210 protein-coding genes, 4 tRNA genes and 3 rRNA genes (2 of these 217 cut by a window edge) are annotated in these 230,686 nt (G+C 37.7%); 105 read left to right on the forward strand and 112 right to left on the reverse strand.

What is annotated here, in order from left to right:
* Window positions 1-451 carry the 3' end of a YihY/virulence factor BrkB family protein gene (locus WG904_RS08605; RefSeq protein ID WP_339578901.1) on the forward strand. It extends 536 nt beyond the left edge of the window, so only the last 451 of its 987 coding nucleotides appear in the window; the start codon falls outside the window, past its left edge; its stop codon occupies window positions 449-451.
* Here WG904_RS08605 and WG904_RS08610 read toward each other — a convergent pair.
* Together WG904_RS08610 and WG904_RS08615 are read right to left on the reverse strand one after the other, a co-directional pair.
* The gene (locus tag WG904_RS08610; protein WP_339578902.1) at window positions 441-1,790 is read right to left on the reverse strand and encodes an ATP-binding protein; all 1,350 of its coding nucleotides are present in this window, start codon (window positions 1,788-1,790) and stop codon (window positions 441-443) included. The genes WG904_RS08605 and WG904_RS08610 overlap by 11 nt on opposite strands.
* Window positions 1,791-1,874: 84 nt before the next feature.
* The gene (locus WG904_RS08615; RefSeq protein WP_339578903.1) at window positions 1,875-3,743 is read right to left on the reverse strand and encodes a DNA topoisomerase IV subunit B; all 1,869 of its coding nucleotides are present in this window, start codon (window positions 3,741-3,743) and stop codon (window positions 1,875-1,877) included.
* A 177-nt stretch (window positions 3,744-3,920) separates the two neighbouring features.
* On the opposite strand from WG904_RS08615, the gene WG904_RS08620 reads away from it, so the two are divergent.
* From WG904_RS08620 to WG904_RS08635, 4 genes are all read left to right on the forward strand, one after another.
* Entirely contained in the window at window positions 3,921-5,258 is a 1,338-nt protein-coding gene (locus WG904_RS08620) for an APC family permease (RefSeq protein ID WP_339578904.1), read from the forward strand.
* Window positions 5,258-6,418: a trans-sulfuration enzyme family protein gene (locus WG904_RS08625; protein WP_339578905.1), complete on the forward strand. Its 1,161-nt coding sequence runs from the start codon at window positions 5,258-5,260 to the stop codon at window positions 6,416-6,418. The genes WG904_RS08620 and WG904_RS08625 overlap by 1 nt, the downstream gene beginning before the upstream one ends.
* The gene (locus tag WG904_RS08630) at window positions 6,405-7,745 is read left to right on the forward strand and encodes an MFS transporter (RefSeq protein ID WP_339578906.1); all 1,341 of its coding nucleotides are present in this window, start codon (window positions 6,405-6,407) and stop codon (window positions 7,743-7,745) included. The genes WG904_RS08625 and WG904_RS08630 overlap by 14 nt, the downstream gene beginning before the upstream one ends.
* Window positions 7,746-7,888: 143 nt before the next feature.
* Window positions 7,889-9,244, forward strand: a complete 1,356-nt coding sequence (locus WG904_RS08635; RefSeq protein WP_339578907.1) for a DEAD/DEAH box helicase — start codon at window positions 7,889-7,891, stop codon at window positions 9,242-9,244.
* An 85-nt stretch (window positions 9,245-9,329) separates the two neighbouring features.
* Here the strand turns inward: WG904_RS08635 and WG904_RS08640 are convergent, their stop codons facing one another.
* From WG904_RS08640 to WG904_RS08680, 9 genes are all read right to left on the reverse strand, one after another.
* Entirely contained in the window at window positions 9,330-10,571 is a 1,242-nt protein-coding gene (locus tag WG904_RS08640; RefSeq protein ID WP_339578908.1) for a class I SAM-dependent methyltransferase, read from the reverse strand.
* Between the two features lie 13 nt (window positions 10,572-10,584).
* Complete coding sequence (locus tag WG904_RS08645; protein WP_339578909.1) at window positions 10,585-11,415, reverse strand: DUF1365 domain-containing protein; 831 nt, start codon at window positions 11,413-11,415, stop codon at window positions 10,585-10,587.
* Window positions 11,400-12,632: an NAD(P)/FAD-dependent oxidoreductase gene (locus tag WG904_RS08650; RefSeq protein WP_339578910.1), complete on the reverse strand. Its 1,233-nt coding sequence runs from the start codon at window positions 12,630-12,632 to the stop codon at window positions 11,400-11,402. Before WG904_RS08650 ends, WG904_RS08645 begins: the two co-directional genes overlap by 16 nt.
* Window positions 12,620-13,654 carry an SAM-dependent methyltransferase gene (locus WG904_RS08655; protein ID WP_339578911.1) on the reverse strand — a complete coding sequence of 345 codons (1,035 nt, stop codon included), beginning with the start codon at window positions 13,652-13,654 and terminating at the stop codon, window positions 12,620-12,622. Before WG904_RS08655 ends, WG904_RS08650 begins: the two co-directional genes overlap by 13 nt.
* Before the next feature lie 68 nt (window positions 13,655-13,722).
* Complete coding sequence (locus WG904_RS08660; RefSeq protein WP_339578912.1) at window positions 13,723-14,523, reverse strand: DUF1295 domain-containing protein; 801 nt, start codon at window positions 14,521-14,523, stop codon at window positions 13,723-13,725.
* A complete protein-coding gene (locus WG904_RS08665) occupies window positions 14,513-14,845 on the reverse strand; it encodes a DUF1475 family protein (RefSeq protein WP_339578913.1) in 333 nt (110 codons plus the stop codon). The genes WG904_RS08660 and WG904_RS08665 overlap by 11 nt, the downstream gene beginning before the upstream one ends.
* 10 nt (window positions 14,846-14,855) lie before the next feature.
* Window positions 14,856-15,584 (reverse strand): acyl-CoA desaturase, encoded by a 729-nt coding sequence (locus WG904_RS08670; protein ID WP_339578914.1) that lies wholly within the window; start codon window positions 15,582-15,584, stop codon window positions 14,856-14,858.
* 69 nt (window positions 15,585-15,653) lie between these two features.
* Window positions 15,654-16,151, reverse strand: a complete 498-nt coding sequence (locus WG904_RS08675) for a cupin domain-containing protein (RefSeq protein WP_339578915.1) — start codon at window positions 16,149-16,151, stop codon at window positions 15,654-15,656.
* Window positions 16,152-16,412: 261 nt separating this feature from the next.
* Complete coding sequence (locus WG904_RS08680; RefSeq protein WP_339578916.1) at window positions 16,413-16,967, reverse strand: hypothetical protein; 555 nt, start codon at window positions 16,965-16,967, stop codon at window positions 16,413-16,415.
* Window positions 16,968-17,439: 472 nt separating this feature from the next.
* Here WG904_RS08680 and WG904_RS08685 point away from each other — a divergent pair, with 472 nt between their 5' ends.
* From WG904_RS08685 to WG904_RS08695, 3 genes are all read left to right on the forward strand, one after another.
* Window positions 17,440-17,880 (forward strand): Hsp20/alpha crystallin family protein, encoded by a 441-nt coding sequence (locus WG904_RS08685; protein WP_339578917.1) that lies wholly within the window; start codon window positions 17,440-17,442, stop codon window positions 17,878-17,880.
* A gap of 133 nt (window positions 17,881-18,013) precedes the next feature.
* Window positions 18,014-18,226 (forward strand): YgaP family membrane protein, encoded by a 213-nt coding sequence (locus tag WG904_RS08690; RefSeq protein ID WP_339578918.1) that lies wholly within the window; start codon window positions 18,014-18,016, stop codon window positions 18,224-18,226.
* A gap of 44 nt (window positions 18,227-18,270) precedes the next feature.
* Entirely contained in the window at window positions 18,271-18,726 is a 456-nt protein-coding gene (locus tag WG904_RS08695; protein ID WP_339578919.1) for an OsmC family protein, read from the forward strand.
* Window positions 18,727-18,967: 241 nt separating this feature from the next.
* Here the strand turns inward: WG904_RS08695 and WG904_RS08700 are convergent, their stop codons facing one another.
* The 11 genes from WG904_RS08700 to WG904_RS08750 form a co-directional block, all read right to left on the reverse strand.
* A complete protein-coding gene (locus tag WG904_RS08700; RefSeq protein WP_339578920.1) occupies window positions 18,968-19,462 on the reverse strand; it encodes a YeeE/YedE family protein in 495 nt (164 codons plus the stop codon).
* Between the two features lie 8 nt (window positions 19,463-19,470).
* Window positions 19,471-20,034: a YeeE/YedE family protein gene (locus WG904_RS08705; protein ID WP_339578921.1), complete on the reverse strand. Its 564-nt coding sequence runs from the start codon at window positions 20,032-20,034 to the stop codon at window positions 19,471-19,473.
* Window positions 20,035-20,053: 19 nt separating this feature from the next.
* Window positions 20,054-20,764, reverse strand: coding sequence for a thioredoxin domain-containing protein (locus tag WG904_RS08710; RefSeq protein WP_339578922.1), 711 nt, complete (start codon window positions 20,762-20,764; stop codon window positions 20,054-20,056).
* 3 nt (window positions 20,765-20,767) lie between these two features.
* Window positions 20,768-21,061: a thioredoxin gene (gene trxA / locus WG904_RS08715; protein ID WP_339578923.1), complete on the reverse strand. Its 294-nt coding sequence runs from the start codon at window positions 21,059-21,061 to the stop codon at window positions 20,768-20,770.
* Window positions 21,058-21,264, reverse strand: coding sequence for a DUF6132 family protein (locus tag WG904_RS08720; RefSeq protein WP_339578924.1), 207 nt, complete (start codon window positions 21,262-21,264; stop codon window positions 21,058-21,060). The genes trxA and WG904_RS08720 overlap by 4 nt, the downstream gene beginning before the upstream one ends.
* Window positions 21,261-21,497, reverse strand: coding sequence for a hypothetical protein (locus tag WG904_RS08725; RefSeq protein WP_339578925.1), 237 nt, complete (start codon window positions 21,495-21,497; stop codon window positions 21,261-21,263). The genes WG904_RS08720 and WG904_RS08725 overlap by 4 nt, the downstream gene beginning before the upstream one ends.
* 21 nt (window positions 21,498-21,518) lie before the next feature.
* Window positions 21,519-22,112 carry a methyltransferase domain-containing protein gene (locus WG904_RS08730; protein WP_339578926.1) on the reverse strand — a complete coding sequence of 198 codons (594 nt, stop codon included), beginning with the start codon at window positions 22,110-22,112 and terminating at the stop codon, window positions 21,519-21,521.
* Between the two features lie 13 nt (window positions 22,113-22,125).
* The gene (locus WG904_RS08735) at window positions 22,126-23,514 is read right to left on the reverse strand and encodes an MBL fold metallo-hydrolase (RefSeq protein WP_339578927.1); all 1,389 of its coding nucleotides are present in this window, start codon (window positions 23,512-23,514) and stop codon (window positions 22,126-22,128) included.
* A gap of 76 nt (window positions 23,515-23,590) precedes the next feature.
* Complete coding sequence (locus tag WG904_RS08740; protein WP_339578928.1) at window positions 23,591-24,382, reverse strand: sulfite exporter TauE/SafE family protein; 792 nt, start codon at window positions 24,380-24,382, stop codon at window positions 23,591-23,593.
* A 190-nt stretch (window positions 24,383-24,572) separates the two neighbouring features.
* Window positions 24,573-25,274, reverse strand: coding sequence for a LytR/AlgR family response regulator transcription factor (locus WG904_RS08745; protein WP_339578929.1), 702 nt, complete (start codon window positions 25,272-25,274; stop codon window positions 24,573-24,575).
* Window positions 25,271-26,266: a sensor histidine kinase gene (locus WG904_RS08750; protein ID WP_339578930.1), complete on the reverse strand. Its 996-nt coding sequence runs from the start codon at window positions 26,264-26,266 to the stop codon at window positions 25,271-25,273. Before WG904_RS08750 ends, WG904_RS08745 begins: the two co-directional genes overlap by 4 nt.
* Before the next feature lie 329 nt (window positions 26,267-26,595).
* Between WG904_RS08750 and WG904_RS08755 the strand changes: the two genes are divergently transcribed.
* Window positions 26,596-27,378 carry a CPBP family intramembrane glutamic endopeptidase gene (locus WG904_RS08755; protein ID WP_339578931.1) on the forward strand — a complete coding sequence of 261 codons (783 nt, stop codon included), beginning with the start codon at window positions 26,596-26,598 and terminating at the stop codon, window positions 27,376-27,378.
* A gap of 197 nt (window positions 27,379-27,575) precedes the next feature.
* Here the strand turns inward: WG904_RS08755 and WG904_RS08760 are convergent.
* A tRNA-Ala gene (locus tag WG904_RS08760) sits at window positions 27,576-27,652 on the reverse strand.
* A 136-nt stretch (window positions 27,653-27,788) separates the two neighbouring features.
* Between WG904_RS08760 and WG904_RS08765 the strand changes: the two genes are divergently transcribed.
* On the forward strand, window positions 27,789-29,585 hold the full coding sequence (locus WG904_RS08765) for an ATP-binding protein (protein WP_339578932.1): 1,797 nt from the start codon (window positions 27,789-27,791) through the stop codon (window positions 29,583-29,585).
* 36 nt (window positions 29,586-29,621) lie between these two features.
* On the opposite strand, the gene WG904_RS08770 is transcribed toward WG904_RS08765, so the two are convergent.
* The 9 genes from WG904_RS08770 to surE form a co-directional block, all read right to left on the reverse strand.
* A complete protein-coding gene (locus tag WG904_RS08770; protein WP_339578933.1) occupies window positions 29,622-31,913 on the reverse strand; it encodes a GH92 family glycosyl hydrolase in 2,292 nt (763 codons plus the stop codon).
* A gap of 25 nt (window positions 31,914-31,938) precedes the next feature.
* Window positions 31,939-32,610: a basic secretory protein-like protein gene (locus WG904_RS08775; RefSeq protein WP_339578934.1), complete on the reverse strand. Its 672-nt coding sequence runs from the start codon at window positions 32,608-32,610 to the stop codon at window positions 31,939-31,941.
* 19 nt (window positions 32,611-32,629) lie between these two features.
* Window positions 32,630-33,502: an ROK family protein gene (locus WG904_RS08780; RefSeq protein WP_339578935.1), complete on the reverse strand. Its 873-nt coding sequence runs from the start codon at window positions 33,500-33,502 to the stop codon at window positions 32,630-32,632.
* A gap of 118 nt (window positions 33,503-33,620) precedes the next feature.
* A complete protein-coding gene (locus WG904_RS08785) occupies window positions 33,621-34,727 on the reverse strand; it encodes a formylglycine-generating enzyme family protein (protein WP_339578936.1) in 1,107 nt (368 codons plus the stop codon).
* Window positions 34,727-35,731, reverse strand: a complete 1,005-nt coding sequence (locus WG904_RS08790; RefSeq protein WP_339578937.1) for a LacI family DNA-binding transcriptional regulator — start codon at window positions 35,729-35,731, stop codon at window positions 34,727-34,729. Before WG904_RS08790 ends, WG904_RS08785 begins: the two co-directional genes overlap by 1 nt.
* Before the next feature lie 28 nt (window positions 35,732-35,759).
* A complete protein-coding gene (locus WG904_RS08795) occupies window positions 35,760-37,178 on the reverse strand; it encodes a glycoside hydrolase family 125 protein (RefSeq protein ID WP_339578938.1) in 1,419 nt (472 codons plus the stop codon).
* A gap of 3 nt (window positions 37,179-37,181) precedes the next feature.
* Entirely contained in the window at window positions 37,182-38,279 is a 1,098-nt protein-coding gene (gene lpxB / locus WG904_RS08800; RefSeq protein ID WP_339578939.1) for a lipid-A-disaccharide synthase, read from the reverse strand.
* A 57-nt stretch (window positions 38,280-38,336) separates the two neighbouring features.
* On the reverse strand, window positions 38,337-38,594 hold the full coding sequence (locus tag WG904_RS08805) for a stationary phase survival protein SurE (protein ID WP_339578940.1): 258 nt from the start codon (window positions 38,592-38,594) through the stop codon (window positions 38,337-38,339).
* Window positions 38,584-39,351 (reverse strand): 5'/3'-nucleotidase SurE, encoded by a 768-nt coding sequence (gene surE, locus WG904_RS08810; protein ID WP_339578941.1) that lies wholly within the window; start codon window positions 39,349-39,351, stop codon window positions 38,584-38,586. Before surE ends, WG904_RS08805 begins: the two co-directional genes overlap by 11 nt.
* 49 nt (window positions 39,352-39,400) lie before the next feature.
* On the opposite strand from surE, the gene WG904_RS08815 reads away from it, so the two are divergent.
* Both WG904_RS08815 and WG904_RS08820 read left to right on the forward strand, forming a co-directional pair.
* The gene (locus WG904_RS08815; protein ID WP_339578942.1) at window positions 39,401-42,334 is read left to right on the forward strand and encodes a M16 family metallopeptidase; all 2,934 of its coding nucleotides are present in this window, start codon (window positions 39,401-39,403) and stop codon (window positions 42,332-42,334) included.
* 142 nt (window positions 42,335-42,476) lie between these two features.
* A complete protein-coding gene (locus tag WG904_RS08820) occupies window positions 42,477-44,789 on the forward strand; it encodes a hypothetical protein (RefSeq protein ID WP_339578943.1) in 2,313 nt (770 codons plus the stop codon).
* A 26-nt stretch (window positions 44,790-44,815) separates the two neighbouring features.
* Here the strand turns inward: WG904_RS08820 and WG904_RS08825 are convergent, their stop codons facing one another.
* Together WG904_RS08825 and acs are read right to left on the reverse strand one after the other, a co-directional pair.
* Window positions 44,816-45,001: a CsbD family protein gene (locus WG904_RS08825; RefSeq protein ID WP_339578944.1), complete on the reverse strand. Its 186-nt coding sequence runs from the start codon at window positions 44,999-45,001 to the stop codon at window positions 44,816-44,818.
* Between the two features lie 114 nt (window positions 45,002-45,115).
* Window positions 45,116-47,011 carry an acetate--CoA ligase gene (gene acs, locus WG904_RS08830; RefSeq protein WP_339578945.1) on the reverse strand — a complete coding sequence of 632 codons (1,896 nt, stop codon included), beginning with the start codon at window positions 47,009-47,011 and terminating at the stop codon, window positions 45,116-45,118.
* Window positions 47,012-47,222: 211 nt separating this feature from the next.
* Between acs and WG904_RS08835 the strand changes: the two genes are divergently transcribed.
* From WG904_RS08835 to WG904_RS08870, 8 genes are all read left to right on the forward strand, one after another.
* The gene (locus WG904_RS08835) at window positions 47,223-47,717 is read left to right on the forward strand and encodes a hypothetical protein (RefSeq protein WP_339578946.1); all 495 of its coding nucleotides are present in this window, start codon (window positions 47,223-47,225) and stop codon (window positions 47,715-47,717) included.
* Window positions 47,718-47,807: 90 nt separating this feature from the next.
* Window positions 47,808-48,041 (forward strand): 50S ribosomal protein L28, encoded by a 234-nt coding sequence (gene rpmB, locus WG904_RS08840; RefSeq protein WP_055132404.1) that lies wholly within the window; start codon window positions 47,808-47,810, stop codon window positions 48,039-48,041.
* Between the two features lie 40 nt (window positions 48,042-48,081).
* A complete protein-coding gene (gene rpmG / locus WG904_RS08845; protein ID WP_015809322.1) occupies window positions 48,082-48,264 on the forward strand; it encodes a 50S ribosomal protein L33 in 183 nt (60 codons plus the stop codon).
* A gap of 29 nt (window positions 48,265-48,293) precedes the next feature.
* Complete coding sequence (locus tag WG904_RS08850) at window positions 48,294-48,458, forward strand: DUF4295 domain-containing protein (RefSeq protein ID WP_339578947.1); 165 nt, start codon at window positions 48,294-48,296, stop codon at window positions 48,456-48,458.
* Between the two features lie 76 nt (window positions 48,459-48,534).
* Window positions 48,535-49,497 (forward strand): signal recognition particle-docking protein FtsY, encoded by a 963-nt coding sequence (gene ftsY / locus WG904_RS08855; RefSeq protein ID WP_339578948.1) that lies wholly within the window; start codon window positions 48,535-48,537, stop codon window positions 49,495-49,497.
* A gap of 1 nt (window position 49,498) precedes the next feature.
* On the forward strand, window positions 49,499-50,830 hold the full coding sequence (rimO, locus tag WG904_RS08860) for a 30S ribosomal protein S12 methylthiotransferase RimO (protein ID WP_339578949.1): 1,332 nt from the start codon (window positions 49,499-49,501) through the stop codon (window positions 50,828-50,830).
* Between the two features lie 92 nt (window positions 50,831-50,922).
* Window positions 50,923-52,509, forward strand: coding sequence for a bacillithiol biosynthesis cysteine-adding enzyme BshC (gene bshC, locus WG904_RS08865; RefSeq protein ID WP_339578950.1), 1,587 nt, complete (start codon window positions 50,923-50,925; stop codon window positions 52,507-52,509).
* A 91-nt stretch (window positions 52,510-52,600) separates the two neighbouring features.
* A complete protein-coding gene (locus WG904_RS08870; protein WP_339578951.1) occupies window positions 52,601-53,683 on the forward strand; it encodes an Ldh family oxidoreductase in 1,083 nt (360 codons plus the stop codon).
* A 17-nt stretch (window positions 53,684-53,700) separates the two neighbouring features.
* Here WG904_RS08870 and lepB read toward each other — a convergent pair whose 3' ends face one another.
* The 5 genes from lepB to WG904_RS08895 form a co-directional block, all read right to left on the reverse strand.
* Window positions 53,701-54,888 carry a signal peptidase I gene (lepB, locus tag WG904_RS08875; RefSeq protein WP_339578952.1) on the reverse strand — a complete coding sequence of 396 codons (1,188 nt, stop codon included), beginning with the start codon at window positions 54,886-54,888 and terminating at the stop codon, window positions 53,701-53,703.
* A 160-nt stretch (window positions 54,889-55,048) separates the two neighbouring features.
* Window positions 55,049-55,789, reverse strand: a complete 741-nt coding sequence (dapB, locus tag WG904_RS08880; protein ID WP_339578953.1) for a 4-hydroxy-tetrahydrodipicolinate reductase — start codon at window positions 55,787-55,789, stop codon at window positions 55,049-55,051.
* Between the two features lie 96 nt (window positions 55,790-55,885).
* Entirely contained in the window at window positions 55,886-56,560 is a 675-nt protein-coding gene (locus WG904_RS08885) for a DUF5683 domain-containing protein (RefSeq protein WP_339578954.1), read from the reverse strand.
* The gene (locus WG904_RS08890) at window positions 56,560-57,462 is read right to left on the reverse strand and encodes a ParB/RepB/Spo0J family partition protein (RefSeq protein WP_339578955.1); all 903 of its coding nucleotides are present in this window, start codon (window positions 57,460-57,462) and stop codon (window positions 56,560-56,562) included. Before WG904_RS08890 ends, WG904_RS08885 begins: the two co-directional genes overlap by 1 nt.
* 9 nt (window positions 57,463-57,471) lie before the next feature.
* Window positions 57,472-58,275 (reverse strand): ParA family protein, encoded by an 804-nt coding sequence (locus WG904_RS08895; RefSeq protein ID WP_339578956.1) that lies wholly within the window; start codon window positions 58,273-58,275, stop codon window positions 57,472-57,474.
* Between the two features lie 153 nt (window positions 58,276-58,428).
* Here WG904_RS08895 and WG904_RS08900 point away from each other — a divergent pair, with 153 nt between their 5' ends.
* Window positions 58,429-58,950 (forward strand): NADPH-dependent FMN reductase, encoded by a 522-nt coding sequence (locus WG904_RS08900; RefSeq protein ID WP_339578957.1) that lies wholly within the window; start codon window positions 58,429-58,431, stop codon window positions 58,948-58,950.
* On the opposite strand, the gene WG904_RS08905 is transcribed toward WG904_RS08900, so the two are convergent.
* Complete coding sequence (locus WG904_RS08905; protein ID WP_339578958.1) at window positions 58,937-59,389, reverse strand: hypothetical protein; 453 nt, start codon at window positions 59,387-59,389, stop codon at window positions 58,937-58,939. The genes WG904_RS08900 and WG904_RS08905 overlap by 14 nt on opposite strands.
* 43 nt (window positions 59,390-59,432) lie before the next feature.
* Between WG904_RS08905 and WG904_RS08910 the strand changes: the two genes are divergently transcribed.
* Window positions 59,433-61,064, forward strand: coding sequence for an ABC transporter substrate-binding protein (locus tag WG904_RS08910; RefSeq protein ID WP_339578959.1), 1,632 nt, complete (start codon window positions 59,433-59,435; stop codon window positions 61,062-61,064).
* 193 nt (window positions 61,065-61,257) lie between these two features.
* Here WG904_RS08910 and WG904_RS08915 read toward each other — a convergent pair whose 3' ends face one another.
* From WG904_RS08915 to leuS, 4 genes are all read right to left on the reverse strand, one after another.
* Entirely contained in the window at window positions 61,258-63,663 is a 2,406-nt protein-coding gene (locus tag WG904_RS08915; protein ID WP_339578960.1) for a TonB-dependent receptor, read from the reverse strand.
* 173 nt (window positions 63,664-63,836) lie between these two features.
* Window positions 63,837-64,502: a hypothetical protein gene (locus WG904_RS08920; RefSeq protein ID WP_339578961.1), complete on the reverse strand. Its 666-nt coding sequence runs from the start codon at window positions 64,500-64,502 to the stop codon at window positions 63,837-63,839.
* A 23-nt stretch (window positions 64,503-64,525) separates the two neighbouring features.
* The gene (locus tag WG904_RS08925; RefSeq protein WP_339578962.1) at window positions 64,526-65,029 is read right to left on the reverse strand and encodes an RNA polymerase sigma factor; all 504 of its coding nucleotides are present in this window, start codon (window positions 65,027-65,029) and stop codon (window positions 64,526-64,528) included.
* A 149-nt stretch (window positions 65,030-65,178) separates the two neighbouring features.
* The gene (gene leuS / locus WG904_RS08930; RefSeq protein ID WP_339578963.1) at window positions 65,179-67,977 is read right to left on the reverse strand and encodes a leucine--tRNA ligase; all 2,799 of its coding nucleotides are present in this window, start codon (window positions 67,975-67,977) and stop codon (window positions 65,179-65,181) included.
* 298 nt (window positions 67,978-68,275) lie between these two features.
* Between leuS and WG904_RS08935 the strand changes: the two genes are divergently transcribed.
* The 9 genes from WG904_RS08935 to WG904_RS08975 all read left to right on the forward strand — a co-directional run bounded on the left by WG904_RS08935 (window position 68,276) and on the right by WG904_RS08975 (window position 76,652).
* Window positions 68,276-69,154 (forward strand): cell division protein FtsX, encoded by an 879-nt coding sequence (locus WG904_RS08935; protein ID WP_339578964.1) that lies wholly within the window; start codon window positions 68,276-68,278, stop codon window positions 69,152-69,154.
* Entirely contained in the window at window positions 69,154-69,381 is a 228-nt protein-coding gene (locus tag WG904_RS08940; RefSeq protein ID WP_339578965.1) for a DUF3098 domain-containing protein, read from the forward strand. The genes WG904_RS08935 and WG904_RS08940 overlap by 1 nt, the downstream gene beginning before the upstream one ends.
* A 5-nt stretch (window positions 69,382-69,386) precedes the next feature.
* A complete protein-coding gene (locus tag WG904_RS08945; RefSeq protein WP_339578966.1) occupies window positions 69,387-70,181 on the forward strand; it encodes an undecaprenyl-diphosphate phosphatase in 795 nt (264 codons plus the stop codon).
* A 31-nt stretch (window positions 70,182-70,212) separates the two neighbouring features.
* Complete coding sequence (truB, locus tag WG904_RS08950; protein ID WP_339579330.1) at window positions 70,213-70,938, forward strand: tRNA pseudouridine(55) synthase TruB; 726 nt, start codon at window positions 70,213-70,215, stop codon at window positions 70,936-70,938.
* Between the two features lie 5 nt (window positions 70,939-70,943).
* Window positions 70,944-71,804 (forward strand): YitT family protein, encoded by an 861-nt coding sequence (locus tag WG904_RS08955; RefSeq protein ID WP_339578967.1) that lies wholly within the window; start codon window positions 70,944-70,946, stop codon window positions 71,802-71,804.
* Between the two features lie 33 nt (window positions 71,805-71,837).
* Entirely contained in the window at window positions 71,838-72,854 is a 1,017-nt protein-coding gene (locus WG904_RS08960; RefSeq protein ID WP_339578968.1) for a bifunctional riboflavin kinase/FAD synthetase, read from the forward strand.
* A 47-nt stretch (window positions 72,855-72,901) separates the two neighbouring features.
* Window positions 72,902-73,243, forward strand: coding sequence for a hypothetical protein (locus WG904_RS08965; protein WP_339578969.1), 342 nt, complete (start codon window positions 72,902-72,904; stop codon window positions 73,241-73,243).
* A 53-nt stretch (window positions 73,244-73,296) separates the two neighbouring features.
* A complete protein-coding gene (locus WG904_RS08970) occupies window positions 73,297-75,510 on the forward strand; it encodes a cation:proton antiporter domain-containing protein (RefSeq protein ID WP_339578970.1) in 2,214 nt (737 codons plus the stop codon).
* A 113-nt stretch (window positions 75,511-75,623) separates the two neighbouring features.
* Window positions 75,624-76,652 (forward strand): DUF2157 domain-containing protein, encoded by a 1,029-nt coding sequence (locus tag WG904_RS08975; protein ID WP_339578971.1) that lies wholly within the window; start codon window positions 75,624-75,626, stop codon window positions 76,650-76,652.
* 12 nt (window positions 76,653-76,664) lie between these two features.
* Here WG904_RS08975 and WG904_RS08980 read toward each other — a convergent pair whose 3' ends face one another.
* From WG904_RS08980 to uvrA, 5 genes are all read right to left on the reverse strand, one after another.
* Window positions 76,665-77,408 carry a LytR/AlgR family response regulator transcription factor gene (locus tag WG904_RS08980; protein ID WP_339578972.1) on the reverse strand — a complete coding sequence of 248 codons (744 nt, stop codon included), beginning with the start codon at window positions 77,406-77,408 and terminating at the stop codon, window positions 76,665-76,667.
* 1 nt (window position 77,409) lies between these two features.
* The gene (locus WG904_RS08985; protein ID WP_339578973.1) at window positions 77,410-79,230 is read right to left on the reverse strand and encodes a sensor histidine kinase; all 1,821 of its coding nucleotides are present in this window, start codon (window positions 79,228-79,230) and stop codon (window positions 77,410-77,412) included.
* 1 nt (window position 79,231) lies between these two features.
* Window positions 79,232-80,641: a TlpA family protein disulfide reductase gene (locus WG904_RS08990; RefSeq protein WP_339578974.1), complete on the reverse strand. Its 1,410-nt coding sequence runs from the start codon at window positions 80,639-80,641 to the stop codon at window positions 79,232-79,234.
* Between the two features lie 175 nt (window positions 80,642-80,816).
* Window positions 80,817-81,473 carry a LysE family transporter gene (locus WG904_RS08995; protein ID WP_339578975.1) on the reverse strand — a complete coding sequence of 219 codons (657 nt, stop codon included), beginning with the start codon at window positions 81,471-81,473 and terminating at the stop codon, window positions 80,817-80,819.
* A 14-nt stretch (window positions 81,474-81,487) separates the two neighbouring features.
* Window positions 81,488-84,292 (reverse strand): excinuclease ABC subunit UvrA, encoded by a 2,805-nt coding sequence (uvrA, locus tag WG904_RS09000; RefSeq protein WP_339578976.1) that lies wholly within the window; start codon window positions 84,290-84,292, stop codon window positions 81,488-81,490.
* A gap of 261 nt (window positions 84,293-84,553) precedes the next feature.
* Here uvrA and WG904_RS09005 point away from each other — a divergent pair, with 261 nt between their 5' ends.
* The 5 genes from WG904_RS09005 to recA all read left to right on the forward strand — a co-directional run bounded on the left by WG904_RS09005 (window position 84,554) and on the right by recA (window position 88,786).
* Window positions 84,554-85,144 (forward strand): RNA polymerase sigma factor, encoded by a 591-nt coding sequence (locus tag WG904_RS09005; RefSeq protein ID WP_339578977.1) that lies wholly within the window; start codon window positions 84,554-84,556, stop codon window positions 85,142-85,144.
* A 160-nt stretch (window positions 85,145-85,304) separates the two neighbouring features.
* Window positions 85,305-85,496, forward strand: coding sequence for a hypothetical protein (locus WG904_RS09010; RefSeq protein ID WP_339578978.1), 192 nt, complete (start codon window positions 85,305-85,307; stop codon window positions 85,494-85,496).
* 161 nt (window positions 85,497-85,657) lie between these two features.
* Entirely contained in the window at window positions 85,658-86,833 is a 1,176-nt protein-coding gene (locus WG904_RS09015; RefSeq protein WP_339578979.1) for an MFS transporter, read from the forward strand.
* A 135-nt stretch (window positions 86,834-86,968) separates the two neighbouring features.
* A complete protein-coding gene (gene nth / locus WG904_RS09020) occupies window positions 86,969-87,637 on the forward strand; it encodes an endonuclease III (RefSeq protein ID WP_339578980.1) in 669 nt (222 codons plus the stop codon).
* A gap of 132 nt (window positions 87,638-87,769) precedes the next feature.
* Window positions 87,770-88,786 (forward strand): recombinase RecA, encoded by a 1,017-nt coding sequence (gene recA / locus WG904_RS09025; RefSeq protein WP_339579331.1) that lies wholly within the window; start codon window positions 87,770-87,772, stop codon window positions 88,784-88,786.
* Window positions 88,787-89,100: 314 nt separating this feature from the next.
* On the opposite strand, the gene WG904_RS09030 is transcribed toward recA, so the two are convergent.
* Window positions 89,101-89,316: a hypothetical protein gene (locus tag WG904_RS09030; protein ID WP_339578981.1), complete on the reverse strand. Its 216-nt coding sequence runs from the start codon at window positions 89,314-89,316 to the stop codon at window positions 89,101-89,103.
* 10 nt (window positions 89,317-89,326) lie between these two features.
* Window positions 89,327-90,328, reverse strand: a complete 1,002-nt coding sequence (tsaD, locus tag WG904_RS09035; RefSeq protein WP_339578982.1) for a tRNA (adenosine(37)-N6)-threonylcarbamoyltransferase complex transferase subunit TsaD — start codon at window positions 90,326-90,328, stop codon at window positions 89,327-89,329.
* 78 nt (window positions 90,329-90,406) lie between these two features.
* Here tsaD and WG904_RS09040 point away from each other — a divergent pair, with 78 nt between their 5' ends.
* Window positions 90,407-94,795: a translocation/assembly module TamB domain-containing protein gene (locus tag WG904_RS09040; protein WP_339578983.1), complete on the forward strand. Its 4,389-nt coding sequence runs from the start codon at window positions 90,407-90,409 to the stop codon at window positions 94,793-94,795.
* 79 nt (window positions 94,796-94,874) lie between these two features.
* On the opposite strand, the gene WG904_RS09045 is transcribed toward WG904_RS09040, so the two are convergent.
* The 3 genes from WG904_RS09045 to WG904_RS09055 form a co-directional block, all read right to left on the reverse strand.
* Entirely contained in the window at window positions 94,875-96,092 is a 1,218-nt protein-coding gene (locus tag WG904_RS09045) for a bifunctional 3,4-dihydroxy-2-butanone-4-phosphate synthase/GTP cyclohydrolase II (RefSeq protein ID WP_339578984.1), read from the reverse strand.
* 74 nt (window positions 96,093-96,166) lie between these two features.
* Window positions 96,167-97,639: an LptF/LptG family permease gene (locus WG904_RS09050; RefSeq protein ID WP_339578985.1), complete on the reverse strand. Its 1,473-nt coding sequence runs from the start codon at window positions 97,637-97,639 to the stop codon at window positions 96,167-96,169.
* A gap of 18 nt (window positions 97,640-97,657) precedes the next feature.
* Window positions 97,658-98,038, reverse strand: a complete 381-nt coding sequence (locus WG904_RS09055; RefSeq protein WP_090996525.1) for an START-like domain-containing protein — start codon at window positions 98,036-98,038, stop codon at window positions 97,658-97,660.
* A gap of 129 nt (window positions 98,039-98,167) precedes the next feature.
* On the opposite strand from WG904_RS09055, the gene WG904_RS09060 reads away from it, so the two are divergent.
* Window positions 98,168-98,241 (forward strand) — tRNA-Met (locus tag WG904_RS09060).
* Between the two features lie 64 nt (window positions 98,242-98,305).
* Here the strand turns inward: WG904_RS09060 and WG904_RS09065 are convergent.
* The 5 genes from WG904_RS09065 to WG904_RS09085 all read right to left on the reverse strand — a co-directional run bounded on the left by WG904_RS09065 (window position 98,306) and on the right by WG904_RS09085 (window position 101,238).
* On the reverse strand, window positions 98,306-99,031 hold the full coding sequence (locus WG904_RS09065; protein WP_339578986.1) for a VIT1/CCC1 transporter family protein: 726 nt from the start codon (window positions 99,029-99,031) through the stop codon (window positions 98,306-98,308).
* A gap of 119 nt (window positions 99,032-99,150) precedes the next feature.
* Window positions 99,151-99,477: an ArsR/SmtB family transcription factor gene (locus tag WG904_RS09070; protein WP_339578987.1), complete on the reverse strand. Its 327-nt coding sequence runs from the start codon at window positions 99,475-99,477 to the stop codon at window positions 99,151-99,153.
* Entirely contained in the window at window positions 99,477-99,905 is a 429-nt protein-coding gene (locus WG904_RS09075) for an SRPBCC family protein (protein WP_339578988.1), read from the reverse strand. The genes WG904_RS09070 and WG904_RS09075 overlap by 1 nt, the downstream gene beginning before the upstream one ends.
* An 81-nt stretch (window positions 99,906-99,986) precedes the next feature.
* Complete coding sequence (locus tag WG904_RS09080) at window positions 99,987-100,574, reverse strand: YdeI/OmpD-associated family protein (RefSeq protein WP_339578989.1); 588 nt, start codon at window positions 100,572-100,574, stop codon at window positions 99,987-99,989.
* A 25-nt stretch (window positions 100,575-100,599) separates the two neighbouring features.
* Window positions 100,600-101,238: an NAD(P)H-binding protein gene (locus tag WG904_RS09085; protein WP_339578990.1), complete on the reverse strand. Its 639-nt coding sequence runs from the start codon at window positions 101,236-101,238 to the stop codon at window positions 100,600-100,602.
* A 330-nt stretch (window positions 101,239-101,568) separates the two neighbouring features.
* On the opposite strand from WG904_RS09085, the gene WG904_RS09090 reads away from it, so the two are divergent.
* Window positions 101,569-102,861 carry a sensor histidine kinase gene (locus tag WG904_RS09090; RefSeq protein WP_339578991.1) on the forward strand — a complete coding sequence of 431 codons (1,293 nt, stop codon included), beginning with the start codon at window positions 101,569-101,571 and terminating at the stop codon, window positions 102,859-102,861.
* Here the strand turns inward: WG904_RS09090 and WG904_RS09095 are convergent.
* The 12 genes from WG904_RS09095 to WG904_RS09150 all read right to left on the reverse strand — a co-directional run bounded on the left by WG904_RS09095 (window position 102,851) and on the right by WG904_RS09150 (window position 117,233).
* Window positions 102,851-105,745 (reverse strand): TonB-dependent receptor, encoded by a 2,895-nt coding sequence (locus WG904_RS09095; protein WP_339578992.1) that lies wholly within the window; start codon window positions 105,743-105,745, stop codon window positions 102,851-102,853. The two genes, WG904_RS09090 and WG904_RS09095, sit on opposite strands and share 11 nt — an antisense overlap.
* Window positions 105,746-105,808: 63 nt before the next feature.
* Window positions 105,809-106,684, reverse strand: a complete 876-nt coding sequence (locus WG904_RS09100; RefSeq protein WP_339578993.1) for a hypothetical protein — start codon at window positions 106,682-106,684, stop codon at window positions 105,809-105,811.
* Window positions 106,685-106,836: 152 nt separating this feature from the next.
* A complete protein-coding gene (locus WG904_RS09105; protein WP_339578994.1) occupies window positions 106,837-108,621 on the reverse strand; it encodes a S8 family peptidase in 1,785 nt (594 codons plus the stop codon).
* A 149-nt stretch (window positions 108,622-108,770) separates the two neighbouring features.
* A 5S ribosomal RNA gene (gene rrf, locus WG904_RS09110) occupies window positions 108,771-108,882 on the reverse strand.
* Window positions 108,883-109,019: 137 nt separating this feature from the next.
* Window positions 109,020-111,898 (reverse strand): 23S ribosomal RNA (locus WG904_RS09115).
* A 250-nt stretch (window positions 111,899-112,148) separates the two neighbouring features.
* Window positions 112,149-112,225, reverse strand: a tRNA-Ala gene (locus WG904_RS09120).
* A gap of 82 nt (window positions 112,226-112,307) precedes the next feature.
* Window positions 112,308-112,382, reverse strand: a tRNA-Ile gene (locus WG904_RS09125).
* A 184-nt stretch (window positions 112,383-112,566) separates the two neighbouring features.
* Window positions 112,567-114,084: ribosomal RNA gene (locus WG904_RS09130) — 16S ribosomal RNA — on the reverse strand.
* Together the 16S, 23S and 5S rRNA genes with 2 tRNA genes alongside form the textbook arrangement of a ribosomal RNA operon.
* A 375-nt stretch (window positions 114,085-114,459) precedes the next feature.
* Complete coding sequence (locus WG904_RS09135; RefSeq protein ID WP_339578995.1) at window positions 114,460-114,594, reverse strand: hypothetical protein; 135 nt, start codon at window positions 114,592-114,594, stop codon at window positions 114,460-114,462.
* A gap of 199 nt (window positions 114,595-114,793) precedes the next feature.
* Window positions 114,794-115,153 (reverse strand): CoA-binding protein, encoded by a 360-nt coding sequence (locus WG904_RS09140; RefSeq protein WP_339579332.1) that lies wholly within the window; start codon window positions 115,151-115,153, stop codon window positions 114,794-114,796.
* A gap of 31 nt (window positions 115,154-115,184) precedes the next feature.
* The gene (locus WG904_RS09145) at window positions 115,185-115,661 is read right to left on the reverse strand and encodes a DinB family protein (RefSeq protein WP_339578996.1); all 477 of its coding nucleotides are present in this window, start codon (window positions 115,659-115,661) and stop codon (window positions 115,185-115,187) included.
* Window positions 115,662-115,694: 33 nt separating this feature from the next.
* Window positions 115,695-117,233, reverse strand: coding sequence for an NAD(P)/FAD-dependent oxidoreductase (locus WG904_RS09150; protein WP_339578997.1), 1,539 nt, complete (start codon window positions 117,231-117,233; stop codon window positions 115,695-115,697).
* A 269-nt stretch (window positions 117,234-117,502) separates the two neighbouring features.
* On the opposite strand from WG904_RS09150, the gene WG904_RS09155 reads away from it, so the two are divergent.
* The 5 genes from WG904_RS09155 (at window position 117,503) to WG904_RS09175 (ending at window position 120,464) form a co-directional block, all read left to right on the forward strand.
* On the forward strand, window positions 117,503-118,087 hold the full coding sequence (locus WG904_RS09155) for a LemA family protein (protein ID WP_339578998.1): 585 nt from the start codon (window positions 117,503-117,505) through the stop codon (window positions 118,085-118,087).
* A gap of 80 nt (window positions 118,088-118,167) precedes the next feature.
* Window positions 118,168-118,611 (forward strand): TPM domain-containing protein, encoded by a 444-nt coding sequence (locus tag WG904_RS09160; RefSeq protein WP_339578999.1) that lies wholly within the window; start codon window positions 118,168-118,170, stop codon window positions 118,609-118,611.
* A 2-nt stretch (window positions 118,612-118,613) separates the two neighbouring features.
* Window positions 118,614-119,408 (forward strand): TPM domain-containing protein, encoded by a 795-nt coding sequence (locus WG904_RS09165; protein ID WP_339579000.1) that lies wholly within the window; start codon window positions 118,614-118,616, stop codon window positions 119,406-119,408.
* 4 nt (window positions 119,409-119,412) lie between these two features.
* Window positions 119,413-119,799, forward strand: a complete 387-nt coding sequence (locus WG904_RS09170) for a hypothetical protein (RefSeq protein WP_339579001.1) — start codon at window positions 119,413-119,415, stop codon at window positions 119,797-119,799.
* A gap of 125 nt (window positions 119,800-119,924) precedes the next feature.
* Window positions 119,925-120,464, forward strand: a complete 540-nt coding sequence (locus WG904_RS09175) for an NUDIX hydrolase (RefSeq protein WP_339579002.1) — start codon at window positions 119,925-119,927, stop codon at window positions 120,462-120,464.
* Here the strand turns inward: WG904_RS09175 and WG904_RS09180 are convergent.
* Window positions 120,461-121,519, reverse strand: a complete 1,059-nt coding sequence (locus WG904_RS09180) for a DUF4932 domain-containing protein (RefSeq protein WP_339579003.1) — start codon at window positions 121,517-121,519, stop codon at window positions 120,461-120,463. The two genes, WG904_RS09175 and WG904_RS09180, sit on opposite strands and share 4 nt — an antisense overlap.
* Window positions 121,520-121,722: 203 nt before the next feature.
* On the opposite strand from WG904_RS09180, the gene WG904_RS09185 reads away from it, so the two are divergent.
* Together WG904_RS09185 and WG904_RS09190 are read left to right on the forward strand one after the other, a co-directional pair.
* Complete coding sequence (locus WG904_RS09185; RefSeq protein WP_339579004.1) at window positions 121,723-122,781, forward strand: sensor histidine kinase; 1,059 nt, start codon at window positions 121,723-121,725, stop codon at window positions 122,779-122,781.
* Window positions 122,778-123,491, forward strand: coding sequence for a LytR/AlgR family response regulator transcription factor (locus WG904_RS09190; RefSeq protein ID WP_339579005.1), 714 nt, complete (start codon window positions 122,778-122,780; stop codon window positions 123,489-123,491). The genes WG904_RS09185 and WG904_RS09190 overlap by 4 nt, the downstream gene beginning before the upstream one ends.
* Window positions 123,492-123,538: 47 nt before the next feature.
* Here WG904_RS09190 and dnaA read toward each other — a convergent pair whose 3' ends face one another.
* The 3 genes from dnaA to WG904_RS09205 form a co-directional block, all read right to left on the reverse strand.
* Window positions 123,539-124,969, reverse strand: coding sequence for a chromosomal replication initiator protein DnaA (gene dnaA / locus WG904_RS09195; RefSeq protein WP_339579006.1), 1,431 nt, complete (start codon window positions 124,967-124,969; stop codon window positions 123,539-123,541).
* 193 nt (window positions 124,970-125,162) lie between these two features.
* Entirely contained in the window at window positions 125,163-126,707 is a 1,545-nt protein-coding gene (locus WG904_RS09200) for an acyl-CoA mutase large subunit family protein (RefSeq protein ID WP_339579007.1), read from the reverse strand.
* Between the two features lie 108 nt (window positions 126,708-126,815).
* Entirely contained in the window at window positions 126,816-127,346 is a 531-nt protein-coding gene (locus WG904_RS09205; protein WP_339579008.1) for a DUF7935 family protein, read from the reverse strand.
* Between the two features lie 93 nt (window positions 127,347-127,439).
* On the opposite strand from WG904_RS09205, the gene WG904_RS09210 reads away from it, so the two are divergent.
* Window positions 127,440-127,793, forward strand: coding sequence for a HesB/IscA family protein (locus tag WG904_RS09210; protein ID WP_339579009.1), 354 nt, complete (start codon window positions 127,440-127,442; stop codon window positions 127,791-127,793).
* A gap of 90 nt (window positions 127,794-127,883) precedes the next feature.
* A complete protein-coding gene (locus tag WG904_RS09215; protein WP_339579010.1) occupies window positions 127,884-129,116 on the forward strand; it encodes an ABC transporter permease in 1,233 nt (410 codons plus the stop codon).
* 59 nt (window positions 129,117-129,175) lie between these two features.
* Here the strand turns inward: WG904_RS09215 and WG904_RS09220 are convergent, their stop codons facing one another.
* From WG904_RS09220 to WG904_RS09245, 6 genes are read right to left on the reverse strand one after another with little or no spacing between them, the layout of a single operon-like run.
* Window positions 129,176-129,910, reverse strand: coding sequence for a tyrosine-protein phosphatase (locus WG904_RS09220; RefSeq protein WP_339579011.1), 735 nt, complete (start codon window positions 129,908-129,910; stop codon window positions 129,176-129,178).
* Window positions 129,911-129,912: 2 nt separating this feature from the next.
* On the reverse strand, window positions 129,913-130,965 hold the full coding sequence (gene rfbB, locus WG904_RS09225) for a dTDP-glucose 4,6-dehydratase (protein WP_339579012.1): 1,053 nt from the start codon (window positions 130,963-130,965) through the stop codon (window positions 129,913-129,915).
* 1 nt (window position 130,966) lies between these two features.
* Window positions 130,967-131,518 carry a hypothetical protein gene (locus WG904_RS09230; protein ID WP_339579013.1) on the reverse strand — a complete coding sequence of 184 codons (552 nt, stop codon included), beginning with the start codon at window positions 131,516-131,518 and terminating at the stop codon, window positions 130,967-130,969.
* Window positions 131,519-132,538, reverse strand: a complete 1,020-nt coding sequence (gene galE / locus WG904_RS09235; RefSeq protein WP_339579014.1) for a UDP-glucose 4-epimerase GalE — start codon at window positions 132,536-132,538, stop codon at window positions 131,519-131,521. It lies immediately after the preceding gene.
* On the reverse strand, window positions 132,538-133,527 hold the full coding sequence (locus tag WG904_RS09240; protein ID WP_339579015.1) for a UDP-glucuronic acid decarboxylase family protein: 990 nt from the start codon (window positions 133,525-133,527) through the stop codon (window positions 132,538-132,540). Before WG904_RS09240 ends, galE begins: the two co-directional genes overlap by 1 nt.
* Window positions 133,527-134,840: a UDP-glucose dehydrogenase family protein gene (locus WG904_RS09245; protein WP_339579016.1), complete on the reverse strand. Its 1,314-nt coding sequence runs from the start codon at window positions 134,838-134,840 to the stop codon at window positions 133,527-133,529. The genes WG904_RS09240 and WG904_RS09245 overlap by 1 nt, the downstream gene beginning before the upstream one ends.
* Window positions 134,841-134,858: 18 nt before the next feature.
* Here WG904_RS09245 and WG904_RS09250 point away from each other — a divergent pair, with 18 nt between their 5' ends.
* The gene (locus WG904_RS09250; RefSeq protein WP_339579017.1) at window positions 134,859-136,166 is read left to right on the forward strand and encodes a 3-deoxy-D-manno-octulosonic acid transferase; all 1,308 of its coding nucleotides are present in this window, start codon (window positions 134,859-134,861) and stop codon (window positions 136,164-136,166) included.
* Here the strand turns inward: WG904_RS09250 and hemH are convergent.
* The 4 genes from hemH to WG904_RS09270 form a co-directional block, all read right to left on the reverse strand.
* The gene (gene hemH / locus WG904_RS09255; RefSeq protein WP_339579018.1) at window positions 136,126-137,145 is read right to left on the reverse strand and encodes a ferrochelatase; all 1,020 of its coding nucleotides are present in this window, start codon (window positions 137,143-137,145) and stop codon (window positions 136,126-136,128) included. The genes WG904_RS09250 and hemH overlap by 41 nt on opposite strands.
* Window positions 137,146-137,171: 26 nt before the next feature.
* Complete coding sequence (locus tag WG904_RS09260) at window positions 137,172-138,020, reverse strand: 4-hydroxy-3-methylbut-2-enyl diphosphate reductase (protein ID WP_339579019.1); 849 nt, start codon at window positions 138,018-138,020, stop codon at window positions 137,172-137,174.
* A gap of 97 nt (window positions 138,021-138,117) precedes the next feature.
* Complete coding sequence (locus tag WG904_RS09265; RefSeq protein ID WP_339579020.1) at window positions 138,118-138,741, reverse strand: lysophospholipid acyltransferase family protein; 624 nt, start codon at window positions 138,739-138,741, stop codon at window positions 138,118-138,120.
* Between the two features lie 37 nt (window positions 138,742-138,778).
* Window positions 138,779-139,288, reverse strand: a complete 510-nt coding sequence (locus tag WG904_RS09270) for a phosphoribosyltransferase family protein (protein WP_339579021.1) — start codon at window positions 139,286-139,288, stop codon at window positions 138,779-138,781.
* Window positions 139,289-139,376: 88 nt separating this feature from the next.
* On the opposite strand from WG904_RS09270, the gene WG904_RS09275 reads away from it, so the two are divergent.
* On the forward strand, window positions 139,377-140,081 hold the full coding sequence (locus WG904_RS09275) for a head GIN domain-containing protein (protein WP_339579022.1): 705 nt from the start codon (window positions 139,377-139,379) through the stop codon (window positions 140,079-140,081).
* A gap of 64 nt (window positions 140,082-140,145) precedes the next feature.
* On the opposite strand, the gene WG904_RS09280 is transcribed toward WG904_RS09275, so the two are convergent.
* The 8 genes from WG904_RS09280 to kbl all read right to left on the reverse strand — a co-directional run bounded on the left by WG904_RS09280 (window position 140,146) and on the right by kbl (window position 146,786).
* Window positions 140,146-140,556: a hypothetical protein gene (locus WG904_RS09280; RefSeq protein WP_339579023.1), complete on the reverse strand. Its 411-nt coding sequence runs from the start codon at window positions 140,554-140,556 to the stop codon at window positions 140,146-140,148.
* 24 nt (window positions 140,557-140,580) lie between these two features.
* On the reverse strand, window positions 140,581-142,017 hold the full coding sequence (gene rlmD / locus WG904_RS09285) for a 23S rRNA (uracil(1939)-C(5))-methyltransferase RlmD (RefSeq protein WP_339579024.1): 1,437 nt from the start codon (window positions 142,015-142,017) through the stop codon (window positions 140,581-140,583).
* Window positions 142,018-142,147: 130 nt separating this feature from the next.
* Window positions 142,148-142,258, reverse strand: a complete 111-nt coding sequence (locus WG904_RS09290; RefSeq protein ID WP_339579025.1) for a phenylalanyl-tRNA synthetase subunit alpha — start codon at window positions 142,256-142,258, stop codon at window positions 142,148-142,150.
* A 139-nt stretch (window positions 142,259-142,397) separates the two neighbouring features.
* Window positions 142,398-142,973 carry a TetR/AcrR family transcriptional regulator gene (locus tag WG904_RS09295; RefSeq protein ID WP_339579026.1) on the reverse strand — a complete coding sequence of 192 codons (576 nt, stop codon included), beginning with the start codon at window positions 142,971-142,973 and terminating at the stop codon, window positions 142,398-142,400.
* Window positions 142,973-143,389: a hypothetical protein gene (locus WG904_RS09300; protein WP_339579027.1), complete on the reverse strand. Its 417-nt coding sequence runs from the start codon at window positions 143,387-143,389 to the stop codon at window positions 142,973-142,975. The genes WG904_RS09295 and WG904_RS09300 overlap by 1 nt, the downstream gene beginning before the upstream one ends.
* Window positions 143,389-144,429: a phenylalanine--tRNA ligase subunit alpha gene (gene pheS / locus WG904_RS09305; RefSeq protein ID WP_339579028.1), complete on the reverse strand. Its 1,041-nt coding sequence runs from the start codon at window positions 144,427-144,429 to the stop codon at window positions 143,389-143,391. Before pheS ends, WG904_RS09300 begins: the two co-directional genes overlap by 1 nt.
* Window positions 144,430-144,493: 64 nt before the next feature.
* On the reverse strand, window positions 144,494-145,432 hold the full coding sequence (locus tag WG904_RS09310) for an alpha/beta hydrolase (protein WP_339579029.1): 939 nt from the start codon (window positions 145,430-145,432) through the stop codon (window positions 144,494-144,496).
* Between the two features lie 163 nt (window positions 145,433-145,595).
* Window positions 145,596-146,786, reverse strand: a complete 1,191-nt coding sequence (gene kbl / locus WG904_RS09315; RefSeq protein WP_339579030.1) for a glycine C-acetyltransferase — start codon at window positions 146,784-146,786, stop codon at window positions 145,596-145,598.
* A 126-nt stretch (window positions 146,787-146,912) separates the two neighbouring features.
* Here kbl and WG904_RS09320 point away from each other — a divergent pair, with 126 nt between their 5' ends.
* The 11 genes from WG904_RS09320 (at window position 146,913) to WG904_RS09370 (ending at window position 166,003) form a co-directional block, all read left to right on the forward strand.
* Window positions 146,913-149,363 carry a DUF5686 and carboxypeptidase regulatory-like domain-containing protein gene (locus WG904_RS09320; protein ID WP_339579031.1) on the forward strand — a complete coding sequence of 817 codons (2,451 nt, stop codon included), beginning with the start codon at window positions 146,913-146,915 and terminating at the stop codon, window positions 149,361-149,363.
* 124 nt (window positions 149,364-149,487) lie between these two features.
* Entirely contained in the window at window positions 149,488-150,426 is a 939-nt protein-coding gene (trhO, locus tag WG904_RS09325; RefSeq protein ID WP_339579333.1) for an oxygen-dependent tRNA uridine(34) hydroxylase TrhO, read from the forward strand.
* Between the two features lie 79 nt (window positions 150,427-150,505).
* Complete coding sequence (locus WG904_RS09330) at window positions 150,506-153,409, forward strand: triple tyrosine motif-containing protein (RefSeq protein ID WP_339579032.1); 2,904 nt, start codon at window positions 150,506-150,508, stop codon at window positions 153,407-153,409.
* 254 nt (window positions 153,410-153,663) lie between these two features.
* Entirely contained in the window at window positions 153,664-156,678 is a 3,015-nt protein-coding gene (locus WG904_RS09335) for a SusC/RagA family TonB-linked outer membrane protein (RefSeq protein WP_339579033.1), read from the forward strand.
* A 12-nt stretch (window positions 156,679-156,690) separates the two neighbouring features.
* Complete coding sequence (locus WG904_RS09340) at window positions 156,691-158,232, forward strand: RagB/SusD family nutrient uptake outer membrane protein (protein ID WP_339579034.1); 1,542 nt, start codon at window positions 156,691-156,693, stop codon at window positions 158,230-158,232.
* A 16-nt stretch (window positions 158,233-158,248) separates the two neighbouring features.
* On the forward strand, window positions 158,249-159,151 hold the full coding sequence (locus tag WG904_RS09345; protein WP_339579035.1) for a LamG-like jellyroll fold domain-containing protein: 903 nt from the start codon (window positions 158,249-158,251) through the stop codon (window positions 159,149-159,151).
* 73 nt (window positions 159,152-159,224) lie between these two features.
* Window positions 159,225-160,883, forward strand: coding sequence for a glucoamylase family protein (locus WG904_RS09350; RefSeq protein ID WP_339579036.1), 1,659 nt, complete (start codon window positions 159,225-159,227; stop codon window positions 160,881-160,883).
* Window positions 160,884-160,893: 10 nt separating this feature from the next.
* Window positions 160,894-162,219: a glucoamylase family protein gene (locus WG904_RS09355; RefSeq protein ID WP_339579037.1), complete on the forward strand. Its 1,326-nt coding sequence runs from the start codon at window positions 160,894-160,896 to the stop codon at window positions 162,217-162,219.
* 8 nt (window positions 162,220-162,227) lie between these two features.
* On the forward strand, window positions 162,228-164,534 hold the full coding sequence (gene bglX / locus WG904_RS09360) for a beta-glucosidase BglX (protein WP_339579038.1): 2,307 nt from the start codon (window positions 162,228-162,230) through the stop codon (window positions 164,532-164,534).
* Window positions 164,535-164,537: 3 nt separating this feature from the next.
* Window positions 164,538-165,314, forward strand: coding sequence for a carboxylesterase family protein (locus tag WG904_RS09365; RefSeq protein WP_339579039.1), 777 nt, complete (start codon window positions 164,538-164,540; stop codon window positions 165,312-165,314).
* A 107-nt stretch (window positions 165,315-165,421) separates the two neighbouring features.
* On the forward strand, window positions 165,422-166,003 hold the full coding sequence (locus tag WG904_RS09370) for a transposase (protein WP_339579040.1): 582 nt from the start codon (window positions 165,422-165,424) through the stop codon (window positions 166,001-166,003).
* 43 nt (window positions 166,004-166,046) lie between these two features.
* On the opposite strand, the gene WG904_RS09375 is transcribed toward WG904_RS09370, so the two are convergent.
* A complete protein-coding gene (locus tag WG904_RS09375; RefSeq protein WP_339579041.1) occupies window positions 166,047-166,775 on the reverse strand; it encodes a YebC/PmpR family DNA-binding transcriptional regulator in 729 nt (242 codons plus the stop codon).
* Window positions 166,776-166,856: 81 nt separating this feature from the next.
* On the reverse strand, window positions 166,857-167,801 hold the full coding sequence (locus WG904_RS09380) for an NAD-dependent epimerase/dehydratase family protein (RefSeq protein ID WP_339579042.1): 945 nt from the start codon (window positions 167,799-167,801) through the stop codon (window positions 166,857-166,859).
* Between the two features lie 249 nt (window positions 167,802-168,050).
* Between WG904_RS09380 and WG904_RS09385 the strand changes: the two genes are divergently transcribed.
* From WG904_RS09385 to WG904_RS09430, 10 genes are all read left to right on the forward strand, one after another.
* The gene (locus WG904_RS09385) at window positions 168,051-168,719 is read left to right on the forward strand and encodes a gluconate 2-dehydrogenase subunit 3 family protein (protein ID WP_339579043.1); all 669 of its coding nucleotides are present in this window, start codon (window positions 168,051-168,053) and stop codon (window positions 168,717-168,719) included.
* Window positions 168,720-168,746: 27 nt separating this feature from the next.
* On the forward strand, window positions 168,747-170,447 hold the full coding sequence (locus WG904_RS09390) for a GMC oxidoreductase (protein ID WP_339579044.1): 1,701 nt from the start codon (window positions 168,747-168,749) through the stop codon (window positions 170,445-170,447).
* Between the two features lie 67 nt (window positions 170,448-170,514).
* On the forward strand, window positions 170,515-171,672 hold the full coding sequence (locus WG904_RS09395; RefSeq protein ID WP_339579045.1) for a Gfo/Idh/MocA family protein: 1,158 nt from the start codon (window positions 170,515-170,517) through the stop codon (window positions 171,670-171,672).
* A gap of 3 nt (window positions 171,673-171,675) precedes the next feature.
* Complete coding sequence (locus tag WG904_RS09400) at window positions 171,676-172,728, forward strand: sugar phosphate isomerase/epimerase family protein (RefSeq protein WP_339579046.1); 1,053 nt, start codon at window positions 171,676-171,678, stop codon at window positions 172,726-172,728.
* Window positions 172,729-172,738: 10 nt separating this feature from the next.
* Window positions 172,739-173,113 (forward strand): c-type cytochrome, encoded by a 375-nt coding sequence (locus WG904_RS09405; RefSeq protein ID WP_339579047.1) that lies wholly within the window; start codon window positions 172,739-172,741, stop codon window positions 173,111-173,113.
* Window positions 173,114-173,136: 23 nt separating this feature from the next.
* On the forward strand, window positions 173,137-174,594 hold the full coding sequence (locus WG904_RS09410; protein ID WP_339579048.1) for a Gfo/Idh/MocA family oxidoreductase: 1,458 nt from the start codon (window positions 173,137-173,139) through the stop codon (window positions 174,592-174,594).
* A gap of 15 nt (window positions 174,595-174,609) precedes the next feature.
* Window positions 174,610-175,290, forward strand: coding sequence for a 3-keto-disaccharide hydrolase (locus tag WG904_RS09415; protein WP_339579049.1), 681 nt, complete (start codon window positions 174,610-174,612; stop codon window positions 175,288-175,290).
* Window positions 175,291-175,292: 2 nt separating this feature from the next.
* Window positions 175,293-176,516 (forward strand): MFS transporter, encoded by a 1,224-nt coding sequence (locus tag WG904_RS09420; protein WP_339579050.1) that lies wholly within the window; start codon window positions 175,293-175,295, stop codon window positions 176,514-176,516.
* A 1-nt stretch (window position 176,517) separates the two neighbouring features.
* Entirely contained in the window at window positions 176,518-177,408 is an 891-nt protein-coding gene (locus WG904_RS09425) for a hydroxypyruvate isomerase family protein (RefSeq protein ID WP_339579051.1), read from the forward strand.
* Window positions 177,409-177,418: 10 nt separating this feature from the next.
* Window positions 177,419-178,306, forward strand: a complete 888-nt coding sequence (locus tag WG904_RS09430) for a sugar phosphate isomerase/epimerase family protein (protein WP_339579052.1) — start codon at window positions 177,419-177,421, stop codon at window positions 178,304-178,306.
* Between the two features lie 56 nt (window positions 178,307-178,362).
* On the opposite strand, the gene WG904_RS09435 is transcribed toward WG904_RS09430, so the two are convergent.
* Both WG904_RS09435 and WG904_RS09440 read right to left on the reverse strand, forming a co-directional pair.
* Window positions 178,363-178,737: a YtxH domain-containing protein gene (locus WG904_RS09435; protein ID WP_339579053.1), complete on the reverse strand. Its 375-nt coding sequence runs from the start codon at window positions 178,735-178,737 to the stop codon at window positions 178,363-178,365.
* Between the two features lie 70 nt (window positions 178,738-178,807).
* Window positions 178,808-181,405: a lamin tail domain-containing protein gene (locus tag WG904_RS09440; RefSeq protein ID WP_339579054.1), complete on the reverse strand. Its 2,598-nt coding sequence runs from the start codon at window positions 181,403-181,405 to the stop codon at window positions 178,808-178,810.
* Between the two features lie 51 nt (window positions 181,406-181,456).
* Here WG904_RS09440 and WG904_RS09445 point away from each other — a divergent pair, with 51 nt between their 5' ends.
* The 10 genes from WG904_RS09445 (at window position 181,457) to WG904_RS09490 (ending at window position 193,172) form a co-directional block, all read left to right on the forward strand.
* Window positions 181,457-182,449 carry an aspartate-semialdehyde dehydrogenase gene (locus WG904_RS09445; RefSeq protein ID WP_339579055.1) on the forward strand — a complete coding sequence of 331 codons (993 nt, stop codon included), beginning with the start codon at window positions 181,457-181,459 and terminating at the stop codon, window positions 182,447-182,449.
* A gap of 188 nt (window positions 182,450-182,637) precedes the next feature.
* Window positions 182,638-184,047 carry a D-alanyl-D-alanine carboxypeptidase/D-alanyl-D-alanine endopeptidase gene (gene dacB, locus WG904_RS09450; protein ID WP_339579056.1) on the forward strand — a complete coding sequence of 470 codons (1,410 nt, stop codon included), beginning with the start codon at window positions 182,638-182,640 and terminating at the stop codon, window positions 184,045-184,047.
* 32 nt (window positions 184,048-184,079) lie between these two features.
* Window positions 184,080-185,108 carry a proline iminopeptidase-family hydrolase gene (locus WG904_RS09455; RefSeq protein ID WP_339579057.1) on the forward strand — a complete coding sequence of 343 codons (1,029 nt, stop codon included), beginning with the start codon at window positions 184,080-184,082 and terminating at the stop codon, window positions 185,106-185,108.
* Window positions 185,108-185,605, forward strand: coding sequence for a GNAT family N-acetyltransferase (locus WG904_RS09460; RefSeq protein ID WP_339579058.1), 498 nt, complete (start codon window positions 185,108-185,110; stop codon window positions 185,603-185,605). Before WG904_RS09455 ends, WG904_RS09460 begins: the two co-directional genes overlap by 1 nt.
* 45 nt (window positions 185,606-185,650) lie before the next feature.
* Window positions 185,651-187,615, forward strand: coding sequence for a beta-N-acetylhexosaminidase (locus tag WG904_RS09465; RefSeq protein ID WP_339579059.1), 1,965 nt, complete (start codon window positions 185,651-185,653; stop codon window positions 187,613-187,615).
* Window positions 187,616-187,767: 152 nt separating this feature from the next.
* Window positions 187,768-188,799, forward strand: coding sequence for a DUF6807 domain-containing protein (locus WG904_RS09470; protein ID WP_339579060.1), 1,032 nt, complete (start codon window positions 187,768-187,770; stop codon window positions 188,797-188,799).
* 39 nt (window positions 188,800-188,838) lie between these two features.
* Window positions 188,839-190,338 (forward strand): glycosyltransferase family 39 protein, encoded by a 1,500-nt coding sequence (locus WG904_RS09475; protein WP_339579061.1) that lies wholly within the window; start codon window positions 188,839-188,841, stop codon window positions 190,336-190,338.
* A 180-nt stretch (window positions 190,339-190,518) separates the two neighbouring features.
* Window positions 190,519-190,968 carry a DoxX family protein gene (locus WG904_RS09480; protein ID WP_339579062.1) on the forward strand — a complete coding sequence of 150 codons (450 nt, stop codon included), beginning with the start codon at window positions 190,519-190,521 and terminating at the stop codon, window positions 190,966-190,968.
* A 58-nt stretch (window positions 190,969-191,026) separates the two neighbouring features.
* A complete protein-coding gene (locus WG904_RS09485) occupies window positions 191,027-192,730 on the forward strand; it encodes a M28 family peptidase (RefSeq protein ID WP_339579063.1) in 1,704 nt (567 codons plus the stop codon).
* 58 nt (window positions 192,731-192,788) lie between these two features.
* The gene (locus WG904_RS09490) at window positions 192,789-193,172 is read left to right on the forward strand and encodes an acyl-CoA thioesterase (protein WP_339579064.1); all 384 of its coding nucleotides are present in this window, start codon (window positions 192,789-192,791) and stop codon (window positions 193,170-193,172) included.
* A 3-nt stretch (window positions 193,173-193,175) separates the two neighbouring features.
* Here the strand turns inward: WG904_RS09490 and WG904_RS09495 are convergent, their stop codons facing one another.
* From WG904_RS09495 to WG904_RS09510, 4 genes are all read right to left on the reverse strand, one after another.
* Window positions 193,176-193,658, reverse strand: coding sequence for a shikimate kinase (locus WG904_RS09495; RefSeq protein WP_339579065.1), 483 nt, complete (start codon window positions 193,656-193,658; stop codon window positions 193,176-193,178).
* Between the two features lie 22 nt (window positions 193,659-193,680).
* The gene (locus WG904_RS09500) at window positions 193,681-194,736 is read right to left on the reverse strand and encodes an ABC transporter permease (protein WP_339579066.1); all 1,056 of its coding nucleotides are present in this window, start codon (window positions 194,734-194,736) and stop codon (window positions 193,681-193,683) included.
* Window positions 194,736-195,887, reverse strand: coding sequence for a BT_3928 family protein (locus WG904_RS09505; RefSeq protein ID WP_339579067.1), 1,152 nt, complete (start codon window positions 195,885-195,887; stop codon window positions 194,736-194,738). The genes WG904_RS09500 and WG904_RS09505 overlap by 1 nt, the downstream gene beginning before the upstream one ends.
* Before the next feature lie 81 nt (window positions 195,888-195,968).
* Window positions 195,969-196,508, reverse strand: coding sequence for a DUF1599 domain-containing protein (locus WG904_RS09510; RefSeq protein WP_339579068.1), 540 nt, complete (start codon window positions 196,506-196,508; stop codon window positions 195,969-195,971).
* Window positions 196,509-196,581: 73 nt separating this feature from the next.
* Here WG904_RS09510 and folP point away from each other — a divergent pair, with 73 nt between their 5' ends.
* Both folP and cdaA read left to right on the forward strand, forming a co-directional pair.
* Window positions 196,582-197,439 carry a dihydropteroate synthase gene (gene folP / locus WG904_RS09515; protein ID WP_339579069.1) on the forward strand — a complete coding sequence of 286 codons (858 nt, stop codon included), beginning with the start codon at window positions 196,582-196,584 and terminating at the stop codon, window positions 197,437-197,439.
* Window positions 197,440-197,523: 84 nt separating this feature from the next.
* Window positions 197,524-198,315: a diadenylate cyclase CdaA gene (gene cdaA, locus WG904_RS09520; protein WP_339579070.1), complete on the forward strand. Its 792-nt coding sequence runs from the start codon at window positions 197,524-197,526 to the stop codon at window positions 198,313-198,315.
* Between the two features lie 100 nt (window positions 198,316-198,415).
* Here the strand turns inward: cdaA and WG904_RS09525 are convergent, their stop codons facing one another.
* The 3 genes from WG904_RS09525 to WG904_RS09535 all read right to left on the reverse strand — a co-directional run bounded on the left by WG904_RS09525 (window position 198,416) and on the right by WG904_RS09535 (window position 199,677).
* Complete coding sequence (locus WG904_RS09525) at window positions 198,416-198,826, reverse strand: BrxA/BrxB family bacilliredoxin (RefSeq protein ID WP_339579071.1); 411 nt, start codon at window positions 198,824-198,826, stop codon at window positions 198,416-198,418.
* Window positions 198,827-198,923: 97 nt separating this feature from the next.
* Entirely contained in the window at window positions 198,924-199,358 is a 435-nt protein-coding gene (locus tag WG904_RS09530; RefSeq protein WP_339579072.1) for a CCC motif membrane protein, read from the reverse strand.
* A 4-nt stretch (window positions 199,359-199,362) separates the two neighbouring features.
* The gene (locus tag WG904_RS09535) at window positions 199,363-199,677 is read right to left on the reverse strand and encodes a DUF2752 domain-containing protein (protein ID WP_339579073.1); all 315 of its coding nucleotides are present in this window, start codon (window positions 199,675-199,677) and stop codon (window positions 199,363-199,365) included.
* A gap of 73 nt (window positions 199,678-199,750) precedes the next feature.
* On the opposite strand from WG904_RS09535, the gene WG904_RS09540 reads away from it, so the two are divergent.
* The 6 genes from WG904_RS09540 to WG904_RS09565 all read left to right on the forward strand — a co-directional run bounded on the left by WG904_RS09540 (window position 199,751) and on the right by WG904_RS09565 (window position 204,580).
* Window positions 199,751-200,719, forward strand: coding sequence for a lipid A deacylase LpxR family protein (locus WG904_RS09540; RefSeq protein ID WP_339579074.1), 969 nt, complete (start codon window positions 199,751-199,753; stop codon window positions 200,717-200,719).
* A gap of 96 nt (window positions 200,720-200,815) precedes the next feature.
* Window positions 200,816-202,132, forward strand: coding sequence for an adenosylhomocysteinase (gene ahcY, locus WG904_RS09545; protein ID WP_339579075.1), 1,317 nt, complete (start codon window positions 200,816-200,818; stop codon window positions 202,130-202,132).
* 175 nt (window positions 202,133-202,307) lie between these two features.
* Window positions 202,308-202,646 carry a DUF6370 family protein gene (locus WG904_RS09550; RefSeq protein WP_339579076.1) on the forward strand — a complete coding sequence of 113 codons (339 nt, stop codon included), beginning with the start codon at window positions 202,308-202,310 and terminating at the stop codon, window positions 202,644-202,646.
* A gap of 107 nt (window positions 202,647-202,753) precedes the next feature.
* Window positions 202,754-203,212, forward strand: coding sequence for an ATP-binding protein (locus tag WG904_RS19625; RefSeq protein WP_489737898.1), 459 nt, complete (start codon window positions 202,754-202,756; stop codon window positions 203,210-203,212).
* Window positions 203,209-203,928, forward strand: a complete 720-nt coding sequence (locus WG904_RS09560) for a pyridoxine 5'-phosphate synthase (RefSeq protein ID WP_339579078.1) — start codon at window positions 203,209-203,211, stop codon at window positions 203,926-203,928. Before WG904_RS19625 ends, WG904_RS09560 begins: the two co-directional genes overlap by 4 nt.
* 88 nt (window positions 203,929-204,016) lie before the next feature.
* Window positions 204,017-204,580 (forward strand): hypothetical protein, encoded by a 564-nt coding sequence (locus tag WG904_RS09565; RefSeq protein ID WP_339579079.1) that lies wholly within the window; start codon window positions 204,017-204,019, stop codon window positions 204,578-204,580.
* 17 nt (window positions 204,581-204,597) lie between these two features.
* Here the strand turns inward: WG904_RS09565 and WG904_RS09570 are convergent, their stop codons facing one another.
* Window positions 204,598-206,994 carry a T9SS type B sorting domain-containing protein gene (locus tag WG904_RS09570; RefSeq protein ID WP_339579080.1) on the reverse strand — a complete coding sequence of 799 codons (2,397 nt, stop codon included), beginning with the start codon at window positions 206,992-206,994 and terminating at the stop codon, window positions 204,598-204,600.
* A 119-nt stretch (window positions 206,995-207,113) separates the two neighbouring features.
* Here WG904_RS09570 and gcvP point away from each other — a divergent pair, with 119 nt between their 5' ends.
* From gcvP to WG904_RS09630, 12 genes are all read left to right on the forward strand, one after another.
* On the forward strand, window positions 207,114-209,993 hold the full coding sequence (gcvP, locus tag WG904_RS09575) for an aminomethyl-transferring glycine dehydrogenase (protein ID WP_339579081.1): 2,880 nt from the start codon (window positions 207,114-207,116) through the stop codon (window positions 209,991-209,993).
* Between the two features lie 77 nt (window positions 209,994-210,070).
* Window positions 210,071-211,135, forward strand: coding sequence for a serine hydrolase domain-containing protein (locus tag WG904_RS09580; RefSeq protein ID WP_339579082.1), 1,065 nt, complete (start codon window positions 210,071-210,073; stop codon window positions 211,133-211,135).
* A 98-nt stretch (window positions 211,136-211,233) separates the two neighbouring features.
* Window positions 211,234-211,395 (forward strand): nitroreductase family protein, encoded by a 162-nt coding sequence (locus WG904_RS09585; protein ID WP_339579083.1) that lies wholly within the window; start codon window positions 211,234-211,236, stop codon window positions 211,393-211,395.
* A gap of 123 nt (window positions 211,396-211,518) precedes the next feature.
* On the forward strand, window positions 211,519-211,866 hold the full coding sequence (locus WG904_RS09590) for a nitroreductase family protein (protein WP_339579084.1): 348 nt from the start codon (window positions 211,519-211,521) through the stop codon (window positions 211,864-211,866).
* A 101-nt stretch (window positions 211,867-211,967) separates the two neighbouring features.
* On the forward strand, window positions 211,968-212,690 hold the full coding sequence (locus WG904_RS09595; protein WP_339579085.1) for an SDR family NAD(P)-dependent oxidoreductase: 723 nt from the start codon (window positions 211,968-211,970) through the stop codon (window positions 212,688-212,690).
* Window positions 212,691-212,693: 3 nt separating this feature from the next.
* Window positions 212,694-213,260, forward strand: a complete 567-nt coding sequence (locus WG904_RS09600; protein ID WP_339579086.1) for a hypothetical protein — start codon at window positions 212,694-212,696, stop codon at window positions 213,258-213,260.
* Between the two features lie 12 nt (window positions 213,261-213,272).
* Window positions 213,273-213,536, forward strand: a complete 264-nt coding sequence (locus WG904_RS09605; protein ID WP_339579087.1) for an acyl carrier protein — start codon at window positions 213,273-213,275, stop codon at window positions 213,534-213,536.
* Complete coding sequence (locus WG904_RS09610; RefSeq protein ID WP_339579088.1) at window positions 213,536-214,885, forward strand: beta-ketoacyl-[acyl-carrier-protein] synthase family protein; 1,350 nt, start codon at window positions 213,536-213,538, stop codon at window positions 214,883-214,885. The genes WG904_RS09605 and WG904_RS09610 overlap by 1 nt, the downstream gene beginning before the upstream one ends.
* 2 nt (window positions 214,886-214,887) lie before the next feature.
* The gene (locus WG904_RS09615) at window positions 214,888-215,697 is read left to right on the forward strand and encodes an enoyl-ACP reductase FabI (RefSeq protein WP_339579089.1); all 810 of its coding nucleotides are present in this window, start codon (window positions 214,888-214,890) and stop codon (window positions 215,695-215,697) included.
* 3 nt (window positions 215,698-215,700) lie between these two features.
* A complete protein-coding gene (locus WG904_RS09620) occupies window positions 215,701-216,057 on the forward strand; it encodes a holo-ACP synthase (RefSeq protein WP_339579090.1) in 357 nt (118 codons plus the stop codon).
* Window positions 216,054-216,875 carry an alpha/beta fold hydrolase gene (locus WG904_RS09625; protein ID WP_339579091.1) on the forward strand — a complete coding sequence of 274 codons (822 nt, stop codon included), beginning with the start codon at window positions 216,054-216,056 and terminating at the stop codon, window positions 216,873-216,875. Before WG904_RS09620 ends, WG904_RS09625 begins: the two co-directional genes overlap by 4 nt.
* Window positions 216,872-217,528 (forward strand): lysophospholipid acyltransferase family protein, encoded by a 657-nt coding sequence (locus tag WG904_RS09630; protein ID WP_339579092.1) that lies wholly within the window; start codon window positions 216,872-216,874, stop codon window positions 217,526-217,528. The genes WG904_RS09625 and WG904_RS09630 overlap by 4 nt, the downstream gene beginning before the upstream one ends.
* Window positions 217,529-218,127: 599 nt before the next feature.
* On the opposite strand, the gene WG904_RS09635 is transcribed toward WG904_RS09630, so the two are convergent.
* Window positions 218,128-219,264: a TlpA family protein disulfide reductase gene (locus WG904_RS09635; RefSeq protein WP_339579093.1), complete on the reverse strand. Its 1,137-nt coding sequence runs from the start codon at window positions 219,262-219,264 to the stop codon at window positions 218,128-218,130.
* A 580-nt stretch (window positions 219,265-219,844) separates the two neighbouring features.
* Between WG904_RS09635 and WG904_RS09640 the strand changes: the two genes are divergently transcribed.
* A complete protein-coding gene (locus WG904_RS09640; protein WP_339579094.1) occupies window positions 219,845-222,559 on the forward strand; it encodes a carboxypeptidase regulatory-like domain-containing protein in 2,715 nt (904 codons plus the stop codon).
* Here WG904_RS09640 and WG904_RS09645 read toward each other — a convergent pair.
* The 4 genes from WG904_RS09645 to WG904_RS09660 are packed head-to-tail and all read right to left on the reverse strand — an operon-like array spanning window position 222,556 to window position 227,140.
* Window positions 222,556-222,933, reverse strand: a complete 378-nt coding sequence (locus tag WG904_RS09645) for a hypothetical protein (RefSeq protein ID WP_339579095.1) — start codon at window positions 222,931-222,933, stop codon at window positions 222,556-222,558. The genes WG904_RS09640 and WG904_RS09645 overlap by 4 nt on opposite strands.
* 5 nt (window positions 222,934-222,938) lie before the next feature.
* Window positions 222,939-225,179: a TonB-dependent receptor domain-containing protein gene (locus tag WG904_RS09650; RefSeq protein WP_339579096.1), complete on the reverse strand. Its 2,241-nt coding sequence runs from the start codon at window positions 225,177-225,179 to the stop codon at window positions 222,939-222,941.
* A gap of 12 nt (window positions 225,180-225,191) precedes the next feature.
* Complete coding sequence (locus tag WG904_RS09655; protein WP_339579097.1) at window positions 225,192-226,775, reverse strand: PspC domain-containing protein; 1,584 nt, start codon at window positions 226,773-226,775, stop codon at window positions 225,192-225,194.
* A gap of 11 nt (window positions 226,776-226,786) precedes the next feature.
* Window positions 226,787-227,140, reverse strand: a complete 354-nt coding sequence (locus WG904_RS09660) for a PadR family transcriptional regulator (protein WP_339579098.1) — start codon at window positions 227,138-227,140, stop codon at window positions 226,787-226,789.
* Between the two features lie 372 nt (window positions 227,141-227,512).
* Here WG904_RS09660 and WG904_RS09665 point away from each other — a divergent pair, with 372 nt between their 5' ends.
* The gene (locus WG904_RS09665) at window positions 227,513-227,671 is read left to right on the forward strand and encodes a hypothetical protein (RefSeq protein WP_339579099.1); all 159 of its coding nucleotides are present in this window, start codon (window positions 227,513-227,515) and stop codon (window positions 227,669-227,671) included.
* On the opposite strand, the gene WG904_RS09670 is transcribed toward WG904_RS09665, so the two are convergent.
* The gene (locus tag WG904_RS09670; RefSeq protein WP_339579100.1) at window positions 227,672-228,814 is read right to left on the reverse strand and encodes a putative sensor domain DACNV-containing protein; all 1,143 of its coding nucleotides are present in this window, start codon (window positions 228,812-228,814) and stop codon (window positions 227,672-227,674) included.
* Window positions 228,815-228,902: 88 nt separating this feature from the next.
* On the opposite strand from WG904_RS09670, the gene WG904_RS09675 reads away from it, so the two are divergent.
* Both WG904_RS09675 and WG904_RS09680 read left to right on the forward strand, forming a co-directional pair.
* The gene (locus WG904_RS09675; protein WP_339579101.1) at window positions 228,903-229,619 is read left to right on the forward strand and encodes a pirin family protein; all 717 of its coding nucleotides are present in this window, start codon (window positions 228,903-228,905) and stop codon (window positions 229,617-229,619) included.
* Window positions 229,620-229,662: 43 nt separating this feature from the next.
* Complete coding sequence (locus WG904_RS09680; RefSeq protein ID WP_339579102.1) at window positions 229,663-229,917, forward strand: hypothetical protein; 255 nt, start codon at window positions 229,663-229,665, stop codon at window positions 229,915-229,917.
* Here WG904_RS09680 and WG904_RS09685 read toward each other — a convergent pair.
* Window positions 229,914-230,686, reverse strand: partial view of an ATP-binding protein gene (locus WG904_RS09685; RefSeq protein ID WP_339579103.1) — the 3' portion only. It continues 1,585 nt past the right edge of the window; 773 of the gene's 2,358 nt are visible here — the last part of the coding sequence; its start codon lies beyond the right edge, outside the window — the gene reads right to left on this strand; the stop codon is at window positions 229,914-229,916. The two genes, WG904_RS09680 and WG904_RS09685, sit on opposite strands and share 4 nt — an antisense overlap.

Raw genomic sequence — 230,686 nt, forward strand, 5'->3', positions numbered from 1 at the left:
TAAAATTGGCATTGCTCAAGTTTCTGAGGTGTTGATGCTCATTACCACGAATATCCTCACACTTGCTGTTGTAACCACGATATTCGCTATTATTTTTAAGGTTTTACCAGATGTAAACTTGAAATGGAAATCGGCCTTAATTGGTGCTTTATTTACGGCCATCTTATTTAGTTTAGGAAAGTATGCCATCGGAATTTACATTGAAAAGGGGAATCCCGGCTCTGCTTTTGGAGCTGCAAGCTCTATTATAGTGATATTGGTTTGGATTTATTATACTTCAATAATTCTATATTTTGGAGCAGAATTTACTCAAGCTTATGCTGAGAAATTTGAGGGCGGAATTTCGCCTTCAAAATATGCAGTGCATCTAAAAACCATCGTAGTAGAGAAAAAAGTAGCGGTTTTGCCTCCTCAACATCCAGAAGATACAGTAGACTGTCCTAAAGATTAATTTGAGCAGCGATTTTTTGAGTTAGTTCATTCTCAGTAAAAGGCTTAAGAATAAGCTCGTTCATGCCAGCATCCAGATACAGTTTTGAATGTTTTGCAAATACATTTGCAGTAACACCTATGATTGGAATAGTTCTCTTTGTTTCATCGTGATGCAGACGCACGGATTTTGATAATGCTACACCATTCATTTTTGGCATCTGAATATCTGTAAGTAGTAAATCATACTTATTTTCCTCGAACATCACTAATGCTTCTTCACCATCTTTTACACTATCAATGATCATTTGGTATTTGTTAAGTACGGTTTTTACCAACAACGTATTTATTTTATTATCATCGGCTATCAAAATACGTTTACCAATTAAATTGGATAAATTTATACTTATTGTATTTTTACTTTCTTGGTACTTCTCATCACAAATCTGGTACGGAATAGAAAAGCTAAACGTAGAGCCTTTTCCCAATTCGCTGGTTACATTGATTTCGCCACCTTGAAATTCAACAATCTTCTTGCAAATGGCTAAGCCCAATCCTGTTCCTTTATGTTGAACTTGTGTAGATAAATTGCTAACCTGAGTAAACTCGTTAAATATCGAATCTAAATCTTTGTAACCAATTCCGATTCCGGTATCTATAATTCGAACATTCAATAGGCCTTGGTTTTTTGAAATCAAAACCACATCAGCCTTTAAGGTTACTGAACCCTTTTGCGTGAATTTAATTGCATTGCTTAATAAATTGATAACTACTTGTTTTAAACGAAGCGGATCTCCACAAAAGCAAATGGCTTCATTAAATAAAATTTGAGTTTTTAGCACAACATTTTTTTGACTCGCTTGGATAACAATATTATTTACCACTTCATTTAAAGCATCAAGAGGCACAAAAGGCAGTTTCTCAAAATTAATTTTACCTGTTTCGCATTTAGAAAAATCGAGAATATCGTTTACCAAATCGAGCAGTAAAATCGATGAACTTCTAACTGCATTTAATTGCTGAGCTTGATGTTCATCCAATTTAGTTTGAACGAGCTGCTCTGAAAAACCAATTATTGAATTGAGTGGTGTTCTAATCTCATGGCTCAAGTTCATCAACCGATCTGCATTCGCCTCCGCTACTTTTTTTTCTTTTAGGTAAGAACGTACGAGGGCATATTCATCTTTATAAATTTTAAACAAATAACATAGAATACCTACAAAAACAATTAAGCACAAAATAGTACTTACACGTAACCGTGAACCACTTTCAAAATGCTTGGCGCAACTATAAAAAACGAGTAAGAGTAAGATTAGGTTTAGCGTACCTAATACCCTATATTTTTGAACATTAACGTGCATATCTTATTATTTAACTGTTGCAAGAATAGCTAAATCACAAGTCTAAATGCATGATAAAAGTATATGAAAACTTGAAGCGGAGAATTATGGCATTGAGACGGATAATTCTTCAAGTTCGTTTACTTCATCCTTTTCAATTCTTAGATTTTTAATAATATGTTGTTGGCGTTCAGGAGTATTTTTGCCCATGTAGTATTCTAACAACTTTTTAATAGTCTGCTCTTTCAAAATTACTGGATCTAACCTAATGTCTTTTCCGATAAATAAGCCAAACTCATCGGGAGATATCTCTCCTAGCCCCTTAAAACGGGTAATCTCTGGCTTGCTGCCTAGTTTTGCAATCGCATCCCTACGCTCTTCATCACTATAGCAATAAATGGTTTCCTTTTTATTTCTTACCCGAAACAATGGCGTTTGCAGAATATAAACATGACCAGCTTTAACCAAATCAGGAAAAAATTGAAGGAAGAACGTCATCATTAACAAACGAATGTGCATGCCATCTACATCAGCATCGGTTGCAATGACAATATTGTTGTAATGCAAGCCTTCTAGCCCATCTTCTATGTTTAAAGCATGTTGTAAAAGATTAAATTCTTCATTTTCGTACACTACTTTTTTCGTAAGCTCATAACAATTTAAAGGTTTCCCTTTTAAACTAAATACAGCTTGACAATCTACATCTCGAGATTTGGTAATGGATCCAGATGCTGAATCTCCTTCGGTAATAAATAAGGTAGTTTCATAACGCTTATCGTGCGTACTATTAAAGTGAACTTTACAATCTCTTAGCTTTTTATTATGCAATGAGGCTTTTTTTGCTCTATCATTTGCCAATTTTTTTATACCCGCAATATCTTTGCGCTCTCTTTCTGATTGGATAATTCTTTTTAAAAGGGCATCGGCTACATCCGCATGTTTATGTAAATAATCATCCAGCTCCTTTTTCACAAAATCCATAATAAAAGTACGAACGGAGGGACCATCTGGCCCCATGTTTTGCGAACCTAGCTTCGTTTTGGTTTGCGATTCGAAAACAGGCTCTTGCACTCTCACAGAAACCGCAGCAATAATAGAGGCTCTAACATCTGACGCTTCGAACTCCTTTTTATAAAATTCGCGAACCGTTTTTACCACAGCTTCTCGAAATGCTGCCTGATGTGTTCCTCCTTGTGTAGTATGCTGCCCATTAACGAACGAATGATAATCTTCACCATACTGTTGCCCGTGAGTCATAGCAATTTCTATATCCTGACCTTTGAGGTGAATAATTGGATAGCGCAGCTCTTCAGGTTTATTTTGTTTTGATAAGAGATCATACAAACCGCGCTCCGAAAAGTATTTTTCGTTATTAAAATTAATGGTAAGCCCAGTATTAAGGTAAACATAATTCCAAATCATGCTTTCAACAAAATCTGGAATATAATGGTAATTCCTAAAAATACTCTCGTCGGGATAAAACGTAATCGCTGTTCCATTACGTTGGGTAGTATCAATTATTGGATGGTCTACTTGAATTTCGCCCTTAGAAAATTCAACTTTCTTAGTTTTAGAATCGCGGTATGACTGTACCACAAAATTGGTAGATAATGCGTTTACCGCCTTTGTACCTACCCCATTTAAGCCTACAGACTTTTGGAAGGCATTGCTATCGTATTTACCTCCTGTATTAATCTTAGACACACAATCGATCACTTTTCCTAAAGGAATACCTCTTCCATAATCGCGAATATTAACTTTTTGATCAGAAACTGTAATTTCGATTGTTTTTCCAGAACCCATTACAAATTCATCGATAGAATTATCTACAATCTCTTTTAAAAGCACGTAAATACCATCATCTTGTGCCGAACCATCGCCAAGTTTGCCAATATACATACCTGGGCGTAAACGGATGTGTTCTTTCCAGTCGAGGGAGCGGATACTATCGTCGTTATAAATTGGTTCTGCCATAGTACAAATTTAAGCTAATCTCATTCTAAACCAATTTAGAATTTTCCACAATCTATGAAAAAAGCCTGAAGTCTTTAGTCATCAGTCTCAAGTCTAACTAAGTAAGCATAGACTCAAGACTGTGGGCTTTGGACTCTAGACTAAAATCGCTATCTTCCAAAATCAATTTAAAGCCTCATGCAAGAAAAAAAACAACTCTCCCTCTTCGATCTTTCTATGATTGTTGTAAGCCTGGTAATAGGGATGGGAATTTTCAGAAATCCAGCCTCTGTAGCCGCAACTTCTGGCGATAGTAGCATCTTTTTTTGGGTATGGATTGCAGGTGGAATTATTGCCCTTTGTGGCGCCTTAACTTATGCCGAAATTGGCTTAAGACTTCCAGCAACTGGTGGATATTATAAAGTTTTTGCTCATTGCTATCATCCTGCCATAGGTTTTTCGGTAAATGCAATTATTTTAATTAGTAATGCCGCTTCTTTAGCTGTAGTTGGCCTAATTGGAGCAGACTATGTGAGCGATCTTTTATTTGGCAAACCCAGCGGTGCATTTTTTAACACCACCATTGCCATTGTGGCGGTGGGTATTTTTTTCTTTGTTAATTTATTGGGTTTAAAAACAAGCAGTAGAACACAAAATGTTTTAATTATTATTAAGGTTGGACTGGTTTTATTGTTAATAGCGAGCATTTTTAAAGGTGTAGTGGTAGAGCCACACGGCTATGAGCAAGGTTCTCCGCTCTACTCACTTTCGAATAGAAGCGCACTATCGCTGTTTGTTGTGTCTATGATACCCGTTTGTTTCGCTTATGGAGGATACCAGCAGTCGATAAATTTTGGCGCTGAGGTTAAACGCACGACCATAATTCCGAAAGGTATTTTTATCGGGATTGTTATCGTGGTTTCGCTTTACTTATTAATTAATGTGGCATACATCGATGTTATCGGATTCGACAAAATGAAAAATGCTTCGGCTATTGGCGCGCTACTTTGTGAAGCTTGGTTTGGCCCATTTGGCGCAAAAGTATTCGACGCCTTGATGTTTTTATCAGTTTTAGCCTATGTAAATATCTTATTAATGAGCAACCCTAGGGTAATGTATGCGATGAGTATCGATAAAGTATTTCCTAAAATATTTTCGTATACCAGTCCGAAAACAGGAGCATTGGTAGCGGGGCTGGCCACTTTTTCCTTGATTACAATAATTATTACCTTTTTTGGCAAAGGTGTTGATAATATTCTGAACTTTACCATGTTTTTAGATAGCATAGGCATGAGTACCTCGGCCGCAACATTATTCATTCTACGCAAACGAATGCAAGGTGCAGATATGGCAAATGGGTTATGGAATAAATTTACACCGCTACTTGCCGCATTTTTTGTATTCAGTTACTTTATGATTGCAATAGGTGTGGTGATAAAAGATGTACATGCTGCCTTTACAGGAACTGGATTATTAGCCCTATTTTTATTATTATACTACATTTTTTATGCTAAAAAAACGAATTCAATAAGCTAATGAACCTATCGTACATCCTAACTGAACTTGGGGAAGAGCGTGAGAATTATTTCAATGCTATTGCCCCCCCTATTATCCAAACCAGTAATTTCAAGTTCAATACCGTTGCCGATTTTAGAGCAGCATTGGCGGATGAATATCAGGGAAATTTGTATTCTCGTGGATTTAATCCAACTGTTGATATTTTAAGAAAAAAATTAGCAGCACTAGATGGAGCTGAAGATGCATTGGTTTTTAGCAGTGGAATTGCAGCCATTACCGTTCCAATTTTAGCGCTTTTAGAAAGTGGCGATGAAGTAGTTTGTGTAGAAAACCCATACAGCTGGACCATAAAACTATTTAAGAATTTTTTGCCGAAATTTGGGATAACTACAACATTTATCGACGGAACGGATATCAATCAGTTTGAGGCGGTGATAACGAGCAAAACAAAATTGATTTACCTCGAGTCGCCAAATACGTTTAGTTTTGATGTACAAGATTTAGCCGCCATTTCTGCTATTGCCAAAACTAAGGGAATTTTAACATTGATTGATAATAGTTATTGCTCTCCACTCTATCAACAACCAATCGCTTATGGAATTGATTTGGTAGCCCAATCGGCCACGAAATATTTAGCAGGCCATAGCGATGTAGTCGCAGGCGTGTTAACAGGTAAAAAAGAAATACTCGAAAATATCTTCAATAATGAATACTTGAATATTGGAGCAGCATTGGCTCCGCAAAATGCGTGGCTATTGCTTCGTGGTTTACGAACCTTAGAAATTAGGCTCGAAAAAATAAGCGATACGGCAGACAAGGTAATTGCCTATTTAAATCAACATCCTAAAGTAGCGAGCGTTTTACATCCATTTAACGTTGAGAACAAGGATTTAGCATTAGCCCGTAAGCAAATGAAAAAGTGCGGAGGTTTGTTTAGTATCGTATTAAAAGATGCTCTGCTAGAACAGATCGAAGCCTTTTGCAACAGTTTAGAACATATCCTAATGGCCGTTTCTTGGGGAGGCTACGAAAGCTTGATTATTCCAGCATGTGCTGGACTGAGCAAAGCAGAATTTGACCCAACCAATAAACGCCATACGTTAATTCGTATTTATGTTGGCTTAGAAGATCCCGATTATTTAATTGCAGATTTAGCACAAGCATTTGATAAATTATAAAACACTTCCTTTCAAAAAGCAACTTGCCTATTCAGCAGGAATGATGGGCTGGAGCATTATGACCAATATTATTATTGTGATGCTTCCCTATTTTTATCTTCCTCCAAGCAATTCAGGCTTATCGCCTTTAGTGCCACAGGTATTGGTTTTTGGAGCATTTAATATTCTATCGCTCATTGCTGCTTCAGGACGACTTTTCGATGCTGCTTACGATCCCTTTATTGCATCGGTTAGCGACGGAAGCACGAACTCAAAAGGTAGGCGTTTTCCAATTATGAAATGGGCAATTTTACCAGCAGTTATTTTTTGCTCCCTCGTTTTTTACCCTTTAGTTAAAGGTGAAAGCATGAGCAATGCATGGTGGTTAACTTTTGTGCTCGGAGGATTTTTTATATCTGCAACTACTTATATTATTCCCTACAATGCCTTGTTAGCAGAATTAACACATACACCTGAAGAAAAAGTAAAACTCTCGACTTTTCAACAAGTTGGATTTGTTTTTGGAATGATTTTGGGAGCATTGAGCAATAATTTCGCCGATTTAATTCAAACCTCTTTTAATATTACTGAAAGATTTGAAGCCTTGCAGTTTACCATTTTAGGGTTGAGCATTTTTTCTGGATTGGTAATGATGCTACCTATTTTATGTATTCGTGAAAAAGAGTATGTACAGAGCAAACCCACTCATATTCCTTTGTGGCCCGCCATCCAGAATACATTTAGAAATTCGAATTTCAAATATTACCTCATTTCCGACTTCGCGTATTATACCGCCTTAAGCATTATTTCTAGTGGGTTGCTATTTTTTGTAACTGTTTTACTGGGTTTACCCGACTCGGATGGGGGGAAGTTTATGGGAATTATGGTGGTCCTCTCCTTGCTTTTCTATCCCTTTATTAACATTGGCTCTCAAAAATTTGGCAAGAAAGCACTGGTTTTGCTGGCATTTGCAATTCTAAGTTTAATTTTTGTGACCATTTTCTTTTTAGGAAAACTTCCTTTCAGCCCTACAAATCAAATGTATATCTTGGTTATCTGTGCTTCTTTTCCTTTAGCAGCCCTGGGTATCTTACCGAATGCAATTTTAGCAGACATCGCACAAAAAGACACATTCGAAACCGGCGAAAACCATGAAGGCATGTTCTTCGCTGTTAAATACCTTTTTGTTAAACTCGGACAAACTTTGGGCATTGCTATTTTTGCTATGCTTACTGTTTATGGAAAAGACCCTGGAAATGATTATGGGTTAAGGTTAAATGGGGTTGTTGGTTTTGTGTTGTGCATTTTGGCCTTGATATTTTTTGCTAGGTTTAAAGAGAAGAAATAATTCACCAATTGGTTAATCTGCTAATTAAATCGTATCTTTGTGCCGAAGCAGAATTTCTTTATCATTTAAAGCAACTCGCAAGTTAGTCCTTCCAGCAATGATTGTTCTAGCTTCTTCGATATTATACACTTAAAAAATATACTTTGTTATTTTCAGAATTAAACCTCATAGCTCCTATTTTAAAGGCGCTTGAAACCGAAGGTTATACACAACCTACACCAATACAGGAACAATCTATACCCTCTATTTTACAAAAACGCGACCTACTAGGATGCGCACAAACAGGAACGGGAAAAACCGCAGCATTTGCAATTCCAATGCTACAATTATTAAATCAACCTTACGTAAACACAAAAGGCCCTAAACCCATTAAGGCCTTAATTTTAACGCCAACGCGTGAATTGGCTATCCAAATTGAAGAAAGTTTTAAAGCCTATGGCCGAAATTTACCGCTTAAACATTTGGTAATCTTCGGTGGCGTTGGGCAGAAGTCTCAAACCGATGCGTTGCATCGCGGCATTGATATTTTGGTGGCTACACCAGGTCGTTTATTAGACTTAATGAACCAAGGATTTGTTAACCTGCGCGATATTGAGATCTTCGTATTAGATGAAGCAGATCGTATGTTGGATATGGGATTTATCCACGATGTTAAAAAAATTATCGCCAAGCTACCTGCTAAGCGACAAACGTTGTTTTTCTCAGCTACCATGCCTAGCGAAATTCAAAAATTGTCGAGCACTATATTAACCAACCCCGTAAAAGTTGAAGTTACACCGGTTTCATCAACAGCCGAAAAAATACAGCAAGCTGTTTATTTTGTAGAAAAGCAGGATAAAAGAGGCTTATTAGCTCATTTATTAAAAGATAAAAGTATCGAAACGGTTTTGGTATTTACGCGCACCAAACATGGCGCCGATAAAGTGGTGAAAGATTTAATAAAAATTAATGTACGTGCCGAAGCTATTCACGGTAATAAATCGCAGAATGCCCGTCAGCGTGCCTTAACTAATTTTAAAGCCCGTACTACCCGGGTTTTAGTGGCAACCGATATTGCTGCGCGTGGAATCGATGTAGATGAGCTTGCGCACGTAATTAACTATGAGTTACCAAATATTCCCGAAACTTACGTTCACCGAATTGGCAGAACCGGAAGAGCAGGTTTAAGTGGCATTGCCTATTCATTTTGCGATGGTGAAGAGAAAGAATTTTTAGATGATATAGAGAAATTAATTGGCATTAAAATTCCTGTTAACGAGGATCATCCATTTGCCATGAGCTGGCAGAGTTTATTATCAGCTGCTGCTGATGCAAAAGGAAAAGGAAAGAAAAAATCGAACCAACGTGAGCCTCGCGAACGTGAACCAAATTTAAGTGGTGCGAAAAAGAAACCATATCATGGCGGTGGAAAACCAAACCACACGGGTAGCACTGCAAGTGCAAACGCTGGAGGTGGAAACAGAAGATTTAGCGGTGGTGGGAACCGAAGGAGGGATTAATTAAATCGTCATTGCGAGGCACGAAGCAATCTCCTTACCAGTATTGTTCTTTAAGATTGCTTCGTGCCTCGCAATAACGAAATGTCTATCTTTCCACATTATTTGGCCTTACATACACCATCTGCATTACATTAATGTTCCGCATTTCGAACGCCGCTTCGCAATAATTCAAGTAATAATTCCATTTACGGATAAAGCGGTCATCGAAACCTAAAGATTTTACCTCAATTAATTTTTGGTTAAAATTTTCAAACCATAACTTTAAGGTTTTCGCATAATCAAGACCTAAGTCTTTTAAATCTACCATTGTTAAATCGCTGGTATTATTTATCGCCCTATTTAATTGTGCTATGGAGGGCAATAAAGAACCTGGGAAGATATATTTCTGTATCCAATCTACTCCTTTTCGCAATTGTTCGTATCGGCTATCTGGACTAGTGATCACTTGAAAAGCCAATATCCCATTAGGTTTTAACACAGCTGCACATTTTGCAAAATAAGTTTCTAGATAGTTATGGCCTACTGCTTCGAGCATCTCTACCGACACAATCTTATCAAATTTACCTTCAATATTGCGGTAATCTTTAATAATAATTTCGACTTGTTGAGATAAACCTTCAGCTTCTACTCGCTGTTGAGCCAATTTCTGCTGCTCCTTAGAAATAGTAACCGAAGTAACTTTGCAACCATAATTTTTCGCCATATAAATCGCATTGGCTCCCCAACCACTTCCAATTTCGAGTACATGATCAGTAGCTTTTAAATGCAACTGCTCACATAAACGCTTATATTTTTCGCCTTGTGCAGCAGCCAAAGATAAATCTGGAGATTTAAAATAGGCAGCTGAATAGGTCATGGATGGATCTAAAAATGTTGCAAAAAAATCATTATTCAAATCGTAATGTTCTGCTATATTTTTCTGAGAACCAGTTATACTATTCGACCTACCATTGTGATAAATTCGATTAAACCACTTGAAAAGATTTAACCCTATATTTTTAATCTTACTGCCCGATACAGAAGGTGCATTTTCGATGTTTAAGATTATCCATTTTATAACGTTGGTGAGATTGTCTGTTTCCCATAAACCATCTACATAAGCTTCGCCAAAACCAATATCGCCATACAGCACTATACATTTAAAAAAGCGATTATCTTTAATTACTAAATTTGCCTTGAAAGTTGAATTTTTTTCTCCGATTTCTAAAAACTCCCCATTAGGAAGACTTAAACTTAAAAAGCCCTTATTCATTTTATGTAATGCCGAAAGTACTGCACGCTCATAAAAGCCAGACCTATGTGTAGTTATCGAGAGGGAAGAAGACATTTTAATTTTATACTTAAGGTTTATAGCGTTTATATACGTCTTTTTGTAAATGTTGGTTTGCAGCTTTTGGATGATAAACAATTTTTTTAACCCATAGTTTAAAGGCTTGCCAATAGATCAGCCCCATTACTCGCAAAGGAATTAAGGGCATAGAAAAAAAATACCTTAGCATATTTCTATTCGTTAAGGATTTGCTTTCCCCAGTTAGCGTACTTATAAAAAAACGATTCCCATCTTTGTCGTAATCATCAATCTTAATATCCAATTTTTCTGTCGGAATTGCAAGATTAAAATCAAAAAAAGCATCTAAATCGATAAATGGCGATACATAGAAATCTTTCTGAACACGCTGCTTAAAACTTTCGCCATGTAACACTTCCCTGTCGAAAAAGAATAATTTCATTTCGCGATACGTATTGCTAATTTCTGCAATTGCACATAATGGTTCGTTATTTTCATCAAAACAGAAGTAAAAAGAAACCGGATTAAAGTTGTATCCCAAAACAGCTAAATTGGTTAATAACATAATTTTACCATTACCCACTTCAACATTGTGAGATTTGAGATAAGCTGTGATTTGCTGTTTTACTGAGATCTGAGATTTGAGATATGAGATGTGAGAACTTTCATCCTTTGTCTCCAATTGCAGATGATCTTTATCTCTAAAGTTAAACAGATTAAATTTATTTCTGCTAAACCATCGCAAACGCTTGCTTAAGTTATCGATTTCATCTATATCGATATAGAATAAATAGATAGTATACCAAAAGGAGTGCTTCTTTGGCGCCAGCCGGTGATGCATTACCCTAGCAGTATACATGGAAGATGCTAAATTTTTGCGCATAATTCAACCGCACTTTTATACGCATCCTCATGAAACCCATATTTAAAATAACTGCCGCAATAATAAACAGGGCCTTTTTCGTTCAACTTATACAACTCTTGTTGTGCTTGCATAGCTGGCACATCAAATAAAGGATGTTCATACTCAATTTCTCTAATCACTTTTCTTTTATCTAAGGTAGCTGATGGATTGATGGATACAAAATAATCGACCTTTTTTGATACCCCTTGTAATTTATTCATCCAATAAATGGTGCTTGGTGCTTTATCCTCTACCCTATAATTCCAACTACTCCACGCTAATTTTTTCTTGGGCATTTGACCTTTGTCGGTATGCAACACTGCTTTATTTGATTGATAGTTAAACTTAGACAACAATCTTTCCTCGTCAACCGTTTTATGTTTAACCATTTGATAAGTTTGATCGGCGTGACTGGCCATAATAACCTTGTCGAATTCTAGCTGATCTCCTGTCGCTGTTACTACCAACACTTTTCCACTATCCAAGCGCTCAACCGAAACGATCTTCGTATTTATGCGAATCTGATCACGAAAGGGGGCAATCAATTTTTCGCGATAGGCTTGGCTACCTGTATGCAACGTATACCATTGATGTTGGGTGTTAAGCCCTAAAAACCCATGATTTTTGAAAAATCGAATTAATGAAACGGCCGGAAAGTCTAAAATTTGATCCATGGGGGTAGACCAAACCGCTGAGCTCATCGGAATTAAGTATTTCCATACCATATCATCACTATAGCCAAATTCCTTTACATATTGGCCTAATGAATAATCAGCATACTTTGGGTCGTCTAAAATAGCTATACTCTCTTTGTTAAAACGATTAATTTGCATCAACATTTTTAAAAAGGATGGATTAAAGATGTTTCGCTTTTGGGCAAATAAATGCTTTATGCTCGAACCCGAATACTCCAACCTGCTAGGTAAATATTGCACACTAAACGACATATCGGTTTTCTTAACCGGTGCATCGATTTCAGCAAACAAAGCACATAAATTTGGATAGGTCTGGTAATTGAATACCATAAAACCCGTATCAATATAAATTGATTTCCCATCTTCTTCAACAATTACGGTGTTGGTGTGCCCGCCAACATAATCGAGCTCCTCAAAAAGTGTAATATTGTACTTTTGATGCAACAAATGCGCACAACCCATTCCCGCAATACCACTACCAATTATGGCTAAACTTTGCATTTTTCAAACAAATAATGATTTACCATCCACTCATTTCCATTATTGTAATTAAACAATTCGGCACATGCCATGTAAAATAGACGCCAATATACCCACCATTTTACAGCCTGATCTTTACCGTAGGTAGTTTCTAGGATAGGCATAATTTCTTTTTTGTGGGCATCCATATTACGCAACCATGCTTCAGAAGTTTTACCATAGTGCGTTCCATTTACCACCCAATGTTGGCTGATTTTTAAATCGTCGTTAAAGTAAAAAAATAAATGATTTGACGGCATAATGCCGCCCGTAAAGAAGTACTTGCTCATCCAATCGCTCTCATCTATTACCTCGTATTTATAAGCCAGGGTTTTATGCGTAAAGATGTGAACGAACAACTTCCCGTTAGGCTTTAAAAAAGACGCTACTTTAGCCAGTAGCAAGGTATAATTGCGCATGTGTTCGAACATTTCTACCGAAACCACTCGATCAAACGTATCAGCAATGGTAAAAGTATTCATATCGGCAGTTAAAACTGTTAAATTTTCTATGCCACGTTGCTTCGCCGTTTCGTCGATGAATATTTTTTGGGTAGTGGAATTGGAAACTACTGTAAATTTACTTTTTGGAAACTTTGCCGACATGTAGAGCGACAATGAACCCCAACCACAACCCAGCTCTAGCACATTTTGTCCGCTTTGTAAATCGGCACGCAGGCAAGTAAGTGCCAACATATCATCTTCAGAAGAATCAATGTCTGTTACACCTGGTTTCCAGTAACCGCTACTATATTTTAGATTTTTACCTAAGCAATATTGAAAAAATTTGGTGGGTAATTCATAATGTTGCTCGTTTGCATCAATTGTATTTATGGCTATTGGCGAAGATTTAAGCTCCGCTACAAGATCCATAAATTTCTGTTGCTGCAATTCTTCGTCGCCTAACGTTTCATCCTTCAAACGTTGGTTTAGTAATTTTCTAATCCCTATTCGTAATACCGAATCGGGTAGTTTATCATTTTCTATAAGTTTATCGTACCACATGTTGAGTTTGGAGTTTGGGGTTTGGAGGTGATGCTATGCGCTGAGAAGGAACTCCCAACTCAAAACCCTCAACTCCGAACATTTTTTAACCATGGAAAAAAAGCACTTGTTGTTTCTTGATATTTTTTATACGCAACTGGCTTGCTTCTCAAATTTTGTTCTTCATTATTTGGCACCCCTGTAACTTTTAAGAGCAAATATAAAATAATAGCAGGGCTGATGAGGGCCAAAATACCCCAAGGTGAGGCTAAAGCAAAAACGAAATAGCTCATCCATGCTAACCATTCAAAAAAGTAATTGGGATGCCTGCTGTAACTCCATAATCCAGTATCGCAAACTTTGCCTTTATTGTGAGGATTTTTTTTAAAGGCCGCCAATTGCTTATCGGCTATTGCCTCGCCAAAAAATGCAATCGTCCAAATACCAATTGCAACATACTCTAAAGCTGATAGTTTATCTGCCGTATTTGCAGTGATGATGAAAAACGGCAGTGCTAAAATCACATTTGAAATAGCCTGAAATTGAAAGAAGAAAAAGAAATTACGATTTGCTTGTTCACCCCATTCTTTTCGCAACTGCTGATATCGACCTTCTTCTTCCTTAATATGGCCAATTACACGCTTCCATAAATGGATTCCCAGTCGCATTTCGGCAATTAAGAACATTCCGCAAATCAGCAATTTGCGAGTTTCATTACCATCCGAAAAAAAATAAGTAATGACGGTAATTACAGGGAAATTTAACGCCCAAAAAACATCAACAACACCAGCATTTTTGATTTTTTTTGCCCATAACCATACCAAAAACATGATGGCACAACACGCAAGAAGAGAAATAAGAGCAATAAAAAAGAGTTGGTCAAGATTCATTCTTAAGGAGTTCTTCAACACCATCACCTGCATTTAGGCTGAAAAGTTTTATCAACACATAAGTACAAGTAGCAATGCTTCCTAAACATACGAATAAAATAATCCAAATGGATTTAAGAAGAACAGATTTTTCTTTATAAAACATCCAAAGGGTGATGATAAAAATATTGGCATAAAAGTCCCACAGTGTAGCGCGCATCCAAGGGATAGAAGCTAAAAAATTCCATTCTTTGAAAAGCGAACTTTCCAAGCTTGTGCTAATCACTACATACGTTACCCATATTAAGAGTACCGAGAAAATAATTTTTAATGTAGTAATCATATTTTGCGGATTATATTTTTCGAATTCTAATAATCCTCATCCAGTGTAAGGCTTTCATCACCGGATAGGTTGGATCGAATTCCCACCAATGCGAAGAAAATTTAGGGCTGTTTGGTTTTTTATGGTGATTATTTTGAAATAACTCGCCCATCATTAAAAAATCCCATGGTAACGAATTCTTGCTATGATCGTCGTTATCGTGATTTGAATAGCCATACTTGTGTCCGCACCAATTCACAATTGCACCATGTAATGGCCCCATTAAGAAATGTACCGGCAACAGCAAATACATCCACCAATATTCAGCAAAAACAATGTAAAACCCGATGTAAAATAATCCGCAACTAAGTCGCCAAAACCAAGAATCTCCAATTCTATCCACTAAAGGCCATTCTGGGTAATTCCCCCTAAATGCTGGCTCTGGTTCTATTTTGTAGCGTAAATAATTAAGGTACATGTTTTTAGTGGCAATCATCATTCCAAACACATCCTTAAAAAAGTGCGGCGAGTGTGGATCCTTTTCGGTATCGCTGTAAGCATGATGCATACGGTGCAAAATGGCATAGGCGCGAGGATTTAAAAATGAAGAGCCTTGAGATATTAATAAAATAAGATAGAAAAATCGCTCCCAAAATTTCTCCATCTTAAACATCTTATGCGAGGAGTAGCGATGTAGAAAAAAAGTCTGGCTAAATAGCGAAAGAAACCAGTGGGCTAAAAAAAAGAATAAAATAATCATGTGTGATTTATATGTGTAATAACGAAATGGAGCTTAATTTGGTTTTGCCATCTCTTTGGCAATTAAAAATTATCTACCAAAATCGTCTTGTACGCGAACAATATCGCTCTCGTCTGATGGGTTTTCGGCATCGGTATGCTGCCAAATTTCTGCCACTACACCCCAATCGTCTAATCCGATTAAACGATGACGTTCACCTTGTTGTAATTTAATTTGGTTGGTTGGAGAATAAGATTGTACTTCGCCCTCTACATCTGTTTCGCTGGTTTTAATGCCAACTGTTCCGCTAACTACCTGCCATATTTCGGCACGACGATGATGATATTGCCAAGAAAGACGCGTGTTTGGTGCTACAATTAAAATTTTCGGACTTAGTTTCCCTCCAATTTTTAAACTATCTACATCCAAACCATCGAAATACGTATCTGCGAACTGTTGTGCTTGATCTTCGTCGATTACAAAAAAGCCACCCCAAGGACGAGTTTCGTCTCGGTTTACTACATTAAAGCCTTCTATTTTTAACTGCTGAGCAACGTTATCGAATATTTCTTTCTTCTTTGTTTTCATCTGTATAAATTATTAATACTTGGCTTACTGATTTTCATTTGTATTAACGAACTCGTAAACTCGGTTTGTTTTCAATTGTGATGAAGCTATCATGAGCATATAAATTGTTATTTGTGAGTGGTATGCTCAAGATGGTTCCATAATTGCTGCAAAAGTACGGGTTACAATTGAAAAAAGCCCTTTCGGGCTTGTGTTTTTTTGATGAAAGTGCGTTGGTATGATTAGTTCAATCGCATCATTCTACTGAAAACTGTGTATTAACTACTTAATCTCAATAACAACAATATCGGTTGGAAATCCGGCCGACTGGAGCACTAATGGTAAATTAGGATTATTTAACACCCATAATTCCAGTTTCCCATCTTCACTAACCACATGGGTTGCGTCAATTTCTTTCCCATTTATTTTCATCGGATTTGCATCGGGAGTTTTTAGCTTAAATTTTATTCCACCGTAGGTAAGTGTTTTAGTTTCTGCTAATGCTTTGTAAGCTACTTTCGAAATCATACCAAAAGTTTCACTATCACTCAACTTTGTTTCACCTGTAGCGGGCTGTGTAGTTACATACATTTGGGTAGCGTTTTCCAGTGCCTTTGTACTCATCACAAAAGCCCCATCACCATACCCCTCCACTGCCCATAACATCGTAACTGGTCCGGCAATACTTTTTAAGGTTAAATCTAACGGAAATTCTTGTCCTTGAACATAGGCACTACATTTTAACGTGGTACCATCCTTAATTTCTGGTAAGGTTTTTTGTGCGAATAACGTAATGGAAAAGGTTAGGCACAGAAGCGAGAGAATAATTTTTTTCATCTGTATAAAATTTGTTTCAATGGTGATGAAGCTATCATGATTTTTCAACGGCACTATATTTTCAAATAGCGTTGAAGAGGGCTAAAGCCGCTTATTCATTTCCTTGTGAGTTTTGAAAAATCATGATGGTTTCATCTGTTTATAATTTTGTTTTTAGTGGTCAGATGTTCCTTACCATGATTAAATAATCATACCCCTGTGTGTTTAATGATTCTTTAATCATGGTCGGTTCATATTGGATAATTGGTTAGTGATAAATAAACTTATAGAAAAAATTTGGGCGACTGAAATAATTTCATCTAAAAACTGAAAAAAATTCACAAATTCTGAAAAAATTTCAGTTTTATGATCCCTTTAGGTCTTTAAATCCAATTGGCATAAGGATTGAATAAACCTAATCAGCCCTTAAAGGGTTAAAGAAAATAATTAATTTATAGTCCATTTATCATTAAATTTAAAAGGAGGAAAAACTATGACATTGGTTAAATTCAATCCACAAAACAAAAAAAATTCGGTATTACCAGGTTTTAACGACATTTTCGAAAGCGTTATGGGTGATACTTTCTTCGCTGATCGCCAGATGAACAGTCTTCCCGCAGTAAACATTCATGAAACTAACGAAGCCTATCTCATAGCGCTCGCAGCTCCAGGTTTAAAAAAGGAAGATTTCAGAGTGAGTGTTGAACGAGATACGCTAACCATTTCATCAGAACAATCGAGAGAGAAGGCTGCTGGTGAAATTGTGTATAATCGAAAAGAATTTAGCTACAGTTCATTTACCAGAGCTTTTACCCTTCCAGAAAGTGCCGATATTGATGGAATCCAAGCCAACTATTCTGATGGGATCTTAAACCTTACACTTCCTAAAAAAGAAGAGGCAAAAGCAGTCTCTAGACAAATCGAAATTCACTAACCGTTGCCGCCTTAGGGCGGCATTTTTTTTGTAATTAAATACGTATTTGATACCTATCATTTATCTACCTAATAAGCGTCATTTCTTTTTCTTAAAAACCTAACTAGATTGTACAATAAATCTAATTAAGAAAATGAAAAAAAACATGGGAACGGCTGATAAAGTAGTAAGGGTACTTGCAGCTATCGTAATTGTGGGTATGTATTTTGCCCAACTCATTTCAGGCATACTTGCAATCATACTTTTAATTCTTGCTGGTATTTTTATCATTACCAGTTTTATAAGCTTTTGTCCGCTGTATTTACCTTTCGGCATTTCTACCAAAAACAAAAAAGTTAATGATTAGCTGTCAACTCTTATAAAAATTTCAAAAAATAAAAACCCACTAATATGGAACCCCACTATTATCATGTCGATATCAACTGGAATACTGAACGAAAAGGCACCCTATCTTCGCCTGAATTATTGATCAATGGAGGTAATTGCATCGAAGTAGCTACACCTCCTGAATTTCCAAAAGGCATGCCCGGCATTTGGTCGCCAGAGCATTTGCTCACCGCAGCAGTAAATAGTTGTTTGATGACCACATTCTTGTCGATCGCAGAAAACTCAAAATTGGAATTTATAAGTTTCAGCTGTAAATCAAAAGGAAAGTTAGAACAGATAGATGGCAAATTTATGATCAGTGAAATCATCATGGAACCAACTGTTACCCTTTCAGATGAAAAAGATCGTGAAAAAACCTTAAGAATCCTGCTAAAATCTGAAGCAGCCTGCTTGATATCCAATTCAGTTAAATCAAAAATAACCATGTTTTCAAACGTTGTTATAAAAACATCAAGTTAAAAACGGGTGTAATTTTGCCGGCCTTACTACCGAAAGATATATTCACGCTGTGGTTAAAGGAAGGGGGATATTACGATTATTATACAAATTTATGTCGTTTTTAGAGCATTCCAAAAGGTTTACCTGATGCCATAACGGCTTGTGAAGGTCATCCTGTAGAGATGGCTAAGGTCGACATTAAACCAGTGGAGTTTGAACTTTGTGCATGGGAGATATGGGTGGCATTAAAGGCTCAATTAATTTAATGAGGTAATTTATCCCTTATCAAACCGTATACCCAAGTTCCTGCAATAGCACTTAAAAGTGTAACTATAATTACGGTTGCTCCGGTGCCAATTTGAGCAAAAAGAGGACCTGGGCAGGCGCCCGTAATTGCCCACCCTAAGCCAAATAGCAATCCCCCATATATTTGCCCTTTATTGAATGCTTTGTTGTGAAATTCGATGGTCTCGCCATATATGGTTTTGATCTTGAATTTCTTGATAAGCCAAACCGAAATCATGCCAACAACCACAGCGCTGCCAATTATGCCATACATGTGGAATGATTGTAAGCGGAACATTTCCTGGATACGAAACCAGCTAACTACCTCTGATTTAACGAAAACTATACCAAATAACAAACCAACAACCAGGTATTTAATATTATGATACCAACTATGTTCTAGATGACTGTCGTTTACGCACATGGCGTCTAATGAGCGCGCTTCAAAATCTGAATTATTATCGTGTTGCATATGGCTAATTAAAGAGATAAAATGTGAGGTAGAATGAAGTTGGCCATAATCAGACCTCCAATCATAAAGCTAATTGTTGCAATTAAGGAGGGCAATTGCAGATTAGAAAGGCCCATAATGGAATGTCCGCTGGTACAACCGCCAGCGTATCGAGTGCCAAAACCTACCAAAAACCCACCAAAAACCATTAGTATGAAACCTCGAAGGGTAAACAGCGATGTCCAACTCATCACATCAGCTGGTATTAAATTGTCATAATTGGTGATTCCATAACCTGATAATTCTGCTGCCAATTTTGGGTTTATTTCTATAGGATTAGGGTTCGATAAGAAATTAATGGCAACTGCGCCACCTAAAAATACCCCAAACACAAAAACCAAATTCCAAACTTCATTTTTCCAGTTATATTTAAAAAAGGGGATGCCTGCAGGGAAACACGAAGCGCAAATGTGTCTTAAAGACGAACTAATACCAAAAGATTTGTTTCCTAATATCAAAAGTGCGGGTACAGTTAATCCAATTAATGGCCCGGCTATGTACCAAGGCCAAGGTTGCTTTATAAATTCTATCATATTGTTTTGATCTATTTAACTATTTCAACTGTTTACGTACCGAGGCTTCGTCGATAAAGCCTAAATTATCCCAAATCATCTTTGCGTTTTTGTAGAGTTTTAAAACGGGCAAAGCATCTATTTTTAAGGTTTTACATAGGGCTGCGTTTGCATCTGCATCAATCCGTACAATAATTACTTGATCGGCCATATCAATGGCTATTTTATCTAGATATGGTTTCATTTCTTTGCATGGCGAACACCAATCGGCATAAAAATCTACTAATACCAATTTGTCTGATTTTAACAACGCTTCATATTGTGTTAAACTTATTCCCATTGTATTCACTGCAGTTGCAGCTTTAGTTTCAGGCAGATTTTTCGATCGCCATTCCATCATCCCGCCATGCATTTCTACTACATTTTTAAAACCTGCATCACGCAGTTGCTTTGCGGCGGCACTACTTCTTGGCCCGCTTAAGCAGTACACAAAAACAGGCCTCGACTTATTTAAAGTCGCAATTTGCGTTTCAAAATCACCACCACCTATACTTGCATTAATGGCATTTTCTATGTGTCCATTTTTAAATTCAGCTGGCGTACGTACATCAAGTAACTGAATTGTATTGTCTGTTTTTAACTGCTCCGCGAATTCAATAGCCGAAATACTAGTTGGTATAGATTTGGTTTGGGCATTACCGCAGCTGTTTAAAACAATGGCGGTAAAGAAGATGAAAATACGTTTATACATGAATTATAGGTTCTCTTTAATTAATCTTTCTAATTCAGAAACGGGTACTACACCCGACTGTCTCCAGCGAATTTCGCCCTTTTTAAACAAAATTAGGGTTGGGACACCACTTACGCTATAGGTTTTGGCGGCTTGCTGATTTTTATCTACATCTATTTTAATGATGCTGGCTTTATCTCCGACTCTCTTTTTTAAATCTGCCAACATTGGCGACATCATTTTGCACGGGCCGCACCATTCGGCAAAAAAATCTATTAAAACCGGTTTATCTTGATTGATGATTTCTTGAAAAGTCATATTTTCTGTTTTTTATCTTTTTGTATTGCTAAACCTATTACTGTACCCATAAATGCACCGTAGATGGTACTGTTTATTGGGCTAGCGGTGATGGCACATGTGCCGGTATTGCACCCAATAAATTTCCAGTAAAGATAGCCGCCTAATGCTCCCATTAAAAGCCCAATAATGGCAAATGATTTGTTTTTAATGTAGTTTTTCATTTTACCTCTTCAAAACTAATTTCTTCTATTTGATGTTTGCGACTTTTATTAGGTGTATTACAGGCACTTGTGCCACAACAACCAATATTGAGAATTGCTAAGAATGTAAAAAGTCCTCCCATGATACCAAGCGCCCATTCTTTTGCTAAAACACCTTGAGTAATGATAAATATACCCATTGCTAAGCGTAAAATTCGCATAAAATTCCAGTTTTTAAATAGCATTGCTTTCATAGCTTAATTTTTTTTATCGTATTACTTTTTAGTGAGGTTAATAAATACCTCTGTATTTGCTCTAGGTTTAATGCTATTGTAGCAATGTTCCATTTTTTTGATCATGAAGTGCGTTTCAAATAGTGGTTGGTATGCTGTCATATCCCCTCCAAAAGGCGGGCCTTCTTTCTCGAACTCTATATTAAAAAGTACTCCTATGATCTGTCCATTTTCTTTAAGCAAGGATGCCGATTGGGCTATATATTTTTCGCGAAGCTTAGGCTCAATAGCACAGAAAAAAGTTTGCTCAATCATCAAATCGAATTGACCTTGATGTTCAAAAAAATCGCCGAGAATAACTTTTATTTCAGGATTTTTATCATATTTCTCTTTCAGCTGTGCTACAGCTTTTGGGGCAATATCTATTAAAGTAATATTAGTAAAGCCATTCTTTAATAGCCATTGGCCCTCATGAGCATTGCCGCAACCTGGAATTAAAATGGCAGCATCTTTATCCGGATATTGCTCCATGTAGGTGGTTATAGCTGGCGACGCTATGCCGATATCCCATCCTGTCTGGTTGTTCTCCCAACGTGTATTCCAAAAAGATTGACCTAGCTTATTTGCTTGCTTCATGATGATCCGTTTTTTATATTATTTTACCTCCGTTAGCTAACCACTCCCTCATACCACCCGAATAGTTTTTTATCGAATCAAAACCGTTCTTTCTTAAAATAGAGTAGGCAATTGCAGACCTATCCCCACTTTGGCAATGGATCACCACCTGTTTGTCTTTGCTAATTTTATCCAAGTTATCTTGTAAAGTACCTACAAAAACATGATCCGCACCTTCAATATGGCCATCATTAAATTCGGTTAAATTACGTACATCAACTATTTGCACATTGTCTTTGCTCAAATAAGTTTTAAATGTTTCTAAGTCAATTACATCAGCCGTGCGTAGCTCAATGCCTAAATCTCCAATACCACTTACAAAACCGTAGATATTGTCTAGACCAATTCTCATCAATTTTCTGGTAATTTCTTCCTTTTCGGCAGGGTTTGCAACGATGATAAATTGCTCTTGATAATTTAAAAACCAGCCGGCCCATGTGGATAGGCTATTATTATGCTGAATGTTGATACTGCCAGGAATAAAACCCTTGGCAAAATCTACTTTATTTCTGGTGTCAATAACTTTAATTCCATCACCATACGCTCGTAAAAATTGTGCCGAACTTAGCTCCTGATGGTTAGGTATTTCGACCAAAAGCGGACGATTTACCTTATTCAAGTGCTTCATCATGGCAAAGTATTTTGGAGGCTCAGGCTGTCCGGCTAATAAATAGTCTACAAATCCCCTCTGGTTATTTTGGTATTGAAAAGCCCAATTTCTTATTTTTTCGTAACCTACGGTAGAGCTTGGTACAGCGCCCAAAGCTTTACCACAAGCAGAACCTGCACCGTGGCCTGGCCAAACCTGTACAAATGAAGGCAGTTCGGTAAAACGCTGGATGGATTCGTACATCTGCTTTGCCCCTATTTCTTGCGTGCCAATTAACCCCGCAGCTTTTTCTAATAAATCGGGGCGTCCGATATCACCAACAAAAACAAAATCTCCAGTAAACACCATTACCGGTTCGCTAGTAGCAGGATGATCTGTTAACAAGAAACTGATGCTTTCTGGCGTGTGTCCGGGTGTGTGCAGTACCGCTAAGCTGAGGTTTCCGACATTAATTTTATCGCCGTGCTTTAATCCGATATGGTCAAATTGATATTGCCAATCTGCACCGCCCTCATCAGATAAATAGAGTTGAGCACCAGTTACTGCTGCCAATTCTCTCGATCCTGTTAAGAAATCAGCATGGATATGCGTTTCTGTAATGTGTGTAATTTTAAGATTGTTTTGTGCAGCAATTTTAAGGTACACATCCATATCACGTTGTGCATCAATTACTAATGCCTCGCCTGTGGCTTGGCAACCAATTAGAAAGCTTGCCTGGGCTAAGCTCTTATCATATACGTGTTGAAAAAACATAATGTTAGATTTTATTTTATTTACAAAGGTGCTACTCTCAATTTTACTTTACTGCTACTTTGGTTACATAAGTATTTTACTTCAATATCGTTTCTTTAATTAGGATATAAATGCCCATTACAAGCACAAACCACCCGAATGCGGGTTTTAATTTTTTGCCATCTATTTTGGTCGATAAATAGGTTCCAATAAAAATGCCTCCAATAGCAATCAGGGTTACAGTAAGTAAAAATTGCCAATCTATTGGATAATGACCCAATGAAAAACCAAAGCCCATTAATGAATTTACTGCAATGATAATCAAGGAAGTTCCAATTGCGGTTTTCATGGGTAATTTTAAAAGGTTAACCAATGCTGGAATGATTAAAAAACCACCACCTGCACCAATAAGTCCAGTTACCACTCCAACCATTAAACCTTGTACGATTACCGAAAAAGTGTTGGCAGGTTTAGTAATCACAGCACTCACTTCCGTGTCTTTTTTGAGCATGCTATACGATGCAAATACCATCAGCACTGCAAAAAAAACCATGAGTAAAATTGACTTACTAAGTTCAAAATCTCCAACATTTAGTACATGTTCTGGAATGGCAGAAAGCATATAATGGCGAGTCAAAAAAACAGCGATTATAGAGGGAATGCCAAAAAATAGTACAGTTTTACCATTTATAAATCCCTTTTTAAAGTAGGAGAAAGAACCTACTAAACTGGTAGAGCCTACCACAAAAAGCGAATAGGTAGTTGCCAAAACGGTATCAATGCTAAATAAATAAACCAATACAGGCACGGTTAAAATGCTACCGCCACCGCCAATTAGTCCGAGTGAAATGCCGATAAGGATTGAAGCAGAATAACCTGTAATTTCCATTGCCCTGATTTTATAATTTCAAAGCTAGCACAATTCAATTAGGGCTACGGTTACTTTAGTTACACAAGGATAATTTTATTTCTGCTCAACTGAGCCGAACCGTTATCTTCCAATTGTTTTAACAAGCACGAAACGACTACTTGTGCTACACCAAGTTCATTAGCCGATTTAAAATCGAGCCCTTGTGGATCTATATTCTTAATTTTTCTATTAATAGCTGACGATAGTTTGCCCCTATTGGAATTTCATCAGACCCCAATATCAAAGTATTTCCTTTCAATATTTGGATCTTGGAGAGGTTAACCAAATACGAACGGTGAACCCGTTGGAAGTTATTTGCAGGCAACATTTCTTCCAGCATCTTGAGGTGCATAGATACGAAGTATTTAATTTCGCTACCGCAAAAAATCCAACAGAAATCCTTTTCTGCGCGGATAAAATCAATATCAACATGTTCAACGCGAACCAGCTTCGAATCCTGTTTAATAAAGATATAATTAGGAGCTTCTGGCATCGGTTGAGGATGAACTGGTGTTTTCCGATCTATTGCTTTTTGTACGGACTGGTAAAATCGCTCAAACGTGATGGGCTTTAATAGGTAATCTACCGAGTTCAGTTCAAAGCCTTCGACGGCAAAATTAGCAAAGGCGGTTGTAAAAATAACAAGGGGCGGACTGCGCAGTGACCTCAAAAATTCTGTTCCCGTAATCGTTGGCATTTGGATATCCAAGAAAACAAGATCAACTGGAGTTTCATGCAAAGCTTCATACGCTTCAGTGGCATTCTTGCATTTTTTAACAAGCGATACCTCTGGAATCCTATGTATATACCCCTCCAACAGGTTTCTTGCAATAGGTTCGTCATCTACAATAAGGCAATTCAATTTGATCATAGCTGGATTATTAAATTTACAGAATAAACACCATCTAAAACTGAAGTTTCATACCAATGGTTGTTTTTGTAATAAAGTTCCAATCTCTTTTTCAGATTATTAATACCTATGCCACCAACCACTTGCCCTTTTGTTCCTTCACTTATACTGTTCTCAATTGTAAACCTGAACCTGCCCTGCAAAACATCCAAAAAGATATCAATATACGAACCCTCTTCATCACTATTATATTTAAAAGCATTATCAATTAACGGAATTAACAATAAAGGGGCGATGTGATAGTCGTTGTGGTCTAATTGCCATTTAAAATTCACCTTGGTATCGTTCAGTCTCACTTTCTCTAGTTCGATATAATCTTTCATCAGCTTCAGCTCTCTTTCGATAGGCATCTGATCTTCATTAGAATCATACAAGGTATAACGCAACAATTCGGAAAGTCGGGAAACCAATCTTGCTGATTTCTCCCTATCGCCACTGAGAATCAATCCATAAATATTGTTCATGGCATTAAACAAAAAATGCGGATTTAGTTGAGCTTTTAGAAAATTAAATTCAAGCTGTAGGTTATCTTTGGCAAGTTGCAGTGCTTGGATATTGCTTCTAAAGGCTTGAATAGTCATCTTGATACTAAATGGTATACAAAGGGCAAATAAAAGAAAGATAGGTGTACCCAAACCCAAAAGTCGGGTCAGTATTACATTGATAAGCCCTCGTTCTAGGTAAGCTGCGTAGGCCGCATTCTCATGGCTCAGCATTCCTTGGCATTCTTCACAAGTATCTATAAAGAGTATCTCCAAATAGGAATCAAGCACCGTATAGCAAATCAATCCAATAATCAGATAAGTAATTCCAAGTACATAACGCTTTCTTCGTAATATAGGCAAGATCCCATATACAGCTAGGTAATAGAATGTGGCTAGAACAATTGTGCCAACTAAAGTTATCAGTAGATAGGCCGTTACCGGGAAGGACCTGTATGCGTTGAATGACACGTTTGTAAGGTAGAGTTTTAGCCCGAACAGTATCATCCAAAAGAGAAAGTGTAGGCTTATTCTGATTGTGGGCCTAGCGTAGATTTTTTCGATGAGTTTGGAGGTCTGCATGCATTAAATATCTGCTTTTCCATGCAGTGTGACAAATAATAACGACCAACATGTCAAATTTAGCAACGAAACCCGATAGCAGGCAAACGAGTATTTTTTTTAGGTTTCAATTTTTTTTATTGCCAAAAAATAAGTGTTCATAGTGGCTTTCTTATATCCTGTCGATTATAGTTGCAGGGGGAGATTAAACTTAAGCTATTTACATAAAATTCACAATTATGAAAAACATCATTATCAACGCCCTAGCATGGCTCAAGGTACTTTGCTACTTCCTGATCTTATGGATAGCTACAATTATTGCAGGAACAGTGCCGATGCTCAACGATTTTATTTTCTTTTTCACCATTGCCCTAGTGATGAGCTGGGCATTTCTCAGATTAGAAAATCGATGTCTTGCATCGATAAGTTTCTGGCCAAAGGATAAGAAAGCTGTTGTAGATTTTATTAGTGGTCTTGTTATCGGAATAATAATGCTTATCGTTACTTTTATCTTAACCATCTTGCTTACCAATGGCAATTGGCAGCTGAACCCTCATATTGATCCAATTTTTATTGCGGTAACCTTTCTTATGTGCTTATGGTCTGCATTTGTCCAAGAATTTATTTTTAGGGGGTATCCATTTCAAGAGCTACTCAAAAAATATCGGGTATGGGTTGCGCAGTTACTGATCGCTATTCCATTCGGCTTGATGCACATCGATAAGGGAATGAAGACAAATGATATTATTCTAGTTATGGTGTCTACTGGGGCTGGTTCAATACTCTTTGGTTTGGCCTATATTAAAACTAAAAATTTAATGTTTCCGATTGGGATTCATTTGGGGTGGAACTACGCACAGGAACTGATCCCACGAACTTCAGGTGGCAAAAATTCTGCTTTGGTAATCATCAGTGACAGCCATGCTACCTATAATATGTACAATGTATCTTTTCCTTATTTCGTGGTCATACTTTTAGCCATATTAACCATTTGGAAAATTAAAACCACTAACGTAATTTAACCATAAAAATGTATTTGGGTGGATAAAGAAATATTCTATAAACCAATTTTGCTTGGCTTATTTTGATAGCTTGTTACTCCCTTGATTGAATACTTACTTTCCTATTGAAGACGAACTCTTTTTGCTGTCCTTATAATCTGTCAGAGTTATGGCAGACTTCAACAAAAAAACCTCACCAGTTTTATCTGATGAGGTTTTGGTGGAGAATATCGGATTCGAACCGATCACCTCTTCACTGCCAGCGAAGCGCTCTAGCCAAATGAGCTAATCCCCCATACCTTCGGGATGCAAAAGTAATTAAAAGTTCAATGTGAGCAAATTATTTTCACGAAATAACTGTGTAAATTTTTTTAATTTAAAATTAATATGATTAACTTTTTATTTATATAATTGCTATATTGAAATTACCTATGCTAAAATTTATCAATATCGAAGAGCGTTTAACCATAATGCTGGCAAAGGACTCCGATCCTTTTAACATTATTAGAGCTAAATTTTTGGCCCATGCTACACTTGCCTGTATATGCATTACTTTATTTACCATCCCAACATTTTATTTAACAGGGAAGACCATACTTTTTGTTCGTTCACTCATCATCTTCTTATTGTTACTTAGTCTACTTTATACCCTATTTTATACTTCGAGGTGGAAAATTGCTGCCCATACGGCAAGTATTATGCTTACGTTCATCATTTGGTCTAACATCTTCTTCTTTATAAAAGGAGTAAACATACTCTCTATACAGTTTACTTTATTGCTTATTGTTTTGAGTTATTATTTACTCGGCTCAAAGTGGGGCATGTTCTACTCTGCACTTACTGTAATTCCGATGCTGCTGTATTTCACCTTAAGAGGCCATGAGCACATTTTCATGCAGGTGAGACCTATAGAAGCAGATAGCCTTACCTTCTCTGTTGTTTTCGTTTTTAACTTTTCATTAATAATTTACCTACAATACCATTTCTTTAACTCCTTCAATATCGCCATCCAGCAGTTAAGTGAAAAACGAAAAGAAGAAAAATTACTCAACGAAAAATTGAAAGAAGCAATTATTCAGGCTGAACAATCATCAAAAGCAAAGAGCAATTTTCTTTCGACCATTTCTCACGAATTGCGCACACCTTTAAATGGTGTAATTGGCATGAGCGATATCTTGCTGATGCAGAACCCAAGAGAAGATCAAGCAGAAAATCTTAATGTATTAAAATTCTCTGCCAATAATCTGCTCAACCTCATCAATAATGTTTTAGATTACAACAAAATAGATCTAGGAAAAGTAGAAATTGAAAGTATTCCCTTTAAAATTTACGATTTAATCAGAAATATATATAGCGGTTTTAGAAGCAAGGCTGAGGAAAAGGAACTTGCGTTTACAGTTGATATCGATGAAGATTTAAAAGAGCTGTCTATTATAGGCGACCCTACTCGGCTTACTCAAATTTTAGTTAACTTAATCGAAAATGCGATTAAATTTACCGCCAAAGGAAAAGTTAACGTTATAATTAAATCCATTTCAAAAACACCCAGCACCATTAAACTCCATTTTAACATCAGCGACACTGGGATAGGTATTCCGACCCATAAACAAACCATTATATTCGATTCGTTTACGCAATCGTCGAACAGTACAACCCGAAAATATGGGGGTACAGGCTTAGGATTAGCCATTGTTAAAAATTTGCTGACCTTAATGGGCAGCGAGGTAATTACAAAGAGCAAAACTGGAAGCGGCACGTCATTCACTTTCGAATTGATTTATACAGTGCTTCACCCTACTCAAAAAGCGGCAACTACAAACAACAGTGAACCTGAGGAAATAGACATTAGTACACTTAGAATACTAATTGCAGAAGACAATGAGATGAATACCTTGGTAATGAAGAAATTACTCACAAACTGGAAAATCAACCCTCATTTTGCCATAAATGGAGCCGAAGCCCTTTCTGCATTCGAAAATAACGATTTTGATGTGGTATTAATGGACATTCATATGCCAATAATGGATGGTTATGAAGCAGCTATGAGCATTAGGCGATTTAAGGACCCAAAGAAAGCGAAGGTTACTATTATTGCCCTAACCGCTTCGGTGGCCTTAGATGTACGCAATAAAGTTGCTGCCGCAGGCATAGACGACTTTATGTCCAAACCTTTTAACACCTCCGAATTACGAAGAAAATTGGAAGAAGTAATTATTAAGAAAGGTTAAAACTTTGACAATCTTAAAAGATTGCCAAAGTAAATATTATTTCTTTGCAGTAGAAAAAGAATAAGGAAAAGCATTTTCCGATGTTCCTCTCGTTTTATTGGGCATTGCCGACATATTAAAATCTAATGTTGTTCCTTTTTGCAATGCCGAGTGACTTAACCAGTTTTTATCGTAATTAAGTCCGTTAACTTTTAAAGCCTGTACATATCTATTTTTGTCGCTATTTGCTGGAGCATTAATAATTACCTTCTTCCCATTTTCAAGAGTTAAAGTCACCTTTTTAAACAAGGGTGCACCAATTACATATTGATCTACGGCAGGAGTAACCGGATAAAAGCCCAAAGCTGAAAATACATACCAAGCAGAAGTTTGCCCGTTATCTTCATCACCACAATAGCCATCTGGTGTTGCTGCATATAATCTATTCATGGCTTCGCGCACCCAGTATTGTGTTTTCCAAGGTGCACCGCCATAATTATATAGATAAATCATGTGCTGAATGGGTTGATTGCCATGTGCATACTGACCCATATTTGCAATCTGCATTTCCCTGATTTCGTGAATTACTCCACCATACGCACTTTCGTCGAAAATAGGAGGCATAGAAAATACCGAATCGAGTTTGCTTACAAATTTCGCATTACCACCCATTAGTTTAGCTAAACCGGCCACGTCTTGAAATACCGACCACGTGTAATGCCAACTATTGCCTTCAGTAAATGCACCGCCCCATTTAAACGGACTAAAGGGCGATTGAAAAGTGCCATCAGCATTTTTACCACGCATTAAGCCAGACGAAGGGTCGAATAAATTTTTGTAATTCATGCTTCTTTTTGCATAAATATCGATTTCGCTTGCGGGTTTATCCAAGGCTTTACCCAATTGATAAATTGCAAAATCATCATAGGCATATTCTAACGTTTTCGCTGCATTTTCTCTTACTTTAACATCAAAAGGAACATAGCCCAATTCATTGTAATATTTTACTCCCGATCTACCAACGGCTTCCATTGGCCCCTCGTTATTGGCACCATGCTTAAGTGCTTCCCATAATTTTTCAATATCGTATCCACGCAGGCCCTTTATATAAGCATCTGCAACTACTGAAGCCGAGTTATTGCCAATCATGATATTTGCATAACCTGGGCTACTCCATTCCGGTAGCCATCCACCCTCTTTAAAGTCGTTAATTAAACCCTCTTGCATTTCCTTATTAATTGAAGGGTACACTAAGTTCAAGAATGGATATAACGCTCTAAAGGTATCCCAGAAACCAGTGCCAGCAAACATATAACCGGGCAAAACTTGCCCGTTATAGGGGCTCCAATGCACAATTTTATTTTCGGCATTTACCTCATATAGTTTGTTCGGAAAGAAGAGTGTGCGATAAAAAGAAGAGTAAAATGTGCGGGTCTGATCAACTGTACCACCTTCTACCGCAATTCTACTTAAGGTTTTGTTCCAAATCGCTTTAGCTTTTGCCTTTGTGGCATCAAAATCATCGGCTGCCAATTCGCGTTTCAAATTGAGCTCTGCCTGTGCGAAACTAATGAATGATGAAGCCACTTTAGCCGTTACTTTCTCTCCATTAACCGTTTTAAAGCCAATAATTGCACCACTATGATCACTTTCAATTTCAAGGCTATCTTTAACCAATCGGTTACCTTTCCAGGTTTTAGCCACCTTAAAATCTTTATTGAAAATAACTACAAAGTAATTTTTAAAATTTTTAGGCAATGGTCCTCGTGCATAGCGCATCGTGTACCCAATTATTTTTCGTTCTGAAGGGATAATTTTAATGTAAGAACCTTTATTTAACGCATCAACCACTACAAATGCACTATCTGTTTTAGGGTAGGTAAAACGAAATTGGGCTGCTCTTTCAGTTGGCGTAATCTCGGTTGTTACGTCGGCATCGGCTAAATAAACACGATAATAATAGGGCTTAGAAACTTCCGCTTTATGCGTAAACCAGCTTGCTCTATCATCATCGGTAAACTTTAACTTTCCGGTTACTGGCATGATAGCAAAAGCCCCGTAATCGTTCATCCATGGCGAGGGTTGGTGAGTTTGCTTAAAGCCTCTAATTTTATCTGCATCATACTGATAGGCCCAACCATTTCCCATTTTTCCGGTTTGCGGAGTCCATAAATTCATCCCCCAGGGCACACCGATGGCAGGATAGGTATTACCATTAGAAAGATCGGGTTTCGATTGCGTGCCCATTAAAGGGTTAATCCATTCAACTGGATCCGTAAGCTTACCAACGGTTTGAGCGAAAGTGCCAAAAGCAATAAAGCAGAGCAATAGAATAAGTAACTTTTTCATCTGAGTATAGGTTGTTAGTAGTGTATTAAATCTTCCAGGATATATCCGTACTGTAATCGACCCATAGTTCATCAAGATCTTTTCCGGTTATATTTTTCCAAATATTGTTGCTATAAGTATGTTCTCTCAGGCATTTATCTACTTCTTTGATGGTGCCAGATTTCACTTTATCTTCTATCCATGCAAAAAAACGGGCAGTAATTCGATAACTATTTTTGTAGCTGTGTGTAGGTTTTAAGTCGGGCAAGCTCCATTTGGAGCCAGCATTGTCTACCCCAAATTTATATCGAGCAAAATCGGCGATTCCTTCCGTTAACCAGCCAGGGCCCAGGCTTTTCCCGTAATTCTGTACAATATGCATTACCTCATGTGTAACCACATCAATGTCTTCTGGATGTGTTTTCATCCAATTGGAAGCATACACTACACGTGCATTCGCCGTGGCTGCAACTCCTTTATACGCCGTATCTACAAAGAATTTAACCTCCTTAACCGTATTAGGATTATATTCCTTTGCTAGCTTAGGATACACCTCAAAAAATGTTTCAATCAGTCTTTTCTTCAGTTTCGGATCTAGCTCTTCATAATTACTTTCAAAAGTAAGGGTGTACCCCTTTTTCTTAACTATTTCTTGTGCGGTTGATGTTTTAAAGAATAGCGATAAACTACAAATTAAAACCAATGCTATATTCCTCATTTTGATTAAAGTATTTAAATTAACTTACGATTTGGCAACAACTTGCAGCACCAATTAACGTTGCATGTTCGTTTAATGTAGTCGCTTCTATGTTAGTGTTAAATTTATTTTGTCTTAATATGTGAATAAGGTTTGGAGCGAAAATTGAAAAAGCTTGCGTAATATTACCTCCAAGGATAATCACTTCGGCTTGATGCTGTTCAATTAAAGGCATGATAAACTTCGCGAAATTCTCTCCAAACTCCTTAAAAACCTGCTTTGCATACCCGTTTAACGCTACTAAAGCTGCCAATTCTTTAACTCCACTAAGCCGATTTCCAGTTAATTGATGATATCGATAAACAAACCATTTTGTAGAAAGGTAGTCTTCGGCCATCCCTCCTAGAAATGGAGCCTTCCATAAGGCTGCATCCCTTGCCTTGCCGTGGATACAAATCGACGAGCCCAAACCCGTACCTAAGGTAAATCCGAGTACTCTAGCTGCGCCCTTTGCCCCTCCTGCAAATACTTCACCCTGCAAAAAAGCTGCAGCATCATTTATAAAATGAATTGTGGATGTTGAAATAGCTAATCGCTTCGCCAATTCGACCTTAATGTTACACCTATATAAGGATAGAAATTTATCTTGTTCTTTGATGAGGCAGATTCCATTCTTATAATCGAACGGACCAGGCATGGCAATTCCAATTTCCTTTTTTAACACAGGGTAGTTTTTAAACGATTGGTTAATTACCTCACTCCATGCATCGAGTATATTAGTTGATTTATCTTTAGAATCGATCAATTTTCGATGGATGGAATCGGGGACTAATATCCTCTTATCCACATCAACCAAAGCCGTTGTGATATGCGAACCGCCTATATCTACTCCCAATACAAAAGGACTACTCATTAAAATACATACTTAGTAAATCGTTTTAGTAAATCAATATTAACTAATATTTAACCTCGGCAATTAAAATTTGTGCAATTTTAATGTTACAGTTAAGATTTTTTTAAAAAAAACCTGATTAATTTGAACTTACACATCTAAAGCCAGTATGTCCTAAGCTGGTATCTTTTGATGTTTTCATGCGAGAACTTACCCTATAGCCTTTACAATAAGAGGCATTGCACATAAAAGATCCTCCTCGCACTACTTTTTTAGGTACACTTGGCTCCATCGGATCGTAACTGTTGGCTGGTCCTAGCGGATTTTCGTTAGCCTCATGCTGTGTCTCGTAAAAATCTGAACGGTACCAATCGCTGCACCATTCCCAAACATTCCCTGCCATATCGTAAAGGCCATAGCCATTGGCTTCAAAGCTTTTAACGGGGGCAAGTTGGGGATAAGAATCCCAATTGGTATTTCGTATAGGGAAATTTCCTTGCCAAGTATTTGCTTTTGGTATTCCTTTCTCTATATCCTCATTTCCCCATGGATAAACTGCATTCTTTAAACCACCTCTACTGGCGTATTCCCATTCAGCTTCAGTGGGCAATCGCTTGCCTGTCCATTTGCAATAGGCTTGCGCATCATCCCACGAAATGTGAACAACGGGGTAGTTTTCTTTTCCATTTAAGTTACTTTTTGGTCCGTCGGGATGCCTCCAATTCGCCCCTTTCTTCCAGGCCCACCATTGTGATGCATCATTTAAATTGTCGACTTTTTTTGGGGCCGAAAAAACGAGTGATGCAGCGATTAAAACACTATCAGGAGGTTTGGGCGTACCTTCGGGCAATTGTGTTTTTAACTCTTCCCAGTTCGGTTTGCGCTCTGCTGTGGTAATATAGCCTGTAGCTTTTACAAATTTAGCGAAACTGGCATTGCTAACTTCGGTTTTATCCATCCAAAATGCAGAGAGTTTAACTGTATGTTGAGGATATTCATCGGGTCGGCCTTCCTTATCCGATGCTCCCATTCTAAACGTGCCCGCCGGAATATACACCATTTCAGCATGATCTGCTTTACCTTGCTTAATGATACTGCTATCTATTGATGAACCAAACCGAGAGGGTAAATTGCTTTCGCATGTAGTTACTGAATCTAATTTAGCGACAACAGGTTTTTTATCATTTTGGCACGCGGTAAAGACTAGCGTATTTAAAATAAAAAATAATAATCTAAGGTGCTTCATTACTTTCTTAAAATTAGTTTGGCAGGAAAAATAGCTTGCTGAGCAGGTCTTTTTTCTTTGCTCGATAATCGACTTAACACCAGATCTATTATTTTCTCGGCAATTTCTTCTAACGGTTGTTCTACAGCAGAAATTTGAGGCGTAATTAACTTAAAAGCAATGTGGTCATCGTAAGCAATTACCTCCAAATTTTCATCGATTTTTTTCCCTAATGCCCTCAACGCCATTAACCCACTAATAGCGAGATAATTGGTAGCGAATAAAACGGCATCGATTTGGTTTTCAGAAAATAATAACTCGATCTGAGCAGTGCTATCTTCTTCATCCTGGTTAAATGGAATTTTAATAATTAACTTTTCATTAAAAAGTTTATGCTGTTCTAATGTTTTTTGATAACCCTCTAAACGCTCTGTAATTTGCTTAATAGCCAAATCAGTAGTTACGAAAGCAATATTTTTTCGTCCATTAGCTACCAGGCTTGCCGTAGCTTCGGCTGATGCATTAAAATGGTCTACTCCAACATAATCAACTACTAAGCCCTCTAAATCTCTGTCGAACAACACTACAGGTTTGTGCTCATTTAGCAGTACTTGTATATCTTGCTCAATTCCTTTAATGGGCGAAATGATATAGGCATCTACCTTTCTCGATTTAAACATATTGATCAGATCTTTTGCCTTGTCGACTTCGTTTTCGGTACTTGAATAGATAATTTTATAGCCTTTTTTGTAGGCTTTAAACTCTATCATCTTCGCAATGGAGGCGAAAAAAGGATTCGAAATATCCTCTACAATTAGTCCGATAATATTTGAATTACCTGTTCTTAAGCTCCGAGCCAGTTGATTAGGCTTATAACCTAATTCCTTAATTATTTCTTCAACCTTTTTGGTGACAAGATCACTTATCGCTTTCTCTTTCGCTTTGCCATTTAAAATAAAAGAAACGGTAGTAATCGATACACCTGCCGCTATTGCAATGTCTTTAATAGAAAGCGTTTTGTTCATGTTGTTTAAATTACAAAAAAAATCTTCTTTAACTCAACAAGTAGGGCTTCTCTTTATAAACTTTCCATAAAAACTCACCGAATAATGTATTTGCCCATGCAAACCAGCTTCTGGTAAAGTTTTTTGGGTCATCTTTGTGAAAACTTTCGTGCATGAAGCCTTTTCCACCATGCGTACGTTTTAACATGGCAATACAATTTTTAATTTCTGCATCGCTAACCGAAGTTAAGCCTTGCATAGTAATCGCCATTGGCCAAATCATATCTGGACCAATGTGCGGGCCACCTACTCCTTCGGCTGCCGTGCCCTTAAAGAAATAGGGATTATTTGATGACAAAATAAACTTCCGTGTGTTTTTATAAACAGGATCATCCACTTTAATCGCTCCTAAATAAGGCATAGAAAGTAAACTAGGAACATTGCTATCGTCCATAAGATAAGCACTTCCATATCCATCAACTTCAAAGGCGTATAGTTTACCGAACTCGGGATGATCTTTTAAAGCGTGCTTGTGTAGCGCAGCTTCTACTTCTGACGCAAGGCTTAGCAAGCCATCTGCTAAATTTTTATCATTATATAAGCTCGTTACCATCGCTGCAGCTTCCTTTAAACTAACTAATGCAAAAAAGTTTGATGGAATTAAAAATGGAAATACAGTAGCATCATCACTCGGACGAAACGAGGAGCAAATTAATCCGACAGCCTTAACTGGAAACCCAGAGCCATTCATAGAGAGGGTATCTGTAGGATATAAACTTTCGCGTTGAAAACGATAAGGTCCTTTTCCATCTTTACGTTGTTGTTCTCTGAAAGTTTTTAACGTAAGCCCAATTGCATTTTTCCAATCGTTATCAAATGGCGATTTATCGCCAGTCTTTTTCCAATAATTATACGCCAAACGAATAGGATAGCAGAGGGAATCGATTTCCCATTTTCGTTCGTGCACGCCTGGTTTCATCTCCGTTCTATCGTTTTTCCATTCCCCTATTTTAGTGGGGTCGTTATAAAAAGCGTTTGCATAGGGATCTTTTAAGATATATTGCGTTTGTCGGTTAATTACGCCTGCAATTAAATCTTTTATCTTTTGTTCATCATTGGCAAACTGTAAATAAGGCCAAACTTGTGCAGAACTATCGCGCATCCACATGGCATCAATATCACCCGTAATAACATAGGTATCTGGTCGCCCATTTTTTAAACTATAAGTTACCGTGGTATCTAAAGTGTTTGGAAAACAATTTTCGAACAACCAACCCAATTCTTTATCGGCCACGTTTGCTTGAAAACTTTTGATTGCATTTTCAACAGCAACGCTTGTAAAATGACGTTTTGCGGCCGCAACTCGCACTATCGGAAATTCTTGCAGCCCTTCTGCAAATGAAAATTTAGAAGCGATTAGACCAGTAGCCAACGCACTTGTATTTTGTATGAATTTTCTTCTTTTCATATTTTAGTTCCCTACAATTAATTTCGCCGTTCGCGCTGAGGCCCCAGCAGTTCCCATTTTCTTAGACAATTCTTCATAATCTTGCAACATCCTAGTTCTGTGTTCTCCTTTAACGATAGAATTTAATTCTTCGGTAATTCTATTTGTAGTACATTCTTCCTGTATCAATTCAGTAACTACCTTTTTATCCATAATTAAATTAACCAGGGAGATAAATTTAATTTTAACTAATAAACGGGCGATAGCAATAGATAGTGTACCTCCTTTATATACCACAACCTGTGGAACGTTAAACAAGGCAGTCTCTAAAGTAGCTGTTCCAGATGCTACGATTGCCACGTGAGCAGCAGCAAGTAAATCGTAGGTTTTTGCAAAAACGAGCTTTGCTGGTTTTTCACCTACAAATTGATGATAGTAATCGGCATCAAAGGTTGGAGCCGCAGCAACAATAAATTGATAATCTAAAAAGTTATCCATTACGCTTAACATCACCGGAAGTAATCTCTCTATTTCTTGTTTTCTACTGCCAGGTAACAAAGCGAGAATGGGTCGTTTGTCTAGTCCCTCTTTAACTCGAAAATCCGGGTCTTTGGTAAATTGTGCTATTTCATCCAATAATGGATTACCAACATAGTTCACTTTCATGCCCCATGAAGCGTAAAAATCGACTTCAAAAGGCAATATGCAAAACAGTTGATCAACCACTCGCTTAATTCTCAACACACGCTTTTGGTTCCAAGCCCAAACCTTTGGAGAAATATAATAACAAACCTTAATTCCATTTTCTTTCGCAAACTCTGCAATTTTCAAATTAAAACCTGGAAAATCAATCAAGATTAATGCATCAGGCTGATAGTTTAAAATATCCTTCTTACAGGCTTTTAAATTTTTAAAAATTGTAGGTAGGTTTAATACCACTTCAGTAAACCCCATAAAGGCCATCTCTGCATAGTGCTTTACAAGTTTCCCACCTTCGGCCTGCATTTTATCGCCACCAAAGAACCTAAATTGTGCAGCAGAATCTTCTTTCTTAAGTGCCTTCATCAAGTTGGCTCCATGTAAATCTCCAGAAGCTTCGCCGGCAACGAGGTAATATTTCATTTAGTTGGTTAGTTTTTGGTTTGTTGGAATATTTTTGGCATTTTAATCTTTCGGTCTTCAAGCCATCTTGTAATAGAAAAAAGCAAATGCCCACAAAAAGGTAACACTTATAATCCCTCTTCCAATATTGTCTTTATTCTTTTTAAAAAAGTAATTCATCAAAATAGCATTAATCGCTACACATCCTATGAGCAGCCAATGCGCTTCCCTTAAAACAGCTACATTTTGCATGATATACCAAACTAATATACCCGGCATAATTGGGATAATTAGTCCAATTACACATCCATTCCAAACGGTATCTTTAACCCTCAAAATCCCAACTATTTAAAATTGGTATCGCATGATGAGCTGTTAAATCAAATTGAACAGGTACTACTGATACAAACCCATGGTCTAGCGCCCAAACATCGGTATCTTCGCCTTTATCATAGTTTTCGAAAACCCCCGTAAGCCAATAATAAGGTCGCTTATAAGGATCTTTTCTTTCCTCAAAATCTTCGGCCCATTTCGCATTCGCTTGTCGGCATATTTTTATCCCTTTCAGATCTGCACCCTTCGGAAAGTTTACATTTAATAGCGTTGCTTCTGGTAAACCATGGCTCAGCACCTGTAAAGCAAGGGCTTTAATGAATTTTTTGCAATGACTGAAATCAGCATCTTGTGCAAAATCATCCAGCGAAAAACCGATAGAAGGAATTTTTTCGATTGCTCCTTCAACTGCGGCCGACATGGTTCCGGAGTAAATTACATTGATAGAATTATTTAACCCATGGTTAATGCCCGACACGCATAAATCGGGCTTTTTACCTTTAAAGACTTTATTAACAGCTAATTTAACGCAATCTACCGGTGTTCCTGAACATTTATACATCTCAACTCCGGGGTATAAATCTACCTTATCGAAACGTAGAGGCTTACCAATAGTGATGGCATGCCCCATGCCCGACTGCGGACCATCGGGAGCAACAACAACAACATGGCCAATTTCCTGCATCACTTCAATCAGGCTTTTAATACCTGGAGCCGTAATGCCATCGTCATTTACAACTAAAATTGTAGGCTTATTCATAGTGTAAAAGTAAGTAAATCAACTTATATTTGAAGTATAACTTATAATCATGAACGTGAAATTATTAACCCTTGCCTGGTTGCTTTTTACAGGCTCAACTTTATTTGCGCAGTCTACCTACCAATGGAAAACGGTTACTGCTAACGGTTACACCTATAAATATGTAACCAACGACCCTTCGAAATCTCGTTTTTACACCTTAAAGAATGGGTTAACTGTAATTTTATCGCCTAATTCAAAAGAACCTAATATTCAGTTTAGAATGAGTGTTAGAGCTGGAAGTAATACCGATCCAAAAAATGCTACTGGTTTAGCACATTATTTAGAGCATGTTTTGTTTAAGGGAACAGATAAATACGGAACCGCAAATTGGGCAAAAGAAAAGCCATATCTAGATAAAATTGATGCTTTGTATGAGAAATATAACAAAACAACCGATCCTGCCCAACGTAAAGAAATTTATAAAGAAATCGATAAAACTTCGGGCGAAGCTTCAAATTTTTCGATTGCCAACGAATACGATAAAATGATGGCCGGAATAGGTGGCAATTCATCTAATGCCCATACGTGGTATGAAGAAACAGTTTATAACGAAGATTTCCCATCCAACTCTGTTGATAAATTTTTAGCCCTACAGGGCGAGCGCTTCCGCAAACCTATTTTCCGTATCTTCCATACTGAACTTGAGGCAGTTTATGAAGAGAAAAATCGTGGGTTAGATAGCGACCCTAATAAGTTAGATGAAGCAATGATGGAATTGTTGTTTCCAACCCATAATTATGGGCAACAAACCACTATTGGAACCATCGAACATTTAAAAAATCCTTCATTAATAGAAATCAGAAAATATTACAATAAGTACTATGTGCCGAACAATATGGCCGCCATTTTTACCGGCGATTTTAATCCAGACGAAATGATTAAAAAGGTTGATAAAGCATTTAGCTATATGGTGGCTAAGCCAGTTGCACTTTACACCCCTGCACCTGAAAAACCCTTAACACAAATTCAAAAGGTTGATGTATACGGACCAAGCGCCGAAATGGTAGAGATTTACTATCGCGGCTTTCCTGAAAATTCGCGTTCTAGCATGTTTTTAGATTTAATAAGTAGCGTTCTCTATAATGGCAAAGCTGGATTAATTGATATCAATCTAAATAAACAGCAGAAAACTCAGCGATCAAGCGCCTCATACCAGCAAATGAAAGATTATGGCGTATTTAATTTATCAGCCCAGCCGCGCCAAGGGCAAACATTAGAAGAAGCTGCCAAATTGGTATTAGATCAAATTGATAATTTAAAGAAAGGCGAATTTGACGACGACCTTTTAAAAGCAATTGTAGCAAACAAGAAATTAAGTTTTTTACAAGCTTTTGATAGTAATAACAATCGTGCTGAAATACTTTCAAACGAATTTATATTAAACAGAGGCACAAAATGGGAAAAAAGTCTAGGTGATATCGATGCCTCAGCTAAACTTACCAAAGCCGAAGTTATTGCTTTTGCAAATACCTTTTTTAAAGATAATTATGTAATTGGGTTTAAGCACAAGGGTGTAGACAAAACCACAATAAAAGTAGAAAAACCAACCATTACTCCAATTAATGCCAATGGAAACCTAACCTCTCCATTTGTAAAAAGTATTCTAGAAGCTCCCGTAAAACCAATTGCCCCTAAATTTTTGGATTACAAAAAAGATATCGCATTTGGCAAGGTAGGTATTGCCGAAGTGTTAGCCACTAAAAACACCGAAAATTCGATTTTTAAACTGAGCTATCGCTATAATTTAGGTAGTAACAATTATAAACTACTTCCTTATGCTTCCAGTTATTTAGCCTTTTTAGGAACAGATAAGTATACCGCAGAAGAAATAAGTAAAGCTTTTTACAATATTGCCTGTACTTATAGCTTAAGTGTAGGCACCGAAATCACAACTATTAATATTAGTGGTTTACAAGAGAACTTTGATAAGGCGGTAAGTTTGGTTGAGCATATTTTTGCCAATTTAAAACCGAATGAAAAAGCACTTTCAGATCTTAAAAGTAGTATTTTAAAAAACCGCGAAAATAGCAAATTAAATAAAGCACAAATTATGAGTGCATTAACTTCTTATGCACAATACGGAAATGTAAACCCCTTTAATAATGTGTTGACAAATGATGAGGTTAAAAACATTAAGTCTGATGATTTAATCTATTTGTTAAAAAACTTGAACAATTATGAGCATGTAATTACCTATTACGGTCCTAAAGATTTAACCACATTCAGCGCAGAAATTAAAAAGCAACACTTATTGCCTAAAGAATTTACACCTGCTGCGCCCGCAAAAGTCTATACCTATACCACTCAAAGTGCAAATCAGGTGTATTTTGCAAATTACGATATGGTGCAATCTGAAATTCGCTGGTTAAGAAACACAGGTGTATACAATAAGAATGATGCCGCAACGATCGAAGTATTTAATAGCTATTTTGGTGGAGGCATGGGTTCTATCGTTTTCCAAACCATTAGAGAGTCTAAAGCTTTGGCGTATTCTACTTTTGCTTCCTATGTATCGCCAGATAAAGCAGATAAACAATATAGCATGGTTGCTTATGTAGGTAGCCAGGCCGATAAAATGACCGATGCAGTTAACGGCATGAACGAATTATTAAATGTTTTACCTCAGAGTGATAAATCGTTTGATGGTGCAAAAGCTAACGTGCTTAACAACTTAGAAACAACTCGCGTTACAAAGGATGGCGTGTTCTTCTATTACTTTGCCGATAAAAAATTAGGTTACGATTACGATTCGAGGATCGATTTATACAAAGAGTTAAAGCCAATAACGTTTAATAGCATTAAATCTTTCCATGATCAAAAAATTGCGAACAAACCTTATACTTATTTAATTGTAGCTTCTGATAAGAAAGTGAAAATGGAAGATATGCAGAAGTTTGGCGCTGTTACCACGCTAACTTTAGAGCAATTGTTCGGATATTAAAACCAAAAGAACCAAACACTTTGACAAAGTGCTAAATTTGTCAAAGTGTTTGTATATTTATAAGATGCGTTTTCTCCTTCTTTGCTTCTTAAGTTGTTTGATCGTACAAAACACATTTGCTCAAAATACAATTGAAGAAAAAATGAAGTGGTACGCACTAGCGAAACCTTCTGGAAACCTTTTTGTTCATTTTGATAAAAATATCTATTCAAATAACGAGACCGTTTACTTCACCGGCTATCTAATTAAAGAAGCTAAAACACCGGCCAACTTGCATAAAGTTATGGCGGTTGCCTTAATCAGGGACGTAGATAGTGCGCTGATTATGGATGATAAATTTATCATGAATAAAGGTTTGTCATTCGGCAGCCTTACTTTACCCGACTCAATTCCTACGGGAAACTATCATTTTTTAGTTTATACCGATAAGCTGATGAACCAGCTTCCTGAGGTACTGTTTATCCAAAATATCACAATAAAATCGAGTATCGAGCCTACGTTTAATGCAAACGTTAAACTGATTGATCAGCCAAAAGCTGAAGCTACATCTGTTAAAGTTTTAGTCTCTGCAAGAGCGATAGATGGACGATTTTTATCCAGACCAAGTGAAATTACCTACACCTATGGTAACGTCAGAAAAAGCACGATAACTGATGCATCTGGGCAAGCTATGCTAACACTACCCATTCAAAGCAATACTACAGATCCAAATCTATATGTAAAATTAAAATACGTACACGATAGTACGTTTATTAACATTGCTTTACCGCAGCCTAAAAATAAAGCGATAGTTAAATTTTACCCAGAAGGAGGGAATTTAGTATTGGGATTAGCTTCAACCATGGGTTGGGAGGTAAAAGATAAACAAAATCGGCCTATTGCTTTGAAAGCATTTTTATTCAAAAACCAAGAGGTAATAGATACCATCGAAACTACGAGTTATGGGATTGGAAAATTTTTGTTAAAACCAGAAATCGGTTGCAATTATACGCTCAAACTGCTCCATTCAAACTTAGCAGATACTCTCTATCATCTACCAATGGCACTCGAAAAAGGTTTAGTGATAACCTTAGAAAAGGCGCTAGTTGATGATACGCTAAGGATAAACCTCAAGAGTACCGAAAAATCTAAGATTAATGTACTGGTACATAATTATAAAACTTGTTTTATAAACACACCTTTTATCACAAGAATTGGCAATACCCTTATAAAAATACCTTTAGACGATATGCCAAAAGGTTTAACAACATTAACCATTATCGACAGCTTAAATAGACCTTTAGCCGAACGAATATTTTTTGCACACTATAATAATTCTGAAAAAATTATCATCACTAGTGATAAAGAAATTTATAATCAACGCGAAAAGGTAAATCTAAAGCTCAAATTGAACTTTGATAATAATGCATTGGTATCTATTGCAGCCGTTCAAAATAATAGATTAGAATTTAGCAAAACGACTGACATCGAAAGCTATGCTTATCTAATCAATGCGCTAAGCACTTTACCTCTCATTAGCAATGGAAGGCCCTATAAAGATCGGAATTATTTAGAGCAAATGCTTTTGGTTAAGGGGTGGAGAAGGTACACCTGGCAAGACTTAAACATGAGTCGATCTGGAGATACCCTATCAAAAATAGATAGCTTAGGTGTAGGTGGCCAAGTTCGTAGACAAAAAAAAGAGGTTACCGCCCCCCTAATTATTGGCACAATGGGCAGCCAAAGCATTAATCTAATTACAACCACATCGAAGGGCTTTTTTAATTTTGAAGAAAACCAGCTCATCACACTTCCTACTAAAAAAATGTATGCTTTTGTAAATGGAGCTCAAAAATTACCCTATGAAGTTAACCTTGAAATTAACGATCAATTTTCGACGATGAACCAAAAAATGGCTAAATCAATGCCGAATAACCTGGCCATTCTACCTTCGAACTTGATAAATAACACAGAATTATTGTTAAAAAACAACGAAAAATCCATTCGATTAAAGGAAGTAATCATCTCTAATAAAAATGATAGCAGGTTTAAATTTTCGGGAGCAAATGCCTGTGGTGATTACGTTTGTGAATATAACATCTTAAATTGCCGCAATCACACTTCGAGCCCAAACAAAACTCAACCTATAAAAGGCCATATCTATTCAGAAAGTGGAACCAATATGAAAATAGTGTATGGCGGCTGTACAGTCCCCGAAGAAGGAATATTTAAGCTTGTAAAAGGCATTCACTTGGAAAAAGAATTTTATAATGACGACTATAAAAACCCAAATGAACCTGCATTTTTTTCTACAATCTATTGGAGTTACGGCACATTGTTAAATGCAAAAAAGGAAACAGAATTAAGCTTTTATACCAGCGATATTACGGGAAAATTTAGAATTGTGGTACAAGGGGTCACAGAGAAGGGTGTGGTGTATGCCGAACATCTTTTCGAAGTTAAAGGAAAACAATAATGGGCCGTATGAGGCCCATTATTGTTTTATAAAGAATTAATCCACTTCACTAACTCTTCTCTTCCCTTACCTGTTTTTTGCTGAAGCTTGCCAAGTAGCTCATCGTCTTTTCCCTCTTCATGTTTTAAATCGTCATCCGTTAAATCGCCATATGCTTGTTTAACTTTACCTTTAACTTCGTTCCATTTTCCTTGCCATTCTAATTTGTCCATTTTCGTCATTTTTTTAGTTTACAATCAATTGCTTACTAAATCAACAGAAAGAAAAGAATTTTGTTTTAGTTAAAAAGGTCTTTAGTCGGAAGTCCGCCAACAGATAACTGGGGACTAAACAGCCGCCGACTTTTCGATAATCTCTTCTACTACGCCTGGGTCTAATAATGTACTGATATCACCCAAATTTGAGGTATCGCCTTCAGCTACCTTCCGTAAAATACGACGCATAATCTTACCTGATCGGGTTTTTGGTAATCCCGATACAAAAACAATTCTATCCGGCTTTGCAATAGCACCAATTACACGAGTTACGGTCTGTAAGATGTCTTTTCGTGTTAAATCTTCATCCTTACTGATATTTGGATAAATAACAAAGGCATAAATACCTTGTCCTTTTACTTCATGAGGATAGCCAACTACTGCGCTTTCAATTACACCAGCATGCATATTTATAGCATTTTCTACCTCAGCAGTCCCAATTCGGTGTCCCGAAACATTAATTACATCATCTACCCTACCCGTAATGCGATAATAGCCGTCTTCATCTCTTAAGCAACCATCGCCTGTAAAATATAAATTTTCGTAAGTAGAAAAATAGGTGAGTTTGCAGCGTTCGTGATCACCATAGGTAGTACGTAACATTCCAGGCCATGGGAATTTAATGCATAGGTTTCCATTTACGCCATTTCCTAAAATTTCGTTACCGTTTTCATCAACTAAAATTGGTTGTATTCCGGGCAAGGGCAATGTGGCGAAACTGGGCTTGGTTGGTGTAACAAAGGCAATCGGAGAAATCATGATCCCCCCCGTTTCTGTTTGCCACCATGTATCTACAATCGGGCAATTCTTTTTGCCCACTTCTTCATCAAGCCAATGCCACGCTTCTTCATTTATAGGCTCACCAACAGACCCTAAAACCCGTAGGCTACTTAAATCAACCCCTTCTAGCGGCTCTAAGCCAAAACTCATTAACGAGCGAATAGCAGTTGGTGCAGTATATAATACGTTTACTTTATGTTTTTCTATAATCTTCCATAGTCGAGATGCATCAGGATATGTTGGTATTCCTTCGAACATCAGCGTGGTTGCACCTTGAGAAAGTGGCCCATACACGATATAAGAATGTCCGGTAATCCAACCAATATCTGCCGTACAGAAAAATACTTCATTCGGTTGATAATTAAACACATTTGAAAAGGTATAGCCAGCATAAACCATATACCCAGCACAGGTATGCACTACACCCTTTGGCTTGCCAGTTGAACCCGAAGTATATAATATAAATAATACATCTTCGGCATCCATTTCTTCGGCTGCACAATTCGCATCAACCAACTTCACTTCATCTTCCCACCAACAATCTCTCCCTTTTAACATCGAAACGGGCGTACGTGTATGTGTTAACACAATTACTTTTTCAATGCTTGGGCAGCCAATTAATGCATCGTCTATTACTTCTTTTAATTGAATTTGCTTATTTCCACGATAGGCCCCATCGGCCGTAATCACTAATTTACACGTAGCATCATTAATACGATCAGCGATTGATTTTGCAGAGAATCCTCCAAATACCACAGAATGAATAGCCCCAATTCTAGCACAAGCCAATACCGCAATAGCCAATTCTGGCACCATCGGCATGTAAATACAAATACGATCGCCTTTTTTTGCACCATTTCGCTTTAACACATTGGCAAAACGGCACACTCGTTCATGCAACATCCTATAGGTCAGTGTAATGGAATCTCGTTCTGGATCGTTGGGTTCCCAAATGATGGCCGCCCGATCACCATTTTCAATTAAATGTCTATCCAGACAATTATCGGTTATGTTTAGTTTTGCACCTTCAAACCATTTAATATCGGGGTCACTGAAATTCCATGATAAAACGGCATTCCATTTTTGCTTCCATAGAAAATTCTCTGCAATTTTGCTCCAAAATTCTTCGGGTTCATTTACGCTTTGTTGATAGGTTTCTTGATATTGATCAAAGGAGGTAATTTGCATTTTATAATTGGTTTGAGATTGATTATCCAAACTTAGATAAATTGCGTTTTATATGCAACATATTTAGTTATTGTAACTTCGAATATCGTTCCCTTCCCACCCATTGAAAATTTAAATGTGCTTAAGAACTTTAGCGTTAATCATAACGTGTAAGAAACCTAACTAATAAATAAAAGCGCTATATTCGTACACACACATTAAAACCTATAGTATGAAAAATCTCTTATTGCTTGCCGTATGGTGCATTAGCTTCGGCTTTAGTTCTTCGGCCAAAAACAATTTTATCGGTAACAGCCCATCCTTAGACACGCTAAAAAAAGGCCAAAACTTCATTTTATTCAGTAAATCTTCAGCGGTAGACAACATCACCTTTAGCAAGAGTAAAAAACCTAAAACCACGAATGTTTACATCCGTTTCGGCTTTCCGACACCTATTCCTGCTTCAAATGTTGCCAATGCCCAAGTGATCACGAGCAAAAGGTATAAGGAAGATGGAGTACTTCCAGTGTTCGACAAAATTGATATCCTAAAAGGGAATTATGCAGATATAACCACTTCGAAGGATACTAAATACAGAAGTTTATTTACCTTAACTGGCGTAGAATATCCATTACGATTAAAATTAACCAGTGGCACAGACACTGTCGATTTAGAACTAACCGAACCCGGTGAATGGAATATGGAGATAGAATTAAAAAATAATTAACAATCAACTTGCTGATTACAAAAATATTTCTGATATTTGCACACTCTTAAAAAAATTAAGCAGCGAATACTAACAATAATAAATAAAGTCATGTCAAGAGTTTGTGATTTAACCGGAAAAATGGCAATGTCAGGATTTAATGTTTCTCACTCGAACGTTAAAACTAAGCGTAAATTTTACCCGAACCTACAACTTCAGAAATTTTATATTCCTGAAGAAGACCGTTGGATAACCTTAAAAGTATCTACGTCGGCAATTAAAACCATCAATAAAATTGGTATTTCTGAGGCGATTAACCGTTTCATGAAAAAAGGATATTTGTAAAAAGCATTTGCCGATTTCTTCGGCATAAAAAATAAATAAAATGGCAAAAAAAGGTAACAGAGTACAAGTTATTTTAGAATGTACTGAGCATAAAACTAGTGGCATGCCGGGAATGTCTAGATACATCTCTACGAAAAACCGTAAAAACACTACTGAGCGTTTAGAATTGAAAAAATTTAATCCAGTATTGAGAAAAGTAACTGTACATAAAGAAATTAAATAAGGTTATACTTATTTTAAAATTATAAGAACATGGCTAAAAAAGTAGTTGCAACCCTTAAAACGGGTACAGGAAAAGAGTATTCGAAAGTTATCACAATGACTAAATCACCTAAAACTGGTGCGTATTCATTCAAAGAACTTATCGTTCATAACGATCACGTTAAAGATGTTATTGCTGGCACACACAGCAAATAGGTCTATTCACGAATAACATTAGAGCCGTTCCGCATTAAATTGGGAAGGGCTTTTTTTATTTGAAACTAAATCATCTATGGGTTTATTCGATTTTTTCAAGAAAAAAGAAACCTTACCTGAGGCTCAAGAAGCGTTGGATAAAGGTTTAGAAAAAACTAAGGAAGGTTTTTTAAGTAAAATCACCAAGGCTGTGGCCGGAAAATCTACAGTGGATGATGATGTACTAGATAACCTGGAAGAAGTTCTTGTAACTTCGGATGTTGGGGTAACCACCACCCTAAAAATAATTGACCGTGTTCAAGCTCGCGTTGCCAAAGATAAATACGTATCGACAGCAGAACTTAATCACTTGTTACGTGACGAAATTCAGCTTTTATTAGCAGAAAACAATAGCAACGACTTCCGCAATTTCGAATATGGAGACCATAAGCCCTACGTTATTATGGTAGTGGGTGTAAATGGCGTTGGCAAAACCACCACTATCGGCAAACTTGCACACAAACTAAAAGCAGAAGGCTTAAATGTAGTTCTCGGTGCTGCAGATACATTTAGAGCTGCTGCTGTAGAGCAGATTAAACTTTGGGGCGAGCGTGTTGGGGTTAGAGTGGTAGCCCAAGCAATGGGTTCAGACCCTGCTTCAGTGGCTTTCGACACTCTTCAATCGGCAGTAGCCAATAACGAAGACGTAGTGATTATCGATACCGCTGGTCGCTTACATAATAAAGTGGGTTTGATGAATGAGTTGGGTAAGATTAAAAATGTAATGCAAAAGGTAATTCCTAATGCCCCACACGAAATTTTATTGGTATTAGATGGTTCGACAGGGCAAAATGCTTTCGAACAATGTAAACAATTTACCGAGGCTACCGATGTAAATGCGTTGGCCATTACAAAGTTAGATGGCACCGCAAAAGGTGGCGTTGTAATTGGGATTTCTGATCAGTTTAAAATTCCTGTAAAATATATTGGAGTGGGCGAAAAAATTGGCGATTTACAGTTGTTTGATAAAAAGGATTTTGTAAACTCCTTATTCAGTTAATATGATTACTAAAAATAAGTTAGTTACCCCAATTGTTAAACCTAAAATTAATGTTATCACTTTAGGTTGCTCAAAAAACACGTACGATTCTGAAGTATTAATGGGACAGCTTCGTGGAAATAGTTTAAATGTTGAGCACGAATCGAATACAATGGGCGCAAGCGACATTGTGGTAATTAATACTTGTGGGTTTATTGATAATGCAAAACAAGAATCAATAGACACCATTCTACAGTATAGTCAACTAAAAGATGAGGGAAAAATAGGAAAAGTAATTGTTACGGGCTGTTTATCGGAACGTTATAAGCCAGAATTAGAATCCGAAATCACAAATGTTGATGCTTTTTTTGGTACTAATGATTTACAAAATATACTCCATAGTTTAGGCGCAAATTATAAGCACGAGCTAATTGGGGAACGTTTATTAACTACACCTTCGCATTTCGCTTATTTCAAGATAGCTGAAGGCTGCAATCGCCCCTGCTCTTTCTGTGCCATTCCCTTAATGCGGGGCAAACACGTTTCGAGAGACATGAACGAGTTGGTAAATGAAGCCAAAATATTAGCCGCTAATGGTACAAAAGAACTCATTTTAATTGCACAAGATTTAACCTATTATGGATTAGATATTTACGGGAAACGTAATTTAGATGAATTGCTTCGCCGTTTATCCGATGTGAATGGAATTGAATGGATTCGATTGCAATATGCGTATCCATCTGGTTTTCCGATGGAAATTTTGGATGCGATGAACGAGCGTGAAAACATTTGTAAGTACCTTGATATGCCCTTACAGCATATTACAGATACGATGTTAAAATCGATGCGTCGTGGAATTACAAAACAAAAAACAATCGACATTGTAAACGAAATACGTGCTAAAGTTCCAACTATCGCTATGCGTACCACATTAATTTGTGGCTATCCAGGCGAAACCGAACAAGATTTTGAAGAAATGTACAACTGGGTAGAAGAAACTAAATTTGATCGTTTGGGCTGTTTTACGTATTCACATGAAGAGAAAACCCACGCACATCATCTTATAGATGATGTGCCTGAGGATATAAAACAAGAACGCGTAGATGCCATCATGGAATTACAGCAGGGCATTTCCTTCGACATTAACCAAGAAAAAATTGGAAAAACCTATAAAGTGCTGATCGACAGGAAAGAAGGCGACTTCTTCATCGGCCGTACTGAATTCGACTCCCCCGAGGTTGATAATGAAGTATTAATCGACGCCAACTCAGGTTACGCCGCAAATGGAAGCTTTGTACAGGTTAAAATTGACAGGGCAGAAGACTTTGATCTTTATGGACAAATTGTAAAATAATACGAATCCCCCTACTTTGACAATCTTTAAAGATTGTCAAAGTCCTCTTTATTTTGCAACTTGCAGAGCAAGATGTCAACGCTTCAAATTAAATGAAAGCTAAATATATTTCCTATCAAGAAACCCATTCATTTTCAAAGCTCGTGCTTGATTATGTAAATGACGAGCCATTTCTAAAATCATTTTATAGCCATAGACCTGATCTCGAAGGATTAAAGCAGGCTTTTGAGTCAAGAAATTTCACGGGAAACCGTGCAGAGCTTGTTGAGGTTTTAACCAAACAGTATCAACACATTAAAACCAATAAAGCTGTAAGTCACAATATTCAATCACTGGCCGATCCAAATACCTTTACGGTTACTACTGGGCACCAGCTTAACCTATTTACCGGCCCTCTTTACTTTATTTATAAAATTGTAACTACAATAAACTTAGCCTTAGAGTTAAAAATTGCTAATCCAGACAAAAATTTTGTTCCTGTGTACTGGATGGCTACCGAAGATCATGATTTTGAAGAAATTAATCATGTTAACGTAGATGAGAAAAACATCAGTTGGATACAACAAACCAATGGGGCAACTGGTCGCCTAAGCACTAAAACCGTTGAGGCCGCAGTTATGGCCTATAAAGGTTATCTGGGCATTTCTAAAAATGGTAAAAAGCTAGCAAAACTTGTCGAAAATGCCTATCTGCAAAATGACAACTTAGCCGATGCCACCCGGGCTCTCGTAAATAGCCTCTTCGAAAGATATGGTTTGGTAATTATGAATGCTGACGAGCCTGTTTTAAAAAAACAGTTCAGTAAGATTATGGAGCAAGATATTATTGAGCAACATAGTGAGCGAATTATCGAAAAAACTAGCAAAGTTTTAAACGAAAAGGGTTATAAAACGCAAGTAAATGGAAGGGAGATTAATTTTTTCTACCTCAAAGATAATTTACGAGAAAGAATTATCCTAAAAGATGAAGTATTTACCATTAACCATACCGATATCCGTTTCACGAAAGAAGAACTTATCAAAGAGATTAATGAATTTCCTGAACGGTTCAGCCCGAATGTAATTATGCGCCCTTTATATCAGGAGGTGATCTTACCGAACATCGCTTATATTGGTGGTGGTGCCGAAGTTTCGTACTGGATGCAGCTAAAAGATAATTTCGATTTCTATAAAATCGATTTCCCTGTTCTATTGCTTCGAAATTCGGCTTTATTAATGGATGAAAGAAGCGCTACGAACCTAATTAAGTTAGGTTTCAAGTTAGAGGATGCCTTCTTACCCATCGGAGAACTTCAAAAAATATGGATTGAAAGAAATACCAGCTCACGGTTAAATTTAAAGGAGGAGTTAAGTGCTATAGAGATCGTTTTTGAACAAATAAAACTCAATGCCTTTAAAATTGATAAAACCCTAGAGAGATCTGCCGACTCTGCTAAAACAAAAACCCTTAATTTACTTGGTAATTTTGAGAAGAAACTTTTTAGAGCCGAAAAAAGAAAACACAAGGTATCGCTAAAGCAAATTGAGAATATAAAGAACAGGCTTTTTCCAACGGGCGTTTTACAAGAGCGCGTGGTAAATTTAGCCCCCATGTATGTAAATTATGGCGAGGATTTTCTCTCCTCTTTAATCGAAAATTTCGACCCACTAGGAGGGGATTTTACAGTTTTACTACCTTAATTGGAAAGTACAAAGGTCGGGAGGTGCTTAAGTGAGCAATGTCTTAGCACCCAGTCTTTACACTTGATACTAACTACTTGATACTAACAAAATGAACTTCATAACCTTCCCAGAAAATCAACTACGAACCTTCACACATTCGGTATTTAAAAAAATGGGGTGTAGCAATGAACATGCAGAATTAGCAACCGATGTACTTATTAAATCCGATTTAAGAGGGATTGATTCGCATGGCGTAGCGAGATTAAGCGGTTATGTTAGACTTTGGGAAAAGAACAGAATAAATGCAACCCCAACTATTCGTGTTGTACACGAAACTCCTACTACCGCTACAGTAGATGGCGATGGTGGCTTGGGTTTAGTTGTTGCTCCTTTCGCAATGAAAGTAGCTATCGAAAAAGCCGAAAAATACGGAAGCGGTTGGGCAGCGGTTAAAAATTCGAATCACTTTGGCATTGCTGGATACCATGCCTTAATGGCTGTCGAAAAAGATATGATAGGCATCAGTATGACCAATGCTAGTCCACTTGTAGCACCAACTTATGCCAACGAGCGATTATTAGGAACCAACCCCATGTGCTATGCCTTTCCTGCCGGCAAATACCCACCTGTTATTGTAGATATGGCAACGGCTGCGGCTGCGAATGGAAAATTAGAAATCGCACAAAGAGCAAATAAAGATGTGCCCGATGGCTGGGTACAAGACAAAGCTGGCAAATCTTCCATTAACCCTAACGAATTAAAAAGTGGTGGCTCATTGCTACCTTTGGGTAGCGATAAAGACCACGGCAGTCATAAAGGTTATGGCTTAAGTGCAACAGTCGACATTTTTTCGGCAGTATTATCTGGAGCAAATTATGGCCCCTGGGTGCCTCCTTTTGTTTCCTTCCTCGAACCGCCCAATGACCCAGTTGGAGAGGGAATTGGTCACTTTTTAGGTGCCATACGTGTGGATGGATTTCGCCCTACCGAAGATTTTAAATCGCATTTAGACAATTGGATTACCCGTTTCAAAAGTGCAAAAACAGTAGACCCAACAAAGAAAGTAATTATTCCTGGCGAGCCTGAATATAATTTCGAACAGGAACGCAAAGTAAGTGGAATTCCAATTATCGATGTTGTTGTGAAAGATTTAAACGAATTGGCGCATAAACTAGAAATTCCGAGCCTATAGGCTCGGAATTTCTAGTTTTAATGTATCCCCTTAAATATCCTACTCCAACGGATTTTATTGAAGAACGAACCTTCTCCATCAAAACTCATCCAAATAAATAACGCTTTACCTACAATGTGATCTTCGGGCACGAAACCCCAATAACGCGAATCGGCAGATTGGTGACGATTATCGCCCATCATCCAGTAATAATTCATTTTAAACGTATACTCAGTTGCCTTTTTACCATTGATTAGCCAATCATTTCCAATTTTTTCGAGTTTATTGCCTTCGTAAACACGAATGCTTCGCTCGTACATCGGCATGGTATTCGTGTCTAATTTAACGGTCCATCCTTTTTTAGGCACAATAATGGGTCCGAAATTATCCAAGTTCCAAATGCGATTTGGATCATGAGGGAAAATAGCTTGATCATAGATACCCTTTGTCGTTAATTCCTCCTTCACTGATTTTACGTATTCCGACTTTTTAAGTTCGGCAATCATATCGGGGGTACCTTCGAACTCATATTCGGTTTGGCTCACTTGTGTAACCTTGAATCCTTTGTCGGTAAATAACTTTAAATTAACATCATCCGTCTTAAACTCTACTAAATAAGAGAAACCTCCAGTACCTACCAAAGGTGTTTTTTTCCCATTTACAATTGCCAATCCATCAACCATGCTAATGGTGTCGCCAGCAATAGCAATACAACGCTTGATATAATTTTCGCGTTTATCAACTGGTCGAGTAACCATTGAATGTTGAAGATAAATCTCTTCTTTGGTAGTACCTCTTAACAGCATTTGATGATAATTATCGTCTTGGGCATCTAAAGCAACCGTATCTCCTTCCGGGAAATTAAACACCACTACATCATTACGCTTAATGTCTTGCAATCCTGGCAATCTTCTGTATTTCCATTGCACGCCATCCCAATAGGCTTTTGTACCTGTAAGTGGCATGGTGTGATGGGCAAAAGGGAAAGCAATTGGAGTCATTGGGATACGTGCTCCATAATTTACCTTACTTACAAATAAAAAATCGCCAATTAACAACGACCGCTCCATCGATCCCGAAGGGATGGTATAGGCCTCTATAAAGAACACACGAATAATCGTTGCAGCAACTACGGCGAAAATTATAGCATCCGTCCACTCTCTGGTTTTACTTTTTTTCTTTTTTGGTTGGGCACTCTTATTTTTTTGCCAGAATTTATAGTTCATATTTTAAATTGATTTCACCGATTTCATCGATGTATATTTCATGTCATTTCTTAACCGCAAAGTAAGCAAAGTATTAGCAAACTAAGCAAAGCTTGTTTTAACTTAATGATTTAAAACTCCCAGCCCTGCACCTCACCGCAACTCGTAACCCATTAGCCATTTACCCAAAGTTAAAAACATCCGCAACACTATAAAAGCCCTGCTTGTTTTCTAGCCATTCTGCAGCAATTACTGCACCTAAAGCAAATCCAGCTCTATTGTGTGCAGTATGCTTAATTTCAATCTCATCCACTTCAGAACTATAAACTACCGTATGTGTTCCAGGCACATTTTCCATTCGATAGGATTCGATTAATAATTGTTCGCTTTTAAACGCTTCAGGCATGGGATTACCCACCACTTCATTTACCCATTCGCTCTTACGACTAACTGCATCAATAATATCTTCGGCAATGGTCATCGCTGTCCCACTTGGTGAATCAAGCTTTTGCGTATGATGTATTTCTTCAACCTGCACTTCGTATGCTGGATAATTGTTCATCAGCTTTGCGAGCATTTTATTCAAATGAAAAAATAAATTAACACCCACACTAAAGTTAGAGCCATAAAGGAGCGTATTGTTACCTTTTAAACAATCATTTTTAATTTGTTGTAAATTCCCATACCATCCGGTGGTACCAACAACCACTGGAACGCCAGCTTCGAAACACTTATAAATATTCGAAACTGCAGTGTTAGGCGCGCTAAAATCTATAGCCACATCTGCTTTTTCCAAATTCTCCCTGGTAAAGTCTTCAAGGTTTTCTATGCCTATTTTAAGGACAATATCATGACCTCTTTCGGTAGCAAAACGCTCGATAATCTGACCCATTTTGCCATATCCCAACAATGCTATGTTCATCTGTTTTTATTTATTTTCTCCTATGTATTGGGAACTTCACCTCCCCAAAATAATCATTTCTTCGAACGCTTACTAATTATTTTCGAGATGGCCAGTTCATAATTTAAGCGTAAGTTTTAATGCAGGTGTAAACGAATTATAACCATACATTGTGTTTGAATTAATTACTGAGGGGGCAATATTAAAGCTCAAAGTTCTCTCCACATTTAAATAGTTTAATCGAGCCGTAACGTAAGCATCAATTATATTAACGCCATAAGTTACCCCCAAGAAAATCAGTACCACTTCTCTGTTATTTTTATAAATCGCCTTGCCTGTATATAAACTTTGGGTGTCTTTATATCCTGCTAAAGAACCATTAGGATCGGGCTGTCCGTTATTTATTTGACGATATTGCAACTCTTTCAAAAATAGATGATAATTTTTATTATTCTCTATGTAAGATAGGGTAAGCATGGTTCCTGCGACATAAATACCACCAATTTTACCAATGATCGCCAGTTTTTTTCCAAACCCTTTAGTTTTAAGACGCCCAGATTTAATATCGTCTACAATAAGTCCGTAGTTATAAACTTGACCTAATCCTGGCAGAAATAAAGAACGTTTTGCGGCTATTGAACCTACAATTTTACCTTTATTTACATACGTTGAGCCAGGAAGTGTATCGATTTTACTCTTTTCGGGAACTGTCGGCTTTTCTTTCACGTCAGTTTGTGCTTTCAGCGTTGTGAAAGAACAGATCACCAGTAAAAAGACAATAGCAAACCGCATTACCAATCTAAAAGTTCTAAAATTCTACTTAAATCGTCTTTCGATACAAAAGGAATTTCGATGGCACCTTTCCCCTTTTCGTTCACTTTCAATTTTACTTTCGTCGCAAATTTTGAGGCTAATTCTTTCTGTAGTTTTTGATACTCATAAGAAACCGGAACTGGAGTTGATTTTGGTTTAACCTCGACATGGTTGATACTTCGAACAAGATCTTCAACTTTACGCACGGAAAGTCCCTTATCTATAATTTCTTGATGTATAAATAATTGCTTTTCCACCTCTTCAACGCTGATTAACGCTCGCGCATGGCCCATTGAGATTTTCGCATCGCGAATAGAGGCCTGAATTACAGGTGGTAATTTAAGTAACCTTAGGTAATTGCTAACGGTCGAACGATTTTTTCCCACACGGTCGCCAAGCTGTTCGGGCTTAAGTTTACACTCGTCTATCATCATCTGAAAACTTAACGCAACCTCAATTGCATTCAAATTTTCGCGTTGAATATTCTCTATCAGTGCCATTTCTAGCATCTGCTGATCATCTGCAGAACGAATATAGGCGGGAATATGCGTTAAACCTGCTAATTTCGAGGCTCTTAATCGGCGTTCTCCAGAAATTAATTGGTATCTATTTGCGCCGTGTTTTCTAACCGTTATGGGTTGAATTAAACCCTGCACTTTAATCGACTCGGCCAGTTCGTTTAAAGCAACTTGATCAAATTCGGTTCTAGGCTGATAAGGGTTTGTTTCAATCTCATCAATACCTACCTCGCTGATGCTCCCAATCTGAAGGGTTTCATTTAACGAATCACTTCCGCCCTTGGGTGGATGCACTGAATCAGTATCGTCTAAAAGCGCACTTAATCCTTTTCCTAAACCTGTTTTTCGCTGAAAAGATGTCATCCTAATAATTTATAGCGTTGCCGTATTAACATCCTGTTCTTCGGTTACCAAACCATTTTTACGAACAATCTCCCTGGCTAAATTTAAATAATTAATCGCTCCCTTACAGTTTGCATCGTGCATAATAACCGATACACCATAGCTAGGGGCTTCACTTAAACGTGTGTTACGTTGAATAATTGTATCGAAAACCAAATCTTGAAAGTGTGTTTTCACTTCTTCAACCACTTGATTTGACAAACGAAGTCGCACATCATACATCGTTAATAAAATACCCTCAATTTGCAATTCAGGATTTAAACGATTTTGCACAATTTTAATTGTGTTCAATAATTTTCCTAAACCTTCTAATGCAAAATATTCGCATTGAACCGGAATAATAACCGAATCGGCCGCAGTTAAGGAGTTTATAGTGATTAAACCTAAAGAAGGAGAACAATCGATAATGATAAAATCATACTGATCCTTAATTTTCTCCAATACAGCCTTCATTTTATACTCGCGACTGGTTAAATTAATCATCTCGATCTCTGCACCAACCAAATCAATATGCGCCGGTAATAAATCTAAATTCGGGGTTTCGGTTTTTACGATAGCATCTAACGGATCAACATCGTTAATGATGCATTCGTAAATGCTATTTTTAATGTTGCGTGGATCAAAACCAATACCCGATGTCGAGTTTGCTTGTGGATCAGCATCTACCAATAATGTTCTATATTCTAATACAGCTAAACTGGCGGCTAAATTTATCGACGATGTAGTTTTACCTACACCCCCTTTTTGATTTGCTAAAGCAATTATTTTACTCATTTACTTACCGAATGTTTTTACAATTAATTCTTTAAAAAATGCTATTTTTGCATAGAATTAGGCATTTTTTAACAATTAGCTAAGATACGAACTAAATCAGAATAATAGTATTAAAGCGATAAGTGTTTTGAACATCTTATTAACAATTTTAACATGGTTACCATCATATCTGGCACAAATAGACCCAAAAGCAATACCTTAAAAGTTGCAAAATATTATCAAAACCAATTGGCACAAAAGGGTTTGAAAACCAATCTTTTAAATCTACAAGATTTACCAGCAAATTTAATTGCTTCCGACCTCTATGGCAAGCGAAGTGCTGAATTTGAAAAAATACAAGAACTGGTAACCCAAACTACTAAATTCTTATTCATCATCCCTGAATATAATGGAAGCTTCCCAGGAGTTTTGAAATTATTTATTGACGCATGTTCATTCCCAGAGAGTTTTTACGATAAAAAGGCTTGCTTGGTTGGTGTTTCTTCGGGCAAATATGGAAACATCAGAGGAATCGACCATTTTAATGGGGTTTGTGGCTATTTACACCTACATGTATTACCCCTAAGGTTGCATATTGCCAATATCAAAAGCGAATTAAATGAGAATGATGAACTCTTTAAAGAAGATACCCTGAAATTTACGCAAGAACAGATGGAGAAGTTTATTGGATATTAATCCAAGCTTCGCCCTCATTCCCAAACACAAAATAACCAGGATGTAGGATTTCGGCAATATCTTCCAAACTTGCTACCCAATCTTGAGGTTCTTTTGCTAAAACCTTTGAATCATCTATCAAATAAATGTGTTTATAGGCAAAGCTTGGCCATTCTGGCAATAAGAAGGGCACTGCTTTACTCATGAGCGTGGCAATGCTAGTTTGATATTCAAAATAAATAATCACCTTCGCCAGCATCGGATCGTTTACCACCATACCTCCTGCCAAGTCTATTAAATGGTCGAGTGGGTTATGAATTTCCTGATTAATCGACAAACAAGCCACGGGAACTTTATCCATGAATTTAATTTTATGCATAACAATATCCACGCGCTCATGTAATTCTTCGCGTAATTCTTCATCGATTACACTATTTATCAACTCATTTAAAAAAGACATCTAATTTATTTATTAATTTACGCAAAAATAAGATTTCCAATCGATGCGTAGAACGATAATTAATATATTTTGGGTTTACTGTGTAATTGCCGTTTGCGGATGTGGCCGGCAAGCTGATCAAAAAGGCAAAAAGGTTTTCAATATCAATCTCGATCAAAATGTAACCTCGCTCGATCCAGCATTTGCCCGCAACCAAAATGCTATATGGATGATCAATCAGATTTTTAACGGCTTGGTTCAAGTAGATTCGGCATTAAATACCATTCCCTGCATCGCTAAATCGTGGCAGGTTTCTGACGACCATTTAACTTACACATTTAACTTGCGCAATGATGTCTTTTTCCAAGACGATCCATTATTTCCAAACGGAAAAGGCAGAAAAGTAGTAGCAGAAGATTTTTCCTATAGTTTTTACCGGCTAATCGACCCTAAGGTAGCCTCTTCTGGAGGGTGGATTTTTAGCGACAAAGTAAAGGGTGCGGATGCCTTTAAAGCGTTAAACGACAGTACGTTTCAAATTACTCTAATTAAACCATTCCCAGCATTTATGAAACTTTTAACGGCACAGTACTGTTCTGTTGTGCCAAAAGAAGTGGTTGAACATTATGGGAAAGATTTTCGAAGTCACCCTGTAGGCACAGGCCCATTCCGTTTTAAATATTGGAAAGAGGACGAGATTTTGGTACTCTTAAAAAACGAACATTATTGGGAAAAAGAGGGCAATGCTAAACTTCCTTACCTCGATGCGGTTAAGGTTACGTTTATCAGCGATAAGCAAAGTGCATTTATGAATTTCATTAAAAAGGACCTCGACTTTTTTAACAGTGTTGATGGCAGCTATCGTGATGACGTACTAACGAAAAGTGGGAAAATGACCACCAAATATAAAGGGAAATTTCAACTCACTAAAGGCCCGTACCTGTGCACTGAATATGTTGGCATCTTAGTAGATACCTCAAAAGAAATTGTAAAAAAATCGCCCTTGCAGTATAAAAAAGTGAGGCAAGCCATTAATTATGCCATCGATCGGCAAAAACTAATTAAGTATTTAAGAAATAGTATTGGTACGCCTGCCACTAATGGCTTTATCCCTAAAGGCATGCCAGGTTTTGACAGCACAAAAGTGAAAGGATACAACTACAATCCGCTACTTTCTGCAAAACTACTCGAAGAAGCGGGTTTCCCCAATGGAAAAGGGATGCCCGAAGTTACTCTAAACACCACAACGACCTACAAAGATTTAATCGAGTTTATACAGGGTGAGTTAAACGCTATTGGGATAAAAGTTAAAGTAGATGTTAGTCCGAGTGCTAGCCTACGCGATTTGATGTCGAAAAATGAAGTTAATTTTTTTAGAGGATCGTGGATTGCCGATTACCCAGATGGGGAAAATTACCTTTCCGTTTTTTATTCAAAAAATCGAGTTCCCTTTGGACCAAATTATACAGGTTATTTTAATGATGAATTTGATCGCTTATTTGAACAGAGTTATTACGAAAGTGATGATCAAAAACGTTACGAGTTGTATCATAAAATGGATAATATGGTGATGGAACACTCTTCTGTAGTACCCATTTTATACGACCAAAGCGTGGTGATGCTCCAAAATAACATTAGTGGTTATCCAAATAATCCGCTCTTTTTAATGATTTTAAAGAAAGTTAAGAAAAAGTAGGTTCAAAAAAAAACCTCTGAGGCCGAAGCTCCAGAGGTTAGAAATTTATATTTGGTTGTTTTAGTTCTATTTTTAGGTTGATTAGGTGCTGTTTTTTATTTAGCGAATACCAAAATCAAAGGTTTAATTTGAATTCCTATAGAACGAATTAACGAAATAATTATTTAATAACCAAATTTTTTAATGATTATTTTTAGCGTCCACCCATACCACCCGTTTGTCCGCCTTGCTGTTGATCTTGCTTAATATCGTCATTTTTAATCTTTTTCTTTTCAACAAATTTAAGCTTACCGAAGTTATAGCTAAAGTTTACACCGAATGAACGAATTGGATATAAGATGTTTTGGGTTTGATAACTGTTTTTCGATTCGGTAACAGTATTAATCTTTAAATCTCTGCTAAATGGATTCAACATATTTAAACCAATTGTGCCTTTCTTTTTCAGAATTTCCTTTTTAACTGCACCAACATAAATCAAGAATGCGTCGGTTTTGCCTTGATAGGTGCGTTGAGGTGAATTTACAGCACTGAATAGTTCTATATTCCACCCTTTACCAAAGGCATATGCAGAACGTACAAAGAAATTATAATTGATGTAAGTAGCAGTGTTCACTGCGGTTAAATCATTACCAATTTGATAGGTATTCAAACCAACATTCGCCATTAAGGTCCATTTTGGTTTTGGATTATAGGAACCAAAGAGGTTAAGTCCAAAACTTTCCGATCTACCAACATTAATAAATGTAGTTAATACTTTTTTCGAATCTAGTGCATCAACCTGGTTAGTTCTTTCAATAATATCATTTGTTCTTCTATAAAACAACGAAGCGTTAATGACCGACCCTTTAACGAAGGTAGAATACCCTAACTCTAAGTTGTGACTTAATTCAGGATTTAATAACGGGTTACCCTGAAAAACTGCAAATTGATTGCTCTCATTACGGAAGGGATTCAAATAGCTTAAACTTGGTCGTTGAACCCTCTTGTTATAGCTTAATTTAAGGGTGGTCATTCCACTGAGCGTCCTCGAAATAACTGCACTAGGGAAAAGGTTAAAATAATCCTTCTGATAGTTGTTGTTATTGATATTAATAGCTGTGTATTCAGCTCGAAGCCCTCCTTTGAACTGGAATTTCTTAGTTAAATTAAAGCTAATGGTACTGTATGCTGCGCCTACATTCTGATGATAATCAAAATCTTGTGCGGTATTATTTCCATACTGACTGAGGATATTTCTAAAAATCCCTTTTCCGCCTACTTCAAAAATTACCGATTTACTGAAAGGATAAACATAATCAGTTTGCGCAGTGTATTCTTTATTTCTACCCACGTTATTGCTTGCGGTAATTAAGTCAGAAACACTTGGTATTTTTAGGGTATTTGTAAAATCGTTGGTATTTCTGCCTTCTGTGAGTTGACCAGAAATCGAAAACTCCTCGCCAGCCTTTTTACTGGTGTTTTTATAATCCATATTCCAATCCAAATTACCGTTGCTCATATCCGTTTTACTGATATTTTTTGCAGCTGCGTTATTTATAGATAACGTAGATTCGCCCGGACCACCGTTATAAAACCGATTGTATTTAGCATTTGTGCTTATGTTATGGTAAAGGTTAAAATCGTAATCCAACCCTAAACTACCGTTAAACATTTGTCTGCTCCATTCCGATAACCCATCTTGATTTACGATACTGGTTACGCCATTGCTGGTTGTTCTATTTAAAAGTACAACACTTGTGGTTTGCGCTGGTGCTAATTGTGTACCCAAAGCGGTGTTCATGCTTAATCGGCCTGTTTTAGCCGTTAGGTTAAATGCTCCGGTGTTTGAACGTGTGCCTACAGAAGTATTCACACTTCCACTTACTCCTTGCGAATTGCTCTTTTTTGTGATGATGTTAATGATACCGCCAGAGCCTTCTGCATCATATTTTGCCGAAGGACTGGTAATAACCTCAACACTTTTAATTTGATCGGCTGGAATCATCTTTAAAGCATCAGCAACACTATTTGCCATCGTACCTGATGGTTTTCCGTTTATGAGCACACGTACTGCACTACCACGTAACTGTACATTGCCATTAATATCTACGGATAGCATTGGCACTTTACGCATTACGTCAGTAGCATCACCACCTGCATTGGTAGCATCGGCTTCGGCATTGTATACCATTCGATCAATTTTATTCTCGATCATTGATTTTTTGCCTTCTATAGTTACTTCAGTTAAACTATTTGAAGTACCACTAAGTTCAACTGTTCCTACATTTTGATCTGGTTTTTCTGGAGTGGTTTTAACCATAATGCTCTTAGCTTTATAGCCTAAAAAACCGATAGATAACTTGTACTCATCAGGTGCGATATTTTGTAAGATTACCTTCCCTTTTTCGTCTGTTACTCCACCATTAACTGGCTTGTTGTCTTTTACTTTTGTAAGTGAAATACTAGCATAATCAATTGGTTTTTTAGTAGCCGAATCAATTACGGTTAAAGTAATACGGCCAGTTATGGATGGTTTTGCTGGCCCACCCATGCCTGGGAATTGTGCCTCTGCTTTAAGGATGAATAATAAGGACACGCATAAAAGTAGAATTTTTTTCATTGTATGATTGTTTGTTTCTGTAATTAGTCGTACAAAATTAAATTTTGTTACAGCTAGATATAGGGATTTCTGACCGCTGGTTTAAATTTGGCGGTGAATGGTGAGTTTGGGGCGGTGAAAGGGCTAATCGAATACCCATCATCGGATGATGATGGGCACAGTGCACTTCGTCATCAGATGACGGACTTAGTATTTTCGGACTCAAAGTTTTCAATTTCTTTCAAAAATCTCCCCGATTTTAAAATTGAGCTCCATTCTGCTCCCCAAAACATCATTCTGAACCACCTTTTATCCATGTTCTTGATGTTTAAGTTTTTGAAAAACCAAATCCCGATGTAGGTAAATGCGGCAACAAATGGCACTTGAATGAACCAAAAAGCTAAAGGCCGCTCATTGATGAGTTCAAAATTAATATTCCAGGTAGCAAATACCGGAAATTGCAAAAAACAAATGCCAATCACTTTTATGGTAGAGCTCTGTAATTTTGCCATTTTATATTGCATTTGTAGAATGTTCTCACTTTGGTCTATTTCATTTATGAGTATCAATTGCCTGATATACATACCAATTGCAATAAGTGTAACCACAAGATGAATGCCTACTGAACCTACGATAAAAATTGACGCAAATGAATGGAGATGATATAAAAAATAAGCGATCAATGCGGCATATACCACTCCAACAAAGACTGCAACAAGTTTATAATTTCTTGCTGGTTTAAGGGCATGTTTTGCTTTTTGCTGTTGCAATTCAGTAATTAATTTATGGTTAAGCGATAGCGTTTTTTCTAACCGCTCATCATATTGTTTCCAAAGGTTGATAATTTCTAAGTTGTCCATTAGTTTACGTTTTAGTCCGAGAGCTATCGGGATGAAAATTTTTGCTTTAATTGTTCTTTGATCCGCCCAATCTTAGTGGCAACATTGGTTGTGCTAATTCCAATAATTTCGGCCATTTCCTTGTGCGATTTTTCCTCAAGATAGAGAAGCATAAGTGCCCTATCCAGTTCTTTTAATTCGTTAATGAAGTGTTGCAATGCATTTAGATTGGTTTCTAAGCCCTCTTCAAGATTTTCGTCGGCGATTTCGATCAAATGATCGCCCATTAAAACCGTATGGGTTGCTTTTCTCTCTTTCCGGTAAAAAGAAATGGCCACATTAAGGGCAATTCGATACATCCAAGTAGAAAGTTTGTAGTTCGAATTAAAACTGCTCCAGGATTTCCAAAGTTGATAGATTATTTCTTGCGCTAGATCTTCTCGATCGGTTGCATTTTGGCAATAGGCATTACATATCTTAAATATGATGCGCTTATTCGCTTCAATGATGGTGAGGAAATCGGGTGGAGCGTTTAACTTTTCGTGCATGACTTAAATCATCTTTCCCTATTATTCGCAACAAGGTGAGAAAAATCACAGGAATGAAAAAATAATTTGGAATAATTGCATAAGAGAGCCGCAGATGTGCAGATTTACAATTAATAATCTGCGCATCTGCGGCTAAAAATTCCTACTCGTTAAACTACTAAGTTTACAATTTTCCCTTTAACGAAAATGATTTTCTTGGGTTCTTTACCTTCTAAATACCCTTGTATTTGCTCGTTAGCTAAAACAATTTCTCTTACCGCAGCTTCATCTAAGCTTAAGCTTAAATTTAAATTCATCTTCATTTTTCCATTTACCGAAACTGGATAGGCAAACTCGGCCTCTTCTAAATAAATGGGGTTAAAAGTGGGATAGGCTGTAGTTGATAAATTTGTATTACCTAATAGTTCCCATAATTCTTCACAAATGTGAGGTGCATAAGGTGAGAGTACGATCACCAAATCTTGTAGCACTTGACGGTTTTTGCATTTCAAATCCGTAAGTTCATTAACAGCAATCATGAAACTTGATACCGAAGTATTGAACGAAAAACGTTCAACATCGTCTTGCACTTTTTTAATAATCTTATGTAAGGCTTTTAATTCTGCTTTCGAAGGTATTGAATCTTCGACATAAAATACCCAGTCTTCGTTGTGGAACAGACGCCAAAACTTGCGTAAGAACTTAAATACACCCTCAATACCGTTCGTATTCCAAGGTTTGCTTTGTTCTAGCGGACCTAAGAACATTTCGTACATGCGCAAGGTATCGGCACCATAGCTTTCAATCAACACATCGGGATTAACCACGTTGAATTTTGATTTCGACATTTTTTCGACTTCAACGCCACAAATGTATTTGCCGTTTTCGAGAATGAATTCTGCGTTTGCAAATTCGGTTCTAAACGCTTTGAATTTTTCGATATTTAAAATATCATTCTCCACTATATTAACATCAACGTGCAAAGCAATGGTTTTAAATTCTTTTCTTAAGCCAAATGAAACCAATTTATTTGTGCCTCTTCCTTCTTCATCAACCACTCGATACACAAAATTACTCCTCCCCTGTATCATCCCTTGGTTAATCAATTTTTTGAAAGGTTCTTCCTCATTTACATAGCCCAAATCTTTCAAAAATTTGTTCCAAAAACGGCTATACAACAAGTGACCAGTGGCATGTTCAGAACCGCCAATGTATAAATCAACATCCTTCCAATAGGCTATAGCATCTTTTGAAGCAAATTCGCTATCATTTTGCGAATCCATATAACGGTACCAATACCAGCTACTGCCTGCCCAACCCGGCATGGTGCTTAACTCGTAAGTTTCGCCATGGCAGGGCGTCCAATCTTCTGCTCTGCCCAAGGGCGGCTCTCCACTTTCAGTTGGCAAATATTTATCAATCTCTGGTAAAACCAAAGGCAATTCTTCTGATTGGATTAAATACGGTAAACCATTTTTAAAATACACTGGAATAGGTTCGCCCCAATAACGCTGGCGACCAAATATCGCATCGCGCATCCGATAGTTAACTTTTGCTTTACCAACACCCTCGCGTTCTAACCAATGGTTTAAATATGAAACTGCTTCTTTATAGCCTAAGTTATCAATAAATCCAGAGTTAATGTAACGACCTTCTTTCGTGGCATCTGCTTCTACATCAATATTTTTTTGTTCGTCTAAGATTTGAATAATTGGCAAGTTAAAATGTGTGGCAAACAACCAATCGCGCTGATCGCCACTTGGCACACCCATAACTGCTCCAGTTCCGTAGCCTGCTAATACATAATCTGCTATCCAAATCGGCACTTTCTCGCCATTCACCGGATTAATTACATAGCTTCCTGTAAATGCTCCTGAAACGGATTTCGTATCCGCCATGCGATCTAATTCTGATTTTTTCTTGGTTTGGGCAATGTAGGCCTCGATATCATTTCTCTGTGCTTCGGTGGTTAAAACCTTAACCAATTCGTGTTCTGGAGCTAAAACAATAAAAGAAACGCCGAAAATGGTATCAACTCGAGTGGTGAAAACTTCTATATAGTCCGTAGCGTCAACTTTCAAATTTAAACTTTCAACTTTAAATCTCACACTTGCCCCAACACTTTTTCCAATCCAGTTGCGTTGCATTTCCTTAATAGGTTCTGGCCAATCAATCGCGTTTAGCCCTTGTAATAAGCGTTCGGCATAGGCCGAAATACGCATACTCCACTGCATCATTTTCTTTTGCTCAACCGGATAACCACCGCGCTCAGAAAAACCATCTTTCACTTCATCGTTTGCGAGCACAGTTCCCAAAGCTGGGCACCAGTTTACTGTACTTTCTTTCAAGTATGTTAAACGGTATTTCAGTAGTTGAACTTGTTTTTCTTCGGAAGAAAATGTTGACCAATCGCTTGGCAAGAACGGGGTTACATCTTCATCGCACACTGCTTTTACATCAGCATTTCCAGCCGTTTGGAATTTCTCTATCAAGGTAGAAATATCTTCCGCTCTGTCCGTTTCGAGGTTATACCAAGAGTTAAACAACTGCATGAAAATCCACTGAGTCCATTTATAATACCCCGCATCGCTCGTGCGCACCTCACGGCTCCAATCGAAAGAGAACCCAATTTGATCTAATTGCCGACGATAGGTAGCAATATTTGCCTCTGTGGTAATGGCGGGGTGTTGACCGGTTTGTATGGCATACTGCTCTGCAGGTAATCCGAACGAATCGTAGCCCATAGGGTGCAAAACATTAAACCCTTTTAATCTTTTATATCTCGAAAAAATATCAGAAGCGATGTATCCGAGGGGGTGACCAACATGCAAACCTGCTCCCGATGGATAAGGGAACATATCTAACACATAGTATTTTGGCTTGTTGCTATTGGTTTCTGCCTTAAACGTTTGATTTTGCGCCCAAAATTTCTGCCACTTCTCTTCTATCGCTTTAAATTGATAATCCATTGATCTTCGCTTTCTGTAATTGTTGCAAAAATACGGAAAAATAGCATAACAAACTATACTAACCACCTAGGCACATAGTCCACATAGTTTTTAAAGCCCCTTTTCTATGTGTCTTGGGTATCTATATGGTAAAAAGAAAAAGCAATAACCTAAAAGTTAAAAAATGTTAATACCCCACAAAACCTCCATTTTAATTCATAATTTGCTACCCACAACAAACAATTAAAACCATTTAACACTAGTAATATTTACATTTCTGCTTATCTTTCTTTATTTTCGCAGAAACAAAAACAGATACATGGAAGAATTTGAAGTAAGCGAAGCTGCTAAAAAGACAAAAACCATTTATATCTCTACTATTTTTAGTATTGCTTTGGTATTGCTGATGTTGGGTATGTTGGGCTTAATTTTGGTTCATGCGAAGAATTTATCCAACTATGTGAAGGAAAACATTGTTTTGAACATTATTGTTGACGAGGGCGCCAAAGAAACAGATATTTTAGCTTTCCAAAAGCAGTTAAATGGCAATCCGGTAGTTAAACAAACCCTATATGTAAATAAAGAAGTTGCACAACACAACTTAACCAAAGAATTGGGTGAAGATTTTGTGAATTTCTTAGGTTACAATCCATTATTATCTACCATAGATGTGTATCTAAAAGCCGATTATGCAAATACCAAAAGTATTGATGCGTTAAAAATTAGCTTAGAAAAAAATCCAATTGTTAAAGAGGTAATTTACCAGAGCTCATTAATCGACACGGTAAATAAGAATATTAGTACCATTGGTTTAATTGTTTTAGGCTTCGCTATCATACTACTAGTTATTGCTATTGCTTTAATCAACAATACCATTCGTTTAGCTATTTTTTCTCAGCGCTTTTTGATAAAAAGTATGCAGTTGGTAGGTGCAACAAAAAATTTTATACGCAAGCCCTTTATTTTAGTAGCGGCTTTGCACGGCTTAATTGCCTCTTTTATTGCTATCATTATCCTTTTAGGGATTCTATATTATGCGCAAAAAGAAATTCCTGAAATTGTGATTTTAAGAAACTACACTGAGTTCGGTCTGGTACTTATAGCAATGGTTGCGGTTGGTATTTTCATTACAGCAATTAGTACTTTATTTGCGGTTAGCAGATATTTACGTTTAAAACTTTACGACCTTTATAGATAATGGCAGAAAAACAATCAGCTCCTGTAAAACAGGAACAAAAAGTAGAAATGGTTTTCAATAAAAAAAACTATCAATTATTAATTATCAGTATTGCTATTGTAATGCTGGGCTTTATTCTGATGATAGGTAAAGAAGGTGATATTTACGACATCAGAAGAACATTAATTGCCCCTATGACCGTATTATTCGGCTTCGCTTTTGGCATTTATGCTATTTTGAAGAAATAATTTAAATGAATTTCTTCCAAGCATTTATCCTTGCACTAATCGAAGGATTAACCGAATTTTTACCTGTTTCATCAACTGGACACATGATTATTGGCTCTTCGGTAATGGGAATCCAATCTGATCCATTTGTTAAATTATTTACGATCTGCATTCAGTTAGGCGCTATTTTATCGGTAGTTGTTTTGTATTTTAAACGTTTTTTTAAAAGTATTAATTTCTACTATAAATTAATTGTGGCATTTATTCCAGCCGCAGTTTTTGGTATTTTACTGAGCGATAAAATTGATCAAATGCTCGAGAGTCCGCTTACAGTGGGTATTTCTTTAGTGGTTGGGGGTATCATTTTATTATTTGTGGACAAATGGTTTAAACATGCAACCATCACTACCGAAGAAGAAATCAATTATCTTACTGCCCTAAAAATTGGTTTTTTTCAATGCCTAGCGATGATTCCTGGCGTTTCGCGCTCGGGGGCAACGATTGTGGGTGGCATGAGCCAAAATTTAACCAGAAAAGCAGCTGCAGAATTTTCATTTTTCCTAGCCGTACCCACCATGTTTGCGGCAACGGCAAAAAAGTTGCTCGACTTCTATCAAGAAGGGCACACTATCACTACCGATCAGATGCAAGTATTGGCATTTGGCAATGTGGTTGCTTTTATTGTGGCGCTTTTGGCTATTAAAAGCTTTATCGGTTATCTCAATAAAAATGGCTTTAGGGTTTTTGGTTGGTACAGAATCATTGCCGGTGCGGTAATAATCCTATTATTATTATCCGGTCATAGCCTCTCAATTATTTAATATGTAGCTTTGTTGCATAAATTAAATTTCCATTTTGGATCAAACACCAATTCAATTTCCCGATTTCGACTTCGCCGCTGGCGAATTGCTTTTAATTAATAAGCCTTATAAATGGACTTCTTTTGATGTGGTAGGTAAAATCAGGAATTCCCTAAAGCCACTTAAATTAAAAGTGGGGCATGCCGGAACCCTCGACCCTTTAGCTACTGGATTATTAATTATATGTACAGGTAAATTAACCAAGCAGATCGACACCTTCCAGGCAGAAGAAAAAGAATATACAGGAACGATGATTCTTGGCGCAACTACCCCATCGTTTGACATGGAAACTGCCATAGACGCAGAATTCCCTTTCGAGCATTTAACTGATGAGCAAGTTTATAACGCTACTTCAAGCTTTATAGGAGACATTGAGCAATTCCCACCTGCACACTCAGCAGTAAAGGTTAATGGGGAGCGATTGTATGTAAAAGCACGTTTAGGTGAAGCGGTAGAACTTCGTACACGGCATGTAACTGTAAGTGCATTTGAAATTACTCGAATTGCTTTGCCGGAGGTCGACTTTAGAATAGTTTGTAGTAAAGGCACCTACATTCGTTCGTTGGTATCTGATTTTGGAAATAGCTTAGGCGCAGGTGCCTATCTATCGAAACTAACGCGTACGCGAAGTGGCAATTTTTTATTACAAAATGCCTACGAAGTAGCTGATTTGGTTCAGTATCTTCGCAATAAAAGGGATGAACAAGTAAGTAAATAGTTGCCATGGAACATATTAAGCACAAAAAAACTCGTTTATTTAAAGAAGGTACACTTATTCTCTTCGGAGTTGTCTCTGCTTGTTTTGGTTTAAAAAGCTTTTTAATGCCTAACCATTTTATCGATGGCGGAGTTACAGGTATATCGTTATTGTTGAGCACATTAACAGATTGGAATTTATCATATTTGATTGTTATTATTAATATCCCGTTTATTTTAATGGGGTATAAACAAATTGGCCGTGGCTTTGCCATCAAAACCTCAATCGCCATTATCGCGCTTTCGCTCGCGTTGGTGTTTTTGCCCTTTGCGCCCATCACACACGATAAATTGCTCATTGCATTTTTTGGCGGTTTCTTTCTAGGTGGTGGAATTGGCTTGGCGATGCGTGGTGGTTGCGTAATCGATGGAACGGAAGTGCTCGCCTTGTACATTAGTAGAAACAGCATGTTTACTGTAGGCAATATCATCCTCATTTTAAACATCATTATTTTTGCTTTTGCGGCGTATTTTTTAAATATCGAAACTGCACTTTATGCAATACTCACTTACCTTTCGGCCTCAAATACTGTCGATTTTATTGTGAACGGACTAGAAGCTTATACTGGGGTAACGATTATTTCTGAAAAAAATGAAGAAATTAAGCATTTTATCATCGCCGATATGAAAAGGGGCGTTACCATTTATAAAGGCGAAGGTGGCTATTTAGAAAAGAAAGACATCGACATTATTTATACGGTTGTCACAAAACTCGAAATGAGCAAATTGCAATCCGAAATCAGACAAATTGACCCGGATGCTTTTGTGGTACAGCAACAAATTGCAGATCTTAAAGGAGGTGTGGTAAAACGCCAGGTACTTCATTAAAAATAACTTTATTAGGAGGCACGAAGCAATCTTATGAAAATATATAATCAGCTTTCTGAGTTTAAAAAATTAACCAATGCGGTAGTTACCATTGGAACCTTCGATGGTGTACATTACGGTCACCAAAAAATCATTAAACGTTTATGCGAATTGGCGAAAATGAACAATGGAGAAAGTGTAATTCTAACATTTTTCCCGCATCCGCGGATGATTATCGATCCAGAAAATCAGGCTTTGAAAATGATTAACACCATTAGCGAGAAGGCCGAAATGTTGGCCAATTTAGGTGTCGACCATTTAATCATCACCCCTTTTACACGCGATTTTTCAAATTTATGTGCTGCAGATTATATTAAAAATATATTAGTTGATACCATTGGTACCAAACAGCTTATTGTAGGTTATGATCATCGTTTTGGAAAAGACCGACAAGGAGGAATGAAAGATTTAGAAGCCTATGCTAAGGTTTATGATTTTAGCATAGAAGAAATTCCCGAACATGATATTAATGATGTTGCCGTTAGCTCGACTAAAATCCGCACTGCTCTATTAAATGGTGATGTTTCCCTTGCTGCTACTTATTTAGGGTATCCCTTTTCTATTAACGGACCCGTAATTAAGGGCGACAAAATTGGAAGAACCATTGGCTTTCCGACGGCAAATATTTTTGTTGAAGAAACCTATAAGCTGATTCCTGGGGATGGAATTTACGCGGTGACAGTGGAGATGAGTCCTCAGTCTGGAGTCGATAGTCCAGAGTCTATCTCTTCTTCAGAAATTAGACTTAAGAATCAGGACTTAGGACTCAAGCCTTATCAAGGAATGGCCTACATAGGCCAACGCCCAACCATAAATGGAATGACCCGCAATATCGAAGTTAATATTTTCGATTTTAACCATGAAATATACGGTCAAACCATTAAAATGAATTTCTTAAAATTCTTGCGCCACGATGTAAAGTTTACTGGATTAGAGGCGTTAAAAGAACAATTGTATCAAGACAAGCAAAACACGTTGGCGTTCTTCAATCAAGTTAAAAATTCAATGTAGTGCTTTAAACACTGAAAAGACCAAAATTTTTTAGTATATTTAAAGCAATGAGGATTTTTATCACTGTTTTAATGTTGCTCAGTTGCTATTCATCACCTCTTTACGCAAAAAAGATGGATATGCGTGCTACAACTCAAAAATTCGGCGAAAAATCAACTAATTTCAATAAAAAGTACAGGAATTCGTTAAAAACGGAGTTTTTCTTACATCAATTAGATTTTTTATACCCTACAAATCAAAATCACCCGCTATTTCCCGATCATTTCGGAATAGTGGATAAGGAAGCTTTGCTTTATTCTACAGAAATTGATTTTAACCACTCAATCCACAAGGAATTCAATTGTGTTTTTAATTTTCAATATCTCTATCCAAAGCATAGTTTTTGGTAATTTTTAAGGCTATTTCTTTAAAAATTATCCTTTAAAAAACCATTGCTTTAGTTATGATCCATTTACCTGTATTGATTGCCGATTTAGGTCTTATCCTTGCCGCTGCCGGGGTGATTACACTTTTATTTAAAAAAATTAAACAACCGCTTGTATTAGGCTATATTTTAGCTGGCCTACTTGTTGGTCCGCATCTCGATTTTTTCCCAACCATTACCGATTACAAGAGCATAAACATTTGGGGAGAAATTGGTGTGATTTTCCTTCTATTTAGCTTAGGCCTCGAGTTTAGCTTTAAGAAACTAGTAAAAGTAGGCGGTTCGGCGTCTATCACAGCTAGTGTTAAAGTTGTATTCTTAATACTTGCAGGGTATTTAGTAGGCTTAGCTATGGGTTGGGGCAATATGGACAGTCTTTTTCTGGGCGGGATACTTTCTATTTCATCGACCATGATTACCATAAAAGCTTTCGAAGAGTTAGGCATAAAGCATAAAAAATTCGCAGGTTTAGTTTTTGGAGTACTAATTGTTGAGGATTTAGTGGCGATTCTGATCTTGGTGATGTTTTCTACTTTAGCCGTAAGTCAACAATCGGCCGGAACAGAAATGCTTATCTCTATTTTAAAACTAAGCTTCTTTTTGGTGTTATGGTTTATTGGAGGGATATTTTTAGTGCCTACCTTCTTACGGGTCACCAAAAAACTAATGAACGATGAGACCATGTTAGTGGTATCGTTGGCCTTATGCTTAATTATGGTTATGTTGGCCGACCAGGTAGGCTTTTCTCCGGCCTTGGGCGCATTTATTATGGGTTCTATTTTAGCAGAAACCACCCAAGCCGAGCGCATCGAACATTTAACAAAATCGGTAAAAGATTTATTTGCAGCGGTATTTTTTGTTTCGGTTGGGATGCTAATCGATCCTAAAATTCTTGCCGAATATGCGGGCACAATCATCATCCTTTCGTTAGTGGTTATCACAGGAAAACTCTTGTTTACCGTTTTAGGAGCGTTATTAGCTGGTCAGCCTCTAAAGACCTCCGTACAAACGGGGATGAGTTTGGCACAAATAGGTGAGTTTTCTTTTATCATCGCCGCATTAGGTACAAGCTTAAACGTAACCAGCAGTTTTCTTTATCCTATTGCGGTAGCGGTAGCAGCGATCACTACATTTACTACGCCTTATCTTATCAAGTTCTCCGAACCTTTTTACAATTACTTAGAACGTGTTTTACCACAAAGGTGGGTAGATGCCATCGGTAGATACAGTTCGAGCACGGCAGGCATTACTACCCTAAGCGATTGGAAAATTCTTTTACGTTCTTATGTTTCTAATACTATAATCCACTCAGTTGTAATTATCTCGATAATTTTTCTTTCTTATCGCTATGTGCAGCCCTTTATAGCCATTCATTTCGATAACGAGAAAAGTGTACTTATTATCAGTGTGGTGGTTTCTTTTGTGTTGATGTCGCCTTTTTTATGGGCTTTATCTATTCGCAGGATTCAAAAAACGGCCTATTCACATCTTTGGTTGAATAAAAAATATACCCGAGGCCCCTTAATTGCTATCGAGTTTTTTAGAATAGCCTTAGGCATTTTCTTTGTCGGTTTCTTAATGTACGAATTTTTTGAAACCTGGATTACTGTAAGTATTGCGCTTGTACTGATTGTGTTTGGAATGGGAATTTTTTCGCACAAGCTACAATCTTTCTACAATAAATTGGAAAAGCGTTTCATGCTTAATTTGAATGATCGTGAAAATCAAAAACCTGATATTCTACCATGGGATACTCATTTAACCGAGTTAAAAGTTTCGCCAGAATCGGAAGTAGTAGGAAAAACCTTGGCCGAATTAATGATTAGAGAAAAGTACGGGGTAAATATCGCATTAATAGAACGAGGTAGAAATACCATTCCAACACCAGGTAGAGATGAGCGACTTTACCCAAATGATAAGCTTTTACTCATTGGTGCCGATGATCAATTGGCCGCCGTAAAATTGTTACTCGAAGTAGATTTACCCGAGATTAATGAAGTTGCTTTTCCAGATAAAGAAATGACGTTGCAGAAAGTAATTGTTAATACGGCATCTCCGGTTTTTGGTTTAAGCATTCGAAATGCAGGTATTAGAGAGAAAGCGCAAGCCTTGGTGGTTGGAATAGAAAGAGGTGAAAATAGAATATTAAACCCTTCGTCTGATTTTGTGTTCGATAATGGCGATGTAATTTGGATTGTAGGAAATAATAAGAAGATTAAGGAGGTGATTTAGGGAGGTGAGTTACGAGGTTGTGAGTTCTGAATTGCAGGTTTTATCTCAAAAGTCGTACTCTCAAACGAGGGAAGCGAGGATAGAACTAAAGAATTATTAATATCTTAGTTTTAATGAAGAAGATAGACCCAGAAAAAAGCGAATTTTTAGACGAGATGATCGATCACTGGGAAAGTGAAAATCTTATCGAAGAAGCTACTGCCGCAAGACTTCGTAAAAGTTATGAAGCGAAGTTGTTCGATTGGAGACGACTAGCGCAATATTCGTTTTGGATAGCAATGGCCTGTGGGGTTATTTCGCTTGGTGCTTTATTAATTGACAAAACACTACTTAACTATATCGAAAAACTTTACAACACACCAAATAGCATTATTAGCCTTTTATCCGCTTCGACAGCAGCCTGTTTATTTATAATTGGTTTTAGAAGAAAAAAATCGAAACCTGAGTTAGTTTTTAGCAATGAAGCTTTAATTCTTACAGCGGTAATGCTTACCGCGAATGCCATAGCTTATTTTGGAAAATCGTTAGGCAGCGGAAATAATCACTTTTCGATCTTAATTTTGATAGCCGTAATCGTATATGCTGTACTGGCGTATGTGTTTAAGTCGAGGCTAATCTGGATATTTACCTTACTTTCTTTTGGTGCTTGGTTTGGCACCGAAACAGGTTATTTATCGAAATGGAGCTGGTATTTTATGGGTCTAAATTATCCTTTACGATTTGTGCTATTTGGTCTGGCCCTTACTTCACTCTCTTTTTTACTTAAAGGAAAAAAGAAATTCGATCATTTCTTTACCACTACCTACATGAGTGGGATGGTATATTTGTTTTTATCGTTATGGCTACTATCCATTTTTGGAAATTATGGTATTTTAGAAGATTGGTATGCTGTAAAGCAAATTTCCCTCTTTTATTGGGCAATTGTATCGGCCATTTCCTGCCTCATTAGTATTTATATAGGGTTAAAGCACCACGACGAAATTGCTAGAGAATTTGGAATAACTTTCTTATTTATAAATTTATATACTCGTTATTTCGAATATTTTTGGGACAATTGGCATAAAGCTTTGTTTTTCTCGGTTTTGGCTATTTCGTTTTGGTTAATTGGAAGAAAAGCAGAGAAGATATGGAAGTTAAATTGATCGAGATTGCCATTATCTCCCTAAAAACTGCTTTACCCTTTCTCTATTGGCTTTCGAAACCGGAATTTTGTCCCCATTATTCATGAGCAAGACGCCCCCGTCTTCTTTCAGCCAACTTTTCACAAAGGAAGGGTTAACCAAGTGACTTTGGTGGGAGCGCAGGAAACCTTGCGGCTTGAGCAGATCAGCATACTCCTTTAACGGTTTTGAAATTAATATTTTATCACCATTGTTTAAATAGAAATAGGTATAGGTATTATCGGCTTCGCATCTCATAATACTGTTGATGCTTATGTATCTAATCTCATTATGTTGAGGTAAAGCTATTTTTTGAATACTTTTTTCGGGCGATTTGATTTGTTGGAGTAAAAAATTTAACTGTTCATTTTGAATTTTGTTTAAAACCCTTACTTCCGCCTTTGTTACAGCAGCAATAAGCTCATCTGGATTCACAGGCTTTAAAAGATAATCTAGTGCCGCAAATTTTACAGCCTGAATACCATAATTATCGTAAGCGGTTACGAAGACGACTTCAAAGGATTTATCGTGAAGCTGATTTAGCAAATCGAAGCCAGACATTTTCCCCATTTGAATATCTAAAAATAGTAAATCTGGCTTGTGAAGACCGATTATTGAGATGGCTTCATTAAGATGAATTGCAGTTGCTACGATTTTAACTTGAGGGCAATACTTAGCCAGCAAAATTGCTAAAATTTGTACATTTGCTACCTCATCATCTACTATAATTGCACGCATATTAAAGCCATTGAGTTAAAGTTATCGTTATTTCAGAACCCATTTCTGAAGAATCAAGAGTTAATAGAAATTCAGTTTCAGGATAAATCGTGTTCAATAAAGATATTCTGTTTTTACTAAGTTGCAACCCTAAACCTGTGTAATTTTGGTCCGTTTCAAATCCAACACCATTATCTTTAACCTTTAGCACCAAATTCTGGTCTTGTTTCGTAAAATAAATCGCTATTTCACCAGCATTGCCCATATGCGAAATGCCATGTTTAACCGCATTCTCCACAAATGGTTGCAAAAGCATCGATGGAATTTCGATATTATCAAGTGCCAATTGCTCATCAACTATTAACCGATAATTAAACCCAAATCTAAACTGTTCCATTTGTAGATAATCTTCAAGCAAAGTTTTTTCTTCGGCGAGACTGATTAATTCTTTACCATCTAATACATTGCGCGTTAAACGCGAAAATTTTCCCAAATATCGATTGGCTTCATCAATTTTATCCGTATTCATTAGGTTCTGAATACCCGCTAAAGCGTTAAACATAAAGTGGGGATTAAGTTGAGCGCGTATGCTATTCAGTTGTGTCCTAGAAAGCTCCTTTTGCTGCTTAGCAAAGTTTAATCTCTTTAAATTTTTCCGTTTAAGATAAGTCATACTTAGCCCTAAAATTGTCCCAAAAATAACACAGGCTACGATCGCTATTAATACAAATTCTTTACGCGAAAAATTAAATTCAGGATTTAGCATGGGTAAAACGGTAAACTTGTAAGCAACCTCTTTATCTTTTAAGTAGTCAATCTTTCTTCCCCCAATGCTATTCAGCCTTGGCGTAAATGTAACTTCGTACTTACCAGGTTTATTCCAATATTCTTTATACAGGTAAAATGACCCATTGGTTTCGCCGAGTTCAACAAGCTCATCACTATCGCCTACACTACGTTTTAAGCTAACTTGATAATTATATGGCGTAGGCAGGTTTTGCGAATGAAACCCGATTCGTACTAATGAATCTCCAAGGATAAATTTTACATCGTTTAAGGTATCTGTAGCAATAAAATTATTATTTGTAGATCTTCTGTCATTGCCTAAGGAACCCGAAAGAAGCGACCTTCCAAAAGATTTTTTACGATAATCTACAGAGGCCCAAAATTTTAACGGTCTGGGCGTTCTCCAATCAATAATGATGGCATCACGATCTTTATAATTGTGAATGTTATAGATTTCTATAAAAATAAATTGATTTTCTTTATACTCAATCTTCCCAAGTTCACAATAACTCGACGAATTGTCGCTTGTTTTTTTAAATACCGTTGGCATCTTCCAACCGATTAGCTCTTTGTTGTCGTTCTGAATTATCCTGTATCGATAATTTTTAGCGGTAGCTGGGCTAATTAGGCCATCTATAACTTCAACATCAGATTTTCCCGAGATTAGAATTGTATTTCTATATAAAGTTCCCCACTTCCAGTTGTTACCTTGGTAAATCTTAGCTCCAGTATTCTTTTCAAATCTGAGCGCTATCGACTGCCTCGGAAATGGAAATTTGAAAGCCAATGAACTTATGCCCCAGAAACGATCTTCTTCCAGTCTATTTAGTCGTTCTTTATCCTTAACGCGCTGCACTTGTTGAGGTGTTCCTTTACGTAAATCAAATAAGGTCTGATCATCGTATCTCAAGTATTTTGATGAATCTGATTTTTTTACGTGCATGCCGCCAGAATTGGGGACCATAATATAAACGCCATCACCAATAGAAGACTTTTTTTGCCCTAATGCTATCAGGCAATTCAGTGATAAACCAATAATAAAAAAACCTATTTTCATGTTACTTGCTAATTTCACGATTTAAAATAGCCATTAATTTCTCAGGTTCACTAGGTCTAACCGCATCGCTATCTACAATTTTACCTTGCTTATCGATAATAATAAATCGGGGGATAAAATTTGCCTGATATGATTTTGCAAAAGCATCCTCGGTATCCTCCAACTGCAGCCAATTCATCTGATCTTTTTTAATGATTTCGTATCGACGAGCTCTATTTTTTGCATCAAATGAAGCAATACTTATAATTTGAACTTTATCATTGTTCTTTAATTGATCATAAATTTTCTTCAAATAGGGTGTTTCTTCCTTACACGGACCACACCAACTTGCCCAAAGGTCGATATAAATAACCTTTCCTTTCATTTCGGCTAACTGATAAAATTTTCCACTCGTATCGGCTAAATTAAATAAAGGTGATGGTGCACCAGCTTGTAAAGCCATAGCGGCTTTAAGCCGAGTAGCTTCGAGTGCTCTAACGGATTTCTGAACAATTGGGTCATCAATCCTCTCAATAAAGGGTTGTAACCTTTTAAAATCTTCAACTTTATAGAGTGAAGTCATTTTAGACGGAATATGATCGTATGCATAATAATCATACACCTTACCAGAGTAAAATTTCGCAGCTAAGTACAGACTATAATTTCCTTCTTTTTTAACCAAACTATCTGCAGCAAATGCATTATAATTATCGCAATAAAACGGATATGAGGTAACAAGGTAAGAGAAACTGCTACTCATTAAATTCCTTTCGTCTTTAAACTCCTCTAACAAGGATTTATAGCCCAATTTTGCAATCATGCCTTGAATCTGTGCCCAGGTATAGGAATTTTCGTAGGCGTAAGAACTATAGATCGCTATAAATTTGCCGAAGTGTATGTCCAACTGAATTGACTGTCTGAAATAATCTGCTGAAGGTTCTTTGTTGTCGGCCGTGAAAACTTTATCCATTGCAGCAGCCTGCTTTCCTGTATTTAAGTAAGCGATGTAATCGTTTTCATTTTTCTTTACCCATTTGGTGGTGTCGGACTTAAAATTTCCCAACAATCCTTTCCAATACCCATTAGTTTTACTACCCAAGCCTTGATAAACTAAGCTAGATCGAGTTGAAGCATAATCTTTAACATCTGCATGAATTTGCAAGTCATATCCCGGAGCAATAAAGAGTTGAATCTGAATCTGTTTTCTATTGGTTAGATTGGCGCGAAAAGGAGCAATAATTTGGGTTGTACTATAATAAAAAGTACCATCCGCATTCACCTTTACAGAATCTTTAAAACTACCAGTACTCGGAACGATCTCTAATACTTTATCAGTACAGTTCAATAATTTTCCGCTTACAATAGTTTTTTGCTGAGCGCTAGTGTGCAAAGCTAAGCACCACAATAGGCATACCATTAAAATTTTGTTCATTTTGCTATAATTTGATGGTTAAAACTCAACAAATTAATCTTCGCGAAAAATAGAGGTAAAGAATTATGCATACATCACCTAGTATTTGTAAGGTTTTTTAAAGAATTGGGAAAGATTGAAAATCTCGACCAACTAGACGAGATTGCAAATCTAGACTAACAGCTAAAAAAAGCGGTTAACCCAAATAAATCAGTGTCTGCTTAATCACCAAATATAAAGCCAACGCAAAAAGGAACAAAGCAATAGAACGGTTAATAAGATGACTACTCAATGCAAATTTCTCCTGAATATATTTCGCAAAATGCGCATATCCGTACAAAGCTAAAGCTGAACCTAAGCCCGAACCAATGCTAAAAATAACGAGCGACAAATAATTGGTTTGTATCCAATCGTGTAAGATTACATAATTTCCAAAAAACAACCAGAATGGAATTTGTACCGGATTGAGCACACCTAATAACATTCCATAAAAAACACTGCCTTTTCTGCTTCTATTATCTTCGGCCCTTGTTTTAGGTATTTTTTTACGATTAACCCAGGTAATGGTGCCCATCACGATAAAGAGCATAATCATAAAAGCATCAACGTAAGTTCCCAATCGTACTTCGCTGATATTCGAATCCAAACTTACGTCGCTCGAAATCCACCGGGCAAAACGCATCATGCCAAAGGTAAAACACACCTCAACGCACGAAAAAGATAAGATAAAATACAAAGCCTGACGCATCCCCTTATTAATGGTGAGTTGCGCCACAGTTAAGTTAATATTCCCAGGAGGAATATACCCCATTGCATTTAAAACAATGCCTATAACAAAGGTTAATAAGAGCATATTTCGCTAAGATACTAGTTTTTTAGGTGTGCTTTTAAAAATTGGCCCGTATACGAGTTTTTTGCATCTCGCAAGTCTTCAGGAATTCCCTCAAATACAACATTCCCACCTCCATCTCCCCCCTCGGGGCCAATGTCGATTACCCAATCGGCGCACTTAATCATATCCATATTATGCTCAATCACCAAAATCGTATTGCCTTGCTCAATTAATGTATTTAATGCTTTTAACAATTTCTTAATATCGTGGAAATGCAAACCCGTAGTTGGCTCATCAAAAATGAACATGGTTTTATTGGCATTATTTCCTTTAATTAAAAAAGAAGCTAATTTAATACGTTGTGCTTCACCACCAGAAAGTGTATTCGACGACTGCCCTAAATGAACATACCCCAAGCCTACATCCAACAAAGGATTTAGCTTTTGCAAAATTTTTGGTTCTTTAGCGAAAAAATCAACCGCTTCCTCTATCGTTAAATCTAAAATATCGGCAACATTTTTATCTTGATAAGTAATATCTAATACTTGTTGCTTAAATCTTCTTCCCCCACATGTTTCACAAGGCAAATAAATATCTGCCATAAACTGCATTTCTATTTTAACTTCTCCTTCGCCCTGACAGGTGTCGCATCTACCACCCTCTACATTAAAAGAGAAGGCTGCGGGTTTTAATCCACCCGCCTTTGCTGCCGGCAATGACGAAAATAACGCCCGAATATCGTCCCAGGCTTTTACATAGGTAACGGGATTAGAACGCGACGAACGCCCTATCGGATTTTGATCTACCATTTCTACCTGGCTTACCAAATCGATATTCCCAAAAATACCATCATACAATCCCGTTTGTTCGCCAGCATAATTCCCTATTGCCTTTTGCAAAGCAGGATATAATATTTTCTTCACCAAACTCGTTTTCCCAGAACCCGAAACGCCACTTACGCAAGTAAATACACCTAAAGGAAATTTAACATCGATATTTTTTAAATTATTTTCTCGAGCGCCCTTAATGAAAATGTGATCTTTCCACGATCTTCGTTTTGCCGGCAATGCAATTTCTTCCTTACCTGCCAAATAACGACCAGTTAAGGAAGCATTATCTTTAATAATTTCTTTGTAGGTACCACTAAATACCAAATAACCACCATGTGTTCCTGCCTCAGGACCAATATCGATAATATGATCCGCAGCTTTCATCATTTCTTCTTCATGCTCTACTACTAAAACGGTATTTCCAACATTTCGTAACGACTGCAACACTTCGATAAGCTTATGCGTATCGCGAGGATGAAGACCGATGCTAGGTTCGTCCAATACATATACTGAGCCCACCAAACTGCTTCCCAATGAAGTGGCAAGGTTAATGCGCTGACTTTCGCCTCCGGATAAAGTATTTGATAAACGATTTAGTGTTAAATATCCTAACCCTACATTATTAAGATATAAAACTCGATTCGTAATTTCGGCCAATAAACGCTTCGCAATTTTCTGCTCAGTTTCGGAAAGGGTTAGCGCTTCAAAAAATGGAAGAATAGTAGATAAGGGCATCAGTACCATATCTAATATCGATTTACCGCCTATTTTAACATACGAAGCATCTTTGCGCAAACGAGTGCCTTTGCAATCTGGGCAAACCGTTTTTCCACGGTAACGTGATAACATTACCCGGTATTGTATTTTATAGGTCTGCTCTTCTAATTCCTTAAAAAATTGGTCTAATCCTTCAAAATATTTGTTACCCGTCCAAATTACCCGTTGTTGATTCTCCGTTAATTCACTATAAGAACGATGTATAGGAAAATCGAACTTATCCGCATTTTTAATAAATTTTTTTAACCAATCGCCCATTTTTTCGCCTCGCCATGGGGCGATTGCATTATCGTACACGCTTTTGCTCTTGTCAGGCACCACCAAATCTTCATCAATACCAATTACATTTCCGTATCCTTCGCAACGCTTACACGCTCCATATGGGTTATTAAAACTGAAAAAATTAGGCGTTGGTTCTTCAAAACGTACGCCATCAAGTTCGAAACGATCGCAGAAAAAAGTTTGCTTATCCTCGTATTCTACAAAGCAATCTCCCTTACCTTCGAAAAAAGCCGTCTGTACCGAATCGGCAATTCGACTTACCGTTTCTTCTTCTTGGTTAACAATAATACGATCAATTAGTATTCGAATGGTATTGGTATCAGTAAGCTCAACATCAGCAACTGATTCGTCGGCCAATACCTCTTCAATCTTAGCAATTTTTCCTTTAAAATAAACCCGTAAAAATCCCTTTTGTAATAACACGGCAAGTTCTTCTTTAATGCTGCGATTATTATGTGGGTGTAACGGGCAAAATATGGTTACAACACTTTCGTTTCCAAGCTTGATAATAAAATCGACAACCGTAGTAACCGAGTCTTTTTTAACCACTGCTCCCGATACTGGAGAATAGGTAATTCCAATTCTCGAAAATAGCAGTTTAAGATAATCGTAAATCTCGGTCGATGTACCCACCGTAGAACGAGGATTAGAAGTAATCACTTTTTGCTCGATTGCGATGGCAGGAGCAATACCTTTAATATAATCTACATCAGGTTTATTCATGCGCCCCATAAACTGGCGGGCATAAGACGATAAACTTTCTACATAACGGCGTTGCCCTTCGGCGTATAAGGTATCGAAAGCTAAAGATGATTTCCCAGAACCCGACATCCCAGTAATTACTACCAATTTGTTTTTTGGAATAGCTACGTCAATATTCTTCAGATTGTGTACCCTTGCCCCCTTTATGATGATGTGTTGATGTGGATCTTTCTCTATTTCCTTACTCATTTACCGCTTTATAGAATGTAGCTAATATAGTCCAAAATTACCATTTTGGTTTAAACCGCCTCAAAAATAAGGTGGGTTTTACAAAATTTTACATTATTTAACATATTTTTTATTGTATTATTAAAAAAAAATACGTCATTTGCAATAACACAATCACACAATTGTTAACCAATATCTTAAAAACTGAGGAGAAAAGCTATAGATTAAAAATCTACTTTATTTATTTTTTAATAAAACAAAGGAACTTTTTTACGCACTCCTATGAAATTACAGCAGTATAGTGATCAAGATTTGGTGAAGTTATATCTTAACGGAGAAGAAACCGTTATAGCTGAGCTCTTAAGACGCCATAAATCAAAAATATATACTTCGATTTACTTATTGGTTAAAGATCAATATTTAGCTGAAGACATATTCCAAGACGCCTTTATCAAGGTAATTAATACCCTACGCAGCGGCAGATATAACGAAGAAGGTAAATTTTTACCTTGGGTAATGCGCATTGCACATAATTTGGTAATCGATTATTTTAGACGAGAGAAACGTGCCCCCGTAATAACCAGTGCCGATGGAACCGATGTGCTAAACCTTATCCAGATACTCGAAGAAAGTGCCGAAGATCGGATGCTTCGTGAGCAAACCCATGTAGATTTAAGAGCAATGATTCAATTATTGCCCGACGAACAAAAAGAGGTACTAATTATGCGCCATTATGCAGATTTAAGTTTCAAAGAAATTGCCGATTTAACCGAGGTTAGCATCAATACTGCATTAGGGCGGATGAGATATGCACTTAGTAACCTTCGTAAAATGATGAAGGTAAAAGAAGTAAGCACTAGAGGAGAAATTTAATTCACCAAAACCGTGGTTTTAATTGAAAATATACGGTTTTAACATCCTAATTACTTAGTTGTTAGAATTTTATTTGGCTTACATAAAATATTATGTATATTCAATAAAATAAAGAATAATAATAGGCGTTAAGAACTAAAACTAAATATATTTTTTGCGTATGGTTAAAACCTCTACTTCACCTAATTCTGTAAATTTTTCTAGCCCAGTTCCCGCCGAACAAGCGGTTGAGCAAGCTAATGATCAAGATGAAATGTTTTATAACAACATCAAACCTCAATTAGACCAGCTTATTAAAGATCCATCTAACGAAACGATAGAGAAGATCTTAGCTTATGCTAAAACGAAGTAATTTACATAAGGTATCACTTCTCTTTAACAAAATTCAAATTTTGTCTAAGTTTACAAGTGATACCTTTTTTGTATCACAATCTTGCAATAATTCAAAAGCTAACCATCGTTCGGTATAAAAAAATTCTACCTTTGCTTAGTGTATTTTAAACACTAAGCAAAATGATTGATAAAAAACTGCTCCCATTAACATTTGGCGGATTAGGCATCGGAATTACAGAGTTTGTAATGATGGGTTTATTACCAGATATCGCAAAAGATTTAAACGTAACCATCCCTCAAGCGGGTTATTTAATCTCCGCCTATGCGCTTGGCGTGGTTATCGGAGCGCCATTACTCGTGAGCATCGCTGGCAAATATCCACCAAAAAAAATACTGATTGCGTTAATGATCATGTTTACGGCATTCAACGCTTTTTCAGCTTTCGCACCAACATTTAGCTCGCTATTTATTGCTCGCTTATTTTCAGGATTACCGCATGGTGCATTTTTTGGTGTAGGTTCTGTAGTGGCAAGCCGAATTGCCGAAAAAGGAAAGGCCGCTCAAGCAGTTTCGTTAATGTTTGCTGGCTTAACCATAGCTAACATTGTCGGTGTTCCGCTTGGTACTTTTATTGGTCATAATTTCTCTTGGCGCTTTTCGTTTGCCATTGTGGTATTTGTTGGACTCATCACGCTATTTAGTTTAAAAGCATGGCTACCTGCCTTGCCAGCTAGCAAAAACCGAGACTTAAAAAAGGAATTGGGATTTTTCAAAAAGCAGGATGCATGGATCATCATCTTAATGATTTCTATAGGTACTGGAGGACTGTTTACTTGGTATAGTTATATTGCGCCATTAATGACAACCGTTGCAGGTTTTTCTGCAGATAGCGTAACCTATATCTTAATGCTTGCCGGGATAGGCATGATGGTTGGGAATTTCTTTGGTGGGTATTTGGCCGACCGCTTTTCTCCAGTTAAAGCAACGGCAACACTTTTGTTGATGATGGTTCTCACATTAGTAATTGTTCATTACGTTTCGTTCAATCCCATTTTGGCATTAGTGATGACGTTTATCACAGGGGCCGTCTCTTTCGCCTTGGCAGCACCCATACAAATGTTGATGATTAATACGGCTAAGGGCTCGGAAATGATTGCCGCATCGGTTAGTCAGGCGAGTTTTAATATCGGAAATGCATTAGGTGCATTTTTTGGTGGACTACCTTTAATTTATGGATATGATTACACCTCACCCGCTGCTGTAGGCGCTGCCATGGCATTAGTTGGTGCACTTTTTGCTTTTTGGTTGATATTGAAACATGCTTCAATAAAGCGTTTTAGATTAGTTAACGCATAAATCAAAGCACTTCTCAAGTTTTAGCTTCCTGGAGGAGACGCACCGATTATTTTCCATCCTAATCGTCGGACTTTCGGACACCAATTTCGGACTGTTGCCCTCTTCCATTTTACATTTTACATGCTATCTTTGTCCATGCTAAAAAAAGAAAGGTATCGTAATTTTGTTGCGCATTTCGAAACGAAACAGCCAAATGCCGAAACAGAATTGCATTACAATAATCCTTATCAATTATTAGTTGCGGTGATTTTATCTGCACAATGCACCGATAAAAGGATCAATCAAGTTACCCCAGCCCTTTTTCAACGGTTCCCAAATGCAAAGGCACTTGCCCAAACTACACCAGACATTGTATTCGATTATATTAGAAGTGTAAGTTACCCGAATAATAAAGCAAAGCACTTGGTGGGCATGGCCAATATGTTAGTTAACGAATTTAACGACCAAGTTCCTTCTGATGTAGACCAACTGCAAAAAATGCCTGGTGTGGGGCGCAAAACAGCAAATGTAATTGCCTCTGTGGTTTATGATGCCCCTGCAATGGCCGTTGATACGCATGTTTTTAGAGTAGCGAACCGACTGGGCTTAACTAAAGGTAAAACACCTTTGGCCGTTGAGAAAGATTTAGTTAAAAATTTACCTGAACATACCATAGCAATGGCCCATCATTGGCTTATTCTTCATGGAAGATATGTATGTGTGGCTCGTAATCCGAAATGTAGCATTTGTGAGCTTACCCATTTTTGTCAGTATTTCGAGAAAGCGATTAAAACTAAAGAAATTAGCTTAACTGTTGATAAATAAAATTTATTTTTCAAAATATTTGTGTTTATCAAAATAAAATTAATATGTTTGCTAAAGTTATTAGCAATCGAATTTTAATTACTAGCCGATACTTTATTTTATATTTAGCCTCAGATGAAACAGATTAAAGACATGAATCCAAACACAGAAAAATTAAAAGCTCTACAACTAACTTTAGACAAGTTAGAAAAATCATACGGAAAAGGATCAGTAATGAAACTTGGAGATCAAGCCGTTGAAGCGATTGAATCCATTTCTACTGGCTCTATCAGTTTAGACATCGCATTAGGCATTGGCGGTGTTCCAAAAGGTCGTGTAATTGAAATATATGGCCCAGAATCATCTGGTAAAACCACTTTGGCAACACATATCATCGCCGAAGCGCAGAGAAAAGGAGGAATCGCAGCATTTATCGATGCAGAGCACGCGTTCGATAAATTTTATGCAAAAAAATTGGGTGTTGATGTAGATAATCTATTAATTTCTCAACCCGATAACGGCGAGCAAGCATTGGAGATTGCTGATAATTTAATTCGTTCTGGGGCGATAGATGTAATCGTGATCGATTCTGTTGCAGCCTTAGTACCGAAGGCCGAAATTGAAGGGGAAATGGGAGACAGCAGAATGGGACTACAGGCACGTTTAATGAGCCAGGCGCTCCGAAAACTAACCGGAACTATTGCTAAAACTGGGTGTTGCTGTATTTTCATTAATCAATTACGTGAAAAAATTGGGGTGATGTTCGGTAATCCTGAAACCACTACTGGAGGTAATGCTTTAAAATTTTATGCATCAGTGCGTTTAGATATTAGAAGAACTTCACAAATTAAAGACTCGGATGAAGTATCGGGTAACCGAGTAAAAGTTAAAATCGTTAAAAATAAAGTTGCTCCACCTTTCCGTATTGCCGAATTCGACATCATGTTTGGCGAAGGAATTTCTAAAACGGGTGAAATTATCGATTTAGGTGTAGATTTCAACATCATCAAAAAAGCAGGCTCATGGTTCTCTTATGGCGATACCAAATTAGGACAGGGTAGAGATGCTGTTAAACAATTGTTGATGGACAATCCTGAACTTTCTGAAGAAATTGAAGCAAAAATCAGAACAGAAGTAACTGGCGAGAAACTAGAAGAGAAAGAGGGCTAAGCGTTAGCAGTTAGCAGTTAGCAGTTAGCAGTTAGCAGTTAGCAGTTAGCAGTTAGCAAAAATAAATACGGGAAAGGAATTAAATTCTTTTCCCGTATTTTTATGTACTATGTTGCGAAGCATTATCGGTAATGATCATGAGCCATACAAAAGCACTGCCTCTACGTTAACCTCATCCACCGATCTTCAAATCATTCGGGTAGCACAACACTATCCCCGGCACAAACATTAAAAGAATGGATTGAAAGCCGACAGTTTGTCTTACTTTGCTGCTAATGAAAAAGTAAGTAGCCCTGCGGCAATGAGCGCCTATTTTACCTAAAACTTGAAGCCTTAGGTGCTTGCTGCCCATCTGGCTGTGTATATTTCTTATCCAATTTGATAATCGAATACGCTGCGATAACCATCCCTGCAACCAATAACAATAACCCAATATAACTTCTTTTTTTATCCTGTTTAATTAACCAAACTAAAAAAAGAATTAAAGGAAGAAGTAATAATCCAAAAAATATAAAACTTGTAGCTGCCATAATCGATAATTTAAAAATTCATTCTTGCCATCGGCGAAATCTCTTGCCCTACAAAATCTCCTGCTAAAAATTTATGGTATCCTGCTATGGCAATCATACCTGCATTATCTGTACAATACTGAAAAGCTGGAATATATACGTTCCACCCCATGCTCTCTTTAGCATTGAGCAATGCTTTCCGTAATCCTGAATTGGCCGATACCCCACCTGCGATGGCAATTTCGTTACAATTATATTGCTTCGCCGCCTTTTTTAACTTAGTCAACAATATATTTACAATACTATGTTGAACCGAAGCACAAATATCATTTAAGTTCTCTTCAATAAAAGAAAGATTTTCCTTTTGCTTGTCCCGTATAAAGTACAATATCGCGGTTTTAAAACCACTAAAACTAAAATTCAAATCCTGAATTTGAGGTACAGGAAATTTAAATGCTAAAGGATTTCCAAGTTGTGCGTATTTATCAATCAACGGACCACCTGGATAAGGAAGATTTAATAGTTTAGCCGTTTTATCAAACGCCTCTCCTGCTGCATCATCTAAGGTTTCACCAACAATTTCCATGTCGAAATAATCTCTTACCAATACAATTTGCGTATGTCCGCCAGAAACGGTTAGGCATAAAAATGGAAAATTAGGCTTTGGATCATCAATAAAATGCGCCAAAATATGAGCCTGCATGTGATTTACAGCAATTAATGGCAAATTTAAAGCTAAAGCAAAAGATTTTGCAAACGATACTCCTACCAATAATGCACCTAATAAGCCCGGGCCTTGTGTAAAGGCAACTGCATTGACGTCCTTTTTGTTAACTTTGGAAATTGTTAGGGCTTGCTGAATGGCTGGCACAATGTTTTGCTGATGAACTCTTGATGCCAATTCTGGAATTACCCCTCCATAATTTTCATGAATTGTTTGGTTTGCAATAACATTGGCAGTAATTTTGCCGTTGTTACAAATAGCAACTGAGGTTTCGTCGCAAGAAGATTCGATGGCTAAGATTATCGACACGTTTATTATTAATTAAGGTACAAAAATATTAAAAAACTATTAAAAATTCTGCTTTGGTCTCTTGCATCAATTGTATTGTTGCTTGCAATCGTACTTTTCTCGCTTCAGTTTAAGCCTGTGCAAACTTATGTAGCAAAAAAAGCAGCAGCTTATTTATCAAAAGAATTAAAAACAACCATCAGCATTGGAAGTTTATATGTCAAACCCTTTAAATCACTTGTACTCGAAGACCTGGTTGTACTCGATCTACAAAAAGATACCTTAGCCAATTTCCCGAAATTTACAGTCGATTTAAACAGACTTTCTTTAAAAGAAAGAGTTCTGGATGTAAACACTGTCCAAATTAATAATGGTAATTTCTACTTAAAAGATTTTAAGGATAAGTCTTCCAATCTAGATTTTATTGTCGAGTATTTTGATGGTGGACCTCCGCCAAAAATTAAAAAGAAGAAATTTCAATTCTTAATCGGCCGAATTATCTTAAACAACATTAATTTTAAGTATAAAGATTTAGCAAAAACTAGGGTAGTTAAGGGAATTAATTTCGAAGACATAAATCTTAAAAACCTCAATGGCATATTCGAAAAATTAAACACGAATGGACATATCATTCAAGCCAACATTAAAAATTTAACTTTTAAAGAAAAAAGTGGATTTTATCTTAAAAATCTAACCGCTTTTACCACCATCGATACAAATGGGATTGAGTTACAAAAATTACTTCTACTAACTAATCAAACACGTTTAACCGATTATTTTCAAATGAAATTCGGAAGATTTAGAGACTTCAACGATTTTGAAAATAAAGTAAAAATGAATGCTAACTTTAAAGAAAGTCATATCTCTTCAAACGATATAAATTATTTTACTACTGCGCTAAAAAAAATAAAATTAGATATCGATATCGATGGGCAGGTAACTGGGTATGTAAACAGCCTAAAAGCTAAACATCTTTCGATCAAAGCGGGGAAAGCCACACATATAAAGGGAGATTTTGTCTTTAAAGGGTTACCAGAGTGGGACCAGACTTTTATCGACATGAAAATCGAATTGGCCGGCACGAATAAGAAAGATTTAGATGCAATCTTAATCGATTTAACTGGAAAGCCGTTAGATACGAGTTTAAACATCATTAATAAGTTTGGCAATATCAACTTCAATGGATCATTTACAGGATTCCAGAACGATTTTATTGCCTATGGCGAATTCAAAACAAAACTAGGCCGTGTAAAATCAGATGTGAACATGAAAATCGATAAGAAGGGCACCCCTTCTTATACTGGAAATGTTAAAACGTATGATTTTAATTTAGGCGAATTAATTGATGAGAAAACCTTAGGCAAGATTACTTCAGAACTTTATGTAAAAGGAAGAGGTACAGAGGTGAAAGAACTTAGCGAACAACTTAAAGGCAATATTTCTTACATCGACTTTAAAGATTATCGCTATAGGAACGTAAAAATCAACGGCACCTTTGAAAAGAAGTTTTTTGATGGAAATTTAAGCGTCGATGATAAAAATGTGCAGTTAGCTTTTGATGGAAGTGTGAACTTAAATCCCAAATTACCTGTTTTCAATTTTAAAGCAAACATTCAAGGTGCAAAGTTAAAAACCCTGAATTTATTGAAAGACTCAATGATGATTGATGCTACCTTCAGCACCAATTTTTCGGGAAACAACCTAAATAACATTCAAGGAAAACTATTAATCGAAAAGATTAAATTAAATAATAAAAAAGGCATTTACAATATCGATTCTGTACAGTTAGCTGCTTCTGGTTTAGGTATCGACAGAAGTTTAACCGTTAGTTCAGATATCCTAGATGCAAGCATTAAAGGGCAGTACGACCTTAATACGATTGTTTCTTATTATAAGGCTATTGCAAAAACATACATCCCCTCACTTGACGCCGATATTATTAAATACAACACTCAAATATTTAACTTTAATTTAAGAATAAAAAGATTTGAACCGATAGCAGAATTAATTGCCCCAGGCTTACAAATAGATAACAAAGCGCTATTAATTGGTAATTTCGATTCAAGAAACAACACCGCTACCTTAAATGGATTTATTAATAAACTAAGCTATAAAGGTATAATCGCTAATAACATTATCATCGACGAAAATACAACCAACAAGCAAATTCAAGCCATTATAACCTCAGATCGCGTAGACCTAAACGATAGTCTATTTATTAAAAATGTCAATATTGTAAACATCTTACGAAACGATAGCCTTTCGCTTAACGTTAAGCTTTCGAATGCAGATGATGCCAATCAACTCGATTTAAACGGCTTGGTAGAATTTGCCAACGATACTACTGCTAGAATAAGTATTTTACCTTCTAACTTAAAAATTAACAGCGAAGATTGGTCTATTCAGGAAAAGGTTAAAATCAGTTTTAATAATGGAAAAATCCACATTACAAACTTCGATCTTAGTAATGGCAAACAGCTACTCACGGTTGATGGAATCTTATCTGATGATCCGAAAGATTTACTATTAGTTGGATTTGAAAACTTTAACCTAAAAACAATTAACCCTTTTGTAAAAACCCTCGGTGTAAAATTAGCCGGTAACGTTAATGGGAAAACACATTTATACGATATTCTAAAATCACCAAGAATTACCGATAGCCTCGAAATTGATTCATTAACGTTAAACGATATCTATATCGGAAAGTTAACCGACACCACCTCTTTTGATCAAGGAAAAAGTTTAGCTAATGTATATACAAAGATTGTTACCGATAATAAAGAAACGTTTAAAATTATTGGCGGCCTAAATCTTAAAGAGAAAAAAATTGATTTAAGTGTTAAAATGGATCAAAGTAAACTCACTGTTCTTGAACCATTCGTTAAAAAACTTGTGTCTAATTTAAAAGGTTATGTTTCCGCAGATTTAACGGTGAAAGGCGATCTTAATAAACCACAAATTAACGGCGAAATTTCTTTTGATGACGGACAAGTTACTGTAAACTATCTTAAAACTTCCTACAAATTAAATGATGAAGTACGTGTAAATAATAGCGTCATTAATATCGACGATTTAACCTTAACAGATCTTGAAGGAAATGAAGCCACTGCGAAAGGTTCTGTTGATTTAAACGACATCGATAATCCGAATATCCAAGTGGTTTTGGTTGCGACCAATTTTATGGCTTTAAATACAACTTCTAAAGATAATGCGGTTTATTTTGGCAAAGCCTATGCAACTGGAAAGTTCGAATTTAATGGCCCAACAAATAATATGTTCATCAAGATTGATGCGAAAACCGAAAAAGGAACCGTATTCAATCTTCCTTTAAACAGCACAGAATCGGTAACGGATAAAGATTTTATCACCTTTGTGAGTAAAGACACTACTCAAGTTATTAAAAAGAAAAATAATTTCGACGGTTTACGGATGAACTTCAAACTCAAGGTAGACCCGAATAGTACAGCGAATATCTATACCATTTTAGGTAAATTAAGTGGAAAGGGGAATGCAGAACTTGACTTGAACATCTCGAGTGCTGGAGATTTCGAAATGAAAGGCGATTATATTATTGAGACCGGAAATTTTGATTTTACCGCACAAGAGGTGATTAATAAAAGATTCGATATTAGACAGGGTGGCACAATACGGTGGACGGGGAATCCAACTAATGCTCAAATTAATTTAAAAGCAATTTATGCTTTGCGTGCGAGTTTAAATGATTTATACAAAGCTGCTAATAGAGAGCTAAACACCAATCAACGGGTACAAACCGAGGTAGAGATGGATTTGAGCGGCTTACTTCTAAAACCCGACATCAAGCTAGATATTTTCTTCCCAGCAAGTCCAGCCGTAAAGGAAGAATTACAAGCTTATTTAAGCGATGGCGACAACACCAAATATCAGGCACTTAGTTTAATAATATTACGTCGCTTTGCCCCTGGAGCTGGAAAAGAGAATTTCGCAAAACAGCTAGGCTCTGCTGGTACAAGTACTGCCTCAGAGTTGTTATTTAACCAAATCAACACCCTTTTATCGTCCTTAAACTTAAACTTTGTTGACATTAATATTCGAGCATTCAACGATGCAAGTGCATCTTTTAAATTGTTTAACGATCGAATTATAGCGAACTTCGGAATTGTGGATAGAGAAAGTGCAAATGATTTTACACCCATTGGTTTTTCGAAAGATAATGTAGGTAGAGAGGTTGAAATTTTAGGATTAATCAAAAAAGATGGGACATTAATTGGAAAATTAGCCAATAAACCGCCTACACAACAAAGCATATTTGCAAATCCAGGTGTTAACCAAAACATAAATGTTACCTCATTGGGTTTAATTTATAGTCAACAATTCGACACCTTTAAAGAATTTCTTCAAAAAATAACCGGCAAATATCGTCGCGATCAAAAAAAGAAAGCCGCAGAAAATGAGAAACTAAGACTCAGTAAAGAAGCCATCATAAATGAAACCAAGAAAAACCAATAGGATTGTAAAATTGCTAATTTATAACACAATCTACTCTGGGGGGTTATGCTACACTCCTATTAACCTTTGCCTAGTAATCCTACAACCCTAGTAATCCTAGTTTGTGTCCCATTTTATCTCTTTTGGTCTTCAGATAGGACTCATTGTGAACATTGCTTTTAATCTCGATTGCAATATTCTCTACAACTTCTAAACCATAACCAATCAACCCCGCTCTTTTAGCCGGATTATTAGAGAGTAAGCGCATCTTCGTTACACCCGCCGCCCTCACAATTTGAGCCCCTACGCCATAATCACGTTCATCGCTTTTAAAGCCAAGTTCGATATTGGCCTCAACTGTATCAAAACCTTCATCTTGTAGATTATACGAACGCAACTTATTAATTAGCCCAATACCTCTACCTTCTTGGTTCATGTACACGATTAAGCCCTTGCCCTCTTGTTCTATCATTTGAAAAGCTTTATGTAACTGAGGGCCACAATCGCATCTACACGATCCAAATATATCGCCCGTAACACACGAACTATGAATTCGAGTTAAAATAGGCTCATCAATCTTCCATTCACCTTTACTTATGGCTAAATGTGTGGCATTATTGCTAAGTTGGGTATAGGCCGTCATCTTAAATTCGCCCCATTGCGTGGGTAGGTTTACCGTAACCTCTTCTCTAATCAAGCTCTCTGCAGAAAGACGATAAGCGATTAGATCCTTTATGGAAACAATCTTAAGTCCGTGCTGAGCAGCAATGATCATCAAATCAGGCAATCGAGCCATGGTACCATCTTCGTTCATGATTTCGACCAATACGCCAGCTGGCTCAAACCCTGCCAATCGTGCAATATCGATGGTGGCTTCTGTATGTCCAGCCCTTCTCAACACGCCTTCGCGCTTTGCCTTTAACGGGAAGATGTGTCCGGGTCTCCCTAGGTCTTCGGGTTTAGTAGCAGGGTCTATCAGTGCCTGAACTGTCTTAGCACGATCTTGAGCCGATATTCCAGTAGTACAGCCATTGCCAATTAAATCTACCGAAACTGTAAATGGAGTTTGATGCAAAACAGTATTATTTTGAACCATTAAATCCAATTTCAACTCCTCACAAAGATCTTCAACTAAAGGGGCACAGATTAAGCCACGCCCGTATTTAGACATAAAATTAATTACTTCAGGAGTAACATTTCGAGCTGCAGTAATAAAATCGCCTTCATTTTCACGATCATCATCATCTACTACAATAATAATTTTTCCAGCTTTAACATCCGCTATAGCCTCTTCAATCGCATTTAATTTAATATCCATCTTTAGTATTTCTACCACAAAGTTACAATCTTTAACTGCAAGTTTTAGCTACAAATATCATTGGGAAGTAAGGATTAACTAGCTTGATCGGTGCCCACTTTATTACGCCCTAAGCTTCCTATTTTCTTAAATAGGCCAACTACAAGCTGCTTGTAATAATCGATATCGAATATCGCAGAATCTACTGTTGCTTTGTAGGTTAGAAATATACCTAAAGGAGTTAAAATTATGACGGCCATCCACATTCCAAAAACATGGTCCAATGACCCCTCCTTAGCCGATTTTTCGGCAACAGTAGAAATAATGTGATAAACTAAAAAGAAAACCACAGCAATAACCACCGGCAAACCTAATCCACCTTTTCTAATAATTGCACCCAAAGGCGCCCCAATAAAGAACAAGAGCAAACAAGAAACTGCAAGCGTAAACTTTCTTTGGTATTCAATTTTAGATTTTAACACCTCTTTTTGCTTCAGGTCGTAATCGATCATTCTATTATTCACCACCTGTTGTAAAGTTGACGTCAAATCGATTGCATTTTGAATAGTATTTGCTCTATCCTTTAACGGTATGGTATTAATGATATTTGTAGTTATCTTCTTAGGAACTGTTTTAATTTTAGTATAGCCTTTAACATAACTCGTTTGCTTATAATAACTCGATGCATTCTGTTTTGTAACCATGTTTAAGGTATCGATTTGCCTATTTAGCGAATCAACACGCTTATCTATTCCCTTCAAGTTAAGCATCGGGGCATTGTCTCGGAAACGTTCCTCGTCTGTTCTATTAAAACTGGTAAAGCTCGAAAAGTCTAATTTTACCTCAGTTTCTTTAAACCGCATACGAATAAGGTTCTGACGGGGGTCGTAAGAGGCATTTCCTTTCGTTTCCTCATACCTTACACCGTCAATTAGTTTCAAGATCATGATATTCCCATCATCGGTTTTAATCATTCTTCCCTTTTTTGCCAAAATTATCTTCGGAACTCCCCTCGAATCTACATTGGTATGATCGTAAATCATAATTCCAAAAAGCGAGTCCGGATTAACTACCCCCTTTCTTTCCACTTTAATGGCATAATTTGTTACGCTAGTGTTAAAAACACCTGGTTTGATTAAGAAAGACAATTTTTTGTTCCTCATGTCCCATAGCAAGGTAAAGTATTTACTATTTGCCTTTGGAAGCATATAATCTGAAAAGAAAAAAGAGGCGATAGACAAGGAAATAACCAGTAAAAAGAGCGGTCGCATCGCCTTTTGAAGAGAAATGCCGGCCGACTTTATCGCTACCAATTCATAGTTTTCACCTAAAGTTCCGAAAGTCATGATAGAGGATAGCAAAATAGCTAGTGGTAAAGCCATGGCCACATTTACGGCCGATTGGTACATCATAATTTCCAAGATGGTATACCATTCGAATCCCTTTCCTATAAATTCGTCGACGTATTTAAATAGGAAAAACATTAATAGGATAAACATCACGATAAAAAATGTGACGGTAAATGGCCTAATAAATGACTTAATTAGCAGTAAATGTATCTTTTTCAATATGCAAAGATAGGTATTTTATGCACCTATTACGCTCAGCAGGTAGGTAATTTGATTGTCCCAAATTTTTGTTCTTTCGGCACGGGTTTCGTCGGTCGCAAAATCGGTGATCGCCAAAGCAACATCATTTGTTAGTTCGTCTTGAACGATTTCCATTTCGAAGTAGCAATGAGGTTCGTCATCAAGCCATTTAAACTTAACCAATTTATTCTCTTTGATGCTCAACAATTTAGCTTTCTGAACTTCATCATCCCAGGTAAACGTATACACTTGGTCACGAAAAATCACATCGTCTGCAAACCACTGCGACAAACCATTTGGCTCGCTTATAAAGCTAAATAATATGCGTGGAGATGACCTCAATTCATATTCTAATGTAAATTTTTTCTTTTCTGACATCCTAAAACGCGGCTAATCTTAAAAATAATGGACTATTTTTTATTATTTGTTTCTAAAGAAAAGTAATTTATTCTATATTTGCAACTCTAAAAAAAATAGTATTCCACAATCGGTTATTATTTTAACTTTGGCGGGGTAGCTCAGTTGGTTAGAGCGCAGGATTCATAACCCTGAGGTCACGAGTTCAACTCTCGTTCCCGCTACGAATGAGATCAAAAACGCTAACAATTTGATTGTTAGCGTTTTTTGCGTTAAAATAGGTTGTTTCTACACTCTAACACCGAAAACATAGCCTACTAATGCCGATAATCCCATTGCAATTGTTCCCCAAATGGTGATACGTAAAATTGCTTTTGAAATACTTGATCCGCCTGTTTTTGCTGCCATTGTACCTAAAATAATGAGAAAAATTATGGTAGCACCATACAGCCAGTATTCCATACCTTTTAACGGAGCGAATAGAATTACTGAAAGTGGCAAAACACCACCAACAGTAAATGCTGCACCAGACGCTAATGCTGCTTGTATTGGGTGGGCCTGACTAATTTCATTGATGCCCAGTTCGTCTCTAATATGTGCACTTAGTGCGTCTTTTTCTGTTAATTCGACAGCTACCTGCATAGCTGTTTCTTTTTTAAGGCCTCGCTTTTCATAGATTTGAGCCAAAATATTTAGTTCTTCATTTGGCATTTCTTTAAGTTCCTTGATTTCTCTTTCAATATCTGCCTTTTCGGTGTCCGTTTGCGAACTTACCGAAACGTATTCTCCTGCAGCCATCGATAAAGCGCCCGCAACTAGTCCCGCAACTGTTGCTAAAACAATTGGCGCTCTTGTTGAACTCGCTGCAGCAACTCCTATTGCTAGACTTGAAATAGAAATTATTCCATCATTTGCACCTAGAACAGCTGCCCTCAACCAATTGCTTCTATGTATATAGTGGCTGTCTAAATAGTTGTCGATCGTTATTATTTCCTTATTTTTCTCTGTTGTCATAAAACTATACCTGAAATTGAAGCATTGACATTCTATTTGATTAATTAAAGATACTTAAAACAGCATCATTTACAACTCGCCCGTCGCAAAAGCATTGCATGGAAGCAATTAAAAAACACCTACAATAGAGGTGTATTTGAATCCATTAGCGCTTCCAATTTATGCAAACTCTGCTTCCAGAAATTGTCATAGTAGGCCATCCATTCGCGCAACTCTTCAAAACCTTCTTCACTAAGCTTACAATGCCTTTCTCTACCAATTTCTTCGATGGCTATAAAACCGGTTTCCTCCAATAACTTTACATGCTTGGAAACTGCTGGTCTGCTCATATCGAAGTTTCTGGCTATAGCATTGATCGAAAGGCTCTCTTTAGAAAGGAGCTTCAAGATCTGTCTCCTTGTGGGCTCTGCCACAACCTGGAATGCATCCAATCTTGACGCACCCATTACTTCTCGTCCATTTTTTTCAACAATCGCTTCGCAATCTTAAGCCAACCTTTTCGCATAACCAGATAGGGGAAATAATTTCTAAGACCCTTAAATCCTGCGTGGAGCAAAGTAAGCTTAGTTCCCCCATCTTTTGCTTCAAGTGTCCATGTTACCACCGAGTCGAGTTTTACATTTTCGCCATCGCCACCCCGCCAAGAATACTTCAGCATTTTTAGGTGCTCAAAATCTAAAAGCTGGCAATAGATTCTACCATCGAAACTAAACCTTCGAATAGGCTTAGCCCCAAACATAAACTTGTGACCAATCTCGAGCCTGAAATCAGTTGGCAATAACCACTGGCCAAGCAGCTCAGAATCAGTAAGATATTCCCAGACAGTTTCTGGGGGATGGTTGAAGAACCATTTGTGTAAAATTTGATTTTCCATAACGAGTAACTCTAAAGTTACGTAAATATAAAGAGTAACTTTGAAGTTACCTAATTTTATTTACACAAATATTTCTATTAACTAATGAAATTTCTCGCCTTTGGTAAGCATTTGCATGATAATGTTCATTCGCTTTGTGCGAGTTTCGGCTTTTTTGGCGGTCTGAAGTCGCCACGTAATTGCGTACCTGTTGGTTTTGTTCAATGATTCGAAAAAAGCTTTGGCCTGGTTGTTATTTTCAAGGAGTTTTAGAAAATCGTCGGGCACTTTCGAATTGGAGGGCGAATCGTATGCGGCGCCTATTCGGCCGTCTTTCTGTGCATCTTCAAAAGCCTTCATTCCTGCAGCCTTCATTCTTTTTTCGTCCATGAGCCGTTCAACATGCTCGATGTTTCGTTTCGACCATATACTTCGTACTCTACGAGGTGTAAATTTCTGAATCCATGAATTACTGTCGAATTTATTCTTTTGTCCATCAATCCAACCATAACAGAGTGCTTCGTCAAGCGCCTCTGCATATGAAACCGTTTTTTCTCCCGACCCTTTCTTGAATATCCGCAACCATATACCATCAGACTTGCCATGATTGATAGCAAGCCATTTGCCCCATGCACTGGCAGAGGCAAATGATTCGATAGGAGCATCTTTTTTATTTTCTATTATACTCATTTGGTAATAAAAATTTTCTCATCCCTTAAAATCTAAATATCTCATCCAATTCTACTACCCGTTTTCCCCCTACAGGCAGCTTGGGTGCCTTAGCCAATTTTTCGGCCAGAACTGCAGTGGGCATTGGCCTATAATTGCGGAGCATGCCTAAACCGTTCAGTAATTTCAACAATCTGGCCGAGATCTTTTCACCAAATCGATCCGTATTTTTTCTTAATAAGAGTCCTGGCCTGAAGATAAAATACTGGTTAAAGGTAAGGTCGGCAATACGATTTTCTAAGTCCCCCTTGAGTCTAGAATAGAACATATTGCTGGTAGCAGAAGCACCATAAGCCGATACTAGTACTGCCTTAGATACTCCATTAGTCTTTGCAATTTGGGCAAACTTTAAAGGGATTTCAAAGTCGATATGCCGCTGTTTAGCTTTAGAACCAGCCACTTTTAGCGTAGTGCCCAAACAAGAAAACAATACGTCTCCACTGATATCGTGCGACACCGCTTCGAGTTGATCAAAATCCGTTACGATCGCTGTTAATTTAATGTGAGTTAGGGTAACTGGTCGGCGTACAAATATTACCACCTCGGTGTAATATGGGTCTTGGAGCAAAGCATCTACCAGATCCTTACCTGTAGCCCCAGTAGCCCCGATAATCAGTGCTTTCATCTATTTTCTTTTAAAATTAATTAAATAAACTAACTATTAATAGTTTTTAAATAAACACTAAATTAGGCGTTCAGAATGTAATGCATGAAAATATCTATTTCAGTTAATCTTAAGCACTACCTGCACTTTATCTAAGGGCTAAAGTGGATTACTAAATTTGATGAAATTGCTGAAGATAAATATTAAATATAACACTTGGTACAATTAAACTAAACTCAGGCTATCCATTATAAAATTACGAGAACGCTTTGAAGAACTAATAATTAAAAAGTAATAGTTTTTTTACTAGGTTAATTTATATCTCTATCTTTGATAAAATCAAAATCCGTTTTGAAACTTACTAAAAATTATCTCCAATCTACATGGAATACTATAATTGGCGACAAAGCTAATTTTTCATTAGAAGCAAGAATATTCCACGCCGTTACAATTTTAGCTGTATTTACAGCGAGTGTAAACATGGTTGTTAATTTTTCGATAGGATTAATTCTCTATGGCTTTATTGTAATCCCTTTGCTAGGCGTATTGCTTCTTGGGTATTATTTATCGAAACATCGAAACAAACTTAATCTCGCGGTCGCCATTTTTGCTGTTGCTTTTAACTTGCTTTGTGGAGCCACTTATTTTTCGTCTGAAGGCTCTGGAAGTGTAAACCTTTTTACGTTCATTTTAATTATCTTTCTTCTTAGTTTTTTAACTTCAAAAAAACAATTCAGAATTTGGATACCTTTAACCATTTTACATGTTATTGTACTCTTCCTACTCGAGTACTTGTATCCCGACTTGGTGAAACCTTTATATTCAAGCAAGCAAAATAAATTAATTGATGTGGCCCAAACATGGGTAGAGGTTGCGGGAATGATTGCACTTATTACCATGTACATTCAGAACAATTATAATGATGAAAAAGAATTGGCTAAAAGCAGGCTTGTTGCTTTGGAAGAAATAAATGATACGAAGAATAAACTATTCTCTATTGTTGCGCATGATCTACGTGCTCCACTAAGTTCTATAGAAAATTATTTATCCATACTTAACAAAGTTGATTTAACAGTTGATGAAAAGAAAACGATAGAGCAAAGTTTATTGGCATCTACCAGGCAAACTTCAGAAATGCTTCAAAACATCTTGTACTGGTCTAAAGACCAAATGCTTGGTATAACTGCTAATTTAGCCAGTCTAAATTTAAGTGAAACATTAAATCCCACCATTATTTTACAGCAAACACTCGCAAGTGAAAAAAACATTACACTTAATTATGCAATAGCACCTAGCATAAGTGTGGTGGCTGATACCGATATGCTTCAACTTATCGTTAGAAATTTACTTAACAATGCCATAAAATTTTCGTCACCAGGCGGCGAAATTAAGTTAAGTGCAAGTTTAGATAACGATAAATGCCTCATCCAGATCAGTGATACCGGCGTAGGCATAAGTGATAAAGATGGGGCAGATATATTTTCAATTAAACATAAAGGCAGCTACGGAACGAATAAGGAAAAAGGAGTTGGCCTTGGTTTACTATTAGCTAAAAACTATATCGAACTTCAAAATGGAGAAATTTGGTATAAAAATAACAGTACATTAGGCACAACATTTTTCATAAGCCTTCCTAGTTCATAAAGCTACCATCTCCTCTACGCTGTGGTGCTGCATTGTTACGTCCCTTGGCTCCAGTCCATTTTTGCAACCGCATGCTTACTCTCAGCATAAAATAACGACTCAACGCATTTGATTGTGTATCTGTAATCCCGTTATCTGTAATCTCTCTATTTATAAAGTTATTTTGGTTTAGCATATCGAAGGCTTGAAAAGTAACCGTTGCTCTTCTTTTCCACATTTCCTTTTGAAGGTAACTATTAATTACAAACGGATTATTTGTTACGTTTGCATTTATTCCGCTTACATAATTCTTACTTGCACTATAGCCAAATATTAACGTTTTCCACATATAAAACTTACCGTCGATGCTTAAGGCAAGTGTTTTTGTTTTGCTATCGATAGAGGTTGGCAAAGTATTATCCGATTTAGTAAGGGTATACGATACGTAAGGATTAACCTCAATAAATTCATTCGGATTAATTCTCGGACCAAAACGCTCGCTCATGTTAAATGTCGTAGTTGTATTAACCACGTTATTACTCATCGACAAACCATGGTTATACGATATGTTGCCATTTAGGGACAGATTGTACTTACGGTTGGCTAATTGCTTACTAATCGAGTAGTTCCCGTTAACACGATAAACACCATCAATGTTTACATAACGGGTCTCATTCTTCAAACTGTTGTAGGCATCCTTAATTTGAACAATATTTCTTACAACTGAATTTTGTTTAAAGCTAGTATTTACACTCACAGAATAATTCAACTTTGAGTTTGCGATGTAATTATTGTAGTTCGTATTAATCGAGTGGTTAAAAGTAACTTTTAAATCAGGATTACCAACAACTGGATTTTGAGGATTAGACACATCGCGAACGGGTTGTATTTGATCAAAACTTGGCTCTTGCGCATTTCCAGAGTAGTTAATCTGAATGCTATGTTGTCTTGACCATAAATATTGGAACCTTGCAATCGGAATTACATTAAAGCTCGACCTATTGGTACTTGTTCCCAAACTTACCTTTGTTCCTTTTAATAATCCCGGAACGGCCGTAACCCCTAACGAAAATCTTATTTTCGATGTATTCGATAAACCATAACGGTAATTTAAGGCTAAACGGGTTTGTGTAAACGAGTAATCGTAAATATTACTTAACGAATCAATTAAAAAGCGGCTTCCCAGGGCATTTATATTACTTGTAGTTGCCGTGTTATCGTATCCATTATAGTTCATTTGGCCATTAAACTCTAACTGGGTGTTAGCCGATAAAGGTTCAGCAAAGGTAACACTCGCCCTATAATTCTTCGTTAAATTTTCACGTTGAACCAACCGATTGATTAATGAATCTTTTAGTACTGCACCTGTACCCTGTTGATAGTAGATGATATTCGAATTTTGTTCTTGCTCAATATTTTGGTTGTTATCATTAAGGCTTAATTGCAACGAGAAATTTCGTCGTGGCTTGGCAAAAATATGCTGATAAAAAACCGTCGCTCCTACCGTTGGTCGTGTATTCGTATTTGAGTTACGACCATTTTGATCTTGAAAAATTAAACCCGTTTGTTTAATGTTAGACTGGCTTGCACTTAAGGTTGATGAGTAAGTAATGGTCGGACTAACCCTCAAAAAGTTATTACTATCTAAATCTGCTTCTAATTCAAAGCTAAAATTATGGCTTTTTGTGTTATTATCACTCGTATACTTATTCACCCCAAAAGTAGTTCCAAGAGAACTAAATGTTTGAGATTCACTGTTATTGGTCGAATTTCTATTGTTAAACGTATACCTATAATTGGTATTAATCTGTACGCTTTTGCCTATTTTGTCGCGAAACGAAAGTGATGAGTGTCCTGTATTTGTAACGCCTCCACTTGCACCACCATTATTTGTATTACCTGTGTTTCCACCGCCATTGCCACCACCACCTTGACCGCCTCTTCCACCACCGCCTCCACCACCTCCGCCATTATCACCACCATTACTCGCTACTCCTGTTACGGTATTGTTGATTTGAGTATTTAAGCCAATCGTTTGATTTTTATTTATCCGAGCACCAAATATAGAGCCTTCGTATCGTTCATTATTTCCAGCGCCAGCCTTGATATTTGCCGTATTACCAACAGATTTATCCGTTCGGGTAGTAATATTTAACACTTTCTCAGGATCACCATCTTTAATCCCAGTTCTAGCAGCTTGGTCGCCATAATCGTCTACAATCTGAATTTTATCTACAATTTCGGCAGGTAAATTCTGTATTGCGGAAGCAACATCTCCACCCATGTAGGTTTTACCATTAATTTTAGCTTTGGTAACCGCCGCTCCTTGATGTACTAAAGTTCCATCGGTACCTACTTCCATGCCTTCCATCTTTTTTAGCAACTCGTCTACCGTTGCATTTTCTCTTACGATGTAATCGCTCGCCTTATATTCAACTGTATCAGTTTTGTAGGTAATAGAGGGCGTACCATTAATTACTACTTCATTTAAGCTATTCGCGGGTGCTTCTCTTAGAATAATCGGGTCCATTACAATCCTAGCTACAGCATCATTCTGCTTAAATTTAGCTACCATTGGTCTGAAACCTAAATTACTTAGCGATAGTGAATAGGTTGCCGATTTTACTGCTTTGAAAACAAAAACTCCATCGCCATTCGTAACCACTACTAAGGTATCCTTATCAGAAGTTAAACGAACCGTTGTTCCTGGAATACCAAAATCGGTAGTATCCTTTACCACTCCACTTACCTCTCTCAAAGGAAGTGGAGGTGGAACAGCGGCAGGCCGCTGAGACGTTTGCGGGGTTTGTGCATAAGTGCTCGCGCTTAAAAATAGCAGCAAACCAAATAGCACAATACTTTTTAAGGTGCATATTGCACAAGTGTAGGGTTGAAAAAATTTCATAATGGGCCGCTCGGGATAAATAGTTTTTGGGTGTATAGTTGATTAGTTTTTGGATGTCTGGAACTACTTCTTTAGTATAGTGTATTTACCCCAAAAGTCTGTCGGGCTCATTATATCTTGCATACTGTTGCCGCTACCCTGACCACCCCTAAAATTGCCACCACCACCGAAGTTACCTCCACCGCCACCGGCTCCACCTCTACCAGCTTGACCACCACCAGCGCCTCCAAATCCAGCCATTACTAGCCCATTTACCTTAATCTGATACGCAAATTCTTTAGGCTTTCCAGCTGTAAGATCTAATAGGTTTAATGGGATAGCCAGCTCATAAATCATCGACCCTTTATCATCGAATGCTGCTGCTGCTTTTAATCCATACTCGTTATAAATAGAAATTAATGTATCGGTAATGCTTTTAAAGCCAGCAACCTTAATTTCCTTTACTGTTGCTAATTGCGTCTTATGATTAACCAAACTAACTGAATCTCTTTGAGCCGTTGTTAACTGTACTCTATTTTGTCCACCAGCACCGCCGCCAAACCCACCCCTAGCTTGGCCACCCCCTGCCCCTTGTCTACCACCCCCTTGTGCGCGAGGGGCCCTTTTCACTAAAGGATAAGTGATACTCAATGATTCTTTTTCTTTTTTCTTACCATCAAGATTCACATTAAAGGTTATTCCACCTAACATTATTTTATTAATGCTAGCGGCGCCAATTCCTTTTATAACTAAGTATAGGTTTTTATCGTCGTTGGCCAGCGTATATAGTAAAGATGTTCTTTTATTTTCTGCGGCAAAGGTATCTCCCCATTCTGTGGTTTTACCATCTATTCGAAGGCCAGCTGGAGCGCTTATTGCAGCCGTTTGAATTTCAGGGAGCTTCTGTGCCTTTAAGGTAATGCTTAGTGAAATGAATAAAAAAGCAAAATAAATTTTCATATAGGAATAATTTGTGGTTGTTTGAGATAGACTAACTAAACTAGAAATAGCTTAATAGCCTATTAAAACATCACTAATTTGTTACTATTACGGCGCATAAAAAAGTCCTTCCTCGATAAATCGAGAAGGACTTTTATTAAGATTTATTAGCCTTAGTTCGCTCTATTGTAAGTTGCAGCCATTAATAATGCATTATACGCATTCACAATCCCTCCACTTACACAAATATCATTAAATGTAGATCTTACGGTTTCGCCCTTATCATTTTTATATTTCACTTTGTGATTTACTTTCGCAACCGATTTGATGAGAATATCTCTTACTTCGGATGCCTTTAATTCTGGATAGTAGCTCAAAATTAAAGCAGATAATCCAGAAACAACTGGAGCGGCCATACTTGTACCATCAAATTCTTCGTATTTATCATTTGGAACAGTAGAATTAATCATAAAACCTGGGGCAAACACATCGACGTTAAATTTACCATAATTAGAGAAAGACGCCTTTAATTCGTCGTCATCCCGGTATGCACTTGCACCAACTTCAATCCAATTATTAGCGTGAGGAAGTTTAAATTTCGCTGTATCCACTACTTTAACTGGTGTTCTATATCTCATTCCCATTCTTTGGTCGCCGTAATCGTTACCATATGGCGACGAGCCCTGATTTTCTACACTTTTAGGAGGTACAAAACCTAATTCACGTTTGGGCTTAGCTTTGAAATGTGCTTCAGCTTCTGGACTATCGAAATACTTATTTGGGTAGTTTTCAACTTCATCGTTATCATTATTATCGTTACCTGCAGCATGGACTAAAAGTACATTTTTTGACTCGGCGTACTTTACGGCCTCATCCACTATTTTTTTATCCCATTTAAATCCTTTACCAAAGCTCATATTAATTACTCTCGCGCCATTATCTACTGCATAACGAATCCCGTTAGCTACATCTTTGTCCCTCTCATCACCTTGTGGCACCACACGGATAGACATTATAGCTACATTATTCGCTACACCAAGTATCCCTAATTCGTTAGCTCGGTTAGCGCCGATAATACCCGAAACATGGGTTCCGTGATCTGCATCTGGCCCGGTTACATCATTATTGCCATAAATTCTTTCTGCCGAATTCGCATAATCATCGCCCACCATTTCTGCCCTTTCGTCGTATTTCTCATTAAGGTTATACTTTAGCATCACGTCTAATTCCTTATAACCTTTCTGTATCGTAGTATAAAATTTCTCGATGCTACCTTCGTCTTTCGCTCCTTTTCTAATGATTTTTTTAATTTGCTCTTCCATTTCATCATCAGCTTTATAATTGTCTATATCCTCTAACGATGGGATTTCCTTTTTACTGGTAAAAGCTACTGTATCTAACACCTTTTTGATGGCAATATAAAATGGAAAAGCTTGAGCTGCTTCGTCGTATTTCTTTCCAAATTCAGCTTCAGCGCGTTTATATATTCTAAACTCTGCTTTTTCTGAGCTGTCTAAAACCGTAGTCATAATGGTCGACCTAAACTTAGGTTTATATTTCCTTAAAATTCTAACCAATTCCAAATTATCATAGGTTAAATTTCCCTTTTTTGAGCCTATAAAATTCCATCCGTGAATATCATCAATATAACCATTTCCGTCGTCGTCGACCCCATTTCCAGGAATTTCTTTGGTGTTGGTCCACAATACATCTTTTAAATCTTCATGTTTAATGTCGGTTCCTCCGTCGATTACTGCAACAATTATTTTGACTTTAGGTTTCATGTTAATTAACAGTTCATTGTATGCTTTTTCGGTACTTATACCAAAATAGCCGGATGTTGCTAAATCTAGGTTAAACCAATTTTTCGGGAGAATCACATTTTTATCTTGCGCAAAAACTGAGATGTTTGTTGCAATAAAAAATGCTAAAAATATATAAATCTTAAGGGTCTTCATGTTCAAATGTGTTTAAACGATTAACGTAATTTACAAAAATACAGTTTTAAAAGCTAGACAATTAAAGTTGCCTTGTTTTTAACACTATTTAACATGGAAAGTTTGTAAAAAAAAGAAGCCCCGTAGCGAATGCTACGGGGCTCTTTAAGATTTGGCGCCGACCTACTCTCCCACATGTTACTGCAGTACCATCGGCTCTGGCGGGCTTAACTTCTCTGTTCGGAATGGGAAGAGGTGGACACCGCCGATATAGGCACCTAAATATCATAGTTAAGTGTGAAGTCATACGGCCCAAGCTATACGTTACCGAACGTACCACTTACAACCTACAACCTACAACCTAATTGACATGTTATTGAAAGAAGTTAGTTGGGAAGAACAAACAACAGTTCTATTGCTCTTGAAAGCTTCGGGTTATTAGTAATACTCGACTGTGCTGTCGCCAGCTTTACATCTATATCCTATCAACGTAGTAGTCTTCTACGGCCCTATATGGAATTCTCATCTCGTGGCTAGTTTCGCACTTAGATGCTTTCAGCGCTTATCTATCCCCAGCGTAGCTACTCTGCAATGCCCCTGGCGGAACAACAGATTCACTAGAGGCTAGTCCAACCCGGTCCTCTCGTACTAAGGTCAGCCCCACTCAAAATTCCTACGCCCACAACAGATAGGGACCGAACTGTCTCGCGACGTTCTGAACCCAGCTCGCGTGCCACTTTAATCGGCGAACAGCCGAACCCTTGGGACCTTCTCCAGCCCCAGGATGTGACGAGCCGACATCGAGGTGCCAAACCTCCCCGTCGATATGAGCTCTTGGGGGAGATCAGCCTGTTATCCCCAGCGTACCTTTTATCCTTTGAGCGATGGCCCTTCCATGCAGAACCACCGGATCACTATATCCGTCTTTCGACCCTGCTCGGCTTGTCTGCCTCACAGTCAAGCAAGCTTATGCTATTGCACTCCCCGTACGGTTACCAAGCGTACTGAGCTTACCTTTGAAAGCCTCCGTTACCTTTTTGGAGGCGACCACCCCAGTCAAACTACCCATCAAACAATGTCTCCCGCTGGGCGGGATTAGACACCGAATACAGAAAGGGTGGTATTTCAACGTTGGCTCCACGACGCCTAGCGACGCCGCTTCAAAGCCTCCCACCTATCCTACACATCCTGTATCCAATGTCAATGTTAAATTGTAGTGAAGGTGCATGGGGTCTTTCCGTCCCGTTGCGGGTACCCGGCGTCTTCACCGGGACCACAATTTCACCGAGCTCATGGCTGAGACAGCGCCCAGATCGTTACACCATTCGTGCAGGTCGGAACTTACCCGACAAGGAATTTCGCTACCTTAGGACCGTTATAGTTACGGCCGCCGTTTACTGGGGCTTCGATTCAATGCTTCTCCTTGCGGATGACATCCCCTCTTAACCTTCCAGCACCGGGCAGGTGTCAGGCCTTATACCTCATCTTTCGATTTTGCAAAGCCATGTGTTTTTGTTAAACAGTCGCCTGGGCCTTTTCACTGCGGCTGATATTGCTACCAGCGCCCCTTCTCCCGAAGTTACAGGGCCATTTTGCCGAGTTCCTTAGCCATGATTCACTCGAGCACCTTAGAATTCTCTTCCCGGATACCTGTGTCGGTTTGCGGTACGGGTCTTTATAGACTGGAGCTTAGCGGTTTTTCTTGGAAGTCTGATTACCTGCGCTATCCACTTACCCGAAGGCTCGCGGTACTATCGACGTTCAGCTGGATTGGCGGATTTGCCTACCATCCCAATACCTACAGTCTTCAACGAACTATTCCGTCAGTTCGCGGCAGTGTCACTACTCCGTCCCCACATCGCATCTATAAAAAGTACGGTAATATTAAACCGTTGTCCATCGAATATCCCCTTCGGGTTCTCCTTAGGCCCCGACTAACCCTGATCCGATTAGCGTTGATCAGGAAACCTTATCCTTTCGGTGGGCGGGTTTCTCTCCCGCCTTATCGTTACTTATGCCTACATTTGCTTTTCCAGAAGCTCCACCATAGCTCACGCTACAACTTCGCTGCCGCTGGAATGCTCCCCTACCATGATATAAATATCATCCATAGCTTCGGTATACCGCTTAATGCCCGTTTATTATCCATGCACGATCGCTCGACTAGTGAGCTGTTACGCACTCTTTAAATGAATGGCTGCTTCCAAGCCAACATCCTAGCTGTCTATGCAATCGCACCTCGTTAGTTCAACTTAGCGGTAATTTAGGGACCTTAGCTGATGGTCTGGGTTCTTTCCCTCTCGGCGCGTGACCTTAGCACCCCGCGCCTCACTGCAGACCATGTTACATAGCATTCGGAGTTTGTCTGGATTTGGTAGGATTTGACTCCCCCGCACCCAATCAGTAGCTCTACCTCTATGTAACTCAATGTCCACGCTGTTCCTAAAAACATTTCGGGGAGTACGAGCTATTTCCCAGTTTGATTAGCCTTTCACCCCTACCCACAGATCATCCGGAAACTTTTCAACGTTTATCGGTTCGGTCCTCCAGTACGTGTTACCGCACCTTCAACCTGTCCATGGGTAGATCACAAGGTTTCGCGTCTACCTCCCCTGACTATACGCCCTATTCAGACTCGCTTTCGCTTCGGATCCGTGCCTTAGACACTTAACCTTGCCAGGGAAGAGTAACTCGTAGGCTCATTATGCAAAAGGCACGCCGTCACGCCACCTGGACGCTCCGACCGCTTGTAAGTATACGGTTTCAGGTTCTATTTCACTCCCCTGTTCGGGGTTCTTTTCACCTTTCCCTCACGGTACTGGTTCACTATCGGTCTCTCAGGAGTATTTAGCCTTACCGGATGGTGCCGGCAGATTCCCACAAGGCGTCTCCGACCTCGCGGTACTCAGGATACTACTAGCCTAGCTTTACTTTCCTGTACCGGGCTATCACCGTATATTGCTGGGCTTCCCATCCCATTCCAGTTCATTCAGCTAATGACACATCGTAGTCCTACAACCCCACATATGCCGTAACATAAGTGGTTTGGGCTCTTTCCCTTTCGCTCGCCACTACTTAGGAAATCATTGTTATTTTCTCTTCCTCTGCTTACTTAGATGTTTCAGTTCGGCAGGTTTGCGCACTATGTGCAACTAGTCTTCAACTAGCTAGGTTTCCCCATTCAGAAATCCGCGGATCAATTCATATTTGCTAATCCCCACGGCTTATCGCAGCTTATCACGTCTTTCATCGCCTCTGAGAGCCAAGGCATCCCCCGTATACTCTTTCTTACTTTCTTCTCCATGCAGCCTTTTGCGCCTGCATGAATGCTTTTTTGATAATTGTCCCTTTTAGCACAGGGCTCCGGCACATCGTAATCAGACCGGGGCCCTCTTACTCCATACCTGCTGCCAAGTACTCAAGTAAACAACGTCTCTATTGTTGTTTGCTCTTCTTTTTTAACTTCTTCCAATATGTCAAAGAACTTTTCGATCCCGGTCTCCCATCGATGGGAAACTATTTGCGTGCTTCTGTAACAGCACCGGTGATGGTGGAGAATAACGGAGTCGAACCGTTGACCTCCTGCGTGCAAGGCAGGCGCTCTAGCCAGCTGAGCTAATCCCCCATAAAGACAGTCGTGAGTTGTGAGTTCCGAGTTCCGAGTGAAAACTCCAAACTCCCCGCTCCAGGCTCCAAACTCGCTATAGTAGTCCCGTCCAGATTTGAACTGGAGACCCCTACATTATCAGTGTAGTGCTCTAACCAGGCTGAGCTACGGGACTTTGCATGGGCCATCGGGCACCTTCGCAGTATCAGATTCGAACTGCTTGCTGCTCCGCTAACCGAAAACCGATCCGTCCCTGCACTTTCCCTGCAGAACCACTGATGGCTTCATCTTCTGGGTTTTCCTTAAGAGATATATATCATTATCATTTTTAGCGCGGCGGGTAGTCTGTACTACTCCAGAAAGGAGGTATTCCAGCCGCACCTTCCGGTACGGCTACCTTGTTACGACTTAGCCCCAGTTATCGGTTTTACCCTAGGACGCTCCTTGCGGTTACGTACTTTAGGTACCCCCAACTTCCATGGCTTGACGGGCGGTGTGTACAAGGCCCGGGAACGTATTCACCGCATCATTGCTGATATGCGATTACTAGCGAATCCAACTTCATGGGGTCGAGTTGCAGACCCCAATCCGAACTGTGAATGGCTTTTTGAGATTTGCTTGCTGTTGCCAGCTTGCTGCCCTCTGTACCATCCATTGTAGCACGTGTGTAGCCCCGGACGTAAGGGCCATGATGACTTGACGTCGTCCCCTCCTTCCTCTCTGTTTGCACAGGCAGTCTGTTTAGAGTCCCCACCATAACGTGCTGGCAACTAAACATAGGGGTTGCGCTCGTTGCGGGACTTAACCCAACACCTCACGGCACGAGCTGACGACAGCCATGCAGCACCTAGTTTCGTGTCCTTGCGGACGGTCCCATCTCTGGGACCTTCACTAACTTTCAAGCCCGGGTAAGGTTCCTCGCGTATCATCGAATTAAACCACATGCTCCTCCGCTTGTGCGGGCCCCCGTCAATTCCTTTGAGTTTCACCCTTGCGGGCGTACTCCCCAGGTGGAATACTTAACGCTTTCGCTTAGCCGCTAACTGTATATCGCTAACAGCGAGTATTCATCGTTTAGGGCGTGGACTACCAGGGTATCTAATCCTGTTTGATCCCCACGCTTTCGTGCCTCAGCGTCAATGACACCATAGTAAGCTGCCTTCGCAATCGGTGTTCTGTGACATATCTATGCATTTCACCGCTACTTGTCACATTCCGCCTACCTCTAGTGTATTCAAGCCCATCAGTATCAAGGGCACTGCGATAGTTGAGCTACCGTCTTTCACCCCTGACTTAACAGGCCGCCTACGCACCCTTTAAACCCAATAAATCCGGATAACGCTTGGATCCTCCGTATTACCGCGGCTGCTGGCACGGAGTTAGCCGATCCTTATTCCTTCGGTACATTCAGCTATCTACACGTAGATAGGTTTATTCCCGAATAAAAGCAGTTTACGACCCAGAGGGCTGTCTTCCTGCACGCGGCATGGCTGGTTCAGAGTTGCCTCCATTGACCAATATTCCTTACTGCTGCCTCCCGTAGGAGTCTGGTCCGTGTCTCAGTACCAGTGTGGGGGGTCATCCTCTCAGATCCCCTAGCCATCGCGGTCTTGGTGGGCCGTTACCCCGCCAACTAACTAATGGCACGCATGCCCATCCCCATCCTATAAATATTTGATCATTGGACGATGCCGTCCTGTGATTTTATGCGGTGTTAATCCGAATTTCTTCGGGCTATCCCCCAGATGAAGGTAGGTTGCATACGCGTTACGCACCCGTGCGCCGGTCTCATGGAGCAAGCTCCACTACCCCTCGACTTGCATGTATTAGGCCTGCCGCTAGCGTTCATCCTGAGCCAGGATCAAACTCTCCATTGTAAAATGTGTAGTTCGAACACTGACCATTCTTATTCTAACGAATTCTAATAGTCTAATTGTATTCTATTGTTGTATGTTGTCTGATCGTGCAGACTTAAGAAAAGCAACGGTAACATGTACTTTGTAAACCGTACTGTTTGCCCCGTCGCGCTTGTATAATGATATCTCTTTAATGAACTTTCCGGTCGTACCTCGCGGTGACCTGTATCTGTTGCGATAACCCCCCTCCGGTTCACCAGTGGTCCTTTTTAGTCCACCGCTCCCCTTCGGTCAAGCATCGTTTCAATCTCGTTATTCGCTTCCCCAACATCCGTTGGCTGGCTCCCGTTTCGTTTGGGACTGCAAAGGTAGAAAACTTTTTATTACTACCAAACTTTATTTTAAAATAATTCGCCTGGCCAGCACCCGTTCCCCATATCCCAAATCAACCCCCGCCACAATCATCCAAATCCCTTGCCCCGTTACCTCCGTAGCGGGTTGCAAAGGTAGAAAAAGTTTCGCCCTTTCCAAAATTTATTTTAAAGTTTTTTAAAGCTCAGCTTAAGTCGCTTTAAATAAGCTACTTTGTTCTTCTAACCTTCAATTACTGCCCGTTTCCTCCGAAGCGGGATGCAAAAGTAGAAAAAAATATGGCTAATACAAACTTGATATAGCTTTTTATTGAAGAAAAAAAGCTAAGTGTATGATTAACACCAAGTAAAATTGAAAACTAATATTGCCCAGTGCTTAACAACACCAAGGTACAGGCCTCAACCGGCTCAATATCGTGTTGCTGAAGTAGCGCTTGCAACTCCACATTCTCGGTTCCAGGGTTAAAAATTACCCTCCTGGGTTTAGTCTCCAAGATATAATCGTGGTACTGCGCTTGCAACGCTACACCTATATATAAGGTTATCGTATCAATATCATTATAAATATGTTCTGGTTTCTCAATCGCCACCCCAGCTACTTCTCCCTTTTTAATACCAACATTCACAATATCATGCCCAAAGCGCTTTAACATATGAGCAGCCTTATATGCATATCTTGATGAGTCTGGCGAAGCGCCAATAATTAACGTTTTCATAATTTTTCTGTATTGTCATCCGATGACGATTTTTTTAAAGGTTAAATTTTAATAGCAAAGCGATTTGACCTGAATGATATGCATGATGTTGAATTAATCCGTTAATAAGTTCTGTATTGCTCACACCCGAGCCTAATTCCCTATCTCGATCGTCTTTAACTTCATCGTTCCAAGCAACTTCACTTAACCCTTCACAAACCCTAATCAATTCTTCATTGCTTGTTTTACAATCAAACACAATCTTTTCCCATTCCTTATGCGTGTTCGAATTTGGCATTGGCCAATCGCCAGCCACTGGTTCTTTTGCTACCGCCCCGAGCAATCGCGAATTTACTTCATCCGTCCACGCTGTAATGTGCAAAACTAACTCTGCAATAGAATGCGCATTTGGAATAAAATGATGAAACGCATTTTCAGGCTTTACAAAATGAAGTTGTTGAATCAAATTACCCCCATGCCATGCATCGCCATTAAATGCTTTTTTTAGTTCAGAAATAAGATTAAGTTCCATATTAGTTAAACAAAAAAATTTCAGCTAATGTTTTTACCTCTTACCAATAGCATTCGCACAATTTATGCCATCAATTGCGGCAGAGACTATCCCTCCAGCGTAACCAGCGCCTTCTGCACAAGGAAAAAGCCCTGAAATTTGTGGGTGCTGAAAAGTTTCTTTATCTCTTGGAATACGCACAGGCGATGAGGTTCGGCTTTCTACACCAACCAAAATTGCTTCATTGGTGTAGTATCCTTTCATCTTTTTTCCAAATAAAGGTAATGCAGCTTTTAAACTTTCAGACACGAAATTGGGTAGAATATTATCTAACATCACACTTTTTGTGCCGGGCAAATATGAGTTTTTAGGCAAATCGATCGACAATCGATTCTCTACAAAGTCTATCATCCGCTGTGCAGGCGCTACTAAATTACCACCCCCTGCCTCGAAAGCCAACTTCTCGATTTCGGATTGGAAATTTAGCATCCGTAAGGGATCATAACCCTGAACATCATCTAAAGTAACCTGCACCACCGTACCCGAATTTGCAAAAGGATTATTTCGTTTTGAGGGCGACCAGCCATTTACCACAACCTCGTCGGCCCCTGTAGCACAAGGTGCAATAATTCCCCCAGGACACATGCAAAAAGAAAATACCCCCCTTGTTTTCACTTGTTCCACCATACTGTAATAGGCAGGTGGCAAAAACTCGCTCCGTATATCACAATGATATTGTGCACTATCGATAATTTCTTGTGGATGCTCGATTCGCACACCTAGCGCAAAAGGTTTCGCTTCAATCAAAATATTCTTCAACTGAAGTAGTTCATATATATCTCTGGCTGAGTGTCCAGTAGCCAAAATCACCCAATCAGCCAAAATTTCTTCTTCTTGATTTACAATAACCCCTTTAATTTGACCTTTTTCAATTAAAAAATCAGTTAATTTCGAATCAAATCTTACCACACCCCCTGCTTTTTCAATGGTTTCGCGAATAGCGGATATAATTTGGGGTAATTTATTGGTCCCAATATGCGGTCGCGCATCAATTAGAATATCCTCATCAGCGCCATGCTGAACAAACAACTGCAACACCTTATTAATATCACCTCTCTTGTTAGAACGTGTATATAATTTACCGTCAGAATAGGTTCCAGCCCCCCCTTCACCGTAGCAATAATTTGATTCGGTATTTACAAGGCCTTCTTTATTTATAACCGCCAAATCTCGCCGGCGCTGTTTTACATCTTTACCTCGCTCGATAACGATTGGTTTTAAGCCATTTTCTAGGCATTGTAAAGCCGCAAATAGGCCTGCAGGACCAGCGCCTACTATAATTACAGCATTTTCATTTTTTACTGGGGGATAATTAAAAGCGGCTACTTCCTTTAAAAAAGGTTCATCAATAAAAGCTCTCACCTGCAGGCGGTAAATCACCTTTCTTGCCCTAGCATCGATAGATCGTTTAACAATTTGATAAGCCTGTATTCGAGCGATCTTTATTTTTAGGATTGCCGCAAGTTGTGCTTTAATAGCATCGGCATTGGTTACCAGTTCTGGCGAAAGTGTGATTTCAATTTCTTTAATCATAAATATGGGGTCAGGTTTTTATCCTGAATAATGCAAATTTACCGAATTAGTTGGTTAGTTGGTTAATTGTTTTAAAGTTAAGAGGTTGGAATGTTTTGGATGCCTTGCCATTTCTTTTGGACTTTCGGACAAAATTGAAAGAAAACTGCTAATTCTTAACCTAAAACTACTAACTTCGGAATGGCAACTTGTCAGTATTTTGTCTGCTTTCGTAACAAGGCATGAGTATTGATATCTAATCCTTGATTAAGAACCTAAAAAAAAATAAAATGAAGAAAATAGTATTTGCAGCAATTGGAGTAGTAATCTTATTAATTGTTTTTGCTGGTTGTAATGGTTATAACAGCTTAGTTAAAATGGATGTTGACGTTCAGACCAAGTGGAGTAACGTTGAGACGCAATACCAGCGCAGGGCGGATTTAATTCCTAACCTCGTAAGCACGGTGAAAGGTGCAGCTAAATTTGAGCAAAGCACATTGACTGCTGTTATAGAAGCTCGTGCTAGTGCGAGTAAAATCACTATTGATCCTGATAAATTGAATGCAGAAAATATCGAGAAATATCAAGCTGCACAAGGTCAGATCACTCAAGCCTTGGGGAAATTAATGGTTTTAACCGAAAATTATCCAGAATTAAAAGCGACTCAGCAATTTAGCGAGCTTTCTGCTCAATTGGAGGGAACTGAAAATAGGATCACAGTAGCTAGAAAAGACTTTAACGAATCGGTTCAGGCCTACAATACCAAAGTAAGATCATTCCCAAATAACTTAACTGCTGGAATATTTGGTTTTGCTCCTAAAGCTGCGTTTAAAGCTGACGCAGGCGCTCAAAACGCTCCCAAAGTAGAGTTTTAGTAAATTGCGCTAACATTTAAGGGTAATAACTGTTTATCACGAACATTTATTGCCCTTTACTTTATTAATATAATTTATATATGTCAATTTTCACTACGAAAGAACAAGAATCAATAGCAAATGCAATTGCTGCTGCTGAAAAAGCAACTTCAGGAGAAATCAGGATTGCGATTGATAAACATTGCCATGGAAGTGCATTTGAACGCGCTACCGAGTATTTTGCAGAATTAGGAATGGATAAAACCGCTCAACATAATGGGGTTTTGATTTATTTGGCTCACGAAGACCATAAATTTGCAATTATTGGCGATCGTGGTATCGATACAGTTGTTCCCAGCGATTTTTGGGAAACCACACAGGTGGCTATGAAAGCTCATTTTTTAAGTGGTAACATTGCGGAAGGAATTATAGCGGGTGTTGCATTGGCAGGCGAAAAATTAGCATTATTTTTCCCATATCAAAATGGGGACGTGAATGAATTGCCAAATGATATTATTTACATGAATCAAGAGGAAAACAAATAATGATGAAGAAATTAATGCTCTCGGTGCTTTTTAGCCTTAGCTTGTTTTTTAGCTTCGCTCAAAGTTTCCCAGAAAAAAGCAATAAGCTGGTTACTGACCAAACAAACACCCTCTCTGCAGAACAGATTGCACGGCTTGAGCAAAAGCTAGTTGCCTTTGATGATTCTACCTCGAATCAAATAGCGGTAGTAATTGTTAAAACGGTTGGGGACTATGACATTAATGAATATGCCCTAGAACTTGGACGGAAATGGGGAATCGGTGGAAAAACTAAAAATAACGGGGTAATTTTGCTAATTGCGATTGGTGATCGCAAAATGTCTATCCAAACTGGGTATGGTTTAGAGGGTGCTTTACCTGATATATATACCAAACGGATTATTGAGAACGACATTAAGCCTTATTTTAAGGAAGGAGATTATTATTCTGGGATTGAAGCAGGCACTAATTCTATTATTTCGTTAACCAAGGGTGAATATAAAAATGATCAGCCTAAAGCTAAATCAAAGAATGGCGGAAAAGCAGGTGGTGCGGGCATTATTGTGATTATCATTATTGTAATTGTTATTTTTATTATTGGAAAACGTGGCGGCGGCGGTGGAGGAGGTAGGCAAGTAATTAGTGGCCGTGGTGTTGCAGAAGGCTTACTATGGGGCTTATTGCTTGGCGGATCGGGTAGAGGTGGAGGAGGCGGTAGCTTTGGAGGAGGTTTTGGCGGTGGAAGTAGCGGTGGTGGAGGTTTTGGTGGCTTTGGCGGCGGCAGTTTTGGCGGTGGTGGAAGTAGCGGAAGCTGGTAGTATCATGTACAGAAGAGACCTTATTACAGCCGAAATAGAAAGACTAGCGCAGGTTTTAGCACGTATTATGGGGTTAAAATTAGATTCAAAAGTTATTGAAGCCGAGGCCTTATTTCAACAAACAATGAATGATAGTTTCGGCTTGTCGACCGCATTGCTTTTAGACCCGGATATGTCATCATTTGAAAATTGGCTAGCCGGCTCAGCACTTTCTGCAGAAAAATTGGACTCGCTTAGTGAGTTTTTATATTATGAATTGGGTCGGAGCGAAAAAATAAATAAACTGATTGCACCTAAACTAGACCGCATTTATAATGAGCTTTCAAACAAACATAAAATTGTACACTTAGTTAATTTGCATCGGCAGAAGACTATTCAGCAGTATTTGTAAAGAATCGTCATCTCGACAGAGCAAGGTAACGAGGCACAAGATAACTAGCCAACAGCTATCTCCTCGCTGGCGCTGCGTTCGATATAACGATTTAAGGAAGAGAGTTATAAATAAAATTTCAAGAAATGGAAATTCTAAAATGGCAAAAGCTTGCCTCAAAATATTTGGTAAAAGAAAAGTGGGCAACATTAAGAGTCGACACCTGTAAATTACAAGGTGGAGCAGTTAAAGATGACTACTATGTTCTAGAATATCCAAATTGGGTAAATGCTGTGGCCATAACTGAACAGGGAAAAATACTTTTAGTAAGGCAATATCGATATGCAGCCGATATCATTTCTTTAGAAATCCCAGGCGGGGTAATGGACGGCGATGAATCTCCGGAAGATGCCATCAAGCGGGAGCTATTGGAAGAAACTGGGTATAGCTTTGATACCTGCAAACTTGTATCAACACTTTATCCTAATCCAGCCACATCAAACAATAAAACCTTCACTTTTTTATTAACTGGCGGTGTAAAAACGCACCAGCAACAATTAGATGAGCATGAAATTCTAAATGTAGAAGAATATACGATTGAAGAAGTTCGAGAACTTTTAGTCGATAACAAAATAGACCAGGCACTTCACGTAGCTGGTCTATTCTATGGATTAAATGCGATTTAAGCTTTCGCTGGATACCTTTTCCCTAAAAATTTCAACACTTCTGGGAAAAAAGTTTGAAAATTTTTATATTTCTTTTTATTCAGGTAGTTTTCTCTAATAAATGGAACTAAATCATCTACAAAAATAAAATCATTTGCTGTCTCCCTCGCCACTTGTTTTTTAAATTCGCGTTCTGTTTTGTACTTATCATAAAGACATCCAACTATAGATCGAACCAAATTCTCGTTTAAACAATACGTCCAATCCCCAATTCCATTCCGCTTCATCCCTTCATCCTCTTTGTTGAATAGATAAGCTAATGCTTCGATTTCGGTTTTATATTTTGCAAAAGTAGAGCTTAAAAACACATGACTACCTTCGTGCCATACCAAATAATCGAAGCCTTTATACTCGAACATAGGTTCGTCTTGAACAGTTGAACTGCCATTAAAATAACCTGTGTTATACACGATAACATTCGAAAATTGGGGATTTATATTTTTCGTAGTAATAGCATGAGATCCCCAGCTATTAAGTGGGTCGATACATATATACCATTGCACATCAGCGTTAAATTTATAAAAATCTTGAAGCTGAACTATAACGTTGTTTTCTGCCATTTTTGCCCTAATTTCTCGCCCCCACTTCTCATATTGCTTGGCATGCGCTTGATAAAAGTCCCAAAATTTAGTATCGTAGAAGAAGTCTTTACACAACTTAATATAACTTAGCGTTTCTTCTTTACCATTATGTTTGTACCAATTTAAATCTACCGTCGGTTCATATATCTTAATATTTGGGAAATCAGACATTGTCCACCCCAGTTCAGTTAAATCAGTGAATACCTTTTTAAAGCTTTTAACTTTTTGCACTGCTGGATGGTCTTTATACTTTCCAAAATAATCCATTACTTCCTTACTGTATGTCGACGGATTTGGATTTGGGAATTTATCGCCCAAAATTTGTATGATCGTAAATAGTTCGACACCTGGGTGAACGTTAACGACTAATTTTTCTTGCGCCTTAGTGATTAAGGCTGAGATTAGGATAAGAGAGATTAGAATTATTTTCTTCATTTGTGTTATTTTTTATATACCTCAAATCTTATAAAACTGTTGAAAATCTTATGGATAAAATTGATAACAACCCAAAAAACATTGATAAACCCATGAACTTCATTTAGCAGAGTTCATCGATTAAATAGTGCCTTTGGTGTATGAAAATTGACAGATTATGGATTTTCTGCCATCTCTAAATAAAATTGATTATATATTTGACGATGAAGAAGAAATATAAAATTGGCTTACATGTATTGATTTGGCTACTTATCTTCCTAAATAGTTTTTTGCCTCCCTATTTAAATAATACCATAAGATCTTTTGCGAACCGGCCAAATTCGGTCGAATTATTTACGGATTACTTGTTAATTGAATTGGGTTATTTAAGCATGAATATATTTGCCTTTTACATGACAGCAAATTTAATTGCCCCATTGTATTTAAAATATCGAAAGTGGGCAAAAGGCATTGGTTGTATGTTTTTACTATTTTGTATACAACCTATTTATCGTTATTTGTTAGAATACCATTTCTTTCTACCTTATTTAAATTTCGACAATTATAATGGGAATACTCCTACTACATTATGGTATATCAAAAACATTGTACTTTACACGTTTTACAGTTATTTCATCTATGGATTTGTCTATTTCATAATTATGGAATGGTATACCAACAACAGAAAGCGAATAACTTTAGAAAACGAGAAAACAGTTGCTGAACTTGCCTTCTTAAAATCTCAAATTAACCCGCATTTCCTCTTTAATACGTTAAATGATATATACGCACTCACCTATTATCAATCGCCACAAGCACCCTCGGCTGTGCTAAAGTTATCTGCTTTGCTTCGTTACATGCTCAAGGAAAGTGATGATCATTTTACAGATTTACAGAAAGAAATCGAATACCTTCGAAACGTAATTGAGTTGCACAAAATTGGGCAGAAAGGATCAGCATATGTTAACTTCGAAATTGAGGGGATTGTAGAAAACCAACAAATTGCACCTTTAATATTGATAAATTTTGTTGAGAATGCATTTAAACATGGGATAGATGATGATTTTTCTAATCCAATTTTGATTAAATTAGTACTAAATCCCTTGCACTTAATTTTTAGCGTAAGCAATTTAAAAAACCATTCAAACAAAGATAAAACAGTAGGTATTGGGTTAACAAATGTTAAAAGAAGATTAGCCCTAATTTATCCGGAAAAGCATGTGCTTGATGTGAAAGACGAAGCAAACTCATTTTCAATTATTTTAAAGATTGAAACCCTATGATTAAATGTGTTATTGTTGATGACAAGCCCTTAGCTATTGACATCTTAACTGATTATATATCGAAAATACCAGGACTAACTTTAGAATTTAGCACAACCAATCCTCTTCAGGCAATAGACATTATAATGGGAAATGAAATAGACTTGGTTTTCTTAGATATTCAAATGCCACAACTTACTGGCGTTCAATTAATGAAAATAGTACAAGGCAAGTGTAAAGTAATTTTAACAACAGCCTACGCTGAGTATGCATTAGAGGGATTTGAGAATGATGCGATCGATTATCTATTAAAGCCCATTTCGTTCGAGCGATTTTATAAAGCAATACAAAAAGCAAAGCATTATTTTACCGCCATTTTGGCTCCCTCTACCAAAGACATCATCCATTTAGCTAAAGAAAATGATTTCATATTTGTTAAAACTGAATATAAATTAGTTAAAATAAACACATCAGATATCTTATATGTAGAAGGAATGCAAAATTATGTGGCAATTTTCACATTGAATGAAAAGATAATTTCTTTACAGAACATAAAAAAAACAGAGGAGCAACTGCCGATGAAAGAATTTGTTAGAGTCCATAAATCCTATATTGTTGCATTAAAAAAAATAGATAGTATTGAGCGAAGTCGAATTTACATCGGCGATATGGTTATTCCTTTAGGGGATGTGTATCGAGAAGAATTTTATCGGGCAATTGATATTAAATAAAAATCAAAACCTCACAAGGTTTGGAAACCTGTGAGGTTTGATGAAAATTAACTCATTTTCAGTTTCTTCTGAATATCGTTTACGTATGCCTTAAACTTCTTATCTGTTTCGATTAAATCTTCAACCGTTTGGCAAGCGTAGATTACGGTAGAGTGATCGCGACCGCCGAAGAAAGCACCAATTGTTTTTAAGGAAGATTTAGTGTGGCTTTTCGACAAATACATGGAGATTTGACGTGCTTGTACAATTTCGCGTTTACGGGTTTGCGATTTTACCATATCAACCGGCACTTCAAAATATTCGCAAACTAATTTTTGAATATATTCCATCGAAATTTCCTTCGAGGTGTTTTTGATAAAATTCTTTAACATTTGCTTAGCCAAAGCTAAATCGATGTCTTTTTTATTTAAGGTAGATTGTGCCAAAAGCGAAACCATCGCACCTTCCAATTCACGAACATTATTATCGATATTGTGCGCTACATATTCTATTACTTCACTTGGCAGTTCAATCCCATCTGCATACATTTTCTTTTTAAGTATAGCAATACGGGTTTCTAAATCGGGAATCTGTAAATCGGCAGACAAGCCCCATTTAAAACGACTTAATAAGCGCTCTTCTAAGCCAGCCAAATCTTTTGGGGCTTTATCAGAAGTTAAGATAACTTGCTTACCTGATTGATGCAGGTGATTAAAAATATGAAAGAAAATATCCTGTGTTTTTTCTTTGCCAGCAAAATTATGAACATCGTCCATGATGATTACATCCATCGCTTGGTAGAAATTAACAAAATCGTTAATGGTGTTGTTTTTTAATGAGTCAACAAATTGTTGACAGAATTTTTCACAAGAAACATAGATTACAAGCTTATCTGGCATACTGCGTTTAATCTCATTCCCGATAGCTTGTGCTAAATGCGTTTTACCTAAACCAACACCACCATAAATCATTAATGGATTAAATGAAGTACCCCCTGGCTTTGCTGCTACTGCATAACCTGCGGAGCGTGCTAAACGATTGCAATCACCTTCAATATAATTATCGAATGTATAATTTGCATTTAATTGCGGATCTACATTTAACTTTTTTAGCCCAGGTATGATAAACGGATTTTTAATGTCTTTATTTATCGATACCGGAATTGGCATCGATTGTATTTTTGCTTCTGCCCCATTTCCGTTTGAAGGCATGTTTGTGGTATAAGGTGAGCCGCTGTTTGATGATTTATCGACTACGATATTATATTCCAATCGTCCGTCATCTCCCAATTGTTTTTTTACTGTTTTACGGAGCAGACCAACATAGTGTTCTTCGAGCCATTCGTAAAAAAATAAACTAGGCACCTGAATGGTTAAAATGTTTCCATCTAATTTAAGTGCAGATATCGGTTCGAACCAAGTTTTGAAACTTTGGGTCGGAATGTTATCCTTAATTATTTGGAGACAGTTTTTCCATACTTCGGTACAAGTTTTTTCCATTGTTATTCTATAATTTGTTGGTTTTCAATGCTAATAAGTGCGTTACGGATACGCACTTTTGAGTTATCGAATATTCAAAAAATTATCAACAAAAAGAACAATTTTTTCAATTATTTCGTAAGTAGTTCAAATGCAGTAGCATATCCCGCTTAACCTAAATTTATTGTGTGGATAACTATATTTTAACCTTAATTTAATATTCTCCGAATACACTTCGCAATGCGTCAGAAATCTCGCCAAGTGTGGCATATTCTTCAACTGCAATAAGGATAAAAGGCATTAGATTTTGCTCAGATTTTGCGGCTTCTTTTAGGTTATTCAGCGCTAAAGCTACCAAATCATTGTTTCTTTCGATTTTTAATTGATTTAGCTTATCGGTTTGAATAGTCCTTATCGTTTCATCGATGTTTAACACATCGGTGATGCCTTCCTTCTCTTGGGTAAATTTATTTACACCTACGATAATTCTTTCGGCTGATTCGACCTCTATTTGATATTGGTAAGCAGCATTTGCGATTTCTTGTTGGATGTAGCCATTTTCTATCGCATTAACCGATCCACCCATAGCATCGATATTATCAATATATACTTTCGCTGCAGCTTCAATTTCGTTGGTTAGGCTTTCCACAAAATAAGATCCTGCCAAAGGATCAACGGTGTCGGTTACGCCACTTTCGAAAGCAATTATCTGCTGTGTTCGCAGTGCAATTTTAGCGGCAGCTTCAGTAGGGAGCGACAACGCTTCGTCGTAACCATTTGTATGTAAAGATTGCGTGCCACCTAACACTGCAGCCATGGCCTGATTGGTTACACGAATTATATTATTTAACGGTTGCTGTGCGGTAAGCGTACTCCCTCCAGTTTGTGTATGAAACCTTAGCATTTGCGCCTTTGGGTCGGTAGCACCTAGCGATTTGGTAAGGTGCGCCCACATTCGCCGCGCCGCTCTAAACTTGGCGATTTCTTCAAAGAAATTATTGTGACAGTTAAAGAAGAACGACAAGCGCTTTGCAAATACGTTAATATCTAAGCCCTTTTCTAACGCTGCCGTTAAATAGGCTTTCCCATTTGCCAAGGTAAAGGCCAATTCTTGCACAGCGGTAGAACCTGCTTCACGAATATGGTAGCCAGAAATAGAAATCGTATTCCATTTCGGAACTTCCTTGCTACAATATTCGAAAATATCGGTAATAATACGCATCGAAGGTTTGGGAGGGTAGATATAGGTTCCTCTTGCAGCATATTCTTTTAAAATGTCGTTTTGTATCGTACCCGAGATCTCCTTTAAATCGGCACCTTGCTTTTTTGCTAATGCAATGTACATCGCCAGCAATATAGATGCAGTTGCATTGATTGTCATAGAAGTCGTAATCTTTTTTAATTCAATGCCCTCGAACAGGATTTCGATGTCTTTTAGCGAATCGATCGCTACTCCTACTTTACCTACTTCACCTTCGGCCATTTCGTGATCTGAATCGTATCCAATCTGCGTGGGCAAATCGAAAGCTACCGATAATCCCATGGTACCTTGAGCCAAAAGATAATGATAGCGTTTGTTAGATTCTTCGGCAGTAGAAAAACCAGCATATTGTCTCATGGTCCACAACCTACCACGATACATATCCTTTTGTATTCCCCTAGTAAATGGAAATTGCCCAGGCGTCTCAGTTAGCGTTTTAGCCGAAGTATAGAGGTCTTTAATCTCAATGCCCGAAGTGGTAGTGTGTTTTTTGTTCATATTTTAGTAGTTGGTATATAGTAGTTAGATTTAGCGGCTATTGCTTAATATCCTAAAGTTTTCTTTATGCATCCAATCTAGATACTAATACTAACTACTCTGTTCTTGTTAAAACAATCCTTGTATATCCTTCTTCAAATGATCGATGGTTAAATCGTACGGATTTTCGGAAATGCTTGCCATGTGTTGCAATACTTTCTTACTTAGATCTATTCCTGTGGCAGTAGCTGGCAAACCTAGCACTGCGTTATTGATCATGGCAATAGTATCGTCTTTTAATTTACGGATTACATTCCAGCTCGAAGAATTTACATACAGCTGTTGCGCAATGTTATGTTGAAATTCTGTTTTCACATCGTTTACTATGAGGTTCTGTAATTCTTTTAAACCTATGCCTTGCTGATGCAAGCGTACTAATAAGTTGGCTGGATTAATGCGCTCTACAAAAATAATCAACCGCTCGTGTGCTTGCAACCGAAGTGGAAGTAACGAAGCCCTGCTTTCTTTATTCAATTCGTTTGTTTTTAAATCGAAAAAACGCTGAATATCGCTTTTAATGAATTGATAAAATGCCATTAATGCACCAAAAATGCCCAATAATAGAACGAGCAAATCAATAAGATCTTTTTTTGCAATCATGAGTATTGTTTAATTACGGTAATATTAACAGGGTATGAAAAGCAAAAATGTGCATTTATATTTATATTTACCGCAGATAAAAATTTAAATATCATGAGTAACACTGTTGAAACTGCTTTTGCACCCGTATCTTTTACTGAGGGTGCCGTGAAAGAACTTTTTAAATTAAAAGATCAGCAAGAGATTGCCGAAGATTTCGGCCTACGTGTAGGTGTTGAAGGTGGTGGCTGTTCTGGAATGAGCTATGTTTTAGGCTTTGATCAGAAAAAAGACGGCGATCAAGAATTTTTTATTGAAGGCATTAAAGTGTTTATGCACAAAGCGCATCAAATGTATTTATTAGGGATGGAGATTGACTGGCAGGATGGGTTAAATTCTCGCGGATTTACGTTCAGCAATCCTAACGCTGCAAGTTCATGCGGTTGCGGTACGAGTTTCTCGGTTTAATAGCATTCATTTTGTAACAATATACAAGGTCTCGTTGTCTAAATAACGGGACTTTTTATTTTTACGCCCTAAAGAAATTATCTTTATCAAATGACTTATACCGAAAACGTAAGAATTGCACTGCAATCTATTAAAAGTAACCGTTTGCGTACTTTACTTACCGCACTCATCATCGCCATTGGTTTATCTGCATTGGTTGGCATATTAACTACACTCGATGCGGTTAAAAAGAGCATGACAGATGCGTTTTCGAGCATGGGTGCTAATTCGTTTAACATCCGCAACCGCGGAACAGGAATTAGAGTTGGGGGAAGTGGAAAGCGCCCTAAGCCTTTTAAATCTATTCGATACGAAGATGCAACTGCCTTTAAAAAGCGCTTAAATGCTCCTGCAACGGTTGCCGTTAGTGTATATGCCAGCGGTGGTGCTACGGTAAAGTATGGTACAGAAAAAACAAATCCAAATATCAATATTCAAGGAATTGACGAAAATGGATTAGCTTCTCAGGGTTTAGAATTGGCCCAAGGAAGAAATTTTAGTCCAATAGAAGCAGAAAGCGCCAATAATGTGTGTATTATAGGTGCCGAAATTGCAAAAACAGTTTTCAAAACGGAGACGCCTCTAGATAAAGTTATTACTGTTGGCAATAATCGATTAAAAGTAATTGGTGTTTTGGTAGCAAAGGGCTCTAGCATGGGTCCAAATACCGATCGTGTGGTTTATATTCCCTTGCTTAAGGCAAAACTGATTAATTCAAATAACAATCCGTCGTATACCATTACTGTAATGGTAGCAAATAACGATTTAATGGATAACGTTATAGGTGAAGCTACAGCCGAATTTCGGAACATTAGAAAGGTAAAGGTTAAAGAACCCAATAATTTTGAGGTTACAAAGAGTGATGCCGTTGCGCAGACTCTCTTTGAAAACCTAGCTTGGGTAGCTATTGGGGGAATTGCAATTGGCACGATTACGTTAATAGGTGCATCTATTGGGCTGATGAATATTATGTTAGTATCGGTTACCGAAAGAACTCGAGAGATTGGGATTAGAAAAGCTATTGGTGCAAACCCCTCAACAATACGTAAACAATTTTTAATTGAGGCGGTGGTAATTTGTCTTATTGGAGGTGCTTTCGGGATTTTACTCGGTATTGGAATTGGAAATCTAATCTCCCTCTCAATGGGCGGAACGTTTATTATCCCTTGGCTATTTATTATAGGTGGCTTAATCCTTTGCGTAGGTGTTGGGATTATGTCTGGGTATTATCCTGCAAAGAAAGCGTCGAAATTAGACCCTGTTGAGGCGCTGAGGTACGAGTAGTTAATTCGGGAATGTGCTAATTGAGGATGTGCAAATTGGTTAATTCAGAAATTAACTAATTAAAGTGCCGAATTCTTAAGCGGTCTACTAAGTAGCTGTTGCAAACTAGGCGTATAAAGACTTTCTCTCAAGGCATCTGCATGGCGGAGGTGGTGCATATCGCTGCCTACAAAATCCACAAGGTTATTTTCGATCATTTCTTCTGCTAATTGTTTAGGTCCAGGGCCATAATATCCTGTTAAGGCAATTGCATTGGTTTGGAGAAGACAGTTTTGCTCTTTAATGCGGCTATAATTATCTACTGTTCCGTGAAAATAAGGATAGCGCTCTGGATGTGCTAAAACAGGTTGATATCCACTATCCAGCATCAATTTTATCATTTCGTTAATGTTCGAAGGATAATTGATAAAAGAAAGTTCGAAAAGCAAATAATTAGCTCCAAAAGTTAAAACTGATTTTTCTCTAATCTTCTTTTCGAACGTTTCGTCCATGTAGTATTCTGCCGCAGCATCTACTTCTAGGTTAATTTGATTTTGATGTAATGCTTCTCTTAGTTTATTAAGTGCGCGATTAATGCTATCTGGCGTATTTCTAAAATAATCGGCCATTACATGAGGTGTAGCAATAAGCTTTTTATAGTTTAATGCCTCAAATCGTCGTGCCAATGCAATAGAATCTTCAATGGTTCTTGCTCCATCGTCGATACCCGGCAAAATATGCGAATGCATATCTGCACCGATTACCGAAAAATTAATTTCAGGTTCTTTGCGCTTCTTTTTAAATAGTCCAAACAAAATTATTTCCCGTGGTATTGTGTTTCATAATAAGACTGGTAGCTTCCTGAAGTAACGTTAATAAGCCATTCTTCGTTTGCTAAGTACCAATCTACCGTTTTTTCTAGTCCTTCTTCAAATTGCAAACTCGGTACCCAGTCTAATTCCTTTTGCAATTTAGTAGAATCTATTGCATAACGCAAATCGTGTCCCGCTCTATCCGTTACAAAAGTAATCAGTTTTGCAGATTCACCCTCTTTCCGATTTAACTTTCTATCCATTATTTCACATAATAACTGAATCAAATCAATATTTTTCCATTCATTATGTCCGCCTATATTAAAGGTTTCTCCAGTTTTTGCGCCGTGAAAAATTACATCAATTGCCCTCGCATGATCTTCTACCCAAAGCCAATCGCGTATATTTTCTCCCTTTCCATATACAGGAACTGGTTTATTATTTTTTATGTTATTTATGGCTAAAGGTATTAATTTCTCTGGAAAGTGGTGAGAGCCGTAATTATTTGAGCAATTTGAAATTACACAATCTAACCCATAGGTATCGTGGTAAGCACGCACAAAGTGATCTGAGCTAGCTTTAGATGCCGAATAAGGGCTATGGGGATCGTAAGCAGTGGTTTCGGTAAACATTCCTTCTGCGCCTAATGCGCCATACACCTCGTCTGTACTTACGTGATAAAATCTTTTTTTGTCATATTTTCCTTTCCAGTATTCTCTCGCTGCATTTAAAAGGTTAACGGTACCAATTACATTGGTTATCACAAAAGCGCTGGGGTCTGCAATAGATCGGTCAACATGAGATTCTGCAGCCAAATGGATAACAGCATCAAAATTTTCAGATTGAAAAATCTGATTTATTTGTTTTGCATCGGTAATATCGGCCTTTATAAATTTATAATTCGGCAAATGCTCTACATCTTTCAGGTTTGCCAAATTACCAGCATAGGTTAGTGCGTCGAGATTTACGATTTGATAATTTGGGTAGTTCAATAAAAACCTACGCACCACATGCGAACCAATAAATCCTGCTCCTCCTGTAATTAAAACTTTGTTCATTTTATCGTTGTTTTGGCAAACCTAAATCATTTGCAATAGCTGCCATGTTTTTATTAAATGTTTTACTCAGCAATTTATTTAAATCCTCTTTTAAGTCGAACTGTAAATCTACGTGCAATTTTTCGAATTTCTTTAGCGTTACAAGCACCGATTTTACAAAAAAAATGGCGAATAAGTGCTCATAATTTTTAAAAGATGAAAACACCCGTGATTTAAATTCAGTTTTGGTATGATTTAATAAAAATATCCTTAATTCTACTTCTTCATAATTTGCTTTAGTAACTTTCAAAAAATGATTGATCGATTTTATACTTTTACGCAAGTTCATTAGCACATCTTTTGCGTTAGCAAGATCTTTATCCGTAGTTATTATTTCTTCTTTTAGTTTGTCTATACGCTCATTTAAATTCGTTTCATCTTCGAGTAATAAAAAATGCAAATGTTCGGTAAGTACTTTATCTTTTGCAACCAAGCGGAGCAAGAGTTTATCCTTTTCTTTTTGTGGCAATGCCAGAATTTCGACCTTTAGTTCTTTATGCTCGCTTAGCCTCATTTAAAAAGGATTATCTCTTAAATATTGTTCCCACTTCCAAGCCGATTTCATCATCTCATTAATGCCTAACCCTGCTGTCCAACCTAAAACCTCGTTGGCAAGTCTAACATCACCAAAAGTTTGTTCGATATCACCTTCTCTTCTCTTCCCTATGGTAAACTTCAATTTTTCACCAGTTGATTGTTCAAAAGCATTTATAATTTCTAGAACGGAAGTGCCTTTCCCGGTTCCAATGTTAAATACTTCATAATTTTTACCTACCTCTTTTTCTAGTCGCTTTATAGCCGAAACATGGGCTTTGGCTAAATCGACTACATGGATATAATCGCGAATGGCTGATCCGTCTGGTGTATTATAATCATCACCATAAACCGTAATCGCAGCACGTTTGCCAATTGCAGATTGGGTGATAAATGGAACCAAATTTTGAGGTATGCCAATAGGAAGTTCTCCAATTAAAGCGCTGTCGTGGGCACCAACAGGATTAAAATATCTTAAAACTATAACTTTTAACTCCGGACTAACCGAGCAGGTTTCTTGAAGAATTTCTTCTGCAATTTGTTTGGTGTTGCCATAGGGTGATTCTGCCTTTTTTACGGGTGCGCTTTCGGTTACAGGAAGCACATCGGGCTGACCATATACGGTACATGACGATGAAAACACCAACTTAATCGTACTATTGAATGCAGTTAAAAGATTAATCAAACTATAGAAATTATTTCGGTAATATTTTAAAGGGTGTTGAACTGATTCGCCAACAGCTTTAAATGCTGCAAAATGAATTATTCCGGTAATGTCTGGGTGGCTTTCTACAAAAGCTTTCAATTGCTTTTCTTCGCACAAATCGAGCCTTACAAATTCAGGTCGTTTACCTGTAATTTTTTCGATCTGATCTAAAATTTTAATGTCAGAATTAGATAAATCGTCTACAATTACGACTTCATATCCAGCATTAAAAAGCTCTACAACGGTATGAGAACCGATATATCCTGTACCTCCGGTAACGAGTATCTGTGACATTATTTATTATAGGTTTTAAAATCTTTGTGGTCGGTATTAATCAGCGCTTCTTTTGGTAAGGATTTAAAATACTCATAGGTAATTTTTAGTCCCTCGGCCCTATTCACTTTTGGCTCCCAATTAAGCAAGGCCCTTGCTTTGGTAATATCTGGCCTACGCTGTTTGGGATCATCAACAGGTAAATCTTTAAGCACAAGTTTCTGACTTGTTCCCGTAAGTTTAATAATTTCTTCTCCAAATTCTTTAATGGTAATTTCATCGGGGTTACCAATATTTACAGGCTGAGCATAATCGCTAAATAATAATCTATAAATTCCTTCCACCAAATCATCCACATAGCAGAATGAACGGGTTTGACTTCCATCCCCAAAAACGGTAAGGTTTTCGCCGCGAAGGGCTTGACCAATAAAAGCAGGCAGCACACGTCCATCATTAAGACGCATACGTGGGCCATAGGTGTTAAATATCCTAACTATTCTTGTTTCCAAACCATGAAAGGTATGGTACGCCATGGTTATAGCTTCTTGGAAACGTTTAGCCTCGTCGTATACTCCACGAGGGCCAACTGGGTTTACATTGCCCCAATATTCTTCGGGTTGCGGGTTAACACTTGGGTCGCCATACACTTCTGAAGTAGAAGCGATAAGCATGCGTGCATTTTTATTCCGAGCCAAACCGAGTAGATTATGTGTTCCTAAAGAACCTACCTTTAAGGTTTGAATAGGAATTTTTAGGTAGTCGATCGGACTTGCGGGAGAGGCAAAATGCAAGATATAATCTAGTTTGCCGGGCACATACACAAATTTAGAAACATCGTGGTTATAAAATTCAAAGTTTTCTAACTTAAATAAATGTGCAATATTTTGCAGGTCGCCGGTAATTAAATTATCCATGGCGATTACATGGAAATCTTCTTTAATAAAGCGATCGCATAAATGTGAGCCTAAAAATCCGGCAGCACCTGTTATTAATACTCTTTTACGTTCCATTATTCGGAAATTAGTTTTCGGCCAATACTATTATAATAGTAGCCTAGGTCGATCATTTTTTGTAGATCGAACAGATTACGCCCATCAAAAATTACTTTGTTTTTTAAAATTCCCTCCATTCTTTCGAAATCAGGATTACGGAATACTGACCATTCTGTAGCAATTAAGAGTGCATCTGCATTTTCTAGGGCTTCGTATTGATTACTGGTAAAAATGATTTTATCGCCCAAGATGGCTTTTACATTTTCCATGGCTTCGGGGTCAAATGCACTAATCGTTGCACCGTGTTTAAGGAGTTCATCAATAATATATAATGCTGGTGCTTCACGAATATCGTCGGTTTCTGGCTTAAAGGCCAATCCCCACAGCGCAAAGTGCCTTCCTTTGATATCATTTTTATAATATTTTAAAATTTTATCGGCCAAAACTATTTTCTGGCGTTCATTAACGTCCATTACAGCTTTCAGAATCTGAAAGTCGTACTGATGTGCACTTGCCGCAATAGAAAGTGCTTGAACATCTTTCGGAAAGCAACTTCCACCATAGCCAATACCTGGAAAAAGAAACCGTTTACCAATTCGACCATCAGCACCAATACCTTTTCGTACCGCATCAACATCGGCACCTACGATTTCACAAAGGTTAGCGATTTCGTTCATAAAGGTAATTTTTGTGGCTAAAAATGAATTCGCTGCATATTTGGTAAGTTCTGAAGAGCGCTCATCCATGAAGAATATGGGATTACCCTGACGAACATAGGGCGCATACAATTCGGCCATTAGTTTTTGTGCCTTTTCGCTTCGGGTTCCTACCACCACACGATCAGGTTTCATAAAGTCGTCTACCGCTACTCCTTCACGTAAAAATTCAGGGTTAGATACTACATCTATTTCTATGGAAGTATTTTCTTTAAAAACGGCTTGTACTTTATCAGCAGTTCCAACTGGGACCGTAGATTTATTCACGATTACCTTATACTCGGTAACGAGTTTAGAAATGTCTTTCGCGGCGCCCAAAATGTACGATAAATCGGCCGCACCGTCGCCACCTGGGGGGGTTGGCAAGGCCATAAATATAATTTGAGCTTCTTTTACAGCATGGGCTAAGTCGGTAGTAAAGGATAAACGATCTTGCGCAATGTTTCGATGAAATAAAACATCTAAGCCTGGCTCGTAAATGGGCACTTCGCCATTTATCATTTTTTGCACTTTAGCTTCGTTAATATCTACGCATATTACCGTATTACCTGTTTCTGCCAAGCATGTTCCCGTTACCAATCCTACATATCCAGTTCCAATTACAGCTATCTTCATCTACTTATTTGTTTTTATATGAAGGTTTTAATTTTAATCATTTATCTTCGAAACGAAGATAAGAAATTAACATTCAAAATGATTTGGATTTATACAATTGGGGTTACTTTATTTACTATAGTCACTAAAATAGCATCACTATTTCACCAAAAAGCAAAATTATTTAACGAAGGAAGAAAAAATGTTTTTAATGAAATACAAATTAAGATCAATGCGAATGACCGTCCGATTTGGTTTCATTTTGCTTCATTAGGTGAATTTGAACAAGGCAGACCGGTACTGGAGTGTATCAAATTAAAATATCCGACAGAAAAAATAGTGATTACTTTTTTTTCACCTTCGGGTTTCGAGATTCGTAAAAATTATGCTGGAGCAGATGGTATTTTTTATCTCCCGATAGATACTTTGGCCAATGCAAAAAGATTTATCGATTTAGTAAACCCTCAGCTTGCCATTTTTACAAAATATGAGTTTTGGTTTAATTACTTTAACGAATTGCATGCTAAACATATTCCTTTATACTTGATTTCTGGGATTTTTAGACCGAATCAAGCTTTTTTTAAGTGGTATGGGGAGTTTTATCGAAAAATGTTGGCCTGCGTTACCCATTTTTTTGTTCAGAATGAAGAAAGTGTGCTATTATTAAACGGCATAGGAATTACTGAAGTGAGCTTAAGTGGGGATACACGTTTTGATCGGGTTTTCGAAAATGCTGCTTCACCAAAGAAGATTACTGAAGTAGAAGCATTTTGTGGCGATTCACCAGTTTTTATAGCTGGTAGTACGTGGTTGGCGGATGAGAAAATATTGATTAGTTTAACAGAAAAGCAGCGAGATTGGAAATTTATTATTGCACCCCACGAAGTTGATGAGGGTCATATTCAGGAGATTGAAAGGTTATTTTCTAATTCTACACGGTTTTCAGTTCTCAGTTCCAAGTTAACCGCTCATCAAATTCCAAATTCCAAACTCCAAACCCTTATTATCGATAATATTGGAATGCTCTCTTCTCTTTATCAATATGGGACAATAGGGTATATTGGAGGTGGTTTTGGGGTTGGTATACATAATACCCTAGAGGCTGCAGCATTCGGATTGCCCGTAATTTTTGGGCCAAAATATGATAAATTTCAAGAAGCAAAAGATTTAATTGCCATTGGTGCAGCTAAAAGTGTTGCTACTGAGGCTGAACTTATTACCGCATTTGAGCATTTTACAGCAAATGAAAAAGCAGCTGCCAATGCGAAAGATTATGTAGAGAAAAAGAGAGGGGCTACGGAGAAGATTATAAATATGATTTTGCCATCACTGCCAAAGCTTCAATAAACTTTGGATGATCATTCAAACTTTCTACCAATTGCACATGCTCACCGCCTAATGCCCTAAATTCTTCGTGATACTCGAAAGTAATTTCGTAAAGGGTTTCTAGGCAGTCGGCCACAAAAGCCGGACTAAATACCAACAAACGTTTCTTTCCTTCTGAGGCAAGTTTTTTTAGCACATCGGTTGTATAGGGCTGCACCCAAGGCTCTTTACCTAAGCGCGACTGGAAACATACGGTATAATTTTCTTTTGCAATACCCAATTCTTGTGCGAGTAAGCGTGCTGTATCATGACCCTGTGCCGAATAACAAAACTTGTTCGTATCGTTTAACGTTTGGCAACAATCTTTATTCTTTAAGCAATAATTACCTGTATGATCGCATTTTAGGAGTTGTCTTTCCGGTAAACCGTGGAAGCTAAAAAGTACATGATCATAGGTCTCGGGGTGATGTTTACGTGCATTTTCTGCAAATACTTCGATCATTAATTTATTATCGTGAAAAGAATTCACGAAAGTAATTGGCGGTATAGTTTGCCACTTTGAGACCAATTCCATTACCAATTGCATTACCGACCCGGTGCTTGCCGAAGCGTATTGTGGAAACATGGGAATAACCTTAATACTTTCGACCAATCCTTCTTTAAGCTTTTTTAACGCACTTTCGATGGAAGGATTTTGATAGCGCATGGCTAATTCTACGTGATATTCTTCGCCCAATTTCTCTTGCAATAGTTTGGCTTGGATTTTACTATAATATAAAAGTGGTGATCCGTTTTCGTTCCAAATTTCTTTGTATAATTTCGAAGTTTTAGGGCTGCGAAATGGGACGATAATTCCTTTAACCAAGAGTGTTCTATTGAATTTAGGAATATCAATTACCCGCTCATCCATCAAAAATTGATCGAGATATTTCTTTACATCTTTTACTTCGGCACTATCAGGTGTACCAAGGTTGACCAATAAAATGCCCTTCTTTGCCATAGTTGTTATAAACGTAGTTTAAATTCTTAAAGATTTTCCAGTTGAGTTTTTACTTTTTCCATGAGCCACATGGGTGTTGATGTTGCACCACAAATACCAATTTTATCGTTTGGAGAAAACCAATTAGAATCTAATTCTTCTTCATTAGAAATAAAGTAAGAATTGTCATTGTATTTTTTGCAAACATCAAAGAGTACTTTGCCGTTAGACGACTTCTTTCCTGAAACGAAAATAATTTTATCAAAACCGGCTACAAATTGCTCAAGTTCTTCGTAGCGATTAGAAACTTGTCGGCAAATGGTATCATTCGCTTTTACATCATAGCCGCGATGCAACAATTCGTCTTTAATTTGATAAAATTTGTCGACGCTTTTTGTAGTCTGACTATAGAGCGTAAATTTATTTGGAAGGTCTAATGTATCGAGTTCAGCAATATCTTGAAAAACAATAGCATTACCATTTGTTTGTCCCTGTAAACCGATTACTTCGGCATGCCCATGTTTACCAAAAATTAAAATTTGTTCGTCATCGTCATGGGAATTCTTAATTCGGTTTTGAAGTTTTAACACAACCGGACAAGAGGCATCAATTAGGGTTAAATTATTATTTAGCGCAAGTTCGTAGGTGGATGGTGCCTCTCCATGCGCACGAATGAGTACCCTTTCGTTTTGTAATTTGCTAAGCTGTTCATGATCGATGATGCGTAATCCTTTTTTCTTTAAACGCAATACTTCTTCATCGTTATGTACTATATCTCCGAGACAGTATAAATAATCTTCCTGATCGAGAATATCTTCGGCCATATCTATGGCATACACCACTCCAAAGCAGAAACCTGATGATTTATCTATTGTTACGGTTAAATTATATCCCATAATACGGTTACTATCGATTGCAAAAATACGTAAAAAGAGTATCAGAAGCTATAAGCTATAAACATATTTACAACATAAATTTAAACAGGCTCTAGGCTTAACCTGCCTTTTGCGATTGTTTTGAAATCGAATTCTCATAATGTTTATTATATTCGCTTTTTAGCAATTGTAAGCTAATGTATTCTTCGGCTTCCCAAGGTGTTAAATAGGCTTCTGCCTTGGGCTTACGATGCTGAAGGTAGTCGATTAAAATTGCGGAGAAGACAACCTGGAATTTCTTTTTTGAAGCGTTAATTATTTGTAACACTCCTTTTTCGAAGTTAATGTTAGCGGTATGGCTAGACCTTATTTTGCCTTGTGGGAAAATTAAAACTAAATTTTTCGGATCATCTAATAAACTACCTGCATAATGTAAAGTTGTGATCACATCTTTTCCTTTACTTTCGGGGGCAAAGGCTCCAAAATATTTCAAATAGTTAATCTGTTGATAGTCGTTACTGGCAACTAAAATGTAGAACTGTTTTTTAAAAACTTTCTTATTTAATTGAAACAGCATAAAGCCATCCCACCAACTGAAGCGGTTTGCCAATACCAAAACCGCCTCATCTTGCTTAATGGTTATATCACTATAATTAAATCCTGAGAAATATTTTTTAAAGATGTAGTCAAAATACCACGCATAACATTTAGATATAAAACCGTATTTACGTGGACTATACATTTAGGAAAATTGCAAAAAAATACGGGTAAATGCAAACCTAACTTAAATACACCCGATCTTCTTCGCCATCCACATCCAAAACCACATCAACATGTTCTTTTAAAATGGTGGCCAATTGAAGGCCTACAAAATCTGTGGCAATAGGGAATATTTTATGGCTCCTATCTACCAAAACAACGGTACGAATTCTTTTGTGTGGTGTATTTAGGAAAACTCCTAGTCCATACGTTAGGGTTTTGCCGCTATTTAACACATCATCAACCAAAATAATTACTTTACCTGTCCATTCGCTTTCTGGCAAATCGGTTTTGGCTACCAGTTTACTGTTTAATTTTTCTAGATCTACACGAAGGAGGGTGACTTTAAAATCGGCGATTTTCTCCAACACAGCCTTTAACCGAAGCGCTAGTTTATATCCTCTATCCCAAATACCAGCTAATATCACTTCTTTCTCTTCTAAATTATCTTCTAAAATCTGATAGGCAATACGATTGATCTTTTGCGCAATTTGATTTTTATCGAGAACAAGTACGTGTGATTCGGCCATTGGTTACAAATTTAAAAAATATTTTTGTTTTCATGCAACGTTTCGATAGGTGTGTTTGTCTAATGATTATAAACCTTATCAAAATTTTATGAATCTAAAATCAACTTTAGTCCTAATTGCCCTTCTTACCCTCAATACCTTCCTTGTTAAAGCGCAAGACAGTAAAAATGTTTCCGTTAAAAATTTTAATGGAATATCCGTAAGTAGTGGTATCGATCTTTATCTTACTCAAGGTGCTACCGAAAGTTTAACTATTAAAGGTAGAAATGATGTAATCGAGAACGTTATCGTCGAACAAAATGGCAGCGATGTTGCGATTAAATACAAAAGTGGAATGAACTGGAGTAGCTTATTCCGAGACCAAAGTATTAAAGTGTATATAAATTATAAAACCCTAAAGCGTTTAGCTGCTTCAGGAGGTTCTGATGTATATACACAGAACACCTTAAAAAGTGATAGGCTAAGTTTAACGGCCAGTGGAGGTTCTGATTTAAAACTGGCGTTAACGTGTAAAGATTTAAGTCTTAATAGTAGTGGTGGTAGCGATACTGAACTTAGCGGTAGCGCCGAAAATTTTAAGGTATCTGCGAGTGGTGGTAGCGATGTAAATGCTTTTAACTTTCCTGTAAATTACGCGCAAGCGAACGTTAGTGGGGGAAGTGATGCGAATCTCTTTGTAAATAAAATGTTAGAGGCCGCTGCAAGTGGAGGATCGGATGTTAATTATAAAGGAAGTGCCTCGTTAAAGAAAACAAGCAATTCAAAAAGTGGTGATGTAACTCACGTAAGATAATTTTAAGTTTTAGTTTTAGTTTAAAAGCCAATATTGTATGCGATATTGGCTTTTTTGTACAAAGTTAAGCCTTTGGATACGGATAATACACAAAATTTGCTCCCTCGGGCACTACAACAAAAACGCACATATAGCTCTCTGGTTTTTTATAGCTTTTTAAGAAATGTTCTTTCTTATCGGGATGAATAATTCCTTTTTGAATAAATTCTTCCAACGTTGAAGCCTGAATACTCCAATCGGTATTAAGATCTGTGCGATTTAAAATCAGCTCGCCAATGCTTACCTCGTGTTGGTGGGCAATAAATATTGGAAAAGAGGATATACCTTCGACCATGATTTCGATGGCTACTTCTTTTATCGAATCGGCATAGAAAGTTAGATCTTTCTCTAAACTCACTAGCGGACTTTTCTTTGGTTCTTTAGGTTTGTTATCCCCATCTTCGTTGAGGTTACCTAATAATTCTTCTGCATTCATTCCGTAACTTAATAAGCGTTTTTGTTAACGCAATTTTAATAATACAACATTTTCTACATGTTGGGTGTGCGGAAACATGTCTACTGGTTTAATCCGAACCACCTCGTATTTTTCTTTTAAAAGGGCAAGATCCCGTGCTTGTGTAGCCGCATTACAACTGACATACACAATTTTTTCGGCCTCCATTTCAAGTAATCGCTCTACTACATCGGCATGCATGCCGGCCCTTGGCGGATCTGTGATGACCACATCAGGCTTGCCGTGTTCGGTAATAAAATGACCTGTTAAAATCTCTTTCATATCACCCGCATAGAAAATGGTGTTTTCTATGCCATTTAACTTAGCATTAAATTTAGCATCTTCAATTGCAGTAGGCACATATTCAATCCCTACAACTTGCTTCACGCTACTGGCTACAAAGTTAGCGATGGTTCCTGCCCCTGTATATAAATCGTACACCAATTCATCGCCCTTAAAATCAGCGAATTCTTTAGTTATTTTATAAAGTTCGTATGCTTGATCGGAATTGGTTTGATAAAAAGATTTTGCACCAATTTTAAATTTAACTACTGCATCTTTTGACCCTCCTATCTGCATTTGTTCAAATATATGATCTCTTCCCGAATAGGTGATCACATCTTGATCGAAAATTGTATCGTTTTTCTTTTGGTTAACGATATAAAGTAGCGCAGTTATTTCTGGAAAGGAAATTTTTAAATATTCCATTAATCCGTCTATTTGCTCCTGTTCGGCATAGGCAAAAACCACCACCACCATTACTTCCCCTGTTGATGATGTTCTGATAATTAGATTTCGCAAAGCACCCTCGTGATTTCGTAAATCGTAAAAACTTAAGTTGTGCTTTAAAGCATAATCGCGAACCGATAAACGCAAACCGTTACTTGGTTCGGCTTGCAAATAACAATGCTCTATATTTAAAATTTTATCGAAACGTAGAGGAACATGAAAACCCAAAGCATTCATTTCTCTTCCTTCATCTTCGAAATTCATATCATTGGCATCTAGCCATCTTTTATTCGAAAAGGTATATTCGAGTTTATTGCGATAGTATTTATTAACCGCAGAACCTAAAATTGGCTCCATGTTACTGGTATCAATTTTAGCTAAGCGTTGCAAGGCCGCTTCTACATTTTTCTGTTTAAACCGTAATTGGGCTTCATAATCCATATGTTGCCATTTACAGCCTCCACATGTCCCGAAATGACTACAGAAGGGATCTACACGATTTGCTGATTTCGTTTGCAGGTTCTCGATTACGGCTTCAGCAAAATTTTTTTTCTTTTTCACTATGCGCACATCAACTACATCCCCAGGAACAGCCTTATCCACAAAAACTACCAATTCATCGGCTTTGCCAACCCCTTTACCTTCTTCGGCGATATCAATAATGCTTAATCCTGCAATTCGCATGGGCTCTGCATTTCTTCTGTTTCTACTCATTGGTGCAAATATACAGAAAATGGATTTGAGAATGTGCTAATTTGGTAATGTGCTAACTGGCTACTTAAAAGCAAAAGATATTCCCTCTGAGTTCGAAATACTCAGCTGGCCGAACAATTAAATAGCATTCTTACTTTCCAAAAATTCTGAGGATAAATCCAAATAAACCTTGTACTAAATTAAAATCTACATCAAATTGTTCATCCACGTTTACAGAAATCTCTAACGTTTCTTTGCTCATGATAATGCTTATTAAGCAAATATACAATAAAATATACCAAATACCAAAATAGTATATAGTATATTTTTCTTAAAGACAAGAATGTGAAAGATTATTTCATTTTACCTTTGTCAAAATTTAAAGATTGTCAAAGTGTATACTACAACGCGGCCTTCACCAAATAAGGTAATAGTTCTTTCTGAAAAGTCACGAAGTTTTTCCTTACGTCGGCATCACTAACTGAGGTAAAAGCGAATGAAAAAACAATACTTTTACTTGCTTTTAGTAAAAAGGCCAAGCCTCCCCTACGTGCTGGATTTCTCTTAAAGTGATCAAGTTCTAAATAGGCAGAGAGCAACAACGCTTCGAGCTGGTCAGAAAGGTGTTTTAAAAACTCTTGAGAGTTTGCATTTTCGCGCACAAAATCCCAACCTATAAATTCGTTACAAACTGTATACGACAATCTGCAGGTTTTCATCACCAAAGCTTTTAAATGCTCTTCCTCATCTGCATACTGCACCTTGTTGCTCAAAATTTCGTGTAGGTTGATGTCTAAATAATCCATCAGGATGGCATCTAAAACCTGTTCTTTGCTATCGAAATATTTGTAAATAGTGGCTTTGGCTATTCTTGCTTTTTTAGCAATCTCATTTACACTGGTTTTATGGTAACCATATTTTCTGAACAGCTCTTTAGCAGCTCTAAGAATGCTTTCTTTTATTTTTTCTGGTTCCATTAATTAATTACTTGGAGAGTAGAGCTTGTTACAATGACCGTATATCGTTTTAACGAAGTTTTGGCTGGGGCTTTCACCGGACTTCCATCGTATAGTGAATATTTTGCACCCGAAACAGGGTCAGTTGCCGTTAGATTAGGGTCGTCGGGTATAATTGCGTTCTTTTGTTCGGGGTTTACGGTACTACAACGATCAAAAGCTATATATGCGTTATCAGCCCGTCTATAGATAATTAACCCTGCAATACCATATCCAGTTATACTCACTGCACCACCTGCAGTACTTAGCCTACTTAATCGAGGATCTGTTATAGGAGAGCTAAAATTTACAGGTATATCGGGCAAATAGCTATTTTCTTTAGCACAAGCCGTGCTAAGCAACAACATCATCATCAAACCTACATGCCTGTTTTTCATTAGATCACTACTGTTTTGTATTGTTTTAAGAATCGTACATCATTCTCGGAGAACAAACGAAGATCTTTTATTTCGAATTTTAAATTTGCAATTCTTTCAATGCCCATTCCGAAGGCAAAGCCGCTATACTTTTTTGAATCGATACCACAATTATCTAGAACATTCGGATCTACCATTCCGCATCCTAAGATCTCTACCCATCCGCTGTATTTGCACATTTGACAACCTGCACCCTTACAAATGGTACAAGAAATATCCATTTCGGCCGATGGCTCAGTAAACGGGAAATAAGAGGGGCGGAAACGCACCTTAGTACCTTCGCCATATAATTCTTGAACGAAATAAAACAAAGTTTGTTTTAAATCGGCAAAAGAAACATTTTCATCTACATATAAACCTTCTACTTGATGAAAGAAGCAATGCGCTCTGGCAGAAATGGCTTCGTTACGATACACTCTACCTGGCATTAATGCTCTAAACGGAGGCTGTCCGGCTTCCATCATTCTTACTTGTACAGATGAGGTATGGGTACGCAGGGCAATGTCGCCATTTTCGCCTCCTTTTTTAATGAAGAAAGTATCTTGCATATCTCTTGCCGGATGTTCTTCTGGGAAGTTTAAGGCTGAAAAGTTATGCCAATCGTCTTCAATCTCTGGACCTTCAGCAACACTAAATCCAAGTTTATTGAAAATTTCGATAATTTCTCTTCGCACCAATGCCAGAGGATGGCGTGCGCCAACTTCGAAGCCTTCGCCAGGTAGGGTTAGGTCTAATCCTGATTCTTCAGTCTTAAGTATAGAGGCTGCTAGTGTTTCATTCAAACCTGCATACTTTGCTTCTGCAAGTTGCTTAAACTCGTTCAAAACCTTACCTAAAACACGTTTCTCTTCTGGCGAAACTGCTTTAAACTGATCAAAAATATCCTTGATAATTCCTTTTGTACCTAAAAAACGAATTCTGAATTGCTCCAACTCATCTGCATTCGACGTATCAAATGCATTGATCTCTGCGCTGTACTGTGTGATCTGCTCTTGTAACATGCGTCAAATATACTGCAATTAATAGAAACCTCATAGTCATAGTGCCACGCAAATAGGTAATAGCTTACTTCAAATTGGCATTAAAATAATCGATCGTTTCTTTTAAAACCAAATCTATATTTCCAGATTTAGAGAATTCGTGATCTGCTCCTGCAACTTGAACAAACTTATTTGGCACACCTAAGCTATTCAGCTTGGCAGTAAAAGCATCGAATGTGGCCCGGTTTTGCTTCGGCAGTCCACCTACATCATTAAGCTCCGGAAAAATCGTCAGGGTAGGTATTTTTTGGCTCGCATTTGCCACATATAGTGGGCTTATAGCACGATAATAGATGTCTGTGGTTGGTCCAACTTCATAACCGGTATACCGGTATCCTGCTTCGAGAACGCCTGCTGGAAGTAAGAAATTATAAAAAGGGATATCAATAAAGGTTTGATCTAAAGCGCCAGCCAAATTGGCAATAGCTTTTACTTTGCCGGCATTAAGCGCATCATACCCGTATAATAAAGACAAGGTGGCGCCCGCACTATGTCCGGCGAGGCCAAGCTTAGTTTCGCTAACCTGCCATTCTTTAGCGTTAGATAAGACATAATTTACTATTGTTGAAATATCGGTTACTTGATCTTTAATCTTAACCGCACTTTCCATATGTTTAACTGGTGTATCGTATAAACCTGTTGCATCAACTAGTCTGTAATTTACATTAAGCACTGCAAAATTTGCTCTAACCAATTCTTTAACTAAGAATGTAAAATCGCTTTTATCACCTGATATAAAACTGCCTCCATGTATAAAAATAATCACTTTTGTGGAAGAAGAACGGTTTGCAGGAAGATAAACATCCATTTTTTGAGAAGAGGAATTCCCGTAAGAAACATCCAATAGCGTTTGCGCTTCCACTTTTATGACCGGATCGGTAATTACTGGTGAATCCTTTTTACAAGATGGTAAAGAAATTCCGAGGAATAACAGAATAAGGGCGAATTTAAAGATTGATTTCATTTGATAAATTGCTGTAATTTTATAACGTTGGAAAGTTGTAATGTTTTGATTGGCGATGCAAATTGTTCAGTAATCATTTTTTCTGATGAGATTAAACATCCAGCACCTTCAAACGTTTCAACTTTCCAACATTTGAACGATAAACGACTCGATTTTCTCGGTATTACTTTATTACCCCTAGCTCTTTTCCCACTTTCGTAAACGCCGCGATCGCTTTATCCAAGTGATGTTGTTCGTGCCCGGCCGATAACTGTACACGTATCCTAGCTTTCCCTTGTGCAACAACTGGATAGAAAAATCCGATAACATAAATACCTTCATCTAGCATTTTAGCGGCAAAAGTTTGCGCTATTTTGGCATCATAAAGCATTACTGGTACTATTGGATGAAATCCAGGTTTAATATCGAACCCAGCAGCAGTCATCTTCTCGCGGAAGTATTTAGTATTTCTCTCAAGTTTATCACGAAGTGCCGTGGTTTCAGATAGCATATCTAATACTGCGATAGATGCGCCTGCGATTGCCGGAGCTAGGGTATTGGAAAATAAATATGGGCGAGAGCGCTGACGAAGCATGTCAATAATTTCTTTTTTACCCGATGTAAATCCGCCAGATGCGCCACCTAATGCTTTCCCTAATGTGCCTGTAATGATATCTATGCGATCTATCACATTAAAATGTTCGTGTGTTCCTCTTCCAGTTTTACCAATAAAACCAGTACAATGCGACTCATCAATCATCACTAATGCTTCATATTTATCGGCCAGATCGCAAATTTTATCTAGAGGTGCTACAGAACCATCCATAGAAAATGAGCCATCGGTTACAATAATTCTATGCCTGCAATTTTTCGCTGCAATTAATTGTTGTTCCAAATCTTCCATATCGGCATTCTTATAGCGAAAACGTTGTGCTTTACACAAGCGAACACCATCGATAATAGATGCATGATTTAATTCATCGGAAATAATTGCATCTTCTGCATTAAATAAAGGCTCGAAAACACCACCATTCGCATCAAAAGCAGCTGCATATAAAATGGTATCTTCTGTGCCTAAAAAATTAGAAATCTTTGCTTCTAGTTCTTTATGCACGCTTTGTGTGCCGCAAATAAATCGAACAGACGACATGCCGTAGCCGTAATCATCTATCGCTTGCTTTGCCGCAGCAATAACTTTTGGATGAGAAGACAAGCCTAAATAATTATTAGCACAGAAATTTATCACTTCAGCTCCGCTACTTATTTTAATATCGGCACCTTGTGGGGTAATAATTATACGCTCACGTTTATATAATCCTGCGTTCTCTATTTCTTCCAGTTCTTTTTGTAAAACCGGCTGTAATGTTTTAAACATATTTATTTTTTTGATGCAACCATTTAACCTTTAAAATCGTTCTACAAAGATATAAATTACCTGTTAACAAACTTTAACAGTTTATATACGTTAAATGGCTATGTATATTTTAACTTTAACCTCCATATGAAGAAACTCGCTCTTTCAATTTTGCTTTGCTTGGCCATTTCTATAGCCGCAGTAGCGCAATTTCAAATTAGTGGTAAAATTACCGAGACTAATGGAGAACCCATACCCTTTGCCTCTATATATATCAAAAACTCGAATAAAGGAATCTCAGCCAATGCTGATGGTGTTTACAAGTTCACTGCAGAAAAGGGAACGATCACGCTTATCTTTAAAGCAATCGGATTTAAAACCGTAGAACGCAACATAATGGTGAGCACTAATATAATAGCAAATCAAATTTTAACAGTTGAAAGTTACTCGTTAAATAGTGTTACTATCCGTTCAGATGCGGAAGATCCAGCGTATGCAATTATTAGAAAAGCCGTTCGAGAACGAAAAAATCATTTAAATGAAGTTAATGCTTTTACGACCGATGTTTACATCAAGGGTTTACAAAAATTGGTAGGTGCACCCAAGAAATTTTTTGGCGTGGATATTCAAAAAGAACTAGAGTTAGATACAAATAGAAAGGGAATTTTATACCTCTCTGAATCGCAATCTGCCTTTAGCTTTCAGCGACCAAATAAAATCAAGGAAGAGATGGTGTCTTCTAAAGTATCGGGCCGAAATAATGCTTTTAGTTACAACAAGGCTTCTGATATGATTATTAATTTCTACGAGAATTTATTACTTGAAGGAAGTGGTTTAAGTTCGCGCAGTTTTGTATCGCCCATCGCAGATAACGCTTTATTTTATTACCACTATAAACTTTTGGGCATCACGCATGAAAACGGAATAACAATTAATAAAATAGAGGTTACCCCTCGCCGGAAAAACGATCCTGCTTTTAGAGGAGTGGTTTACATTGCTGATGACAGTTGGAGACTAATGGGCACAAATCTGTATTTAACCGAAGATGCTGGAATTAATTTTGTAGACACCTTAAACATTAGTCAAGATTTTAACAAGGTTGAAAATACTTATTTACCCTCAACAATGAAATTTCAATTTAAGGGCAACGTATTTGGTTTTAAATTTGAAGGGTATTATGTAAGTATTTTTAACAATTACAACATTCATCCCAATTTTCCGAAGAAATATTTTACGGCTGAAATTCTAAAGATAACTAAGGCAGTGAACAAAAAGGATTCTTTATATTGGATGAATAATAGACCGATTCCTTTAACAGATGAAGAAAAATTAGATTATCGCAAGAAAGATAGCATAGCCTTATTAAAAACCACAAAACCGTATTTGGATTCATTAGAGAAGGCCAACAACAAGTTCGGTGTTGGTAAATTTATCGTGAGAGGACATAATTTCAACAATCGATACGCTAAAACCTACATCCATTTAGATGCGTTATTAAGTTCGGTATATTACAATACTGTTGAGGGGCTTGGGCTTAAATATGGTGCAAGTTTTGGAAAAACGCTCGACGAACAACGCAGTTTTAGTATTCGTCCTCAAATAAGATATGGTTTTTCTAACCATATTTTTACAGCTAATTTAACTGGAACCTATCTTTACAACCGTTTAAAACGTGCAAGTGTAAGCGGAGGCTTTGGCTCGACAATAGACGATCTTAATTCATACGGCACCATGAGTGTGCGTTCCAATGCAATTAATAGTTTGTTGTTTGAAACTAACCTTGCAAAATTTTACAAGCAAGAATTTGCAACAATTAATACAGTAAGGGAGCTGGCCGATGGTTTACAAGGCTCCTTAAGTGTAAACTACGCTAAAAATTCCACGTTAGAAAATACAAGCTCCTTTAAGATTAGAGATATAAAAGATAGAGCATTTACTTCCAATAACCCGTTTACACCCACGGTAGAAAGCCCCTTGTTTCCTACTTATAGTTCATTTAATTTGAATGCAAGCTTAACCTATACGATCGGGCAACGCTACACCACCACGCCTTATGCAAAAAGGTACGAAGCATCTAAATATCCACGTTTTAACTTAAACTATAGAAAAGGCTTTAAAGGCGTGCTCGATAGTGATGTGGATTATGATTTTCTAGGATTTGAGATTTTCCAAGAACGTATACGCACGGGTTTATTTGGTTATACTTCTTTCGTAATTGGCGCTGGAAAATTTCTTAACAACGAATCAGTTTTTTACCCTGAACGTAAGCATTTTCGAGGCAATAGTTCTACAATATTTCCACCTAACCTGAGGAAATTCAGGTATTTGGATTTCTATCAATATAGTACCGACCGCCACTACATGGAAATGCATGTTGAGCATAACTTTGCTGGCTTTATACTAAATAAGTTACCCATATTACGTAAACTAAAATTAGAAGAAATTGTGGGCTTTAATTATTTAAATCAGCCTGATAAAAGAAATTATAAAGAGTTTTATTTTGGTATTGAACGCCTTGGCTTTGGTGTAAGCTACGGCTTCGCATATGATGGCAGGAAAAGGGTAGATCAAGGGTTTAGAATAGCTTATGGACTTTAAATTGGTACATTATAAGTGGTCGTTTATACCTATCTGCAAAATGACTTAGAACTTATTACTTAGAACTTAAAACTCTTTTCCGTATCTTTGTATCATTAAACGCCGTTTGCAGCGGTATCAATGAATTATGATGTATAATACCTTACTCTATTATTGCTATTCTCCGATAGCAAATGCAGAACAATTTGCTGCAGATCACTTAACTTTTTGTAAATCTTTGGGCCTTGTTGGCCGGATTATTGTAGCCGAAGAAGGCCTAAATGGAACGGTTTCGGGCACAAAAGAAGCATGCGAAGCTTATATGAGCGCGATTAAAGCGGACGAGCGTTTTGCGAAAACCGACTTTAAGATTGATGAAGTTAACGAACCTTCTTTTATTAAAATGCATTGTCGTTATAAGGCAGAAATAGTGCATTCTGGCTTGCGCGATACAAGTATTATTAATCCAAACGAAAAAACAGGAAAATATTTAGAGCCTGCAGAATTTAGCGAAATGATAGATCGTGATGATGTAGTGATTTTGGATGTTCGCTCAAATTATGAACATAACTTAGGGAAATTTAAGAATGCAGTAACCTTAGATATTGAAAATTTCAGAGATTTCCCAGATCAGATAGAAGCTTTAGCTCAATACAAGGATAAAAAAGTAATGACCTATTGCACAGGCGGAATTAAATGCGAAAAGGCAAGTGCATTATTACTTCATCATGGTTTTAAAGATGTATATCAATTGCATGGTGGGATTATAAAATATGGAAAAGAAGCAGGAGGTAGAGATTTCGAAGGTAAATGTTATGTTTTCGATAATCGTATTGCGGTGGATGTAAATTCAGTTAACCCTACTGTAGTCTCTACCTGTTTAAATTGCGGAAAAACCACTCCGAAAATGATTAATTGTGCAAACCCCGAGTGCAATGAGCATTTTACACAATGTGATGAATGTGGCGATAAATTGCAAGGTTGCTGTTCAGTTAGCTGTACTTCGCATCCGCGGAAGCGACCTTATGATGGAACGGGGTATTACGTGAAGGTACCGCAGCTAATTGGAAAATTAGCAAATTAACCAATGCGTTAATTAAAGAAACCATAAAATACCAGATGAAATAATTATTTTGCACAGGATTGAACATAGCTGCGCAAAAATGAACTCCAATTTACTTAAGTTCTTCCTCATATGTTTTGCTTACTTATCTCTGCCCATTGAGTTAAGGGCAGATGACATTCAGAGCATTGGCGTGCCCTACGTTCAGAACTATCCTAAATCATCTTACCTTTCTGGCAATCAAAACTGGTCGATAGCAAAAGATAAAAATGGGTTAATGTATTTCGGCAATGCAGAAGGCTTACTTACTTTTGATGGAAAATATTGGCAACAATACAAAATGCCGAATCGTCAAATTGTACGATCGGTTGCGACAGGAGCAGATGGATTGGTGTATACAGGTAGTTTTGGCGAATTCGGCTACTGGTCTTATCAGGACAAACATTTTAACTATACATCGTTAATTAAGCTCATTCCGAAACCTTACAAAATAACCGACGAAGTTTGGAAAATATACGTTGCCGGCAAACGTGTAATTTTTCAATCTTTTTCTACCATTTACATTTACGAAAATGGAAAAGTAACTGTAGTAAAGGCCCCAAATGCCTTTTTATTCCTGCATCAAGCACGAAATAAACTATTTGCTGAAGTACTTGGCAAAGGACTGTTCGAATTACAAGGGAAAAATTTTATTCCACTAACAGGAAGCGAAGTTCTAGGAAATACAGGCGTACTTTCCATCCTACCTTATAAAGAAAATAGCTTCATTATTGGAACTGGAAAAAATGGTTTATTCATATATGACGGACTAACCTTTACCCCTCTTACGAGCGCCGCCAATTCGTTTTTAAAAACCTATCAGCTTAATAATGGAGTGCGAATTTTAAACAAGTACTACGCTTACGGCACTATTTTAAATGGGTTGATTATTATCGATGAAAATGGAAAAGTTGTACAGCGTATTAATAAATCGAGTGGGTTACAGAACAATACCGTCTTAAGTTTATATGCAGATAACGAGCAAAATTTATGGGCGGGACTTGATAATGGAATTGATCGAATTGAGCTAAATTCTCCGCTCTATTTCTATTTTGATAAGGCTGGTCAATTTGGAACCGTGTATTCAAGTTTAATTGTAAAGAACAAAATCTATTTGGGAACAAACCAAGGTTTATTTTCTAGTCCCTGGACCCCAGAAAACGGGAACTTATTTAATTCTTTTGATTTTAAATTAATTCCAAATTCTCAGGGACAAGTTTGGGATCTTCAACTCCTTGATAATCAGCTTCTCTGTGGGCATAATGACGGCACTTTTAACATCATAGGCGATAAAATGGAAAAACTATCGTCCATTAGTGGAGGATGGACGATTAAAAAATTGAATTCCAACCCTAATTATTTAATCCAAGGTACCTATACAGGACTGGTTATTTTTGCAAAAAACGCCTCTGGACAATGGAAATTTAGCCACAAAATAACCGGGTTTGGCGAGCCATCAAGGTATGTTGAACAAGACAGTAAGGGCGATATTTGGGTAAGCCATGCCTATAAAGGACTTTACAAATTAACGCTAAGTTCAGACTTAAAACGAGCAACAACTATTAAATATTATGATGAAAAAAATGGTCTGCCAAGTAATTTTAACATTAACATTTTTAACCTAGAGAACAAGATTGTTTTCTCTTCTGATGAAGGTTTTCTACTATATGATGAAATTAGTAATCGCTTTAGTAAATATGAGGTGCTAAACAAAAACTTGGGCAGTTTTTACACCTCCAATAAAATCATTAGTGCGGGTTTAAAAAAATATTGGTTCATTAACCATGGAAAAATGGGACTGGTTAACTTAAGCGAGCCCGGAAAAATGGCAATCGACTCAAGCCGCTTTAGTATTTTGGATGGCAGAATGGTTCAGTATTATGAAAACATTAGTCAGATTAGTGCTAAAATCTATTTAATTAGTGTAGATGATGGTTTTGTAATTTATAATACTACTAACGTAAACAATAAGACCAAAAAGCAAACCCTACCAGCAGTACTCATTCGAAAGATTGAAGACATTACCGATAAGTACACTACGTTAACAGAAAATGGAAGCAATGGAGATAACATAGAAATTCCATTTAGCAGAAATAACATTCGCATTTCTTTTTCACTCCCTTATTATCGCCAGTCGAAAATTAAATTTCAGTACTTTTTAGAAGGATATTCAAGGCAATGGTCTGATTGGAGTACGGCTACCCAAAAAGATTTTACCAACCTATCACGTGGAAGCTATGTATTCAAAGTTAGAGCGAAAATTAATGATGAAACTGCAAGCGCAATTACGACATTCGAATTCAGTGTAGATCCACCATGGTACGGCAGTAACTGGGCGATATTATTTTATGCATTATTAGGAGTTATCGCCCTCATTGCCGGAAAAAGAATGTATGAGGCGAAACTAAATAAAGATCAAAAAGTAATTAAGCACAAGCTTCATCTAGAAAAGGAAGAATTCTTAAAGCGAGAGGCTGAGGCCACAGAAAAACAAATCATCAAAATACAAACCGAAAAACTTCAGGCAGAATTGGCCAGTAAAAACAGAGAATTAGCAAATTCGGCCATGAGTCTCGTTTATAAAAATGAATTGCTTCAAAAGATTAGCGAAGAAATGACCAAGCTAAAAGATGAAAATGGAAAGCGGCTTTCAGACGACCAGCTGCGCAGAATCCAAAAAGTAATTGACGATGGAATGAACGATGAGCGAGATTGGAATCTCTTCGAAAGCAGCTTTAATGAAGCGCACGAAAGCTTCTTTAAAAAGCTAAAAGCAAATCATCCAGATTTGGTTCCGAACGACTTAAAACTTTGCGCTTACCTTCACATGAACATGAGCAGTAAAGAACTTGCCTCCCTTCTAAATATATCGCTCAGGGGTGTAGAAATACGCCGGTATCGTTTGCGTAAAAAATTAGAAGTTCCTCACGATAAAAACTTAGTTGAGTTTTTAATGGAACTTTAAGACTACATCATTACCTCTCATCGTCTCTTTTTCACCACATCATCATATTCACTCGAAACCGAATTTGTAGTAGTATACAATTCGAGGTTAAGCCACTAAAAACATCGCTTTTAGACTAGAAATGGGATTTATCTATTGGTCTGAGATAGTACTCCTTTTGCTAATGATGTATTAATGTATAGGTGCAAATATTTGCGGTTGCCAATCAAAAACTCAAAATTAGATTTATCAATTAAACAAATATGAACAACAGTATGAAAAAAATCTTTACAAAATTTTCTTTGCTAACTTTTTTCTGTTTGCTTTTATTAAACGTTGCGAGTGCCCAAAATGTTACCATCACGGGGACTGTATTAGATGATAGTAATGCACCTATCCCCTATGCAACCGTTATGATTAAAGGAACAAATAAAGCCGTGGCAACAGATGTTACCGGAAAATATTCCATTAGCGTTCCAGCAACTGGAATTTTAGTCTTTAGTTATCTAGGTACCCTTCCGCAAGAGTTTGCGGTAAGCGGTAAAACACAGATTGATGTTACTTTAAAATCTGATGTTACAGGTTTACAACAAGTGGTGGTTGTAGGTTACGGGACACAGAAAAAAAGAGATTTAACGGGAGCTATATCTAGTGTTAAAGGGGAAGATATTGAAAAATTGGCAACTACCAATCCAATATCGGCATTGCAAGGAAAAGTGCCAGGATTAACCGTTGTTAACTCGGGTCAACCAGGCTCAAGTCCGGTAGTTCGTATTCGAGGTATTTCAAGTACAAATAGTGCGAGTCCACTTTACGTAGTGGATGGCTTGCTGCAAGATAACATTGATTATCTAAATCCGGCAGATATTGAGACTATAGATTTATTACGCGATGCCTCTTCAACTGCCATTTACGGCTTACGAGGGGCGAATGGTGTAATTGCTGTGACTACCAAACGTGCAGCAAGAGGAAAAACTGCCGTATCCTTTCAAAGCTCAGTTGGTGTGCAGCATGTTAATAACTTAATCGATGTGGTAGATGCTGCAGGATTTAAAAAACTATACGCAGCCCAATTGGCAAATTTAAATGCTGCTCCTTTCGATTACACCAATTACAATGGCGATACCAATTGGCAAAAGGAAATGTTGCAAAATGCAATCATCAATACCAATTCCTTAAACATCTCAAACAGTAACGAGAAAAGTTCAACATTAATTAATATTGGATACAATAATCAAGATGGTGTTGTAAAATACAACAACTACAAGAAATTTATCGCTCGTATTAATGAAGAGATTAGAATTACGGATAAAATTAAAATTGGGACCGACTTAACGGGTTTCCATTGGCGACAAGAGCCAACTGCGGCATCATTTAACAATGCCATTTGGGCCGCCCCTATTGTTCCAGTAAAAGATCCCAATGGTTTATACTATACTATGCCCTCTTTTCAACGCGCACAAGTAGGCAACTTGGTGTATTCAGTTGAACGAAATAGAAATACATCCATTAACAGAGGATATAGATTAAGTGGAAGTTTGTATGCGGAAGTTAAATTTTTAAAAGACTTCACGTTAAAATCTACAGTGTATACCGACCTTGGATTTAACAACGCTAGAAGTTACTCGCCACTTCCTTACACGGTAGTTAATATTGGTGAAGGAACTACGGCAACTAATACATTTTATGATAATACCGTTAGAACATCGGTAAGTCAGAATACATTCGAAGGTAGAAAATACCAACAAGATCATACCTTGAACTATGATAAAGAGTTTAAAGGCGGACACAAATTAAATGTATTAGCTGGTTTTACCTCAGTATTTTCTTCAAGCACGAGCTTAAGTGGTTCGCGTAGAGATACGACCTTGAACGTGCCAAATGATCCAAACCTGTGGTATATTGATATTATAAACGCCAATAACCCAACCTTTAATGGTGGTGGTGGTGGTGAAGAATCTAATGCAGGCGCATTTGGCCGTATAAGCTATGCCTACCAAAACAAGTATTTATTAAATGCCACCATTCGTAGAGATGGAAGCTCAAGGTTTGCTCCGGCAAATAGATGGGGTACTTTTGGTAGTGTTGGTTTAGGATGGGTAATTAGTGATGAAGACTTCTTTAAAGCTATTAAAGGCATCGATTTCTTGAAATTCCGTGCTGCATGGGGCAGATTAGGAAACTCGAACGGTGTTGGATCTAACCTGTATCAACAAACCCTCTCAAGCGCATCAACTGCTGTATTTGGCGACAATGTGTATACTGCTGTTCAAAATGCATATATCCCTGATCCTAATTTACATTTCGAAATTGTTGAAGGTACCGACCTTGGGTTAGAAATTAGGGCAGTAAGGAACCGCTTAAATGCAGAGTTTTCTTACTATAACAAAACTACAGATGGCATTTTAACCAGTTTTACCCTTCCAAGTACTACTTTAGCCTATTTTACAAATTTGGGCAAAATTACCAATAAAGGAATTGAGGTAAGCTTAGGTTGGAACGATAAAATTGGCAGTTTTGGGTATAATATAGGTGGAAATTTCTCATACAATAAAAACATTGTAAATTCACTGGGTAACACAACTAACTTCCAAATTATTGGTAATAGTGGCGCTAACTTAACAGAGACTGGAAAATCAATCGGTTATTTCTATGGTTACAAACAGATTGGAATCTATCAAACGCCTGCAGATATTGTTAAACTAGCTGGCTTTTCGACTTCTGCACCTGGCGATATTGCTTATGAAGATACCAATGGCGACGGTGTAATTTCTCCATTAGATAGACAATACCTGGGAACACCCTTTCCTCCATATAGCTATGGGCTTAACTTAGGGTTAACCTTTAAAGGTTTTGACGCTTCTATTGACGGGCAGGGAGTTGCAGGAAACAAAATTTATACGCAACGTAGAACCAGTAACTTTGCAGTATTAAATTATGAGAGCAATCGTTTAAATGCATGGACAACTCCTGGTTCGACCAACATTGAGCCCATTTTGAATAATGCTCGTGGAAACAACTTATTGTTTAGCTCTTATTTCTTAGAGCCTGGCGATTACTTCCGTATTCGTAACGCACAGTTGGGCTACACTTTTGGCGCAACGACTTTAGGCAAAGTTGGCATTCAAAGACTAAGACTTTATGTTAGCGGTCAGAACATTAAAACGTGGACAAAAGCAACAGGCTATTCGCCTGAAGCTCAAATTGGAAGCATAACTGGCGGTGGTGCAGATAATGGAATTTATCCAGTACCATCAATCTATTCTTTCGGTTTAAACGTAACTTTTTAAAAATATATTTCGATGAAAATATTTAATCAAACACAAAAAAGATTTGTTATTGCATTAGTTGTAATAACACTTATTTCGGCAACCTCAGGTTGTAAGAAATTCTTAGATACTAACAGACAAGGTCAGTATACCGCAGAGAATTATCCTTATCCAGGTGGCTCTGGACCATATGATACTTTTCTTTTTGCTGCTTACAACGATTTAAGAGGCTTTGATATACATTGTCTTTCATTCTTTTACGCTACGAGTGTAAGAAGTGAGGATGCCGAAAAAGGAAGTACAGCAAGTGATGGGGGTGCCGATGCATTAAGTATGGATAACTTTCCAGTATTGCCAAGTAATAGCATTGTAAATGGAATGTGGAATGGCTATTTTGGCTTTATCACCAAATGTAATACTTCTTTAGATCAGATTGCAAACAACAAAGACATCACAGCAACTGATGCTCAAAAAATTCAAGCAGAGGCTGAAGCAAGATTTTTACGTGGATACGCCTACTTTAACCTTGTTCGCGTATTCGGAAGGGTACCTCTAATTGATAAAGTACTTACCGTTGCGCAAACAAATGTACCACAAAGTTCATCAGCTCAGATTTATGCTTTTATTGAAGCCGACTTACAATTTGCAGCTGCTAATCTTCCATTGGTATGGGACAAAAAATTTGTTGGTCGCGCAAATAAAGGAATGGCGAATGGAATTCTAGCAAAAGTATACTTAACCCAACAGAAATGGGGTCAGGCAATGGCTACGGCAAATACAGTAATGACATCAGGTCAGTACGATTTATCAACCCCTTATGATAAAATATTTGGCGAATCAGGCGAGAATAGTAAAGAATCGGTATTTGAAGTGCAAGCAACTGCAAGCGCATCTGTACCAACTGCCAATGGTGTACAAATTAATCAATATACAGGGGTTAGAGATGCTGGAATTTGGAATCTTGGATATGGATTTAATGTGCCAAGCCCTGTTTTAGAAGCTGCCTATGAGCCTGGAGATCCCCGTAAAGCAAGGACTATTCTATACAGGAGCACAGCTACAACAACCTACAAAACAGTTTATGGCGAAAATACTGCAACTACGTGGATTAACCCCATGTACAACCATAAAGTATATAGTAACCCTGCAATGAGAGCGGCTTATGGAAGCAACTCGAGCTGGTGGATGAACATTCGCATTCTTCGTTATGCAGATGTGGTTTTAATGTATGCAGAAGCAGCAAATGAGGTGGGTGGCGCAGCGAACACTACAGCAGCTTTAGCCGCTGTAAATAGCATTAGAGCTAGAGCCAGGAATGGAAATGCAGCTATTTTGCCAAACATTACCACAACCGACCAAGCAGCTTTAAGAGCAGCTATTCACTTCGAAAGAAGAATTGAATTGGCTATGGAATACGACCGTTTCTTCGATTTGGTACGCTGGGGCGAGGCACAAGCCACCCTAAATGCGGCTGGAAAAACAAACTTCAGCGCCAGTCGCGACAGCTTATTTCCAATCCCACAAACGCAGATCGATTTGAGTAAAGGTGTGTTAACACAAAACCCTGGTTATTAATTTTAAATAAAAGAAAATGAAATTTTCAAATTTATATATAAAGCGTTGTCTGCTTGGTTTAATGCTAGGCACAACAGCATTTTCATCATGTAAAAAAGATGGAAATCCAAATAATCTTCCAGATGTAAATGCTTCAGATTATGTAGGAAAAATAGATGGCTTTAGCTCATCTGACGAAATTTATCCAAAAAATCTAGTTGCCTATTGGTCATTTGATGGAACTAAAAACGAAACAAAAACAAATACTGCTCCGACATCTTCAACAGGAGATACATTTATTCAGGGTGGCGTAAAAGGCCAAGCCCTAAGTCTTAACTCAGGTTATTTATATTATGGAAAGCAATTCGATGCTTTTAATACAAATGCACTAAAAAGCTTCACCGTAAGTGAATGGGTTCAAATTTTAAACAATGGCTCAAAAAAAACGATGTTGTTTCAGATTGCCAGACCAGGATTATTTTTAGGTAGTTTTGATTTTATTCTAGAAACAAATGCTAACCCCGCTACCAATACAGATTACATCCAGATACATCCTTATTTCACTACTGTAGGAGGTGGGCGTCAAGACAATATTAATAACTATGGAGCAACTAACCTTTCCCCTAAAATTGGAGCAAACAAATGGGTGCATTTAGTGGTAACTTATGATGGAACTTCAGGAACTTTCGACATTTGGGCAAATGCTATAAAAATCGGCAATTATCCAAATAGGGGAACTGGCAACAGTCTCTTTAAATCCTATGAGCCAAGCGAAATAATCATGGGTTCTAATTATAACCTAATACCTGGAAAATCGGTAAGTACTGATACAACTTTCGACAACATGACTGGTTCAATCGATGAGGTGAGGGTATACAATATTGCGCTAGGGCAAACATTAATTTCATCGCTTTACAAACTAGGCCTAGAAGGCAAATAATTTAATCCTTTAAACCACACGATTACCTTAGTGTAATGGTGTGGTTTTTATTTTCCGTTCCATTTTCTACGTTATGAAATTTAATATATCTTACTTGGTTATCCTATTTGTAATACTGAATATTGGCTGTAAGAAATCGGAAAAAGAAGGAGAAAAGAACACAGACACTTCGCTTTCGTTTACCGTAAATGATGTGAACAATGGCACATTAAAATACACCAATCTTAATTTAAAGCCCGTTATTAAGTTTAATTTTACAGAAGCCGTTAATACCAGTACTGCAAACACCGGTGTGGTTTTTACGGATGCTTCAGGCGCTACAATCTCTTCTTCAATCACTTTTCAAGATGCCAACAAAACAGTACTTGTTAGCCCCCAAAGTAATTTAAAATCATTCAGTATTTATACATTAGCCGTTAATAATACATTAAAATCTGCAAGTGGCGGAAGATTAATCAACCCCGTTAACCTTACCCTAATTTCGGGAATGGATAGTACAGATAAGTTTGCGCGAATAAGTGACGACGACCTGTTAACCTTAGTACAAAAACAGACTTTCAAATATTTCTGGGACTTTGGACATCCAACAAGCGGATTAGCCAGGGAAAGAAACACATCTGGAGAAACCGTAACTACTGGTGGATCAGGCTTCGGCATCATGGCTATGGTTGCTGGCGTTCATAGAGGCTTTATTACTAGAACTGAAGGCTTAGCGCGAATTCAGAAAATAGTAACCTTTCTAACTACAAAAGCGGATAGGTTTCATGGAGCGTTTCCACATTGGCTGAATGGTACTACGGGAAAAGTACAACCCTTTAGTGCAAAAGATAATGGCGCCGACTTGGTAGAAACCTCTTACTTAATGCAGGGCTTAATTACAGCACGACAATATTTTACATCGGCCGATGCCGCCGAAACCACCTTACGTGCAGATATTACTGAACTTTATAACGGTGTAGAATGGGCATGGTTTAGAAAAGATAATAGTAATGTTTTATATTGGCACTGGAGTCCTACGTTTAATTGGGATATGAATTTGCCACTGCAAGGCTGGAATGAAGCACTAAATACGTACATCATGGCTGCTGGATCGCCAACATCGACCATACCAAAATCTATATACGATGTAGGTTGGGCAAGAAATGGTGCCATAAAAAATGGAAATACGTATTATGGTGTGCAATTGCCTTTGGGCGTTGCAGGCGGTGGTCCATTATTCTTAGCCCACTATACTTTTTTAGGAGTTAATCCGATAGGATTAACGGATGCCTATGCAAATTACGAAACACAAACTAAAGCTCATACCTTAATCAACTATAATTATTGTGTTGCTAATCCTTTAAAAAATGTTGGTTATAGTGCCGAATGCTGGGGTTTAACCGCAAGCGATATTCCCAGTGGCTATGGAGCTAGCTCGCCAACTAACGACAAAGGCGTGATTGCACCAACAGCGGCTTTATCATCATTCCCTTATACGCCTACTGAATCCATGCAGGCACTTAAATTTTTCTATTATAAATTGGGCGACAAACTTTGGGGTGAATACGGTTTTTACGACGCATTTAACCTTAACGACCCTTGGTTTGCTAGTTCTACCCTAGCGATAGATCAAGGGCCTATTATGATCATGATCGAAAATCACCGTAGTAAATTGTTGTGGGATTTGTTTATGAGCGCGCCAGAAGTAAAAACAGGACTGAAGAAATTAGGGTTTTCGGGTCCTAACCTTTAATTAGATATAAATGAAATTACTATATACACTTTGTTTAGTAGCAATCTTAAGCAGTTGTGGCGCACAGCCAAAGAAATCTGACTTAAGTGATAGCCAACTACTTACTTTAGTACAAAAACAAACCTTCAATTACTTTTGGGATGGGGCCGAACCCATTTCAGGCTTAGCAAGAGAGCGTTTCCATAGTGATAACATTTATCTTCAAAACGATAAAGATGTAATCGCCACGGGTGCTTCAGGATTTGGGGTAATGGCTATCCTTGTTGCTATCGAACGGAAATTCATCACTCGAGAACAAGGATATCAACGTTTAAAAAAAGGGGTAGATTTCTTGGAAAAGGCAGATCGTTTTCATGGGGCGTGGTCGCATTGGATTTATCCGACGGGTAAAGTAAAGCCCTTTGGACGAAATGATGATGGTGGTGATTTGGTAGAAACTGCTTATTTAGCACAAGGTTTACTTTGCGTTCGTCAGTATTTTACCAATGGAAATGAAAAAGAGCAAGCTTTGGCAGCCCAAATCGATAAACTTTGGAAAGGCATAGAATGGGATTGGTACCGCAATGGCGGAAAAAATGTGCTGTACTGGCACTGGTCGCCCAACATCGGTTGGAAAATGAATTTCCCAGTAACGGGATTTAACGAATGCTTAATCATGTACATTATGGCTGCTTCCTCACCAACCCATACCATTCCGGCAGAAGTTTATCACGAAGGTTGGGCTAAAAGTGGAGCGATTAATACCGATATTGCACCTTATGGCTTTCCTATTAAATTGGCACATAATGGACAAAAAAATAACGTGGGCCCTCTGTTCTGGTCACAATATTCGTATCTAGGTTTAGATCCGCGTGGGTTAAAAGATCGTTATGCCGATTATTGGTCGGAAGCGAGAAATCACACCTTAATTCATCACGCCTACAGTATCGATAATCCGAAAAAATTTAAAGGTTATGGCGATAATTCGTGGGGTTTAACCGCTAGTTATTCGGTAAAAGGGTATGCAGGTCATAGTCCATCAGAAGATTTAGGAGTAATTTCCCCAACTGCTGCCTTATCATCATACCCCTATACGCCAAAAGAGTCGATGAAAATGATTAGGCATCTGTATGAGGATATGGGTGATAAGGTTTGGGGCGAATATGGTTTTTATGATGCTTATAGTGAAACTGATAATTGGTTTCCGAAGCGATATTTAGGTATTGATCAAGGCCCTATAGTAGTGATGATCGAAAATGGAAGAACAGGTTTGCTTTGGAAACTTTTTATGAGTTGCCCAGAGGTAAAATCGGGATTAACAAAATTAGGATTTGAAAGTCCAGCATTGAAGAAATAAAATTACTTATGAAGAAAATTAATTCCTTACTTTCTATAATAATTCTTAGCGCAAGTGTTGGTTTTGCACAACAGAAAAAGGCGATTAGCCCAATACAGCAAAAAATGTATGTATTCATCAATAGTTTGATGGCAAAGATGACCGTTGATGAAAAAATTGGTCAATTAAACTTACCCGTTTTCTCTGGCGATATCGTAACCGGACTTGCAAACAGTTCAGATATGAGCAAGCAAATTAAAGCTGGCCAAGTTGGTGGATTATTTAACATTAAAGGGGTAGACAAAATTAAAGCGGTTCAAAAAGTTGCCGTAGAAAACACGCGTTTAAAAATTCCATTGCTTTTTGGAATGGATGTTATTCATGGTTACAACACGGTATTCCCGATTCCATTGGGTTTAAGTTGTACATGGGATATGGGGGCAATCAAAAAATCGGCAAGAATAGCGGCTATTGAGGCAAGTGCGAGTGGCATTAATTGGACCTTCTCTCCGATGGTTGATATTTCGCGTGACCCACGTTGGGGCCGTGTTTCTGAAGGTAGTGGGGAAGATCCGTATTTAGGTTCTCAAATCGCAAAAGCAATGGTTACCGGGTATCAGGGCAAACTTGAGGCCAATAACGAGATTTTAGCCTGTGTAAAACATTATGCGCTGTATGGTGCAGCAGAGGCTGGAAGAGATTACAATACAACCGATATGAGCAAGGTGAGGATGTACAACGAATATTTCCCTCCATATAAGGCGGCTGTTGATGCAGGGGCAGGCAGTATAATGGCCTCATTTAACGAAGTTGATGGCATTCCTGCAACGGGTAGTAAGTGGTTAATGACAGAGGTGTTGAGAAATCAATGGGGATTTAAGGGCTTCGTAGTTACGGATTATACAGGTATACCAGAAATGATCGACCATGGAATGGGCGATTTACAAACCGTTTCAGCACTTGCCCTAAATGCGGGGATAGACATGGATATGGTTGGAGAAGGCTTTTTAAAGACCTTAAAAAAATCATTAGCCGAGAAAAAAGTTAGTATTGAACAAATAAATAATGCTTGCCGCTTAATTCTTCAGGCCAAATACAAATTGGGCTTATTTACCGATCCTTATAAATTTTGTGACGAAACTAGAGCGGCAAAAGAAGTTTTTACAGCCGAAAATCGTGCAGTTGCTCGAAAGGTCGCTTCGGAGAGCTTTGTGTTGTTAAAAAACAAAAACAATATTTTGCCACTAAAAAAAACAAATACAATTGGTTTAATTGGTCCTTTGGTTAATAATACCGCCAACATGTTTGGCACATGGAGCGTAGCTGCCGAATTTGATAAATCGGTAACTGTACTACAAGGACTTAAGAATGCTATGGGTGGGAATGCCAAGATTTTAACCGCACTTGGCTCTAATTTCTTAGCCGATTCGGCTTTGGAGCAGCGTTATGTAAATGTACATAATCCTAACAGTTATAAGCACGACTCAAGACCAGAAGCAGAATTAATTAAAGAAGCGTTAGAGGTTGCCAAAAAATCGGATGTAATTGTAGCGGTCATGGGCGAAAGCTCTGAATTTAGTGGGGAAAGCAGTAGTGTTACTTCTATTGACCTTCCGCAAACACAAAAAAATCTATTAAAAGAACTGGCAAAAACAGGAAAGCCAATAGTTTTGGTACTGTTTACGGGCCGACCATTAGCCTTAAAATGGGAAGAAGAGAATATTCCTGCTATACTAAATGTGTGGTTCCCTGGTAGTGAGGCGGGAAATGCAATTGCAGATGTACTATTTGGTGATGTAAATCCATCGGGTAAATTGAGCACCACTTTCCCACAAAATATTGGTCAAGTACCGCTTTACTACGCACATAAAAATACAGGAAGGCCGTTGCCAGATGGCGAATGGTTTAAAAAATTCCGTTCAAACTATTTAGATGTGAGTAACGATCCATTGTATCCATTCGGGTTTGGTTTAAGTTATACTACCTTCGATTATAGCAACTTTAAGTTGAGCAGCGCTTCCCTAAAACCTGGTCAAAAACTTACGGCCTACGTTACGGTAACCAATACAGGAAAAGTGCCGGGTGCGGAAGTGGTGCAGTTCTATATTCGAGATTTAGTAGGCAGTATTACTCGGCCTGTTAAAGAATTAAAAAATTTTAGTAAATTGATGCTTCAACCAGGTGAAAGCAAAGTAGTGACGTTTACCATAACTGAAGAAACCTTGAAATTCTACAATAGTTCGCTTAAATTCGTGGCAGAACCTGGAGATTTTAAAGCATTTGTGGGGTCGAATTCTCGCGATTTGCAGTCGGTTGATTTTAAGTTAATAAAATAATTTATGAAAAAGATTTTTGCCATATTAGTGTTGTGCCTAACCCTGACATCAGCATTTGCTCAAGACGTATCCCTGTTTAAGAAGGAGAATTTTATTAAGGATGGCGACACGTTGAAATACAGAATTCTGTATCCAGAGCATTTCGATGCTGCAAAAAAATACCCTGTCGTACTCTTCTTACACGGAAGTGGCGAAAGAGGAAATGATAATGAAAAGCAATTAATTCACGGTTCAAAAATGTTTCTAGCAGATGATTTTAGAAAGAAATACCCTGCTATTGTGGTTTTCCCGCAGTGTAGTGAAGATAGCTACTGGTCGAATGTAGAGGTGGAAAACGTTACGGGCAAAAGATTTTTTAACTTTTTAACAGGAGGAGCCCCTACAAAAGCAATGGCACTTTTATTGGGTTTAACAGATGAATTAGTTAAGCAACCTTTTGCAGACCAAACTAGAATTTATTTAGGTGGTTTATCGATGGGCGGGATGGGAACTTTCGAACTCTTAAGACGCAAACCTAAAACATTTGCAGCAGCCTTTCCAATTTGTGGAGGAGATAATGTTGCAAATGTGAAAAAATATAAAAGAGTACCACTATGGGTTTTTCATGGGGGACTAGACGATGTGGTTAATCCGCAACTATCTTATAATGTGTACCATGCTTTAAAAGAGATTGGACATACGCCGAAATTCACAGTTTACCCAAAAGCAAATCACAACAGTTGGGATTCTGCCTTTTCTGAACCGGAATTATTGCCTTGGGTTTTTAGTCAAACAAAATAGTACACCTCGCAGGTCCGGAACCTGCGAGGTTTAAAATTTTAGAAAATGTTGAAAAACAAGGTATAGTTTCAATAGTTTTCATCTAGTGGGATTACTAATTTAGTGACATGACGATAACTACCCCATTAGAAGCAGGATGCTTTTACCATATTTACAATCGAGGCAATAATAGCGAATTGATTTTTAGGGAGCCTGCTAATTATCATTATTTTCTGAAGTTAATGCAGAAATATATTTCTCCCAGTGTAGACATCTATGCTTACTGCCTTTTAAACAACCATTTTCACCTTTTAGTGAAGATACGTCAAGAGACTTTCAATCTCCTTGGAAAAATTAATAAGCCAGAACAAAATTTTTCGAATTTTTTTAACGCCTACGCTAAATCATTTAATCAAAAATACAAAAGAACTGGGAAACTTTTCGAAGAGCGATTCAAGAGAAAAAGGATAGAAGACGAATTTTACTTTACTGAGGTCTTATACTACATCCATGCTAATCCACAAAACCATAAAATAATTAAGGATTTTAGGAATTACAAATATTCTTCTTATCAAAATTTGTTATCGTGTACAGAGCCAAATTTAATTCAAGAAGAAATTTTTGACTGGTTTGGCGGTGAAGAATTATTTAAGCAATATCATGCTGACAAACAGAAAGTATTAGCAGAAGTTGCTTTTTTTGATGTTTAAAGACCTCGCAGGTTCCGGACCTGCGAGGTCTAAATTTAGAGAACTACTCTGCCATATTATGATAAACGGCCTGAACATCATCGTCCTCTTCCAATTTATCAATCAGTTTTAACACGTCAACAGCTTGTTCTTCATTAACGGGATGATGAGAAAGTGCAATACGCTCTAATTTTGAGCTCTTTAATTCAATGCCTTTTTCTTCTAAAGCCTTTTGCAATGAACCAAAGTTCTCAAAAGGACCTTGCGCTACAACAATATCATTTCCTTCTTCGTCGGCCTCAACGTATAATTCTTCTAAACCCGCATCAATCAGTTCAAATTCCAACTCTTCCAAATCTAAATCATCAGTTGGAACAAATCTAAAAATAGATTTACGGTTAAAAACAAAGTCTAACGAACCCGTCTTTCCCAAAGTACCATTGGTTTTATTGAAATAACTTCTAATATTTGCAACGGTACGATTCGTATTATCGGTGGCGGTCTCGATTAAAACGGCCACACCATGCGCTGCATAACCTTCGTACACCAATTCTTCATAGTTCGCCAACGATTTATCAGAGGCGCGCTTAATTGCTGCCTCAACCCTATCCTTCGGCATGTTTACCGCTTTCGCATTCTGCATCGCTGTGCGCAAACGAGAGTTGGTTTCTGGATTTGGCCCAGAATCTTTAACTGCCATCACAATATCCTTACCTATACGGGTAAATTGAACGGCCATTTTGGCCCAACGCTTAAATTTTCTTTCTTTTCTAAATTCGAATGCTCTTCCCATTTTCTAGTATCAAATAGTTAGTATCAAGTATCAAGACTTCATACCATATAAATATTTTTTTTGCAAGCTCCTAACTCCCTGCTATTTCTTCAAATTACTTAACATATCTTCAGCCATCTTTGCCAAGTCAAATGTAGGTTTCCAAAGCCAATCTTTTCGCGCAAAATTATCGTCGATCGAACTCGGCCAACCATTTGCAATTTCTTGCCTTGGATCATTCTCGGTGTATGATAATTTAAACGCAGGAATATGCTTATGTATTTCGGTCGCTAACACTTCTGGAGTAAAGCTTACTCCAGCAAAATTATAACTCGAACGAATAGAAATTCGGTTGGCTGGTGCATCCATAAGCTCTATTGTTCCACGAATTGCATCATCCATGTACATCATAGGCAATTCGGTTGTTGCAGATAAAAATGATGCATAACTTCCTTTTTTCAAGGCTTCATGAAAAATATGGATGGCATAGTCGGTTGTTCCCCCACCAGGTGCTGCCTTCCAACTAATTAATCCTGGATAACGAATACTTCTCACGTCTAAATTATATTTCTGATAATAGTATTCGCACCAACGTTCTCCTGCTAACTTGCTAATTCCATATACCGTATTCGGATCCATGGTACAATATTGAGGGGTGTTGCCTTTAGGCGAATTCGGGCCAAAAACTGCAATAGAACTAGGCCAATATACTTTTGCCGTTTTAAATGCTAAGGCCAGATCGAGTACATTCAATAGCCCATTCATATTTAAATCCCAAGCTAGTTTTGGATTTTGTTCGCCCGTAGCCGATAATAATGCCGCCAATAAATAAACCTGTGTAGGTTTATATTTCTGAAAAATCTCTTTTAAGATTTCTTTATCCAATACATTTACAAATTCAAAAGGCCCAGCATTCTTAGTTTCATAATCTGGTCGTCTAATATCGCAAGCCACCACATTATCATTTCCATAGCCTTTACGCAAGGCAGTAACCAATTCCGTCCCTATTTGGCCATTAGACCCTAAAACCAAAATTTTGTCGTTCATACCGTTTTTGAATTTGAGCAAAGTTAAAAAAATGCACCAAACCTTATATCATAAGGTTCTTAATTTTTTACTAAAACGATTTACTTAATGTAAGAAGATTTTTACAATACACTATGAGCATCTAAAATGCTCCCTAAGTGTACATCATACACATATTTAAAACGCTCATTTCATTTTATTTTATATCCATTTCGTAATCTTGATATATTTTACCTAATTTAATTCCTTCAAACACCCTAACCGAATATTATGGACAGAAGAGATGCCGTAAAAAGTGTAGCCTTTCTAATTGGAGGAGCACTTTCGGCTACTACCATTGCTACTTTATTTGACAGCTGTAACCAGCCTGGAAAAAACAGCGCGAATCTATTTTCTGCTGATCAAGAAAAAATGTTAGCGGAAATCGCTGATATCATTCTCCCTAAAACAAAAATGTCTCCTGGCGCTAAAGAAGCTGCTGTTGGCCCATTTATGGCAATGATGATTAAAGATTGCTATCCTGAAGAAGCACAAAAAGCTTTTGTAAAGGGATTAGAAGAGCTAGAAGAAAGTTCGAAAAAAGAGTTCAGCAAATCGTTTTTAGAGATCGATGTTAAAGAACGTGAACAATTGTTGCGTAAAGTAAGAGAAGCTACCCTTGCGAGCCAGAAAACAGAATCTGATCAAATAGCCGAAGCTCAAAAAATGGAGGAAACGAAGGCGCAGCAACAATCTGCCAAAGAAAACATGGCAAACCCAATGGCAATGAAAGAAAAGCCAGCTAAAAAACCCCAATTTTTTGCTATTGCAAGAGATTTAACTATTCTCGGTTTCTTTACTTCAGAAATTGGTGCCACAAAAGCTTACGAATACATTGCTATTCCTGGCAAATATGATGGTGATTACAAAATGAAACCAGGTCAACGTCTCTTCGTTTAGGCAACATACAAAACACACTAATAAACTATGAACTTAAATATTAAAGCTACTGCTCAAAATACTTATGACGCAATTGTTGTAGGTTCCGGTATAAGTGGAGGTTGGGCAGCAATGGATCTTACAAAAAAAGGATTAAAAGTGCTGATGCTCGAAAGAGGACGCAATATCGAGCATATAAAAGACTACACTACGGCCATGAAAAAGCCTTGGGAGTTCGAACATCGAGGAAAACTTACTGAAGCGCAAAAGAAAACCCATCCCGTTCAAAAAAGAGATTATCCTTATACCGAATTCAATGAGAGTTTTTGGGTAAATGATGAAGAATGCCCGTATACCGAAGTTAAACGATTCGATTGGTACCGTGGCTTTCATGTGGGTGGTAAATCACTGATGTGGGGACGTCAAAGTTATCGCTTGAGTGATCTTAACTTTAGCGAAAATGCAAAAGACGGACACGGCGTAGACTGGCCAATCAGATATAGTGATATTGCTCCTTGGTATGATTATGCAGAAAAATTTGCTGGTATCAGCGGCCAAATAGAAAATTTTCCTCATTTTCCTGACGGGCATTTTTTACCCCCTATGGATTTAAATGTGGTTGAAAAATCTGTTAAAAAAAGAATAGAAGAACATTTCAAGCGCAGTAGAATAATGACCATTGGTCGCGTTGCTAACCTAACTGTTGAACATGGCGGTCGTGGCAATTGCCAATACAGAAATTTATGCAGCCGCGGCTGTCCATTCGGCGCCTATTTCAGTACACAATCTGCTACACTACCTGCAGCAGTTGCTACTGGCAACTTAACGTTAAGACCTTTTTCTTACGTTACTGAGGTAATGCACGATAAAGAAACCAAAAAGGCTACTGGCGTTCGCATTATCGACACAGAAACCAATGAAACAATGGAATTCTTTGCTAAAATCATTTTCGTAAATGGTTCTACATTGGCAACCACCCAAATTTTATTAAACTCAACATCTGAAGCTCATCCAAATGGATTGGGTAATGCAAGTGGGGAACTTGGACATAATTTAATGGACCATCATTTCCGTTGCGGTGCGTCTGGTCAAGCCGAAGGATTTGATGATAAATACATTTTCGGGAAACGTGCGAACGGTATTTATATTCCACGATATCGTAATGTGGGTAATGATAAAAGAGACTATGTTCGTGGTTTTGGTTTTCAAGGCGGAGCAAGTCGCTCAAATACACATACGGGTATTGCAGAAATGGACTTTGGCGGAGATTTTAAAGATTTAATGAGTACACCTGGCGTTTGGAATATGAACTTAGGTGGCTTTGGAGAAACTTTGCCTAATCACAATAATAAAGTAACTCTAGATAAGAGCAAGAAAGATAAATGGGGACAATCTGTAATCGCTATCGATTGTGAATTTGGAGATAATGAGTATAAAATGCGTAAAGATATGATGGAAGATGCTGCCGAAATGTTAGAAATTGCAGGAATGAAAAACATCAAAACTTTCGATAACGGTTCTGCTCCTGGTATGGCCATCCACGAAATGGGTACTGCGCGTATGGGTAACGACCCGAAAACTTCTGTGTTAAACAAATGGAACCAAATGCACGAAGTGAGCAATGTGTTTGTAACAGATGGTTCATGTATGCCTTCTATTGCATGCCAAAACCCATCGTTAACTTTTATGGCATTAACAGCTAGAGCAGCAGATCATGCAGTTAGTGAATTGAAAAAAGGAAATATATAGAAAGTTTTAAGTAGTAAGTTTTAAGTGATATTTAAAATTTATAACCTATAACTTGTCACTCTAGAATATGAAACGAAAATTAAGAATGGGAATGATTGGCGGAGGTAAGGATGCCTTTATTGGCGCCGTCCACCGTCTTGCTGCTAATATGGATGGTTTAATCGAATTAACTTGTGGCGCACTTAGTGTAAAACCAGAAGTTGCGATTGAATCTGGTCAGCTTTTATTTCTTCCGGCAGACAGAATTTATACCACTTATGAAGAAATGCTTCAAAAGGAGAGCGAACTTCCGGCTAATAAGCGAATAGATTTTGTAACCATCGTTACCCCAAATTTTGCCCATTTTGCACCAGCAATGATGGCACTCGATAAAGGTTTCAATGTAGTGGTCGAAAAACCAATTACATTAACATTAGATGAAGCTAAACAACTTAAAAATAAAGTTGAAGAAACAGGATTATCTCTTTGCTTAACCCATACTTATTCGGGTTATCCAATGGTTAAACAAGCAAGAAAGTTTATTAAGGATGGAGAACTTGGCGCCATTCGAAAAATTATAGTAGAATATCCACAAGGTTGGCTAAGTAAACTGTCAGAGCGTGAAGGTAATGTGCAAGCTGCTTGGCGTACCAACCCTGCAAAGACTGGTAAGAGTGGCAGCATGGGCGATATTGGAACGCACGCTGCACATTTAGCAGAATATATTTCTGGATTAAAAATCACTAAAGTATGCGCCGATCTGAATATTGTTGTACCCGGAAGAGCAATAGACGATGATGGAAATGTACTTTTAAAATTCGATAATGGATCAAATGGCGTACTTATTGCTTCTCAGATTGCTGCAGGTGAAGAAAATGCGTTAAAAATTAAAGTTTACGGGGAGAAGGGCGGACTTGAATGGCATCAGATGGAACCCAATACACTAATTGTAAAATGGCTCGATCAGCCAATGCAAGTCTATAGGGCTGGGAGTGGATATCTATCGGATATTGCTAAACATAACACTAGGGTTCCGGCAGGGCATCCAGAAGGTTATTTGGAGGCTTTCGCTAATATTTACCGGAATTTTGCGTTAACCTTAATGGCAAAGCTAAATGGTGAAACCCCTTCAGAAGAAGCATTAGATTTTCCGAATGTAGAAGACGGAATTCGAGGAATGGCTTTTATCGAAAATGTGGTTTCATCTAGCCAATCTGATCAAAAATGGTTCGATTTTAAACTATAAACAATGACTACAATACAAGGACCTGCCATATTTTTAGCCCAATTTATTGGAAACGAAGCCCCATTTAACTCTTTAGATGGCATGTGTAATTGGGCAGCAGATTTGGGTTTCAAAGGCATTCAGATGCCCACACTTGATACCCGATTTATCGACCTAAAGCTTGCTGCCGAAAGTAAAACCTATGCAGATGAATTAACAGGAAAAGTTGCCGCACATGGATTAGTAATTACTGAACTTTCTACGCATTTACAAGGTCAGCTCGTAGCAGTTAATCCGGCATACGACAAACTTTTTGACGCCTTTGCTGCAGATGAGGTTAAAAACAATCCAACTGCTCGAACAGCTTGGGCAATTCAACAACTTAAATATGCCGCAAAGGCTTCACAGAATTTAGGGTTAAATGCACATGCTACTTTTAGTGGCTCATTACTTTGGCATACTTTTCACCCATGGCCACAGCGCCCCGATGGCTTGGTAGAAGAAGGATTCACCGAACTAGCTAAACGTTGGTTACCTATTTTAAACGAGTTTGATAACTGTGGCGTTGATGTATGCTACGAAATACACCCAGGCGAAGATCTTTTTGATGGCGAAACCTACGAAATGTTCTTGGAAAAAGTGAATAATCATTCGCGTGCATGCTTATTATACGATCCATCACATTTTGTATTACAACAGCTTGATTATATCCAATATATCGATTTTTATCATGAAAGAATTAAAGCCTTTCACGTAAAAGATGCCGAATTTAATGCTACAGGCAAACAAGGTACATTTGGTGGCTATCAAAGTTGGGCAAACCGCGCAGGCCGATATCGATCGCCTGGAGATGGACAAGTTGACTTTAAACGTATATTTAGCAAATTAGCTCAATACGATTTTAAAGGCTGGGCCGTAATGGAATGGGAATGTTGTATCAAAGACTCCGAAACTGGAGCACGAGAAGGAGCTGAATTCATTAAAAATCACATCATTCCGGTCACTAAAAAGGCATTCGACGATTTTGCATCCGCTGGAAGCGATACTAATCTTAATAAAGAAATACTAGGACTATAAATTATCACACATGAAGATCAAAATTTTACTTTTAAGCGCAATCACATTGTCATTAGCTGCCTGTGGGGGTTCAAGTACCGAATCTACTGATTCAAGTTCTACCCCAGTTACTAGCGAAGCACCTGCTAAAACTGGTGGTGAATTATTAATTGCAAAAGCAGATTGCGTAGGTTGTCACCAAAAAGAAACAAAAATCATCGGCCCAGCCTATCAAGATATTGCCGCAAAATACCCAGCTAACGAAGAAAATATTAATTTGTTAGCCAATAAAATTATAAAAGGAGGAAAAGGCGTTTGGGGAACAGTTCCTATGACACCCCATGCAAAAATTACTCAAGAAGATGCGAAACAGATGGCCACTTATATCTTATCGTTAAAAAAATAAATTTTATTTAAAAATCTAACCAAATGGATACTTTAAAAAAAGAAAAGGAAACCAATAGTAGACGCCATTTCCTAAAAACTGGTGCAGTTGCAACCGCAGCATTTATGATTGTTCCACGCCATGTTTTAGGTGGCAGGGGTTTTTTAGCACCTAGCGATAGGCTTGTAACTGCAAGCATAGGCGTAGGTGGAAAAGGACAAAGTGATATAAAAGCATTCTTCGATAGCGGAAAAGCTGATATTGGTTTTCTTTGCGATGTGGATACACGTAGAGCGGCAAACAGCGTAAAAGCTTTCCCAAAAGCAAAGTTCTATAAAGATTGGCGAGAAATGCTCGAAAAAGAGAACAAGAATTTCGATGCCGTTTCGGTTTCAACACCCGATCACAACCATGCTGTTCAAGCCATGGCAGCCATGCAGTTGGGTAAGCACGTGTATGTTCAAAAACCTTTAGCACACGACATTTTTGAGGCTCGTGCCTTAACTGCGGCGGCAAAAAAATATAAAGTAGTTACGCAAATGGGTAACCAGGGATCGTCTAACGATGGTCCACGTCAAATGAAAGAATGGTATGATGCAGGTTTAATTGGCGATGTACATACGGTATATGCATGGACCGACAGACCCGTTTGGCCTCAAGGTATTCCGTGGTCGGCCAATAAAGCAGAAATACCTGCAGAATTAGATTGGGATTTATGGTTAGGTACAGCCCCCTATAAAGATTATGTTAATAAATTAGTGCCATTTAACTGGCGTGGATGGTGGGATTACGGAACAGGTGCCTTGGGCGATATGGGATGTCACCTATTAGAAACTCCTTTCAGTGTACTTAATTTAAAATATGCAAGTGAGGTTGAAGCAAGTGTAGGCTCAGTATACTACGACGAATTTAAACGTGGCTATTATCCAGATAGCTGCCCCCCTTCAAGCCACGTAACGTTAAAATTCCCTAAAACGAATAAAACCAAAGGTGATGTAATTGTACACTGGATGGATGGTGGTATACAACCTACTCGTCCAGAGGAATTATTAGCAGGCGATAAATTTGGCGACGGAGGAAATGGAACTTTGTTTATTGGTACCAAAGGAAAAATGACATCTGAAACCTATGGCAGAAATCCACAGCTCCTGCCATTAAGTAAAACCAAAGATATTAAAGTTCCTGCAAAACTAGCACGTGTACCAGGTGGCGAAAGTGGTCACTACGCACAATGGGTTGAAGCCTGTATAGCTGGTTACGGTGCAAAAGAACTAAGCTCTCCTTTCGAAATTGCCGGTCCGCTTACCGAAGCACTACTAATGGCTAATTTGGCTATTCGTGGAGCCGATGTTCAAGTGAAAAATGCCGAAGGAAAAAACACCTATCCTGGTAGATATAAAAAATACTTATGGGATAATGATCTTATGAAGGTGACCAATTTTGATGAGGTTAACCAATATGTAAAAAGAGAATATCGTGAAGGCTGGACATTAGGCTCATAATAAAAATTTAAAAAAATGAAGAAATATATTTTATCAGCAATGCTATTGGTCGCAATTAGCTATAGTGCAAATGCTCAAAAAGGATTTAAAAAACTCTTTGATGGCAAAACAACAAAAGGATGGCATTCCTATAACAAGGGCGTAGTAGGTAGTGCCTGGGAAGTTCAAGACGGCGCACTGCACATGAATCCTGCAAAAAAGGGTAAAGATGGCGGTGGAGATTTGGTAACGGACAAAGAATATTCAAACTTCCACTTAAAATACGATTGGAAAGTTGCACCAGGCGCAAACAGCGGACTAATTTTCTTTGTTCATGAAGATCCCAAATTTAGTCAGACTTATTTAACCGGACCAGAAATGCAGGTAATAGATAATGATGGGCATAAAGATGGAAAAATAACCAAGCACAGAGCTGGTGATTTATACGATATGCTAAAAAGTACTTCAGAGCCTGTTAAACCGCTTGGAGAATGGAATAAGGCTGAAATTATTGCTAATAATGGAAAACTTACGTTCATGCTAAATGGTGTAAAGATTGTTGAAACCACATTATGGGACGACAATTGGAAAGCTTTAATTGCGGGAAGTAAATTTAAAACTTGGGAGGGATTTGGAACCTATAAAACTGGTAAAATTGCCCTTCAAGATCATGGCGATGAAGTATGGTATAAAAACATAACAATTAAAGAACTTTAAAAATGAACTCAACCATCCGAATTAAACTATCTTTCATGATGTTCCTAGAATTTTTTATCTGGGGATCGTGGTTTGTGACTCTTGGGACATTTTTACCAAACAATTTAAAAGCTTTAGGACCTGAGATTGGCGCTGTATTTTCAACACAGTCGTGGGGTGCAATTATAGCTCCGTTTATTATCGGACTCATTGCTGATAAATATTTCAATGCTGAAAAAATTCTTGGTGTTCTGCATATTATTGGTGCTATTTTGATGTATCAGATGTATAACGCAACCGATATTGCGCTATTTTACCCCTATGTGTTGGGCTATATGATCATATATATGCCTACCCTAGCGTTAGTGAATTCCGTTTCCTTTAATCAAATGAAAGATCCAGAAAAAGAATTTTCAAACATTAGAATTTGGGGAACACTAGGTTGGATTGCTGCAGGATTACTTATCAGCTATGCTTTTCACTGGGATTCTAAAAATGGAATAGAAAGTGGATTGTTAAAAAACACGTTTTTAATGGCGGGTGTTGCTTCATTATTTTTAGGTTTATTTAGTTTCCTTTTGCCTAAAACACCTCCAAAAGGTGCAGGCGAAAAAGTTACTGTATCCGACATTTTAGGTTTAGATGCATTGAAGTTATTAAAAGACAAGAACTTCTTAATTTTCTTTGTTTCGTCTATCTTAATCTGTATTCCGTTGGCATTTTATTATCAAAATGCAAATAACTTTTTAACTAATGTGGGAATGGATAATCCAACGGGGAAAATGACAATTGGTCAAGCATCCGAAGTACTATTCCTTTTAGCACTTCCTATTTTCTTTAAAAAATTCGGATTCAAGAAAACAATTCTTGTAGGAATGTTAGCGTGGGCACTTCGCTATGTTTTATTTGCCTACGGTAATGCCGGAGAATTAAGTTTTATGCTTCTTATCGGAATAGCATTGCATGGGATTTGTTATGATTTCTTTTTTGTTTCAGGTCAAATCTACACCAACTCTAAAGCTGGTGAAAAATTCAAAAGTGCTGCTCAAGGATTAATCACTTTGGCTACATATGGTGTTGGAATGTTAATCGGTTTCATGGTGGCAGGACAAATTACGGAAATGTATAAAGTTAATGGTGCTGAAAACTGGAAAATGATCTGGATTATTCCTGCTGGCATCGCATTTATCGTATTCTTACTCTTTGCATTTTTATTTAACGATAAAGAAAAATCTGAATCTTTTTAAAATGGTTCCAAAACTTAACCGAAGAAATGCGCTAAAAAATATGATTGCTGGCAGTGTTGCCATCGGAATTTCGCCTCAATTTGAGGCCATTGCTATGGATAGTTCAGAAAACATACGGCCAAGAAAATTGAAAGGAAACATTAATCATTCCGTTTGCAGATGGTGTTTTAGTACTGTAGATCTAGAAACCCTATGTATCGAAGCAAAAAAAATGGGACTTATAGGCATCGATCTCGTTGGACCTAAAGATTGGCCTACACTTAAAAAACATGGGCTAATTGCTACGATGTGCAATGGAGCCGAAATTAATTTGGTGGACGGTTTTAATGATGAAAAATTTCATGAAACACTTATCGCCAATTATAGCAAAATGATTCCGCTAGTAGCCAATGCCGGATATAAAAATCTAATTTGTTTTAGTGGAAATCGTCGCGGAAAAGACGACGAAACGGGTTGGAATAACTGTGTTAAAGGTCTTAAACAATTAATTCCATTAGCAGAAAAATATGGCGTAGTTTTAGTAATGGAACTTTTAAATAGTAAAGTAAATCATGTAGACTACCAATGCGACAAAACTGCATGGGGAGTTGAACTTTGCAACAGGGTGGGTAGCGAAAACTTTAAATTACTGTACGACATTTACCATATGCAAATTGACGAAGGTGATGTGATCAGCACGATAAAAAAGAATTGTAATTATATTGCTCATTATCATACTGCTGGGGTACCAGGCAGGAATGAAATAGATGAAACCCAAGAATTAAACTACCCTGCAATCATGAAAGCAATTGCCAATACCGGCTTTAAAGGTTTTGTTGCACAAGAATTTATACCTAAACAAGAGGATAAATTAGCGTCTTTAAACAAGGCAATTATAATTTGTGATATTTAAATAAGAAATAATGAATACAAGAAGAGATTTTATAAAACAGGCGAGTCTTTTAGCTATTGCTACAAGCGTTTCTACTAGTTATGCGTGCAGTATAATTAAGCCTGCAATAAATAAAAATGTTGGTTTACAATTGTATAGTCTACGTGATAGTATTGGAAGAGATATTACTGGTATAATCGAAAAAGTAGCGGCCATTGGATACAAAGAGGTAGAGACTTATGGATATAGTAGAAAGGATGGCTTTTGGGGCCTGGATGCGAAAGCGTTTGCTAGCTTATTGAAGAAAAATGGCATAACATCTCCTAGCGGGCATTTTGGCATGGATGAATATATGGCGAGTAAAGGGGATGATGATTTGAAATCCTATATCGAAGCTGCAAATATATTAGGAAGCGAATATGTTACCGTACCATGGTTAGGTGTTAATATAAGAAAAACTGCTGACGACTTTAAAAAAATTGCACTAAAGCTAAATGAAGCGGGCAGTCTTTGCAAATCTTCTGGTTTAAAATTAGCCTATCACAATCATGATTTTGAATTTGCTAAAGTAGGTACTACCACTGGTTTTGAAATTATGCTTAATGAAACTGATAAAAATCTAGTAGATTTTGAAATGGATATATATTGGGTAGCGAGATCTGGGATAGACCCACTAACTCTTTTTAAAGCTTATCCTAAACGCTTTACCATGTGGCATATTAAAGATATGGACAAGAAAAATAATGCGCTAAATACTGAAGTAGGTCTGGGTACAATTAATTTTAAAGACATCTTTGCCCAAGCAAAGTTGGCTGGGGTTAAACATTTTTTTGTAGAGCATGAAACAAATTATAAGCCAAATGAATTAGGCTCTATCAAGACCAGCTTCGATTACGTTAATAATATTTTATTAAAATAGAAAATGATTACTGAAATGATTTAATCGTTTCAGTAATCAACTGAACTTAAAATCCATTATGCTTGTATTGCAGGATCGGTATTTTGGCCATTATGATGCGCTTCACTTATTAACTCTTTGATATCCGACCTGCGTTTTTTTACTACCTGGTGTGTAAAATGAGGTATTTCTGGCGCTACTGCTGGTTCTTCCTCTTCTTGGCTTCCAACAATCCTACTTTTTAGCGATTCGTAAGAATCTCGTAAGCTACCGCCTACGTTACGAGCGCCATCTGCAATCCCCTTACGCATTTTTGACCCCTTTTCTGGGGCAAGTAAAATACTGATAACTGCACCCGCAGCCAAACCAGCAACCAAAGCAACCGCAATTTGTGTATTGTTTTGATGCGATCTTCTTGAAAGAATTTTTTCAATTAATTTTCCGTACTTCATAACATTTCTTTTTTTAAATAATGTTCCTTTTATAGAAACAACAATCGATTTTAGGTATTGTTTAGAGAAATTAAAGCTTCGAAGCTAATACAAATGCTTGTTCATAATTTTTCATTTTCCCATTCAGAGCAAATGCCTCGAACTTTATACTATATATACCTATTTTACTTAAAGTACCTTTTTCATTTAATCCATCCCAACTTAATGTACCCATTTTTGGGATTGTACTGTTTTTTATCAATCTCTTTATGAGTATCCCTTTATCATTAAAGATGCTAACATTAGCTACATATTGTTGATCAATTAGCTGATAATTTATATTCAAGACATCTTCAACGCCATCTCCATCAGGAGAAAAGACTTTAGTACTCAACCAGAAATTATTCTGTATCTCATTATTCTCTTGTTGCGAATTTTTGTAAGTCGGCGTTGCAAAACCACTAGCTTGTGCTGCCGATTTAAAATTATTTTTCTCATTAGATGGGCGCTGAAAAGAAACGCGTTCTAACGATACCCCCTTTGCTATCTGCAGTAAGGGAATGTGCATTTTTTCATGGTAATTAAACCGATCTACTTCGCCCTGGCTGCTTAACAAAGCTACGGTGCCCTTCTCATTTGTAAACGAAGGCAATGTCATCTTGGTGAAATGGGCTGGGTTTTTCACTTCATATTGTTCCATAACAACCCCAAAATCAGAAGTTAATACCCAAAAAGTTTTACTAGGAATATATACAGAACTACCACTTATACTTTTGATGTTAGCTAGATTTCCTTGTTCATCACTATTCGCCAACTTCAATGCCGCTAGGTCCAATACATCGTTGGTGGCATTATAAATTTCGATAAAATCTACTCCCCCCGATTTCGGATTAACCAGTATTTCACTAATTAGTATATCACTCTTGCCAATATCCTTAGAAATAAAAAGCTTTGCCGTATTTGCACGAGGATCGATTAAATTTCCAGCACAATCGCTAATACCATTCACTAATATCATATATTCTTGACCCTTAGTTATTTGTGCAGAAAATTTAAGTAACACGCTCATAAAATCTGGCGATTGAGGTACAGCCGTTAGGGGAACACCAATTCCATTGTTCAACTTATAATTGCTAATTAAGGCACCACTCACACTATCAATGCTCTTGCTAAAATTTATCTGGATTGTGGTTTCGTCTACTATCGATGCAGAAAGCAATCTAGGCGGCGTGGTACTCGTCTGTATTTGATAAACAGTGTTTTCGGCTCCTGGAGTACCTCCATTGATATGTTTACTGGCCTGCCAATTTTGTATTCCTGTACATTTATTGTTTGGGTCTATTAATTCCAAACTGTACCCTCCTTGTTTCTTTAAACCATCTTTATACCAATTATCGGTGTAAAAAATTTCATCGATAGTAACATTTTCTGAGTCTATTAAACTCAATCTATCTTTATCATTGTTTAAGCTTGGCCACACTGAAAGACCTATGGTTTTACCAAACGTTTTATAGGAATCTATATCAGCAGTTGCGCACAAAATCACATATTCATTTGGATGTAGTGTATCCGTTAAAAAGGTATACGTAGTGGTTAGATCTTTGTACTTCCAATCTTTCAATAGTATATATTTATTACTTGTATTCCATAGCTCAACAAATTCTGCTGAAGGCAAACCAACTGATGGAGATGGGTCGGTAAATACCTCATTAATAATTACATCTCCCTTTTGAGGTGTATAAGCTTCAACATAAAAAGTTGTTGCTTCCCCTTCTAGCGTAATATTTCCTTTTATATCACTTATTCCATTAACAATCAGCGTATAAATATCCGACACAAAAGGCTTCAAAAAACTCAACTTCACTACGTTTGGTTGTGATGTTAAACTTATAGTGGTAGGAGTTTCATTCCCCCCCCTCAATCTATAATTACTTGTCAACAAAGCTGAAATAGGGCTTACAGCTTCCGAAAATGTAGCCTCCATCGTCAATTTATCCACCACTTTAACACCTATCAAACGAGGTGGCGTAACGTCGGTTACCAATTCCTCCACGATAAAATCATCAAATACAAAACCATCCGATCGAGTAGCCGTATATTTACAAAACACACCAAACCAGCTAGTGTTGGTAAATGTTTTATCGATAACACTGCCCTCGAGACTAAACGTAGCTCCATCATCAAGCGATGTATATACTTCCCATTTGCCAAATTCATCACGAGTTACCCGTAATTTTGTGGATAAAAAATTAATATTCGTCCTATTTTTTGGTAATCCGTTTATAATTTTCGTGACCGAATTACCCGTTTGTTTGTATAAATCGTAGCTATCTGTACTCCCACTTTCGCCAATTTGAATAAAATAACCATTTAATTTGCCTTTTAAATCAGCCTGATCACTAACTAAATAAATCCTTGTAAAATTTGTAGTTGAGGGATCAAAATCGAGCTGAACAGAAAATTCCCACTTCACATTTAAAGCTAAAGCACTGGATGTAGCTAAGCTAATGGCTTGTGCAACAGTACCTAAGGAAGATTTCAATTGCCTATCCCCATTAATAGTAAACATAGAAGCTTGCCCAATCCAAACTGGGTTAATGGTAAAATTACCATCCGTAAAGTCGTCTCGAAATTGCCCAAATGCAAGTTTAGCACTCAAAAGCAGTAAAAAAAGTAAAGTTTTTCTCATATTTGGTAGATATTAGGAATTACCTTAATATACTAAAAATCAAAAATCGAAATGAAAGTTGCAGTAGTAGGAGCCACCGGGTTGGTAGGCACCGTAATGTTAAAAGTATTGGAAGAAAGAAATTTCCCATTAACCGAATTAATTCCAGTAGCCTCTGAGAAGAGTGTTGGTAAGTTAATTACGTTTAAGGGTAAACAGTTTCCAATCGTTAGCATGGATACTGCGATTGCTATGCGTCCAGAGATTGCTTTATTCTCTGCAGGTGGTGGTACTTCGCTCGAACATGCCCCTCGTTTTAAAGAAGCGGGCACAACGGTAATCGATAATTCTTCGGCATGGCGGATGGACCCAAAAATTCCATTGATTGTTCCAGAAGTAAATGCATTTACCTTGTCGCTCGACGATAAAATCATTGCAAATCCAAATTGTTCTACGATACAAATGGTAGTAGCTTTAAAACCATTGCATGATAAATACCGCATTAAGCGTGTGGTCGTTTCTACCTATCAATCGGTAACGGGTACAGGTGTAAAAGCAGTAGATCAAATGATGAACGAACGAAATGGAAACTACGACGGCCCCATGGCTTATCCATACCAAATCGATTTAAATGTTATCCCTCAAATTGATGTATTTACCGAGAACGGCTACACCAAGGAGGAAATGAAAATGATTAACGAAACCCGTAAAATTATGGGCGATGATAGCATTCGTTTAACCGCTACTACGGTTCGCATTCCGGTAATGGGCGGTCACTCTGAATCGGTAAACATCGAGTTTGAGAATGAATTCGATCTTGCAGAAGTAACTGCTTTGTTAGAAAAAACAGAAGGTATTATTGTTGTTGATGACATAGCGAACTTAAAATATCCAATGCCAAAAGATGCACACGAAAGGGATGAAGTATTTGTAGGCCGTATTCGCAGAGACGAATCGATGCCCAATACGTTGAATATGTGGATTGTTGCAGATAATTTGCGTAAAGGTGCTGCTACCAATGCAGTGCAAATTGCCGAATATTTGGTAAGAAAAGAACTGGCTTAATTCGGTTAAGAGTTGCGTGCTACAGGTTGCAGGTATTGGCGCATAAAATTAACATAATTTAAAAGTGATGCGAACAGCGTCACTTTTTTTATGGTTTTTGTTCACTATGTAAAGCATATAAGAACGATATAAGTTTTTGGTTATAAATCGCGAGATTATTTTAATTTTACTGCATAGTTATGCGTCTTATGAAATTACTTAAAGTTCCCATTTTATTTCTTCTTCTAACTCAAACCTGCTTCGCTCAATTCCCAACAGCTAAACTAGAACAAGCTTATCAAAAATTATTGGCTGATGAACAAGCAAAGTATGCTATTACATCACTTTGTGTGTTAGATGCTAAAACTGGTAAAGTGGTATTCGCCAAAAATGAAAATATTGGCTTAGCAACTGCCTCCACTCTTAAAACCATCACCTCTGCAACTGCATTTAGCGTTTTAGGCAAAGATTTTCGCTTTCAAACCACCTTGGGTTATAGCGGAAAGATTACAGCCGACGGAACATTGCAAGGCAATTTAATCATTAGCGGTGGTGGCGACCCAACTTTAGGTTCATGGCGCTACGAACAAAGCAAAGAAAATGTAATTTTAACGCAATGGGTAACTGCCATCAAAGCGGCTGGTATTAAAAAAATTGAAGGTAATGTAATTGGCGATGATAGCTTATTTGGTACTCAAACCATGCCAGAAGGATGGATTTGGCAAGATATGGGCAATTATTACGGCGCAGGAACTTCTTCACTTACTTGGCGCGAAAATCAATTCGACATCCACCTTAAACCTGGAAGCACAACAGGTGCCGAAGTTAGTATAAAAGCAACGGTTCCTGCTATGCCTTATCTACAAATCGTTAATGAACTTACAACTGGGCCTGCTGGGTCTGGCGATAACGCGTATGGCTATTTACCCCCATATAGCTCGCTGGCCTATTTGCGTGGCACCTCGGGCATGGGAATAGGCAAGGTTGGCATTTCATTGGCGCTGCCTGATCCAGCTTATGATGCGGCCTTTCGCTTACAAGACACGTTAAAGCGTATAAATATACTGTGTACTAAAGAAGCTACTACTGCTAGAAAACTCCATTTAGAAGGCACTACTTTACCCACCACCACCCAAAAACTTTCTACCATTACCTCGCCTTCTTTAAGTGAGATCGTATACTGGTTTAACAAAAAGAGTATAAACTTATATGGCGAACAACTCCTAAAAACCATTGCTTGGAAAAGCGGGGAAGCACCTTCTACACGAACAGGGGCAACTGCAGAAATTAACTTTTGGACAGCCAAAGGAATCGATAAAAATGCATTGAACATCTTAGATGGCAGCGGACTTTCGCCTGGTACACGGGTAACAACCATGGCTATGGCATCTGTTTTATTTCAAGCTCAAAAAGAAGAATGGTTTACTGATTACTTAAATTCTTTTCCAGAAAATAATGGCATGAAATTAAAAAGTGGTAGCATTAACGATGTTTCGGCTTATGCCGGGTATTACACTGCCTCAGATGGCAATAAGTATATTGCAGTAATTAATATTAATAACTATAATGGATCGGGCATCAGCAAGAAATTATTCAAGGTTTTAGATGCGTTGAAGTAATTTGTTCTTATCTTGAGTTCAAATCCATTTCAATGATGAACTTCAAAACCCTTATTTATCTTTCGTTCCTCGCAGTTTCTACTGTACTTATATCATGTAATGCAAAAACAGAAGACAGTGCAAATTCCAATTACTTTAACTCGGCCGATACTGGCGTATTAACAGGAGGTATAAAAGTAATCCCTATCCAAACATCAAAGGGAAAATTTAACGTTTGGACGAAGCGAATTGGAAATAATCCAAAAACAAAAATCTTGCTACTCAATGGTGGTCCCGGTGCCACGCACGAATATTTCGAATGCATGGAAAATTTCTTACCTAAAGAAGGGATAGAGTTTATCTACTACGATCAACTGGGATGTGGTAATTCAGATAACCCGAAAGATACTGCCATGTGGGATTTAGACAGATACGTAGAAGAAGTTGAACAAGTGCGGCAAGCACTTAAATTAGATAAAGATAATTTCTACCTACTTGGACATTCGTGGGGAGGTATTTTGGCCATGCAATATGCATTAAAATATCAAAAAAACATGAAGGGAATGATTATCAGTAATATGATGAGCAGCATTCCTGCCTATGGTAAATATGCTGATGAAGTTTTGGCTAAACAAATGGATCCTGGGGTACTTAAAAAAATTCGAGCCATAGAGGCAAATAACGATTATTCAAACCCAGAATATATGGCCTTATTGATGCCGAATTTTTATGTAAAACACATCTGCCGAATTCCCTTAGATCAATGGCCTGAACCTGTTAATCGCTCATTTAGCAAAATGAACCAATCTTTATACGTAACGATGCAGGGTCCGAGCGAGTTTGGCGTAGCAGGCAAACTCTTAAATTGGGATATTTCAGGTCAATTAAAAAATATTACCATTCCAACGCTAACAATTGGCGCAAAATACGACACCATGGATCCAAAACACATGGAATGGATGGCATCAACACTCGCCAATGGAAGTTACTTATATTGTCCTAATGGAAGCCATATGAGTTTATACGACGACCAGCAAACGTACATGAAAGGGATTATTAAATTTTTGAAAGATACCAAATAATGCAATTCGAACTCCGTCCCTTTCAACATAGCGATTTAGCCAATTTGGTAAAACATGCCAATAACTACAATATTTCTAAAAATTTAAGCAATAAATTTAACTTTCCATATACACAAACTGACGGTATTGCCTTCATTAACTTGGCCTTATCTGCATCGCCCATCGAAATTTTTGCAATTGTAGTGAACGGAGAAGCAGTAGGCTCAATAGGTGTACATCCGCAGAAAGATCTATACTGCAAAAATGCAGAAATGGGCTATTGGTTATCGGAAACGCTCTGGGGTAATGGAATAATGCCTTTAGCCATTAAAGAAATGGTAAATTATGGGTTTAAAACCTTTGATATTACGCGCATTTATGCCCGTACATTCGATACCAATTTTAAATCGCAGCGTGTACTCGAGAAAGCAGGTTTTAAGTTAGAGGGCGAATTTAAAGGCACCTACTATAAAAATGGAACAGTATATGACGAAATGGTATATGCCATTAGAAAATAATTAATAAATTGCCCTTTAATTAGAAAATCAATCCCTTTTTTATCCATGAAACGAAGTTTATCTATTATATTTTGTCTTTTTACCCTTCATTCCATTGCTCAAACTGCCGCAAGCAGTATAGAAACACTAAGTACTTTTGAAGCAAGTATACCTGTTGCTCAAAACGAAATTGCTATCATTCCTGAACCGGTTACCCTTATTAAACAAGCAGGTTACTTTTCACTGCCTGCAAATATTGTTATTCAAGCTAATAAATCTCCAGCGCTAAAACAAACAGTTGCTTTTTTGCAAGAAAGATTATCAAAACCAACCGGGCACTTTGTAAGTGTAGTACACATTCCATCATCAACCGCTACATTCAAGTTAATCATTACGGATAAAAATGACCCTATTTTAGGAAACGAAGGCTATCACTTAACCGTAGGTTTAAAACAGGTCGTCATCACTGCGAATAAACCTGCTGGCTTATTTTATGGGGTACAAACGCTAATGCAATTACTACCAAAAGAAATCGAAAGCAAAGAAGAGGTAAAAGGGATAAAATGGACCATGCCCTGTGTTCAAGTAACAGATTATCCGAGATTGGGTTGGAGGGGATTAATGTTTGATGTTGCCCGTCATTTTTTCACCAAACAAGAAGTAAAACAATACATTGATGCTATGGTTCGCTACAAATTCAATATTTTACACCTCCATCTATCAGACGATGAGGGATGGCGAATTGAGATTAAAGGCTTACCAAAGCTCACCGAAGTGGGAGCATGGCGTGTAAAACGAGAAGGCACATTTGGCGATTTTATCCCCCCAACTGCCGACGAACCCCGCAATTATGGTGGTTTTTATACACAAGAAGACATTAAAGAATTAGTAGCTTACGCAAAAGAACGCTTTGTAGACATTATGCCCGAAATCGATGTTCCTGGACATAGTTTAGCTGCAATTGCTGCGTATCCTGAGTTATCTGGCACCGCTGATGCGGTAAATTATAAAGTACGAAGCGGAGAAAAAATTATGGATTGGAGTCGAGGTGCTCCCCCACTCGGACTAGTAGACAATACCTTATCTCCTGCCAACGAGAAAGTTTATGTCTTTTTAGATACTGTATTTTCGCAAATTGCAAAGCTTTTTCCTTTCGATTATATCCATGTTGGTGGTGATGAAGTAGCCCGAAATTTTTGGGAAAAGAACGATCAAATAAAAGAGCTCATGAAGCGCGAAGGCTTAAAAACTATTCCAGAAGTGCAAGCCTACTTTGAGCGTAGATTGGAAAAAATTATCGTTTCAAAAGGGAAAAAATTTATGGCCTGGGATGAAGTTTTAGAAGGGGGCGTTTCGCAAAGTGCAGCCGTAATGAGTTGGCGATCGATGAAGTATGGCACAGAAGCGGCAAAAGCTGGTCATGAGGTGGTAATGAGCCCCACCCAATATGCTTACATAGACTATATGCAGGCTGATGCCATTACGGAGCCCAAAGTTTATGCCTCCCTCCGTTTAAGCAAGGCCTATGAATTTGATCCTGTTCCAGCAGATGTTGATCCTAAATTTATTAAGGGCGGGCAGGCAAACTTATGGACTGAACAGGTGTACAACATTCGCCAGGCCGAATACATGACCTGGCCTCGGGGTTTCGCCATCGCCGAATCAGTTTGGTCGCCCCGCGAAAAGAAAAACTGGAACAACTTTTTTGTGCGTACAGAAGAACATTTTAAGCGCCTGGATGTGGCAGAAACCAAATATGCGCCTAGCGTTTACGACCCTATATTCTCCGTAAAAAGAGGCGCCGATAGACAAGTGCAGATTACGCTGAGCACGGAGGTAGAGGGCTTGGATATGTATTACAGCTTTGATAATTCTTTCCCAGATCGCTTTTATCCTAAATATACTACACCATTAATTCCCCCTATCGATGCTACCGTATTAAAGGTAATTACTTATCGAGGTAAAACACCTATTGGACGGATGATGAATATGCCAATTGAGGAATTGAATAAGAGGGCTGGGAAGAAATAGATTTTTGTATGATATCAACCACATAGACACATAGCTCACAATAGCTATGTGTCTATGTGCCTATGTGGTAAAAAGTTTAAGCGCAAAAGATAATAGCCCATTGGTTCAAAATCCTTAATTTAGTGCAAGCCAAATTTTAAAAACCTGCACAAATGAATTCCATTTTTAAAACTCTTTTCTTCCTACTATTTCCATCTTCTATCCTATTTGCACAAAATACAGCTGTAAAGATTATTAAAGATCCTAACGCTAAAAAGATAGACATATTAATCGGAAACAAACTTTTTACCAGTTTTCAGTACCCAGATCATATAGAGAAACCTTTCCTTTACCCTGTTTTTACCGTTAACCAAAATGATGTAACACGAGGTTTCCCTTTAAATCCAAAAAAAGACGACCCAACAGACCACCCCCATCACATTGGCATCTGGCTGAATTATGAAAGCGTAAATGGTCTCGATTTTTGGAACAACTCCTATGCCATTCCTAATGAAAAAAAAGATAAATATGGATGGATTAAGACCGACAAAATTTTAGAAACCAAAAGCGGGCCCAAAGGAAGTTTAACCTACCATGCTACTTGGAACAATCAAGCCAATGCTATACTGCTCAACGAAATTACCACTTTCGAATTCAGTGCCATAGGCAGTCAGCGGATTATAGATCGTAGCACCACCTTAAGTGCCGTAAAAGATGTGGCTTTTAATGATGTAAAAGATGGATTTTTGGGAATGCGATTGGCACATGAACTTCAAATTCCCACTCAGCAAGACCAGAAATTTACAGACGATAAAGGCAATGTAACCCTCGTAAAAGGGGGTACGGATAAGATTGCCAATGGCAATTACATCAGTAGTGAGGGCAAAGTCGGTGATGCCGTTTGGAGCACCCGTGCAGCATGGGTTAAAGTTTTTGGGAAAATAGGTGCCGATTCGGTAAGTGTTACCATCATCGACCACCCAAAAAACATAAATTATCCTACGTATTGGCATGCACGAGGCTATGGTTTATTTGCTGCAAATCCTTTAGGCGAAAAAATATTTACAAATGGAACAAGGAGCACTAACTTAAAATTAAAAGCAGGAGAAAAAATTACATTTAGATATAGAATTGTTATAGATGCTGGCAACACGTCGACTTCAACTGAACAAATTCAAAAACTTGCTGCAGCATTTAGCAGGTAACTGTTGTAACATTAGCGCTTAAGCGGGCTCCAATAAATAATGAAAAAAGAAACGCTCATTCTCCTAGGTTTTATTGTTGTTAAGATCGTATTGCAATATTTGGTAATTCATCCAATTTACGATTTACAGCGGGATGAATTTCTACACCTGGATCAAGCTAAACATTTAGCCTGGGGCTACCACTCTATTCCCCCTGTAACCTCATGGATTTCTTGGTTGATCCTTCACTTGGGGAATTCTTATTTCTGGGTTAAATTTTTTCCTGCCCTTTTTGGCGCCCTAACCATACTAGTGGTATGGAAAACAGTCGAAAGTTTAAAAGGAAGTTTATATGCATGCATACTGACCGCCACAGCATTAACTTTTTCTAGTCTTTTGAGGATAAATATGCTGTACCAACCCAATTCATTAGATATACTATGTTGGACTTTAGTGTATTATACCTTTATTCGTTTTATTCAAACAGAAAATTACAAATGGTTGTACGCAATGGCTATTAGCTTTGCTATTGGATTTTTAAATAAGTATAATATTGCCTTTTGTTTACTAGGTTTATTGCCAGCCATCTTACTGAGTGAACAAAGGAAACTTTTTTTAAAGCCCCAATTTTATATCGCTTTGTTTATTGGTTTGGCCATTGTAAGTCCGAATCTTACATGGCAGTTTCAACACGATTTTCCCGTGCTTAAACACATGAAAGAACTTCAAGAAACGCAATTGGTGCACGTAGAACGAATGGATTTTGTAAAGGATCAGATCATGTTCTTTTTTAGTTCTTTGTTAATAATAATTGCAGGCTTCATCTCCCTATTCACTTATAAAACATTTAAGCCCTATCGAATATTTTTTTATGCTATATTATTTACCTTAACCTTATTTATTTACCTAAAGGCAAAAGGTTATTATGCGATTGGCTTATATCCCATTTTCTTCGCTTTTGGAGCAGTTTATATCAGTTATCTTTTTCGACACGGTTGGAAGATTTATCTCCGCTTCGTGCCAATAGTTATCATACTCTTACTTTTTATCCCTTTATTGGATAGGGCTCTACCGTTAAAAAAACCAAATGAATATTTTAAGGAAGGCCAACAACATACTTGGGAAGATGGGAAAAAGCATCCCATTTCACAAGATTTCGCCGATATGCTGGGTTGGCAAGAATTGGCAAGAAAGGTAGATTCAATTTATCTAATGCTACCGAACAAAGAAACGATATTCGTACTTTGCGATAGCTATGGCCAAGCTGGTGCGATAAATTATTACACAAAAGTTAAGGGCTTAAAAGCCGATTCATTTACCGACGATTATATCAATTGGGTAAATTTAGATCGTGAAATTAAAACCGTAATTCGCGTTAAAGAAGTAAAAAATTTAACTTCTACTAGAGATCTATCACTTTTCAACAAGGTGGTAGGTGTTGGAGAAATTAAAAACGAGTATGCCAGAGAAAAAGGCACTCAAATTATCCTCCTTAGTGAACCAAAACTAGATCTTGCTAAGCTTTTGAGAACCGAAAGAGCAGCAGGGAGGTTGGAGTAAATATTTGCCACTTTTAACCACGAGAAAACGAGAATACACAGCGAAATAAGCATATGGCTGTAAACTCAGCGTTCTCTGTGAAATACTTTGTGCCCTCCTGTAGTTAACAACGTAAAGCAAAAAACTTGTATTTCTCCTTTTTTCTTCTTACTTTCATATAGCTTAAAAAGGAGGTTTATTATGAACATTATCCAAAAAGTTGAGCTTTGGGGCGATGCCCATCATGCAAAATGGTTAGATGTTGTTCGCATCGTATTAGGCTTAATAATTTTCAGTAAAGGTATTGCACTCATTAGCGATACGGGCTATCTACAGGATGCATTATTCCGAAATAGCATTTTTGAATTTTCATCTGTCATGGCCAGTATTTTGCTCCATATTGTTGCCTTCGCACATTTAGTTGGTGGCATTTTAATTACCATTGGTCTTGTAACACGTTTTGCTGCAGTAATTCAAATTCCAATTTTAGTTGGCGCCATTCTATTTGTTAACATTTCTAACGGCCTATCGGTATTAAATTCAGAACTATGGCTATCAATTATCGTACTTAGCCTTTTGGTATTATTTTGGGTAGTGGGATCAGGCCCATTTTCGGTCGACCAACAATTTAAGAAGCGACGTTGGCAATAAAAGATTTTCTCTGTGAACTCTGTATTAAAATCCCTACCTTTCGTATTTAGAAATAGATATGAAGAAGATTCTTATTGCACTATTACTTTTACTTGCGACCAACACTTTTGCACAAACCCAAACGGCTAATTACTTTAAATTAACTCGCGAGGGATTCAACGAAAAAAATGCCTATGCAACTACTGCATTTGTAGAAAAATATTTTCGTGTTCCAGGCAATTCTGGGTTTAATGCAAGCATCCACCATGTCGAAGATATTTTAAAAAAAGCTGGTTATGTTGAGCAAAAATCAAATGAATTTGAAGCACCCCTAACCTATCGAATCGAAAAACGCCCCATGAAACGAAATACTTGGGAGCCCATAAACGCAAGCGTGCAAATCGTTGGCGAAAATCGACCTTTAATTGCTTATCAAACCAACCGCAATATGATCCCAATCAACTGCCCTTCAACGCCTGCTGGCGGCGTTACTGCCGAAGTGGTTTTTGTTGGAAAGGGAACTACGGCCGATTTTGAAGGAAAAGATTTGAAAGGAAAAATTGTTTTTGGTGATGTAGCTACTGGCCGATTAGTTGGCGCTGCTGCAAAAGCTGGCGCCATAGGCGCAATGGGTTACTCGATGCCAAAATATACGCAACCCGAAGTACACCAAACCTCCATTCAGTTTAGTAGCATGCAAGCAAACGCAGGAATTTGGTCGCTACTTTTATCGTATGGTGTTAAGGAAAAATTAAAAGCTGCTTGCTTAAAGGGAAAAGTTGAATTAAAAGTTGAAATTGAAACCAAAATATACGAAGCAGAAGAATTAACAATTGTTGCAAATATTAAAGGCTCGGTTAAACCAAACGAACGCTTTGTATATAGCGCACACGTACAAGAGCCAGGAGCAAACGATAATGCTACCGGTGTTGGTACTTTAGCTGAAATGGCCAGATTAACTGCAAGCCTCATTAAATCGGGCAAGCTAAAACCACAGCGCACACTTACTTTTCTTTGGGGTGATGAGATTGTTTCTACTGGAAGATACATCTCTGAGGATAAAGAGCGTGCCAAAGGGATATTATGGGGCATGAGTTTAGATATGGTTGGCGAGGATACCCAAAAAACAGGAGGTACATTTCTATTGGAAAAAATGCCCGATCCATCGGCTATATGGACAAGGGGAACCGATAAACATAGCGAATGGGGTGCCGGAAATGTACAAGAGAAAGACCTTTTCCCACATTATTATAATGATTTCATCTTCGATATCTGCAAAGCTCAAGGCAAATTTGCGAATTGGACGGTTAATTATAACCCTTTCGAAGGGGGAAGCGACCATACTCCATTTCTACAGAACAAAATTCCTGGTTTGTTGATGTGGCATTTTACAGATGTATTTTACCACACAGATAACGACCGCATTGATAAAGTATCGGCCACCACAATGAAAAATGTTGGGATTAGTGCATTAACCGCTGCCTATACTTTGGTTACTGCTGATGAAAGTACCGCTTCGTTTACTGTTGCACAAGTTAAAGCCGATGCATTGGTTCGCTTAAAAACAGAATTCGAATTGAGTAAAAAAGCAATAGCTGATGGTAAAGATGCTACAACTGAAAAGCATATTGTTGAGGTTTGGGGAAAATACTATACCGATGCATTAGCCACCATTGGAACCATGGCGGTTGATCCTAAGACCACTAGGGTGGGTTCTGCGATTAAAGTGGCGACCTTGGAGGTGGAGAAGCAGATGCAGATTTATTTAGAACAGCTTAAATAGAGTTCTCCTCCAATAGAATAACAAGTACAATCCTTACCTTAGCATAAACATCAACCTTATGAATTTCCACACTCGAAAATGGATCAAACCCGAAGATTTAAACCCTAATGGCGGATTATTTGGAGGTAGCCTTTTAAAATGGATTGATGAAGAAGCGGCAATTTATGCCATTGTACAACTCGAAAACCCTAGAGTAGTAACTAAATACATGTCGGAAATTAACTTTGTAAGTTCTGGTAAATTGGGCGACATTATCGAATTAGGAATGACAGCAACTTCTTTCGGCACTACCTCCATCACCATGTGTTGTGAGGTAAGAAATAAAATTACCAGGAAGAGTATTTTAACAATCGATAAAATCGTTTTCGTGAACATTAACGAATACGGTGAACCAACGCCACATGGAAAAACGAAGATTAAATATATTGAAGATCAGTTCTAGGACTTAAATTAACTCCTCAACTTCCAAATTAAACGCATCAACCACAAGTTGCGCTTGCATGTAAAAAGCATTTCGCTCAGCTAATTTCGTTTCTATAAAGACCAATAATTGCTCATCATCCATCCCTTTTAAAAGCGGCCTTTTTTCTCTGTTGTTCAACCTAGACACTAATTGTGGCGGTGTCATCTGCAAGTAAATCGTTTTCCCATTCGCATTCATCCACTCCATATTATCGAAGAAACAAGGCAATCCACCCCCGGTAGCTACCACGCAAGTTTCAGGATACTCATACCTCTTTAGCGTTTCGCTTTCCAATTTCCTAAAAGCTTCTTCTCCATTCTCGGCAAAATACTCGGCAATCGTTTTACCTTGTTCGGCTACAATTACCGCGTCTAAATCGATTACTGAGCAGTTTAAGCGGCTAGCCAACTGCTTCGCTTTGGTGCTTTTGCCGCAGCCCATAAATCCGATTAAAAAAATTTTCATACCTGTTTTTCTCTTTTTAGCCCTAAACTAATTTAACCCTAGGATCTACCCAAGCATATAAAATATCGACTAAAATATTCATCACTACAAACACAAATGCGATAAATAAGATTGAACCCATTACCACCGGAAAATCAGACATTTCTAAAGCAGTTACTGTTGTTCTGCCTAAGCCGTTATATCCGAAAATATACTCCACAAAGAACGAACCTGCTAATAACGAGGCAAACCAGCCCGATATAGCGGTTATTACCGGATTTAAAGCATTTTTTAACGCATGTTTATAGATAATTGCATTCCGCCCTAGCCCTTTTGCCTTTGCTGTTCGTATATAATCTTGTGCCAATACGTCTAACATTGCGCTGCGCGTGAGTTGAACAATAATAGCCAATGGTCGTAGTCCCAATGTAATCATCGGCAACCACAAGTTTCTCCAAGTAATTACCTCTCCCTTAAATGGATCGTAGCTGTATAAACTTCCGCTCATATTTAGACCTGTATAATCGGCCAATAAAAACCCAAATAACCAAGCAATAATAATTCCCGCAAAAAACGATGGAGCCGAAATGCCTAGGATTGCGAATGAATTAGCCATATTATCAATCCACGTTCCCTTGTGTACTGCCGATAAAACCCCCAAAAATACTCCAATACATGTAGCAAAAATCATTGCAGTTAGGGCTAAAACAAATGTATTGGGTACCGTTTCTGATAAAATAGTGGTCACATCTCTCTTGGTTTGATAGGAGCGACGCAAATATGGAACCTTTAGCACCACCACATCACTTCTAACTTTAAAAAGTTTTTGATAATGGTATTTTTCTTGATTTTCTGTTGAAAAAGGATGAATACTAATTGGCGATAAATCGTTAATGTAAAGAAAAAACTGGACCGGCTTTGATCGGTCTAAACCAAATTCCTTTCTTACGGCATCGAGCGATTGCACGTCCGACCTTTGTCCCATTGTCATACGCGCCGGATCGCCAGGTAAAATATTAAACAGTACAAATACTACAAGAATTACCCCTGCCATTACAGCTAAGCCATATAAAAATTTACGGATTACGTAGCCTCCCATTACTTATTGAAATAGGTTTTAGCGAGTTCTTCGAAAGATGGCAGGTTATGGTAATGCCATTTATTCACGATCACTCCATTTTTAAGCAATAATACACCCGGATTAGCGCGTACCATACTTTTTAATGGCACAGCATCCGCATAAAATATTTCCATAAAGAGCTTCATCTTTTTACTAAAAGCAGCTGCATCTTGTGCCGAGTTTGAGGTTAACAACACCGATCTGATGTTGAATTGTTCTACTGCATTTAAGGCCAGGGCATTGGTTTTAGCCACAGCTTCTTCATTTACTTCATTTAAGTTATAGGCAACAATAATTAAATTATAAAAAGGATTTTCGACCAGTTCTTTGGTATAGTCAGTGCCAGAGCTATCACTAATAATTAAATCCTTAATTTTAACTTCATAACCTTTCTTTATTAATTTCTTTTCCGGATCGCCCACAACCTCCCAATTCTCATCTTTCCATACTTCTTTTGCCATATAGTCTTTATCGCTCATCGATTTCGTTTCCCCTGTCTTTTTGTGCTTCAGTTGATATAGGATTAAAAACTCATCTAAAGGAGCACCTTCAGGTACTTTCATCGATTCGGGGATGCTCGAACCCACTTTATAGGGTAAAAAATCGATTATAGGTAAGTAGTTGTAGGTAAAAATTCCAAAAGCCAACGATGCGAAGGTAACGACAGCAAAGCCCGCAGCCTGCAATTTATGATTAGTCGTAATCGGCTTAATTTTTGTTCGATGAATAAATAAATAAACGATAAGCACCAATAAAATTAAATCCTTACTAAACGATTGCCATGGCGTAAGCGGAATAGCATCACCAAAACAACCACAGGAAGTTACCACTTTAAATGCGGCCGAAACAAAAGTGAGAAAAGTGAAAAATACGATAAGTGCAAGTAAACCTTTAGTAACTTGATTGCGCCAAAATCCGAAGAGCAATAAAGCGCCTAAAACAATTTCTAAAACGCACAATAAAATTGCAATACCAGTAGCCCAATTGCTTAAAAAATTTAGATGAAAAACTTCGAAGTACTCTTGAAGTTTATAGCCAAAACCCAATGGGTCATTTGCTTTAATCAATCCCGAAAAGATGAACAAAACACCAACAAACCAACGAGAAAAATGGAGTAGGATTTTTTGCATAAATTGTAGTTAATTGTTTATTTGGTTAACTGTTTTTAAATGATAATGGGAATATGCACCCCGTCTAAATACTAATATATACTAAATACCCAGCTTAATCAATGCAAATACTGCATAATTTAACATATCCTGATAATTTGCCTTTACACCTTCGGAGGCTAACGTTTGACCCAAATTATCTTCAATTTGTTTTACTCTAAAAATCTTCATCAAAATTAAATCCGTTAAAGAGCTGATACGCATATCGCGCCATGCCTCTCCATAATCGTGATTTTTTGCAAACATTAAGTCTTTGGTTTCGGCTATTCGTTTATCAAATAGACTTTCTACCAAATTTACTTCCATCTCGTTCGGGTCTGAATCAGTTAATTCTAACTGAAGCATCGCAATTACGCAATAATTTACAATACCGATGTATTCTGAGGTAATATCCTCATCAACTTTTGATACTTTTTTTTCTTCTAAGGTACGTATGCGTTGTGCCTTGATAAAGATTTGATCGGTTATTGATGCAGGTCGAAGAATGCGCCATGCCGTTCCGTAATCTTTTGTCTTCTTTAAAAATAGCGCTTTACACGTTGCTATTACGTGATCAAATTCTTGTGAGGTGTTGGCTGCCAAAACAATTAATATTTTATCCGGATAAATTCGTTTCTATTTAAAGCTGTTTTATTGCTTATTATTGTATTTAATTATGGCTAAAGATACATTTTTAAACCCGAAATTTACATTAAATAGCAAGGGCAAATCGATAGATTTAAGTCGCCCATCGGTAATGGCCATCTTAAATTTAACTCCTGATTCATTTTTTAAGGATAGCCGTATAGAAAACATTGATGAGGCGTTACAGCGAGTAGACGATTTTTTAAAGGCGGGGGCAAAATTTATCGACCTCGGTGCGTATTCATCTCGGCCAGGCGCTGCACATATTAGCGAAGAAGAAGAACTAAAACGCCTCATTCCCGTAGTACAAGCGCTAGCAAAAAAATTCCCTGAAGCCTTGTTTTCTATCGACACATTTCGTGCTAAAGTAGCCGAAGCTGCAATAGATGCCGGAGCCCATTTAATTAACGATATTTCGGCCGGAAATTTAGACGGAGCAATGTTTGAAACCATCGCTAAACTAAATGTTCCATACATTATGATGCACATGAAGGGGAATCCACAAACCATGCAAGAACATTCAAGTTACCAAAATATTGCCAATGAGGTACATGCTTATTTTGCACAAAAAATAAAAAAATTAACCCAACTTGGCGTAGCTGATATTATTCTCGACCCTGGCTTTGGTTTTGCGAAAACGATAGATCATAATTACGAATTGCTACAAAAAATGGAGGTTTTAAATTCATTTGACCTCCCAATCTTAGTAGGTTTCTCACGAAAATCTATGATCACTAAGGTGCTAAAAAATAAGAGCCATGAAGCGCTAAACGGGACAACGGTTTTAAATACGATAGCCCTAACTAAAGGTGCTTCTATTTTAAGGGTGCACGATGTTGAGGAGGCAGTAGAATGTGTTACGTTGTTTAATCGGTTAATTATTCATTAGTTCATTGGTCAACAGTTCATTTTGCCATGTATTGTGCTACGAATGACTAATGAACTAATGAACAATAATTCTTATCTTGTGCCTATGAAGAGCCTCGACTTCGATTTCCTTAAAATTACGTGGATTAATGTTATAGATATCATTGTAGTTGCTATTCTATTGTATTATATCTACAGTTTAATCAAAAACACCCTTGCGGTTAACTTACTTCTAGGCCTTCTTATCATCTTCCTATTTTACCATTTGGTAAGCAGTTTGCACATGGATCTGTTGTCTACCATCATCAACAAATTTATGGGAGTGGGAATTATGGCCTTGGTGGTGATTTTTCAACCTGAAATTAGGCGATTCTTACTGCACATTGGAAAAAATACGTTTTTGCAAAAAAATAAAACCTGGTGGGGAAATTTGTTCGGTAGTAAAGATTTAGAACGTGATAATTTATTACGGATCAAGCCAATTATCGATGCCTGCAAAAGCATGAAAAAGACCCGAACGGGCGCATTAATCGTCTTTGTTAAATTTTACGACGATCAACTCTTCGCCAATAGTTGTGAAATTATCGAGTCGAAAATATCGAAACGTCTACTAGAAAGTATCTTTCAGAAGCACAGTCCACTTCACGATGGCGCCGTGGTAATTGCCGAAAACAAAATTAAAAGTGCAAGTTGCATTTTACCCCTAACGGATAATGAGAAATTACCTCCTCAATTCGGTTTACGACATCGGGCTGGAATAGGGATTTCTGAAAATACAGATGCTGTTGCCGTGATTATCTCTGAAGAAACCGGCGAAATTGCCTATGCAAAACAAGGTAGGGTAAGGATGAATGTATCCTTTGGAGAATTGGAGAAATTGCTAAATAAGGATTTTTAAATTAGTACTGAGCAGTGCGTATTGAGTAATGAGACATTTATACTAAGGGCATAGTTAATATACCCCCAGTTGCAATACGATACTCAATACGCAATACCTTTTAACAATATTGCTCAAAAGCCCCAATTAAACTATCGGCAATCATTTGAGCTGGGCGACCTTCGATCTGATGACGCTCAATCATGTGCACCAACTTACCATCTTTAAACAAGGCCATCGCAGGCGAGGAAGGTGGGAAAGGCATCATATACGCTCTCGCTCTATCTACGGCGTCTTTTTCCATACCTGCAAATACGGTTACCAATTTACCAGGGTGTTTTGCATTCGATGCGGCTAATTTAGCTGCTGGACGGGCATTTGCTGCTGCACAACCACAAACCGAATTTACCACTACAAAAACAGTTCCTTCGCTTTTAATGGCATTATCAACCTCTTCTGCCGATTTTAACTCTTCAAAACCTACGTTAGTTAACTCCGCACGCATAGGTTCTACTAAATATTCTGGATACATCTTTTCTTTTTTAAATAAAGTACAAAGATAACAAATATGATGCGCTAAAAATTATTGGCTAATAAAATAACAATCTGCTGACGTATAGGAAGTATTTTTATCCCTGCATACCTTGAAGCGCTTCTTTTAATGCTTCTTGATCAGATAAGGCGGCCCATCCGAACATAGCAATAATCGCTCCCATAAATAATAGGTAGATAATATTCAAAATCAACCCTATGATTGCGCACACTCTACCCGCATTTAAATTTTTAAATGAACTTTCGGTATAAAAAGTCATATTAGCTGCATAAAGAGCCCTATCCTTTTTACTTAAAATTAAAGCAACTATCCCTAAAATTAAACCAATAATACCATAACAACAACAGGTTACAATAGATAAAATACCTAACACTAGTACTGCAGTTGCATTAGGTAACGCTTGCTGAATACCATAGTTAAAACCGCTATTTTGAGGTGGAGTTTTAGGTTGAGGGTTTGAACTCACCGTTTCTGGTGTATTTTCTTGTGGAGCTTCTTGTTCTTCAGACATGATGTTAATGTAATTGATGCGTAAATATTTTATAAATATAATTGATTACAATGAGTAAACTAATACCAATGTATAGTATTTTAATTAAAAAAGCTCCTTGTTTAAAATCAAATTTTAAGTGAACAAGTGTAAACACCATCAGGCCAATAAGAGGTAAAGTTGGCGGATATAACTTAAATGAATTCACAAAATCGCCTTCAACTAAAGCCAAAACAGAGCGTTGAAAACCACAACCAGGGCAATCAATACCTAGGTACTGCTTTACCGGACATTTTAATAAATGTGTTTTTAGCCAGAATAAAAAGTTAACAGAATTCATTTAGGTCGAAGATAATTCTAATTAAACAGAATAGAAAAAATATACTAATTTTGGCGCTGAATTTTCTGCCGCTATGACCTCAAAAATTAGGATCCTCTTCGTATTGTTATTTTTAACCCTATCGAACAGCACTAGTTTTGGTCAAAGCTACAAAAATGAATTAGGGATCATGTCGGATAATGATTATTATGTCGATTCTGAAAAAGATCGCTATTATAGTGAGGGGGCGTTTACCTATTTCAGACATGCTTTGAGGCAAGAAAATCTAGATCCCAGGCTTAACAAAAAAATAATCGACTTCGAGCTAGGTCACAAAATATACACTCCCTATAGTTCGCATGCTCCCGACCCAAAGAGTCATGATAGGCCTTTCGCTGGATATGCCTATGCTAGTGGAAGTATGGGTTTTTTCTTTACTAACCAATCCATTTTAAAAGCCAGGATACAACTGGGCATTTTAGGACCTAAGGCGCTTGGCAAAGAAGTGCAATCTACTTTTCATAAGGATGTGCTGAAGGCATATTATACCGTTGAGGGTTGGGAATACCAAGTTAAAAATGAAGTTGGTTTAAATGTTGATTTAGCTTATCAACGCTTGTTTTATCAGTTTGACAATCACTTACTAGACCTTAGTGGTACTTCTTCGGTACAATTAGGTAATACCTTTTCGGGTGCAAATGCAGGCTTATTAATTCGCTTCGGAAAGTTAAACGCCTTTTACGAATCGTCGTACGCTAATAGTCGAATTAAAAACAAACCGGGAGATAAGAGCAGAACACCGTTAGAATTTTACGTTTTCACAAAACCACAAGTAAATTTTGTAGCTTATAATGCGACCATACAAGGTGGATTATTCAGGTCAAATAAAGGACCCATAACTTTTGGAATTAAAAATTTGGTCTACGCTCAACAAATCGGCCTTAATTTTGCATGGTGGAGATTGAGCGCTAAAGCGATCGTTACGCTAAAGAGCAAAGAAGTGGAGAGCAATGCGAAAGCCTATAATTATGGTTCGGGCGTAATTGCTTACCATTTTAACTAAATCACATTTTTACATTCCTGCTACCGTCCTAGAGAATACAATTTGGGTTTCATAAGGTTATGTCGTAAATTTGCACTTCATTTAAACAATAAACATATGTCATCAGTAGAGACAACTTACGTTCCTTACAAAGTTAAGGACATTTCACTGGCAGAATGGGGCCGCAAAGAGATCGCGTTAGCAGAGGCAGAAATGCCTGGATTAATGAGCTTACGCACCGAGTTCGGACCATCTAAACCTTTAGCAGGCGCACGCATTGCAGGCTGCTTACACATGACCATTCAAACCGCAGTTTTAATCGAAACTTTGGTAGAATTAGGTGCTGAAGTTACTTGGTCGTCGTGCAACATTTTCTCGACCCAAGATCACGCTGCCGCAGCTATTGCGGCCGCAGGCATTCAAGTTTACGCTTGGAAAGGCTTAAATGAAGCCGATTTTGATTGGTGTATTGAGCAAACCTTACATTTCGGTCCCGACCGTCAACCGCTAAACATGATCTTAGACGATGGTGGCGATTTAACTAACATGGTGTTCGATAGATATCCTGAGTTAATTGCAGCTATTAAAGGATTATCTGAAGAAACCACTACAGGTGTTCACCGCCTATACGAAAGAATGAAAAACGGAACCTTGCACTTACCTGCAATAAACGTAAATGATTCTGTAACCAAATCTAAATTCGATAACAAATACGGATGTCGTGAGTCGTTAGTTGATGCCATTCGTCGTGCTACCGATGTAATGATGGCTGGTAAAGTAGCTGTAGTTTGCGGTTATGGCGATGTAGGTAAAGGTTCAGCAGAATCGTTAAGTTCGCAAGGTGTACGTGTAATTGTAACTGAAATCGATCCGATTTGCGCGTTACAAGCGGCAATGGAAGGGTACGAAGTTAAAAAATTGGCTACAGCTATTAAAGAAGCTGATATTGTGGTAACTACCACAGGTAACTGTGACATCGTTCGCGAGCAACATTTCAGAGCTTTAAAAGATAAAGCGATTGTTTGTAACATTGGACACTTCGACAACGAAATCGATATGGCTTGGTTAAACAGTGCTTATGGCGATACTAAAGTTGAAATTAAACCACAAGTTGATAAATATACGATTGACGGCAAAGATGTAATTATCTTAGCAGAAGGCCGTCTGGTGAATTTAGGCTGTGCAACTGGTCACCCAAGTTTTGTAATGAGCAACTCGTTTACCAATCAAACCTTAGCCCAATTAGAATTGTGGACTAACCCAGGGAAATACGAAAATAAAGTTTACGTTTTACCTAAGCATTTAGACGAAAAAGTAGCGCGTCTTCACTTAGAAAAAATCGGTGTAGAGTTAGACGTTTTAGATCAACACCAAGCCGATTATATTGGTGTAAACGTAGATGGTCCATTTAAACCAGATACATATAGATACTAGTTTTTAGTCGGCAGTCCTGAGTTAGTAATTGGGAGGCACGAAGCAATCTCATTAATGAGATTAAAAAGAGAGATATGCGGAAGTATATCTCTCTTTTTGTTTCGGGCAAGACGCTAAACCTTTTGCCCCTTACCATTAAAACACTACATTTGCTAACTTCTTAATGTTCCAAAACATGAAAAAATTACTCTTCACCCTTTTTATTTTATTAGGTTGTTTCATTGCCAACGCGCAAAGTTCCAAAAAACCAATAGCTAACAAACTAACAAACAAAGTTGTTGAAATTGCCTGCGGCGAATGCAAATTTAAAATGAAGGGCAAAGGCTGTGATTTAGCCGTTCGAATAGACGGAAAGTCTTATTTTGTAGATGGAAAATCAGTTGATGATTTTGGAGATGCACATGATGAAAAACATGGTTTTTGCAATGTAATCAGCAAAGCTGAAGTAACAGGAGAAATTGTTAATAATCGGTTTAAAGCAAAAACAATAACGTTATTGCCAGAGAAAAAATAGTATACATCAGCTTTTCTTTGCCCTTTTTTATAATTAACCTAGTAAATCTAAACTTAAACTAATCACTTGCTGGGCGTATTGCTTATACAGAATTAACTCCAATTGGCATTAACGAATTAAACACATCATTAGATTATAAAGATAATTGGTTTAGAGGTGGCTTTCCAGAAGCATTATTAGCCCCAAACACAGAATATGCTATTGAATGGCTTAGCGATTTTATAAGAAGTTATGTAGAACGAGACTTAGCTATGCTATTTGGCGTAGTGCTATCCCCAGTTACCTTACGCAATTTTTGGAGTATGCTTGCCCATTCTAACGGAAATTTGTTAAATGCGGGGGTTTTTGCAAGATCATTAGGTGTTAGCGCAACCACTGTAATGAAATACCTCGACTTTTTAGAGGGTGCATATATGGTTAGGCGCTTACAGCCTTGGTTCATCAATGCAAAAAAGAGGTTAATTAAATCACCTAAAACGTACATAAGAGACACAGGAATATTAAGGAAGCCCTCTTCCATTTTACACTTTCCATCTTACCTATCAATCCGTATCTTTGTGAAATGACCCACCTCTCCGTTAATATTAACAAAATAGCCACCCTCCGCAATAGTCGTGGTGGCAACAATCCTGATTTAGTTAAAGTTGCGCTAGATTGTGAACGTTTTGGTGCTCAAGGAATCACGGTTCATCCTAGGCCCGATGAACGGCATATTCGCTACCAAGATACGTTCGATTTAAAAGCAGTAATTGCTACCGAATTTAACATTGAAGGAAATTGCCGCGAACAGAAATTTATCGACCTTGTTTTAGCGAACAAACCCGCACAGGTTACTTTAGTTCCCGATGTTTTAGGCCAGATTACTTCAAACCACGGTTGGGACACGCTAAAAGAACAGGCCTACCTTAAAGAAATGGTAGCGCTGTTTAAAAATGAAGGCATACGGGTTTCTATTTTTGTAGACCCAGTAATTGAAATGATAGAGGGAGCGCTCGAAACGGGAGCTGACCGAATAGAATTGTATACCGAAGCCTATGCAAGTCAATATCATCAAGACAAAGAAAAAGCAATTGCCCCCTACATAACCGCAGCAAAACGAGCAAACCAATTAGGCCTCGGCATTAATGCAGGCCACGATTTAGATTTGCAAAATCTTCAATACTTTGCAAAAAACATCCCCAATCTCCTAGAAGTTTCCATCGGCCATGCCTTAATTTGCGATGCGTTATATTTAGGGCTGGAGAATACCATACAGCTGTATTTGAAACAACTTGCACGTTAACAATTAGGTTATTAGGCAAATCGTCCATAATCTAATACCAAATTTGTAAAAACCAAAAAAGCAGAATACCTTTAGTTAAAAATCCATTATGAAAAATCTTTCCATTGCTACCCTAATTTTATTTACAATTGCTTTTGCCAGTTGTAAAGATATTGCCAAAATAAATGAAGATGAAGCTGGTGATGTAATTACCGACTATTTAAAAGGCAATCAGGAATATAAAACCGCACGTTTTCACTTTGGTGAGCTAAAATTTAACAGTAAGAGTGACATGCTAGAGCTAGAAAAATATAAAACTTTGGAAGATGAAGGCTATATCGATATGACTCTTCAAGAAGGCAAAAAGAAATTCCTATCTAAAGATAGCAGCTTTGTGTATCTCATCAAATTAACCGATAAGGCGAGCGACCTTGTACTTAAACAGGATGAAGACAAGGCAACTGTTAAAGTAGTACTTTATGAATTGGCTAGCGAAAAACCTGTTAATTTTAACCGGGTTAATGATAACAATGCAAAAGTTACCGTATCCTTAAAGAAACAAAATACCGTATTTGCTCCTTTCCAAAAAAATCAAAACGATAATAGCGATTTCATTACCCGCACCTACCGGTTAAAATTAGATAAAGAAGAGGGCTGGAAAGTGGTAAAGTAAAACGCTTCCGAATACAACTAGCGAATAAGCATAATACTCCCATTAAGCCCTTTGCAGTTGTTATTTTTTAATTCAATAATATAATAATAAACTCCTACGGGTAAATCAACATTATTGTATTTCCCATCGAAGTCTTTTGCTTGATTTTTTGTATGAAAGACAACGTTTCCCTGTCGATTAAAAATTTTAATCTCAAAATCAGAAAGCCCACTTAGGCCAGGGATACGCCAAACATCATTAATCCCATCGCCATTAGGCGAAAAGGTATCTGCTATTTTGGCATTAAAAGGAGAAGGCGGAATGGTAAAAATATCGCTCTGAACCGTACATCCCTTTACATCGGTAATTTTAAGGTAATAGGTTCCACTCACTACGTTTAGCAAATCAGCCTCTGTTCCTACCTCTTGATCATTCACATCGAACCACTGATACCTCAAGGGTGCAGTACCCCCAGTTATCGATACATTTACGATACTTCCCTCATCTTTTGCACAATCGGTATTCAAAATTGAAATCTTACTGGTATTTACTACCAAATCGGTAGTGGGTTCGATGGTAAATGTTCCGGCAAGCGTTTTACAACCCAGTCCATTATCACCAAATAAACGATACGTACCAGGCATGGCACCAATTAGGTTACGGTCGGTAGAAACCACCTTATCGGTTTCATCTAACCAAGAAAAAACAGTTGGAATTTCTGTTTCAAATGAAGTAACAATTATAGATCCGTTTGTTTTACCACAGGCTGAGCCCGTTAGTGTGGCATTTTTAACCTTATAGGCAATATCTATTTTCTTAATTTCGTAGGTTGGCGAAATCACTTCGCAGCCACCTGTTTGGCCTGCTATTAAATAATAAGAGCCAGCTTTAGCATTGGTTAAATCTCTCGTATTTGCTACTTGAACATTTCTTGAATTAAACCATCTAAAAGTAGTCGCATCAGTAACTTGAATATTCTTAATGCTACCATTTGAACTTCCACACTGCTCGTCTACAATTTGCTTGGCCGCATCGTTTAAAACTGGCGAAGTAAATGCAGAGGTTGCACCATCGGTATTGGTTCCGGTTAAGGTAATTGCGCTAGAAATTGGCCCTGGATAAAGGAAGCTACCATCGGCCTGTGTTTGTGACGAACCAAGGTAAATCTTACCCTGACAACCAGAACATTCGTGATTACTAAAAACTTCGATTATTGTATTTGGCGAAGCTTTGCCACTCACCCCCCCTGCAGAAATTGAGGTTACAGCGGGTGCCGTTATTTTGCTTACATCTACATTTTGATGGCGAATGGGAAATTTTGTATTACAATACAAACTGTTTTTAGTAATCGTTATGGGGTAAGAATCAATAATCACTATACCATCTGTATTGTAGGCAATATCGTTTTTTTCGCTAGACAAATTAGACCCAATGATGCCTCCTATGCATTTGTTAATTTCTATCCCTATGCCATTACCATATTTTTCAGTTCCATTTAAGCCCGTCCCTACCTTATTATTTTTAATGAAAAAGCTCTTGTTCACCTCATTAAGCACTATTCCTTTTTGTTGTCCACCAATTAAATTATCTGTTATGGTAAGCGTACAATCACGACCGTTTGCGCTAATGCCAATTGAAGTTGGGTTAGGAATAAATGAACCCGCCGCATCAAATCCTATCGTGTTATTCGCAATTAACATGGCTTCAGACATTCCGGCGGTATTGATACTTATATTATCGTTAATTCCAAACACATTCCCTAAATTAGCAGCAGACCCCCCAATTTTTGAATTTTTCATATAAGACACATCTATACCATTTTTATTGGCCATCTGCTTTACTCCATCAGGTAATAAGCCAAAATAATTAGATTGAATTAAAATGTTGTTACCTAATACATGTGGTGGATCTAGGGGAGCATAAATTCCAGCATAATTTGAAGTAAATGCATTACCCTTACCAGGTGCACCAATGGTAATATTAGTAGACCCTCTTAAATAAATTGCTCCTCTTAAATCGTTAATGCTCGATGAAGCCTCTATAAAATTCGTAAAGTAAATCCCATAAATCTGAACATTGTTTACGTTCTCTAAAACCAATCCATTAAAAAATGTCGATGCATTTCTTTGAAGTTGAATTTGAATGTAGGAACTATTAAAAAAATCACCCGATTGTGTTGTTCCATCAATAACAATGTCTGAAGTTAAGTCTGGAAGCTGAATGTTTAATGAAATGGTTACGTCCGATGCTTGCGTGGCAGGAATATTAAAAAAGATAGAATCTATTTGACCAGCAGGATTTAAATTTGCTGCGATTATAGCCGCTCTTAACGAGCCAGGACCAGAATCTAAATTGGTGGTTACTCTAAAATTCTCTGCAACAGACTCGGCTATAAAACCGAACAAAAACATAAATATTACCCCGATATGCTTCATCCACATTTGCATCTAAGCAAGTTAATAAAAACTACATTATATCCCAAGTTTAACGGCTCTTTTACATTGCAAATAGGCAATAATTTCTTAACTTTGCGGCAACTTATTATTCAAACTACATGAGTTTAAATATTCATTACCAAGAAGATTTTCAAGACCGCCATATTGCACCAAATGCGAACGATACTGCGGCAATGTTACAGGCCATTGGCGTAAGTTCTATAGACGAGCTTATCGCGCAAACCGTTCCTCAAAAGATTAGATTAAAAGGTCCTTTAAACCTACCAAAGGCAAAATCTGAAATCGAATATTTAACAAGCTTAAAGCAAACGGCTTCTTTAAATAAAGTATACAAATCGTATATTGGCCAAGGCTATTACGATACCCTTACCCCTGGTGTAATTTTACGTAACGTAATGGAAAACCCAGGATGGTACACCCAATATACACCTTACCAAGCCGAAATTGCGCAGGGCCGTTTGCAAGCCCTTTTAAACTTCCAAACCCTTGTTATCGATTTAACCGGAATGGAAATTGCCAATGCTTCTTTGTTAGATGAAGGTACCGCAGCGGCCGAAGCCATGTTTATGCAATACAGCTTGCGTAAAAATCAACAGGCCTCGAAATACTTCGTTTCAGAATTGGTTTTCCCGCAAACCATAGATATTTTAAAAACCCGTGCTCAGCCTTTTGGCATTGAGTTGGTGATTGGAAATCATGAACAATTTTCGGCAAATGGAGATTTTTTTGGGGCCATAGTTCAATATCCAGCGGGTAATGGCGAAGTATTTAATTATACTGAATTTGCAAATACCCTGCACCAGGAAAATATTAAATTAACCGTAATTGCCGATTTATTAAGTTTAACGTTATTAACGCCACCGGGCGAATGGGGAGCAGATGTTGTAGTAGGTACTACCCAACGTTTTGGTGTACCTATGGGATTTGGCGGTCCTCATGCAGCATACTTCGCTACAAAAGACGAATATAAACGTTCTATTCCAGGACGTATTATAGGTGTTACCATTGATAGCAATAACAATTATGCATTACGTATGGCTTTGCAAACGCGCGAGCAACACATCCGTAGAGATAAAGCAACGTCAAACATCTGTACAGCACAAGCATTATTGGCGATAATGGCAGGTTTTTATGCCGTTTATCACGGACCAAAAGGCTTAAAATTAATTGCAGAGCGCATCCATGGATTAACCATAACACTTGCAACATCACTACGTGCAATTGGTTATCAAGTTTTAAATACTTCCTATTTCGACACCATCGAAGTTGCACTCGGTGAACTATCGGACTCTATCCATAAAGAATGTTTAGACAACAACATTAACTTAAACTATAAAGGCGACCGCGTTAGCATTGCTTTAGACGAAACTGTTTCTTACGAAGATGTTAAATTGCTGATTCGTATTTTCTCGAAAGTTAAAGGCATTGCGGCCGACAATTTAACGATTATAGATGGCGTAGAAACAACTATCGCTTCATCCTTGCAACGCCAATCTGACTACTTAACACACCCCGTATTTAACTCGCATCATTCGGAACACGAAATGTTGCGTTATATTAAATCATTGGAAACCAAAGATCTTTCGCTTTGCCATTCGATGATTGCCTTAGGCTCATGTACCATGAAACTAAATGCAACCAGTGAAATGATTCCCGTTACCTGGCCAGAATTTGGCAAAGTGCATCCCTTTGCACCTGCCGATCAGGTTTTAGGTTATTATACTGTATTTAATGAATTGGATAAATGGCTAAGTGAAATTACTGGCTTTGCGGCCATGAGTTTGCAGCCAAATGCAGGCGCACAAGGCGAATATGCGGGGTTAATGGTAATCAGAGCTTACCATCAAGATCGTGGCGATCATCACCGCAATATTGCGTTAATCCCGGCCTCGGCACATGGCACTAACCCTGCTTCGGCGGCAATGGCTGGAATGAAGATTGTGGTAGTTAAATCATTAGAAAATGGAAACATTGACGTTGATGATTTGAAAGCAAAGGCCCAAGAGCATGCTGCAAATCTTTCGTGTTTAATGGTCACTTACCCATCTACACATGGTGTATTCGAAGAAAGTATTATCGACATCTGTACCACCATTCACGAGCATGGCGGACAAGTGTATATGGATGGGGCGAATATGAATGCTCAAGTTGGCTTAACCAGTCCAGCAAACATTGGTGCCGATGTGTGCCATTTAAACTTGCACAAAACCTTCTGCATTCCGCATGGCGGAGGTGGCCCTGGTATGGGTCCTATTGGGGTTGCTGCACATTTAGTGAAGTACTTACCAGGTCATGCCGTAGTGAACATTAACCATGAAAAATCGATCCCAGCGGTTTCATCAGCACCTTGGGGTTCAGCCTCTATTTTGATTATTTCTCATGCTTATATTGCCATGATGGGTGGCGATGGCTTAACCGATGCTACAAAATATGCTATTCTAAATGCGAATTATATGAAAGCGCGTTTAGAAGCCCATTATCCAGTATTGTATTCAGGTAGCCAAGGTCGTTGTGCACACGAGATGATTTTAGATTGTCGCGGTTTTAAGAACTTCGGTATCGAAGTGGTTGATATTGCAAAACGTTTAATGGATTACGGTTTCCATGCACCAACAGTTTCGTTCCCAGTTGCAGGCACTTTAATGGTCGAGCCAACAGAAAGCGAGCCTAAGCACGAGTTAGATCGTTTCTGTGATGCTTTAATCGCTATTAGAAAAGAAATTACCGCTGTAGAAAACGGCGAGTTAGATAAACTTGATAACCCACTAAAAAATGCACCGCATACTTCGGCTGTAGTTACAGCGAATGAATGGACGCATGGTTACAGTCGCCAAACCGCGGCCTTCCCACTTCCTTATGTGGCCGATTATAAATTCTGGCCATCCGTAGGCAGGGTTAATGATAGCCATGGCGACCGGGCGTTAATTTGCGCTTGCCCGCCAATAGAGAGTTACCTAGAAGAAGAAGTTGTAGCTTAATAAAACGCCCGAAAACCTATTCGGGCGTTTTTTATGTAACCTACCTTCAATTTTCTGAGTCTAACGAGTAAAATCGAATGAAGAAATTACTCATCGCCTTCGGCGTTACTATACTTTCACTATCTGCCTATGCGCAAAACCTCGAAGCTAAAACAGACAGCCTACTTTTAAATGTTTTTAAAGATAAAAACGGACCCGGTGGCGTGTTTATGATTGCCAAAGGCGGAAAACCAATTTACCAAAAAGCTTTTGGTAAAGCGAACCTAGAATTAGGTGTAAACTTAAATCCCAACAGTGTGTTCCAGCTAGGCTCCATGACCAAGCAATTCACCGCTGTGGCAATTCTAAAATTAGAAGAAGAAGGCAAATTATCACTAAAGGACCCCATTATTAAGTACATCCCAGATTTTCCCTCCGGAGAAAAAATTACCCTCCACCATCTACTAACACACACTTCCGGAATTAAGGATTTTACCAAGATGAAATCCATCTCACAGATTGCTGAAAAAGACCTTTCGCCCCTAGAATTGATAGATTTCTTCAAAAACGAACCCATAGATTTTAACCCAGGCGAAAAATTCGAATACAATAACTCGGGTTATGTTATCTTAGGTCAAATCATCGAATTAACTTCGGGAGAAACCTATGAAAATTATATTAAGAAAAATATTTTCGAGAAACTTAAAATGACCAATTCCCGCTATGCAAACGATCGAGAAATCATCGTTAACCGAGCATACGGTTATCAGAAGAAAGAGTCTGGATATGTAAACAAAACCAAAATAAGTTTCACGATCCCTTTTTCATCAGGCTCGCTAATGTCTACTACCGAAGATATGTTAAAATGGCAAAATGCACTAAACCAAAATCTACTCCTACGCGAAAAAACAATTAAAAAGGCATTTACCAAATACCAGTTAAATAACGGCGAGGAATTTACCTATGGATACGGCTGGCATTTAAAAGAAATAGATGGAATAGCCGTGAGAGAACATGGCGGTAGCATATTTGGATTTAAGACCATGGCGGTTTACATCCCTGGTAAAGATATTTATGTGGTAGGATTTAGTAATTGTGATTGCAACTCGCCCACTCAGGTAACCAGAGATATTGCAGCATTAGCATTAAAACTGTCGCCCTAATCACACAATCCCATCATCCAAACGTAAAATCGATTTTGTAAAAGGTAAACTGCCTTAATCTTTTCTACTTTCGCGCTTCAAAATTACACCCAAAAAAAATGAATTTAATAGAAGCGTTGAACTGGCGTTATGCCACCAAAAAAATGAATGGCAAAGCCGTTCCTCAAGATAAAGTAGATCAGATATTAGAAGCGGCACGTTTAGCGCCCACTTGTGCAGGTTTGCAACCCTATAAAGTAATTGTGGTAACCAATCCTTAATTAAAAGCCCAACTTTTACCGATCGCTAATAACCAGTCGCAAATTGTAGATAGTTCACATTTATTGATTTTTGCCGCATGGGACGATTATACTGAGCCTAGAATAAGCAAGCTAATTGCTGCGATGAATAAGGAACGTAATGCTCCCGACTCTTCTACAGAAGATTTTAAAAACCATTTGATTAAAAGTTTTGGGAGCAAAGGACCTGAAGCAAGTTTCCAACACGCTGCTCGACAAGCTTATATCGGTTTCGGAATGGCCATTGCACAGGCCGCTTTATTAAATGTTGATGCCACACCGATGGAAGGTTTCGATGGCCCTAAAGTGGATGAATTGCTAAATCTGAATGAGCAGGGCTTAAAAAGTGTCACGTTTTTACCCCTTGGCTATCGTGATGAACAGGGTGATTGGTTAGTAAACTTAAAAAAATACCGCAATCCAAAAGCAGAATTCGAAATAGAATTTAAGTAAACAACGCTTCCTTTTAGAAAAGACGCCAAATCCTAAACTTGGCGTCTTTTCTTTATAAGGAAAAAATTAACCATCTTTGAGCAACAAAATCGATATGCTGCATGACGAACAAAAAGATATTAATAACTGGCGCTAGCAGAGGCCTAGGATTAGCAATATCTAAAAAACTGTATCATACATACCCGCTCATTTTGCACGCTTCTCGTCCAGAGAGCTTTACCGAAACCCTTCCAAATAGCGAATTAATGTTTGCCGATTTTTCTGATCCTGAACAGGTAACCAGTTTCTGCAAACAGTTAAAAAAAGAACACGGCGATGCCCTTTATGCCGTAATTAATAACGCAGGGGTAACGTTCGATAATTCGCTCATTTTCCAACCCGAAAAAGCGATAGATGCCATGCTCAACGTAAACCTGAGAGCACCAATTATGATCTGCAAAACGGCGATGAAAATATTTAGCCTCAGTAAAGCTGGGGTAATCATTAATATGAGTTCTGTAGTTGGGCAATCTGGAAACGCATTTCAATCGGTATATGCGGCTACAAAAGCAGGGGTAGTAGCCCTATCTAAATCGTTAGCCCAGGAGGCCGCCGCGTTAAACGACGAGCACAGCATCCGTGTTTTAAGTGTCTCGCCAGGTTTTGTAGAAACCGATATGACCGATAAATTGCCCGAAGCTGAAAAGGAAAAATATTTAAAGCTCATCCCATCAAAACGCTTTGGCAAAGCAGAAGATGTAGCCGAATTAATTTCTTTTTTACTTTCCGACCAAGCTTTTTACGTAAATGGAACCAATGTACACGTGAATGGAGGATTATTTTAACGTATGGAAAATTTAATAGGTGTAAAACCTGAAGAAGTATTGCTTCATGGCCCGAAGAAAATTTTAGTTAGCGATGTTCATTGGCATTTGCCCGATACAGGCATTATTGTAAGCTATACGCCTACCGCCAGAGATGTTGAAGACCATTTTGGTGTTTTTAGGGGAGTAGACCAGATCGAATCTTTTGCCCAAGCAACCGTGGTTTCTTGTTATGGTTTTTTAGAGGCCACTAAGCTTAAGTGCCAATTAACCGACATAAGAGATAATTTTATCCCTCTTTTTTTAGGTGTGGGTCAGGTTAACTTTAAAAACTATTTATTAGAAGGAGAAACGTTTATTAACATTGGAAAAATAACTTTCTTTAAGTTTAGGCAAATTACCTGCGAAGGAAGAATTTACAAAGTACCTAAAAATTTAGATTTAGATGCGTATTTTAGCAATTATACAAAAGAACAGTTCCTTAATTACGAACTTGGCGAAGACTTTACACTAATTGCCGAACTTTTTGAAGTAACGGGTAGAGGAATGAAAAGAGAGAAATTTCTCCAAAACAATAAAGGATTGCTATAAATTTGAAAACACATGGAAAGACAAGAAATAATTGACGGTTTAGTAGAGATTTTAAAAACAGTACGCACAATAGACCAAACTAAATTGGTAAATATTACAGAAGAAACCGATTTCATTGCCGACTTGAACACCCCATCAACCGAATTAATTAATATCGCAGCTAAAACTGAACAAAAATTTGGCGTAGAGTTTGAAGACGATGATATTGATGATTTAGGCTCAAAGGTTAAAGATATTGTTGATCTTATTATTAGAACAAAAGAAAGAGCAGAATAATGGCTATTGAGGGAAGAAAAGTAGCTATTGTGGGCATGGGTGGTGCTTTCCCTGATTGTAAGGACCTTTCGCAGTTTAAACAAAAAATGTTTAATGAAGACAGCTTAATCAGGAGTTGGGATTTAGCACTTGCGCATGGGAAAAACATCCGTTCTACCGTTTCTGGTTTTATTACGGAAGCAGAAATGGGATTGGAAACCATCTATTCTTCCCTATCGGCAGATTATCCTGAAACCTATGTGGATCATTTAGGGAGAATACCCGATGGCAATTTGGCCACTGCAGACCTTGGCAGCATTTGGTCCATGTTAGGTGCTCAAGACGCCATTAAAATGGCGGGGTGGACCACTGCAGAAACTCAAGCTGAGCAAACTGGGGTAGTGATAGGATCAGGAGGAGCTGGAAATCACATTTTAAGAACGGCTTGGCATAGTTTTTTTGAATTAAAACGCAAAACGCGATTGGCAGGTTCGCATACGGTAGATCGAACCATGACCTATCGTGATTCGGCTAATGTTTCTTGCTTGATTAAAAATCGTGGGGTCTGCGAATCCATTGGTTCTGCTTGCGCTACCGGTTTAGGTAATATTGGTTATGCCTATCGATTAATCAAATTTGGCTTGCAAGATCGTGTAATTGCTGGTGGCGTAGAGGGTACAGCGCTCGAAACGTTTATTGGTTTCGATGGTATGCAGGTACTCAGTAGGGGCTTTGCTCCTGCAGAAAGTTCGCGTCCGTTCGATTTAAACCGAAACGGTTTTGTTTGTTCTTTTGGGTGTGGAATAGTTGCCCTCGAAGCCTACGAAATGGCAAAAGCCAGAGGTGCGAACATATTGGCAGTGATTGATAATTACCATAATAATGCCGATGGCGATGGCGATATGTTCTACCCTTCTTTCTCCGGGCAGAAACGACTTTGGAAAGGCTTGATGGATAACGTTCATATACAACCAGAAGTGGTAAAAGTACATGGCACATCGACCCCAGTTGGCGATCCGGTAGAATTATTAAGTGTAGTAGATACCATGGGCGACAAAGGGTATCATATTTCGGCACCCAAATCTCAGTTTGGCCATATGTTGGGGGCAGCTGGTGCTGTAGAGCTCATCGCTGCTGTTTTGATGTTAGAGAACCAACAGGTACTGCCTTGCAAGAATGCCGTAACACTAAATCCTGAACTAGAGAGCTTTCAATATTTGCCCAATTGGGATGGCCCTAATGAACCATTAGCCGCCTATCGTGAATTAATTCCCCAACACGTAGTTAGCAAAGAAATTAACCAAATTGTTTGCTTAAACTATGGCTTTGGCGGCACAAATAGTGCCATTTCTATTTCTAGAGACCAATAAAAATGATTGATAATAAAGATAAGGTAGCGGTAATTTTTGGGGTACGGAACGACAGTTCTATTGCTTATGATGTGGCTTTGAAACTGCATCAATCGGGCTGCAAAATTGCGCTTAGCTATGTAGAAGATACCAAGTTAAATGTATTGCATCTGCTTTCTGAATTGGGCGTCGACAGTTCATTGGCCATGGAGGTTGATGTTAGAAATGAAGCACAAATCGCCGCTTTTTTAACCGTTGTACATCAGCAACTGGGCCCGATCGATTATGTACTCCATGGGGTAGCTTTTGGGAGCCAACAGGTAATGTGTTACACGCTTCCTGGCAGTAAGGAGCCTGCTCCTACCTACCTTAACATTCCGTTCGAGGAGTTAATGGATTCATTTAATATCAGTGCCTATTCTTTATTAAGGATAGCACGTTGTGCAGAACCTTTTCTAGCCCCAAATGCCTCCTTGTTAACACTCACTTACAATGCTTCTCAACGCGTTTTCCCGGGCTATGCAGGCATGGCGATCAATAAAGCTGCCCTCGAGAACATAGTTATCTATCTTGCCGATTATTTTAGAAGCAAACAAATTCGGGTAAATGCAGTTTCAGCCGGTTTAGTGATGACCACCTCTGCAGGGGGTATAAATGGCGTTCGCAAATTGCGAAAAATGACTAAATTTACTGCTCCACTAGGGAATATCGTAGCCAGTGACGTAGGAGACGCAGCTTTATATTACTTTTCACCACTTTCTAAAAAAGTAACCGGCAATATTCACTTTGTAGATGGTGGTTTTAATGTTATGGGATTGGGAATTGATGAATAAGAAATGGCGAATTTTGCAATAGGTAACGATATTGTTTTTATTCCTGATTTCAATAAATCATTTACCTCCTTATTTAAAAACAAAGTATATACGGCAGACGAAATTTTCTATTGTGAACGATTCGACAATTCGCTATTGCGATTCGCTTCTACTTGGGCTGCCAAAGAAGCGGTTTATAAAGCAATTAAACAACTGGATACCACAGCACTACCCTGGAAAAAAATAGAAATTACAAGGGATAAAATTGCCGGCAAGCCCAAAGTTATATTGCACACCAATAAAGCCCCCCTGTCCATCAGCTTAAGTATCTCGCACGATGGCGATTATGCCTGGGCTGTAGTTATTGTAGAGAAGATATGACAGATCATTATTTTGAAGACTCTTTCGTTAAACTGCACTACTATAAATTTGGCACGGGGTCCAAGCAGATGCTATGTTTTCATGGTTTCGGTATGCATGGCAAACAGTTTAGGGTATTGGAAGAAAAACTGGGCAGTACTTATACATTCTGGGGGTTCGATTTACTTTTCCATAAGCAAACCGCATTAAAAGACAATAATTTAGCGACGATAAAAAATGGGATCCCTAAAAGTAAATTGGCGGAAGTAATTCGTTCATTTTGCAACCATGAACAGATTAATGATTTTTCTGTTATTGGCTATTCTATGGGTACTCACTATGCGACCGCCCTAGTTGAAGAGATGCCCGAAAGAATTAATGAATATATTGTCGCCGCACCCTCTTCTTTAAATCCCGGTGTAGTTGTTCGATTTTTTGGAAAAAATAAATTGGGCAATAAAATGCTCGAAAAATTAATTTTAAATGAAAAAGTAACCTTAGGGTTGATTAATTTATTTAGACGACTACGAATTATTGATAATTCTGTGAGAGCTATTTTATTTAATGAAGTAAGCACTCCTCAATTGCGATTTGCGCTATATGCCACCTTTACAAGCTTAAAAAGGTTTGAAACAGATGAAGAAAAACTTATCCGAGGGTTAACAACTTATCAAATAAAAAGTATTTTTATATTTGGGAAAAGGGATAGGAATTACCTCCCAGCTATAGGAAATACTTTTTTTAAAAAGTATACGCCTACTGAAATCATTATTTTAGACGAGGATCACGATATGATTAATCCTAATTTCGCAACTAAATTAGCCACTTTATTAGCATGATTATAAAGTCGAAACCCCTTCATCCATTTTTCTTTTGGTGGGGAGCGCTTTTTGTTGGTATTTTCTTGAAAAGGCGCTTCAACGAAATTAAAATCAATGAAGTGCCGATTAAGCCAAATCATTCCTATATTCTAATGTGTAATCATTTCAGTTTTTTAGATGGTTTTTTGGCCTATTATTTATCGAATAAACTGTTCCGCAAAAAAAATGGCATGAGAAAGCTTTATATCATGTCGGTAAAGAAACAAATGGAAAAAAACTGGTGGTTGCGGTATATTGGGAGCTTCTCTATCGATCCGGGTAAGCGTTCTATTGAAAAGAGCTTTAGCTACGCTGCCGAAGTATTATCCGAACCAGGTAATTTGTTATTATTTTACCCACAAGCTAAATTAGAAAGTAGTCACATTAGACAAATTTACTTCGAAGATGGGCTAAATCAAATTATTCCTCAGATTAAAGGGGAGTGCCAGTTGGTTTGGAGCAGTAATATTATCGAGTATTTTGAAAGCACAAAACCCTCCTTAACATACAACTTGCTGGATTGTGGAACGAATAAAGCGTACGATTTTGAGAAGGTGAAGCGGATAGTTAATCTTCACCACAGGGCATCTATTGAAAAGAATTTTAGGTTTACCGAGGAGGTAGATAGGTAGTTTTTCCTTCAGGAGCCGTCATTGCGAGGCACGAAGCAATCTCTAGAAGAATTAATGTATCAATCGTCATCCGAACGAGCGCAGCGAGGAGATAATTATCTAGTCTTGTCTTTAGACCTTTTCGTTATTAGGCGCGCTCGCGGTGACGAATCCTCCTAGAGGTGACGAATCCTTTTACTAGGCATTACCTCACCGTAAAATAACTAATCTTCCTACAAAGTTGCCCATCGGCTCTGATGCATAGAATGAAAATTCGGTCTTTCCATCTTCATCTGCAATAATATCTGGTTTCCAGAAAAGCATGCTTCGAGAGTCGGTACCTGAACCATCTTTTTGTGCTCGTAGCTTGGCGAGTAGAACTCACGGGCGTAGGTATAGCCGACCATAGAATATTGCAGGAAGCCAGGCGGCCGATTGGGCTTGATGAATTTACTCGGGATACCTTTCATGATTAGGAAAACACTCCTTGCTGTTCAGACAATGGCCCAGACAGACACAACATAAATACGAATGTTAGCAAGCCATTTTTCATCCGTTTAAATTTTGTTTTCATTTGCGATGAGCCACCATAATTTTATACACAAGTAGTTATCAAAACGCTATTTTAAAAGATTGTCAAGATCAGCTCCATATACATCCCTTGCAATAATAACTCCCTTATCGTCGACCACTATATTTGCCGGAATTTGGGTCAGGTTTAAGAAAATAGCCAAGGGAGAATTAGTTGCCTTGAGATCGGAATAATTTGCCCATTTTACCTTATCGTTTACAATTGCATTCTTCCATGGCTGAACTTGATTGTCAAGGGAAAAGCCGATGATTCTCAATCCTTTTTGCAGAAACTCTTTTTCTTTTGCTCTAAGGTCGATGTTGATGAGACGGCAGGGTGCACACCAGCTTGCCCAAAATTCTATTAAAGTGAACTTATTTTCCTTGAAAAAATTCAAATCTAGCGCCGTGTTCTTGCCAGTGGTGTCTATGACATTCGTAACTGGAAACAGGCTATTTTTTTTGTTCGTAATAGTAGCGGTATTTGCAACCTTAAAATCCTTTATTAAATTTAGCTTCTGATAAAGTTCTTTACCAAAGAAACCATTCCTTACCTTAAAGCTTAGTTTTCGATAACTATCAATGTATCCAGCATAAGAAAAATCTGGAGCTGCACTCATTAAATAAGCAGATGCAGGATTATCGGGATTGTTTGTTGCTAGGTTTTTATAACTAACATTGATCAGTGAATCAATGGTTTTTATTTTAGTTTTAAACTCTTGTTTTACATCGAGGTTTGTTACAGAGTCTAGTTCATTTAGTAAAAGAGATTTTTGGCGGTATAATTTATTTATTGATCCTACAAAAGAAAACCAACTATTGTGAAACTGTGAATCCGTTGTGATATCACCTTTGTAGCTATATAGATCCTTTCCAACCCTCACATTTATAATCTCTGCATTATATGTACTGTTATCAATAAGTATTTTAGATCCCGAGCCCTTAAATTCCAACATTGCAACAGCAGGTTCAACAATATTGCCATAAATTGTAAAAGTGTTATCTTTTATAATTCCTGATAGAGATTTATTAGGTTCATCCAAAGCAAGCTTGATGGTATCTCCATCTTTTAAACCATTCTTTACACCTGGTATGTTTTTTATACTCCCATTGATCCTAAAGTTCATTTGACCATAAATGGTACCTGTATATAAAAAGAAGATAGCCGCATATAGAAGATTTTTCATATTTAAAGTTAAAATTATTGCATGAGTACTATGCAATAATTGATTAAAAATTATTTGGGAGTAGTGGAGCCATATACGGCACTGTGAGCCGTGCAAAGTGGGGCGCCTTTGCAAGCTGCCTTACAGGCATCAATACAAGCAGTCTCTGGAATTGCAATAGTAAAGTGGCGTTATTGCAACGATTTTTGAGGAACATGACCAAGATGCTGAATAGCGGGGATAATTTACGAATCCTTCAATAGCCACCCTGCCATCCAGCCTCCCGGTTTAAGGAAGAATAGGAGTTAATTGGGCTACAAAACTCTTTCTAAACCTAAATTCAGCAAAACGGCCAAATGGAGCCCTTAAGGTGTAATGGCCCTCTTGTGAGCAGCACAATTAACGAACTATTTGAACTTAAACTGAGCCTTGATTTTGTTTCTTTCCATCAAGGGAAAGAAAAGAAAACCCGGCAATCTGCCACGGCGCCCGCAGAAAAGAAAACACTCCAATTGTAAAAATTTGTTAAACATTCGCTCAAATGCTGCCCACTTAAGCAATAATCGATATATTAGCAAATCATCACACAAGAAGCAGTTTAATGAAGTCGATACCCTTATTTTTTACAATTTTTATCCTCTCAATACTAACCAGCTTGTCGGGCAATGCCCAAGATAGTGTTAAACTTAATACCCTTCTCGGCAAAGTTAAACGATTAGCTGATGAGCAGCCGATAGAAAAAGTATACCTTCATTTCGATAAGCCCTATTATGCCGTAGCCGATACCATGTGGTTTAAGGCGTATGTAACCATAGAACAAAATATCCCAACCCCTTTTAGTAAAATCGTTTATGTAGAAGTTTTTAATTCAAAAGACTCTCTTGTAAAAGCAGTTAAACTCCCGCTAAAAAATAGCGTTGCCTACGGCAATATTCCACTTAACATGCAAAGTTTTAAGCAGGGAAATTATTATGTAAGAGCTTACACATTATGGATGCTAAACTTTAGTGAAGACTATTTTTTTACCAAGAATATTCTAATTGGCGAAGCCATTGATAAAGAAGTACTCACCAATATTAGCTATACCAACGAAGAAATAGATAAAAACGTTAAAACCACTGCTAAAATTCAGTTTAAAGACATCGACAAAAAAGTGTATGCCAATAAATTAGTGAACTGGAGCATTATTTCGAGAGGTGATGTATTTACAAAAGGCAGGGGAACAACAGATCAAAATGGCTTTTTAACGATAACAGTAACCAGCAAAAACGGAGAATTAATTACCAATGGGAGCATTCTCACTGCTATTAATACTACCGATAAAGAAACGGTTAATGCAGTGTTCGATTTAAAACAAACTACCAATGCGATCGATTTTCAGTTTTTTCCAGAAGGAGGAAGTTTAATTTCGGGCCTCCCTACTCAAATAGCCTTTAAAGCTACGGGGGCAAACGGATTGGGTGTTGATGTGAAAGGAAGTATCTTGAACGACGACAACGCAGAGGTCTCTGTGATCAGCCCCTCTTATGCAGGAATGGGTTCTTTTTACCTTAGCCCAGAAGATGGCAAGAATTACAAAGCTAAAGTAATCTTCAAAGATGGCTCTACAAAAATCTATCCCCTACCAAAGTCTACCCCGTCGGGTATTACCTTACAAGTAAATAATCAAAGCCCCGATTTAATTAACTTAAAAGTAATTGCTAATTCTCCTTACTTTGAGGCGAATAAGGGAAAATCTTTTTTTATAGTTGCTCAAAACACGAATGTAGTGTATTACGCTGCAAAAGCAATTTTGGCGAATCAATTAATTAACATTCGTATCCCTAAGAAAGGTTTCCCTGCGGGTATTACCCAGCTTACTCTTTTCAGTGCGGAAAACGTACCCTTAAGTGAGCGCTTAGTTTTTCTAATGAAACCGGGAATAAATTTATCGATAAAAACAGATTTACCTATTTATAAAGCACGTCAGAAAGTGAATATGTCTATAAATGCTGGCGTGGCAGGCGATTTCTCTATAGCTGTAATCGACGAACAAAAAGTACCTGTAAATGAAAGTACGGAAACTACCATTTTAAGTTCCTTATTACTCACCTCCGATTTAAGAGGCTATATCGAAAAGCCCAATTACTATTTCACCAAAACAGACGATAAAAAAATAAGCGATCTAGACAAATTGATGCTTACCCAAGGGTACAGAAGATTTACCTATAGCGATATTTTAGCCGATAAATACCCTCAAATTAGTTACCTGCCAGAACAAGGCATAAGTTTATCGGGTACATTAAGAGATTTAACCGGAATGCCCGTAAAAAAGGGAGCACTACGCCTAATGGTTCCAGGAAAACCAATTTCGGCCGAACTGTTAACCAGTAATACAGGCTTATTTAATTTTCAGAATTTAGTTTTCCCTGATTCTTCTCAAGTGGTAATTAGTGCGAAATACAACGCTAATGGCGCCAACATGATGATCGATGTAAACGGTTTACCCATTCCTCAAGCCGGCAAGAATAAAAATGTGTTCGACGAGGCAAAAAACATAGATACCGTATTATCGGCCTATTTAAATAATAGCCAAAAACAATATCGTTATTTGCGAACCTTAAAAGAGGTGGTTATAAAAGGTGCGCCAGTAAAAAAAGTTAGTCACCTCGATCATAGCGCATTAAGTAGCTTAAGTCAGATGGCAGATCATACTATCGATGCCGACCAGTTTACAACTTGTGGCGGTAATTTCTTAGATTGCGTACGAGCTCGAGCAATAGGATTAACCTACGATCAGAATCAAGAAAAATTTTATGTAACACGAGACTATAATCAAGGAAGTAGAACGCCAGTTCAGGTATTCTTGAACAATTTTGCAGTAGATGCTCGCGATATTAATTCCGTAAACCTAGCAGAACTGGTATCGGTAGAGATCTTTTTAACCGACCAGTTGGGGAGTATTGATAGAGCATATCAAAGTAAAGGTGTGCTCGTAATTAACACTAAAAAACCAGTTACAGGCGTAGGTACGAAAATTAGCAAGCAGGAATTTTTTGATATGCTGCCTAAAAAGAACATTATTACTATTACCCCAATGGGCTACAGCAAAGAAAGAGAGTTTTATTCTCCAAAATATTTGCCCAATGCAGCAATTACCAGTAGCGATTTGCGGACTACCATTTACTGGAATCCAAAAGTAATCACAGATGCTACTGGCAAGGCTAATGTTGAGTTTTTTAATGCCGATGGAAAAGGCACCTATAGAGCGGTAATAGAAGGCTTTGATAAAGATGGGAACATAGGCAGGGCGGTTTATCGCTATAAAGTAAATTAATCTTTCAGCACATTTCCAAAACCAGAAATCATCTTTTTCATCTGAAGATAGGAAGAATAGGAGTTTTTATCTCGATCAAAATTAATGGAAATAAAGCCCGGCTCGTAGCTTAAATAGAATTGTGTGCCATCCTTAAGGGTTACTTCTACTTTTTTTGCATCGCTTACGGATTTAAAAATCCGATCTTCCTTAAAAAAGCTTTCCATGTAGGTTTGTGTAGCACCCGTTTTGTTTTCCGGATAATTGGCGGTAAAATTAAGATGACCAGGATTATCTTGTGTAGTAATCGAAATATTGTTGTGTGTTGGGTTAAATTTACATGCACTAAGTGCTGCGCTGGCTACGATGGCCAATGTTAGTATTATCTTCTTCATACTTTTTAATTTGCTCTATTTTTAAGATCCTCAGTTGCTGTGTTTCTGTTTCTGGCCGATTTTACATTTTGGTTGCCAAAATTATAGTTCACTGTAAATGATGCTCTTCTGCTTAAATACCGATTAACCACTTGCAGATTTACATTTTGATAGGCCAATTTCCCTTCCCAGCGATTAGTTAAAAAAATATCGTCTATACCCACCCTGATTTTTAATTTCTTATCCATCATGCTTTTTTGAAGCCCGGCATTAAGTGCATATTGAGTGATGGTAGTTTCTTCTACGCCATTTATTCTGGGAGAATTTAACCAAAAATTTACTTCGAAAGCAAAATCTTTAGGAAGCGTGATGGAGTGGGTGCTATTTAGATTATAAGCAACCTTATTGGCTGTAAAAGCAGCTCCTTCCAAGTTGTTGTCGTCAAATTTATTGAAGTAAAGACTTAGGTTAGTATACATCTTCCAAAATTTGGCTATTGTAGTAGGCACATACACATTTGCTGAATAATTCTGGGCCCGCCCCAAATTTTTTCGGATCACATTAATAATCCTTGTCGAATCGTTTTGTTGACTAATTTGGGTAATCATATCGCGTGTATCTGCATAATTCAAAGAAAATGACACCTCTTTATAGCTGTATCCAATTTCAAGATTATCGGTAAACTGAGGTTTTAAATAAGGATTACCCTCATCAACAGCAAAAGGATCCATATAAAACACAAAGGGATTTAGTTGCTGATAATTCGGTCGATCTACTCTTCGGCTATAGGAATATCGAATATTGTGATTTTTTGTTAGCGATTGATTAATAAATACCGTGGGAAACAGCGATAAATAATTTCGATCTACTTGTTTTTGCGCCGTTATCGAGTTGCCATTAGAATGGGTATGCTCGGCTCTTAAACCAACTTGAATTTTCCATTTTTCCCAATCTTTGGAAAAGCTTGTGTACAGCGCATTGATATTTTCTTTATAAATAAAATTATTTGACTTACCCTTATCATTTTGCCAAGCCCCCCCTTTAAATTCAGAAGAAATGAAGTCGTTGTTAGTAAGTACATAACTGCTTTTTAGACCTGCCTCTAGTTTCAATGTTTTAGAAATTGGAAATACAAAATCAGTTTTGGCAGCATAAACATCAATATTCGCTTTCGTATTATTCATCAGTGCAGTAGTTTTGTCTAATTCACTTGCATCATTTGTATATTGCGCATCAAATTTCTCATCCTTGTTGTTGCTGAACCCAGAATAATCGACATCCACAGTTAAATTACTCCCTTGCTTCTTAAATTCGTGTCTGATGTTAAAATTCGCCGTAAGGTTACGTATGGGCGATTTTGAATACGCCTGCTGATTTACTAAGTTCTGGGTGTTCAATAATTCTCGAGTTTCATTAATAATTGTGCTGCTGTAATTATTAAGGTTATTGTAAATCGCATTCGCGTCTATCATCACGCCAAAAATCGTTTTCTCGGAAGCATAATAATCTGCCCCCACTTTTCCCATATAGGCAAATCCAGTATTATTTCGATCAAAGTTCTGATCAAATGCACTCGCTAAATTACTTGTGAGCGTAGTTCGAGCCACATTGATAGTATTGTACCCAACTTTTCTATTGAATGCGGTTGTGCTAAAAACATTCCATTTATTAACACGATGATTCAATGTTAGCTGCAGCCCAAGCCGATATAAATCACTAGGTGCATTGGGCATAATGCCTTGGCCTGTATTTAGAGATAACGTACCGTTGGTCCCAAACGATTTATTTCTCTTTAATTTAATATTGATGATTCCTGCATTTCCTGCAGCATCATATTTCGCGGATGGATTTGTAATTAATTCTATGCTTGCAATTTGATCACTGCTCATGTTACTCAACATGGCCGTAATATCTGCCCCAGAAAGAGCATTCGTTTTCCCATCAATCATCACCATTATACCACTTTTATTATTGAGTTTGATCTGCTCGTTTTGGCGATCAATACTTACTCCTGGTGCTTTTTCCAAAACCTCGAGTGCAGTACCGCCCGAAGCAACGAGGCTGTTTTCTACATTGATTATGGTTTTATCAGCCCGATGCTCAACAAATGATTTTTTGGCCTCAATACTCACGGTTTTTAATTGATTTATAGCCGGAGTTTTTGCTTTGGTAGTATCTGCTGCATGAGTGTCAGCTTTCCCAGAATTTTGGGCAAAAGAAGCCCCACACGCTAAAAAGCATGCAATGATTAAGATAAATTTATACATAACTTTTAGGTGTTACTCTGGTGTTTCTTCTTTTGGTTTATCGAAATCAGCTTTACATTTTAACCCATCTTCGGTCATTATCCACTCTTTATAAATTCCATTTTGGATTTCGTTTGAGTTGCAATTGTAACTGTTGAAGTACAAATAATTGTAGATGTTATCGTTTAGCATTAATCGTGTACCTATAGGAACTTTTAACGTTAAATGCACTTCTTGATTTCTCCAATTGCTGTTATTTTTTAAGGTAAGTCTGGGAGGAAACGTTAAGGTATAGCCCTTTTGGGTAAATTTGTAATCTATATTCTTTGCATTTTGCAAGGCGATGTTAAATGTCTTTCCTTGCGATTCAACATTTTGAATAAGTACTGGATATCCGTTGTCGCTTTTTTCGATACGAATATGCACATTACGTGGCACTCTGAATGGATAATCGTCTGAATCATCTACAATAACACGATTTTGAAACCCTTCTAAGCGATAATTAGCACTATCTTCTTTAGTAAACACCATGCCCTCGCCAGCATCAATTACATAGGTTTTAAAAGGCAGTAGTGGTGTAGATTGTGTTAATTCTGCATGCTCTTTAAACTCTGAAGAAATTTTAGCTGCATAGTAAACGCCTATCGAAACACCGCCTAGCCAAATAATAAGTAAGCCGAACGATAAAGTTTTATTGATGGCAGTCTTATTAAAGGCCACCCGAATAGCAAACAAGACCAAAGCCAAAATCGGAATAAACAGGATAATAAAGGCCGCAAAAGCAAGTGTTACTCTGTAACTCTCATTAATAACCGAAAGTGGGAAATATTGATAGGCTTCAGTGTCCCAAAAGCCTAAAAATGCAGCCAAGCACATCACTAAGCCAATTAATATCGCAAACCCAAATACGACCATAATCGCAGCAATTGTTTTAGAAAGTCCCCTTCCCAACGCATTTAACGCCCGGCCAATTGCCCCTGTAATCTCGGTTACAAAATTACCAGAATGCTTAGCCATCGGATTAGATTGCATTTTTTCTTTAAATGCAGCAAGCTCTTCTTCGAAGCTTCTTTTGTAACCAAACAAATTGGTCGACTCGCCTTTCATTTCCATTTTTTCTGAGCGTGTTATTGCTCTAGGAATGGCGATCCACAAAATCAGATAAGCTAAAATTCCAGCACCGCCTAAAAACACAGTGGCCAATGCAATTATTCTAACCCAACGCGATTCGATGTTTAAATAGTGACCCAATCCTGCGCAAACCCCAGCGAGCATGGCATCGTCTGTATCACGGAATAACTTTTTATCCCCAATAAATGCTGAAACAGGTTCAGCAACTTGCTCATCTTCTTCCATTTGAAAATCTTGAACTCTCCCCATTTGGGCAATTACACTTTCTACATCAACTAACGTAATCACCTTAACTTGACCAGCTTGAAGAATTTCGCTAAACATCTCTGCTATTCTATTTTCGATATCGGTTACGATCTCGAAATCGTCGGCATTTTTAGCAAAATGTTGCTTAATCTCATTTAAATAGGCAGTTAAAATTTCATACCCGTCTTCTTCAATGTGGATGATCGTATTTCCTATATTTATTATTATTGTTTTCTTCATGACGTGTTAAATTAGTTTTGAGGAGTTGATGATTTAGGTACACCATTTTGTGAAGTGGTAATGGCATAGGCCAATTCTTCCCAAGTGCCGTCTAGTTGTTTTAAAATCTGACTGCCTTCAGGCGTAAGTACATAGTATTTGCGCGGTGGACCAGAGGTAGATTCTACCCAGTTGTAAGCCAACAATCCGTTATTTTTTAAACGAGTGAGCAAAGGATATAAGGTTCCTTCTACAACAAGAAGTTTTGCTTGCTTTAATTCGGCGATAATATCTGAGGCGTAAATCTCACCCCGCGATATAATTAAAAGCACACAATATTCGAGTATGCCTTTTCGCATTTGTGTTTGCGTATTTTCTGCTATCATAATACAAAGATATATGTTTCATATAGTATTATGCAATACACAGTACTATAAATAATTTACAAAATAATGTAACTAATTGATTATCAGTTATAATAATTTTTACTCAAAGTAAATTCTTAACAACATCGGCATATAAAACACCTAATTTTTACGCCTTTCTATGTACTATGTAGCTATGTGGTAAAAAATACACCCTGTATATATTTCTTTACACAAAAAAATTAGGTGTAAAAGAAAATCAAAAAATGCCATTCCTAAAAACTCTTTTTTAATTTAAAAGAAACCAAAAACAAAGAAATTCTTGGATTTTCAACCAACTGTTAATCATTGGCTTAAGTTTTGCTATATTTTTTACATCAAAATCATCTACCTATGATTCTTAAATTACAAAGCATTTTCTTTCCATATGCCAGGCATCGGGAAGCCAAACAACCAAAACTTGTATCTAAACAAGATAAAATTAATGCCGATCGTTTAGTGATGCTTGTACTTTTTGCGCTGACTATAGCGAGTGCAATTATTTTATCATGATTAAAGTAAGAGGGTATCTATTCGATGCGCTTGCACCATTTCTAAACTTGGCGACCAGTTATAAATGGTAAAATGCCCATCTTGAGAAGCTACTAAAGCTTGTGCATCAGGTTGATCGTATACAAATTGTGCGGCAGAAAGATGCCGAGTTCCACCAATTTTTGCTGGATGCACCACAATAGGGTCGCCCCCACTTATGGGCTCTGAAAAAGAAATTTCCTGAATATGTGCACTACTGTTTGCTCTACCAGTTTTCGTTCCAAAAGCTAGTAATTCATATTTATCATTAATAATAGTAGCTCCATCAATTGCAGTAAGCCCTGCTAAATGGTCTACTTCTCGTTTTAAGGCACTTTGCCAAAATATTTCACTCGCATCAGGCCTGTTTTTACTTGCTAAATCAGCCAAGCCTTTATATTCAGGTTCGAGCGCGTAGCTGATTGGCTGTATAATCGATTGCTTCCAAGTTTCAGATTGATGAGGAACTAATAACACGGCCCCACCTCTCCCGTGCCCGCGCATAGACACAGCTAATTGAATTAATATATTTGCCGAATCATTCCAATACGAATGAGCGGTTAAATCTAGCAACGAGAGCAACATTGGCGGACAATCAGGATTTCCAGCACTTTTCTCCTCGACAATTTTAATCTGATCGCCTTTTAATACTGCAACATTTGTATATTTCCCAAAACCATAGATTCTACGATGCTTAATTACCAATAAACCGGGTTCTGATACATCAACCACAAAACAATAATTTGGAATGTTTAAAGTTGTTCCCCAAATGTGAAGATTATATCCATCGTGCCAAACGCCAATATGTATTCCAGCTCCCTCAACTCCTGGAGCCAGCTTTGTTAACACATCAGGATTTAATTTTAAACGCTGATTAAATATCATAGGTTTACCCGCCTGTTCGGGTGGTAAAAAGGCAATTGATATTTTTGGCGAATGCCCTTCTTCTTTACGCAAGCTCGACCAAAATGCAGCATCTAAAATGGCTTCAATTACTCTTGCAGGAGGTTGAGGAGCCAAATCAACCTCACCCTTTGCATTTGCTTCTGCTAAGTGCTTCGCGAAATGCGCTTCTACTTTCGATGCCACCAGCTTTGCTGCTTGGTAAGTTGCTCTATTCACCATAACACTAAGTTAAGCGAATACTTCTTATCCTACATCAATGCACAGTAATTTTTTGTACCCTAAATTTGTATTCATAAATACGAAACACATGGCACAAACAGTATTGCATAAAGCCAATACCCGAGGGGTAGCAGATCATGGCTGGTTAAAAAGTTATCAAAGTTTCAGCTTTGCTGGATATTATAATCCCGACAGAATAAATTTTGGTGCGCTAAGAGTCTTAAACGACGACATCGTAACTGGTGGAATGGGGTTTGGAGAACATCCGCACGATAACATGGAGATTATTTCGATTCCTTTAGAAGGCGAGTTACAACATAAAGATAGCATGGGAAATGTGGCTACCATTAAAGCTGGCGAAATTCAAGTAATGAGTGCGGGAACTGGAATTTATCATTCTGAATACAATTCTGATCCAACAAATCCAGCTAAATTTTTGCAAATCTGGCTTTTCCCTAATCAGCGAAATGTGAAACCTCGATACGACCAAATTTTACTAGACAATAACAACGAAAGAAATGAATTTGTTCAAATCTTATCTCCAAATCAGGAGGATGCAGGGGTGTGGATTTATCAAAATGCATGGTTTAACCTAGGTCGCTTTGATAAAGATAACCATAGAACTTATAGCCTGCATCAAAAAGGAAATGGCGTATATTTCTTTGTACTTAGTGGCAAAATCCAAGTTAATGGTCAAATTTTAGACACAAGAGATGGGTTAGGCATATGGGAAACCGATACTGTTGAAGTAAAAGCAACAGAAGATGCTGAGTTTTTAATGATGGAAGTGCCAATGGAATTTTAGAATGGTAATCGATATCTTAATCGTTGGGACAAACCAACCCATAATGGAAACCATAGAAAGGTTAATTAACAAAGAGGGCATTTGGAAAGCAACCATTGCCCTTTCTGATGATGAAGCTTTGGCCTACATGGCTAGAAAAGATTTTAAACTGGTTTTGCTTTGTGCCGGACTAGCGGAGGAACTGTTGCTAAAAGAGAAATTAATTCGATTAAAGCCTAATCTCCCCGTAGTTAGCCATTATGGTGGTGGAAGTGGATTATTATTTACAGAGATTCATCAAGCCTTAGCCTTAAGTTAAGGAAATTCGAGCGTATACCGTTTTACCTTTTGGTATAGTTCATCGGGCAAAAAAGGCTTTACAATTACATCATTAATATGGGCCTCATTAATTTTAACTTCAATATCTTTTCTAAGGTTTGCCGTTAAAGCAATGATGGGAATACTTACATTCATCTCTCTTAATTTCTGAGAGGCCTCGTAACCATCCATTATGGGCATGTGTAAATCCATTAAAATTAATCGATGTCGTTTTACATCAAACTTATTAATGGCTTCCATGCCGTTCTCTGCAACATCTACCTCTGCACCCCAATTTTCCAGAAAACTGCGTGCAACCATCACATTAATAGTGTTATCTTCGACCAATAAAATCGAAACCCCCGTAAAGGGTTTCTCTTCTTCTTTGGTTAAACTGCTTTGTACCGTAACTGGATCTAAATTGTTGGTTGTTTTTTTAAAGTGTTGAATAAAGTGAAAGTTCGAACCTTTATTTTCTTCGCTTGTAACGTTTAACGTAGAGCCCTGCAAATCTAAAATCCGTTTCGATATGGCCAAACCTAGTCCTGTTCCTCCAAAACTTCTCGAGGTTGATGAATCGGCTTGTGTAAAGCGATCAAAAATAATCGATTGTTTTTCTTGTGAAATACCAATTCCGGTATCCTTAATTTCAAATTTCACAGACAATTCGCTATCGGTCTCACTAATAACAATCAGGTTCACCTCCACACTGCCCACATTCGTAAATTTAATTGCATTATGCACTAAATTAGTTAATACTTGAAATATGC

It is taken from the genome of Pedobacter anseongensis, assembly GCF_037482965.1.
GTDB classification, from domain to species: domain Bacteria; phylum Bacteroidota; class Bacteroidia; order Sphingobacteriales; family Sphingobacteriaceae; genus Pedobacter; species Pedobacter anseongensis.

Bases quoted from the DNA above. Each gene is read 5' to 3' on its own strand.
- WG904_RS09030 (WP_339578981.1), bottom strand. From the start codon at position 89,316: ATGGCAGCTACAAGTTTTATATTTTTTGGATTATTACTTCTTCCTTTA.
- WG904_RS08835 (WP_339578946.1), top strand. From the start codon at position 47,223: ATGAAAAATCTCTTATTGCTTGCCGTATGGTGCATTAGCTTCGGCTTT.
- WG904_RS09310 (WP_339579029.1), bottom strand. From the start codon at position 145,432: ATGAAATCAATCTTTAAATTCGCCCTTATTCTGTTATTCCTCGGAATT.
- WG904_RS09065 (WP_339578986.1), bottom strand. From the start codon at position 99,031: ATGACAACAGAGAAAAATAAGGAAATAATAACGATCGACAACTATTTA.
- WG904_RS09585 (WP_339579083.1), top strand. From the start codon at position 211,234: ATGAATTTAATAGAAGCGTTGAACTGGCGTTATGCCACCAAAAAAATG.
- WG904_RS08915 (WP_339578960.1), bottom strand. From the start codon at position 63,663: ATGAAAAAAATTCTACTTTTATGCGTGTCCTTATTATTCATCCTTAAA.
- WG904_RS09465 (WP_339579059.1), top strand. From the start codon at position 185,651: ATGAAACGAAGTTTATCTATTATATTTTGTCTTTTTACCCTTCATTCC.
- WG904_RS09230 (WP_339579013.1), bottom strand. From the start codon at position 131,518: ATGAGGCTAAGCGAGCATAAAGAACTAAAGGTCGAAATTCTGGCATTG.
- WG904_RS09240 (WP_339579015.1), bottom strand. From the start codon at position 133,527: ATGGAACGTAAAAGAGTATTAATAACAGGTGCTGCCGGATTTTTAGGC.
- WG904_RS08610 (WP_339578902.1), bottom strand. From the start codon at position 1,790: ATGCACGTTAATGTTCAAAAATATAGGGTATTAGGTACGCTAAACCTA.
- WG904_RS09345 (WP_339579035.1), top strand. From the start codon at position 158,249: ATGAAATTTTCAAATTTATATATAAAGCGTTGTCTGCTTGGTTTAATG.
- WG904_RS09540 (WP_339579074.1), top strand. From the start codon at position 199,751: ATGACCTCAAAAATTAGGATCCTCTTCGTATTGTTATTTTTAACCCTA.
- WG904_RS09395 (WP_339579045.1), top strand. From the start codon at position 170,515: ATGAAACGAAAATTAAGAATGGGAATGATTGGCGGAGGTAAGGATGCC.
- WG904_RS09470 (WP_339579060.1), top strand. From the start codon at position 187,768: ATGAATTCCATTTTTAAAACTCTTTTCTTCCTACTATTTCCATCTTCT.
- WG904_RS09185 (WP_339579004.1), top strand. From the start codon at position 121,723: ATGAAGAAGAAATATAAAATTGGCTTACATGTATTGATTTGGCTACTT.
- WG904_RS09535 (WP_339579073.1), bottom strand. From the start codon at position 199,677: ATGAATTCTGTTAACTTTTTATTCTGGCTAAAAACACATTTATTAAAA.
- WG904_RS08650 (WP_339578910.1), bottom strand. From the start codon at position 12,632: ATGCAAAGTTTAGCCATAATTGGTAGTGGTATTGCGGGAATGGGTTGT.
- ahcY (WP_339579075.1), top strand. From the start codon at position 200,816: ATGTCATCAGTAGAGACAACTTACGTTCCTTACAAAGTTAAGGACATT.
- WG904_RS09635 (WP_339579093.1), bottom strand. From the start codon at position 219,264: ATGAAAAATCTTCTATATGCGGCTATCTTCTTTTTATATACAGGTACC.
- WG904_RS09300 (WP_339579027.1), bottom strand. From the start codon at position 143,389: ATGAAAAACAGGCATGTAGGTTTGATGATGATGTTGTTGCTTAGCACG.
- WG904_RS09290 (WP_339579025.1), bottom strand. From the start codon at position 142,258: ATGAGCAAAGAAACGTTAGAGATTTCTGTAAACGTGGATGAACAATTT.
- WG904_RS08925 (WP_339578962.1), bottom strand. From the start codon at position 65,029: ATGCACGAAAAGTTAAACGCTCCACCCGATTTCCTCACCATCATTGAA.
- WG904_RS08640 (WP_339578908.1), bottom strand. From the start codon at position 10,571: ATGTCTTCTTCCCTCTCGATAACTACACATAGGTCTGGCTTTTATGAG.
- hemH (WP_339579018.1), bottom strand. From the start codon at position 137,145: ATGGCAAAGAAGGGCATTTTATTGGTCAACCTTGGTACACCTGATAGT.
- WG904_RS09650 (WP_339579096.1), bottom strand. From the start codon at position 225,179: ATGTATAAATTTATCTTAATCATTGCATGCTTTTTAGCGTGTGGGGCT.
- WG904_RS08695 (WP_339578919.1), top strand. From the start codon at position 18,271: ATGGAACCCCACTATTATCATGTCGATATCAACTGGAATACTGAACGA.
- rpmB (WP_055132404.1), top strand. From the start codon at position 47,808: ATGTCAAGAGTTTGTGATTTAACCGGAAAAATGGCAATGTCAGGATTT.
- WG904_RS09660 (WP_339579098.1), bottom strand. From the start codon at position 227,140: ATGATAGCAGAAAATACGCAAACACAAATGCGAAAAGGCATACTCGAA.
- WG904_RS08655 (WP_339578911.1), bottom strand. From the start codon at position 13,654: ATGTGGTACGATAAACTTATAGAAAATGATAAACTACCCGATTCGGTA.
- WG904_RS09170 (WP_339579001.1), top strand. From the start codon at position 119,413: ATGTACAGAAGAGACCTTATTACAGCCGAAATAGAAAGACTAGCGCAG.
- WG904_RS09265 (WP_339579020.1), bottom strand. From the start codon at position 138,741: ATGTATAGTCCACGTAAATACGGTTTTATATCTAAATGTTATGCGTGG.
- cdaA (WP_339579070.1), top strand. From the start codon at position 197,524: ATGAAGAGCCTCGACTTCGATTTCCTTAAAATTACGTGGATTAATGTT.
- WG904_RS08720 (WP_339578924.1), bottom strand. From the start codon at position 21,264: ATGAAAAACTACATTAAAAACAAATCATTTGCCATTATTGGGCTTTTA.
- WG904_RS09485 (WP_339579063.1), top strand. From the start codon at position 191,027: ATGAAGAAGATTCTTATTGCACTATTACTTTTACTTGCGACCAACACT.
- WG904_RS08675 (WP_339578915.1), bottom strand. From the start codon at position 16,151: ATGAAAACAAAGAAGAAAGAAATATTCGATAACGTTGCTCAGCAGTTA.
- WG904_RS09215 (WP_339579010.1), top strand. From the start codon at position 127,884: ATGACTTATACCGAAAACGTAAGAATTGCACTGCAATCTATTAAAAGT.
- WG904_RS08705 (WP_339578921.1), bottom strand. From the start codon at position 20,034: ATGATAGAATTTATAAAGCAACCTTGGCCTTGGTACATAGCCGGGCCA.
- WG904_RS09335 (WP_339579033.1), top strand. From the start codon at position 153,664: ATGAAAAAAATCTTTACAAAATTTTCTTTGCTAACTTTTTTCTGTTTG.
- WG904_RS09500 (WP_339579066.1), bottom strand. From the start codon at position 194,736: ATGGGAGGCTACGTAATCCGTAAATTTTTATATGGCTTAGCTGTAATG.
- WG904_RS09280 (WP_339579023.1), bottom strand. From the start codon at position 140,556: ATGAATGCAGAAGAATTATTAGGTAACCTCAACGAAGATGGGGATAAC.
- WG904_RS08905 (WP_339578958.1), bottom strand. From the start codon at position 59,389: ATGTCTTTTTTAAATGAGTTGATAAATAGTGTAATCGATGAAGAATTA.
- rfbB (WP_339579012.1), bottom strand. From the start codon at position 130,965: ATGAACAAAGTTTTAATTACAGGAGGAGCAGGATTTATTGGTTCGCAT.
- WG904_RS09565 (WP_339579079.1), top strand. From the start codon at position 204,017: ATGAAAAATCTTTCCATTGCTACCCTAATTTTATTTACAATTGCTTTT.
- WG904_RS08765 (WP_339578932.1), top strand. From the start codon at position 27,789: ATGCTAAAATTTATCAATATCGAAGAGCGTTTAACCATAATGCTGGCA.
- WG904_RS09205 (WP_339579008.1), bottom strand. From the start codon at position 127,346: ATGATTGCAAAAAAAGATCTTATTGATTTGCTCGTTCTATTATTGGGC.
- WG904_RS08615 (WP_339578903.1), bottom strand. From the start codon at position 3,743: ATGGCAGAACCAATTTATAACGACGATAGTATCCGCTCCCTCGACTGG.
- WG904_RS09445 (WP_339579055.1), top strand. From the start codon at position 181,457: ATGAAAGTTGCAGTAGTAGGAGCCACCGGGTTGGTAGGCACCGTAATG.
- WG904_RS09295 (WP_339579026.1), bottom strand. From the start codon at position 142,973: ATGGAACCAGAAAAAATAAAAGAAAGCATTCTTAGAGCTGCTAAAGAG.
- WG904_RS08795 (WP_339578938.1), bottom strand. From the start codon at position 37,178: ATGAAAAGAAGAAAATTCATACAAAATACAAGTGCGTTGGCTACTGGT.
- WG904_RS08710 (WP_339578922.1), bottom strand. From the start codon at position 20,764: ATGTATAAACGTATTTTCATCTTCTTTACCGCCATTGTTTTAAACAGC.
- WG904_RS08940 (WP_339578965.1), top strand. From the start codon at position 69,154: ATGGCAGAAAAACAATCAGCTCCTGTAAAACAGGAACAAAAAGTAGAA.
- WG904_RS09145 (WP_339578996.1), bottom strand. From the start codon at position 115,661: ATGGAACTTAATCTTATTTCTGAACTAAAAAAAGCATTTAATGGCGAT.
- galE (WP_339579014.1), bottom strand. From the start codon at position 132,538: ATGTCACAGATACTCGTTACCGGAGGTACAGGATATATCGGTTCTCAT.
- WG904_RS09390 (WP_339579044.1), top strand. From the start codon at position 168,747: ATGAACTTAAATATTAAAGCTACTGCTCAAAATACTTATGACGCAATT.
- WG904_RS08975 (WP_339578971.1), top strand. From the start codon at position 75,624: ATGAAGAAGATAGACCCAGAAAAAAGCGAATTTTTAGACGAGATGATC.
- WG904_RS09155 (WP_339578998.1), top strand. From the start codon at position 117,503: ATGAAGAAAATAGTATTTGCAGCAATTGGAGTAGTAATCTTATTAATT.
- nth (WP_339578980.1), top strand. From the start codon at position 86,969: ATGCTAAAAAAAGAAAGGTATCGTAATTTTGTTGCGCATTTCGAAACG.
- WG904_RS09380 (WP_339579042.1), bottom strand. From the start codon at position 167,801: ATGAACGACAAAATTTTGGTTTTAGGGTCTAATGGCCAAATAGGGACG.
- WG904_RS08780 (WP_339578935.1), bottom strand. From the start codon at position 33,502: ATGAGTAGTCCTTTTGTATTGGGAGTAGATATAGGCGGTTCGCATATC.
- WG904_RS08815 (WP_339578942.1), top strand. From the start codon at position 39,401: ATGAACGTGAAATTATTAACCCTTGCCTGGTTGCTTTTTACAGGCTCA.
- rimO (WP_339578949.1), top strand. From the start codon at position 49,499: ATGATTACTAAAAATAAGTTAGTTACCCCAATTGTTAAACCTAAAATT.
- rpmG (WP_015809322.1), top strand. From the start codon at position 48,082: ATGGCAAAAAAAGGTAACAGAGTACAAGTTATTTTAGAATGTACTGAG.
- WG904_RS09160 (WP_339578999.1), top strand. From the start codon at position 118,168: ATGTCAATTTTCACTACGAAAGAACAAGAATCAATAGCAAATGCAATT.
- WG904_RS08890 (WP_339578955.1), bottom strand. From the start codon at position 57,462: ATGACATCTTTTCAGCGAAAAACAGGTTTAGGAAAAGGATTAAGTGCG.
- WG904_RS09425 (WP_339579051.1), top strand. From the start codon at position 176,518: ATGGTTCCAAAACTTAACCGAAGAAATGCGCTAAAAAATATGATTGCT.
- WG904_RS09435 (WP_339579053.1), bottom strand. From the start codon at position 178,737: ATGAAGTACGGAAAATTAATTGAAAAAATTCTTTCAAGAAGATCGCAT.
- WG904_RS09085 (WP_339578990.1), bottom strand. From the start codon at position 101,238: ATGAAAGCACTGATTATCGGGGCTACTGGGGCTACAGGTAAGGATCTG.
- bshC (WP_339578950.1), top strand. From the start codon at position 50,923: ATGAAAGCTAAATATATTTCCTATCAAGAAACCCATTCATTTTCAAAG.
- WG904_RS09175 (WP_339579002.1), top strand. From the start codon at position 119,925: ATGGAAATTCTAAAATGGCAAAAGCTTGCCTCAAAATATTTGGTAAAA.
- WG904_RS08730 (WP_339578926.1), bottom strand. From the start codon at position 22,112: ATGAAGCAAGCAAATAAGCTAGGTCAATCTTTTTGGAATACACGTTGG.
- WG904_RS08645 (WP_339578909.1), bottom strand. From the start codon at position 11,415: ATGCGCAAAAATTTAGCATCTTCCATGTATACTGCTAGGGTAATGCAT.
- WG904_RS09530 (WP_339579072.1), bottom strand. From the start codon at position 199,358: ATGTCTGAAGAACAAGAAGCTCCACAAGAAAATACACCAGAAACGGTG.
- WG904_RS09005 (WP_339578977.1), top strand. From the start codon at position 84,554: ATGAAATTACAGCAGTATAGTGATCAAGATTTGGTGAAGTTATATCTT.
- dnaA (WP_339579006.1), bottom strand. From the start codon at position 124,969: ATGGAAAAAACTTGTACCGAAGTATGGAAAAACTGTCTCCAAATAATT.
- lepB (WP_339578952.1), bottom strand. From the start codon at position 54,888: ATGAACTATAAATTCTGGCAAAAAAATAAGAGTGCCCAACCAAAAAAG.
- WG904_RS09350 (WP_339579036.1), top strand. From the start codon at position 159,225: ATGAAATTTAATATATCTTACTTGGTTATCCTATTTGTAATACTGAAT.
- WG904_RS09675 (WP_339579101.1), top strand. From the start codon at position 228,903: ATGGCACAAACAGTATTGCATAAAGCCAATACCCGAGGGGTAGCAGAT.
- WG904_RS09400 (WP_339579046.1), top strand. From the start codon at position 171,676: ATGACTACAATACAAGGACCTGCCATATTTTTAGCCCAATTTATTGGA.
- WG904_RS09640 (WP_339579094.1), top strand. From the start codon at position 219,845: ATGAAGTCGATACCCTTATTTTTTACAATTTTTATCCTCTCAATACTA.
- bglX (WP_339579038.1), top strand. From the start codon at position 162,228: ATGAAGAAAATTAATTCCTTACTTTCTATAATAATTCTTAGCGCAAGT.
- WG904_RS09250 (WP_339579017.1), top strand. From the start codon at position 134,859: ATGAAGGTTTTAATTTTAATCATTTATCTTCGAAACGAAGATAAGAAA.
- WG904_RS08790 (WP_339578937.1), bottom strand. From the start codon at position 35,731: ATGAACAAAACGCTTTCTATTAAAGACATTGCAATAGCGGCAGGTGTA.
- WG904_RS09260 (WP_339579019.1), bottom strand. From the start codon at position 138,020: ATGGGATATAATTTAACCGTAACAATAGATAAATCATCAGGTTTCTGC.
- WG904_RS08825 (WP_339578944.1), bottom strand. From the start codon at position 45,001: ATGGACAAATTAGAATGGCAAGGAAAATGGAACGAAGTTAAAGGTAAA.
- WG904_RS08670 (WP_339578914.1), bottom strand. From the start codon at position 15,584: ATGATTATTTTATTCTTTTTTTTAGCCCACTGGTTTCTTTCGCTATTT.
- WG904_RS09550 (WP_339579076.1), top strand. From the start codon at position 202,308: ATGAAAAAATTACTCTTCACCCTTTTTATTTTATTAGGTTGTTTCATT.
- WG904_RS08870 (WP_339578951.1), top strand. From the start codon at position 52,601: ATGAACTTCATAACCTTCCCAGAAAATCAACTACGAACCTTCACACAT.
- recA (WP_339579331.1), top strand. From the start codon at position 87,770: ATGAATCCAAACACAGAAAAATTAAAAGCTCTACAACTAACTTTAGAC.
- WG904_RS09210 (WP_339579009.1), top strand. From the start codon at position 127,440: ATGAGTAACACTGTTGAAACTGCTTTTGCACCCGTATCTTTTACTGAG.
- WG904_RS08660 (WP_339578912.1), bottom strand. From the start codon at position 14,523: ATGAATCTTGACCAACTCTTTTTTATTGCTCTTATTTCTCTTCTTGCG.
- ftsY (WP_339578948.1), top strand. From the start codon at position 48,535: ATGGGTTTATTCGATTTTTTCAAGAAAAAAGAAACCTTACCTGAGGCT.
- WG904_RS09490 (WP_339579064.1), top strand. From the start codon at position 192,789: ATGAATTTCCACACTCGAAAATGGATCAAACCCGAAGATTTAAACCCT.
- WG904_RS08690 (WP_339578918.1), top strand. From the start codon at position 18,014: ATGAAAAAAAACATGGGAACGGCTGATAAAGTAGTAAGGGTACTTGCA.
- pheS (WP_339579028.1), bottom strand. From the start codon at position 144,429: ATGTTACAAGAGCAGATCACACAGTACAGCGCAGAGATCAATGCATTT.
- WG904_RS09455 (WP_339579057.1), top strand. From the start codon at position 184,080: ATGATGAACTTCAAAACCCTTATTTATCTTTCGTTCCTCGCAGTTTCT.
- WG904_RS08965 (WP_339578969.1), top strand. From the start codon at position 72,902: ATGAGGATTTTTATCACTGTTTTAATGTTGCTCAGTTGCTATTCATCA.
- gcvP (WP_339579081.1), top strand. From the start codon at position 207,114: ATGAGTTTAAATATTCATTACCAAGAAGATTTTCAAGACCGCCATATT.
- WG904_RS09365 (WP_339579039.1), top strand. From the start codon at position 164,538: ATGAAAAAGATTTTTGCCATATTAGTGTTGTGCCTAACCCTGACATCA.
- WG904_RS09055 (WP_090996525.1), bottom strand. From the start codon at position 98,038: ATGTCAGAAAAGAAAAAATTTACATTAGAATATGAATTGAGGTCATCT.
- WG904_RS08735 (WP_339578927.1), bottom strand. From the start codon at position 23,514: ATGTTTTTTCAACACGTATATGATAAGAGCTTAGCCCAGGCAAGCTTT.
- WG904_RS08985 (WP_339578973.1), bottom strand. From the start codon at position 79,230: ATGAAAATAGGTTTTTTTATTATTGGTTTATCACTGAATTGCCTGATA.
- WG904_RS09525 (WP_339579071.1), bottom strand. From the start codon at position 198,826: ATGTATCCAGAATATTTAGTAGAACCTATGCGTGCGGAGTTAACTAAC.
- WG904_RS09680 (WP_339579102.1), top strand. From the start codon at position 229,663: ATGGAAACCATAGAAAGGTTAATTAACAAAGAGGGCATTTGGAAAGCA.
- WG904_RS09070 (WP_339578987.1), bottom strand. From the start codon at position 99,477: ATGGGTGCGTCAAGATTGGATGCATTCCAGGTTGTGGCAGAGCCCACA.
- WG904_RS08955 (WP_339578967.1), top strand. From the start codon at position 70,944: ATGGAACATATTAAGCACAAAAAAACTCGTTTATTTAAAGAAGGTACA.
- WG904_RS08885 (WP_339578954.1), bottom strand. From the start codon at position 56,560: ATGCGGTTTGCTATTGTCTTTTTACTGGTGATCTGTTCTTTCACAACG.
- WG904_RS08960 (WP_339578968.1), top strand. From the start codon at position 71,838: ATGAAAATATATAATCAGCTTTCTGAGTTTAAAAAATTAACCAATGCG.
- WG904_RS09385 (WP_339579043.1), top strand. From the start codon at position 168,051: ATGGACAGAAGAGATGCCGTAAAAAGTGTAGCCTTTCTAATTGGAGGA.
- WG904_RS09165 (WP_339579000.1), top strand. From the start codon at position 118,614: ATGAAGAAATTAATGCTCTCGGTGCTTTTTAGCCTTAGCTTGTTTTTT.
- acs (WP_339578945.1), bottom strand. From the start codon at position 47,011: ATGCAAATTACCTCCTTTGATCAATATCAAGAAACCTATCAACAAAGC.
- WG904_RS09670 (WP_339579100.1), bottom strand. From the start codon at position 228,814: ATGGTGAATAGAGCAACTTACCAAGCAGCAAAGCTGGTGGCATCGAAA.
- WG904_RS08850 (WP_339578947.1), top strand. From the start codon at position 48,294: ATGGCTAAAAAAGTAGTTGCAACCCTTAAAACGGGTACAGGAAAAGAG.
- WG904_RS09475 (WP_339579061.1), top strand. From the start codon at position 188,839: ATGAAAAAAGAAACGCTCATTCTCCTAGGTTTTATTGTTGTTAAGATC.
- WG904_RS08665 (WP_339578913.1), bottom strand. From the start codon at position 14,845: ATGATTACTACATTAAAAATTATTTTCTCGGTACTCTTAATATGGGTA.
- WG904_RS09080 (WP_339578989.1), bottom strand. From the start codon at position 100,574: ATGAGTATAATAGAAAATAAAAAAGATGCTCCTATCGAATCATTTGCC.
- WG904_RS09180 (WP_339579003.1), bottom strand. From the start codon at position 121,519: ATGAAGAAAATAATTCTAATCTCTCTTATCCTAATCTCAGCCTTAATC.
- WG904_RS09075 (WP_339578988.1), bottom strand. From the start codon at position 99,905: ATGGAAAATCAAATTTTACACAAATGGTTCTTCAACCATCCCCCAGAA.
- WG904_RS09355 (WP_339579037.1), top strand. From the start codon at position 160,894: ATGAAATTACTATATACACTTTGTTTAGTAGCAATCTTAAGCAGTTGT.
- WG904_RS09275 (WP_339579022.1), top strand. From the start codon at position 139,377: ATGAATCTAAAATCAACTTTAGTCCTAATTGCCCTTCTTACCCTCAAT.
- dacB (WP_339579056.1), top strand. From the start codon at position 182,638: ATGAAATTACTTAAAGTTCCCATTTTATTTCTTCTTCTAACTCAAACC.
- WG904_RS09200 (WP_339579007.1), bottom strand. From the start codon at position 126,707: ATGAACAAAAAACACACTACCACTTCGGGCATTGAGATTAAAGACCTC.
- WG904_RS09405 (WP_339579047.1), top strand. From the start codon at position 172,739: ATGAAGATCAAAATTTTACTTTTAAGCGCAATCACATTGTCATTAGCT.
- WG904_RS08935 (WP_339578964.1), top strand. From the start codon at position 68,276: ATGGAAGAATTTGAAGTAAGCGAAGCTGCTAAAAAGACAAAAACCATT.
- WG904_RS09190 (WP_339579005.1), top strand. From the start codon at position 122,778: ATGATTAAATGTGTTATTGTTGATGACAAGCCCTTAGCTATTGACATC.
- WG904_RS08900 (WP_339578957.1), top strand. From the start codon at position 58,429: ATGGTTACCATCATATCTGGCACAAATAGACCCAAAAGCAATACCTTA.
- dapB (WP_339578953.1), bottom strand. From the start codon at position 55,789: ATGAACATAGCATTGTTGGGATATGGCAAAATGGGTCAGATTATCGAG.
- WG904_RS09245 (WP_339579016.1), bottom strand. From the start codon at position 134,840: ATGAAGATAGCTGTAATTGGAACTGGATATGTAGGATTGGTAACGGGA.
- WG904_RS08920 (WP_339578961.1), bottom strand. From the start codon at position 64,502: ATGGACAACTTAGAAATTATCAACCTTTGGAAACAATATGATGAGCGG.
- WG904_RS09505 (WP_339579067.1), bottom strand. From the start codon at position 195,887: ATGCAAAAAATCCTACTCCATTTTTCTCGTTGGTTTGTTGGTGTTTTG.
- WG904_RS08620 (WP_339578904.1), top strand. From the start codon at position 3,921: ATGCAAGAAAAAAAACAACTCTCCCTCTTCGATCTTTCTATGATTGTT.
- WG904_RS08680 (WP_339578916.1), bottom strand. From the start codon at position 16,967: ATGAAAAAAATTATTCTCTCGCTTCTGTGCCTAACCTTTTCCATTACG.
- WG904_RS09595 (WP_339579085.1), top strand. From the start codon at position 211,968: ATGACGAACAAAAAGATATTAATAACTGGCGCTAGCAGAGGCCTAGGA.
- WG904_RS09495 (WP_339579065.1), bottom strand. From the start codon at position 193,658: ATGAAAATTTTTTTAATCGGATTTATGGGCTGCGGCAAAAGCACCAAA.
- WG904_RS09480 (WP_339579062.1), top strand. From the start codon at position 190,519: ATGAACATTATCCAAAAAGTTGAGCTTTGGGGCGATGCCCATCATGCA.
- WG904_RS09590 (WP_339579084.1), top strand. From the start codon at position 211,519: ATGAATAAGGAACGTAATGCTCCCGACTCTTCTACAGAAGATTTTAAA.
- WG904_RS09415 (WP_339579049.1), top strand. From the start codon at position 174,610: ATGAAGAAATATATTTTATCAGCAATGCTATTGGTCGCAATTAGCTAT.
- surE (WP_339578941.1), bottom strand. From the start codon at position 39,351: ATGAATAAGCCTACAATTTTAGTTGTAAATGACGATGGCATTACGGCT.
- WG904_RS08775 (WP_339578934.1), bottom strand. From the start codon at position 32,610: ATGAGGAATATAGCATTGGTTTTAATTTGTAGTTTATCGCTATTCTTT.
- WG904_RS09645 (WP_339579095.1), bottom strand. From the start codon at position 222,933: ATGAAGAAGATAATACTAACATTGGCCATCGTAGCCAGCGCAGCACTT.
- WG904_RS08910 (WP_339578959.1), top strand. From the start codon at position 59,433: ATGCGTAGAACGATAATTAATATATTTTGGGTTTACTGTGTAATTGCC.
- WG904_RS09010 (WP_339578978.1), top strand. From the start codon at position 85,305: ATGGTTAAAACCTCTACTTCACCTAATTCTGTAAATTTTTCTAGCCCA.
- rlmD (WP_339579024.1), bottom strand. From the start codon at position 142,017: ATGAGTAGAAACAGAAGAAATGCAGAGCCCATGCGAATTGCAGGATTA.
- WG904_RS09440 (WP_339579054.1), bottom strand. From the start codon at position 181,405: ATGAGAAAAACTTTACTTTTTTTACTGCTTTTGAGTGCTAAACTTGCA.
- WG904_RS09270 (WP_339579021.1), bottom strand. From the start codon at position 139,288: ATGGCCGAATCACACGTACTTGTTCTCGATAAAAATCAAATTGCGCAA.
- WG904_RS08995 (WP_339578975.1), bottom strand. From the start codon at position 81,473: ATGCTCTTATTAACCTTTGTTATAGGCATTGTTTTAAATGCAATGGGG.
- WG904_RS09610 (WP_339579088.1), top strand. From the start codon at position 213,536: ATGGCTATTGAGGGAAGAAAAGTAGCTATTGTGGGCATGGGTGGTGCT.
- WG904_RS08895 (WP_339578956.1), bottom strand. From the start codon at position 58,275: ATGAGTAAAATAATTGCTTTAGCAAATCAAAAAGGGGGTGTAGGTAAA.
- WG904_RS09620 (WP_339579090.1), top strand. From the start codon at position 215,701: ATGGCGAATTTTGCAATAGGTAACGATATTGTTTTTATTCCTGATTTC.
- WG904_RS09370 (WP_339579040.1), top strand. From the start codon at position 165,422: ATGACGATAACTACCCCATTAGAAGCAGGATGCTTTTACCATATTTAC.
- WG904_RS08725 (WP_339578925.1), bottom strand. From the start codon at position 21,497: ATGAAAGCAATGCTATTTAAAAACTGGAATTTTATGCGAATTTTACGC.
- WG904_RS09045 (WP_339578984.1), bottom strand. From the start codon at position 96,092: ATGGATATTAAATTAAATGCGATTGAAGAGGCTATAGCGGATGTTAAA.
- WG904_RS09320 (WP_339579031.1), top strand. From the start codon at position 146,913: ATGAAGAAACTCGCTCTTTCAATTTTGCTTTGCTTGGCCATTTCTATA.
- WG904_RS08980 (WP_339578972.1), bottom strand. From the start codon at position 77,408: ATGCGTGCAATTATAGTAGATGATGAGGTAGCAAATGTACAAATTTTA.
- WG904_RS08770 (WP_339578933.1), bottom strand. From the start codon at position 31,913: ATGAAAAAGTTACTTATTCTATTGCTCTGCTTTATTGCTTTTGGCACT.
- WG904_RS09605 (WP_339579087.1), top strand. From the start codon at position 213,273: ATGGAAAGACAAGAAATAATTGACGGTTTAGTAGAGATTTTAAAAACA.
- uvrA (WP_339578976.1), bottom strand. From the start codon at position 84,292: ATGAGTAAGGAAATAGAGAAAGATCCACATCAACACATCATCATAAAG.
- WG904_RS09340 (WP_339579034.1), top strand. From the start codon at position 156,691: ATGAAAATATTTAATCAAACACAAAAAAGATTTGTTATTGCATTAGTT.
- WG904_RS09655 (WP_339579097.1), bottom strand. From the start codon at position 226,775: ATGAAGAAAACAATAATAATAAATATAGGAAATACGATCATCCACATT.
- WG904_RS09665 (WP_339579099.1), top strand. From the start codon at position 227,513: ATGATTCTTAAATTACAAAGCATTTTCTTTCCATATGCCAGGCATCGG.
- WG904_RS08755 (WP_339578931.1), top strand. From the start codon at position 26,596: ATGAAAAACATCATTATCAACGCCCTAGCATGGCTCAAGGTACTTTGC.
- WG904_RS09375 (WP_339579041.1), bottom strand. From the start codon at position 166,775: ATGGGAAGAGCATTCGAATTTAGAAAAGAAAGAAAATTTAAGCGTTGG.
- WG904_RS09625 (WP_339579091.1), top strand. From the start codon at position 216,054: ATGACAGATCATTATTTTGAAGACTCTTTCGTTAAACTGCACTACTAT.
- WG904_RS09330 (WP_339579032.1), top strand. From the start codon at position 150,506: ATGAACTCCAATTTACTTAAGTTCTTCCTCATATGTTTTGCTTACTTA.
- WG904_RS09560 (WP_339579078.1), top strand. From the start codon at position 203,209: ATGACCCACCTCTCCGTTAATATTAACAAAATAGCCACCCTCCGCAAT.
- WG904_RS09630 (WP_339579092.1), top strand. From the start codon at position 216,872: ATGATTATAAAGTCGAAACCCCTTCATCCATTTTTCTTTTGGTGGGGA.
- leuS (WP_339578963.1), bottom strand. From the start codon at position 67,977: ATGGATTATCAATTTAAAGCGATAGAAGAGAAGTGGCAGAAATTTTGG.
- WG904_RS08990 (WP_339578974.1), bottom strand. From the start codon at position 80,641: ATGAACAAAATTTTAATGGTATGCCTATTGTGGTGCTTAGCTTTGCAC.
- WG904_RS08945 (WP_339578966.1), top strand. From the start codon at position 69,387: ATGAATTTCTTCCAAGCATTTATCCTTGCACTAATCGAAGGATTAACC.
- kbl (WP_339579030.1), bottom strand. From the start codon at position 146,786: ATGTTTAAAACATTACAGCCGGTTTTACAAAAAGAACTGGAAGAAATA.
- WG904_RS08970 (WP_339578970.1), top strand. From the start codon at position 73,297: ATGATCCATTTACCTGTATTGATTGCCGATTTAGGTCTTATCCTTGCC.
- WG904_RS08740 (WP_339578928.1), bottom strand. From the start codon at position 24,382: ATGGAAATTACAGGTTATTCTGCTTCAATCCTTATCGGCATTTCACTC.
- WG904_RS08785 (WP_339578936.1), bottom strand. From the start codon at position 34,727: ATGAAGCACCTTAGATTATTATTTTTTATTTTAAATACGCTAGTCTTT.
- WG904_RS09420 (WP_339579050.1), top strand. From the start codon at position 175,293: ATGAACTCAACCATCCGAATTAAACTATCTTTCATGATGTTCCTAGAA.
- folP (WP_339579069.1), top strand. From the start codon at position 196,582: ATGGCTAAAGATACATTTTTAAACCCGAAATTTACATTAAATAGCAAG.
- WG904_RS08820 (WP_339578943.1), top strand. From the start codon at position 42,477: ATGAAGTGGTACGCACTAGCGAAACCTTCTGGAAACCTTTTTGTTCAT.
- WG904_RS09015 (WP_339578979.1), top strand. From the start codon at position 85,658: ATGATTGATAAAAAACTGCTCCCATTAACATTTGGCGGATTAGGCATC.
- WG904_RS09410 (WP_339579048.1), top strand. From the start codon at position 173,137: ATGGATACTTTAAAAAAAGAAAAGGAAACCAATAGTAGACGCCATTTC.
- WG904_RS08745 (WP_339578929.1), bottom strand. From the start codon at position 25,274: ATGATCAAATTGAATTGCCTTATTGTAGATGACGAACCTATTGCAAGA.
- lpxB (WP_339578939.1), bottom strand. From the start codon at position 38,279: ATGAAATATTACCTCGTTGCCGGCGAAGCTTCTGGAGATTTACATGGA.
- WG904_RS09600 (WP_339579086.1), top strand. From the start codon at position 212,694: ATGGAAAATTTAATAGGTGTAAAACCTGAAGAAGTATTGCTTCATGGC.
- WG904_RS08625 (WP_339578905.1), top strand. From the start codon at position 5,258: ATGAACCTATCGTACATCCTAACTGAACTTGGGGAAGAGCGTGAGAAT.
- WG904_RS09105 (WP_339578994.1), bottom strand. From the start codon at position 108,621: ATGAAGACCCTTAAGATTTATATATTTTTAGCATTTTTTATTGCAACA.
- WG904_RS09580 (WP_339579082.1), top strand. From the start codon at position 210,071: ATGAAGAAATTACTCATCGCCTTCGGCGTTACTATACTTTCACTATCT.
- WG904_RS09100 (WP_339578993.1), bottom strand. From the start codon at position 106,684: ATGAAAATTTATTTTGCTTTTTTATTCATTTCACTAAGCATTACCTTA.
- WG904_RS09570 (WP_339579080.1), bottom strand. From the start codon at position 206,994: ATGAAGCATATCGGGGTAATATTTATGTTTTTGTTCGGTTTTATAGCC.
- WG904_RS08685 (WP_339578917.1), top strand. From the start codon at position 17,440: ATGACATTGGTTAAATTCAATCCACAAAACAAAAAAAATTCGGTATTA.
- WG904_RS09615 (WP_339579089.1), top strand. From the start codon at position 214,888: ATGATTGATAATAAAGATAAGGTAGCGGTAATTTTTGGGGTACGGAAC.
- WG904_RS09150 (WP_339578997.1), bottom strand. From the start codon at position 117,233: ATGATTAAAGAAATTGAAATCACACTTTCGCCAGAACTGGTAACCAAT.
- trxA (WP_339578923.1), bottom strand. From the start codon at position 21,061: ATGACTTTTCAAGAAATCATCAATCAAGATAAACCGGTTTTAATAGAT.
- WG904_RS09095 (WP_339578992.1), bottom strand. From the start codon at position 105,745: ATGAAATTTTTTCAACCCTACACTTGTGCAATATGCACCTTAAAAAGT.
- WG904_RS08700 (WP_339578920.1), bottom strand. From the start codon at position 19,462: ATGCAACACGATAATAATTCAGATTTTGAAGCGCGCTCATTAGACGCC.
- WG904_RS09430 (WP_339579052.1), top strand. From the start codon at position 177,419: ATGAATACAAGAAGAGATTTTATAAAACAGGCGAGTCTTTTAGCTATT.
- WG904_RS09460 (WP_339579058.1), top strand. From the start codon at position 185,108: ATGCAATTCGAACTCCGTCCCTTTCAACATAGCGATTTAGCCAATTTG.